The sequence below is a fragment of the Cytobacillus mangrovibacter genome (genome assembly GCF_042865275.1).
GTDB lineage: Bacteria > Bacillota > Bacilli > Bacillales > Cytobacillaceae > Cytobacillus > Cytobacillus mangrovibacter.
In genome coordinates this window covers 461,373-665,048 of the sequence record NZ_JBIACJ010000001.1, presented here as the reverse complement: position 1 = coordinate 665,048, position 203,676 = coordinate 461,373, and the positions used below count along the sequence as shown (strand labels likewise).

General features: G+C 37.7%; 205 protein-coding genes, 1 pseudogene and 1 other annotated feature (1 of these 207 cut by a window edge). Of the genes and pseudogenes, 178 read left to right on the top strand and 28 right to left on the bottom strand.

Annotation, left to right across the window (positions count from 1 at the left end; genetic code table 11):
- Nucleotides 1–131 precede the first annotated feature (131 nt).
- From ACFYKT_RS03300 to ACFYKT_RS03270, 7 genes are all read left to right on the top strand, one after another.
- Nucleotides 132–1,067, top strand: coding sequence for an AAA family ATPase (locus ACFYKT_RS03300; protein WP_389215345.1), 936 nt, complete (start codon nucleotides 132–134; stop codon nucleotides 1,065–1,067).
- A 2-nt stretch (nucleotides 1,068–1,069) separates the two neighbouring features.
- Nucleotides 1,070–2,275, top strand: a complete 1,206-nt coding sequence (locus ACFYKT_RS03295; RefSeq protein ID WP_389215342.1) for a DUF58 domain-containing protein — start codon at nucleotides 1,070–1,072, stop codon at nucleotides 2,273–2,275.
- Nucleotides 2,262–3,491 (top strand): hypothetical protein, encoded by a 1,230-nt coding sequence (locus ACFYKT_RS03290; RefSeq protein ID WP_389215340.1) that lies wholly within the window; start codon nucleotides 2,262–2,264, stop codon nucleotides 3,489–3,491. The genes ACFYKT_RS03295 and ACFYKT_RS03290 overlap by 14 nt, the downstream gene beginning before the upstream one ends.
- A 335-nt stretch (nucleotides 3,492–3,826) precedes the next feature.
- Nucleotides 3,827–4,093, top strand: coding sequence for a phosphocarrier protein HPr (locus ACFYKT_RS03285; RefSeq protein ID WP_389215338.1), 267 nt, complete (start codon nucleotides 3,827–3,829; stop codon nucleotides 4,091–4,093).
- Nucleotides 4,094–4,295: 202 nt separating this feature from the next.
- Nucleotides 4,296–4,757, top strand: coding sequence for a hypothetical protein (locus ACFYKT_RS03280; RefSeq protein WP_389215336.1), 462 nt, complete (start codon nucleotides 4,296–4,298; stop codon nucleotides 4,755–4,757).
- Between the two features lie 366 nt (nucleotides 4,758–5,123).
- A complete protein-coding gene (locus tag ACFYKT_RS03275) occupies nucleotides 5,124–6,002 on the top strand; it encodes an NAD(P)-dependent oxidoreductase (protein WP_389215334.1) in 879 nt (292 codons plus the stop codon).
- A 64-nt stretch (nucleotides 6,003–6,066) separates the two neighbouring features.
- Entirely contained in the window at nucleotides 6,067–6,243 is a 177-nt protein-coding gene (locus ACFYKT_RS03270) for a hypothetical protein (protein ID WP_389215332.1), read from the top strand.
- A gap of 310 nt (nucleotides 6,244–6,553) precedes the next feature.
- Here ACFYKT_RS03270 and ACFYKT_RS03265 read toward each other — a convergent pair whose 3' ends face one another.
- Complete coding sequence (locus tag ACFYKT_RS03265; protein ID WP_389215329.1) at nucleotides 6,554–6,757, bottom strand: hypothetical protein; 204 nt, start codon at nucleotides 6,755–6,757, stop codon at nucleotides 6,554–6,556.
- Nucleotides 6,758–7,003: 246 nt separating this feature from the next.
- Here ACFYKT_RS03265 and ACFYKT_RS03260 point away from each other — a divergent pair, with 246 nt between their 5' ends.
- Nucleotides 7,004–7,909, top strand: coding sequence for a chemotaxis protein (locus ACFYKT_RS03260; RefSeq protein WP_389215422.1), 906 nt, complete (start codon nucleotides 7,004–7,006; stop codon nucleotides 7,907–7,909).
- Between the two features lie 83 nt (nucleotides 7,910–7,992).
- Here the strand turns inward: ACFYKT_RS03260 and ACFYKT_RS03255 are convergent, their stop codons facing one another.
- Nucleotides 7,993–8,460 (bottom strand): YkyB family protein, encoded by a 468-nt coding sequence (locus tag ACFYKT_RS03255; protein WP_389215326.1) that lies wholly within the window; start codon nucleotides 8,458–8,460, stop codon nucleotides 7,993–7,995.
- 325 nt (nucleotides 8,461–8,785) lie between these two features.
- On the opposite strand from ACFYKT_RS03255, the gene ACFYKT_RS03250 reads away from it, so the two are divergent.
- The gene (locus ACFYKT_RS03250) at nucleotides 8,786–10,888 is read left to right on the top strand and encodes an EAL domain-containing protein (RefSeq protein WP_389215324.1); all 2,103 of its coding nucleotides are present in this window, start codon (nucleotides 8,786–8,788) and stop codon (nucleotides 10,886–10,888) included.
- Between the two features lie 61 nt (nucleotides 10,889–10,949).
- Here ACFYKT_RS03250 and ACFYKT_RS03245 read toward each other — a convergent pair whose 3' ends face one another.
- A complete protein-coding gene (locus ACFYKT_RS03245; RefSeq protein ID WP_389215321.1) occupies nucleotides 10,950–11,816 on the bottom strand; it encodes a metallophosphoesterase in 867 nt (288 codons plus the stop codon).
- 157 nt (nucleotides 11,817–11,973) lie between these two features.
- On the opposite strand from ACFYKT_RS03245, the gene fadH reads away from it, so the two are divergent.
- The 4 genes from fadH to ACFYKT_RS03225 all read left to right on the top strand — a co-directional run bounded on the left by fadH (nucleotide 11,974) and on the right by ACFYKT_RS03225 (nucleotide 16,722).
- Entirely contained in the window at nucleotides 11,974–12,738 is a 765-nt protein-coding gene (gene fadH, locus ACFYKT_RS03240; RefSeq protein ID WP_389215319.1) for a 2,4-dienoyl-CoA reductase, read from the top strand.
- Between the two features lie 205 nt (nucleotides 12,739–12,943).
- Nucleotides 12,944–14,359 carry an aspartate ammonia-lyase gene (gene aspA, locus ACFYKT_RS03235; RefSeq protein WP_389215316.1) on the top strand — a complete coding sequence of 472 codons (1,416 nt, stop codon included), beginning with the start codon at nucleotides 12,944–12,946 and terminating at the stop codon, nucleotides 14,357–14,359.
- A 204-nt stretch (nucleotides 14,360–14,563) separates the two neighbouring features.
- A complete protein-coding gene (locus ACFYKT_RS03230; protein ID WP_389215313.1) occupies nucleotides 14,564–15,781 on the top strand; it encodes an EAL domain-containing protein in 1,218 nt (405 codons plus the stop codon).
- 281 nt (nucleotides 15,782–16,062) lie between these two features.
- Entirely contained in the window at nucleotides 16,063–16,722 is a 660-nt protein-coding gene (locus ACFYKT_RS03225) for a DUF3993 domain-containing protein (protein ID WP_389215311.1), read from the top strand.
- A 59-nt stretch (nucleotides 16,723–16,781) separates the two neighbouring features.
- On the opposite strand, the gene ACFYKT_RS03220 is transcribed toward ACFYKT_RS03225, so the two are convergent.
- Nucleotides 16,782–17,021: a glutaredoxin family protein gene (locus ACFYKT_RS03220; protein WP_389215308.1), complete on the bottom strand. Its 240-nt coding sequence runs from the start codon at nucleotides 17,019–17,021 to the stop codon at nucleotides 16,782–16,784.
- A 502-nt stretch (nucleotides 17,022–17,523) separates the two neighbouring features.
- On the opposite strand from ACFYKT_RS03220, the gene ACFYKT_RS03215 reads away from it, so the two are divergent.
- The 8 genes and pseudogenes from ACFYKT_RS03215 (at nucleotide 17,524) to ACFYKT_RS03180 (ending at nucleotide 25,236) form a co-directional block, all read left to right on the top strand.
- Nucleotides 17,524–17,760: a YkuJ family protein gene (locus tag ACFYKT_RS03215; protein ID WP_389215305.1), complete on the top strand. Its 237-nt coding sequence runs from the start codon at nucleotides 17,524–17,526 to the stop codon at nucleotides 17,758–17,760.
- A gap of 146 nt (nucleotides 17,761–17,906) precedes the next feature.
- Nucleotides 17,907–18,353 (top strand): cyclic-di-AMP-binding protein CbpB, encoded by a 447-nt coding sequence (gene cbpB, locus ACFYKT_RS03210; RefSeq protein ID WP_389215302.1) that lies wholly within the window; start codon nucleotides 17,907–17,909, stop codon nucleotides 18,351–18,353.
- Nucleotides 18,354–18,420: 67 nt separating this feature from the next.
- The gene (locus ACFYKT_RS03205) at nucleotides 18,421–19,308 is read left to right on the top strand and encodes a LysR family transcriptional regulator (protein WP_389215299.1); all 888 of its coding nucleotides are present in this window, start codon (nucleotides 18,421–18,423) and stop codon (nucleotides 19,306–19,308) included.
- A 289-nt stretch (nucleotides 19,309–19,597) separates the two neighbouring features.
- The gene (locus tag ACFYKT_RS03200) at nucleotides 19,598–20,140 is read left to right on the top strand and encodes a peroxiredoxin (RefSeq protein ID WP_389215296.1); all 543 of its coding nucleotides are present in this window, start codon (nucleotides 19,598–19,600) and stop codon (nucleotides 20,138–20,140) included.
- 103 nt (nucleotides 20,141–20,243) lie between these two features.
- Nucleotides 20,244–20,699, top strand: a complete 456-nt coding sequence (locus ACFYKT_RS03195; protein ID WP_389215293.1) for a TlpA family protein disulfide reductase — start codon at nucleotides 20,244–20,246, stop codon at nucleotides 20,697–20,699.
- A gap of 208 nt (nucleotides 20,700–20,907) precedes the next feature.
- Nucleotides 20,908–22,662 (top strand): annotated as a pseudogene (locus ACFYKT_RS03190) (ABC transporter ATP-binding protein).
- Nucleotides 22,663–22,673: 11 nt separating this feature from the next.
- Nucleotides 22,674–24,497 (top strand): ABC transporter ATP-binding protein, encoded by a 1,824-nt coding sequence (locus ACFYKT_RS03185; RefSeq protein ID WP_389215289.1) that lies wholly within the window; start codon nucleotides 22,674–22,676, stop codon nucleotides 24,495–24,497.
- Between the two features lie 79 nt (nucleotides 24,498–24,576).
- Nucleotides 24,577–25,236 carry a potassium channel family protein gene (locus ACFYKT_RS03180; RefSeq protein ID WP_389215286.1) on the top strand — a complete coding sequence of 220 codons (660 nt, stop codon included), beginning with the start codon at nucleotides 24,577–24,579 and terminating at the stop codon, nucleotides 25,234–25,236.
- A gap of 52 nt (nucleotides 25,237–25,288) precedes the next feature.
- On the opposite strand, the gene rnjA is transcribed toward ACFYKT_RS03180, so the two are convergent.
- Together rnjA and ACFYKT_RS03170 are read right to left on the bottom strand one after the other, a co-directional pair.
- Nucleotides 25,289–26,956: a ribonuclease J1 gene (gene rnjA / locus ACFYKT_RS03175; RefSeq protein WP_389215283.1), complete on the bottom strand. Its 1,668-nt coding sequence runs from the start codon at nucleotides 26,954–26,956 to the stop codon at nucleotides 25,289–25,291.
- Between the two features lie 3 nt (nucleotides 26,957–26,959).
- Nucleotides 26,960–27,172 carry a DNA-dependent RNA polymerase subunit epsilon gene (locus ACFYKT_RS03170; protein ID WP_389215281.1) on the bottom strand — a complete coding sequence of 71 codons (213 nt, stop codon included), beginning with the start codon at nucleotides 27,170–27,172 and terminating at the stop codon, nucleotides 26,960–26,962.
- 577 nt (nucleotides 27,173–27,749) lie between these two features.
- Here ACFYKT_RS03170 and ACFYKT_RS03165 point away from each other — a divergent pair.
- Complete coding sequence (locus tag ACFYKT_RS03165; RefSeq protein WP_389215278.1) at nucleotides 27,750–28,520, top strand: Cof-type HAD-IIB family hydrolase; 771 nt, start codon at nucleotides 27,750–27,752, stop codon at nucleotides 28,518–28,520.
- A gap of 64 nt (nucleotides 28,521–28,584) precedes the next feature.
- Here the strand turns inward: ACFYKT_RS03165 and def (ACFYKT_RS03160) are convergent, their stop codons facing one another.
- Nucleotides 28,585–29,139, bottom strand: a complete 555-nt coding sequence (gene def / locus ACFYKT_RS03160; RefSeq protein ID WP_389215276.1) for a peptide deformylase — start codon at nucleotides 29,137–29,139, stop codon at nucleotides 28,585–28,587.
- Between the two features lie 183 nt (nucleotides 29,140–29,322).
- Nucleotides 29,323–29,460, bottom strand: coding sequence for a YjcZ family sporulation protein (locus ACFYKT_RS03155; RefSeq protein ID WP_389215273.1), 138 nt, complete (start codon nucleotides 29,458–29,460; stop codon nucleotides 29,323–29,325).
- Between the two features lie 260 nt (nucleotides 29,461–29,720).
- Between ACFYKT_RS03155 and ACFYKT_RS03150 the strand changes: the two genes are divergently transcribed.
- From ACFYKT_RS03150 to lpdA, 5 genes are all read left to right on the top strand, one after another.
- On the top strand, nucleotides 29,721–30,386 hold the full coding sequence (locus tag ACFYKT_RS03150) for a YkyA family protein (protein WP_389215270.1): 666 nt from the start codon (nucleotides 29,721–29,723) through the stop codon (nucleotides 30,384–30,386).
- 537 nt (nucleotides 30,387–30,923) lie between these two features.
- Nucleotides 30,924–32,039, top strand: coding sequence for a pyruvate dehydrogenase (acetyl-transferring) E1 component subunit alpha (gene pdhA, locus ACFYKT_RS03145; protein ID WP_389215267.1), 1,116 nt, complete (start codon nucleotides 30,924–30,926; stop codon nucleotides 32,037–32,039).
- Nucleotides 32,040–32,042: 3 nt separating this feature from the next.
- Nucleotides 32,043–33,020, top strand: a complete 978-nt coding sequence (locus ACFYKT_RS03140; protein WP_389215264.1) for an alpha-ketoacid dehydrogenase subunit beta — start codon at nucleotides 32,043–32,045, stop codon at nucleotides 33,018–33,020.
- Between the two features lie 125 nt (nucleotides 33,021–33,145).
- Nucleotides 33,146–34,465, top strand: a complete 1,320-nt coding sequence (locus ACFYKT_RS03135; protein WP_389215261.1) for a dihydrolipoamide acetyltransferase family protein — start codon at nucleotides 33,146–33,148, stop codon at nucleotides 34,463–34,465.
- A gap of 3 nt (nucleotides 34,466–34,468) precedes the next feature.
- Nucleotides 34,469–35,878 carry a dihydrolipoyl dehydrogenase gene (gene lpdA / locus ACFYKT_RS03130; protein WP_389215258.1) on the top strand — a complete coding sequence of 470 codons (1,410 nt, stop codon included), beginning with the start codon at nucleotides 34,469–34,471 and terminating at the stop codon, nucleotides 35,876–35,878.
- A gap of 97 nt (nucleotides 35,879–35,975) precedes the next feature.
- On the opposite strand, the gene ACFYKT_RS03125 is transcribed toward lpdA, so the two are convergent.
- Nucleotides 35,976–36,356: a small peptidoglycan-associated lipoprotein gene (locus tag ACFYKT_RS03125; RefSeq protein WP_389215256.1), complete on the bottom strand. Its 381-nt coding sequence runs from the start codon at nucleotides 36,354–36,356 to the stop codon at nucleotides 35,976–35,978.
- Between the two features lie 191 nt (nucleotides 36,357–36,547).
- On the opposite strand from ACFYKT_RS03125, the gene ACFYKT_RS03120 reads away from it, so the two are divergent.
- The gene (locus ACFYKT_RS03120; protein ID WP_389215253.1) at nucleotides 36,548–36,790 is read left to right on the top strand and encodes a hypothetical protein; all 243 of its coding nucleotides are present in this window, start codon (nucleotides 36,548–36,550) and stop codon (nucleotides 36,788–36,790) included.
- Nucleotides 36,791–36,822: 32 nt separating this feature from the next.
- On the opposite strand, the gene ACFYKT_RS03115 is transcribed toward ACFYKT_RS03120, so the two are convergent.
- Nucleotides 36,823–37,164, bottom strand: coding sequence for a hypothetical protein (locus ACFYKT_RS03115; protein ID WP_389215250.1), 342 nt, complete (start codon nucleotides 37,162–37,164; stop codon nucleotides 36,823–36,825).
- A 112-nt stretch (nucleotides 37,165–37,276) separates the two neighbouring features.
- A complete protein-coding gene (locus tag ACFYKT_RS03110) occupies nucleotides 37,277–37,711 on the bottom strand; it encodes a DUF1885 family protein (protein ID WP_389215247.1) in 435 nt (144 codons plus the stop codon).
- Between the two features lie 157 nt (nucleotides 37,712–37,868).
- Between ACFYKT_RS03110 and ACFYKT_RS03105 the strand changes: the two genes are divergently transcribed.
- Together ACFYKT_RS03105 and ACFYKT_RS03100 are read left to right on the top strand one after the other, a co-directional pair.
- On the top strand, nucleotides 37,869–38,168 hold the full coding sequence (locus ACFYKT_RS03105; RefSeq protein WP_389215244.1) for a DUF3055 domain-containing protein: 300 nt from the start codon (nucleotides 37,869–37,871) through the stop codon (nucleotides 38,166–38,168).
- A gap of 231 nt (nucleotides 38,169–38,399) precedes the next feature.
- Nucleotides 38,400–38,519, top strand: coding sequence for a GapA-binding peptide SR1P (locus ACFYKT_RS03100; RefSeq protein WP_389215241.1), 120 nt, complete (start codon nucleotides 38,400–38,402; stop codon nucleotides 38,517–38,519).
- 64 nt (nucleotides 38,520–38,583) lie between these two features.
- On the opposite strand, the gene ACFYKT_RS03095 is transcribed toward ACFYKT_RS03100, so the two are convergent.
- Nucleotides 38,584–40,053 carry an aminotransferase class I/II-fold pyridoxal phosphate-dependent enzyme gene (locus tag ACFYKT_RS03095; protein ID WP_389215238.1) on the bottom strand — a complete coding sequence of 490 codons (1,470 nt, stop codon included), beginning with the start codon at nucleotides 40,051–40,053 and terminating at the stop codon, nucleotides 38,584–38,586.
- A 462-nt stretch (nucleotides 40,054–40,515) separates the two neighbouring features.
- Here ACFYKT_RS03095 and ACFYKT_RS03090 point away from each other — a divergent pair, with 462 nt between their 5' ends.
- Together ACFYKT_RS03090 and ACFYKT_RS03085 are read left to right on the top strand one after the other, a co-directional pair.
- The gene (locus ACFYKT_RS03090) at nucleotides 40,516–41,475 is read left to right on the top strand and encodes an NAD(P)H-dependent flavin oxidoreductase (protein WP_389215236.1); all 960 of its coding nucleotides are present in this window, start codon (nucleotides 40,516–40,518) and stop codon (nucleotides 41,473–41,475) included.
- 48 nt (nucleotides 41,476–41,523) lie between these two features.
- Nucleotides 41,524–41,796 carry a UPF0223 family protein gene (locus tag ACFYKT_RS03085; protein ID WP_389215233.1) on the top strand — a complete coding sequence of 91 codons (273 nt, stop codon included), beginning with the start codon at nucleotides 41,524–41,526 and terminating at the stop codon, nucleotides 41,794–41,796.
- 68 nt (nucleotides 41,797–41,864) lie between these two features.
- Here ACFYKT_RS03085 and ACFYKT_RS03080 read toward each other — a convergent pair whose 3' ends face one another.
- Nucleotides 41,865–42,485 carry a YktB family protein gene (locus ACFYKT_RS03080; protein ID WP_389215230.1) on the bottom strand — a complete coding sequence of 207 codons (621 nt, stop codon included), beginning with the start codon at nucleotides 42,483–42,485 and terminating at the stop codon, nucleotides 41,865–41,867.
- Between the two features lie 200 nt (nucleotides 42,486–42,685).
- Here ACFYKT_RS03080 and ACFYKT_RS03075 point away from each other — a divergent pair, with 200 nt between their 5' ends.
- On the top strand, nucleotides 42,686–42,880 hold the full coding sequence (locus ACFYKT_RS03075) for a hypothetical protein (protein WP_389215227.1): 195 nt from the start codon (nucleotides 42,686–42,688) through the stop codon (nucleotides 42,878–42,880).
- Between the two features lie 240 nt (nucleotides 42,881–43,120).
- Nucleotides 43,121–43,921, top strand: coding sequence for an inositol monophosphatase family protein (locus ACFYKT_RS03070; protein WP_389215224.1), 801 nt, complete (start codon nucleotides 43,121–43,123; stop codon nucleotides 43,919–43,921).
- A 69-nt stretch (nucleotides 43,922–43,990) separates the two neighbouring features.
- On the opposite strand, the gene ACFYKT_RS03065 is transcribed toward ACFYKT_RS03070, so the two are convergent.
- Entirely contained in the window at nucleotides 43,991–44,176 is a 186-nt protein-coding gene (locus ACFYKT_RS03065) for a YlaF family protein (RefSeq protein ID WP_389215221.1), read from the bottom strand.
- A gap of 223 nt (nucleotides 44,177–44,399) precedes the next feature.
- Between ACFYKT_RS03065 and typA the strand changes: the two genes are divergently transcribed.
- The 3 genes from typA to ACFYKT_RS03050 all read left to right on the top strand — a co-directional run bounded on the left by typA (nucleotide 44,400) and on the right by ACFYKT_RS03050 (nucleotide 46,951).
- A complete protein-coding gene (gene typA, locus ACFYKT_RS03060; protein ID WP_389215218.1) occupies nucleotides 44,400–46,238 on the top strand; it encodes a translational GTPase TypA in 1,839 nt (612 codons plus the stop codon).
- Nucleotides 46,239–46,330: 92 nt separating this feature from the next.
- Nucleotides 46,331–46,645: a YlaH-like family protein gene (locus ACFYKT_RS03055; RefSeq protein WP_389215215.1), complete on the top strand. Its 315-nt coding sequence runs from the start codon at nucleotides 46,331–46,333 to the stop codon at nucleotides 46,643–46,645.
- Nucleotides 46,646–46,660: 15 nt separating this feature from the next.
- Entirely contained in the window at nucleotides 46,661–46,951 is a 291-nt protein-coding gene (locus ACFYKT_RS03050) for a hypothetical protein (RefSeq protein ID WP_389215213.1), read from the top strand.
- A 38-nt stretch (nucleotides 46,952–46,989) separates the two neighbouring features.
- Here ACFYKT_RS03050 and ACFYKT_RS03045 read toward each other — a convergent pair whose 3' ends face one another.
- Nucleotides 46,990–47,190, bottom strand: coding sequence for a YlaI family protein (locus ACFYKT_RS03045; protein ID WP_389215210.1), 201 nt, complete (start codon nucleotides 47,188–47,190; stop codon nucleotides 46,990–46,992).
- Nucleotides 47,191–47,324: 134 nt separating this feature from the next.
- Here ACFYKT_RS03045 and ACFYKT_RS03040 point away from each other — a divergent pair, with 134 nt between their 5' ends.
- Nucleotides 47,325–47,780 carry a pyridoxamine 5'-phosphate oxidase family protein gene (locus tag ACFYKT_RS03040; protein ID WP_389215419.1) on the top strand — a complete coding sequence of 152 codons (456 nt, stop codon included), beginning with the start codon at nucleotides 47,325–47,327 and terminating at the stop codon, nucleotides 47,778–47,780.
- A 24-nt stretch (nucleotides 47,781–47,804) separates the two neighbouring features.
- Here ACFYKT_RS03040 and ACFYKT_RS03035 read toward each other — a convergent pair whose 3' ends face one another.
- Nucleotides 47,805–48,398 (bottom strand): YhcN/YlaJ family sporulation lipoprotein, encoded by a 594-nt coding sequence (locus ACFYKT_RS03035; protein WP_389215208.1) that lies wholly within the window; start codon nucleotides 48,396–48,398, stop codon nucleotides 47,805–47,807.
- A 202-nt stretch (nucleotides 48,399–48,600) separates the two neighbouring features.
- On the opposite strand from ACFYKT_RS03035, the gene ACFYKT_RS03030 reads away from it, so the two are divergent.
- Entirely contained in the window at nucleotides 48,601–49,929 is a 1,329-nt protein-coding gene (locus ACFYKT_RS03030) for a PhoH family protein (RefSeq protein ID WP_389215205.1), read from the top strand.
- Between the two features lie 58 nt (nucleotides 49,930–49,987).
- Here ACFYKT_RS03030 and ACFYKT_RS03025 read toward each other — a convergent pair whose 3' ends face one another.
- On the bottom strand, nucleotides 49,988–50,485 hold the full coding sequence (locus ACFYKT_RS03025) for a peptidyl-prolyl cis-trans isomerase (protein ID WP_389215202.1): 498 nt from the start codon (nucleotides 50,483–50,485) through the stop codon (nucleotides 49,988–49,990).
- A gap of 160 nt (nucleotides 50,486–50,645) precedes the next feature.
- Between ACFYKT_RS03025 and glsA the strand changes: the two genes are divergently transcribed.
- The 4 genes from glsA (at nucleotide 50,646) to pyc (ending at nucleotide 57,009) form a co-directional block, all read left to right on the top strand.
- Entirely contained in the window at nucleotides 50,646–51,575 is a 930-nt protein-coding gene (glsA, locus tag ACFYKT_RS03020) for a glutaminase A (RefSeq protein ID WP_389215200.1), read from the top strand.
- A 119-nt stretch (nucleotides 51,576–51,694) separates the two neighbouring features.
- On the top strand, nucleotides 51,695–51,976 hold the full coding sequence (locus ACFYKT_RS03015) for a YlaN family protein (protein WP_389215197.1): 282 nt from the start codon (nucleotides 51,695–51,697) through the stop codon (nucleotides 51,974–51,976).
- 251 nt (nucleotides 51,977–52,227) lie between these two features.
- Complete coding sequence (locus tag ACFYKT_RS03010; RefSeq protein WP_389215194.1) at nucleotides 52,228–53,430, top strand: FtsW/RodA/SpoVE family cell cycle protein; 1,203 nt, start codon at nucleotides 52,228–52,230, stop codon at nucleotides 53,428–53,430.
- Nucleotides 53,431–53,571: 141 nt separating this feature from the next.
- Nucleotides 53,572–57,009: a pyruvate carboxylase gene (gene pyc, locus ACFYKT_RS03005; RefSeq protein WP_389215191.1), complete on the top strand. Its 3,438-nt coding sequence runs from the start codon at nucleotides 53,572–53,574 to the stop codon at nucleotides 57,007–57,009.
- Nucleotides 57,010–57,188: 179 nt separating this feature from the next.
- Here the strand turns inward: pyc and ACFYKT_RS03000 are convergent, their stop codons facing one another.
- Nucleotides 57,189–58,160, bottom strand: coding sequence for a COX15/CtaA family protein (locus ACFYKT_RS03000; protein ID WP_389215188.1), 972 nt, complete (start codon nucleotides 58,158–58,160; stop codon nucleotides 57,189–57,191).
- A gap of 635 nt (nucleotides 58,161–58,795) precedes the next feature.
- Here ACFYKT_RS03000 and cyoE point away from each other — a divergent pair.
- The 7 genes from cyoE (at nucleotide 58,796) to ACFYKT_RS02965 (ending at nucleotide 65,652) form a co-directional block, all read left to right on the top strand.
- Nucleotides 58,796–59,722, top strand: a complete 927-nt coding sequence (gene cyoE, locus ACFYKT_RS02995) for a heme o synthase (RefSeq protein WP_389215185.1) — start codon at nucleotides 58,796–58,798, stop codon at nucleotides 59,720–59,722.
- A gap of 236 nt (nucleotides 59,723–59,958) precedes the next feature.
- Nucleotides 59,959–61,035, top strand: coding sequence for a cytochrome c oxidase subunit II (coxB, locus tag ACFYKT_RS02990; protein ID WP_389215182.1), 1,077 nt, complete (start codon nucleotides 59,959–59,961; stop codon nucleotides 61,033–61,035).
- 23 nt (nucleotides 61,036–61,058) lie between these two features.
- Nucleotides 61,059–62,933, top strand: coding sequence for a cytochrome c oxidase subunit I (gene ctaD, locus ACFYKT_RS02985; protein WP_389215179.1), 1,875 nt, complete (start codon nucleotides 61,059–61,061; stop codon nucleotides 62,931–62,933).
- A complete protein-coding gene (locus ACFYKT_RS02980) occupies nucleotides 62,933–63,562 on the top strand; it encodes a cytochrome (ubi)quinol oxidase subunit III (protein WP_389215176.1) in 630 nt (209 codons plus the stop codon). The genes ctaD and ACFYKT_RS02980 overlap by 1 nt, the downstream gene beginning before the upstream one ends.
- 3 nt (nucleotides 63,563–63,565) lie before the next feature.
- A complete protein-coding gene (gene ctaF / locus ACFYKT_RS02975; RefSeq protein ID WP_389215173.1) occupies nucleotides 63,566–63,901 on the top strand; it encodes a cytochrome c oxidase subunit IVB in 336 nt (111 codons plus the stop codon).
- A 142-nt stretch (nucleotides 63,902–64,043) separates the two neighbouring features.
- A complete protein-coding gene (ctaG, locus tag ACFYKT_RS02970) occupies nucleotides 64,044–64,946 on the top strand; it encodes a cytochrome c oxidase assembly factor CtaG (protein ID WP_389215171.1) in 903 nt (300 codons plus the stop codon).
- 238 nt (nucleotides 64,947–65,184) lie between these two features.
- Nucleotides 65,185–65,652 (top strand): DUF420 domain-containing protein, encoded by a 468-nt coding sequence (locus ACFYKT_RS02965; protein WP_389215168.1) that lies wholly within the window; start codon nucleotides 65,185–65,187, stop codon nucleotides 65,650–65,652.
- Nucleotides 65,653–65,696: 44 nt separating this feature from the next.
- Here ACFYKT_RS02965 and ACFYKT_RS02960 read toward each other — a convergent pair whose 3' ends face one another.
- On the bottom strand, nucleotides 65,697–66,056 hold the full coding sequence (locus ACFYKT_RS02960) for a YugN family protein (RefSeq protein ID WP_389215166.1): 360 nt from the start codon (nucleotides 66,054–66,056) through the stop codon (nucleotides 65,697–65,699).
- Nucleotides 66,057–66,292: 236 nt separating this feature from the next.
- On the opposite strand from ACFYKT_RS02960, the gene ACFYKT_RS02955 reads away from it, so the two are divergent.
- Together ACFYKT_RS02955 and ACFYKT_RS02950 are read left to right on the top strand one after the other, a co-directional pair.
- Nucleotides 66,293–66,925 carry a CAP domain-containing protein gene (locus tag ACFYKT_RS02955; RefSeq protein WP_389215163.1) on the top strand — a complete coding sequence of 211 codons (633 nt, stop codon included), beginning with the start codon at nucleotides 66,293–66,295 and terminating at the stop codon, nucleotides 66,923–66,925.
- A gap of 556 nt (nucleotides 66,926–67,481) precedes the next feature.
- Complete coding sequence (locus ACFYKT_RS02950) at nucleotides 67,482–68,408, top strand: CAP domain-containing protein (protein WP_389215416.1); 927 nt, start codon at nucleotides 67,482–67,484, stop codon at nucleotides 68,406–68,408.
- Between the two features lie 61 nt (nucleotides 68,409–68,469).
- Here the strand turns inward: ACFYKT_RS02950 and ACFYKT_RS02945 are convergent, their stop codons facing one another.
- Together ACFYKT_RS02945 and ACFYKT_RS02940 are read right to left on the bottom strand one after the other, a co-directional pair.
- Nucleotides 68,470–68,826: a hypothetical protein gene (locus ACFYKT_RS02945; protein ID WP_389215161.1), complete on the bottom strand. Its 357-nt coding sequence runs from the start codon at nucleotides 68,824–68,826 to the stop codon at nucleotides 68,470–68,472.
- A 28-nt stretch (nucleotides 68,827–68,854) separates the two neighbouring features.
- The gene (locus ACFYKT_RS02940; RefSeq protein WP_389215158.1) at nucleotides 68,855–69,340 is read right to left on the bottom strand and encodes a PaaI family thioesterase; all 486 of its coding nucleotides are present in this window, start codon (nucleotides 69,338–69,340) and stop codon (nucleotides 68,855–68,857) included.
- A 156-nt stretch (nucleotides 69,341–69,496) separates the two neighbouring features.
- Here ACFYKT_RS02940 and ACFYKT_RS02935 point away from each other — a divergent pair, with 156 nt between their 5' ends.
- The 5 genes from ACFYKT_RS02935 (at nucleotide 69,497) to ACFYKT_RS02915 (ending at nucleotide 71,680) form a co-directional block, all read left to right on the top strand.
- Nucleotides 69,497–69,898, top strand: a complete 402-nt coding sequence (locus ACFYKT_RS02935) for a YlbD family protein (protein ID WP_389215156.1) — start codon at nucleotides 69,497–69,499, stop codon at nucleotides 69,896–69,898.
- Nucleotides 69,899–69,913: 15 nt separating this feature from the next.
- Nucleotides 69,914–70,153: a YlbE-like family protein gene (locus ACFYKT_RS02930; protein WP_389215154.1), complete on the top strand. Its 240-nt coding sequence runs from the start codon at nucleotides 69,914–69,916 to the stop codon at nucleotides 70,151–70,153.
- Nucleotides 70,154–70,317: 164 nt separating this feature from the next.
- Complete coding sequence (locus ACFYKT_RS02925; protein ID WP_389215151.1) at nucleotides 70,318–70,746, top strand: hypothetical protein; 429 nt, start codon at nucleotides 70,318–70,320, stop codon at nucleotides 70,744–70,746.
- Nucleotides 70,747–70,799: 53 nt separating this feature from the next.
- Nucleotides 70,800–71,243 carry a YlbF family regulator gene (locus tag ACFYKT_RS02920; protein WP_389215149.1) on the top strand — a complete coding sequence of 148 codons (444 nt, stop codon included), beginning with the start codon at nucleotides 70,800–70,802 and terminating at the stop codon, nucleotides 71,241–71,243.
- 161 nt (nucleotides 71,244–71,404) lie between these two features.
- Nucleotides 71,405–71,680, top strand: coding sequence for a YlbG family protein (locus ACFYKT_RS02915; RefSeq protein ID WP_389215146.1), 276 nt, complete (start codon nucleotides 71,405–71,407; stop codon nucleotides 71,678–71,680).
- Nucleotides 71,681–71,710: 30 nt separating this feature from the next.
- On the opposite strand, the gene ACFYKT_RS02910 is transcribed toward ACFYKT_RS02915, so the two are convergent.
- Nucleotides 71,711–72,100, bottom strand: a complete 390-nt coding sequence (locus tag ACFYKT_RS02910) for a DUF7147 family protein (RefSeq protein WP_389215143.1) — start codon at nucleotides 72,098–72,100, stop codon at nucleotides 71,711–71,713.
- A gap of 196 nt (nucleotides 72,101–72,296) precedes the next feature.
- Here ACFYKT_RS02910 and ACFYKT_RS02905 point away from each other — a divergent pair, with 196 nt between their 5' ends.
- The 3 genes from ACFYKT_RS02905 (at nucleotide 72,297) to coaD (ending at nucleotide 75,096) form a co-directional block, all read left to right on the top strand.
- A complete protein-coding gene (locus tag ACFYKT_RS02905) occupies nucleotides 72,297–73,718 on the top strand; it encodes a stalk domain-containing protein (protein ID WP_389215141.1) in 1,422 nt (473 codons plus the stop codon).
- Between the two features lie 323 nt (nucleotides 73,719–74,041).
- The gene (gene rsmD / locus ACFYKT_RS02900) at nucleotides 74,042–74,596 is read left to right on the top strand and encodes a 16S rRNA (guanine(966)-N(2))-methyltransferase RsmD (RefSeq protein ID WP_389215138.1); all 555 of its coding nucleotides are present in this window, start codon (nucleotides 74,042–74,044) and stop codon (nucleotides 74,594–74,596) included.
- A gap of 17 nt (nucleotides 74,597–74,613) precedes the next feature.
- The gene (gene coaD, locus ACFYKT_RS02895; protein ID WP_389215135.1) at nucleotides 74,614–75,096 is read left to right on the top strand and encodes a pantetheine-phosphate adenylyltransferase; all 483 of its coding nucleotides are present in this window, start codon (nucleotides 74,614–74,616) and stop codon (nucleotides 75,094–75,096) included.
- Nucleotides 75,097–75,147: 51 nt separating this feature from the next.
- On the opposite strand, the gene ylbJ is transcribed toward coaD, so the two are convergent.
- A complete protein-coding gene (gene ylbJ / locus ACFYKT_RS02890; RefSeq protein WP_389215132.1) occupies nucleotides 75,148–76,362 on the bottom strand; it encodes a sporulation integral membrane protein YlbJ in 1,215 nt (404 codons plus the stop codon).
- A gap of 213 nt (nucleotides 76,363–76,575) precedes the next feature.
- Here ylbJ and ACFYKT_RS02885 point away from each other — a divergent pair, with 213 nt between their 5' ends.
- Nucleotides 76,576–77,367, top strand: a complete 792-nt coding sequence (locus ACFYKT_RS02885; protein WP_389215129.1) for a patatin-like phospholipase family protein — start codon at nucleotides 76,576–76,578, stop codon at nucleotides 77,365–77,367.
- Entirely contained in the window at nucleotides 77,364–78,380 is a 1,017-nt protein-coding gene (locus ACFYKT_RS02880) for a SepM family pheromone-processing serine protease (RefSeq protein ID WP_389215126.1), read from the top strand. The genes ACFYKT_RS02885 and ACFYKT_RS02880 overlap by 4 nt, the downstream gene beginning before the upstream one ends.
- 13 nt (nucleotides 78,381–78,393) lie before the next feature.
- Here the strand turns inward: ACFYKT_RS02880 and ACFYKT_RS02875 are convergent, their stop codons facing one another.
- Nucleotides 78,394–79,611, bottom strand: coding sequence for a nucleotidyltransferase (locus ACFYKT_RS02875; RefSeq protein ID WP_389215123.1), 1,218 nt, complete (start codon nucleotides 79,609–79,611; stop codon nucleotides 78,394–78,396).
- A gap of 172 nt (nucleotides 79,612–79,783) precedes the next feature.
- On the opposite strand from ACFYKT_RS02875, the gene ACFYKT_RS02870 reads away from it, so the two are divergent.
- The 4 genes from ACFYKT_RS02870 (at nucleotide 79,784) to ACFYKT_RS02855 (ending at nucleotide 82,101) form a co-directional block, all read left to right on the top strand.
- On the top strand, nucleotides 79,784–80,308 hold the full coding sequence (locus ACFYKT_RS02870; protein WP_389215121.1) for a YceD family protein: 525 nt from the start codon (nucleotides 79,784–79,786) through the stop codon (nucleotides 80,306–80,308).
- An 86-nt stretch (nucleotides 80,309–80,394) separates the two neighbouring features.
- Complete coding sequence (gene rpmF, locus ACFYKT_RS02865) at nucleotides 80,395–80,568, top strand: 50S ribosomal protein L32 (protein WP_053475556.1); 174 nt, start codon at nucleotides 80,395–80,397, stop codon at nucleotides 80,566–80,568.
- Nucleotides 80,569–80,659: 91 nt separating this feature from the next.
- Entirely contained in the window at nucleotides 80,660–81,418 is a 759-nt protein-coding gene (locus ACFYKT_RS02860) for an enoyl-CoA hydratase/isomerase family protein (protein ID WP_389215119.1), read from the top strand.
- A 95-nt stretch (nucleotides 81,419–81,513) separates the two neighbouring features.
- Nucleotides 81,514–82,101 (top strand): RsfA family transcriptional regulator, encoded by a 588-nt coding sequence (locus tag ACFYKT_RS02855; RefSeq protein WP_389215116.1) that lies wholly within the window; start codon nucleotides 81,514–81,516, stop codon nucleotides 82,099–82,101.
- Nucleotides 82,102–82,201: 100 nt separating this feature from the next.
- Here ACFYKT_RS02855 and ACFYKT_RS02850 read toward each other — a convergent pair whose 3' ends face one another.
- Entirely contained in the window at nucleotides 82,202–82,675 is a 474-nt protein-coding gene (locus tag ACFYKT_RS02850; RefSeq protein ID WP_389215113.1) for an N-acetyltransferase, read from the bottom strand.
- A gap of 313 nt (nucleotides 82,676–82,988) precedes the next feature.
- Between ACFYKT_RS02850 and ACFYKT_RS02845 the strand changes: the two genes are divergently transcribed.
- The 24 genes from ACFYKT_RS02845 to ftsZ all read left to right on the top strand — a co-directional run bounded on the left by ACFYKT_RS02845 (nucleotide 82,989) and on the right by ftsZ (nucleotide 109,436).
- Nucleotides 82,989–84,332, top strand: a complete 1,344-nt coding sequence (locus tag ACFYKT_RS02845; protein ID WP_389215110.1) for an acetyl-CoA carboxylase biotin carboxylase subunit — start codon at nucleotides 82,989–82,991, stop codon at nucleotides 84,330–84,332.
- Between the two features lie 12 nt (nucleotides 84,333–84,344).
- Nucleotides 84,345–84,557 carry a biotin/lipoyl-containing protein gene (locus ACFYKT_RS02840; protein WP_389215107.1) on the top strand — a complete coding sequence of 71 codons (213 nt, stop codon included), beginning with the start codon at nucleotides 84,345–84,347 and terminating at the stop codon, nucleotides 84,555–84,557.
- 50 nt (nucleotides 84,558–84,607) lie between these two features.
- Entirely contained in the window at nucleotides 84,608–86,149 is a 1,542-nt protein-coding gene (locus ACFYKT_RS02835; RefSeq protein WP_389215105.1) for an acyl-CoA carboxylase subunit beta, read from the top strand.
- Nucleotides 86,150–86,295: 146 nt separating this feature from the next.
- Nucleotides 86,296–87,201 (top strand): 2-dehydropantoate 2-reductase, encoded by a 906-nt coding sequence (locus ACFYKT_RS02830; protein ID WP_389215102.1) that lies wholly within the window; start codon nucleotides 86,296–86,298, stop codon nucleotides 87,199–87,201.
- A 1-nt stretch (nucleotide 87,202) separates the two neighbouring features.
- Nucleotides 87,203–87,598, top strand: coding sequence for a DUF3397 domain-containing protein (locus ACFYKT_RS02825; RefSeq protein WP_389215099.1), 396 nt, complete (start codon nucleotides 87,203–87,205; stop codon nucleotides 87,596–87,598).
- Between the two features lie 138 nt (nucleotides 87,599–87,736).
- Complete coding sequence (gene bshC, locus ACFYKT_RS02820) at nucleotides 87,737–89,371, top strand: bacillithiol biosynthesis cysteine-adding enzyme BshC (RefSeq protein ID WP_389215096.1); 1,635 nt, start codon at nucleotides 87,737–87,739, stop codon at nucleotides 89,369–89,371.
- 512 nt (nucleotides 89,372–89,883) lie between these two features.
- Nucleotides 89,884–90,315 (top strand): division/cell wall cluster transcriptional repressor MraZ, encoded by a 432-nt coding sequence (gene mraZ, locus ACFYKT_RS02815; protein WP_389215413.1) that lies wholly within the window; start codon nucleotides 89,884–89,886, stop codon nucleotides 90,313–90,315.
- A gap of 81 nt (nucleotides 90,316–90,396) precedes the next feature.
- Nucleotides 90,397–91,329, top strand: coding sequence for a 16S rRNA (cytosine(1402)-N(4))-methyltransferase RsmH (gene rsmH / locus ACFYKT_RS02810; protein WP_389215093.1), 933 nt, complete (start codon nucleotides 90,397–90,399; stop codon nucleotides 91,327–91,329).
- A 45-nt stretch (nucleotides 91,330–91,374) separates the two neighbouring features.
- Entirely contained in the window at nucleotides 91,375–91,740 is a 366-nt protein-coding gene (ftsL, locus tag ACFYKT_RS02805) for a cell division protein FtsL (protein WP_389215090.1), read from the top strand.
- Nucleotides 91,740–93,992 carry a penicillin-binding protein gene (locus ACFYKT_RS02800; protein ID WP_389215087.1) on the top strand — a complete coding sequence of 751 codons (2,253 nt, stop codon included), beginning with the start codon at nucleotides 91,740–91,742 and terminating at the stop codon, nucleotides 93,990–93,992. Before ftsL ends, ACFYKT_RS02800 begins: the two co-directional genes overlap by 1 nt.
- A gap of 67 nt (nucleotides 93,993–94,059) precedes the next feature.
- The gene (locus ACFYKT_RS02795; RefSeq protein WP_389215084.1) at nucleotides 94,060–95,976 is read left to right on the top strand and encodes a stage V sporulation protein D; all 1,917 of its coding nucleotides are present in this window, start codon (nucleotides 94,060–94,062) and stop codon (nucleotides 95,974–95,976) included.
- A gap of 127 nt (nucleotides 95,977–96,103) precedes the next feature.
- Complete coding sequence (locus ACFYKT_RS02790) at nucleotides 96,104–97,564, top strand: UDP-N-acetylmuramoyl-L-alanyl-D-glutamate--2,6-diaminopimelate ligase (protein ID WP_389215082.1); 1,461 nt, start codon at nucleotides 96,104–96,106, stop codon at nucleotides 97,562–97,564.
- Nucleotide 97,565: 1 nt separating this feature from the next.
- Nucleotides 97,566–98,027, top strand: a complete 462-nt coding sequence (locus tag ACFYKT_RS02785) for a hypothetical protein (RefSeq protein ID WP_389215079.1) — start codon at nucleotides 97,566–97,568, stop codon at nucleotides 98,025–98,027.
- The gene (mraY, locus tag ACFYKT_RS02780; protein WP_389215077.1) at nucleotides 98,024–98,998 is read left to right on the top strand and encodes a phospho-N-acetylmuramoyl-pentapeptide-transferase; all 975 of its coding nucleotides are present in this window, start codon (nucleotides 98,024–98,026) and stop codon (nucleotides 98,996–98,998) included. The genes ACFYKT_RS02785 and mraY overlap by 4 nt, the downstream gene beginning before the upstream one ends.
- Nucleotides 98,999–100,351, top strand: a complete 1,353-nt coding sequence (gene murD / locus ACFYKT_RS02775) for a UDP-N-acetylmuramoyl-L-alanine--D-glutamate ligase (protein ID WP_389215074.1) — start codon at nucleotides 98,999–99,001, stop codon at nucleotides 100,349–100,351. It abuts the gene before it with no gap.
- Between the two features lie 111 nt (nucleotides 100,352–100,462).
- Nucleotides 100,463–101,563 (top strand): stage V sporulation protein E, encoded by a 1,101-nt coding sequence (gene spoVE, locus ACFYKT_RS02770; protein WP_389215071.1) that lies wholly within the window; start codon nucleotides 100,463–100,465, stop codon nucleotides 101,561–101,563.
- A gap of 195 nt (nucleotides 101,564–101,758) precedes the next feature.
- Nucleotides 101,759–102,859 carry an undecaprenyldiphospho-muramoylpentapeptide beta-N-acetylglucosaminyltransferase gene (gene murG / locus ACFYKT_RS02765; protein WP_389215069.1) on the top strand — a complete coding sequence of 367 codons (1,101 nt, stop codon included), beginning with the start codon at nucleotides 101,759–101,761 and terminating at the stop codon, nucleotides 102,857–102,859.
- 85 nt (nucleotides 102,860–102,944) lie between these two features.
- The gene (murB, locus tag ACFYKT_RS02760) at nucleotides 102,945–103,853 is read left to right on the top strand and encodes a UDP-N-acetylmuramate dehydrogenase (protein WP_389215066.1); all 909 of its coding nucleotides are present in this window, start codon (nucleotides 102,945–102,947) and stop codon (nucleotides 103,851–103,853) included.
- A gap of 160 nt (nucleotides 103,854–104,013) precedes the next feature.
- A complete protein-coding gene (locus ACFYKT_RS02755; RefSeq protein WP_389215063.1) occupies nucleotides 104,014–104,808 on the top strand; it encodes a cell division protein FtsQ/DivIB in 795 nt (264 codons plus the stop codon).
- Nucleotides 104,774–105,490 carry a DUF881 domain-containing protein gene (locus ACFYKT_RS02750; RefSeq protein ID WP_389215061.1) on the top strand — a complete coding sequence of 239 codons (717 nt, stop codon included), beginning with the start codon at nucleotides 104,774–104,776 and terminating at the stop codon, nucleotides 105,488–105,490. Before ACFYKT_RS02755 ends, ACFYKT_RS02750 begins: the two co-directional genes overlap by 35 nt.
- Before the next feature lie 107 nt (nucleotides 105,491–105,597).
- Nucleotides 105,598–106,329, top strand: coding sequence for a DUF881 domain-containing protein (locus tag ACFYKT_RS02745; protein WP_389215058.1), 732 nt, complete (start codon nucleotides 105,598–105,600; stop codon nucleotides 106,327–106,329).
- A complete protein-coding gene (locus tag ACFYKT_RS02740; RefSeq protein WP_389215056.1) occupies nucleotides 106,329–106,691 on the top strand; it encodes a small basic family protein in 363 nt (120 codons plus the stop codon). Before ACFYKT_RS02745 ends, ACFYKT_RS02740 begins: the two co-directional genes overlap by 1 nt.
- Nucleotides 106,692–106,962: 271 nt before the next feature.
- The gene (ftsA, locus tag ACFYKT_RS02735; protein WP_389215053.1) at nucleotides 106,963–108,252 is read left to right on the top strand and encodes a cell division protein FtsA; all 1,290 of its coding nucleotides are present in this window, start codon (nucleotides 106,963–106,965) and stop codon (nucleotides 108,250–108,252) included.
- A 44-nt stretch (nucleotides 108,253–108,296) separates the two neighbouring features.
- Nucleotides 108,297–109,436, top strand: coding sequence for a cell division protein FtsZ (ftsZ, locus tag ACFYKT_RS02730; RefSeq protein ID WP_389215050.1), 1,140 nt, complete (start codon nucleotides 108,297–108,299; stop codon nucleotides 109,434–109,436).
- Between the two features lie 83 nt (nucleotides 109,437–109,519).
- Here the strand turns inward: ftsZ and hmpA are convergent, their stop codons facing one another.
- Nucleotides 109,520–110,749, bottom strand: a complete 1,230-nt coding sequence (gene hmpA, locus ACFYKT_RS02725; protein ID WP_389215047.1) for an NO-inducible flavohemoprotein — start codon at nucleotides 110,747–110,749, stop codon at nucleotides 109,520–109,522.
- 387 nt (nucleotides 110,750–111,136) lie between these two features.
- Between hmpA and spoIIGA the strand changes: the two genes are divergently transcribed.
- The 25 genes from spoIIGA (at nucleotide 111,137) to ACFYKT_RS02600 (ending at nucleotide 136,183) form a co-directional block, all read left to right on the top strand.
- Nucleotides 111,137–112,111: a sigma-E processing peptidase SpoIIGA gene (spoIIGA, locus tag ACFYKT_RS02720; RefSeq protein WP_389215045.1), complete on the top strand. Its 975-nt coding sequence runs from the start codon at nucleotides 111,137–111,139 to the stop codon at nucleotides 112,109–112,111.
- A gap of 317 nt (nucleotides 112,112–112,428) precedes the next feature.
- A complete protein-coding gene (gene sigE / locus ACFYKT_RS02715; protein WP_389215043.1) occupies nucleotides 112,429–113,148 on the top strand; it encodes an RNA polymerase sporulation sigma factor SigE in 720 nt (239 codons plus the stop codon).
- Between the two features lie 217 nt (nucleotides 113,149–113,365).
- Nucleotides 113,366–114,145 (top strand): RNA polymerase sporulation sigma factor SigG, encoded by a 780-nt coding sequence (gene sigG, locus ACFYKT_RS02710; RefSeq protein WP_389215040.1) that lies wholly within the window; start codon nucleotides 113,366–113,368, stop codon nucleotides 114,143–114,145.
- Nucleotides 114,146–114,450: 305 nt separating this feature from the next.
- Nucleotides 114,451–114,720, top strand: a complete 270-nt coding sequence (locus ACFYKT_RS02705) for a YlmC/YmxH family sporulation protein (RefSeq protein WP_389215037.1) — start codon at nucleotides 114,451–114,453, stop codon at nucleotides 114,718–114,720.
- Nucleotides 114,721–114,797: 77 nt separating this feature from the next.
- Nucleotides 114,798–115,625 (top strand): peptidoglycan editing factor PgeF, encoded by an 828-nt coding sequence (gene pgeF / locus ACFYKT_RS02700; protein ID WP_389215034.1) that lies wholly within the window; start codon nucleotides 114,798–114,800, stop codon nucleotides 115,623–115,625.
- Nucleotides 115,622–116,299 carry a YggS family pyridoxal phosphate-dependent enzyme gene (locus tag ACFYKT_RS02695; RefSeq protein ID WP_389215031.1) on the top strand — a complete coding sequence of 226 codons (678 nt, stop codon included), beginning with the start codon at nucleotides 115,622–115,624 and terminating at the stop codon, nucleotides 116,297–116,299. The genes pgeF and ACFYKT_RS02695 overlap by 4 nt, the downstream gene beginning before the upstream one ends.
- A gap of 14 nt (nucleotides 116,300–116,313) precedes the next feature.
- Nucleotides 116,314–116,766 (top strand): cell division protein SepF, encoded by a 453-nt coding sequence (locus ACFYKT_RS02690; RefSeq protein ID WP_389215029.1) that lies wholly within the window; start codon nucleotides 116,314–116,316, stop codon nucleotides 116,764–116,766.
- 6 nt (nucleotides 116,767–116,772) lie between these two features.
- Nucleotides 116,773–117,036, top strand: a complete 264-nt coding sequence (locus ACFYKT_RS02685) for a YggT family protein (protein WP_389215027.1) — start codon at nucleotides 116,773–116,775, stop codon at nucleotides 117,034–117,036.
- A gap of 67 nt (nucleotides 117,037–117,103) precedes the next feature.
- Nucleotides 117,104–117,877 carry a YlmH family RNA-binding protein gene (locus tag ACFYKT_RS02680; RefSeq protein ID WP_389215410.1) on the top strand — a complete coding sequence of 258 codons (774 nt, stop codon included), beginning with the start codon at nucleotides 117,104–117,106 and terminating at the stop codon, nucleotides 117,875–117,877.
- Between the two features lie 140 nt (nucleotides 117,878–118,017).
- On the top strand, nucleotides 118,018–118,533 hold the full coding sequence (locus ACFYKT_RS02675) for a DivIVA domain-containing protein (protein ID WP_389215024.1): 516 nt from the start codon (nucleotides 118,018–118,020) through the stop codon (nucleotides 118,531–118,533).
- A gap of 48 nt (nucleotides 118,534–118,581) precedes the next feature.
- Nucleotides 118,582–118,852, top strand: a binding site (T-box leader).
- A gap of 105 nt (nucleotides 118,853–118,957) precedes the next feature.
- Nucleotides 118,958–121,729: an isoleucine--tRNA ligase gene (gene ileS / locus ACFYKT_RS02670; protein WP_389215021.1), complete on the top strand. Its 2,772-nt coding sequence runs from the start codon at nucleotides 118,958–118,960 to the stop codon at nucleotides 121,727–121,729.
- 355 nt (nucleotides 121,730–122,084) lie between these two features.
- Complete coding sequence (locus ACFYKT_RS02665) at nucleotides 122,085–122,372, top strand: hypothetical protein (RefSeq protein ID WP_389215018.1); 288 nt, start codon at nucleotides 122,085–122,087, stop codon at nucleotides 122,370–122,372.
- 79 nt (nucleotides 122,373–122,451) lie between these two features.
- A complete protein-coding gene (gene lspA, locus ACFYKT_RS02660; RefSeq protein WP_389215015.1) occupies nucleotides 122,452–122,946 on the top strand; it encodes a signal peptidase II in 495 nt (164 codons plus the stop codon).
- Nucleotides 122,918–123,829, top strand: coding sequence for an RluA family pseudouridine synthase (locus ACFYKT_RS02655; RefSeq protein ID WP_389215013.1), 912 nt, complete (start codon nucleotides 122,918–122,920; stop codon nucleotides 123,827–123,829). Before lspA ends, ACFYKT_RS02655 begins: the two co-directional genes overlap by 29 nt.
- Nucleotides 123,830–124,018: 189 nt before the next feature.
- Nucleotides 124,019–124,561: a bifunctional pyr operon transcriptional regulator/uracil phosphoribosyltransferase PyrR gene (gene pyrR / locus ACFYKT_RS02650; RefSeq protein ID WP_389215010.1), complete on the top strand. Its 543-nt coding sequence runs from the start codon at nucleotides 124,019–124,021 to the stop codon at nucleotides 124,559–124,561.
- A 182-nt stretch (nucleotides 124,562–124,743) separates the two neighbouring features.
- Nucleotides 124,744–126,060: a uracil-xanthine permease family protein gene (locus ACFYKT_RS02645; protein WP_389215007.1), complete on the top strand. Its 1,317-nt coding sequence runs from the start codon at nucleotides 124,744–124,746 to the stop codon at nucleotides 126,058–126,060.
- Nucleotides 126,061–126,230: 170 nt separating this feature from the next.
- A complete protein-coding gene (locus ACFYKT_RS02640) occupies nucleotides 126,231–127,160 on the top strand; it encodes an aspartate carbamoyltransferase catalytic subunit (RefSeq protein ID WP_389215005.1) in 930 nt (309 codons plus the stop codon).
- Nucleotides 127,123–128,409 carry a dihydroorotase gene (locus ACFYKT_RS02635; RefSeq protein ID WP_389215002.1) on the top strand — a complete coding sequence of 429 codons (1,287 nt, stop codon included), beginning with the start codon at nucleotides 127,123–127,125 and terminating at the stop codon, nucleotides 128,407–128,409. Before ACFYKT_RS02640 ends, ACFYKT_RS02635 begins: the two co-directional genes overlap by 38 nt.
- A complete protein-coding gene (locus ACFYKT_RS02630) occupies nucleotides 128,406–129,494 on the top strand; it encodes a carbamoyl phosphate synthase small subunit (protein ID WP_389214999.1) in 1,089 nt (362 codons plus the stop codon). The genes ACFYKT_RS02635 and ACFYKT_RS02630 overlap by 4 nt, the downstream gene beginning before the upstream one ends.
- Nucleotides 129,491–132,703 (top strand): carbamoyl-phosphate synthase large subunit, encoded by a 3,213-nt coding sequence (carB, locus tag ACFYKT_RS02625; RefSeq protein ID WP_389214996.1) that lies wholly within the window; start codon nucleotides 129,491–129,493, stop codon nucleotides 132,701–132,703. Before ACFYKT_RS02630 ends, carB begins: the two co-directional genes overlap by 4 nt.
- On the top strand, nucleotides 132,700–133,479 hold the full coding sequence (locus tag ACFYKT_RS02620; protein WP_389214993.1) for a dihydroorotate dehydrogenase electron transfer subunit: 780 nt from the start codon (nucleotides 132,700–132,702) through the stop codon (nucleotides 133,477–133,479). Before carB ends, ACFYKT_RS02620 begins: the two co-directional genes overlap by 4 nt.
- The gene (locus tag ACFYKT_RS02615) at nucleotides 133,476–134,417 is read left to right on the top strand and encodes a dihydroorotate dehydrogenase (RefSeq protein ID WP_389214991.1); all 942 of its coding nucleotides are present in this window, start codon (nucleotides 133,476–133,478) and stop codon (nucleotides 134,415–134,417) included. The genes ACFYKT_RS02620 and ACFYKT_RS02615 overlap by 4 nt, the downstream gene beginning before the upstream one ends.
- The gene (pyrF, locus tag ACFYKT_RS02610; RefSeq protein ID WP_389214988.1) at nucleotides 134,389–135,105 is read left to right on the top strand and encodes an orotidine-5'-phosphate decarboxylase; all 717 of its coding nucleotides are present in this window, start codon (nucleotides 134,389–134,391) and stop codon (nucleotides 135,103–135,105) included. The genes ACFYKT_RS02615 and pyrF overlap by 29 nt, the downstream gene beginning before the upstream one ends.
- Nucleotides 135,102–135,752, top strand: a complete 651-nt coding sequence (pyrE, locus tag ACFYKT_RS02605; protein ID WP_389214985.1) for an orotate phosphoribosyltransferase — start codon at nucleotides 135,102–135,104, stop codon at nucleotides 135,750–135,752. The genes pyrF and pyrE overlap by 4 nt, the downstream gene beginning before the upstream one ends.
- A 152-nt stretch (nucleotides 135,753–135,904) precedes the next feature.
- Nucleotides 135,905–136,183: a hypothetical protein gene (locus ACFYKT_RS02600; protein ID WP_389214982.1), complete on the top strand. Its 279-nt coding sequence runs from the start codon at nucleotides 135,905–135,907 to the stop codon at nucleotides 136,181–136,183.
- 168 nt (nucleotides 136,184–136,351) lie between these two features.
- Here ACFYKT_RS02600 and ACFYKT_RS02595 read toward each other — a convergent pair whose 3' ends face one another.
- On the bottom strand, nucleotides 136,352–138,064 hold the full coding sequence (locus tag ACFYKT_RS02595; RefSeq protein WP_389214979.1) for an Rqc2 family fibronectin-binding protein: 1,713 nt from the start codon (nucleotides 138,062–138,064) through the stop codon (nucleotides 136,352–136,354).
- 122 nt (nucleotides 138,065–138,186) lie between these two features.
- On the opposite strand from ACFYKT_RS02595, the gene ACFYKT_RS02590 reads away from it, so the two are divergent.
- The 17 genes from ACFYKT_RS02590 (at nucleotide 138,187) to spoVM (ending at nucleotide 156,368) form a co-directional block, all read left to right on the top strand.
- Nucleotides 138,187–140,865, top strand: a complete 2,679-nt coding sequence (locus tag ACFYKT_RS02590; protein ID WP_389214976.1) for a calcium-translocating P-type ATPase, SERCA-type — start codon at nucleotides 138,187–138,189, stop codon at nucleotides 140,863–140,865.
- A 376-nt stretch (nucleotides 140,866–141,241) separates the two neighbouring features.
- Nucleotides 141,242–142,114: a YicC/YloC family endoribonuclease gene (locus tag ACFYKT_RS02585; RefSeq protein WP_389214973.1), complete on the top strand. Its 873-nt coding sequence runs from the start codon at nucleotides 141,242–141,244 to the stop codon at nucleotides 142,112–142,114.
- A 60-nt stretch (nucleotides 142,115–142,174) separates the two neighbouring features.
- On the top strand, nucleotides 142,175–142,438 hold the full coding sequence (gene remA / locus ACFYKT_RS02580; protein ID WP_389214970.1) for an extracellular matrix/biofilm regulator RemA: 264 nt from the start codon (nucleotides 142,175–142,177) through the stop codon (nucleotides 142,436–142,438).
- Nucleotides 142,439–142,447: 9 nt separating this feature from the next.
- Nucleotides 142,448–143,062 (top strand): guanylate kinase, encoded by a 615-nt coding sequence (gene gmk, locus ACFYKT_RS02575; RefSeq protein WP_389214967.1) that lies wholly within the window; start codon nucleotides 142,448–142,450, stop codon nucleotides 143,060–143,062.
- A gap of 3 nt (nucleotides 143,063–143,065) precedes the next feature.
- The gene (gene rpoZ / locus ACFYKT_RS02570) at nucleotides 143,066–143,287 is read left to right on the top strand and encodes a DNA-directed RNA polymerase subunit omega (RefSeq protein ID WP_389214964.1); all 222 of its coding nucleotides are present in this window, start codon (nucleotides 143,066–143,068) and stop codon (nucleotides 143,285–143,287) included.
- A gap of 128 nt (nucleotides 143,288–143,415) precedes the next feature.
- Nucleotides 143,416–144,624 (top strand): bifunctional phosphopantothenoylcysteine decarboxylase/phosphopantothenate--cysteine ligase CoaBC, encoded by a 1,209-nt coding sequence (gene coaBC / locus ACFYKT_RS02565; RefSeq protein WP_389214961.1) that lies wholly within the window; start codon nucleotides 143,416–143,418, stop codon nucleotides 144,622–144,624.
- Entirely contained in the window at nucleotides 144,621–147,035 is a 2,415-nt protein-coding gene (gene priA / locus ACFYKT_RS02560; RefSeq protein ID WP_389214959.1) for a primosomal protein N', read from the top strand. The genes coaBC and priA overlap by 4 nt, the downstream gene beginning before the upstream one ends.
- A 69-nt stretch (nucleotides 147,036–147,104) precedes the next feature.
- Nucleotides 147,105–147,590 (top strand): peptide deformylase, encoded by a 486-nt coding sequence (gene def / locus ACFYKT_RS02555; protein WP_389214956.1) that lies wholly within the window; start codon nucleotides 147,105–147,107, stop codon nucleotides 147,588–147,590.
- Complete coding sequence (fmt, locus tag ACFYKT_RS02550; protein ID WP_389214953.1) at nucleotides 147,587–148,537, top strand: methionyl-tRNA formyltransferase; 951 nt, start codon at nucleotides 147,587–147,589, stop codon at nucleotides 148,535–148,537. The genes def (ACFYKT_RS02555) and fmt overlap by 4 nt, the downstream gene beginning before the upstream one ends.
- Complete coding sequence (gene rsmB / locus ACFYKT_RS02545) at nucleotides 148,534–149,877, top strand: 16S rRNA (cytosine(967)-C(5))-methyltransferase RsmB (protein ID WP_389214950.1); 1,344 nt, start codon at nucleotides 148,534–148,536, stop codon at nucleotides 149,875–149,877. The genes fmt and rsmB overlap by 4 nt, the downstream gene beginning before the upstream one ends.
- Nucleotides 149,878–149,879: 2 nt before the next feature.
- A complete protein-coding gene (rlmN, locus tag ACFYKT_RS02540) occupies nucleotides 149,880–150,965 on the top strand; it encodes a 23S rRNA (adenine(2503)-C(2))-methyltransferase RlmN (protein ID WP_389214947.1) in 1,086 nt (361 codons plus the stop codon).
- 4 nt (nucleotides 150,966–150,969) lie between these two features.
- Entirely contained in the window at nucleotides 150,970–151,728 is a 759-nt protein-coding gene (locus ACFYKT_RS02535; protein ID WP_389214944.1) for a Stp1/IreP family PP2C-type Ser/Thr phosphatase, read from the top strand.
- Nucleotides 151,725–153,701: a Stk1 family PASTA domain-containing Ser/Thr kinase gene (gene pknB / locus ACFYKT_RS02530; protein WP_389214941.1), complete on the top strand. Its 1,977-nt coding sequence runs from the start codon at nucleotides 151,725–151,727 to the stop codon at nucleotides 153,699–153,701. The genes ACFYKT_RS02535 and pknB overlap by 4 nt, the downstream gene beginning before the upstream one ends.
- Before the next feature lie 213 nt (nucleotides 153,702–153,914).
- Complete coding sequence (gene rsgA, locus ACFYKT_RS02525; RefSeq protein WP_389214938.1) at nucleotides 153,915–154,796, top strand: ribosome small subunit-dependent GTPase A; 882 nt, start codon at nucleotides 153,915–153,917, stop codon at nucleotides 154,794–154,796.
- A gap of 2 nt (nucleotides 154,797–154,798) precedes the next feature.
- Entirely contained in the window at nucleotides 154,799–155,458 is a 660-nt protein-coding gene (gene rpe / locus ACFYKT_RS02520) for a ribulose-phosphate 3-epimerase (RefSeq protein WP_389214935.1), read from the top strand.
- 82 nt (nucleotides 155,459–155,540) lie between these two features.
- Nucleotides 155,541–156,188: a thiamine diphosphokinase gene (locus tag ACFYKT_RS02515; protein WP_389214933.1), complete on the top strand. Its 648-nt coding sequence runs from the start codon at nucleotides 155,541–155,543 to the stop codon at nucleotides 156,186–156,188.
- A 99-nt stretch (nucleotides 156,189–156,287) separates the two neighbouring features.
- Nucleotides 156,288–156,368 carry a stage V sporulation protein SpoVM gene (spoVM, locus tag ACFYKT_RS02510; protein ID WP_389215408.1) on the top strand — a complete coding sequence of 27 codons (81 nt, stop codon included), beginning with the start codon at nucleotides 156,288–156,290 and terminating at the stop codon, nucleotides 156,366–156,368.
- Nucleotides 156,369–156,603: 235 nt separating this feature from the next.
- Here the strand turns inward: spoVM and rpmB are convergent, their stop codons facing one another.
- Nucleotides 156,604–156,792: a 50S ribosomal protein L28 gene (rpmB, locus tag ACFYKT_RS02505; RefSeq protein ID WP_289340368.1), complete on the bottom strand. Its 189-nt coding sequence runs from the start codon at nucleotides 156,790–156,792 to the stop codon at nucleotides 156,604–156,606.
- Nucleotides 156,793–157,162: 370 nt separating this feature from the next.
- Between rpmB and ACFYKT_RS02500 the strand changes: the two genes are divergently transcribed.
- The 46 genes from ACFYKT_RS02500 to ACFYKT_RS02275 all read left to right on the top strand — a co-directional run.
- On the top strand, nucleotides 157,163–157,525 hold the full coding sequence (locus tag ACFYKT_RS02500; RefSeq protein ID WP_389214929.1) for an Asp23/Gls24 family envelope stress response protein: 363 nt from the start codon (nucleotides 157,163–157,165) through the stop codon (nucleotides 157,523–157,525).
- A 16-nt stretch (nucleotides 157,526–157,541) separates the two neighbouring features.
- On the top strand, nucleotides 157,542–159,221 hold the full coding sequence (locus ACFYKT_RS02495; RefSeq protein ID WP_389214926.1) for a DAK2 domain-containing protein: 1,680 nt from the start codon (nucleotides 157,542–157,544) through the stop codon (nucleotides 159,219–159,221).
- Between the two features lie 401 nt (nucleotides 159,222–159,622).
- Nucleotides 159,623–161,671 (top strand): ATP-dependent DNA helicase RecG, encoded by a 2,049-nt coding sequence (gene recG, locus ACFYKT_RS02490; protein WP_389214923.1) that lies wholly within the window; start codon nucleotides 159,623–159,625, stop codon nucleotides 161,669–161,671.
- A 62-nt stretch (nucleotides 161,672–161,733) separates the two neighbouring features.
- Entirely contained in the window at nucleotides 161,734–162,312 is a 579-nt protein-coding gene (gene fapR, locus ACFYKT_RS02485; protein WP_389214919.1) for a transcription factor FapR, read from the top strand.
- Nucleotides 162,313–162,348: 36 nt separating this feature from the next.
- Nucleotides 162,349–163,341 carry a phosphate acyltransferase PlsX gene (plsX, locus tag ACFYKT_RS02480; protein WP_389214916.1) on the top strand — a complete coding sequence of 331 codons (993 nt, stop codon included), beginning with the start codon at nucleotides 162,349–162,351 and terminating at the stop codon, nucleotides 163,339–163,341.
- A gap of 42 nt (nucleotides 163,342–163,383) precedes the next feature.
- Entirely contained in the window at nucleotides 163,384–164,331 is a 948-nt protein-coding gene (gene fabD, locus ACFYKT_RS02475) for an ACP S-malonyltransferase (protein ID WP_389214913.1), read from the top strand.
- The gene (gene fabG, locus ACFYKT_RS02470) at nucleotides 164,328–165,071 is read left to right on the top strand and encodes a 3-oxoacyl-[acyl-carrier-protein] reductase (protein ID WP_389214910.1); all 744 of its coding nucleotides are present in this window, start codon (nucleotides 164,328–164,330) and stop codon (nucleotides 165,069–165,071) included. The genes fabD and fabG overlap by 4 nt, the downstream gene beginning before the upstream one ends.
- 149 nt (nucleotides 165,072–165,220) lie before the next feature.
- The gene (locus ACFYKT_RS02465; RefSeq protein WP_389214907.1) at nucleotides 165,221–165,454 is read left to right on the top strand and encodes an acyl carrier protein; all 234 of its coding nucleotides are present in this window, start codon (nucleotides 165,221–165,223) and stop codon (nucleotides 165,452–165,454) included.
- A gap of 232 nt (nucleotides 165,455–165,686) precedes the next feature.
- The gene (gene rnc / locus ACFYKT_RS02460; protein ID WP_389214904.1) at nucleotides 165,687–166,427 is read left to right on the top strand and encodes a ribonuclease III; all 741 of its coding nucleotides are present in this window, start codon (nucleotides 165,687–165,689) and stop codon (nucleotides 166,425–166,427) included.
- 52 nt (nucleotides 166,428–166,479) lie between these two features.
- On the top strand, nucleotides 166,480–170,046 hold the full coding sequence (gene smc, locus ACFYKT_RS02455) for a chromosome segregation protein SMC (protein ID WP_389214902.1): 3,567 nt from the start codon (nucleotides 166,480–166,482) through the stop codon (nucleotides 170,044–170,046).
- 15 nt (nucleotides 170,047–170,061) lie between these two features.
- On the top strand, nucleotides 170,062–171,051 hold the full coding sequence (gene ftsY / locus ACFYKT_RS02450; RefSeq protein WP_389214899.1) for a signal recognition particle-docking protein FtsY: 990 nt from the start codon (nucleotides 170,062–170,064) through the stop codon (nucleotides 171,049–171,051).
- Between the two features lie 420 nt (nucleotides 171,052–171,471).
- Nucleotides 171,472–171,804 (top strand): putative DNA-binding protein, encoded by a 333-nt coding sequence (locus tag ACFYKT_RS02445; RefSeq protein WP_389214896.1) that lies wholly within the window; start codon nucleotides 171,472–171,474, stop codon nucleotides 171,802–171,804.
- 11 nt (nucleotides 171,805–171,815) lie between these two features.
- Nucleotides 171,816–173,168 carry a signal recognition particle protein gene (gene ffh, locus ACFYKT_RS02440; protein ID WP_389214893.1) on the top strand — a complete coding sequence of 451 codons (1,353 nt, stop codon included), beginning with the start codon at nucleotides 171,816–171,818 and terminating at the stop codon, nucleotides 173,166–173,168.
- 107 nt (nucleotides 173,169–173,275) lie between these two features.
- Nucleotides 173,276–173,548 (top strand): 30S ribosomal protein S16, encoded by a 273-nt coding sequence (gene rpsP, locus ACFYKT_RS02435; RefSeq protein ID WP_053475639.1) that lies wholly within the window; start codon nucleotides 173,276–173,278, stop codon nucleotides 173,546–173,548.
- Nucleotides 173,549–173,559: 11 nt separating this feature from the next.
- Entirely contained in the window at nucleotides 173,560–173,790 is a 231-nt protein-coding gene (locus ACFYKT_RS02430) for a KH domain-containing protein (protein ID WP_389214890.1), read from the top strand.
- Between the two features lie 97 nt (nucleotides 173,791–173,887).
- Nucleotides 173,888–174,274: a YlqD family protein gene (locus ACFYKT_RS02425; protein WP_389214887.1), complete on the top strand. Its 387-nt coding sequence runs from the start codon at nucleotides 173,888–173,890 to the stop codon at nucleotides 174,272–174,274.
- 14 nt (nucleotides 174,275–174,288) lie between these two features.
- Nucleotides 174,289–174,807 carry a ribosome maturation factor RimM gene (gene rimM / locus ACFYKT_RS02420; protein ID WP_389214884.1) on the top strand — a complete coding sequence of 173 codons (519 nt, stop codon included), beginning with the start codon at nucleotides 174,289–174,291 and terminating at the stop codon, nucleotides 174,805–174,807.
- The gene (trmD, locus tag ACFYKT_RS02415) at nucleotides 174,804–175,544 is read left to right on the top strand and encodes a tRNA (guanosine(37)-N1)-methyltransferase TrmD (RefSeq protein WP_389214881.1); all 741 of its coding nucleotides are present in this window, start codon (nucleotides 174,804–174,806) and stop codon (nucleotides 175,542–175,544) included. Before rimM ends, trmD begins: the two co-directional genes overlap by 4 nt.
- A gap of 142 nt (nucleotides 175,545–175,686) precedes the next feature.
- Nucleotides 175,687–176,031 (top strand): 50S ribosomal protein L19, encoded by a 345-nt coding sequence (gene rplS / locus ACFYKT_RS02410; RefSeq protein ID WP_389215406.1) that lies wholly within the window; start codon nucleotides 175,687–175,689, stop codon nucleotides 176,029–176,031.
- A gap of 389 nt (nucleotides 176,032–176,420) precedes the next feature.
- Nucleotides 176,421–176,972, top strand: coding sequence for a signal peptidase I (gene lepB, locus ACFYKT_RS02405; RefSeq protein WP_389215403.1), 552 nt, complete (start codon nucleotides 176,421–176,423; stop codon nucleotides 176,970–176,972).
- A 386-nt stretch (nucleotides 176,973–177,358) separates the two neighbouring features.
- Nucleotides 177,359–178,231 (top strand): ribosome biogenesis GTPase YlqF, encoded by an 873-nt coding sequence (gene ylqF / locus ACFYKT_RS02400; RefSeq protein ID WP_389214879.1) that lies wholly within the window; start codon nucleotides 177,359–177,361, stop codon nucleotides 178,229–178,231.
- A 104-nt stretch (nucleotides 178,232–178,335) separates the two neighbouring features.
- Nucleotides 178,336–179,109: a ribonuclease HII gene (locus tag ACFYKT_RS02395; RefSeq protein ID WP_389214876.1), complete on the top strand. Its 774-nt coding sequence runs from the start codon at nucleotides 178,336–178,338 to the stop codon at nucleotides 179,107–179,109.
- Nucleotides 179,110–179,171: 62 nt separating this feature from the next.
- Nucleotides 179,172–181,103 (top strand): hypothetical protein, encoded by a 1,932-nt coding sequence (locus ACFYKT_RS02390; protein WP_389214873.1) that lies wholly within the window; start codon nucleotides 179,172–179,174, stop codon nucleotides 181,101–181,103.
- Nucleotides 181,100–181,414, top strand: a complete 315-nt coding sequence (locus tag ACFYKT_RS02385; protein ID WP_389214870.1) for an EscU/YscU/HrcU family type III secretion system export apparatus switch protein — start codon at nucleotides 181,100–181,102, stop codon at nucleotides 181,412–181,414. The genes ACFYKT_RS02390 and ACFYKT_RS02385 overlap by 4 nt, the downstream gene beginning before the upstream one ends.
- A gap of 279 nt (nucleotides 181,415–181,693) precedes the next feature.
- Nucleotides 181,694–182,854: an ADP-forming succinate--CoA ligase subunit beta gene (sucC, locus tag ACFYKT_RS02380; protein WP_389214868.1), complete on the top strand. Its 1,161-nt coding sequence runs from the start codon at nucleotides 181,694–181,696 to the stop codon at nucleotides 182,852–182,854.
- A gap of 29 nt (nucleotides 182,855–182,883) precedes the next feature.
- Nucleotides 182,884–183,786, top strand: coding sequence for a succinate--CoA ligase subunit alpha (sucD, locus tag ACFYKT_RS02375; RefSeq protein ID WP_389214865.1), 903 nt, complete (start codon nucleotides 182,884–182,886; stop codon nucleotides 183,784–183,786).
- A gap of 150 nt (nucleotides 183,787–183,936) precedes the next feature.
- On the top strand, nucleotides 183,937–184,800 hold the full coding sequence (gene dprA, locus ACFYKT_RS02370; RefSeq protein WP_389214863.1) for a DNA-processing protein DprA: 864 nt from the start codon (nucleotides 183,937–183,939) through the stop codon (nucleotides 184,798–184,800).
- 353 nt (nucleotides 184,801–185,153) lie between these two features.
- A complete protein-coding gene (gene topA, locus ACFYKT_RS02365; protein WP_389214860.1) occupies nucleotides 185,154–187,229 on the top strand; it encodes a type I DNA topoisomerase in 2,076 nt (691 codons plus the stop codon).
- Between the two features lie 331 nt (nucleotides 187,230–187,560).
- Entirely contained in the window at nucleotides 187,561–188,874 is a 1,314-nt protein-coding gene (gene trmFO, locus ACFYKT_RS02360) for an FADH(2)-oxidizing methylenetetrahydrofolate--tRNA-(uracil(54)-C(5))-methyltransferase TrmFO (RefSeq protein WP_389214857.1), read from the top strand.
- Nucleotides 188,875–188,928: 54 nt separating this feature from the next.
- Nucleotides 188,929–189,834 (top strand): tyrosine recombinase XerC, encoded by a 906-nt coding sequence (gene xerC / locus ACFYKT_RS02355; protein ID WP_389214855.1) that lies wholly within the window; start codon nucleotides 188,929–188,931, stop codon nucleotides 189,832–189,834.
- Nucleotides 189,835–189,909: 75 nt separating this feature from the next.
- Nucleotides 189,910–190,452: an ATP-dependent protease subunit HslV gene (gene hslV, locus ACFYKT_RS02350; protein ID WP_389214852.1), complete on the top strand. Its 543-nt coding sequence runs from the start codon at nucleotides 189,910–189,912 to the stop codon at nucleotides 190,450–190,452.
- 19 nt (nucleotides 190,453–190,471) lie between these two features.
- A complete protein-coding gene (hslU, locus tag ACFYKT_RS02345; protein ID WP_389214849.1) occupies nucleotides 190,472–191,878 on the top strand; it encodes an HslU--HslV peptidase ATPase subunit in 1,407 nt (468 codons plus the stop codon).
- Nucleotides 191,879–191,976: 98 nt separating this feature from the next.
- Nucleotides 191,977–192,756: a GTP-sensing pleiotropic transcriptional regulator CodY gene (gene codY, locus ACFYKT_RS02340; RefSeq protein ID WP_389214846.1), complete on the top strand. Its 780-nt coding sequence runs from the start codon at nucleotides 191,977–191,979 to the stop codon at nucleotides 192,754–192,756.
- 401 nt (nucleotides 192,757–193,157) lie between these two features.
- Nucleotides 193,158–193,553 carry a flagellar basal body rod protein FlgB gene (flgB, locus tag ACFYKT_RS02335; RefSeq protein ID WP_389214843.1) on the top strand — a complete coding sequence of 132 codons (396 nt, stop codon included), beginning with the start codon at nucleotides 193,158–193,160 and terminating at the stop codon, nucleotides 193,551–193,553.
- A gap of 2 nt (nucleotides 193,554–193,555) precedes the next feature.
- The gene (flgC, locus tag ACFYKT_RS02330; RefSeq protein WP_389214840.1) at nucleotides 193,556–194,014 is read left to right on the top strand and encodes a flagellar basal body rod protein FlgC; all 459 of its coding nucleotides are present in this window, start codon (nucleotides 193,556–193,558) and stop codon (nucleotides 194,012–194,014) included.
- A 13-nt stretch (nucleotides 194,015–194,027) separates the two neighbouring features.
- On the top strand, nucleotides 194,028–194,336 hold the full coding sequence (gene fliE, locus ACFYKT_RS02325; protein ID WP_389214837.1) for a flagellar hook-basal body complex protein FliE: 309 nt from the start codon (nucleotides 194,028–194,030) through the stop codon (nucleotides 194,334–194,336).
- A gap of 78 nt (nucleotides 194,337–194,414) precedes the next feature.
- Entirely contained in the window at nucleotides 194,415–196,001 is a 1,587-nt protein-coding gene (fliF, locus tag ACFYKT_RS02320; protein WP_389214835.1) for a flagellar basal-body MS-ring/collar protein FliF, read from the top strand.
- 12 nt (nucleotides 196,002–196,013) lie between these two features.
- Complete coding sequence (gene fliG / locus ACFYKT_RS02315; RefSeq protein ID WP_389214833.1) at nucleotides 196,014–197,030, top strand: flagellar motor switch protein FliG; 1,017 nt, start codon at nucleotides 196,014–196,016, stop codon at nucleotides 197,028–197,030.
- Nucleotides 197,014–197,793 carry a flagellar assembly protein FliH gene (fliH, locus tag ACFYKT_RS02310; protein WP_389214830.1) on the top strand — a complete coding sequence of 260 codons (780 nt, stop codon included), beginning with the start codon at nucleotides 197,014–197,016 and terminating at the stop codon, nucleotides 197,791–197,793. The genes fliG and fliH overlap by 17 nt, the downstream gene beginning before the upstream one ends.
- The gene (fliI, locus tag ACFYKT_RS02305) at nucleotides 197,793–199,109 is read left to right on the top strand and encodes a flagellar protein export ATPase FliI (protein WP_389214827.1); all 1,317 of its coding nucleotides are present in this window, start codon (nucleotides 197,793–197,795) and stop codon (nucleotides 199,107–199,109) included. Before fliH ends, fliI begins: the two co-directional genes overlap by 1 nt.
- 5 nt (nucleotides 199,110–199,114) lie before the next feature.
- Complete coding sequence (gene fliJ / locus ACFYKT_RS02300; protein ID WP_389214825.1) at nucleotides 199,115–199,558, top strand: flagellar export protein FliJ; 444 nt, start codon at nucleotides 199,115–199,117, stop codon at nucleotides 199,556–199,558.
- An 8-nt stretch (nucleotides 199,559–199,566) separates the two neighbouring features.
- Nucleotides 199,567–200,169 (top strand): MotE family protein, encoded by a 603-nt coding sequence (locus ACFYKT_RS02295; RefSeq protein WP_389214822.1) that lies wholly within the window; start codon nucleotides 199,567–199,569, stop codon nucleotides 200,167–200,169.
- Between the two features lie 29 nt (nucleotides 200,170–200,198).
- Nucleotides 200,199–201,479, top strand: coding sequence for a flagellar hook-length control protein FliK (locus ACFYKT_RS02290; protein ID WP_389214819.1), 1,281 nt, complete (start codon nucleotides 200,199–200,201; stop codon nucleotides 201,477–201,479).
- 12 nt (nucleotides 201,480–201,491) lie between these two features.
- Nucleotides 201,492–202,124 (top strand): flagellar hook assembly protein FlgD, encoded by a 633-nt coding sequence (gene flgD, locus ACFYKT_RS02285; protein WP_389214816.1) that lies wholly within the window; start codon nucleotides 201,492–201,494, stop codon nucleotides 202,122–202,124.
- Nucleotides 202,125–202,141: 17 nt separating this feature from the next.
- Nucleotides 202,142–202,531 (top strand): TIGR02530 family flagellar biosynthesis protein, encoded by a 390-nt coding sequence (locus ACFYKT_RS02280; RefSeq protein WP_389214814.1) that lies wholly within the window; start codon nucleotides 202,142–202,144, stop codon nucleotides 202,529–202,531.
- A 77-nt stretch (nucleotides 202,532–202,608) separates the two neighbouring features.
- On the top strand, nucleotides 202,609–203,676 hold the 5' portion of the coding sequence (locus ACFYKT_RS02275) for a flagellar hook protein FlgE (RefSeq protein WP_389214811.1). The gene runs 126 nt beyond the window's last position; the window shows 1,068 of its 1,194 coding nt (coding positions 1–1,068); it begins with the start codon at nucleotides 202,609–202,611; the stop codon falls past the right edge of the window.

Here is a 203,676-nt window from a genome sequence, read left to right as displayed (position 1 = left end):
GCGTACCCATGTGTTGGAATAGATTCACATAATATGAAAGTAATGTTAGGAAGCGTGTCGAAAAATATTTTTTTGACACCCCACCAACGGGTCAAACCGTTGATAAATCAATATTTATAGAGGGAGGAAATATGAAAGATTTAGAGAAGATTCAGGCAGAAATTAGTAAAGTGATGATTGGAAAAGAAAAGGAGATCGAGCTTCTTACGATTGCATTATTATTTAACGGCCATATTTTAATGGAAAGCGTACCAGGAACAGGAAAAACAATGCTGGCTAAGATGTTTGCAAAGTCAATTAGCGGTATATTTTCAAGAATTCAGTTTACACCGGATGTACTGCCAAGTGATGTGACAGGAATCCAGTTCTTTAATCCAAAGGAACAAGAATTTGAATTTAGGCCAGGTCCAATTATTGCTAACATTGTCCTTGCAGATGAAATTAATAGAGCAACCCCAAGAACACAGTCAAGTTTGCTTGAGGTGATGGAAGAGAAGCAAGTGACAATAGATGGGCATACAATCCCTGTCCAAGATCCATTTATGGTGATTGCAACGCAGAATCCAGTTGAATCTCAACAAGGTACATTTCCTTTGCCAATCGCACAGATGGACCGTTTCTTCATAAAGCTATCGATGAAGTATCCAACTCTACAGGAAGAAAGGGAAATGATTCAAATCCATAGGGGAGAACGTCAGGTTAACGAAGTGAGATCGGTATTAACAGAAACCGAATTAGAGAATTTGAAATGCTTAGTTAAAGAGGTAAAGTTCAACGAAGAAGTCGAATCATACTTACTACATATTGTAAGAAAAACGAGAGAACATCCTTCTATTGAATTAGGGGTCAGTCCGCGAGGAACCTTAGCTTTAATGAAGGCTGCTCAAGGGAAGGCATTATTGGAAGGCAGGGCGTTTGTCATCCCAAATGATATTAAGGAAATGATTCCATTTGTGTTAAGTCATCGAATTTACCTGACAACTGAGGCATCACTTACGAAAACGACGGAAAAGGTTCTGCAAGAAGTCATCGAATCCATTCCGCTACCGGTTGAAGCAGGAGCATAGAAATGGAATGGAAAAAATACTCAATCGAAGATAATTATTTATCTCTTACAGGGGTACTTGCTCTTTTTTTATTTTTTGCGAGCTTCTATTTTCAGTCTTTGATCCTTTTTTTTACAGCAGTAACCATTCTTATTCTTATTTTTGCTAATTCTTACTATTTGAAGCATATCGGTGAGCACCTTCATTTTGATAATGATAGTCAGAAAAATAGGTTTTTTCCAGAAGAGAAAGGAGAATGGATGCTGCTTTTTGTGAATAAAGGCCTCCCAATTATGAAAGGAAGTCTGCGTATATACTTTGATGATATTATCACACCAATGGATGGATTGGGAGAAAAAAGGCTAACACAGTATGAGGTGAATATTCCACTGTCCCTTAGCTACAACCAGCAAAAAACAGTAAAGATTCCTTTTACAGCAAGAAAAAGGGGAGTAGCAAAAATACGTAAAATGGAATGGCATATTCCTCATTTCTTTGGAATTGGTGAAACCGTTTTAGAATATAAAAGGCTGATTATTCAAGAAGCACTTGTCTATCCTTTGCCAACACCAGTGGAAAATATGAGCTCTTTTCTTTCTGAACGATCAGGTGAAACTTTCGTGTCACACTCCTTATATGAGGATTATTTATCTCCATCAGGCACTCGAGATTATGTTTATTCAGATAGCTTTAATCGAATTAACTGGAAAGCTAGTGCGAGAATGCAAACATTGCAAACAAAGGTCTTTGATCTTGTTGCTGAGACAGGCTGGAATTTGTCCATTAATATAGTTGATAGCCATGCGATTACGAATCAAATTGAACAGCTAATAAGCAGTGCAGCAGAATTAGCTTATTTTTCAACAAAACAGAATATCCCTTTTTCTGTTTGTATTAATATTCGTGTTGCTGGTGCCATTCCTTTCTACTATATTCCAGCTGGGACAGGAAAAGAGCAATTGCAAAGAGTACTTGAAGCATTAGCGATTGTTGATCAGCATTCATCCATTTTTCCTTATGAAAAAATGCTTTCTTTCTATGATCGGCATTTATCAGCACAGCCTTTTTTTATTCATGGTGGGAAAAGTACAGCCCGCAGTGAAGAAATCCTTAATATGATAAGCAAACGGGGAGCTACTCTGCTAGAGCTGCAATTGAATGAAAACAAGGCTGTACTTAAGCCAAAGCAATCATTAATGAAGGGAGTGATGGTTCATGATAAAAAATAGTTGGAATGTGTTGTATTTGCTTACCATTGAAATTATTTTTGGTGCACTTGTTATCTTTCCCTTTTTCGTCATGTCGGGAAAAGAAGTACCGTTCCTATCTTATTTTATTATCATGTTATCAAGTTCCTTCTTATTTACTTTATTACTCGGAAAATATAAAGATAAGGGGAGGATATTATTCTTTGTCCTTCCATTGCCTGTCCTGTTAATCGGAGGAAATGTGATGGGGTTTCCGATTGTACTTAACTTAATTATTAGTTTCCTCGTCTTTTGGCGAACACTGTCACATGTAAATGAACAGGATAAACAAAATGAAGGGAAATGGATGCTATTTACTATTCTTCTGGGAATCTTTCTACTCTTCTTTGCTGGTGCTGCCTCCCCGTCTTATATGAAATCAATTGGAGTATTGATGATTTCCCAAATACTATTTATCATCGTTGGCGGATTTTTTAGGCGCTGGCTTCATATGGATATGAAAGTAAGAGACAAACAGCAATTCATTCTTCCTTTTGTATCCATATTGTCGATCATAGCAGTTGCTGGTTTGCTCCTTACAGCAGGAATGAACGTTATAAAATGGCTGTTTTTCTCAATACTGGATATAGGTGTATTTTTAGTTGCTTTCATAAGCAAACCATTTTTTAACTGGGCAGAATCACAAGATTGGTCTAAACAATTTGAAAAGCTAAATAGTAATCAAGGGCAGGAAGAATATGCAGTAGCACAAAATGAATTAGATGAGTGGGGAAGAAATGCCTTTCTTAATCCCACCCTGATTCTAACAATTATTTTTATCGCAGGGTTAATTTTCCTCTTTTTCTATATATATAGGCATAAAAAGAAGGAATTGGGAGAAGAAAATGCTGCAAACCCTTATTTATACACAATGGAGCAATCCTTTTTAAATGAAGGCACAGCCTTTTTTCGCAGAGGGAAGACGATCGCCCCTACTAATCCCATTCGAAAAGAAATATATGCTTTTGAAAAATTTGCTAAAAAGCTTCATTTCGGAAGAAAACCATTTGAATCATTATCTGATTGGATGAATCGAATAGGAATGCTTGAATATGATGAAATGAATGCCATTTATGAGAAAGTTAGATATGGCGACAAGCAATATACTGAAAAAGAAGCAGTTCATTTGAAAAAGAAGCTTGAGGAAAAGAAACAAGAATTAAAAGAACTAAAAAAGCTTGAAAAAAAGTCAATATAGATGTTTAGCGGCTTTCCCAAAAAGCTCATACATTTTTGAATAAGTTGTGTTATTTATAACTATTGACAAAAAAGTTTGTTGATTGGAGCGGAAGGTGCGAGACTCCTGCGGGAAGTGTGGGACAGGCGAGACCCCACAGGAGCGTTGGGCTCCGAGGAGGCTCGCCGCCCACCCCGCGGAAAGCGAGTACCTGGAGCGGAAATCAACCTCTACCCACTGCATTTTAATTAACAACAATGTTAGCGAAAACAGCGTACATAAATAATCAGTCATTGGAAAATAATAGGGGTTATATGGCAATAAATTGTGTCCAATGTAAAGGAGATTGAAACAATATGCTTGAAAAACAATTTACAGTTACGGCTGAGACAGGGATCCATGCTCGACCTGCAACTCTTTTAGTGCAAACAGCAAGTAAATTTAATGCGGATATTCAATTAGAGCATAAAGGAAAAACAGTAAACCTAAAATCAATTATGGGTGTGATGGCTTTAGGGATCGGTCAAGGCGGGGCAATTAAGATTATTGCAGATGGCAATGATGAGCAAAATGCCATTGACAGCTTAGAAGAATTAATGAAAAAAGAAGGATTGGCCAATTAATATATTTTTCGTAAAAAAGGTTTCTTTTCTGATGTAATGGGGTATTGATGAATTAAGCACTTATGGTAAAAATGTAAGCTGCTCAATCTATTTCCCCCCTTATAAACTGGCTGGTGAATGATACCAAGCCAGTTTTTTTTTTGCAAAAGACAGGTTTAACGATTAACGCAAAAGGAAATGGTAGGGAAAAGGGGGACAACATATGTGCAGCAAAGGGTTTAAATTTTTGTTGATTATTGTATTTTCTCAAATGCTTGCAGGATGTTCACTTGCCGCAAACGATTTAATTGTCAACAAACATGCTGAAGCTTTCCTAACAAAAAATAATGAACTGCAATTTCGGTTTAAGATTAATGAAAAGGTTTTAATGGATAAACAGGTTTACAAGGTTAAAGTTTCCATACATAATGATAAGCTTGCATCTGCATTAGGGATGGATGAAATCATTTATGGGGCAAATGCGAAGTATAAAGGAGAATACATAGAAGTGAAGGAGGATAAAGATAACTTTATCTTCATGACACCAATCCCATTACTTAAAGATTTACATGTTTTTGAAATTGAGAAGATGATTATGAACGAAGAGGCAGTTTCAGTAGAAGTTTATAATGATGAAGAAGTATTGGCAAAGGCCTTCCTAACCAATTTTTCCTCACAGTTATAGGGTTGTCAAACGAATTAAAGGACATAATAAAAAAGCGCATAGAATTAGGAGGAAGACTGGGCTGATTGCCTGGTCTTTTGTCTTTGTCTAGGAAATTATAAATTTGAATGTTGTGGATAACTTTGCGACAAGTTTGTCTGCATCCAGCTCCAGCGCCTACCCCCTCGAGGTCACAAGCCAATCCTCCCAGAAAGGTAAAGGACACCTTTCCGTGAGGCTCGTCTTGTGCTTGTCGGGGGTGATCAAGGCGCTTGCGCATTTGTTCTTGTCTATATTTAAAATATTCAAAAACAATGCTAGAATGAATGATAAAGTTTGGCATATATAGTTATGTTTATTTAGATTTCGTTTTGAAAGGGGATCAATATGTTTCTACCAGAAAATACTGTTATCGGTTTTATTGGAATTGGTGTAATGGGAAAGAGTATGGCAGGCCACTTACTTAATAAAGGTTATCCATTAATTGTCTATTCTCGTACGAAGGAAAAGGCAGAGGAATTAATTGCCGATGGGGCAGAATGGACAAATTCCCCTAAAGAAGTTGCCCAAAAGGCAAATGTGATTATTACCATTGTTGGCTATCCACAGGACGTGGAAGAAGTGTACCTGGGCGAAAATGGAATTATAACAAATGGGAAAGAAGATACATATATCATTGATATGACAACTTCAACACCAACTCTTGCAGTTAAAATTTATACCGAAGCAAAAAAGAAAGGGATGCATGCACTAGATGCTCCTGTTTCAGGCGGTGATATTGGAGCGAAAGAGGCAAAGCTATCGATTATGGTAGGAGGAGACCAACAGGTATTTGATGAAATGAAGGAAATATTTAATCATTTAGGAACAAATATCGTTTATCAAGGTCAAGCTGGTTCAGGACAGCATACCAAAATGTGTAACCAAATCGCGATTGCTTCGAATATGATTGGTGTTTGTGAAGCCGTTATTTATGCAGAAAAAGCAGGATTAAATCCTGAAACCGTCCTTCAAAGCATCTCTTCTGGTGCTGCTGGCAGCTGGTCACTTTCGAATCTAGCACCAAGAATGATAAATGGAGATTTTGCCCCGGGCTTCTATATTAAGCATTTTATTAAAGACATAAATATTGCATTAGAGGAAGCAGAAGCGATGGGAATGGAGACACCAGGGTTATCTCTTGCGAAAAAACTGTATGCACAGCTCGCTGAGGCAGGAGAGGAACAGAGTGGGACACAGGCTTTGTATAAATATTGGGATAGATAAGGAATAAATATGCTCCTTCCAAACAATAATAGTAGGGATTGTTTGATAAAAGGGGGAAAGTCTTATGGCAAAAAGAACGAAAAAAAATGATCCAGAGCAAAAAAATAAAAAAGGCTTTGATTCAGCCGTGTTGAATACAGAATTCGCACATGAGTTTGGAAGTGCTGCAGCAAATCAAATTCATCATGATAAAGCCAAAAAAGAAAAAGCATCAAAAAATAACGGGGAATATAAGGGATAAGAACAAATGCGTAAGCGCCTTGATCACTCCCGACAAGCACAAGACGAGCCTCTCGGAAAGGTGTTCTTTACCTTTCTGAGAGGATTGGTTTGTGACCTCGAGGTCGACAAAAACGCGACGTCCTGTCGCATTGTCGACACTAGTACGTCCTGTACGTCGGGGGTAGGCGCTGGAGCTGAACGCAGACAAACTTGTCGCAAAGTTATCCATAAAATTGAAATGTAAAATTTCCGTGATAAAAAAAGGTGAGCCATTTGCTCACCTTTTAGACTATTTCAAACTTATTTTATTTGATTTCGATAGAATACCTCTAATAACCATAATCCCAATCGACTTCATCTTCATGCCAGAATACTGGAGATACAGAACCAAAATCTATGAGTTTATTTTCAAGCTTGCAATTACAATGCTCACATCCACACTGTGCTTTAATTTCTTCAAATACAGAGTGTTCAACATTTTCAATTACAGTGACTTTGTCGTTTTCTTGGAAAAGGATAGCCGTGCCCTTCATCGGTTCATCGCCTCTTTATTAATAATATAATAAATTTATCTTTATAGCTTCATTGTATTCTGGAATAGCAGAGATGTCTATAACTATGTGAATATGTTCACACAATTATCATTTTCAATAACTAGCTGGGAATAGGTTTGAAAGATCTTCACGAAAACTTTTAAAATGTTTAAATCTTAGATAATTTTTCGTGATATAGTAATAGGTATAATTGATCACTATACAAAAAGGAAGTGCGAAATGGCAGTGGAGCATAAAAAAGGGATATTATTGGAAAGCGGAACAAATGAACTGGAAATTGTCGAATTCGGAATTGGGAGAAATAAATTTGGGATTAATGTCATTAAGGTGAAAGAAATTATTAATCCTGTTTCAGTTATTCAAGTTCCCCATGCTCATCAAAATGTTGAAGGAATTATTGAATTAAGAGGTGAAGTACTTCCAGTTGTCAATGTAGCAACTGCATTAGGATTTCCCCCTTCAGAAAATCCGCAGCAAGATAAATTTATTGTTGCTGAGTTTAATAAACAGAAGATTGTCTTTCATGTGCACAGCGTTACACAAATTCATCGGATTTCATGGGATCAAATCGAGAAGCCATCAGAAATGTATCAAGGACCTGAAAGCCAGATTATTGGTGTCATTAAGCTGAATGGTGAAATGATCTTACTGCTTGATTTTGAGAAGATTGTTGTTGAAATTAATCCAGAAACAGGTATTAATGTTCAACAAGTTCAAAAGCTTGGCAAACGTGAGCGTTCCAATAAACGATTAGTTGTTGCAGAGGATTCTCCTTTGCTGCGGAAATTGCTGCATGATACATTGACGGAAGCAGGATTTCAATATATTGAGTTTTTTGAGAATGGCCGTGATGCACTGAACTATTTAGAGAATCTCGTTCAATCAGGAAAGAAAATACCAGATGAAGTGCAGTTAATAATTACAGATATTGAAATGCCTCAGATGGATGGGCATCATTTGACGAAAAGGATTAAAGATAACTCAGAGTTATCTAAGATTCCAGTCATTATCTTTTCTTCTTTAATTACTGACGATCTTCGCCATAAAGGACAAATGGTCGGTGCAGATGCACAAGTAAGTAAACCAGAAATAGCTGAGCTAGTATTATTAATTGATCAAATAGCACTTTAGAAAATAACCGAAAGAAAAGCTAGGAAAGAATCATATCTTTCCTAGCTTTTCTTTGAATACAGCATTTGCTTCCATGCATTATTTCAGAAATAACTTTCTCCCAGTTTTTTGAACACTGGTTTTTCATATGGACGCTTGCTTTGTTTATGATAATCAGTGTGTTCCTCTAAACCTGTATAGGACATTAATAGTCTTTTTGCTTGGTTTAAGGGAAGGGTTGTTCGCGGATTTCGTACTGATTCATTTAATTTCCCTAAATGAGGCAATTGCTGAAAGTCAACCTTTGTTGGAGGCAAATGAAATGAATAATTACCACATTCAACGAGAACATCTGATTGCTGTTGGCTATATTTAGGATTTCCTGAGAAATGAAGCCCTACCTTTTTTGCTTTTCCTTCTTTTATCAGCTTTTGTAACGAATCTTGTTTAAGTTTATATAAAAATTTCGGGTTAGGCGCTGTTTTTGCATGGCGGTTAACGGTGAAGATTGCTTGGGAGAGGTTTTCTACCGTTGGATGCAGATGAGGAAGATCATTCCTTTCGGGTTTCAATATAAATAACTCCTTTCTTATACTACAGGGGTATATTAGTATTATACTCCTATTTAACTAGGAATGAAAATAGAAAAGTACGATTAACCAGATATTTTCTTTTGAATTGTAAATTTCCCCCTTTTCTTAAGTGAAACAGTAAAAATTGGTCTTATTGGAAACAGCTACTGTGTTTTTTGTCATTTTATATTATAATAAAAAAATGAATATAAATTTTGTAATTATAGTGAATTGTTTGTCGGTATGACATCTATATGTTTTTTGCAACAGTACATACATGGATAAATTCCACCTGAAATGGAATGAAATCAATAAGGATGATTTGATGAAAGAGATAAAGGAATTATTATCAAGCGAATTAAAAAATGAAAATATAATAAGCGATAAGATTGAAAGAATTATCTTTGATATTATCTTTAAGCATATAAAGGATTTAGTCTTTATTATGAGAGTGGAAGAGGGTCCGGTATTCCGTTACTTGTTTGCTAATGAACCTGGTTTAAAGCATGCCAGTTTAACGAATCATTTTATCGGAAAAACATTAAGTGAGGCTATTCCAGATGAGCGGGCTCATTCTATCCAACTAGAATATGAAAAAATTCTTGATAAGAAAGAAACGATGGTATACTCAGACGAAGTAAAGCTGCCTGATGGAAGTACGATGATCGGAGAATCCTTCCTAACCCCCATCCTAGATGGAGATAATCATGTTCGTTATGTCGTGTCTGTAACGAGAGACATTACAACTGCTTTATTAGAGAAAAAGCAGCTGATTAAAAGTGAACAAAAATATCGATCCATTGTAGACCATAATTTAGATGGGATTTTGTCTATTAACTTAAAAGGGCTCATTCTTGAAATGAATCCAGCAGGAAATAAATTGACGGGATATACTGAGAAGCAGCTGACAAATCGTTCTATTTTTGACTTGATTTCTGAGCAAGATATTGCTGATTTTCAGTCACTTTTTAATAAAACAAAGGATGGGTATCCATCAGAATCACTAGATATCCGATTCGTCCACAGGAAAGGTCATTATTTGACCATTCATTTAAAGACAGTTCCAATTGTTATCGATTCTGAAATAGAAGGTATTTATGTTATTATTAAGGACATTTCTGAACAGGCGAAGCATGCTGAAACAATTAAATATATGGCATTCCATGACCACCTAACCGGACTTTTTAATAGGAGAGCTCTGTTGGGAGATCTGGATGATCATATTGCTGAAGCCAAAATGAACGGAAACGAATTTGCTCTACTCTCTATTGATTTAGATCGTTTCAAATACTTAAATGATACATTAGGACATATTGTTGGTGATGAAATCTTAAAAAAGGTTGCAGAAAGACTGAGTGAATTTAAAGGTAAACATTGCTCGGTGTACCGGCAAGGTGGAGATGAATTTATTATTCTCTTGCTCAATGTGGATAGACGGAAAGCAAGTCAGTTTGCCCAAAGTATTTTGGCAAGATTTTCAAGCTCCTTCTATTTACATTCGAAGGAATACTATATTACTCCTAGCATTGGAGTAAGTATGTATCCTAATGATGGAAATAACGCTGAAACATTAATTAAAAATGCGGATGAAGCATTATTTCGGGTGAAAGAGAAGGGAAAAGCCCATTTTCAATTTTATCGTTCAGATATGAATTCGATTATTAATAATGTTGTTGAATTGGAAACCTATTTGCGGAAGGCAATTGAGAGAAACGAACTAACTTTATACTATCAGCCACAAGTCGATTTACTGACAATGAAAATAAAAAGCTATGAGGCTTTATTACGCTGGAAGAATCAAGAATTAGGTCATATTTCTCCTGCAGATTTTATTCCGCTTGCAGAGGACACAGGTTTAATCATCCCAATTGGAAATTGGGTGATTGAGACAGCGTGTAAGCAAATCAAGGAATGGGCTACAAAAGGGAAAACAGATTTCAAAATAGCGATTAATATCTCACCTAAACAATTTCAGCAGCACAGATTATTACTAATTATTCGTACTGCGATTGAAAAATATCGAATAGACCCTAAGCTATTGGAAATTGAAATAACAGAAGGGGCTATGCAAGATACGAAGGATACAGCGCCAATTCTATCTGGATTAAAGGAGCTTGGTGTTTCGATTTCAGTTGACGATTTTGGAACGGGCTATTCTTCTTTAAATTACCTAAAGCAATTTCCAATTGATGTGTTGAAAATTGATAAATCCTTTGTGAAAGATGTTCATTCAAATGAAAAGGATGCTGCGATAACGACAACGATCATCCATTTAGGAAGAAGTCTTGGAATGGAAGTCATTGCTGAAGGTGTGGAGAATGCGGAGCAAGAGAAATTTCTATTGAATGCAAACTGTCAAAAAGCTCAAGGCTTTTTATATTCTAAGCCGCTGCCTGCGGAGGAAATTGAAAAGAAGTTTATGAAATAGATGGAAAGCTAAATGTGAAAATATAAAAGGAAAAGTGGCTTAGAAGCTACTTTTCCTTTTATTATTTCTGTGAAAGTGTAAATACTGTTAATTCCGGCCTAGATAGAAAGCGAAAAGGCAAGCGGGTTGTACCAAGGCCTCTGTTCACATAGAGGGTTAATGGAGTGTTTCCAATCTTATAGAATCCCTCATGATAGTTGTCTGCAAAAGGAGGAGTGACAAGTGCCCCTACAAATGGAATTTTCACTTGGCCACCATGACTGTGTCCGCTAAGCTGCAGGTGAATATTGTATGTTGCTGCCTCATCTGCGAGATCGGGAGCGTGGGATAAAAGAATTTTATACGAATCTGCTGGTACACCATTTATTGCTGTTTCAATATTGGGTGTGCCGAGCATTGCATCATCGATTCCAATAACATAAATACGGCTACCGTCGATCAGTTTTATTTGCTGATGACTGTTGAGAAGCAATTGAAAACCGCCGTCTTCTATGATTGATTTATAAATATCTGTTCCGTAGCCTCCGTGATCATGATTTCCGTATACGGCAAACTTTCCAAAAGGTGCCTTCAACTCTTTTAATAAAGGGATAATTGTATTTGCCTCATGATATTGATTCGGGGCATCCATTAAATCACCAGTAAAAAAGATGATATCTGGATTATATTTATTTATTTTCTTAACAAGTGTCTTTAATTGATGGGAATCATATTGGAAGCCCAAATGGGTGTCGCTAAATTGAACGATTTTGAAATTATTGAAACTAGGGGGGATTGAAGGATTAACTATTTGATGATGATTGACATCCAATAGCTTCGGCTCTATTTCCCTTGCATAATAATAGCCCCCAGTGCCTAATCCAAAAATAGATAAAAAAGAGCCGATTGTTCTTTTCAAAAAGGTCCTTCTCGATACTTTTTTCGGCATATTCATAACCAACCTATCTATATAATTCATACCTTTTTATACTATCAAACTATGTTGTTAAAAAGAAGAGCGAAATTTATTAATAATTATTCGAAAATTCACTGTTTAATGGTAGAATAAAGAATGAATAATCATTCATTTTCAGGAGGGATTCATTTTGAACGGAAAAGTAGTTATTGTTACAGGCGGATCAAGCGGAATGGGCAAATATATGGCTAAGCGTTTTGCAGAGGCACAGGCATCGGTTGTAATAACTGGAAGAAATCTTGAACGTCTAGAAGAGGCAAAGAAAGAAATTGAAACATATCCAGGACAGGTTCTGACAGTACAAATGGATGTAAGGGAAATTGACCATGTGAAGCATATGGTGACAGAAACTTTAAATACATTTGGCAGAATCGACCATTTAATCAATAATGCGGCAGGGAATTTCATCTGTCCAGCCGAAAAGCTAAGTGCTAATGGCTGGAATTCTGTAATCAATATTGTTCTTAATGGAACTTTTTATTGCTCAAGTGAGGTGGGCAAGTATTGGATCGAAAATGGAATAAAAGGCAGTATGATAAATATGGTTGCAACCTATGCATGGGATGCTGGCCCAGGCGTGATTCATTCGGCAGCAGCTAAGGCAGGCGTATTATCAATGACCAGAACATTAGCTGTTGAATGGGGCAGAAAATATGGAATTAGGGTCAATGCGATTGCACCGGGGCCGATAGAACGAACAGGTGGGGCAGATAAACTATGGGAATCAGAAGAGGCTGCGAAAAGAACAATTACTAGTGTTCCGTTAGGCAGACTAGGCAAACCTGAGGAAATTGCAGAATTAGCCTTCTTCTTATTTTCTGACAATGCTACATATATGAATGGGGAATGTATTACAATGGATGGTGGACAGTGGTTAAATCAATACCCGTTTTAAGGATGAAAAAATGATAGAAGAGTTCATATTTCCTCTTCTGAGTTTTCTCACTATTCCAAAATAATTAGATCATGAAAAATAAACAGAAAAATTCACAAAATAGTAGTATACTTAAGCCGTGATGGAATGGAAAATATTCTATCATGGTTTTTTATTGTACTTGGAAATTGCGTATTCGATATAAATTTATTTGGAGGATGTTAAAGTGAGTACATACAGAATTGAAAAGGATTTCTTAGGCGAAAAACATGTACCAATTGAAGCGTACTATGGGATACAAACATTAAGGGCGGTAGAAAATTTCCCTATTACAGGATATAAATTAGACAAGGATTTAATTATTGCGATGGCCATTGTAAAAAAAGCGGCTGCACTAGCCAACGCTGATGTAGGAAGATTATATAAAGGTAAAGCAGAAGTGATTTGTCAGGCAGCAGATGAAATTATTACTGGCAAATGGCATGAGCATTTCATTGTTGATCCGATTCAAGGTGGAGCAGGGACTTCAATTAATATGAATACGAATGAAGTGATTGCCAATAGAAGCCTAGAACTATTAGGTAAAGAAAAAGGTGAGTATTTCCACCTTAATCCCAATATTGATGTAAATATGGCTCAATCAACAAATGATGCTTTCCCAACTGCCATTCATATTGCCGTGTACAGAGCTCTTGAATCTTTATTAATAACAATGAAAGAGATGAAAGATGTATTCCTAGCGAAGGCGAATGAATTCGATTCAGTAATTAAAATGGGAAGAACCCATTTGCAGGATGCAGTTCCGATTAGACTAGGGCAAGAATTTAAGGCCTATGCGAATGTAATAGGACGAGATATCAAAAGAATCGAAAGATCAAAAGAAAACCTATTAGAAGTAAATATGGGAGCAACTGCTGTTGGAACGGGTTTAAATGCTGATCCTATTTATATTGAAAAAGTCGTTCAGTACTTAGCAGATATTTCAGGAATCCCGGTTGTTCCGGCTGAGAATTTGGTTGATGCCACTCAAAATACAGATGCCTATGTAGAAGTTTCAGCAGCATTGAAAATCTGTATGGTTAATATGTCAAAGATTGCAAATGACCTTAGATTAATGGCATCTGGTCCAAGAGCAGGCTTATATGAAATCAATTTGCCAGCTCGCCAACCAGGCTCTTCTATCATGCCAGGAAAAGTAAACCCAGTCATGCCAGAAGTAATTAATCAAATTGCTTTCCAAGTAATTGGGAACGATCATACCATTTCACTAGCATCTGAAGCTGGTCAATTCGAATTAAACGTGATGGAACCTGTTTTATTATTTAATTTATTGCAGTCAATTTCTATTATGAACAATGGCTTCCGTGTATTTACTAATTTTTGCGTGGAAGGCATAACTGCAAATGTGGATCGTTTAAAAGAATATGTTGAGAAAAGTGTCGGGCTGCTAACAGCTGTAAATCCACATATTGGCTATAATGTTGCTTCAGAAATTGCTCGGGAATCCATTGTAAATGGAAAGTCAATCCGAGAACTTTGCTTATTGTATGATGTCTTAAGTGAAGAGGAGCTAGATTTAATCTTAGATCCTTATGAAATGACAAAGCCAGGAATTGCAGGTTCATCCTTGCTTGATAAATAAAATTTAAATAGATTATTGCTTAAAATTGCTTGCTGGCTATGTGGGTGCCGATTACTGATTCATTTTGGATCCTATTTCAAATGCGCACCCACTGCCCTTTCTTGTACACGAATGATCGTTAATAAAGAGATAGCCTTGGATAAGGCGGTTAATCCCTAGGAATATGTTATAATTATACATTATTCTTAAAGGAGGTTTATAAGCATGGATGCACTGGAAATCCTTACAGATTTGGATAATGTATTCCCTTATTTTCAACCGATATTCAGTGCGGACGAACATCGTATCGTAGGCTATGAAGTATTCGGAAGATATAGAGGAGAAGATGGGATAGTAAGTCTAGGACCATTTTTTCTTGATGAAGGCATTCCTGAAGAGTATCGCTTAGAAGTCGATCATATAGTTTTAAAGAAAGCATTGGACAAGTTTATTACAATCGAGGAAGATATCCTTTTGTTTGTAAACAAGGATGCAGATCTACTTATGTATGATAATGCGGAATCATTCCTTTCCTTATTGTTAGAATACCAAGATAAGGGAATAAAGCTTGATAGAATTGTATTAGAATCGACCGAACGTGTATATAAAGGAAATATGGAACATTTAGACCATCTGATGAATTATTTACGTACATATGGAATCAAAATTGCTATCGATAATATGGGGAATGAAAGAAGTCATTTGGATCGGATTGGCCAACTTGCTCCAAATATAATTAAAGTTGATTTGAATGAGCTGCGTTCAACTGCAACAGCTCATGTTCTTCATGATATTTTATATACTTTATCATTACTAGCACGAAAAATTGGTGCAACCTTACTTTTTAAAAATATCGAAATGGATTATCAATTGCAATTTGCTTGGAGGAATGGCGGTAGATACTATCAAGGCTATTATTTGCAAAATCCAGCAGAAGAGTTTGTTGATAGAGATATTATGAAAGTGAAGCTTAGGGAAAAGTGCCATCAATACATATCCTATGAAAAGAAAAAGCTAGAGACCATACATGAAGTTACAGAGAAGTTCAACGAAAAAATTAGCCAATTTCTGCAGCTGAAAAATCGCAAACAATTGGAGTATGAGGAATTAATCAAGGTACTATCCCAATTCCTGAATAATGTCGCCTTCCGTTTATATATTTGTGATGAGAATGGATTCCAGAAATCCTCCAATATATTCAAAGAAGATCATGTTTGGATTACCCAAAAGCAGTATTTACATAAGAATTGGAGCTGGCGGCCATATTTTTTAGAAAATATTATGAAAATGAGAAATGGAAAAAAGGGAATTCTTTCTGATTTGTACAGTGATATCGAAACAGGGGAGACTATTCGAACATTTTCATATCCGCTTCATTCGAATGATTACTTGTTTGTAGATTTATCCTATGATTATCTTTATGAACGTGAAGGGTTATTATAATCACACAAGAAAAAGGCTTCTAGAAGGGGCCTTTTTCTTATGCCTACTTCTTTATGTGTAAGATAATGGACGGTCTGAGTAATTGAACAAGACTTTTATATGAAGTAAGGTTTATGTGGAAATGCAGGGGGAATAAATGTCATATGGGGGAGATTTAGGACAACTTAGAGCTTTATCTGTCAAAAGATGCTGTTATTTTGCGAACGATACCACTCTATTGTCGATGCAATTATTGATAGAATAGAGACTATAGAAAAGTGGACAATGAAAGGGCGAGTGGAATGAACAAGCATAAACTTTCATACCTATCATGGTTTATCATTATTGGTTTACTGTTTCCGTCTTTGGTGAAGGCAGAATCTGATTTATCTGCTGCTGATGCTGTTTATCAATATTTGCAGTCAGCATTTCAAGCCCAAGTTTCATTAAGTGAAGAATATAGAAGCCTGCAAGAAATCAATGAAATTTTAACTCCTTATTTTACCGAGGATTACAATAAAGAGTTTTTGGATGAAAACCTATTCTTGGAAAATGGGAAATATATCACGTATGGTTCAGATTTCGCTTTTTACTTTATCCCTTTTTTTTCCTATACAGAGGAGACAAGAGTCGTTAGGTCTGAAGAAAATATATATGTATACGAATTTTTTCCTGAAACAGATGAGGGGCCGGTTTCCTATGAGAGCCATTATGAAGGGATAAGATTAGATAAGCTTGAAGGAGAATGGAAAATAGCAAGCTTTTTATATAATGAAATCCCTGAAGAGGTTATTCAACAATCAGAGAAAGCCCCTGTTGCTGTACCTAAGGAATCCCAAATGAGTTTTCGGCAGTTGGATCTAGTGAAGTCAACCATGCAAATAGGGTTGTTTCTGCATCCGTTAGAAACATTCTATAAATATGGAAGTGGACTATTAGCGAAACAAGCAGAGAGTAAATAGAATAGAAAAAGGAGCAAGCTTAAAGTGTAATTCCTACCTGAGCTTAGCTCCTTTTCTATTTATTCTTGAATATTTAATTCGCTTTTTAATTTCTCCAGATCAAAACCAGTAATAATTGTTTCACCAATTATAATTGTTGGTGTGGAGTAAGAATGATATTTTTGTGTTAACTCTCTTTTTGACTCATGATCGGTTTTAATATTTTTTTCTTCGAATGTGAAACCATTAGCCGTTAGAAATTTTTTGGTAATTTCACAAGGAGGGCATTCCGGCTGAGAGTATACAATTATTTTCTTCATAATTCGTCATTCCTTTCATCATAAATATGATAGGGAATTTAACGCAGAATTTCAACGAATATATTTTTTAAATACAATAGGTTGTGTAATTTAATAAGATTGATAAATAAGGTTGTTGATTGGAGCGGAAGGTGCGAGACTCCTGCGGGAGGAGTGGGACAGTTGAGACCCCGCAGGCGCTTTTGCGCCGAGGAGGCTCAACGCCCACCCCGCGGAAAGCGAGCAACCTGGAGCGGAAATCAACCTTTACTATGCTACGTTTAATTAGCAACGAAATTTGCGAAAATAGTCTTTTCTATTAAAGCAATTTAGAAAAAATATCGCTGTTTCATTAGATTTTACTTGTATAAATGCCTAACATTAATTTATGCTGTTAATATTGGTATGGGAAAAGATGAATGTCGAATATTCTGATTCAATTCTGTTAGGATAGAAACATGCCAAAAGAGAAACATAAACATATGAAATTTTTGTTTTTGTTTTTGTTGAAAGGAGAGAGAGCATGTCACAGCTTCAAGGTATATTAACTCGTTTGAAAAATCTTCAGGAACAATCAAAAGATGGCGAACCAATGCAACGTTTTTTTGAGGTGAATGGAGAAAGGAAATGTCAAGTAACATATCAGCCGAAAGGTGAAATGTTTGAATTGGAAGTTTACCATGATAAGGAAAAGCCAAAAAGGTATCAATTTGATAATATCGATATGATCACAATTGAGATATTTGATTTAATCCAATAAAGACAAAAAGTATAGGAGCCAATTTGGGCTCCTTTTTTATATGTAGGAATTTAACCAAGCAAGGTGACGATATAATAAGAGCAAGAAAAGGGAAATTGTGTTATACTAATTGTGAAATGAAAACATTTACTTGAGGAGTTTTCGATATGATTAGTCTTCACAGTGGGGAATACTTAGAAAGTAATATTCGGCAATTTATGATACCTTCTGAACGAGTTGCACATGTGCAAGTTGGCAATAATCTAGAACATGCCCTTTTAGTGTTAACCAAAAGCGGTTATACGGCTATCCCAGTACTGGATCCATTTTATAAACTACATGGCTTAATAAGCACCCCGATTATTATGGATTCGATTCTTGGCCTAGAAAGAATTGAATTTGAATTACTTGAAGAAAAACGAGTAGAAGAAGTGATGAACAAGAAAATTCCTAGATTGCTCATCAATGCATCTGTGCAGGATTCAATCGCTTTACTGATCGACAATCCTTTTTTATGTGTTGAAAATGAAGATGGTTATTTTGAAGGGATTTTTACTCGAAGAACTGTACTGAACGAGCTAAATAAACTTGCGCGTAAACTAAATAAACATTAATTATTATTATGCTCCCAGAAGTGGGAGCTTGATTTTTTTATAATAAAGGAAAAGGAGGGATAGAGAGATGTCATCATTAGCTGAATTTCACTTTCTCTCAGTATTAGCTCAGGAAATGAATATGAGAAAGGCAGCTGAGCGATTATTTGTCTCCCAGCCAGCCCTCTCTCAACGGCTCCAGACTATTGAAAAGGAATGGGGCGAGAGACTCTTTGTCCGCTCGCAAAAAGGGCTCTCTTTGACTCCTGCTGGCGAACTTGTTATTAAGTTTGTTAATGAAGTCATTACTAAAGAAGAAAAAGTTCGTGAATCAATTCATGCACTAAACGCTGAGGTATATGGTACCTTGAAAATTGCTGTTGCATCCATTGTTGGACAGAATTGGCTGCCACAAGTGCTAAAGAAGTTTGTCACTCGCTATCCTCAAGCAAAAATTTCACTAATTACTGGCTGGAGCAGTGAAATATTGAAATCTCTTTATGAAGATCAAGTACATATTGGTATTATACGTGGAACTCCTGATTGGAAGGGTGTGAAAAAGCATCTGTTTCAAGATAGTCTTTATCTTGTTGATACGGAGATTACAAGTACAGATCAGGTGCTTGAAACAGACCGCCCCTTTATTCAATTTAAAAGTGATTCAAACTATTATCAAGAAATTCAAGACTGGTGGCTTAGACATTTTAAAACAGCACCGAAACGTACGATTGTAGTTGATCAAATTGAGACATGTAAGCAAATGACATTTAATGGGATTGGTTATGCCATTCTACCAGCTATTACGTTAAATGGGGCTGAAAAAAACATTTTTAAAATCCCTTTGTTAGACGAAAATAACCTTCCATTAAAGCGAGATACATGGCTGCTTGGTTATGAATCAGCGTTTCAACTAAAGCAGGTTCAGGCATTTGTGGAATTGATTAAAGAGCATATAGACGAAGAAGAAGTACATTAGAGCAATGAGCAATTTGTTTTGTGCTACTGTCGAATTTTGATACACTAATTATGAAAGCAGAAAATGAGTGGACAAGTAATTATGAGTGCTGATTAATTTCTTATTATATTGGGTAAAACATGTAATGGGATTCTTTTGCAATAAATTACATAAAGTAGTTAATTAAATTAATTATAATTTAATATTGACTTAGATTGTTAAGAAGCCTATAATTATCATTGTGGTTTAATATTCAAGTGAGAAAATGGGTTGAAAATTCTCATTTACTAAGCTAATGGAGGGATTACATATGCCTGAACGTATGGTAGGTAAACAAGCACCACGTTTTGAAATGGATGCAGTATTACCAAATAAAGAATTTGGTAAAGTTAGTCTTGAAGAGAATATGAAAAATGACAAATGGACAGTACTTTTCTTCTATCCAATGGATTTCACTTTTGTATGTCCGACAGAAATTACTGCTCTATCTGATCGTTATGATGAATTCGAAGATCTTGATGCAGAAGTAATCGGCGTATCAACAGATACTATTCATACACATTTAGCTTGGATTAACACAGATCGTAAAGATAACGGCCTTGGCGATTTGAAATATCCACTTGCAGCAGATACAAACCATGTAGTAGCTCGTGATTACGGTGTGCTAATTGAAGAAGAGGGAATTGCTCTTCGTGGCTTGTACATCATCAGCCCTGAAGGTGAATTAATGTACTCAGTTGTTAACCACAACAATATTGGCCGTGATGTTGATGAGACATTACGTGTTCTTCAAGCACTACAAACTGGCGGACTTTGCCCAGCAAACTGGAAACCAGGTCAAAAAACTTTATAATTAATATAAGTAAATGCTTGAAAGGCCTAACGCTTGTTAGGTCTTTTCTTTCAGTGAACATAGGTAGTAATGATTGCTATATTAATACTTGGGGGGATTAACGATGAAATTACGTGCACCAATGCCTGAGCTTTTAGGCGCAACAGAATGGTTAAATGGAGAAGTAACAAAAGAACAGCTGGTTGGAGAAAAGCCAACACTTATACATTTTTGGTCTGTAAGCTGCCATCTTTGCAAAGAAGCAATGCCAAATGTGAATAAATTCCGTGATGATTACAAGGAGCAATTAAATGTAATTGCTGTTCATATGCCTCGTTCGGAGGATGATCTGAACATCGAGTTAATTAAAAAAGTAGCTGCTGAGCATGAAATTACACAGCCTATTTTTGTGGATAGCGAACACAAGCTGACTGACGCCTTTGAAAATCAGTATGTACCAGCTTATTATGTTTTTGATAAAGATGGAAACCTTCGCCACTTCCAAGCAGGTGGAGGCGGTATGAAAATGCTTGAAAAGCGGGTTAATCGAGTATTAGATGAAATGAATAAAGCTGAGTAATTAGCAGCTTAGGCAGCTAATTACTGCTAGCAAGATAATGAAGGGATCAAGCAAAGCTTGATCCCTTTTTTGTGTTATCTTATTTATAATTCTAAAAAGATAGAAAATTCAAAAAAAGGGTAGAAATATACTTCGAAAGCCGTTATATTTAATATTACGTTCTTTACATTTACTAATTATTCTAACTTCGTGAAAGGGGTAAATCGAGTTGGACATATTTAAAAAATTAAAAAGCTACTATTGGCCATACAAAAACTATTTCTTGTGGTCGATTGGCTTCTTAGCAATTGTAACAGCGATAACAGTTGTTTATCCGATGATTCTTCAGATTACGATTGATGATGTTGTACTTGGCGGGAAGTACGAATGGATCCCTTATCTTGCATTAGGATTTATAGGAATAATGATAATTAAAGGTGTAGCAACCTATATTTATCAATATACTGGAGACTTATTTGGAATATCATCGATTTATCAGCTTAGAAATGCATTATATGAGAAACTTCAATTCTTGCCTTTTCGCTATTATGATAATGCGAAGACAGGGGATTTAATGTCTCGGCTTACGGCTGATGTTGAAGGGTTTCGTTTTTTCCTATCAGTTGGCTTTTCAGAGCTTATCCGATTTGTCCTACTAATTGGGGTCAGTGTTGCTGCAATGTTTTATTACTCCGTGTCATTGACCATTATTACACTAATCACATTGCCTTTTCTTGCTGTTGTAACCTTTAAATTTGATAAGGCTGTACATCCTGCATTCCGTAATATTCGAAAATCCTTTGGACGATTAAATACAAAAGTTCAGGAGAATATAAGCGGCATCAATACGGTTAAATCATTATCAAGGGAAGATTATGAGATCAATAAATTCAATGATTCAAACGGTGAGTACAAAGAAAAGTATCTGTTTACAGCAGATATTTGGGCAAAGTATTTTCCTTTGATGGAGTTTTTGGGGAATTTAAGTGTTGCCTTTTTATTAGCATATGGCGGCTATCTTGTGATGAGCGGGAATTTAAATCCAGGTGAGCTTGTAGCTTTTTATAGTTTGCTTTGGTATATTATGTGACCGATTATGAATCTAGGCTTTGTTGTCAATTTATTCTCACAGGCAAAGGCTTCTGGGGAAAGATTATTGGAGATTCTGGATGCTGATAATGTGATTGAAGATAAACCTGCTGCAATTGATGCAGTCCGATTAAAGGGGGCTGTGGAGTTTAGAGGGGTCACTCATAGCTATACAGAGGAGGACAAGGATGCGCTGTACGATATTTCCTTTCAAGCACATCCTGGCAAGGTGATCGGATTAATTGGGGCTACTGGGTCTGGAAAGACAAGTTTAACTCAGCTGTTGACAAGATTCTATGAGCCTTGTACTGGAGAAGTATTAATTGATGGGATCAATGTGAAAGAGTATTCCTTGCAATCCTTAAGAAGCAATATTAGCTTTGTTCTTCAGGAATCATTCTTATTTTCCTCATCTATTAAAGCTAATATTTCCTTTGGGAAGCCAGATGCAACGATTGAAGAAATAATGGATGCTGCGAAAAGGGCTCAGGCGCATGAATTTATTATGGAACTTCCAAATGGGTATGATACGATGCTTGGCGAAAGAGGGATGGGGCTTTCGGGCGGTCAGAAGCAGCGGATTGCCATTGCAAGGGCTATTTGCAGTAACCCGAGCATTCTTATTTTAGATGATGCAACAAGCGCGGTTGATATGGAGACAGAGTTTCAAATTCAAAAGGCATTGAAAGAGGTTATGGAGGGAAGAACAACCTTTATTATCGCACACCGGATTTCTTCCCTAAAACATGCAGATGAGATCCTTGTCCTTGAAAATGGGCATGTAGTCGAAAGAGGCACTCATGAGCAGTTATTAGGTCAAAATGGTCCATATCAGCGTATTTATGATATTCAATTTCAAGATTTAGAAAAGGTTATAGGGGCCCAGATCAGTTAGGAGGTGGAAGGATGAAGAAAAAGAATCAGCAGGATGAAAAAGTATTAGCAAGATTTCAATATTCGGAAGATGAGGTCATAGAAAAGCCGTTTAACTGGAAGCAGATGTTAAGATTATTCGGTTATATGAAGCCCTACCGCAACAGATTGCTGCCATTAGCGATATTAATGGTTTTGTTTAATACAGGCGTTAAATTGGCTATTCCGATTCTAATTGGTAAGTATACAATTGATAAGGCGTTAATTAATCATGATGTTCAGCTTCTAACTATTTTAGTTGCTGTGATTGCTGGGCTCTATATTATTTCTTATATAGCCAACTATTTTCGAATTAAATGGATGAATATACTTGGCCAGAGTGTCATTTATGATTTGCGCAAGCACTTATTTACCCATGTGCAAACATTATCACATCGCTTTTTTGATCAGCGTTCAGCAGGCTCTATTTTAGTTCGGATTATGAATGATATTAATTCCCTTCAAGAGCTGTTTACTAATGGAGTAATTAATTTATTGATGGATATTATTTTGCTTCTGGGTGTATTTATCATTCTATTCACCTTAAGCCCAGAGCTAACCTTCGCTGTTATGCTTATTTTGCCGATCATGTTCTTTATATCTACTTCATTGCGGCGGAAAATTAGGAGATCCTGGCAAACAGTTCGATTAAAACAATCTAAGCTTAATTCTCATTTGAATGAAAGTATTCAAGGAATCAGGATTACTCAATCCTTTACTCAAGAAAAAGAAAATATGGCTTTTTTCGATGGGGTCAATACGGAAACTTTTGAAAGCTGGAGAGTAGCTTCTCAAAAAAATGCCATGTTCAGACCACTAGTTGAATTAACAAATGCACTAGGTACAGCCGTATTAATATGGTATGGGGCTCATTTAATTCAAGGTCAAGCTATTTCAATCGGTGTATTTGTTTCCTTTGCTTTTTATTTAGGAATGTTTTGGGAACCTATTTCTCGGCTTGGAATGGTCTACAACCAGTTGTTGATGGGAATGGCTTCATCAGAAAGAATTTTTGAATTTTTGGATGAGAGACCCAATGTAGATGAGAAAGAGAATGCGATGCTGCTTTCTCATATTAAAGGTGATATTAAGTTCGAAGATGCTGTATTTTCTTATGATAATAAGCGTCCAGCTCTAAATGGGATAAATCTAGAAATGAGAGCTGGGCAGACAGTAGCTTTAGTTGGTCATACTGGATCTGGGAAAACGACGATTGCCAATTTAATTAATCGTTTCTATGACCCTACAGCTGGAAAAGTGAAAATTGATGGATATGACTTGAGAGATGTGACTTTATTCAGTTTGCGTAAGCAAATAAGTATCGTATTACAGGATACGTTTATCTTTTCTGGAACAATCAAAGATAATATTCGGTTTGGAAGGCCGGATGCAACGGATGAAGAGGTGATGGAAGCGGCTAAAGCTGTTGGTGCTCACCAGTTTATTGAAAACTTGTCAAATGGATATGATACAGAGGTGGAAGAGCGAGGAAATATTCTATCAGTTGGTGAAAGGCAGCTCCTGTCGTTTGCAAGAGCATTGCTTGCGGATCCGCGCATATTAATTCTTGATGAGGCAACAGCAAGCATAGATACAGAAACCGAGGTGAAAATCCAAAGGGCATTAAAGACCCTTTTGCATGGGCGAACAGCTATCATTATAGCTCATCGATTATCTACTATTCGTGAAGCAGACAACATAATAGTTCTTGACCATGGAAGGATAAAGGAGCAAGGGAATCATCATCAGTTAATGGATCTACAAGGAGAGTATTATCATCTTGTAAAAGCACAATTTAATATGATGAATGTAGGCTAATGAAGCGCCAGGAGAATGAAGTCTTGAAATGTGTTAGAATAGATCAGGAGTATATTGTCATTTTGCTGGAGGAATAATTGTGAGAAAAGAATTTGCTGTAATTGGACTTGGGCGTTTTGGAGGCAGTATTTGCCGTGCGCTAGCAGAAGAGGGCATGGAAGTAATGGCAATTGATAATAATGAAGACCGGGTCAATGAGTTTTCAATGATTGCTACCCATGCCGTTGTTGGGGATACGACGGATGAATCTGTTGTAAAAAGTTTAGGTATACGAAATTTTGACCACGTAATTGTGGCAATCGGTGATAATATTCAAGCGAGCATCTTAACAACTTTAATATTAAAGGAATTAGGCGTAAACAAAATAACAGTTAAAGCACAAAATGACTACCATGAAAAAGTATTAAGGAAAATTGGTGCAGATCATGTTGTTCATCCCGAACGTGATATGGGGAGAAGAATTGCGCATAATATTGTTTCTAATAATGTCCTTGACTATCTTGAGCTATCTGAAGAGCATAGTATTGTAGAAATTGTTGCCAATCAGAAGCTTGCAGGATACTCATTAATTGATTTAGATATTCGGGCAAAATACGGAATAAATATTGTGGCGATTAAGAGAAAGAATGAAATTATCGTTTCTCCTAAAGCCGATGAAGGAATTCAGGTTAATGATATTCTCATTGTCATTGGGGCGGATATTGATATTAACAGATTTGAGAAAAAAGTAATGAGCTAATAAGAAAAGCTGTATTTCAATGAGAATTGAAATACAGCTTTTCTTTATTTCATCAAACTTCCATGATTATTGGTAAAATCATTGGACGGCGTTTTGTTTTTTCATATAAGAATGGTGCGAGTGTATCCGTAATTTCATTCTTAATTTCTGACCATTGGGTTGTTTTGCGTTCCATTACTTTATTTAAATGCTTTGTGATTAGTGATTGAGCGTCATTAATTAAATCCCCAGATTCTCTCATATAGACAAAACCGCGTGAGATAAGATCAGGACCTGCTGAGATTTTGAAATCCTTCATATTGATGCTGACTACTACCACGACTAAACCTTCTTCAGAAAGAATACGGCGATCTCTTAATACGATGTTTCCGATATCACCAATTCCACTTCCATCAATATAAACAGATCCAGAAGGAATCTTGCCAGCCACTTGGGCAGCATCTTCGCTTAATGCAAGCACTTCACCATTATCCATAATGAAGCAGTTCTCTTCTTCTACACCACAATCAATTGCTAATTTAGAATGCATTTTTTGCATTCTGTATTCTCCATGAATAGGCATAAAGAATTTTGGTTTAATTAATCGAAGCATTAATTTCTGCTCTTCTTGACCACCATGACCTGAAGTATGAATATTGCTTAATTTCCCATAAACTACTTCAGCACCTGCACGAGACAGACTATCAATCGTTCTACTCACACTAATAGTATTTCCTGGGATTGGAGAGGATGAAAACACAACTGTGTCACCAGGTATAATTTGGATTTGGCGATGAGTTCCATTGGCAATGCGAGATAATGCGGCCATTGGTTCCCCTTGACTGCCTGTACATAAAATGGTTACTTGATTTGCAGGCAAGCGATTAATCTGCTGCGCATCAATAAACGTATCTTTCGGTGCATTAATATAACCGAGTTCTTGTCCGATATTAATGGCTGCCTCCATGCTTCGTCCGAAAACAGCAATTTTTCTGCCGTGCATTACAGCAGATTCAACTACTTGCTGAAGTCTGTGAATATTCGATGCAAAAGTAGCGAAGATAACACGTCCTTCTACTTTTCTAAAGATATCATGAATACTTTCTCCAACTCGGCGCTCTGACATTGTAAATTCAGGAATCTCACTGTTTGTACTGTCAGATAATAAGCAAAGGACACCTTCTTTACCGATTTCAGCCATCTTAGTTAAATTTGCTGGCTCCCCAACTGGTGTAAAGTCAAATTTAAAGTCTCCAGTATGAACTACTTGTCCTGGAGGAGTTTTTACAACAATTCCATAAGAGTCAGGAATGCTATGTGTTGTTCGGAAGAATGTAACAGATGTCTTTCTGAATTTAATGACATCATCTTCGTGAATTTCATGCATGGTAGTTTGTCGAAGCAACCCATGCTCTTCTAATTTATTTCTTAGTAATCCAAGTGCAAGCTTCCCGCCGTAGATCGGAATATTCACTTCTCTAAGTAAATAGGGGATTCCGCCAATATGGTCTTCATGACCATGTGTGATAAAAAGTCCTTTAATTTTATCTTCATTTTTAACAAGGTAAGTATAATCAGGGATTACATAATCAATTCCAAGTAGTTCGTCATCTGGGAATTTGATTCCGGCATCGATCAGGATGATTTCATCCTGGAATTGAACGGCATACGTGTTTTTCCCGATTTCCCCAAGTCCTCCCAGGGCAAAAACGGCTGTTTGGTCATTTTTAACAAATTTCATAATTTATCCTATCTCCAATACTTTATAGTCTTCATTTTGTTGTTCAAATTCTAAAAAGGGTCCTTCAAGAACGGTAACGAACTCGATATTATAAGGTTCGTCTTTTAATTTAAGCCGTACATCCTTTTCTGAATCTCCTTCAACAAAGATTGTTCTTGTTTTCTCACGAACAGGTACTTGCTTAATTGATTCTTGGAAATAAACTTTGAATATCATTTAAAATCTCTCCTATTCCGATATAACTTTTTCTATTATATAAAAAATGAACATGATTTTCATGTTTTTTCTTATTTAAGATAAATTAACCAATACTTTAACCTTATAAGTATGAATGAAAATGCTTAATTTTACAATACTATCTGCTGTTAAGTTTTTCTAATAAGGAAGGAGCCCTTCGTAAAAGTTGAAGGGCTCAAAGGAATTTAAGCAATTGTTTTTTTTCGAAGCATGTCTCTCCACTGTTTTAAAAGCTTCTTTCTTAGCTTCTTTAACATGGTGGAATCATCTCCTTATATACTATTTTATACCATCCTTGTCCAATGTAAAGGGAATCAAGGGTGTTTTTAGCCCTAATAACGATCAAAAAATCCTTTTTATTTTTATTATATGAAGATATAAGCGTATCTCTCGTGGATAATTATGGTTTATTTTTTACAACTTCGGAAAAATTCGTGGGAGGAGGGCTCTTAATATAATTTTGAATGGGTGTTAATTGACAATTTCACTTTAAGGGTTTAGTGTTTGAATGATGGAAAGCAACAGAAGGGAAATAAACGAAAGGAAGGATAATAAAATGAAAAAAATTGCTTTTTTTGATATAGATGGAACGTTATTGGACCGCAACAAGCGCTTGCCAGCTTCAACTATAAAGGCATTAGAACAATTGAAGAAAAATAATGTATTTGTTGCGATTGCAACTGGCCGGGCACCATTTATGTTTGAAACATTGCGCAAGGAACTGGATATTGATTCATTTGTTAGTTTTAATGGTCAATATGTAGTTTTTGAGAATGAAGTTATTTATAAAAACCCGCTGGAAACAAAAGAAATAGATGCGTTATTTCATTTTTCAAGGGAAAAGAAACATCCAATGGTATTCTTGGATGATAAAGTAATGAAGGCATCAGTTACTGAGCATGAGTATATTGATACTAGTATTAGCAGCTTGAAATTTCCTTATCCAGATGTTGATCCTGAATATTACAAGGGACGGGATATTTATCAATCATTAATCTTCTGTGAGGAGGAATTTGACGAAGCGTACAATATGAATTTCCCTAACTCGCGTTTTATACGCTGGCATCGTTATTCAACGGATGTTTTGCCTGCTGGAGGCTCAAAAGCTGAGGGAATCAAACGAATGATAGAGCGTCTTGGATTTGAGATGAGTGATGTATATGCTTTCGGAGATGGCTTGAATGATATTGAAATGCTGCAAACAGTTGGTACAGGCATAGCAATGGGGAATGCATCAGAGCAAGTGAAGAGCGCTGCGGATGTAACGACCACCTCGGTAGAAGAGGACGGAATATGGAATGCTTTGAAGAAATTGGACTTAATATAACATGGAAGACAAAGACCCCTAAACCAAAAGTGTTCAGGGGTCTTTTAAATAGAAATCCAGTTAATTACCTATCGATAGGGACTGCATTATCGATTGGCTTTAAAGGGTTATTCTTATCTATTCGATCATAGAACATAATGCCGTTCAGGTGGTCGATCTCATGTTGAAACACGATGGCTAGTAGACCTTTTAATCTTAATTTAACTTCAGTGCCATCTAGTGCTATTCCTTTCACGGTTATACGTGCATATCTAGGTACATAACCAGGAATTGCTTCATCTACAGAAAGGCATCCTTCACCAGATGAAAGGTAAGATTGTTCAATTGAATGACTTACAATTTTTGGGTTAAATAGGGTATAGCTATGTTGCGTACCTGCTTCATCCTTTACATGAATAGCTATCATTTTCTTTGAAATATTGATTTGTGGAGCGGCTAATCCGATTCCAGAGCGCAATTCATATTTTTTTGCTATTTCAGCATCTTGGCTGTTCTTCACATATTCCAGCATACTCTTTAATGTTTGAATATCTTCATTTGAAGGGGGAAGTGATACTTCCTTTGCAACCTCCCTTAATGTTGGATGTCCATCGCGAATAATGTCCTCCATTGTTAACATAAAATACTCACTCCTGTAGAAATATGTATTGACCTTCATTTTCTAGTCATGTTTGCTTTTTTTAATAGTCTACCAAAGTGTATGTAAAATGTTAATAAAAGAGAAGGTACATGTGTACCTTCTTCAAAAAACTTATTTATCTAGCTGTATTTGTCGGGAAAAACCAAGGAGATTCTTCATTCCTTAATTCCAACAAGCACATCCAACGATGATGAGTAAAATAAACAAGACAACTATTAACGCGAAACCCCTGCCATATCCAGCACCGCCAACAGCTCCTGGGTAACCGCAGCCGTATCCATATCCGCCATATCCGTACATGTCGGGTAACCTCCCTAAAAGTCAGATTATCGTCTACATAAGATTGAACTTTTTATATCGGACGATTAGTATAGCCTATGTGAAAAGGATTTTTATTGTGTAGGCCCTTGCCTAAGTCATAAATGAAAAGTATTTGGAATAGGATAAAAAGATAGGACAAGTCTATCAATCATGGTCATAAGTCAGTTATTAAAAGACTATTGTCAAATTTTGAAACAACCTATATAGTAGGGATTGTTATTAGTTAAGGAGGTCAAAACGTGCCAATACCCCGCAAAAGCCGCTTGTTATTTGTCATGGTTATCGGAATGCTATTATTATCAGGATGCCTTAATAAACAAACCCCTGTTGAAAAAATTTATGATGTTTTAGAGAAAGTTGTTACTTCTGAAAATGGATTCGAAGAACAGCAAGAGCCACTTAACGAATTAGAAAAACAAGAAAAAGAAATTTACGATAAAATTATTGGATTAGGAATGAAGGAATTTGATGAAATAAAGAAGCTTTCAGATGAAGCCATCGCTATTGTTGATAAACGTAAAGAGCATATAGATAAGGAACAAGAAAGCATTGGTGCATCGCAAAAGGAATTTCAAGCAATATCACCATTTATTGACGAAATAGAAGAAACCGCTTCGAAAGAAAAAGCGCAAGAATTATACGACATTATGATGCAACGATATCAACTTTATGATGAATTATATCAATATTACTCTGAAGGGGTACTATTAGATAAAGAACTGTATACTATGTTTAAAAAAGAAGATCTGGAATTAACAGAATTAGATGCTCAGATTACCAAAATTAATGAAGTCTATGCGAAAATATTAACAGCAAATGAAAAGTTTAATGAGAAAACAAAATTATATAATGAAACAAAATTATCCTTCTATAAGGAATCAGGTCTGAAAATTGATACAAAATAATAGAGGTCTAGGTCAGCAGTCAATAGATGCTGGCCTTTTTAGTTCAATAGAAAAAGGCTATAGTAAGAAATATTATTATTTGAAAATAACAATGATTACGATTGTTCAATATAGATTGTTATATCACATGCTGCGTACATTAGTATATTTTATATAACAGATATTTGGGGTTTATGATACAGCTTATGAAAGTAAATCCTGTGTAAAAAACGTCGCAATAATGAAAAACGATAAGAAGTGGGGTTGATACTGTATTTATAAAAAATTTTATTTGGAATCTATAAGAAAACGTGTATCAATTTAGTTGCAAAAAATATTGATACAGAATATGATGGATATGGATAATGAAAATAGACGTTATTTACTATTATTAAAGGGAAACTATTAAATAAAATTAGTTTTCTTTCCTTGTTGCACACTAAAACAATAAGTATTTCTTTTTGAGTTTTCTAATTTGACTTTGTTTTGGGCAACCTAGATTCAGTGGATTAAAACTCTAAATAAACGTCTTTTTAAAGAAAGGAAAGGGTGACTTAAATGGCTTCTAATACTAAGAATTTACAATTCGATGCGAAAAAGCAGCTTGAAAAGGTGGAAGAACAATTCCAGACACTGCAAATCCTTAACGAAGAAGGTAAGGTAGTGAATGAATCAGCAATGCCTGATTTAAGTGATGAACAGCTTCAAGAATTGATGCGTCGTATGGTTTATACCCGCATTCTGGACCAGCGCTCTATTTCATTAAATAGACAAGGGCGACTTGGCTTCTATGCTCCAACTGCTGGTCAAGAGGCTTCTCAGCTAGCTTCCCAATTTGCTCTGGAGAAAGAAGATTTCATTCTTCCGGGATATCGTGATGTACCGCAAATGATCTGGCATGGCTTGCCATTATCACAAGCATTCCTATGGTCACGTGGTCATTTTGAGGGAGGAAATATTCCTGAGGGAGTAAATGTCATTGCCCCACAAATTATTATAGGTGCTCAATACATTCAGACTGCTGGTGTTGCACTTGGAATGAAAAAGCGCAATAAGCAATCAGTTGCAATTACGTATACAGGTGATGGGGGAACATCGCAGGGTGACTTCTATGAAGGAATAAACTTTGCAGGTGCATTTAATGCTCCAGCGATCTTTATTGTGCAAAATAATCGCTTTGCAATTTCAACACCTGTCAGCAAGCAATCAGCTTCAAAAACACTTGCACAAAAAGCGGTTGCAGCAGGGATTCCTGGTATTCAAGTTGATGGAATGGACCCGCTTGCTGTTTATGTTGCTGTCCGTGAAGCCCGCGTTCGTGCGATAAATGGGGAAGGTCCAACACTAATCGAAACACTTACTTACCGTTATGGTCCACATACAATGGCTGGAGATGATCCAACACGCTATCGAACTTCTGACCTCGATAACGAATGGGAGAAAAAGGATCCGCTTGTTCGCTTCCGTAAGTTCTTAGAAGAAAAGGGTCTATGGAACGAAGAAAAAGAAAATGAAGTAATTGAAAAAGCAAAAGAAGACATTAAAGTGGCTATTAAACAGGCTGATGATACTCCGAAACAAAAAGTAACTGATTTAATGTCAATTATGTATGAAGAGATGCCTTATAACTTAAAAGAACAATATGAAATTTATAAAGAAAAGGAGTCGAAGTAAGCCATGGCGCAAATGACAATGATTCAAGCAATTACTGATGCACTTAGAACAGAATTGCGAAATGATCCGAATGTATTAGTATTCGGTGAAGATGTAGGCGTAAACGGCGGAGTATTCCGTGCAACTGAAGGCCTTCAGAATGAATTCGGTGAAGAGCGTGTATTTGATACGCCACTTGCTGAATCTGGAATCGGCGGTTTAGCAGTTGGTCTTGGTTTACAAGGCTACCGTCCCGTTCCTGAAATCCAATTCTTTGGTTTTGTATATGAAGTAATGGATTCTATCTCTGGTCAGCTGGCTCGTATGCGTTATCGTTCAGGCGGACGTTACAATGCTCCAGTGACGATTCGTTCACCTTTTGGGGGAGGCGTACATACCCCTGAAATGCATGCAGATAGCTTAGAAGGCTTAATGGCACAGCAGCCTGGTGTAAAGGTTGTAATCCCATCAACGCCATATGATGCGAAAGGCTTACTCATCTCAGCCATTCGTGATAATGATCCAGTTATTTATCTTGAACATATGAAGTTATACCGCTCTTTCCGTCAAGAGGTTCCAGAAGAGGAATATACGATTCCTTTAGGAAAAGCAGATGTTAAGCGTGAAGGTACAGACTTATCAATTATTACTTACGGTGCTATGGTTCATGAAGCATTAAAAGCAGCAGAAGAGCTTGAAAAAGAAGGATTCTCTGCTGAAGTTATTGACTTACGTACGGTTTCTCCAATTGATATTGAAACGATTATTGCTTCTGTTGAAAAAACAGGCCGAGCAATTGTTGTACAAGAAGCACAAAAGCAAGCAGGAATCGCTGCAAATGTTGTAGCAGAAATTAATGATCGTGCGATCTTAAGTCTAGAAGCGCCGGTATTACGTGTAGCTGCTCCAGACACTGTATTTGCTTTCCCGCAAGCTGAAACGGTTTGGCTTCCGAATTATAAAGATATTATTGAAACAGGAAAAAAAGTATTAAATTTCTAAATTGATTTTTCATGAAAATTTGAAAGGCGGACATTGGATAAATTAGTGAAATCGGCTATCATGCCGATTTCTACTCTTCCAACATCTGACCTCTCACATCTAGTAAAGTAGGAGGTTGATTCCAAGTGTCATTTGAATTTAAATTACCTGACATTGGTGAGGGTATTCATGAAGGTGAAATTGTTAAATGGTTTGTGAAATCAGGAGACAAAGTACAAGAAGACGATGTTTTGTGTGAAGTCCAAAATGATAAAGCGGTTGTTGAGATTCCTTCACCTGTTGCAGGCACTGTTGAAGAAATTAAAGTCGGTGAAGGTGTTGTAGCAACAGTAGGCCAAGTGTTGATTACATTTGATGCACCTGGTTATGAGGATCTGAAGTTTAAAGGTGATGAAACCGAAGAAGAACCAACAGCGAAAGTTGAGGCAGCTGAGACAAAAGAGGCTGTACAACAAGAGGTTACAAATGCAGCTGCACAGGCTGAAGTTGACCCAGGGCGCAGAATTATCGCGATGCCATCAGTAAGAAAATTTGCTAGGGATAAAGGTGTAGACATTCAACAAGTAGCAGGCAGCGGGAAAAATGGCCGTATATTGAAAACAGATATTGATGCCTTCTTAAATGGCGGCGCTACAGTTGCTTCTGAAACACAGGCTGAAGAGGGAGCTGTTCAAGATACAAATACAGCTGCATCTCAAGAACCAACAGCGGCTCCTGCGGCAAAAGCAATTCCTCAAGGACAATATCCTGAAACACGCGAAAAAATGAGCGGAATTCGTAAAGCGATTGCGAAAGCTATGGTAAACTCTAAGCATACAGCTCCGCATGTAACATTAATGGATGAAATTGATGTAACAAAACTTGTTGCACACCGTAAGAAGTTTAAAGAAGTGGCTGCAAGTAAAGGGATTAAACTTACATTCTTACCATATGTAGTAAAAGCGTTAACAAGTGCGCTGCGTGAGTTCCCTACATTAAATACATCGATTGATGATGCAGCTGGCGAAATTATTCAAAAGCATTATTACAACATCGGAATTGCAGCAGATACAGATAAAGGTCTTTTAGTTCCAGTGATTAAAGATGCAGATCGTAAGTCTACGTTTGCTATTTCTAATGAAATTAATGAACTGGCTACAAAAGCACGTGACGGCAAGTTAGCGCCAGATGAGATGAAAGGTGCATCTTGTACGATTACAAATATCGGTTCTGCGGGTGGACAATGGTTTACACCGGTGATTAATCATCCTGAAGTGGCTATTTTAGGAATTGGCCGAATCGCTGAGAAACCAATCGTAAGAGATGGTGAGATTATTGCGGCGCCAGTTCTAGCTCTATCTTTAAGCTTTGACCATAGAATCATTGATGGAGCAACTGCTCAAAATGCATTAAATCATATTAAACGATTATTGAACGATCCAGAACTATTGTTAATGGAGGCGTAAAAAATGGTAGTAGGAGATTTTCCGATTGAAACAGATACAATTGTCATCGGTTCAGGCCCTGGTGGATATGTAGCGGCTATTCGTGCTGCACAGCTTGGGCAAAAGGTAACAATTGTTGAGAAAGCAACTCTAGGCGGAGTTTGTTTAAATGTTGGCTGTATCCCATCTAAGGCTTTAATTTCTGCTGGACATCGATATGAAACAGCAAAGCATTCTGATTCGATTGGTATTATAGCTGAAAATGTCACAGTTGATTTTTCAAAAGTACAAGAGTTTAAAGCTGGTGTCGTAAAGAAGCTTACCAGTGGTGTTGAAGGCCTATTAAAAGGTAATAAGGTGGATATTGTACAAGGGGAAGCTTACTTTGTTGATGCTAATACACTTCGTGTAATGGATGAGAATTCAGCTCAAACTTATACATTTAAACATGCAATTATTGCAACTGGTTCAAGACCAATTGAACTTCCTGCATTTAAATATTCAAAGCGTGTGCTTGATTCAACTGGTGCACTTGCTCTTCAAGAAATACCAGAAAAAATCGTTGTCATTGGCGGCGGGGTAATTGGTATTGAGCTAGGTGGAGCGTATGCAAGCTTCGGCTCACAAGTAACGATTCTTGAAGGTGCCGATGAAATTCTTGTTGGATTTGAAAAGCAGATGTCTGCACTTGTTAAGCGTAAGCTTAAGAAAAAAGGCGCTGAAATCGTAGTAAAAGCACTTGCTAAGGGTGTTGAAGAAAACGAAAATGGCGTGACAGTTAAATACGAAGTTAAAGGCGAAGAAAAATCAATTGATGCTGACTATGTATTTGTTATGGTTGGACGCCGTCCAAACACAGATGAATTAGGCTTGGAACAGGTTGGCATTAAAATGAGTGATCGTGGCGTTATTGAAATTGATAAACAATGCCGTACAAGTGTAAGTAATATCTTTGCAATTGGTGACATTGTTCAAGGCCCTCAATTGGCGCATAAAGCTTCATATGAAGGGAAAATTGCCGCAGAAGCTATTTCAGGTCATCCGGCAGAAATTGATTATTTAGGCATTCCTGCTGTTGTCTTCTCAGACCCTGAGCTTGCATCTGTTGGCTATACAGAAAGCCAAGCGAAGGATGAGGGAATTGAAGTAACAGCTGCAAAATTCCCATTTGCAGCTAATGGCCGTGCGCTTGCTTTAGATGCGACAGATGGCTTTGTGAAGCTAGTTACACGTAAAGAAGATGGCCTAATTATCGGTGCGCAAATTGCTGGAGCAAGTGCTTCAGACATGATCGCTGAATTAGGTTTGGCCATTGAATCTGGAATGACGGCTGAGGATCTAGCTATGACGATTCATGCTCATCCAACCTTAGGAGAAATTACAATGGAAGCAGCAGAAGTTTCATTGGGAACTCCAATTCATATCGTGAAATAATGAAGTAAAAAGTGCTTTTTAAATAGAAAAAGAAAGAATAGACCCGATCATCTTAATGATTAGGTCTATTCTTTTTTGTCGGTAAAATAGTTTATCGTTATAGCTCTTCTTTTAGTGCAGTATAGAAGGGCGCCACGATTTGTTCTGTAGAAGCCTCTCCCTCTACTTTAACTATTATCTTGTCTTTGTAATTTATAAGGATAGCAGGGCAGTTATTTATCTTAAAAGTTCCATAATACTTTTTCGCATTTGCTGCCGTGATAATTTTCATATTCTTTATCTCTGTTGGAAACTCTTTTTTTAGTTCGATAATGGCATCATAGTAGGCGGCTTCCTGCTCATATGCTTGATTATTCGTGAAAAAGATAATTTGTTTGATTGTTTGATCGATATTTAATTCTTCTTTTGATTCAATATGGTGACATGAGGAGATGATAAAAAAGAGAGAGGCTATCATTAATATGGGAAACCCTTTCATTCCAATCCCTCACCTTGCTATTTCATTTATTATGAGTAGTTTAGCATATGAAAATTGACAAATAATGCTTGTCACCTAAATGTTACAGAAATGAAAAATAAGATTTTCCTTTTCTACATATATTAAAAAGAAATGATTATTTTCTCAGTAAAAGAGGTATTAGGTAGTTATAGAAATGGTGGTGATGGGTTATGAAGGTATACACTGCGCTGCTTCTGCAATTAATCATATGGAGCGGCTACACCTTTATTGAATGGTTATCAAAATACGATCAGCTCATTTATCGGGTGCTGATGTTTTTCGTGTTTTTCTATTTAGCCATCATCATTGGGAATACAATAATGAAATCAGTCAGAAAGACCTTTTTTGTTACTTCTTTAAGCCTTGTTTTATATGGATCCTTTCAATTTACAATGGCTGTCATAAGTGGGTAGCAATTTATATAAGCCATAAAAAAGAGCCCATGTTACTTGGGCTCGATTACTGGTTTAGCTTTAAAAAATCTTGCTACAATGCTATAAAGAGCAAATAAAAATAGGAAAAAGCATACAAAAGAAAGAAGTAATGGAGTAATCTTATACTTCGTTTCCTTCTCAAAAGGAGATTCAAACTTTACTTCTAACGGGTATTGGTCCTCTTCAGATGGAAGGATCACTTTTTGTTCTGCGAACGGAATGGGTCCACCAAATGTAAGATGCTGACTTAAATCCTCTGGCTGTTGTTCGAAATAAGAATTGAATATAAAGGGAGATAGCAAAGTAATACATAGGCTTAATACCCCGATGATTATCATTCGTGTTTTTAACATGTAATCCACCTCGTTAATTGCTGCTTAGGGCAAAATAGAAGAAGAGCAAAATCTGCTCTTCTCATAATTAATAAATGTAATGTTTATTAATCTTTGGCTCTGTTAAACTGATTTATTTTCTCGGATAAAAATACATGACTCGTCCATTAAATAAATGTAGTTCACCTTGTAGTTTCTTTGCTAAAAATCTGCAAAATTCATTTGCTTTGCCTTTATCCCCATAAGTGGAGGATTCAGGCAGGGTGAGTTGTATGTATGATTGCTCTACTTCTGATCCATCTTCATTCGAAATCATCTCTTTGTCTATCCCTAGCAAAAATAAATTGTAGCGATCCTTATCAGATTTAAGATAGAACCATTTACCCTTTCCCTCAGGCATTTCTTTCATTTCATAAGGAAAGGCTGCTTCATCATATTTCCAATCAATTTGATTACCAGTTTTTGCTGTTATTTCTTTATAATATTGAAATAACTCTTTAATCTCTTCTGTTGAAACGATTGCTTTAGCTAATGAAGGCACAAGCTTGATATATGCATGACTAGCCACCATCCATCCCCCCATATCTTGTTTACTCTCTTTTCCATTCTAGCATTGAATAAAAACTTCTGACAACTTAATCGGAGGAATTAAAAAAAAACTTGTAATTTAATGAAAAATTAATTATAATAATATTCTAAATATTAAAATAAATAGGAGGAATCATATGAACTTATTTGAAAAGCTCTATGATGAGCATGAAAATGTCAAAGTCAGGTTCGTTGGTTTTACAACAGACCAGGCACGATATGATTTTGGCATTGTATTTACCAATCTATTCTTTGGCAAACCTCTCGTTGTTTGTATGCAAACTGGCCGCTCAACTCTCCTCGACCCTAAGGACCTCGAAGACAAAGATTATTTACAAAAGGTTTTTAAAATGGATAATCACCATCAAGCAGAAGATTTAAGCGAATTCTTTAAAGTTGCTCTCCCAAGCCCTTCATTTGAAACTCAATACGAATAATTAAATACAGACTTATAATGAATGGTTAAGAAAAAATTATTAATTTTTCTATGTGTTATACTATTTAACCCCTGAATATGATGGATATTAAAGGGTTTACAAATATTTTCCTTCAATGAGTTATACAATTAGGGCTTGAAAAAATAATAATGTTATATTATTATTTAATTAAGGTTATAAAAGCGCTTACAAAATTTCATGAATTAACTCATTGAAGGGGAGAATGAAAAAATGGGCACACTTGTATGCCAGACTTGTAATTCTACAATCGATCATTTCGAGGATGAAAAGGTAACTGTTTTGTATTCGAAGTGTAATTGCTGCACAGATGAAAAGAAGAAGAATAAATAATACGAAAAGCTATATGTAGCTTATTACCTATATAAAGAGCCTTCCAATCAGGAAGGCTCTTTCTTTATCTAATGGCACGATGTTCTTTTATTACACGCAAGTATTTAAAGTCATAATCCTCAGGTCCTTGTACAGGCAGCCCTGCTTCCATATTTGTTTTAATATAGAGCAGGTTATCCTCCGTAATGATTTCACCTGGAATGAAAATGGGGATTCCTGGAGGGTAGACCATGATAAATTCAGCGATAATTCTGCCTTCCGAATCATCAAAAGGGACTAGCTCTGTTTCAGCATAAAAAGCGTCTCTTGGTGAAAGAGCCAATACTGGAATATCTGGAAGCAATACTTGTGCTTCAAGCTTCTGAGGTTTACTATGTCTTTCAGTAGATAAGACCTGTAAAGCGTGAATCAGGATATCAGCTTCTTTCTCTGTGTCTCCCGGTGTAATAATACAAAGGATATTGTATAGATCTGACATTTCTACTTCAATATTGAAATTTTCACGGAGCCATACCTCTACTTCAAATCCGCTTAAGCCTAATTCTTTAACAGAGATAATTAATTTTGTTGGATCGAACCCAAACGCTGCATTAGTCTCCAAAACCTCTTCACCAACACAATAAAGGTGTTCAATTTCATTAACCTGCCGACGGATCGATTGAGCAAGTGCTATGGTCTGCTCGATTAATTCTTTTCCTCTTGTAGCTAATTGCTTTCTAGCAACATCTAATGAGGCAAGCAGTAAATATGATGTGGAAGTAGTAGTTAACATACTGAGAATAGATTGTACTCGCTTAGCAGATACAAGATTCCCTTTCATATTTAAAATAGAACTTTGCGTCATAGACCCGCCAAGCTTATGAACACTTGTTGCGGCCAAATCTGCACCTGCTTGCATGGCAGATAATGGCAATCCATCATGAAAATGAATGTGAACCCCATGTGCTTCATCTACAAGTACTGGCACATTATAGGAATGGGCTATCTCTACTATTTTTTTCAAATCTGCTGAAATCCCGAAATAGGTTGGATTAATCACAAGTACCCCTTTAGCATCTGGGTGCTGTTCAAGAGCTCTTGTGACAGACTCTGTTGTAATCCCATGAGAGATACCAAGATCTTTATCGATTTCTGGATGAATAAAGATCGGCGTTGCCCCAGAAAAAACAATTGCGGACATAACCGATTTATGGACATTTCTAGGCACAATTATTTTTTCGCCAGGTCCACAAACGGCCATAACCATCGTCATGATGGCTCCGCTAGTTCCTTGAACGGAAAAGAAGGTCCTATCTGCACCAAATGCTTCAGCTGCTAGGTCTTGTGCAGCCTTTATTATCCCTTTCGGCTGATGAAGATCATCAAGCGGGCCGATATTAATAAGATCAATTGCAAGTGCATTATCACCGATATATTCTCTGAATTCTGGATCAATTCCTGTCCCTTTCTTGTGACCTGGTATATGAAATTGTACCGGATTTTTTTTAGCGTGAGCTAGTAAACCGCTGAACAACGGTGTTTCTGATTGAGACAATTTAATGTAACACCTCTTTAAGTGAAAAGTAATAAAACAAGTGAATTATAGCACTATTCGTATCCTTTGCATAGAATTTAAATGCAAATGGGCGCATGTCGGGGGTGACCAAGACGCTTCCGCTTTTCTATGTCCAGCTCCAGCGGCTAGGGGCTCGAGTCATAAGCCAATCCAGCAAAAAGGTAAAAAGCAACCTTTCCGCTGGCCTGTCTTATGCTTGTCGCCCCTAAACAAGCCGCTTCTGCTTTTCTATGTCCAGCTCCAGCGGCTACCCCCTCGAGGTCACAAGTCAATCCTCCCCAAAAAGGAAAGAACACCTTTTTAGTGAGGCTTGTCTTGTGCTTGTCGGGGGTGATCAAGCCGCTTCCGCTTTTCTATTTCTAATTTAGTTTCTGAAGTAAACAGGAAAATATAACATGAAAATCGAATTAATAAAGGGATGGATGATTAGGAGGTATATAAATGAATTGGAATTCTCGTGTTACCGAACTACTGAATATTAAATACCCAATTATTCAGGGAGGTCTAGCCCATCTGGCCTATTCAGAATTAGCGGCTGCTGTCTCCAATGCGGGAGGGCTTGGCCAAGTAACGGCAATGTCCCTAGCAAGTCCAGAGGCTTTAAGAGAAGAAATACAAAAAGTAAAGGCAATGACAGACAAACCATTTGGTGTGAATTTTGCAATAGGACAGCATGGTAGACCTTTTTCACATTATTTAGATATAGCAATTGAAGAAGAGGTTTCTGTTATTTCAATGACAGGGGGAAATCCGACTCCTTTTTTTGAACAATTAAAAGGGGTAAATGTGAAGAAGCTTGTTCTTGTGGCAGCGAAGCGGCAGGCTGTGAAAGCTGAAGAGCTTGGAGCAGATGCTGTAATGGTTGTTGGCCAAGAAGGAGGAGGCCATTTAGGCAGGGATGATATTGGATCGATTGTGTTAATTCCGCAAGTGGTTGATGCTGTGTCTATTCCAGTTATTGCTTCTGGGGGACTAGGAGATGGCAGAGGGTTAATGGCTGCTCTAAGCTTAGGTGCAGAAGGAATAGAAATGGGGACAAGATTTGTTGCAACAAAAGAGTGTGTTCATGCCTCTGAGCTTTATAAAACAAGGCTTGTGGAGGGAAATGAAAATGATACAGTTGTGATCAAAAGGTCAATAGGTGCTCCAGCAAGAGTTATTTCGAATGCTTGGTCAGATAAGATTCTAGAAATTGAAAAGAAAAGTGGTGGATATGAGCAATTAAAAGAATATATTAGCGGGCAGGCTAATAAAAAATATATTTATGAGGGAATTGAAGAAGAGGGATATGCATGGGCTGGCCAAGTGATGGGATTAATTAAAGATGTGCCAACCGTCCAGGAACTCTTCGATCGAATGATTTCTGAAGGAGAGGCCATTCGTAAAAAGTGGGCATTTTAAATAGTAGGTCAAAAAATACAACAAGATTTTACTTAAGAGGTGAGCGAAATGGAATACCAGTATCCAATTGACCATGATTGGTCAACAGAAGAGATTATTGATGTGATTAATTATTTTCAAAAAGTCGAACAAGCATATGAAAAAGGAGTCGACCGCGATCAGTTTCTTGAAATTTATAGCAGATTTAAGGAAATTGTTCCTGGAAAAGCACAGGAACGTAAGGTTTGCGCAGAATTTGAAGAAGTTAGCGGTTTTTCAGCATATCATACTGTTAAAGCGGTCAAAGAAGCTGCTCCAGGAGTAAAAATAAAAATGAAATGATGTAATAAAACCTCCTTAAGTAAAGGAGGTTTTATCTAAAGACATCATGGGATAAGCTACCCAATGGTTTAAGCCATTTTATAAAGGGGAATTAATGTTTTAAACACAGTTTCACATTTTTTAAGGAAATCTTCAGGAGTGATAGCTATTGCTTCTTCTCTCGATAAGTTTATACCGCAAAGGATTTCTGATTTCTTCACCTTCTGTAAACGTGTAAACATTGCTCGCAATTCTTCCTTCGATAAATCACCATGCTTCTGGGCAGATGGTTTCATGTGGTCAACTGACCAAACAAAATGATTGGGTATCTGTTTATATATTTGATCAAGATTTGTCTCCAGTGTTTTTCCGAATGCTGCTTTATCCGGTGCTTCATAAATAAGAGCAAACCAAACAAATACATGTGTTTCCCATAGCCCAATTTGAAAGTGAGGGAGCATCTTATAGCCCCGGGGATTACTGGAGAAAGCAACCCAAGTATCAATCGGTGGATTTTTTGTACGTCTTGCATGTTTAGCAACGTGTGGATACAGCTCATTTCCAATTTCAGCCGAAAGCATTGGTGTAAAATATTGGCTTAATTGCTCTAGTTTTGGCCTAATATGAGTCTTTAAGGCATCCATTCGTTCCTCTAGCCCATCAACTGTAAAAACATCAAAATCATCATTTGTGAAACCAGTAAATATCATATGTACAGCCTCCTTAATCCTATCAAATATTGTAGCATACCTGCGAAAAAACAGTAACAATCACACTTATTTGCAAAAAAAAATGTAAAATTAGGTAATAGCACAAATTTGTTGCAAGTAAACAAGATTCCTCATAATATAATAGTAAAAATAATCAGAAGAAATAAATATTTAGATTATTTGAAAGGGGTGAATGGTTAATGAAACAACTAATAAACTCGGTCAAGAATACGGCAGGTGAAAAAGAAAGAACGGCGGTTTTGCGGTTGGAAATGGATTATGAGCTAGCTACTTTGTTTGAAGCGATGTCCAATCAAAATGAAGACTTAAAATTGAAGAGTAAGCAAAAACTTGAAAAAATCAGGCAAGAACTGCTAAGACTAAAAGCACTATAATCGCAGCAGAAAAGATCGAAGAATGTTGAAGGAGAAAGATTGAGAGAAATGTACAATGAAATAAGACTTAACCAATAAAAACGAACTCCTATAAGGTATCAGGAGTTCGTTTATTATTTTTTCTAAAGGAAAGGATAATGCTTGAAGCATTTTCTTATTTCCATTAAGCTATTGTTATTTCAAATATAACCAATTGGACAATTAACATAAGAAATAATAGGGGATAGCGGAGGGTAAAGGATGACAAATTGGAAAGCAATTGATCTTGATGCTAAGACTTGGATTAAAGAGGCTGGCCAGCATATCATACAATCATTTAGTAAAGGGGTGACGATCGAAACAAAGTCGAATGCAAATGATTTAGTTACGGATATTGATAAGAATACTGAACAATTTTTCATTAGAAAAATTAAGGAGAACTATCCAAATCATCGAATATTAGGAGAAGAAGGGTTTGGAGATAAAGTTAGTGACTTGAAAGGAATTGTTTGGATTATCGATCCGATTGACGGGACAATGAACTTTATTCGCCAACAACGGAATTTTGCTATTTCTATTGGGGTTTATGAAGATGGCATTGGACAAATTGGATTAATCTATGACGTTGTGAACGATGAATTATATCATTCAATAAAAGGGAATGGAGCTTTTCTTAATGATCTTCTGCTCTCTCCGTTAGAAGAAATAATTGTTTCAGAAGCCATTATTGGAATGAATGCAACCTGGGTAACTGAGAATAATCGTATAGATCCAGCTTTATTATCACCTCTCGTCAAACATGCGCGCGGAACACGCTCCTATGGTTCAGCAGCAATGGAAATGGCCTATATTGCTACTGGAAGAATAGATGCTTATATATCCTTAAGGCTTGCTCCATGGGATATTGCAGCAGGAATTATTTTAATACAAGAGCTTGGCGGGATTGCTTCGACATTAAAAGGAGAACCCTTAAATCTTTTAGGACAAAATTCATTATTTATTTCAAAGCCTGGCCTCCATCAAGAAATCATGAAAAATTATTTGAATGATGGAAAATGGTGAGGAAATTCAGCATAAAAGCAAAAAGATGACAGCCTTATATTGACGGTCATCTTTTATTTGCTGCATTTTTTATAAAGTTCCATTTTCTCGCATTTTCTTTTTTGTTTTAAAACCAAATCCCATAACAAGTATTAAAGTAATGATCGCTCCGAAAATTCCGATAATGCTACTTTCTGCCACTGCAATCCCAATTCCCATCATGCATAGTGCAGCCCCAATCGCAAAAGCTAATAATGGCCATTTAATTTGCATCAAATTATAGCCTCCTTCATTTGATGATTGATATCGAACAATGTTGGCCCAGAAAAGAATAAAAATGATTCCAAAGAGCCTAAACACAAGAAATTATTCTATGCCATATTATTTTACACAAAAAAATTATAGGTTTCCACCTTATTTATGATATAATGTTTCAGTTATAGATTAGTCAAGAAGTAGAAATGCTGAATTTGTTAATATACAGGTAGGAGGAACTTCCTTGAAATTAAGAGAAGACATAAGAAATATTGCCATTATTGCCCACGTTGATCATGGCAAAACAACACTGGTTGACCAGCTTTTAAAACAGTCTGGAACTTTCCGCTCAAATGAGCATGTGGAAGAACGCGCGATGGATTCGAATGATATTGAAAGAGAGCGCGGTATTACGATCTTAGCGAAGAATACGGCCATTCAATATAAAGATACAAGAATTAATATCCTTGATACACCTGGACATGCTGATTTTGGCGGCGAAGTAGAACGAATCATGAAAATGGTTGATGGTGTATTATTAGTCGTTGATGCATATGAAGGATGTATGCCGCAAACACGTTTTGTTTTAAAGAAAGCACTTGAACAAAATTTAACACCTATTGTGGTTGTAAATAAAATTGACCGTGATTTTGCTCGTCCAGAGGAAGTAATTGATGAGGTGCTTGATTTATTCATCGAACTTGAAGCAAATGAAGATCAGCTTGATTTCCCAGTTGTTTACGCTTCTGCTATTAATGGAACAGCAAGCAATGATCCCCATAAACAAGATGAAAACATGCAATCACTTTATGAGTTAATTGTTGATAATATTCCAGCACCAGTAGATAACAAGGAAGAGCCATTGCAATTCCAGGTAGCATTATTGGACTATAATGACTATGTAGGAAGAATTGGAATTGGCCGTGTATTCCGTGGAACGATGAAAGTAGGACAGCAAGTTTCTTTAATGAAGCTAGATGGAACGGTTAAGAATTTCCGTGTATCGAAAATTTTTGGTTTCTTCGGTCTTAAACGCCAGGAAATTCAAGAGGCATACGCTGGTGACTTAATTGCTGTATCTGGAATGGAAGATATTAATGTAGGGGAAACAGTATGTCCTGTTGAACATCAAGATGCCTTACCAATTCTAAGAATTGATGAACCTACATTGCAAATGACATTCCTTGTTAATAACAGCCCATTTGCCGGCAGAGAAGGTAAATATTTAACATCTAGAAAGATTGAAGAAAGACTGCGTGCTCAATTACAAACTGATGTCAGCCTTCGTGTGGATAACACAGATTCTCCTGATGCGTGGATCGTTTCAGGTCGTGGGGAGCTTCATTTATCAATTCTAATTGAAAACATGCGTCGTGAGGGTTATGAACTGCAAGTATCAAAACCTGAAGTAATTGTCAAAGTTATCGATGGTGTACGTTGTGAACCAGTAGAGCGAGTGCAAATTGAGGTACCAGAGGAACATACAGGTTCAATTATGGAATCAATTGGTGCCCGTAAAGGCGAAATGCTTGATATGATTAACAATGGAAATGGTCAAGTTCGTTTAGTCTTTAATGTGCCTGCACGCGGATTAATTGGCTATACAACTGAATTCCTTACTTTAACACGTGGATTTGGTATCATCAACCATACGTTTGATAGCTATCAGCCGATGGCACAAGGACAGGTTGGCGGAAGACGTCAGGGTGTGCTTGTATCTATGGAAAGCGGAAAAGCTTCAACATATGGTATAATGCAAGTTGAAGATCGTGGAATTATCTTCGTAGAGGCTGGAACTGAAATCTATGAAGGGATGATTGTTGGAGAGCATACGCGTGAGAATGACATCACTGTAAATATTACGAAAGTCAAACATGCTACTAACATCCGTTCAGCGAATAAAGACCAAACTGCTACAATGAAGAAACCGCGTATTATGACACTTGAAGAGGCTTTAGAGTACTTGAATGAAGATGAGTATTGTGAAGTAACTCCAGAATCTATTCGTTTACGTAAGAAGATTCTTGAAAAGAATGAACGTGAAAGAGTAACTAAAAAGAAGAAATACGCAGAAATGAGCTAAGGATTTTTGTACAAAAGGACATGCAAAAGAGCCGAGAATTATTTTCCCGGCCTTTTTGACTATCGTTTAGGATCGAAGGGGGAGGAGAAAAAATGGATGTAGCTGAACGTCTGTCTTTTTTCGCTGCTTTATTCAAAGTCCAGGAAAATTCTGGTGTGGGAATGTGGCTTCTTTATTTAACCATTGTGGCCTTATGTATTATCGTTTTTAAGTTGGGATTCGCTCAAAAATTACCAATCATTAAATCAATTTTGATATATCTTTTTCTAATTTTAGGATGCACAATCTTAACCTTCTTCGCTGTTTTTCTTCCGATTACTGAAGGTTTAGTAGTAGCCGCGTTAATTTTAATCATTTACAAAATTCGTCTTCGTCAGACAAAAAAACTTGAAGGCAAAGAACTATAGGTTGGAGTGGCTATTATGAAATCATTGCAGGATACTATATATAATTGGTTAACAATAAAAGTTGTTTGTAATGAAAGACCTGATGATCGTGCAGCAGCAGATACAGAAAAAATGTTTTGGGGAATGCTTACTGATGATCATGCGTTGAAAAATATTACGATTGAAACAGATGAAGTAATGTACTATGTACATTATGATCATGATGGGGAAAGAAAGAAATCACGTTACCCAAGAGAGCTTATTGAAATCATGCTCAATCAGATTAATGCTAGTCCAGATAAGTATGAGAACTACCCAGATGAATAAAAAATTGCCCGTTCTATTTTTACAGAACGGGCAATTTTTTACCATTCATCTTCTTGTGTTTTGCTTTGGTACAGCTTGAAATTTCCGGTTTCTACCCTTTGTTGTGTTCTTTCCGTTATTCTTTCATTACATTCCTTACACATATACGTATGTATGGGACGATTTCGAAGCTTTTTAGCTTGAAGGGATTCATTTTCGATTGATTCAATTTTATCGCATAATACACATTTTACTTTCATTTTACACCTCTAAAAATCCTTATTTTCATTCTTACCTCTTATTATATATGATGAAGCCCTTCAGATCGAATTTCTTTTGAAGCTTGAAAGTTGGAGGATGTCATAATATGATGAAGGTAGAAGGAGTGAATGAAATGGCAAACCAAGTTGAACCGAAATTAATTAAACCATTATATGAGAAATTGCAGCAAGAGCAATTTTGTACATTGGCTACTGTCGACCATGAAACAGGCGGTCCGAATGTAGGGGCAATTTCATGGGTGCTTGCTAAAGATGAGGAAACGATTTATTTTGCAGTTGATAATCGTTCCAGAATTGTGCAAAACATTAGTAATAATCATAAAGTGATCATTAATGTGATTGCCAACGAATCTACATATTCTATTAGTGGTGAAGCAACAGTTAAAGAAGAAAAGCTTGATGGTGTTCCGTTAAAGCTTGCACTTCTGAAGCTCGAAATAAAAGAAGTTCGAGATGTCATGTTCTATGGTTCAAAGATCATTACAGAACCTCAATATGATAAAACATATGATAAAGATGCCGCTGCGCGTTTAGATAAACAAGTAATGGATGCAATGAAAAAAGCTTAGTCATGAACTAAGCTTTTTTTTATTTCAATTATCCTTATGATAATTAGATTGCTTATCCTGCTTGTTTTCTAACTTTTCTTCTTCTTTCTGATTCAATTGCTTTTTCGGATCTTCCGTAGCTTTTTTTGGTTTTGGTTCAATAATATCTGCTGGAATTTCAGGCATAAGTCTGCCTGAAATGTCTGCCAGCTCATTCATGATTCCTTGGATGGGTCTGCCAGCTTGGATATCTTCTGATATCTCTCGTAGACGTGCATTCAAGTCAGGGTCAGCGATGATGACTGCTCTTGCTCCATTCGGATCATTTTTTAAGCTTTCTGCGACAGAGTATTTAATGGTTCCTACTTCTGATCGTTCTAGGTTTTTATTCACATCTATTCCTACAATTGCATATTTTCCTAGAACGATGGCTGTTGCGTCATTGACATTTGGAATGCTTGAAGCAAGCTCGACAAGATGTTTCGAAATTTCCTGGCCGGTTGTTCGATCCACTTCTTGAATCGTACTATTTTTGACTCGAACTAAATTCTGGTTTGGCTTTTCTTGTGCTTGATTGTTATTAATGCCACAGCCGCTTAAAAATACCGCAGCAAAAATGACGATATGCCATTTTTTCATTTTGTTCACCTCCTAAGGTTCACTACCATGCTCTTGATCATCTAATGGTATTTTCGAATTTGCCAATATGCAGGATAATTAAAGGTTTCTTATGTATTATTGTGCAAAATTTCGTCTATCTTTATGCGGAAAAACATATATTTAATCAAAGTTAAATTCGTTCCACTGTTAAGATGACCTAATAGGAGCAGGAGGCATCGAATTGAATAAAATATATGTGTTAGATACAAATGTGTTATTACAAGATCCGAATGCTATTTTTTCCTTTGAGGATAATGAAGTAGTTATTCCGGCAGTCGTTTTAGAGGAAGTGGATTCAAAGAAAAGATATATGGACGAGATTGGCAGGAATGCAAGGCAGGTATCGAGGCTTATTGATGGGCTAAGAGAGACAGGCAAACTGCATGAGAAAATTCCGCTTGAAAATGGAGGAAGCTTGCGGATTGAGCTAAACCATCGATCTTTTCAGCAATTACAAGATATTTTTATCGAGAAAACAAATGATAATCGTATTTTAGCGGTTGCTAAAAATCTTTCATTAGAAGAAGGGGTGAAAGAGAATCGAAGAACCGTGATATTAGTCAGTAAGGATGCGCTTGTAAGAGTAAAGGCAGATGCGATTGGTTTACTTTGTGAAGATTTCTTAAGTGACAGAGTTGTTGAGAATGATCATTTGTATTCGGGATATTTGGAGGTTTTTATTTCAAAAGAAAAATTAAACCTTTTTTATGAAAAGGGAGAACTGCCCCTTTCAGAAATCGGAAATTCATTCGTTTATCCCAATCAATTTCTCGTGATGAAGGATGCGCTTGGTTCTTCCTCTTCCGCACTTGGAATTGTTGATAAGAAAGAGAATAAAGTAAAGAAGCTCATTTTCGATTATGATCATATATGGGGCATTAAGCCAAGGAATGTTCAGCAAACAATGGCGATAGAGCTCTTATTAAGACGAGATTTGCCATTAATCACTTTAACTGGAAAAGCTGGAACTGGAAAAACACTTATTGCCTTAGCGTCAGGATTAATGGAAACAGAAGATTATGGCTATTATAAAAAGCTTCTAGTTGCACGTCCGATTGTACCAGTAGGAAAAGATCTTGGTTTTCTTCCAGGTGAAAAAGAAGAAAAGCTGAGACCGTGGATGCAGCCAATCTATGATAACTTAGAGTATTTATTTAATGCAAAGAAGCCTGGAGAGCTCGATGCGATTCTAGCAGGAATGGGATCCATTGAAGTAGAGGCATTAACCTATATTAGAGGGAGAAGTATTCCAGATCAATATATTATTATTGATGAGGCGCAGAATTTGACCAAACATGAAGTAAAAACAATTCTTACTCGTGTAGGTGAAAGAAGTAAAATTGTTTTAATGGGAGATCCTGAACAAATTGATCACCCGTATTTAGATGCTTATAATAATGGACTAACCTATGTTGTTGAGAAATTTAAGGAACAAAGAATTTCCGGTCATATTAACCTCATTAAAGGTGAACGTTCAGGGCTCGCACAATTGGCTGCAGATCTGCTGTAGTGAACATTCATCCACCAAAAAACGAAAGGGCGATAAATCTATCGCCCTTCTTCGGTTATTACTCCACTCTAAATTCCCTTACTTTTTTAATCGGTTGATCTCTATTTGTTCCATCCCCATAATAAACATAAGCAGGTCCATCTTCTAATAACGGTTTTCCGTTTTCTGAAAAACCTAAAATTAATTCATTTGCTTGATCAAGGCTTAAGCGGACTTCCTTATCATCACAAATAATAATAAGCGTACTCGCATTGCTATCTGGTTCTGCATTTTTAAGAAATGGTTTAAATGGAATCCCAAAAGTTCCGGTTAATACTTTTTCTTTTTCGAATTTTTTCTCTGTTTTAAGGGTAGGCGGGAATACAGCACCCTCCATAATTTCTCTATCCCAATGCTTGGAGATGGATTTTGTATATTCTTCTAGTTCATCTTTTTTCTCAGTTTCTGCATCAAAATATGTAGTTAAATCAACGCGTCTGTCATCGAAAATCCAAACACCTGGATCAAGAGTGATCGGATATTTAACGTTTCCACTAAACATGATAATATTTTCCATTATAAATTCCTCCTAATAGGGGCAAGAATTAATATTCATTCCAATGGTAAGTATACAGATTTATAGCAAATTTGTCATACTCCATTTGAAATGAGAGAATGAAAATCATAGAAGAACTAAGAATAATTAGAATGAGAATAAAATGTTTGGGGGAAGGCAAATGACATGTGAATCAAATGCTGATTTGCAGGAGATTGTTGATGAGGTGCGCTCCATTGCAGAAGAAGGTAAAGTGGCAGATTATATTCCAGCTTTATCAAAAGTAGATAAAAATGATTTATCAGTTGCCATTTATGAGAGGAATAACAAATGCATTTTTGCGGGTGATTACAAGAATAAATTTACACTGCAGAGTATTTCTAAGGTGCTTATTCTTGCACTTGCTCTCCAAGATCGAGGGATCGATTATGTATTTGATCGAGTAGGAATGGAGCCGACAGGAGATCCTTTTAACTCTATTTCAAAGCTTGAGACTTCTATTCCTTCTAAACCGCTTAACCCGATGATTAATGCAGGAGCTCTCGCAGTAACAAATATGATTAAGGGCGAGAGTGAAAGGGAGAAATGGGATCGGATTCTTCAATTCGTTGGTTGTTTAGCGAATAACAAGCAGATTTCTTATGATTTAGAAGTGGCAAATTCAGAATTGGAAACTGCTTTTCTTAATCGTGCTTTGTGCTATTTTATGAAGCAGCATAAAGTGATTCATGGGGATATTGAGGAATTGATGATGCTTTATACGAAGCAATGTGCAATTGAAATGAATTGCTTCCAATTGGCAAGGATTGGTGCAGTTTTTGCCTTGAATGGCCTAGATCCTGAAACAGGGGAAAGGCTTATTCCAATACATATTGCTCGAATTTGCAAAACATTTATGGTTACTTGCGGAATGTATAACGCATCTGGAGAGTTCGCTATTAAAGTTGGAATCCCAGCGAAAAGTGGTGTTTCGGGTGGAATTCTAGGTGTCGTTCCTGAAAAATATGGAATCGGTATATTTGGTCCAGCTCTGGATAATAAAGGCAATAGTATTGCGGGTATTAAGCTTCTTGAAATCCTTACAAAAAGGTATAATTTCAGTATATTTTAAATTTCTAAGTATATTCTTGATTCTATTCCCTATGTGCACCGTATTATCCTTGCTTTTTTCTCTTCTAGCGTATAGAATTTATAGATAGGATAATCGCTCGGAAACGGGGGGATTGAAAGTTGACTTCTGAAACGATATTAGATCATAAGAAAAAGGCAAACGCCCTGTTAAAGGCTGATGCGGATAAAATATTAAAATTAATTAAAGTGCAGATGGACAATCTCACCATGCCGCAATGCCCTCTTTATGAAGAGGTGCTTGATACGCAAATGTTTGGATTGTCTCGTGAAATAGAATTTGCATTCAGACTCGGTTTGATTGAAGAGTCAGAGGGAAAGGCTATTTTAGGAGAATTAGAAAAAGAGCTTTCTATTCTGCATGAAGCGTCAGTAAGAAAATAAAGTGAAAAAAACTCAAACATTCTTAATCAGATTGTTTGAGTTTTTTTATCATTGTATTCATCTTTTCCAAGTGGAGAAAAAGGATTTATTTCACCATAGTGTCATATATTTTTATATAGTATGACATAATTATAGATTTTATATAAATAGTATGGTACATTTGAAATACCTTTTCTTCTCATTTATGCAGGATAATTTAATGCTTTAGACGAATAAATACAACTATGAAGAAGATAAGGGAAGAGAGCTGGATGATAAAAAAAATTTTAAAATCATATGATTATTCATTGATTATTGCCGTACTGATTTTATCTATTTTTGGTCTAATTATGGTGTACAGTGCAAGTATGGTTACTGCCGTGCAGATCAATAAAATGGAAAGTGATTATTTTTTCAATAAACAAAGGCTTCATTTAATTATTTCAGCGGTTGCTTTTATCGTTATGGCTATTTTTCCATATAAAGCAATGTTGAGTAATAAAATTCTTGTTCCGATGGTATTTATGTCGCTAGGAGGATTACTCGCTCTCTTTATTTTTGGACAGGCAACAAATAATGCACAAAGCTGGTTTGAGTTTGGTAATCGAAGCTTACAGCCCTCAGAATTCGTCAAGCTATCTGTTATCATTTATTTATCTGCTGTTTATGCGAAGAAGCAAACCTATATCAATGAGTTTAATAAGGGGGTTGTTCCTCCTTTAGCTTATCTGGTGCTTGCATGTTTGTTTGTAGCCATGCAGCCTGACTTCGGAACAGCAGCGATTATCTTTGCGATAGCAGCAACAATTATCTTTACATCTGGAATGAATTATAAAAATATTTTCAAACTAGGCTTAATTGGTTTTATTATCGTAGCCCCATTCATCTTGATTATGAAGGATAAAATTTTCACGAAAGTTCGAATGGGCCGGATAGAAGCATTCCAAGATCCATTTTCGTCAGAGTTTGGCTACCATCTTGTGAATTCCTATTTAGCATTAGGGGCAGGTGGATTAAAAGGGTTAGGATTAGGTAATAGTGTTCAAAAGCTTGGCTATCTGCCTGAGGCGCATACCGATTTCATTATGGCTGTCATAGCTGAAGAGCTTGGATTGTTTGGTGTGTGTTTTGTGCTGCTTATTCTCGGCTATATTGTGCTGAAAGGTATCTTTATAGGCTTAAAGTGCAAAGATCCTTTTGGTAGTTTGTTAGCTATTGGTATTGCTAGTATGATTGGCATTCAATCATTTATCAATTTAGCAGGTATATCAGGTGTCATCCCGCTTACAGGTGTTCCTCTTCCTTTTGTAAGCTATGGAGGTTCATCCCTCTTGCAACTATCGCTTGCCATGGGGATACTTGTAAACGTATCAATGTTCGTTAACTATGAAGAAAAGTATAAAAATAATGTAGATAAAAGCCGCCCTGAGCCTGTGACAAAAAAGCCAGGTACTATTTACAGTTACCGTAAATAAAAGGGATATGTTAAATCTGCAGTTTTTAAAAATATAAAAAACAACTAAATTTCTTTGGGGATTTTTGCATTGCGGATAGTCGATTAACGGCTATCCTGCAGCTCTAGTTTCCAGAAAAATCAAAAAATAGGGGTGTTTTTCTTGAGCCGTCGAATCAACAAAGTGTTAGTAGCAAATAGAGGCGAAATAGCTATCCGCGTATTCCGTGCATGTACTGAATTACATATCCGAACAGTTGCAATCTATTCAAAAGAAGATTCTGGGTCCTATCACAGATATAAAGCGGATGAAGCTTATTTAGTAGGTGAAGGGAAAAAACCAATTGATGCTTATTTGGATATTGAAGGGATCATAAATATAGCAAAAAGCAGTGGTGTTGATGCCATTCACCCAGGGTACGGATTTTTATCTGAAAATATCCATTTTGCAAGACGATGTGAAGAAGAGGGGATCATTTTTATCGGTCCTGAATCTAGGCATTTAGATATGTTTGGTGACAAAGTCAAAGCAAGATTACAGGCTCAGCTTGCTGAAATCCCTGTTATTCCTGGCAGTGATGGTCCAATAGAAAGTGTGGAAGATGTAATCAGCTTTGGAACGAATTATGGCTTTCCAATTATCATTAAGGCCTCTCTTGGCGGAGGCGGCAGAGGGATGCGGATTGTTAAGAAGCTGGAGGAAGTGACTGAAGCATATAACCGTGCAAAGTCAGAAGCAAAAGCGGCATTTGGAAATGATGAAGTGTATGTAGAGAAATTTATTGAAAAGCCAAAGCATATTGAAGTGCAAATTATCGGGGACAAGCAGGGGAATATTATTCATCTCTATGAAAGAGATTGTTCAGTTCAACGCCGCCATCAAAAGGTGGTCGAGGTTGCCCCATGTGTATCCTTATCTCCGAAGCTTAGAGATGATATTTGTGAAGCGGCCGTCAGATTGATGAAAAAGGTAGAGTATATAAATGCTGGGACTGTAGAGTTTCTAGTTTCCGGAGAAGAGTTCTATTTCATTGAAGTGAACCCGCGTGTACAGGTTGAGCATACGATTACAGAAATGGTAACAGGTGTAGATATTGTTCATACACAAATACTTGTTGCTGCTGGTCATCCTCTTCATGGGGAGAAAATTGGCATACCTACTCAAGAAAATATCCATGTTAACGGATACGCTATTCAGTCCCGTGTGACAACGGAAGACCCACTGAATAACTTCATGCCTGATACTGGAAAAATAATGGCCTATCGTTCTGGTGGTGGATTCGGTGTACGTCTCGATGCTGGAAATGGATTCCAGGGAGCCGTTATAACACCTTATTATGATTCATTGCTTGTAAAGCTGTCTACTCAAGCAACGACCTTTGAGCAAGCAGCATCAAAAATGGTCCGTAACCTGCAAGAGTTCCGAATTCGAGGAATCAAAACTAATATTCCATTCCTTGAAAACGTTGTTAAACACGAAAAGTTTATAAAAGGTGAATATGATACATCCTTTATTGACCAGACACCTGAACTATTTTTGTTCTCTAAACGTAAGGACAGAGGAACAAAAATGCTTTCATATATTGCGAATGTTACTGTGAACGGATTCCCAGGGATTGAGAAGAAAAAAAGACCCGTTTTTGAAGTACCTCGAGTTCCAAAATTAAATTTCAATACAGAGTACCAAAATGAAACAAAGCAAATTCTGGATAAACACGGTGCAGAAGGATTAGTGAACTGGATAAAGGATCAAAAAGAGGTATTGTTAACAGATACAACATTCCGAGATGCGCATCAATCATTATTGGCCACAAGGGTAAGAACAAATGATTTGAAGCATATTGCTGAGCCTACAGCAAAACTTTTACCAGAAATGTTTTCATTTGAAATGTGGGGCGGAGCAACCTTTGATGTAGCGTACCGTTTCTTGAAAGAGGACCCATGGGAAAGACTGCTGATTTTAAGAGAAAAGATGCCAAATGTTCTGTTTCAGATGCTTTTAAGAGCTTCTAATGCGGTTGGTTATAAGAATTATCCAGATAATGTGATAAGAGAGTTTGTTGAAAAATCTGCTTATGCTGGGATTGATGTTTTCCGTATCTTTGACAGCTTAAACTGGGTAAAAGGGATGGAAGTAGCGATTGATGCCGTTCGGCAAACTGGAAAAATAGCCGAAGCTGCGATTTGCTATACAGGCGATATAACTGACCTTTCTAGAACCAAATATAATATCAATTATTATAAAGAGCTGGCAAAAGAATTAGAAAATCAAGGAGCCCATATTTTGGGGATTAAGGATATGGCCGGATTGCTTAAACCACAAGCAGCCTACCGTTTAATTTCTGAACTGAAGGAAACGGTTGATATTCCTATTCATCTTCATACACATGATACAAGTGGGAACGGTATTTTCACCTATGCGAGGGCAATAGAAGCAGGTGTTGATATTGTTGATGTTGCAATAAGTTCAATGGCCGGTTTAACATCTCAGCCAAGTGCAAATTCTCTTTATTATGCATTGGAAGGGACAGAGAGAAAGCCGAAAATCAATATTAATGCGCTTGAACAGCTTTCTTACTATTGGGAAGATGTTCGAAAATATTACACTGAATTTGAGAGTGGCATGATTTCTCCGCATTCAGAGGTTTATCAACACGAAATGCCTGGCGGTCAATACAGCAATCTTCAACAACAAGCAAAGGGTGTTGGCCTAGGGGAAAAATGGGATGATGTAAAAGAAATGTATTCCCGTGTGAATCAGATGTTTGGGGATATTGTGAAAGTAACACCGTCTTCAAAAGTTGTGGGTGATATGGCCTTGTACATGGTACAAAATCAACTAAGCGAAGAAGATGTTATTAAGAAAGGCAACACATTAGATTTCCCTGATTCAGTTGTTGAACTTTTTGAGGGCTATCTTGGTCAGCCTTATGGAGGTTTTCCGAAAGAATTGCAAAAAGCCATTTTGAAGGATAAACAGCCAATAACTGTTCGACCAGGTGAATTGCTTGAGGATGTTGATTTTGAAGCAATGAAGGAGAAGCTATTTAATGAACTTGGCAGACAAGTAACAAGCTTTGATAAACTTGCTTATGCACTATATCCGAAGGTATTTATGGAATATATAAAAATGGTTGATCAGTTTGGTGATATTTCTGTACTTGATACGCCGACATTTCTGTTTGGAATGAGATTAGGTGAGGAAATAGAAATAGAAATTGAGACAGGGAAAACCTTGATTGTTAAATTAGTTTCTATTGGCCAGCCACAAGCAGATGGAAATAGAGTGGTTTATTTTGAATTAAATGGCCAGCCTCGTGAAGTAGTCATAAAAGACGAAAGCATAAAGTCAACGGTTGCTTCAAAAGTAAAGGCTGATCCACATAATAAAAATCATATTGGTGCATCAATGCCTGGTACAGTGATTAAGGTATTGGTTGAAAAAGGGGAAAAAGTAGAGAAAGGTGATCATCTAATGATTACCGAAGCTATGAAAATGGAAACGACTGTCCAAGCGCCTTTTTCCGGTACTGTAAATGATATTTATGTAGCAAATGGAGAAGCGATTCAAACGGGAGACTTGTTAATTGAACTAATTTAATAAATAGGCTTTGTTAAATAATATTGTTGGTGCACAAAATCGCCATTGGTGTACCCGCTCATTAAGTTATTCATTCGAATAAAACGCATTCGCGTCTACACCAATGGCTCTTAATCAACAATCAACGCTAATATAGCTAATAAATAAAAAGAGTTGCAGCATTCATGCTGCAACTCTTTTTATTGTGCCGTAACAGGCGGTGTAGCTGTGTTTTTTTCATCCTTTGCTTTGGCTTTATTAAGCGCAATGACATTTTTCTTACTGCGGGATGAAAGTAAAAGAAAGTAGCTTAATACCCCGAATAGACAAGAAATAAAAAATGCATGGGCAAGTGCAATAAATAAGTTCAGCTTTGTAATAACAACTAATGCACCTGCAATGACTTGAAGTGAAACAAGGATAAATGAAATTATCCAACCCCAATAGATAACCTTTTGATTCTTATAATGCTTAACAGCAAGAAAGGTAATATAAGCAATCCAAATAAAGATTAGACCAGCTGCAGTACGATGTCCCATCTGCACCCATTCATGCATATTTCCAGGAAGTGCAAAAGAACTGTTAATACAAAGTGGCCAATCCCTGCAGACTAAACTTGCATTCACATGTCTAACGAGTGCACCTGTATAAACGACGATATAACTATAGATTGAAACGCCAATAATATGTTTCCTCATGCGCTGATCGAGAATGATCTTATCTGCCTCAAATTTCTTATCCACTTCAAATATTAGCAGTGTGAGTAGTAACACTGTGGCAAATGAAATAAGAGAAATCCCAAAATGCAGAGCGAGAACAAAATCGGATTGTCCCCATATTACTGCGGCAGCTCCTATTAAACCTTGTAATAGGAGAAAGAAGAAAGAAGTAAATGATAAAAATTTAGTCTCTCTAATATGTCCGATTGTCCGCCAAGTCCAAATGGATAATAGTAATACCATTATTCCGACAGCACCTGAAACTACCCGATGAGCAAGCTCGATAATTAATTCAGTTGTAATGTCGGTAGGAAGCAGCTGGCCATTACATAACGGCCATGACTTTCCGCATCCCATTCCTGAATCTGTTTTTGTAACAAGGGCTCCACCCAGCAATACGAGTAACATCCCAATTGTCGTTAAAACAGCGAGCCATTTTAATGATCGTTGCAAATGTTTTCACCTTCTTCTAAAATAATTCATTCCATATTAAATAGTGCAATTGATTTATACGAAGTCTAGAAATACGTATATCGTACCTATCATATCGAATTAAGCGTAAAAAGAACAGAATTACAAATAACCTTTACATATACTATTGAAATTACAACCGTTATTCAATGCTTTTATTCTTTTTTTACTGTAAATATAGTAATAAGGGTTGAAAGTTTAAACAGAGTTTGCTAGAAATATATAGAAGGTCAAAAATCTGAAAAAATGAACAAATGGAGATATTTATTAATGAATATAAGTCGAATCAATTATTTCCTTTTTATTATGGCAGAAAAGCAACATTTTTTTAAGAGGAAAAGAGTTTTGACACAAAACGTTCACAATTTATTCGAAAAATGTTCACAAAAAGTTATAAAAGTGTGATTTAATATACAGAAGAAGGTCTATAGTTCTTTGTAAGGGGTTAATGGTGTTTCTACGTTGTTAATAGTGAAAAAGCTATTGCGCTTATAATGTATTGTGGATGTACCCTTCGTTTTTTATCGTGAATATAGCATTGTAAGCTAGAATGCATTATAGTAGTTGTAGTATATAATGGTGTATTTGTGATAAGGGATAAAGGAGGAAATTTTATTATGTCTAACTCGAGGGCTATCATTGATAATAATGATCCAGACCTAGAAAATAATGTACCAAAATCAACGGCGTGGAAAGACTTTCTAGCGCTTATTAAAATTGGTATCGTTAATTCAAATCTAATTACAACCTTCACAGGATTGTGGCTTGCACTGCATTTTTCAGGGAAGAGTTTCTTTGATCATTTAGATCTCATCTTTTATACTTTAATCGGTTCTGGATTAATTATCGCTGGGGCATGTGCACTCAATAATTATATTGACCGGGATATTGATCCTTTAATGGATAGAACCAAGAAAAGACCTACTGTAACAGGTACAGCAAATCCAACTAAGGTTGCTGCCCTAAGTTTTTTACTTATTATTATTGGAACACTATTCTTAATGCTAACGACAGTTACTGCAGTTGTTATTGGATTAATAGGTGTATTTAGCTATATTGTCCCTTACACCATTTGGTCAAAGCGAAGATATGTATCTAATACAGTGATCGGCAGTTTTTCAGGTGCTGTACCACCACTAATTGGCTGGGCCGCTGTTGATGGCAATCTTGATATGATGGCATGGGCATTATTTTTAATTATGTTTTGTTGGCAGCCTCCTCATTTCTATGCACTTGCTATGAGAAGAGTTGAAGAATATCGCGCTGCTGGTGTACCAATGCTTCCTGTTATTAAAGGTTTTAAAACGACAAAACGACATATATACATATGGGTTGCAGCATTACTGCCACTTCCATTTTTTCTTCCTGAACTAGGATTACCTTTTTTAATCCTTGCGACCTTGCTAAATATTGGCTGGATTGCAACAGGGATCTATGCAAGAAAATTCAAGGATGATATTAAATGGGCGACGTTAATGTTTGTATACTCTCTACAATATCTGACTATTATGTTTGTAGCTATGGTAATAATCACACTTTTGTAAGAAAAGAGAGTGAAAGAGGAATTTTTTTTTAAGATTCCTTTTGCTGCATCATTTAGAATGAATAATTGTTTCAACTTAATAATAATTTTTATTAAATGGTTACATAATAAAATGCTTAACTAAACTCCGTTAGGAATTCTTTCTTTTCCTAAGATCTAGAAAGAATTTATTCATAATTTTTTTGAATCAAAAAATTCAAAACAGAAATTTTTAAGAAAGAGGGGATTGATTATCTTATGAAAAGGCTTGCAAAATGGCGTCTGGTATCATTGTTTGCTTTATTGACGCTCTTACTTTCAGCTTGCAGTGGTCAACCATATTTATCTACGCTACAACCTGCTGGCGAAGTAGCGCAAAAACAATATGATCTAATGGTGCTAAGTACCGTAATTATGGTAGCTGTAATGGCTGTCGTTGCAGTAATATTCGTTGTTGTTTTGGTGAAGTATCGCCGTAAAGACGAGAAAATTCCAAAGCAAGTAGAAGGAAATCATGCACTAGAAATCATTTGGACTGTTATCCCGATTCTATTAATTCTTATTATATCTATTCCAACTGTAACAGCGATTTTTAAATTTGCTGATGTGGATGCAATGGAAAAGAAGAATGAAGATGGCACATCAGATGCACTAGTTGTCAATGTACGTGCTAACTTATACTGGTGGGAATTTGAATATCCAAATGAAAAAATTGTAACAAGTCAAGAACTTATCGTTCCTACAGATGAAAAAGTCTATTTTAATTTAATTTCTTCAGATGTTAAGCATTCATTTTGGATTCCGGCAGTTGGCGGTAAGATGGATAATAACACAGAAAACGTAAATAAATTCTGGTTGGAATTTGATAGTGAAAAAGCTGACCCTAATCAATTATTCCAAGGTAGATGTGCAGAGCTTTGCGGTCCTTCACATGCTTTGATGGATTTTAAAGTAAAAGCTATCGCTCGTGCTGATTTTGATCAATGGGTGACGAACATGCAAGGTATCGAAGAAGCGGAAGTAGCAACGACAGATTTAGCGCAGCAAGGTCAGGAAATTTTCAACCAAAGCTGTATTGGCTGTCATGCTGTAACTCCTTCAAATGGTGCACCAGCTGAAGCTCGTTTAGCACCGAATTTAACAAACTTCGGAGATCGTTCAATCATTGCTGGATACTTGGAGCATGATGAAGAGAACTTAAAGAAATGGTTAGCAAATCCAGAAACATTTAAGCCAGGAAATAAGATGACTGGTACTTATGGTGAATTAACACCAGAGCAACTAGACGCTTTAACAGCATATTTAATGGGATTAAAAGTTCAGGATGAAAAGTAATTGTTTAAAAGGGAGGTAAAATTGTGAGTACCAATGCTCAGAAAAGAGGATTTGTGTCAACTCTTTGGGACTATCTTACAACAGTAGACCATAAGAAAATTGCACATCTTTATCTTATAGCTGGCGGATTTTTCTTTCTAGTCGGTGGATTAGAAGCGTTATTTATCCGTATTCAGCTACTAAAACCGAATAATGATTTTGTCAGTGCTGGATTATTTAATGAAATACTAACAATGCATGGAACAACGATGATTTTCTTGGCAGCAATGCCGCTAGTTTTTGCCTTTATGAATGCTATTATGCCGCTACAAATTGGTGCACGTGATGTGGCATTTCCATTCCTTAACGCTCTAGGATTCTGGCTATTCCTATTTGGTGGGATCTTCTTGAATCTTTCATGGTTTTTTGATGGAGCGCCAGATGCAGGCTGGACATCTTATGCATCATTGTCCATTTCGTCTGTGGGTCATGGAATCGACTTCTATGCACTAGGATTGCAGATTGCCGGGTTAGGTACGCTAATTGGTGGGATTAACTTTCTAGTTACGATTATTAATATGCGTGCACCTGGAATGACTTACATGAGGATGCCATTGTTTTCATGGACTACATTTATCGTATCTGCACTTATTTTGTTTGCTTTCCCTCCATTAACAGTTGGTTTATTCTTAATGACTTTTGACCGTATGTTTGGAGCGAATTTCTTTGATGCCTCAATGGGTGGTAACACAATAATTTGGGAGCATTTCTTCTGGATCTTTGGACACCCAGAAGTTTATATCTTAATATTACCAGCTTTTGGTATCTTCTCGGAGATCTTTGCAATATTCTCGAGAAAGCGCCTTTTCGGATACTCTTCAATGGTTTTTGCAACTGTTTTAATTGGTTTCTTAGGGTTCATGGTATGGGCTCACCATATGTTTACAACTGGATTAGGACCAATTGCGAATTCAATTTTTGCTGTTGCAACAATGGCAATTGCAGTACCAACAGGAATTAAGATTTTTAACTGGCTCTTCACGATGTGGGGCGGAAGTATTAAATTCACAACACCAATGCTTTGGGCGATTGCTTTTATCCCATCTTTTATCATGGGGGGAGTTACAGGTGTTATGCTTGGTTCAGCCGCACAGGACTATCAGTATCATGACACTTATTTCGTAGTTGCTCACTTCCACTATGTTATTGTTGGTGGAGTAGTGTTTGCCTTATTTGCTGGAGCGCATTTATATTGGCCAAAAATGTTTGGTACGATGTTAAATGAGGTTCTAGGGAAAATTACATTTGTATTATTCTTTGTAGGCTTCCATATGACATTCTTTATTCAACATTTCTTAGGTCTATGGGGAATGCCGAGACGTGTTTTCACTTATCTTCCTGGACAGGGATTTGAGACATCCAACGTGGTAAGTTCAATGGGTGCCTTCTTAATGGCTGCTGGTGTAATTGTATTATTAATTAACGTAATCATTACTAGCGTGAAAAACGAAAAAGTTGGCAACGATCCTTGGGGCGATGGACGTACACTTGAGTGGGCACTTCCTTCACCACCGCCATATTATAATTTCAAACAGCTGCCACTCGTTCGTGGTCTTGATGCATACTGGATTGAAAAAATGGATGGCAAAAAAGAGATGACACCTGCTGAGCCTCTTGGTGATATTCATATGCCGAATAATTCATTTATTCCATTCTTAATCTCACTTGGTCTTTTCATTGCTGCATTTGGGGCAATGTTCCATGGTGATGAAGGGAATACATGGGGTATTCCAGTCTTAATCTTTGGTCTTCTATTTACTTTAGGATCAATGTTTGTCCGTTCAATTAAAGATGATCATGGATATCATATTCCGAAAAAGGAATTAATCGATGATAATGATAAGGGGGCTAAGGCATAATGCATGTTGAAGAAAAAATGACGATTGAAAAATGGCCTGCTGCGCCTGAAAAACAAACCCTCGAGGCAAAAAATAAATTTTTAGGATTTTGGTTATTCTTAGGGGGAGAGACGGTGCTCTTTGCCTCTCTCTTTGCAACCTATCTTGCATTAAAAGATTCTGTTCCAAGAAGTGATATGCACTTAGCAAAAGATTTGTTCGAGATCCCGCTTGTATTTGCAATGACAATGATTCTTTTAACAAGCTCTTTGACAAGTGTTTATGCTATATACCATATGAAAAATTTCAACTTTAAGAAGATGCAGCTTTGGCTAGTAGTAACAGTAATACTTGGCTTAGCATTCTTGGGGTTAGAAATTTATGAATTCAATCATTATGTACATGAATTTGGCCATACTTTTACTAGTAGTGCTTTTGGTTCAGCCTTCTACACGTTAGTAGGATTCCATGGTGCACACGTTGCCTTTGGATTATTATGGATCACAACCCTAATTATTCGAAATAGTAAACGTGGTTTAAACCTATATAATGCTCCTAAGTATTATGTAGCAAGTCTTTACTGGCACTTTATTGACGTAGTTTGGGTATTTATTTTTACCGTAGTATATTTAATGGGAATGGTGGGATAGCTGATGGCAAATCAACAATTAAACACTGGCAGCCCTCAAGTAGACATTGAATATCGTCGTAGAAAGAATGCGGAAGAAATGAGACATCAACTTGTCACATTTGCGCTGATGATTTTCTTAACACTAGTGGCTTTTGTTGCCGTAGCATATGAAGGATTTTCAGCGTGGTTTATTGTTCCGTTTATCTTAGTTCTAGCTGGGGTTCAAGTGATATTCCAATTATTTTACTTTATGCATATGAGTCATAAGGGACATGAAGCAGCTAAGTTATTCATGTACTCTGGAGCTTTTATCGCATTTGTAACAATTCTTTGTTATACAACAATTATTTGGTGGTAAAAGTTAAGAAAATCGGCAAATAGCCGATTTTCTTTTTATGTAGACGGATTATTGCTAATAGTTGAAAAGCTTGATGTTTTGAGATTTATGTTTGTACAGAGTATAATAATGGTGTACTTCTGAATGAAGGAGTGATAGGAAAGTGTCTATATCAATTTTTGGATTTCAAGCATTGTGGAGCCCATATTTTTTTGTTGCAACCGTACTTGTGGGAATAGGTTATTTTCTCATTACCATTAAATATAGAAAGCGATTTTCTGAAAGTGTTCCGTTGACAAAGGGGCAGGCAAGCTATTTCCTTTCAGGAATCATTCTTTTATATGTGATTAAAGGCTCTCCGATTGATTTAATGGGTCATCTTATGTTTTATGCGCATATGATTCAAATGGCTGTTCTTTGTTTAATTATTCCACAGTTCTTTATTCTAGGGATCCCACCGTGGCTCTGGCGTACACTTCTTAATAAAAGAGTTTTTAGAAAAGCATTTTCCATTCTTTCAAAGCCAGTGGTTGCTTTAATAATGTTTAATGGAATTTTTTCTATTTATCATATCCCATTAGTTTTTGATTTTATTAAGACAGATATGTGGCTTCATGCTGGCTATACAAGCCTATTGTTTATATTGTCGATTTTCTTTTGGTGGCCGCTTATCAATAAATTAGAAGATCAGCATACATTAAGTGGGCTTAAAAAAGTAGGTTATATCTTTGCGGGTGGGGCATTGCTATTACCAGCGTGCGCGTTAATTATTTTTTCTGATGTGCCAATGTATGCGACTTTTTCTGATCCGAATGCATGGGCGAAAGCGTTGGAGCTATGCGTACCAGGTACGACCTTAGCTGGCTTAACCTTAAGTGGACCTGAAGTGTTTAGCTCAATGTCACTAATATATGATCAGCAGCTTGGAGGGATAATCATGAAGATTATCCAGGAGCTTGTGTATGGTGTTGTTTTAGCCAGAGTTTTCTTTAGTTGGTATCGTAAAGAACAAGAAGAAACGGAAGTTGAAAAGCAGCATCGATTAAATCCACAGACGATAGAGTAGTTGATGCCCCATCTATTTTGGATGGGGTTTTAAAATAGTAAAAATCTTAATAGCAAGTTAAAATATCACAGTTTCTTAATTAAATTTGAATAATTTCAAAACTTTCATAGAAAATTGATTATGTGGACTAATTTATGCTGTATACTTATCTAGGATTTAACAATATCCGCCTGTTCAGGATCAAATGATTAGAAATGGTATGAAAAAAAAGTCATGAATGAATTGAGAGGGAGACAAAATGAATTATTCATTGCCGATTTTACCTACAATTAGTACAACATTTATTGTTTTAAGTGCTATTTGTGTAGCGATTGGATGGGGACAAATACGACAGCGAAAGATAGAATCGCATAAGAAGACAATGACACTCGCAGGGGTTTTTGCGATTAGTTTCTTTATTATTTATATGAGCAGAACTGTTTTTATTGGGAATACATCTTTTGGCGGTCCAGATGATATCAAAATATACTATACGATTTTTTTAATCTTTCATGTGACGTTAGCGACTATTGGGGCAGTGTTTGGACTGATTTCCCTTATTAGTGGGTACAAAAATAAATTATCATTGCATCGAAAGCTAGGGCCGATCACAAGTATTATTTGGTTTTTCACTGCTATTACAGGTGTTGCTGTCTATTTATTATTATATGTTATCTATCATGGCGGAGAAACAACTTCAACCATAAAGGCTATATTGGGATCTTAAAATATAAGAAAGACGCATGTCGAGTTGACATGCGTCTTTTTATATTACTTAGTGAATTTTTCAATTTCTGCATTAACATCAGCTAGAATTTTTTCACATTGAGCAACAAGCGTTTTTGGATAATGCTCGTCTTCACCGTATTCAACGCCATGTGGATAGTAATGTTTTCCAAGCGCAGGTGTCATCAATTGAATAAGTGCTTCATCTGCACCGACATCACCCTCTACAGCATAGCCGAACACACGCAAATAGTACACGCCTTCTTTTAATTGAAATTTACGATCGTATGTAACTCTTTCATAATCCCATTGACCTGCACGAACAAGACCATAGGTTAACATTAAATCATCTAATCGATTTAAGTCTGCTTTCTTTTTTTCAAGACCCGTATTCTCAAACTTCATGTTTGTCCCTCCTAAAAACAGTCCATCAAAAGCTGTAAACAGCTTATTAGGTTAAATTTTAATAAGTTTCATCACAAATCTAATAATAGTTGAAAAAGACAGAAGATGCAACGAATACATGAAAGAAAGAAGTTCAATCATTGAATTAATTCAAGAAATCGTAAAGAATTTCAACATTTTCGGGGAAATTAATTTCAATTGGAAATGCTAAAAAGGTAAGTGGAAGGAGCTTATGAATGAGAAAGAAACTTGTATGGATTATGTTCTTTTTCTTCTGTTTCTCTATGATTAAGAATGCTAATGCTCAATCAAATTATGTTGTAAAGAAAGGTGATACACTTTGGGAAATTGCAGTAAATCATCATATAAGTCTAAATAGAGTAATTAGCAGTAATCAGCATATTATGAATCCTAATTTAATTTTTCCAGGACAGATAATTATCATTCCAAGCATGGAGGATATGACCGAGGGTGAATATAATTTAAATAACAAAGAAAGTAAACTGATTGAACTAATGAATAGTAAGAGGGCTCAGTTAGGCTTGAAGCCATTGAGTGTTGATCCCTCCCTGTCAAATGCTGCAAAGCTTAAATCAGTTGATATGATGGAAAATGAATATCTTTCACATCATTCACCTACATATGGCAATCCTTCAGAAATGTTAAAGGATTTACAAGTGCCCTTTAGAAAAGTAAAAGAAAATATTGGAGCAGGGCATAGTGACGCGAACCAAATCTTTGTATCATGGATGAACTCTGCAACGAATAGAGCCAATATATTAAATGAGAAAGCAACAAGTATTGGCATTAGCTATGTAGAAGGTGGGCCTTATGGCCACTATTGGACAATTTTTATAACGGAGAAATAGGAAAGATGAAGAGAACGCCATTGCGGTGTTCTTTTTCTTTTGACTCTTTTTAAAGATTGTTGTTATAAATACATATCTGTTGTCAAAAAAAGTTTGTTGATTGGAGCGGAAGGTGCGAGACTCCTGCGGGAGAAGTGGGATAGCTGAGACCCCGCAGGCGATTTAGCGCCGAGGAGGCTCAGCGCCCACCCCGCGGAAAGCGAGCATCCTGAAGCGGAAATCAACGTCTAGCCACACTATATTTCCATTAGCAACAATATTTGCAAAAAAAGCCTTTTATTTTGTTTAACGATAGTTAGTAATTATCAGATTCTTTACTCCATATAAGCATAATACATAGGAATAATGATATACTTTTCATAGGAATAGAATATATAATGAAATAAATGATGATAGAAAGGAGGGAATCCTCCTGCGTAATCTTGCTCGTATTCTTGTAATAATATCTGGTCTATTAGCAATTATTTTTTTATTCAATATCAATACGGAGAATAATGGAGAAATATTAATAAGTGAAGAGATTCAACAACCAAAAGTAGACCAAAGTTTGGATGAAGTGGCTTCTGTTCAAAATTCTTCCCAGTTAGAAATTCCTCAAGAAAGTTGGCTTCATTTACTCGGAAAGACGAGCAAGGAACTAACTGATAGTCTTGGCGAACCAGAACGAGTAGATCCTACCTTCTATGGCTATGATTGGTGGATATATAAGAAGAGTACACATCAATATGTCCAATTCGGTATGGCTAATAGTAAAGTAGTAACTATTTATGCAACTGGTTCAGATGTACCAATTCTCCCTTTTAAGATTGGGCAGTCCATTACGGATATTTATCATTTAACAACAATAGAAGCGAATATTGGTATTGATTATGATGATAGCTCTTATATGTTTGAACTATCTGAAGATGATATGAATACCCGTCCGCTTATTATGATTGCTGATAATTATATGCAGCTGAATATTGATAAATTCACAGGTACTTTATCAAGTATTCGGATGCTGGATGCAGAAACGTTAATTAAACAACGTCCATATGAAATGGTGTACAGAGGTGAATTGCTTGAATTGAATTCGCCGCCGCTTATTAATGAAGAGGAAGTTGAAAAGGCCAGTGAACAGCAGATATTTGATATCACAAATATTTTTCGAGTTCGGCATGATTTACTGCCTCTTGAATGGGATGCAGAAACAGCAGTAGTTGCCTTTGCGCATAGTAAAGATATGTATGAAGCAGACAACTTCTCACATACATCAGAGAAATATGGTGAATTATCAGATAGACTAGATGCAGCGGAAATCTTTTATCAAACAGCTGGAGAGAACATTGCGGCTAATTATATAGATGCGCCAGCAGTTGTGGAAGGCTGGTTAAATAGTAAAGGGCATCGTGAGAGCTTATTAAATGAAAAATTCACTCATCTTGGCGTTGGAGTTTATAAAAAACATTACACGCAAAACTTTATTGAAAAATGGTCAGAATAAGAAATAAAATTTTATCGCAGATTAGGGTTTCACTTTATATGTTTAGAAAAGAGCTTGGACGTCAAGCTCTTTTTTCAATCCTGCTGATATGGAAAACTTCTTCTTTCCAATTACCATACACGACAACGTTTTCCCCTTTAGTTATTTCAGGGGGATGAAATCCCTTTTCAATGGGAATGATTTTCTTTACTTTCCAATTTCTTTGATCCATTTGAATCGATAGCTCTAGGACGTAAACAAATCGATAATAGGAAAAACGCTGTTTATATCCGCTCACTTGCATGATTTCGCCATATATAACAGCTTCTTCAGGTACATTTTTTAATTCTTGCCACTTTTGAAGACTTTTTTCCATATCTTTTTTTGCAAGCCAGTAAAAATAAAGACAAATAATAGGTATAACAATGGCTGTTACCATATCTTCACCGCCTAAACGATCTTCTTAGTTATTTTTTCTTAATAATAAAGAAGCTTCCTGTTGCTTGTGCGATTTTTTTTCCGTCAGATCGATGAACATCCGCAGATAGAACCATACTTTTCGTGCCTTTATGATCAATATGTGCCTTGCATTGTAAATAATCTCCTGTGCCAACTGATAAATAATGGATATTTAATTGGGTTGTTACAGCACCGAACCCTTCAGGCAGTAAGGAATTTGCCAATGTCCCCATCGCTGAATCAATAATTGTAGCAGTCATACCACCATGGACTATACCTAATGAATTATTCAATAGTGGGGTTAGGGGGACTGTTAGTTCACACATTTTATCATCCATCGTACGTTCCATATGCAGCAGTCCGCCAATATAAGAACTGTTGATTTTATTCTGTTTTTTATGAAAACCTCGTAAAATATCAGTCAGTACCTCTAGTTCCTCTGTAGATGCGTGATCCATACAATTTTCTAATAGTTCTTTTAGTTGTTCCTTCATTTGTATTCACCTTTCGGAAATAATCTGCATTCATAATAGTAACATTATTAGTAGTGTTTTTGCATTTAACTTTTCAGTTAGAAAGAATTAGTTCACCATTTTCATTCTCAGTCATAAAATATGGTAGGCGATTGTAACAGGTAGAGGTGAATTGAAATGGCGAAGAAAAATCTCCATCCTTCTGTTGAGCAATTCAAAGCATTTGTGAAGGCAAATCCCAAAATAGTGCAAGAAGTTAGAACCGGAAAAAATACATGGCAGGAATTATATGAAGATTGGTACTTATTAGGGGAAGAAGACTCGAGATGGGATACGTTTCGAACAGGTAAAATAAGTGAAACAGCTAAAGAGGAAAAAAAGACCGATTGGATTGGGAATATTATGGGGTCCATAAAAAAAATGGATGCAAATGAAATGCAAGGTTATGTCCAGAATCTTAGTGAAGCATTAACGGCTGTTCAAGGGGTCATTTCTCAATTTCAAGGTGGAAGCAAAGCAGGTTTGTCTAAAGTTGTGGACACTAAATCAAGCAATCCTTTTGTATTTAAAAAGGATTAGGAAAGGGAGAGTAAAATGAGGCAAGATATTGTAGATTATTTAAGTCAAAATAAACAATTGCAAAGCTTCATTAGAGAGCAGCCAATATGGTACCGAAAACTGTCACGCAACCCACACGAGATTCAATCTCTCGAGGTAGCGGCTCTTAATTATTATAAAAACACCATTCCTCATAAGGTTGAAAAGTTCTCTAATGGTGTTCAAATGGCTTCAATGATGATGGGTATGTTTCAAGCAATGAATTCACAGTCATAACAAGAGCTTTCTCAATGAATGAGAAAGCTCTTGTTATTTTCAACCTTTGACAAAAGAGTAAAAAGAGCTGGCAAAGTACACAATAAATACATAAGGAAAAGTTTGAATATTTTTTGTAGGCAAAACTAATGCATGTTGATGTAGGAATAAAGGAGCGATAGACAATGAAAGGCATAATATACGTATGTATTGTTTGTCTATTCATGATAGCCGCAGGTTGTCAGAAAGACATCCCAGAGCCTGAAACGAGAATAAGTGTACAACCTATCAGTTTCAATATGGAATCTTCGGATATTCCTGTTTTTAACGTTGAATCCAATAGTAATGATCCATTTTATGTTGGGTATGAGGTTGTTGGCAGGAATGTATTAATCGAATGTATTGTTCAAGGTATTACCTTTAGAGAGTCAGCAGACAATATGAAAGGCAAAATTATTCTATATGTAGATGGTAAGAAGAAAGAAGAGATCAATTCTGCTGCATTCATTGTAAAAGCTCTGCCACCTGGAAAACATTTTCTGAAATTAGAAGTCGTTAAGGAGAATGATCCATCAGTCATTATGAAAAAAGAGTTTAGTGTTCAGATAAGATAACTTTCGATTTTCATCGTTTCATGGTAAAATATGAAACGGAGGTGAGCTTTATTTTGCTTGCTACAATTGAAGGGATAGAAATTTTGGATGAAGCTGATCAAATAGCAGCTATGATTATTGAATCAGAGGAGGCGGACTATTACCGCCAATGTTTATATAGATTAAGAAACAATAAAAAGACGCAACAGAAGATTAGGGACTTCGTGAAAATGAAGGAGCTTTATGAGGAAGTTCAGCGTTTTGGTAAATATCATCCAGAATATAAAACAGTCATGAAGTCTATTCGAGAATTAAAGAGAGAAATGGACATGGATGATAATGTAGCTGAGTTTAGGAAGGCTGAAAATGGTCTGCAAGCGATTTTGGATGAAGTAAGCGTACTAATTGGACGCTCTGTTTCAGAGCACATAAAGGTTCCAACTGGAAACCCATTCTTTGATAGTTCATCGAGCTGTGGAGGCGGATGTGGGACCGGAGGAAGTTGCGGATGTTCATAAAGCTTGATCATAAACGGCATGGAAAAGTATCCATGCCGTTTTCATCAACCATTACTATATTTTCAATTTTCTGATGATTATTTTGATTGATCATTGTAAAAGATTGTTTCTTTATGCTAGACTGAATAAAAAAAGAATTACTCTTTAAAGGGGAAGAAAATATGCTGGGTCAACGGCAAGGGATTATTGTCTGGCTTTATACGCTAAAACAGGCAAAAATGTTAAGAAGGTTTGGAAATGTCCATTTTGTTTCTAAACGATTAAAATATGTAGTACTATATTGTGATCTTGATGAAACAGAAGGCTTAATTTCAAAGATTAGTTCCTATTCATTTGTTAAAAAAGTCGAACCATCCTACAAGCCGTTTCTTAAAATGGAATTCGAAAATTCAAAGCCAGATAAGGCAAAAGAATATGACTATAAAATGGGAATATAAAAAAGTTGAGAGTCTATGCTCTCAACTTTTTTATTGTAATGGCGGGATATAGTGATTTAATCGCAAGATTCCAATTAGATACTGATAAAATAATTCCTTTTCTGCGAACACTGTTGATGGCTTAATGTCAAACTGGATGATTTCTTTATGAAGTTCTTCTGCTGTCTGTGCAAATAAATCAAACCGTTTATTCGGTGTGACCTTTGGATTTGGAATTCCCTCCCTGCAAATATATAGCGGTTGAAAATTGCCAGGAATAGTTGGTTTTAATACGACAATAAGGGATGTAACATCTTTATTTGCGATGGTTGTGTGAATGGCCATTAGATGGCAAAGGCGCGCTTGATTGGCTTTTGCAATCTCAATTAGTTCATATATATCGGAATATCCCTCTCCGATCTCAATAAAACGCTGAATCAAGTCAAAATTCCTCCTCTAAATCAAAAAAATTGCACTATCCCATACTTTATCATTTTCTATTCGAAAATTGAAGCTTCCCTTTATTTAAATGTCGTTAAAATCATACACAATCTGCTAAATTCATTCAAATTTCATGTGACTGATGTCGATTGATTTGATATGGTTAGTATAAAGAAAAATGGTAAGGGGAATTTCGATGTGGAGAACAGCTAGTCTAATTTTTGTGATTTTTTTGACAGCTATTGGAGGAGTGTTGTCTTGGCAATGGAAAGCTTATTCAAAGCAAGCTAGCCTAGGGGACGACAATATCGAAAAAGTGGTGCAGGAACTTACTGTACAATCTAGCGAAAAGGACCTGCATATAACGCAAAGAATATCTGGTTTAAAACCAGATAAAGAATATCAAGTTGTTATACCTGGGGAACTGTTTCAATGGTTATGCATAAAAGACAATGGAGATCCCTGTGAATCAAAAGATGAAAATCCACAAACATTTTTACCTGATAAAGATACATTGATCTTTCAGTACACCATTCCTATTCAAAAAATAGATACGGCTTTTCTACTTAAAGAATGGACGACAGACCTCTTGGGAGTAATCGTAAAAGCTACTGACATTGAAATTATTGATATAGTCAGAAGGAAGGGGTCCTGGGTAGCTGGAATGCCTTTAAAGGGAATAAAAGAAATGGATTTAATTGATTATTATTTATTTAAGGGGAATGGGGCTGCTCCTGCCTTATACTGGCAGCCGGCTGCTCTCCAGAATAAACAGACAAATAAAGAAGTTAGCTACTATATAAATCAGCAAGGACTAGTGAAGGATTATGATTTCGAAGAGCTGAACCGTTTGAAAGGGTATCCCTTTGTATCTGTTGTGTTTACAGATCAATTGAATGAAAACAGCGGAAAAGGGATGATCGTCACCTCATCAAATACAAAGGAAGAAATGCTTAAACGAAAGCTTGTTCATTATTATTACCAAATGAAGTTTAATGAACTGTCTGCTGATGAGAAGTGGCTTCTGGATGTTTTCACATCTTATACAGCAAAGCTTACCCCCCTGTCTGAAAAAGGAAAGGCGATTCTTCAAGAATTAAAAGAAAATCTGTCAGAGGACGAACTAGCCGCACTTTTCAATGAAATAAACAATGGATCAGGGGAAATGAACACAGAAAAACTGGACAAGTTCATTTATAAAATTAAGGGGTTACCTACACGTTTTTTCACTTTGAATAAAACGGAATCCACTAAATGGGTCCCTTTCCATTATTATGACCCTAGAAAAATTAGTATAGGCAATAAGGAACAAATAGAAGGTGAAGCAATCTACGATAAGGGCATGATGCTTTACCCTTTCATGGAGATAATGGAGAAACTCGAATTTGAAGTTAAAGTACTTCCTAACCATAAGTCAATCCTTGTGCTTAAGGGGAGAAATAGCTACCGGTTTTATTTAAATCAGAATATTTTTATTTACAATGAAGAGGATTATGGCCTGCTGGAGAATCCTTTAGTAAATTTGAATGGACATTATTATATGAGCAAACAATGGCTTCAGACTATTTTTAAAATCTCTATTGATGAAGGGAAAGAGGATATTAAGTTGTCATTGTAAAAAGAAAAAAACCCTGCAGAAAAATTCTGCAGGGTCCTTCTATATCCTTTTCTTAGGATAGAAGGCAAAGGGAGAGGAGAAACCGGAGGAAGAACTTATGGGGAAACGTAAGTCTTCTCCGCGGTTGGCAACAACATCCTCGAAATAGATGCTGTTAACCTCATTATTTCCATAATGAGAATGGTTATACACATAATCAGGGATTTTTTCCTCTGTCTGGCAAGCGGCCAGCATTTTTCTATAACAGTTGGCGGCAGGTAATTAATTATGATAGGATAGGAAGGAAAAATGATTAAATGGAATGATTTGTGTGGTGATAAAATATGCGAGTAGTTTCAGGGACCCAGAAAGGGAAAATATTAAAGGCTGTACCAGGCAGTTCAACAAGACCAACAACAGATAAGGTGAAAGAAGCTATATTTAATATTATTGGCCCCTATTTTGAAGGTGGATTAGGGCTTGACTTATTTGCTGGAAGCGGTGGACTTGGAATTGAAGCATTGAGCAGGGGAGCAGAGAAAGTCATTTTCGTGGATAGGGATGGGAAGGCGATTCAGACTATTCATGATAATGTGAAAATATGTGAGCTTGAAGATCAATCTGAAATTTTCCGAAATGATGCAGAGCGAGCGTTAAAGGCTATAGTGAAGAGGGAACTTGCGTTTGAATTTATATTTTTGGATCCCCCTTACAAAAAACAGCAGCTATTAAAGCTTCTTGAACGGATTCATGAGGAAGAATTGCTTGTCAGTGAAGGAACGATTGTTTGTGAGCATAGCTCAGATATAGAGCTGCCGAGCATTGTCGGTAACTTGGTACAACGGAAATATGAAAGGTATGGAGTAATTGCCATAACCATATATGGAATAGATAAATAACATAGAGGGGGATTTATATGGGGGCTATCGCTGTCTGCCCTGGAAGCTTTGATCCAATTACATATGGACATTTGGATATTATCAGGAGAGGGGCGAAAGTTTTTGATCAAATTTATGTTGTCGTGTTAAATAACTCATCAAAGCAACCCCTTTTTTCTGTGGAAGAAAGAATTGAATTAATTAAAGAAGTAACGAAAGACATACCGAATGTAAAAGTAGATTCCTTCCAAGGGTTACTTGTGGATTATGCGAAAAATGTGAATGCGCACGCGATCATCAGGGGGCTTCGAGCGGTTTCAGATTTTGAATATGAAATGCAGATTACGTCGATGAACCGTGTGTTAAATGATGAGATAGAAACCTTCTTTATCATGACAAATAATCAGTATTCTTTTCTCAGCTCAAGTATTGTTAAGGAAGTTGCTAAGTATAATGGAAAAGTGACAGAGCTTGTCCCGCCTTGCGTAGAAAAAGCGCTGAAAGCCAAATTTAAAGAATAAACTAAACGAGCACTTCAAGTGCTCGTTTATCATTCGTGTCGCTTCATTTCATTAAATCGATCTCAATCTTCTCGCAAGTAATACTACATAAACGGCTAGGGCAATGAGTGTAATTAATGGTCCTGTATCTATCATAATAGTAAACCATTTTTGCAGCCATGAATTCTCTCCGAATAGGCCAACAGGGACTGCATTAGATGGCTGTTCCGTGTTATAGAAACGTTCATAGATAGGGTTCCAAAGGATTGCTGCATAGATTGCAGCAAATAGACCGTGGAAAATCCGTGCGATGAAAAAAGGTTTAAAATCAATATCTGTCTGTGCGAGTATGCTTGCAACTTGTGCCTGAACACTAAAACCACTGAAAGCTAATATAAAGCTTGTAATGACAGCTTGCTGCATTAAAGTAGCTTGTTGAACTTGACTCGTCATTTGGCTGCCGAGAGTGATTTCAAATAATCCTGATATAAAAGGAATGCTTAATTCAACAGGTAAGTGGAGCGCAGACAAAATGACTTCTAATCCTCCAGCCAATAAATTTGTAATACCGACATGGAATAGCAGTTTATTTATGACAGAAAAGAGAATGATGAATCCACCGATCATGAGCAATGTCTTAATAGAAGACATAACCGCATCTCCTAGCAGCTTGCCGATTGGGCGATTATCATTGATCCTTGTGCGATGGAGGGCAGAAAGGGCTGATCGAATGGAAGGTACTTTCGTTTTCTCCTTATTTGCTACTTCATGGTTTCTGCCGTAAAATCTCATAACGAGTCCAACAGTGAAATTACCTAAATAATGTGCTAATGCGAGGATTACGCCAAGTTTTGCATTATGAAAAAAGCCAACTGAAACTGCTCCAAATATAAAAAGTGGATTTGAACAGTTTGTAAAGGATACAAGACGTTCAGCCTCGATTTTTGATAGCTGCCCCTCCTGTCTCAACCTAGCTGTTAATTTTGCTCCTGCAGGATATCCGCTGGCCATACCCATTGCCCATGCAAAACCGCCAACCCCAGGTACTCTAAATAAGGGTCTCATTAGCGGTTCAAGGAGCACGCCGATAAATTTCACGACCCCAAAACCAATTAACATTTCGGAAACGATGAAAAATGGCAATAGTGAAGGAAATACAATTTCCCACCACATGTTTAATCCCCTTATAGAGGCGTCAACAGACTCTTGAGGAAATGAAATGAGTGAAATAGCCATCATGGTAACAGAAATGGCAAGAATGATTGTTTTTAATTTAGAACGAAACACAGGCTCGAGCCTCCCTCAAAAGGTGAACTAACTATTTGAAATTAGATTTTAATAAAGAATGCTAATATAATATAAACAAATCATGAATGATGCCTGTCAGACTTGTCCTCATATAAATCAATATACTCATAGAACGAAAAAAAAGACCATAAGATTGAACAAGGGATAGACATTTTCGCTGATACTGTATAAAACAATAAAGGAGGAATTCTTTTGCATCGGCCGAAGATTGGTTTGGCACTTGGTTCTGGTGGGGCGAGAGGGTTCGCCCATCTAGGTGTAATTAAAGTATTAAAGGAAGAAGGAATTCCTATCGATTTAATTGCAGGCAGCAGTATGGGGGCGATGGTGGGCTGTTTCTATGGTGCAGGTTTGGATATTGATCGCCTTTATAAATTATCTAGGGCATTTAAGCGTAAATATTTTTTGGATTTTACTGTTCCTAGAATGGGGTTTATCGCAGGAGCAAGAGTCAAGGAACTCATTCGGATTTTTACACATGGAAAGATGCTCGAACAACTAGATATTCCAGTTCAAGTAGTGGCAACTGACTTAATGACAGGGGATAAGGTGGTATTTGATAAAGGGCCAATTGCAGATGCTGTACGGGCAAGTATTTCTATACCCGGTATTTTTGTTCCAGAGAAATTAAACGGACGCCTATTAGTAGATGGGGCTGTTGTTGATCGCGTTCCAGTTTCTGTAGTGAAGGAGATGGGGGCGGATATCGTTATTGCTATTGATGTGGCTCATGTGAAAACAAATACAGAAATCACTTCCATTTATGATGTCATTATGCAAAGTCTTGATATTATGCAGATGGAATTGGTCACACAAAGAATTGTCGAATCTGATATTCTCATTCGTCCAAGTGTTGAGATGTACAGTTCAAGAGCGTTTACGAATATTGATGAAATCATCCTTATTGGGGAAGAAGAAACAAGGAAGCAAATAAATCAGATTAACAAGCTGATAAAGGATTGGAAGGAGCAGCCGGCTAAATGAGAAATAAGTACTTTTTGCGTTCCTTCATCATCGCTGCAGTTATTATTCTGCTTAGTTCCTTTTATTATCTGCCATACTATGTCTCAAAGCCTGGCATGGCAAAGGAGCTTGAGCCGATTATAAATGTTGAAAATGGTTATGATGAACAAGGAAGTTTTATGCTGACAACGGTTAGAATGGGAAGGGCGAATATTTATTCCTATGCAATAGCTAAACTAAGTAAGTATCAGGAGATATATCCAGTAGAAGCTATTAGGAAAGAAAATGAGACGGATGAAGAATATAATGTCCGCCAGCTTCATTTAATGGCTACGTCTAAGCTATCTGCAATCGAAACTGCGTATAAGAAAGCAAATATTGCAATTTATTACCATTATAATGGGGTTTTTGTCTTAAATGTTATGCCTGGTATGCCAGCTGATGGGAAACTTAAGGCAGGTGACCGGATCTTTAAAGTGGATGGAAATGAATTTGATTCTTCAGAGCAATTTATCAAATATGTTTCAGGTAAGAAGGAGGGCGATGAAGTCAACTTTACCATTGAGCGTAATCAAAAGATCAGTGAAGCAAAGATTCCTTTAAAAGTTCTGAAAGAGACGGGGAAAGTCGGTGTTGGAATTTCTCTAGTAGATGATAAAGAAATGGATGTCCAGCCGAAAGTGACCATTGATAGTAAGGATATTGGCGGGCCTTCAGCAGGCTTGATGTTTTCTTTGGAAATTTATAATCAGTTAGTTGAAGAGGATTTAACTAAAGGTTATCCTATTGCAGGTACTGGTACGATTGACTCAGATGGAAAAGTTGGACCGATTGGCGGAATTGAACAGAAAATTGTAGCAGCAGATAAGGCAGGTGCCGCTGTTTTCTTTGCACCTAATGAAGAGGGTGCGAAAGATTCCAATTATCGTGCGGCAGTCAAAACCGCAAAGGATATTAAAACAAAAATGAAAATAGTTCCAGTTGATACCTTTGATGAGGCTGTGAATTATTTAGAGAATATGAAAGCGAAATAGCGGCTTAAAGCCGCTATTTTGCAATAATGATTGGCGGCTGCTTGAATTCCTTTTCAAGCAGTTTTTTTTGTGCAAATCCAGAAGCTCCCATAGCATAAACTCTAGAAGCTTTAATATCTAGCAAAAGCTGCTGATCCTTTGTTGAGGAAATTCTAGATACCATCGGTAAAGCAAGATCGGCTTTATACTTATTTAAATATTCGCGCCCACTCGTTGTCATACCTAACAGTCGTAAATAAGATGCTTTCTCTTCTTCCATACTCATTTCTTCTTTTAACGTATTCGTTAATATATGGAGACATGCCCTTTGAAGTCTTGTCCATGTATAGCGTTTTGTTTTTAGTCTTTCCATAAATTGCTGGAAGCTTTCAGATTCAAGTGAAGCAGAAAGGATTCGGTTCTCAAGACCCTCCTCCACCTCATAAATGCTTTTTAACTGCTCAGGAGCTGTCTGAACGAGGCGGAATTTTAATAAGGGCCAATACAGCTCCCAATCATGAAAAAGTCCGTATTGTTCCTTATATTCAATAAGCCCCTCATATGTTGATTCTGGAACATATTGTTGAACCGATTCTAATTGTCCATTTAAGGAAAAGAGAGCTTTTCGGATGCTTGTGGCGCTAGCAATGGATTCAGATGCAAAATGTGGATCATGATAGTCTGCATTTTTTCTAGTAACAGTCAACGCTTCAATTGAAGCATTCTGCTCTTTAGCAGCTTTTATGTATTGATAGCCAAGAATATTATTTGGTTTTGATAAATCAATCATATTTTTGTCGGGATGAAGATCATGAAAAGCAAGTGAGGATGCCTTTGGGTAACTATTTCCTTTTTCTAAATGAAGCTTTACTTGCTGCTGATAGCGGGAGTCATTGTTTTTTAGAAAAGAAAGGGTTTCATAAAAGCTATCGATTTGACCTGATTCACTTCCAAAACAAAGAAAACGACACCCTGCAGCTTCTAGAATCGATACCGCTCCGCTCGCAAATGTATTTGCCTGCTGAGTAGCAAATACGTAAGGCAGTTCAAAAACAATATCTACACCTGCCTTTAAAGCCATTTCCGTTCGTTTCCATTTTGAGACTAGTGCAGGCTCCCCGCGCTGAAGGAAATTTCCGCTCATAACGGCGATGACGATATCTGCATTAGCCGCCTTTCTTGCTTCCTCAATGTGAAAAGCATGTCCATTATGGAAAGGATTATACTCGACAATCACACCAACTGCATTCATACTATATTCTCCTTTCATTGTTTAAAAGTGGGATATCATGAGAAAGCTAAGCAAATAAGCAAAAAATAGGTTATAATTATCTGATAATGCTCACATTATACTGTAAAGAAATTTTATTGACAAATAATTATAGGAAAGCTATAATTACCTTTGTTGCCTTGAGGTGATTCGTATGAAATGGACTTTAAGTCAGTTACAAAAATATCGAAGCAAGGATTTTTCGCTTGATGAAATGGTCAATGTGGATGAGATCAAAAATATTGATCCAACCATTAGAGATACTTCACCAATGCATATAACAGGCCGAGTAGATATTGATTCGACCCAAGTAACTTTTCATTTAATAATTAAAGGTTACTTAATCCTTCCTTGTTCTCGTACTTTAGTTGACGTAAAATTCCCAATTAATGTGGAAACAACAGAAACTTTTCTCTTAAAGGATCAGGAATATGAAACTGAAGAGGAAGTTCACCGTGTTGAGGGAGAAGTGATTGACCTTATGCCGGTCATTCATGAGATCCTGATACTAGAAGTTCCAATGCAAGTGTTTTGTGTCGATTCCGGTGAAGAAGGAGCTCCACAGTCCGGTAAGGATTGGGAGGTCATTCAAGAGCAGGATAAACAAAAAAAGATCGACCCTCGCCTTGCGGGACTTGCGCAATTTTTTGATCAAAATGATCCTTCTTCCGATTCATAATCAGAAGAAAAAACAAGAAGCATTTGAAGAATCCAGTTTGCTCTGGCCTTCATAACTTTCTTAATACTTTTAAGGAGGTGGGAAGAATGGCTGTACCTTTTAGAAGAACTTCTAAAACTGCAAAAAGAAAACGTCGTACCCATTTTAAATTACAGGTACCTGGTATGGTATCATGCCCTAACTGTGGTGAAATGAAACTTGCTCACCGCGTTTGTAAAGCTTGCGGAACATACAAAGGAAAAGAAGTTGTTAATAACTAATTTCCCTTTGAGATAAAAAGCACAAGAACATTTTGTTCTTGTGCTTTTTTCTTTGGTAAAATAATCATAACAATCTATAAAGGAGACTCATATGAAACCATACATATTAGAAGCACAGGATGACGGATTATTAGTTTTTACAATTAACAGGCCAGAAAAGAGAAATGCGATTAATTATGAAGTAATGGACGGGTTGGAGGAAGCTCTGGCCAAAGCTTTAGAGGATCAGATAAAAATGCTGGTCATTACAGGTGCAGGAGACCGTGCGTTTTGCTCTGGCGGTGATTTATCAAGCTTCCATCAATTAAGGACAGAAGATGAAGCATTTGAAATGTTGAATAGAATGTCCGCAATATTACTTAAGCTGCTTTTCCTGCCAAAGCCAACCGTTGCATTAATGAATGGTACAGCAGTGGGCGGGGGATGTGAGCTAGCTTCTGCATGTGATTTTCGGATTGCAAGCAGTAAAGTGCTGGCTGGTTTCATTCAGGGAACACTTGCCATTACGACAGGCTGGGGCGGTGGAACCTTTCTATCTGAAAAACTGCAGCCTGCTCAGGCCATGAAGATGCTGATGGAAGCACAGCTATACGATGCAGAGCAATTAAAGGAAATGGGATTTCTGCAATTGATATTTTCTGGGGATCCAATAGAAAATTGCCGACATTTTTTAAATAGAATGCTAGTACTAGAAGGGGATGTATTAAAGGCATATAAAACAATGTTTATAAAAAAATGGATGGAAGCAGGGGTGGAGGAAAGAGTAAAACAAGAAGTGCGCAATTGCGCAGTCTTATGGCAAGGAGAAGCTCATCATCGTCAAGTGGAAAAGTTTATAAATAGACAATAAACTAACAATAATTGTGAATATTCAAACAGGATATCAGTCTATCTTTTCTAGCATAAGCATATGTATTAATAAAAAAACACTAGGAGGGTACACTGATGTCATCAACTCGACAAGATGCTTGGACACATGATGAAGATTTACTTCTTGCAGAAATTGTGCTTCGCCATATTAGAGAAGGGGGAACACAGCTTCAAGCATTTGAAAAGGTAGGGAAGGAACTAACCAGGACAGCTGCTGCCTGTGGCTTTCGCTGGAACTCATATGTTAGAAAACAATATCAATCTGGAATAGAGCTTGCCAAAAAACAAAGAAAAGAAAGAAAGCAAAACCCTCCGGTTGAAGAAGCAGTACAGGTTCTTGAAGCAGACCAGACTTCCTTGGAAGTTCAAGCAGCTATTTCTGAAGAAGAGGAAAAGATTTTCAGATTTGAGGATTTGGTCAGCTATTTAAAGGATTTATATGAAGAGGCGGAAAAATCCAGTATACAAAGTGAAGATTTAAAAACGTATAAAGAGCAGATTGAGAAACTTGAAAAACAATTGTATTATCTTGCTTCAGAAAATGAAAAATTACTGAAAGATTTAAATTCTGTACAAAAGGATTACAGAGCCTTATTAGATATTATGGAAAGAGCGCGCAAGATGGTTGAATTGAAAGAGGAAGCTAGTGAACAAAAGGTATAGTGGGGTGTGTTAAGGCATGCTATTCCTAAAGAAAGGCGGACAATAAAATGTCCGCCTTGTCTATTAACTAAGTTGTCTATTATTGCTCGTTACTTTTCGTTTAATGTGATTGTTCTTTAACCCCTTGAGGGTACCAGACGAGTGGATTTTCTCCAAGGTCTCTTTCCATCTCATAAGAAACTGTAGAGAACCCCATTTTATTCCAGAATTCTTTTGATTTAACTCTAGGATTTGTCTTTATAGGGAGTCCGAAGCTCTTAGCATACTCGACAAGTGCTTTTCCGTAGCCTTTATTTTGGTAGTCAGCAATCACTTCTAGTTTCCAAAGCTCCAAGTAATCTTGAGCAGGTTCGAAATAGCGATCAAATTTCTTCTCTACTTTATATAAGCTCATCCTAGCAACAAGTTTGTCGCCAAAATAGATCCCGTAGAATGGAGAAACGCTATCATCTTCAATAATATTCGCTTCAAGATCCTCGAGCATGGACAGCTCTTGTAAACCATATTCCCTGAACTTTTTAAACTCTTCAAGTGTTTTGTAATTTACTTTTAACTTTTCGATAGTATACATCATAACTTACCTCTCCTTCTTTGATGCAATTAGATGATTATATTCCTCATAATCTATTTCACTACAAAATTTTAAAGAAAGTGCTTACCCTATAATTTTTATTATATAACAAAAAAACAAAAAATTCTGCCTCGTATTATTTGTTGCTCTATTTTATAAAAATTAAAAAATTCGGAAGCGTTTACAAAATAAGAAGGAAATATGCAGAAGATTGTAGAAATATATTATTATTGTAGGAAGATTTCAAAAGTCTAATTGCTACAAATGATTTTTTCCTGCTTTTTTTAACATCAAAGATAGAAAGGGGAGATCTTGGGTGAAAAAAGTTCTTATTGCAAATAGGGGAGAAATTGCTAAACGAATTATTCGTACTTGTCATGATATGGGCATGGAGACTGTGGCAATCTATTCGGATGCTGATTCAGATCTTCCATTTGTCAAGGAGGCAACATATGCCTTTAGAATTGGCGAAGCACCTGTCAATAAATCATATTTATTAACAGATGCAATCCTCGAGATTGCAGTAAATGAAGGAGTAGATGGAATCCATCCAGGGTATGGTTTCCTTTCTGAAAATGCTGCTTTTGCACGAGCGGTTATCGAAAAGGGCCTTATTTTTATCGGGCCAGATCCGGATACGATTGAGTTAATGGGAGACAAAATTATATCTAGAAGGACGATGATTGAAGCTGGTGTTCCAGTCGTTCCAGGCAGTGAGGAAGGGACTTCTACTATAGAAGAGGCGATCAGACTTGCTGAATCAATGGGCTATCCTGTTATGCTGAAAGCAAGTGGGGGCGGCGGTGGAATAGGAATGGTTCGCTGTGAGAATGAGCAAGCGCTCGCTAAGTCATTTGGATCAACAAAAGCTCGTGCCAAGGCATATTTTGGTTCGGAAGAAGTGTTTGTTGAAAAGTATATCCAAAATGCAAGACATGTGGAGGTTCAAGTTTTTGGTGATCATCATGGAAACATTGTTCATTTATTTGAAAGAGACTGTTCCATTCAGAGAAGACACCAAAAGGTTGTGGAGGAATCCCCATCCCCATTCTTATCTGAACATACAAAGCAGAAAATGTATGAAACAGCACTAAAAGCAGCTGCTGCTGTCAAGTATAAAAACGCTGGAACCATCGAATTTATTGTTGATGAACAAGAAAACTTCTATTTTCTTGAAATGAATACAAGATTGCAAGTTGAGCATCCCGTAACAGAGCAAATTACCGGCCTTGACCTTGTAAAATGGCAAATTCTTGTCGCGAGTGGTGATAAGCTGCCGCAGTCTCAATCAGATATACAGCAAAGCGGACACGCGATTGAATTTCGACTATATGCTGAAGATCCAAAGAACTTCCTTCCTTCACCAGGGAAAATTGAATTGTTTCAGTGGAAAGACTTTCCCGGCGTACGAGTGGATTCAGGATATGAATCGCAATCCACTGTTACCCCTTTCTATGACCCGATGATTGCGAAATGCATCATTTATGGTGCGAGCAGGGAAGAGGCAATCGACAGAGCCGACCAATTTTTCACAGATTTAATCATTGAGGGAATAAAAACAAATGCTCCGTTATTTAGAGAGATTATTAAAGATCCTGATTTCCGAAAGGGCAATTATTCAACGAGTTTCTTAACTGAAAAAACATTTATTAAACAATAGGAGGAATAAACAATGAAAGAAATTACATCATCAATGGCAGGAACTGTCTTAAACGTTATGGTCGAAGAAGGGAATGAAGTTTCGGCTGGACAAGAAGTATTAATGCTTGAATCCATGAAAATGGAAATTCCAATTGAAAGCCAATCAGAAGGGAAAATTACTGAAGTAAAAGTGAATATCGGAGATTTTGTAAATGAAGGAGACGTTTTGTTCGTTCTAGAGTAAGTAAATACGATTGTTAGCAGATGGTAGAGAATCGGAGTAGGAGGGACAAAATGACAACTGTAAACACATTAGTAGAGAAGCTTAAAGAAAAGAGCAAAGAAATTGAAGCGGGGGGACAACCGAAGTATCACGAAAAACTTCATGAGCAAAATAAATTATTTGTGAGAAAACGGCTGGAGCTCCTTTTTGATAATGGACTGTATGAAGAGGATGGCAAATTTGCCAATTGTGTAGAAAAAGATTTACCAGCAGACGGTGTGGTTACGGCAATTGGGAAGGTAAATGGGCAAACCGTTTGTGTGATGGCTAATGATTCAACAGTTAAAGCTGGATCATGGGGTGCAAGAACAGTTGAAAAAATTATTCGCATTCAAGAAACAGCTGAAAAATTAAAAGTTCCTTTACTTTATTTAGTCGATTCTGCTGGTGCGAGAATTACAGATCAGTTAGAAATGTTCCCAAATAGAAGAGGCGCAGGGCGAATTTTCTATAATCAAGTCAAACTTTCTGGAATGATTCCGCAAATTTGTTTATTATTTGGTCCTTCTGCTGCTGGTGGAGCCTATATACCAGCCTTTTGCGATATCGTCATTATGGTGGATAAAAATGCATCCATGTATTTAGGCTCCCCGCGTATGGCTGAGAAAGTAATTGGTGAAAAAGTGACACTCGAAGAAATGGGTGGCGCACGCATGCATTGTACGGTAAGTGGGTGCGGCGATGTTCTTGCTGCCAATGAAGAAGAGGCAATTGAATCGGCTAGAAAATATCTTACATACTTCCCGGCAAGCTTTAAAGAGAAAACGAAAAAACTTGAAGCGATTCAGCCAAAGGTTGGCCGTGATTTAGAAGAAATTATTCCGAAGAATCAAAATGCACCATTTGACATGTATGAGTGTATAGATTCATTAATTGATGAGGGCAGCTTCTTTGAAATTAAAAAGCTTTTTGCAGCTGAATTAATTACTGGGTTTGCACGAATTGATGGACGTACCATTGGCATTATAGCGAATCAGCCGCGAGTAAAAGGAGGCGTCCTTTTCGTTGATTCTGCGGACAAAGCAGCAAAGTTTATTCAGCTATGTGATGCATTCCATATTCCGTTATTATTCCTTGCAGATGTGCCAGGCTTTATGATTGGTACGAAAGTTGAAAGGGCAGGAATTATCCGCCACGGTGCAAAGCTAATTGCAGCTATGAGTTCTGCGACTGTACCGAAAATTTCAGTTATTGTTAGAAAAGCGTATGGAGCAGGTTTATATGCGATGGCTGGTCCTGCATTTGAACCAGACTACTGTGTTGCACTTCCAACTGCACAGATTGCTGTAATGGGCCCAGAAGCTGCTGTAAATGCCGTTTATTCGAATAAAATTAATGCTATAGAAGATCCAAAAGAAAAAATAGCATTCATTCAAGAGAAGCAGCGAGAGTACAGTGAGCATATTGATATTTATCGATTGGCATCTGAATTAATTGTTGATGACATCGTTTCACCTTTTGACTTAAGAGAAGTTCTAAAGCAAAGATATGATTTATATGAGACGAAGGAATTAACATTTAGTGTTCGGAAGCACCCAGTATATCCAGTTTAACATCCATGTTTGGCTCCTTTTCGGATATTCGAGAAGGAGCTTTTTTTCCCCTTAGCTGTTGTTTATGAACATTCTTGAACTTTCTCTCAACATATTTCATTTTTCTGTTAAAATATGACTAAATACATTATGAAAAAGAGGTTATTATGAAAATAGGGATCATTGGTGGGGGTTCTATTGGCCTGTTGCTTGCGCACTATTTAAAAAAGCATCATCAAGTCTGTGTATATGTCCGCTCAAAGAGACAGCTGGATGTGCTCGAAGCTGAGGGATTAATCTTTGAAAAAGATAAGAACTGCATAAAGGAAGCGATAAATGTTTCATTATTTTCAAAATGGAACGGTGAAGAAGAGCTAACCATTCTTGCCGTTAAGCAGTATCAGCTTCCTCCTATTTTAGAGAAAATGGCTGCTTCCAATACAAATGTTGGAGGTTCACTCTTGTTCCTTCAAAATGGGATGGGTCATTTGAAGTGGTTAGAAGGTGTAAATGCTAAGAATATTTTTGTTGGAACGGTAGAGCATGGAGCAAATAAAGTGGCTGTAAATCATGTAATTCATACGGGTGAAGGACTGATCAAATTAGCTCTTTATAGAGGAGATAACTTAACTATATTAACAGACATGGTTAAAATACCTGTAGAAAACTTTCCATTTATATTTGAAGAAGATTATCAGGAGATGCTTTTAAATAAGCTGATTGTCAATGCAGTAATCAATCCACTTACGGCAGCATTGAATGTCAATAATGGAATGCTCCTTGAGAATCCACACTACTATTATATATTTAAAGAAATCTTCAATGAAATCAGTTCAGTTTTAAGCATAGTGGATAAAGAGAATACATTTTATTATGTAGAGAATATTTGCAGAAAAACGTCTTTGAATCGATCATCCATGCTTAAGGATTTGGATGAAAATCGACCAACAGAAATAGATGCCATCCTTGGATATGTAATAGAGAAAGCAAGAGAAGGGCAAATGAATGCTCCGTTTTCAGAAAGCTTTTATCATCTGATAAAAGGAAAGGAGTATGGAGAAGGGAGGAAGTAGGATGGGTTCGGTTTTTTCATCAATAATCGCTACTTTTGTGACAATTCCGCTGTTGGGCTATTTGCTAGTCTTTATAGTCAGCAAGCAAGTTACAAAGAAGCACCGCCGTTCAGTACATATTGCACTCGACGTTAGTACATTATTATTTATCTTTTCTGTGCACTATTTAATTTTAACCATTTGGGATCAGAATTATTTTTGGCTGATCATTCTGTCGATGCTTATTATTGCAATCATTTTTGTTATTATTCATTGGCGAGTGAAGCAGGAAATTAATTTCCCACTTGTTTTCCGTGGATATTGGCGGTTTAACTTTCTCTTATTCTTCATGGCTTATGTGGTTTTGACTGTAATTGGACTTGTCCAAAGTGTGAACTCGTTTGTCTCGATGCAATAAAGAAAAGGGAATGGGATTGCGCAACTGCAGCATGCAAAAGTGTTAATTTTTTTCTTTTCATTTCAGACAATGATATACTCATATGGTGAATAAGGGGAAATGGATAGAAAATTATTGATAAGAAAGGAAGTTCTAAAAATGGAGATTCTAAATCTCTCATTGCCGGCTACGAACCGGTTTGCTACTGAATATCTCGAACAGACAGCAAACATTCAGCGTTATTTTCATTATCGCTTTAATGATAATTTAGACGATCAAAAACGGCTAGGAGACATACAAGAACGTACATATATGCGAGAGGCGCTTGCGTTGCATATTGAAGAATATATGGCTAAATTCCCTTCATCAGAGAAGGTCAAAGTATCATTAGAAAAACTGAAAAAGGGAAATAGTGCAGTCGTCATTGGTGGCCAACAGGCGGGTATTTTAACAGGTCCATTGTATACGATACATAAAATTATTTCGATTATTACTCTCGCTAAACAGAAGGAAAAAGAATTAAATACACCTGTTGTTCCAGTTTTTTGGATTGCGGGAGAGGATCATGATTATCAAGAAGTAAACCATATTTTCATTGAAAAAGATAATAAAATAGAAAAAAAAATCTACCCTGAGAAAGTTCTAGACAAAAGAATGGTTTCAGATGTCACTTTAAACCAAGAGCTTTGTACACAATGGGCAGAAGGGATTATTAAGTCTTTTGGAGAAACAGCAAATACAAAAATGCTACTTCATAATCTAGGTGAGGCTATTAGTAATTCTGGTACATTTGTAGATTTCTTTGCTCATATTATTATGCAACTGTTTAAAGACTCGGGGCTCTTGATCATTGATTCAGGTGACAGAAAAATCCGTAGACTCGAGAAGGAATTCTTTATAAAGCAGATTAACAGCGCACAAGAAATTACAAAAGCTGTGAAGCTGCAGCAAGAGCAGCTAAACGCTGATGGATTCTCAAGGGCAATTGAAATAAGCAGCCAAGCAGCTAACCTTTTCTATTATGATGAAGAATATAATGAAAGAGTACTGCTTGAATATGACGATGTAAACAAAGTGTTTTTCGGGAAAGAAGGACAATTGGAATTTTCCTATGATCAGATGCTAGAACTTGCCGGAGAATTTCCAGAAAAACTGAGCAATAATGTTGTTACTAGACCATTGATGCAGGAATGGCTTTTTCCAACGCTTGCCTTTATTGCAGGGCCAGGGGAAATTGCCTATTGGGCAGAACTAAAACAGGCTTTTGAATGGTTTGGGCTTAAGATGCCTCCAATTGTGCCTCGATTGAACATTACCTTATTAGATCGCTCGATTGAAACTGATATGAATGAGCTTGGCCTTGATTTACAAGAAACGTTAACGATTGGTACTGAAAAGAAAAAGAGAGTATTTCTTCAATCATTAAAGGATGAAAAGATTGAAAAGCTTTTTGAGAAAACGAAACAAGACTTACTTCAAAATTATCAAAAGCTTGAAGCTTATTTAATGGAAGATAATATGGGGCTTGTACCGTTGTTGAAAAAGAATGAAGCTAAATTAATCAACCAATTAATGTTTATGGAAGAAAAGCTGGACAAAACAGCCCAAATGAAATACGAAGTCGTTATCAATAAATTTGATCGCGTTGAAAATGCATTATGGCCTGCTGGTTCCCCACAAGAGCGAATGTTGAATGGTTTATACTATATTAATCATTATGGACCAAGTCTCATTAATGACCTGCTCGAGTGTTCCTTCACATTCGATGGCACCCACAAACTTATTAAAATTTAAGACACTTAAAAATTGTTGTTTTTTGAATAAAAGTTGTGAGTGAAATCATTGTCAAATATGTTAGTTGATTGTAGCGGAAGGCGCGAGACTCCTGCGGGAAGTGTGGGACAGCTGAGACCCCACAGACGCTTTAGCGTCGAGGAGGCTCAGCGCCCACCCCGCGGAAAGCGAGCGACCTGGAGCGGAAATCAACTTCTACGAATTCATGTCAAAAGCAACAATGTTTGCGAAAAGAGCCAATTTAAAAATAAAACCATTTTTACTATATACAACTGAAAAAACTATATATCAACAAAAAAAGACTGCATCTTTTAAATGGTGCAGTCTTTTTTTGTTGAAGGAAAGTGGGGAATATAAAAACTTGCACCCTTTTGTAGTGAAAAGACGAACAAAAAATAAAAGGAATCCTCCATTTTAAAAAGGAGATTTCAACTAATAATAGAATATAAAAAATATGTGGAGGAAAGTGGGGGGATGTGGTACATTGGAGTAAGAAAGTGGGGTTAGTGGCTATGTTCATGGGTGAGTATCATCATAACGTTGATAGTAAGGGCCGTTTGATCATTCCTGCTAAATTCCGTGATAATTTAGGTGAAGCTTTTGTATTGACGCGCGGATTGGATCAATGTTTATTTGGCTACCCAATGAGCGAATGGGTATTAATTGAAGAAAAGCTAAAAGGATTGCCTCTAACAAAAAAAGATGCGCGTGCATTTACACGATTTTTCTTTTCAGGAGCTACTGAATGTGAAATTGATAAACAAGGAAGAATAAACATAGCTTCCCCGCTTCAACAATATGCAAAGTTAGAAAAAGAATGTGTTGTATTAGGTGTATCCAATCGAATTGAAATTTGGAGCAAAAATCTTTGGGAAGATTATTTTTCAGATTCAGAGGAGTCTTTTGCTGAAATTGCAGAGAATATGATTGGGTTTGATATATAGTACGAATAAGAAATTAGCTTCCTCGCTAATTTCCTCTAATCCAACCTCATAACATTAAAACCTCCAGAAAGGTGGACAACTATGTTTAAACATACTACGGTACTTTTAAAGGAAACGGTTGATGGGTTGAATATTCATCCTGATGGAATCTATGTAGATTGTACATTAGGAGGAGCTGGACACAGTGAATTAATCTTGTCTAGGCTATCAGAAAAAGGCAAACTTTATGCTTTTGACCAGGATGATACAGCAATTGCCTTTGCAAAAGAAAAGTTAGCAAAATATGGTGATCGAATTACATTTATAAAGAGTAATTTTCAATTTCTGCAAGAAGAATTAGAGGAATTGGGTGTTACCCAAGTAGATGGAGTTTTGTATGATCTAGGTGTCTCATCCCCACAATTAGATACGCCAGAACGCGGGTTTAGCTATCATAGTGATGCCCCACTAGATATGAGAATGGATACAGATGCGGAAATTTCTGCCTATGATGTTGTTAATCATTGGAGCTACTCCGATCTAATAAAAATCTTCTTTCAATATGGCGAGGAGAAATTTTCAAAACAAATTGCCAGAAAAATTGAAGCAGCTAGAGAAATTGCTCCGATTGAAACAACAAATGAACTTGTTGAGTTAATTAAGGATGCCATTCCTGCCCCTGCAAGAAGAAAAGGCGGCCATCCGGCAAAAAGAATCTTTCAAGCGATTAGAATTGCAGTCAATGATGAATTAGGTGTATTTGAAAAGTCACTGCAGCAAGCCATAGATCTATTAAAACCAGGCGGCAGAATTAGTGTCATTACTTTTCATTCACTTGAGGATAGGATATGTAAAGTGGCATTTAAAAAAGCGAGTGAAACACCGAATCTACCCCATGGGTTGCCGGTTATTCCTGATGAGTATAAGCCCATTCTAAAATTAATAACTAGAAAGCCTACACTTCCTACTGAAGAAGAACTTGAACTGAATAATCGGGCTAGATCAGCAAAGCTTCGTGTAGCTGAGCGTTTATAAAAAACTAATTAAAACAATAAAAAATGATCACAGGAGGGATTTTTTTTGAGTAACTTAGCGCGAAAGCTTCAACAAGAGCAGCATCATGAACAGCAAAAACAAATGGTAAAAGCACCAAAAAAGGTCAAGGTAAAAAGTCCATGGCTTTCTCCTGGAGAAAAGGTTTTAGGAATCATTTTTACCGGTATTGTTTGTTTTGGGGCTGTGCAGATCATTTCTAATCAAGCATCCATATATGGAATTAATGCAGAAATACAAGATACAAAAAGGACCATTCAGGAGCAGCAGAAGGTAATTGGTGATCTTGAAATGCAAGTGGGCGAGCTAAGTACATACGAACGTATTTGGGAAAAAGCACAAAAACTAGGTCTTAAATTAAATGAAAATAATGTTAAGGTTGTGCAAGATTAATGATGAAAAAACAGCCGAATATTAATTTTGGAGCAGCGATATTATTTGTAATATTTGGCCTGCTCTTTTTTGTCTTACTTTATCGATTTATTTCTATCCAGGTAACTGGAGAAGCCGGTGGAGAAATACTTGCTGTAAAAGCGCAGCAAAAATATGAGAAGGAAAGAACTATCGAAGCAAAACGTGGAACAATTTATGATCGAAACGGGGAAGTTATCGCTACTGATACAAACTCATACAAATTAATTGCGATTTTGTCTGAAAGTATGACAACGAATAAAAAAAATCCACAGCATGTAGTCAATCCGGATAAAACAGCAAGAGAGCTTGCAAAAGTAATTGATATGAAAGAATCAGAGATTTATAGGCTCTTAACGAAATTAAATGATAAAAATGAGCTGCCCTTTCAAGTAGAGTTTGGAAAAGCCGGACGTGATTTAACCAATCAAACTAAAAGGGAAATTGAAGAGTTGAAGCTTCCTGGAATTACTTTTATTAAGGATACAAAACGATTTTATCCTAATGGTGTTTTTGCTTCCCATTTGGTTGGATATGTCGAGAAAAAGAAATTGGATGATAACAAAACCGAAACAGTAGGTATGCTTGGGCTGGAGCAAAGCTTAAACGATATACTAACTGGGAAAAATGGGAAAGTAAACTATGAAAGTGATATATGGGGTTATTTGCTTACAGACAGCAAGGAAAAAGTGTCCCCAGCGATTGATGGCAAAGATATTTATTTAACAATTGATAAGAAAATCCAGACATTCCTTGAGGATTCAATGAGCAAGGTCGATGAAAAATATAAGCCTAAAAAAATGATTGCTATAGTGGCAGACCCAAAAACAGGAGAAATTCTTGCTATGTCTCAAAGGCCATCCTTTCATCCTAAAACAAAGGAAGGGATTTCAGATACATGGCATAACGAGGCAGTAGAAAACTCCTTTGAGCCAGGGTCAACAATGAAAATTTTCACATTAGCGGCAGCAGTTGAAGAAGGGGTCTTTAATCCGAATGAATTATATAAATCGGGCCGATACGCGGTCGACCCGAAATCAAGACCTGTCGGTGACCATAATAATGGACAAGGCTGGGGGACGATTTCATATTATGAAGGCGTGCTTCGGTCATCAAACGTTGCTTTTGCCAAAATTGTAAAAGAAAAACTTGGATATGAAACCTTCCGAGAGTATCTTTCGAAATTCAAATTGGATCAGCCTACGGGAATAGAATTACCAAATGAGGCAGCAGGGAAAATCCAATATGAATGGCCGCGGGATAAAGCAACAACAGGCTTTGGCCAAGCGTCAGCCATCACACCTATTCAGCAGGTTCAAGCAGCAACAGCTGTGGCGAATGATGGAACAATGATGAAGCCCCATGTCATTAGTAAAATCGTTGATCCAAATAAGAAAGATACGGTTGAAAAAACAGAACCAGAAGTAGCAGGTAACCCCATTTCAGCTGAGACCGCCAAAGAAGTAAGAGAGATCTTAGAAGATGTTGTTTCCGCTCCAAAAGGAACTGGATACGGATTATTTAATATTGATGGCTATGAGATTTCTGGGAAAACAGGTACAGCGCAGATTCCGAAGCCTGGTGGCGGTTATTTAACAGGACGTCAAAACCTATTCTTCTCTTTTCTTGGAATGGCTCCGACAGATGATCCCAAATTAATCGTATATGTGGCCGTCGAGCAGCCTCAAATCGATATTCATACGGTGGGTGCCCAGCCGGTTGCAGATATATTTAAACCGGTAATGAAGAGCAGTCTTCAATACTTAAATATCGAACCTGAAGTTCAGGAGAAAGCTCAATTCGAGAAAATTCCAAGTGTGATTGGGTCATCTATTGAAGAAGCAAAAAATATATTAAGTAAGAATGGTGTTAACCCGATTGTTATGGGTAAGGGGAAAAAGGTTATAGGTCAGCTTCCAGAAAAGGACACAAAATTAATGACAGGTGAAAATGTCGTTCTCTTAACAGATAAGGATTTAACCATTCCAGATATGACGGGCTGGTCATTAAGGGATGTCATGAAGGTTGCGAAATTGGGCCATCTGGAATTAAATACGGTTGGAAATGGTTATGTTGTTAAGCAAAATTTAAAGGCAGGATCGATCGTTAAAGAAGGAGATTATTTAATTGCTGAATTGGAGCTTCCTAGTAAGAAATACATGAAGGTTGAAGAAGAGGATGATTCGGGAGAAGTAGAAGAATCAGAGGAAGAAACAATTGAAATGAGAGATTAAATATTCTAATCAAATAAGTACAAGCATATATTGGAACGAGCCATAATCTAAGGAGGTTCGTTCTTTCATGCGTGTTTCAAATGTAACGGTTAGAAAGCGGTTAATGGTAGCTTTAGTAGTTGGTATACTCGTATTTTTTATTATTGACTTGCGTCTTGGTTATGTTCAGTTCTTTCTCGGTACAATCTTGACCGATGAAGCAAAGGAATTATGGAGCAGGGATATTCCCTTTGAACCTGAAAGGGGAGAAATTGTTGATCGGAATGGAGTAGCACTAGCTACAAATGTCAGCGCACCAACTATATATGTTGTTCCGAGGCAAGTGAAAGATCCGAAAAGTACAGCCGAGAAATTGGCTGCTGTGCTTAATGCATCTCAGGAGAAAATTTACTCCGAGATTACGAAGGTAGCAAGTAATGTTAGATTATCAGCAGGTAGAAAAATTTCTCATGAAAAAGCGAAGGAAATTAAGGAATTAAATATGGCTGGTGTGTACATTGGCGAAGATTCAAAACGCCATTATCCTTTTGGTGATTATCTATCACATGTGCTTGGCTTTGCGGGGATTGATAATCAAGGGCTGATGGGTCTTGAACTCTACTATGATAAGGAGCTTAAAGGAGAAAGAGGTTCAGTTCAATTTTATGCGAATGCTAAGGGCGAGCGGATGAATGACATGGCAGATGATTATCAGCCTCCTGTTGATGGCTTGGATTTAAGACTAACTATTGATTCTAAAGTTCAGACCATTATGGAACGGGAGCTAGACATAGCGGAAGCAACATACAATCCAGATGGAATTATCGCCATCGCGATGAATCCGAACAATGGCGAAATTTTAGGGATGGCAAGTAGACCAAGTTTTGACCCTGCTAATTTCCAAAACGTTTCTCCTGATATTTTTAATCGCAATCTGCCAATTTGGAGTACGTATGAACCTGGATCTACTTTTAAAATTATTACCTTAGCTGCTGCCTTAGAAGAAGGAGAGGTTGATTTAGAAAAGGATCATTTTCATGATCCTGGATATGTCAAAGTCGGTGGAGCGCGCTTAAGATGCTGGAAAAAAGGCGGGCATGGAAGCCAGTCATTTCTTGAAGTTGTGCAAAACTCCTGTAACCCAGGGTTTGTCGAGCTTGGAGAGCGTTTAGGAAAAGAGAAGCTATTCAAATATATAAAGGATTTCGGATTTGGGGAAAAGACGGGGATTGACTTACAGGGTGAAGGGAAAGGAATTCTATTTAATCTAGACCGTGTTGGTCCTGTTGAACAGGCAACAACTGCTTTTGGCCAAGGGGTTTCTGTTACTCCGATTCAGCAGGTTGCTGCGATATCCGCTGCCATCAATGGGGGGACTTTATATACCCCGTATGTTGCCAAGGAGCTAGTTGATTCTAAAACGGGAGAAGTAGTCATGAGAAAGACACCCGTTGCTAAACGAACAGTTATTTCCAAGGAGACATCAAATGAGATAAGGCATGCATTAGAAAGTGTAGTTGCCCAAGGAACTGGGGGAAAGGCATTTATCGAAGGCTATCGAGTTGGGGGCAAGACAGGAACCGCACAGAAAGCAAAGGACGGAAGATACCTTGAGAATAACCATATTGTGTCATTTATCGGCTTTGCCCCGGCAGATGATCCAGAGCTAGTCGTTTATGTAGCAGTTGATAATCCAAAGGGTACCGTTCAATTTGGTGGTGTAGTAGCTGCGCCAATTGTAGGAAATATCATGGAAGATAGCTTAAGAGCTATGGGCGTGGAACCAAGAAAGGACCAAATTGAGAAAAAGTATACATGGCCTGATGCACCAATGATCGAAGTTCCTGATTTAGTTGGGATCACGAAACAGGAGCTTGGGGAATTATTTATTAATTTAAGAATTGATGCTAGTGGTACAGGTGATAAGGTTGTGAAGCAAACGCCTGAACCTGGTATTAAATTAAAAGAAGGATCAACAATCAGACTGTATTTCGATAAGAAGTAAAGAAATTGTGTGAAATTCAAGCGGTATAAATAATTATGCCGCTTGAATAAAACTCTTTATAAACAAATAGCAAAATATCCAGTTTTCATGTAAAATGAAAATCGCGATGAATGTGGGGATGATTGAAATGAATTTACATAAGCTCATTTCTTATTTGCAGCCATATAAGACATATAGCGGAGAAAATCCAGACATCTCTTCAATAGAAAATGATAGCCGTAATGTACAAAAAGGCAGCTTGTTTATTTGTATCAAAGGATTTAATGTGGATGGGCATGATTTTGCTTCATTAGCTGTTAAAAAAGGTGCAGCTGCCATTATTTCAGAAAAGGAAATGACCTTGCCTGTTCCTGTTATTGTTGTCCCAAATTCAAAACGGGCGATGTCCGTCTTATCTGATGCGTTTTTTGGTCAGCCAAGCAGAGATCTCCACTTAATTGGCATCACTGGTACAAATGGAAAGACAACGATAAGCCACTTAATTGAAAAGATCCTCTCTGATTCTGGTGAAAAAACAGGTTTGATTGGAACGATGTACACAAAAATAGGCGAAAAAAAGTTTGAAGTAAAAAATACAACACCTGATAGTTTAACACTCCAGCGGATTTTTAAACAAATGGTTGATGCCGGCGTTAAAAAGACAGTCATGGAGGTTTCCTCCCATGCTTTAGATGAAGGAAGAACGCATGGCTGTGATTTTGATATTGCTGTATTTTCAAATCTGACGCAGGACCATTTGGATTATCATAAAACAATGGATGAATATAAACAGGCAAAAGGGTTGTTATTTTCTCAGCTTGGCAGTGAATATCGTCATCACTCACCGAAGTTTGCCATCTTTAATATAGATGATGCAGCATCTGAATCGTATATTAGGGCAACAGCAGCACATATAATCACATATGGAATTGATCAAAAGGCAGATTTGCAGGCATTAAATATTCAAATGACACCGACTGGAACAGAGTTTGACTTACTAAGTCCATTTGGAGCGCATAAAGTTTCCATGCAGCTGATCGGAAAGTTTAGTGTTTATAATGTGCTAGCCGCAATCGGAGCAGGAATTGCAGCAAGCATTCCGGTTGAACAAATTATTCGATCGATAGAAGAGGTACAAGGCGTTTCTGGACGTTTTGAAACAGTAGATGCTGGACAGGATTTTTCGGTTATTGTTGATTATTCACACACACCTGATAGTCTGCAGAATGCTTTAACTACAGTAAAACAATTTGCTGAAAAGCGAATCTTTGTCATCATTGGCTGTGGAGGGGATAGAGATCGTTCAAAGCGTCCTTTAATGGCTAAGATCGCATGTCTTTATAGCACAGATCCAATTTTTACTTCAGACAATCCGAGAAGTGAAGATCCTGTGCAAATATTGAAGGATATGGAAGAGGGAGCACAAGGAAATAATCACAAGACAATTATTGACCGTAAAGAGGCGATACATTATGCTGTGAAAGCAGCATCTGAAGGTGATGTCATATTAATTGCTGGTAAAGGACATGAAACATACCAGTTAATAGGAGATCAAATTTTGAATTTTGATGATCGTATAGTAGCAAAAGAGGCGATAGAGGAGCGATAAAATGTTTTTAACGTATGGTGATTTAGCAAAACTGTTTCCTAAAAGAAGAGGAATACGGAATCATGAGCTGTCTTTTCATACGGTCGCGACGTTTTCAACAATATCGCAGCCAAAAGGGATTTTCATTCCTATCGAAGAAAACTCAGGGCAGCTAAATGAGGCGATCGGAAATGGAGCTATTGCTGCCTTATGGGATGAAGAAATGGAAGTTCCTAAATATGTACCAAATCATTTTCCCATTTTTTATACTAATGACTTATTGAAAGGCTTAAAGGACATGATGGAATTATACACAGAAAATATAAATCAAACAGATCAAGTACAAAAAGATAGGACGGATTTCCTTTTTTTAGATGAAAGACGTCTGAAAGAAAATAAATTAACATATGATATTGCTGTAATGGCAGAAAAACTTCTTACTATGAGAGCACAGCTCCAGCAAGGAAAGGAGGGAGCAGAATGATGGAGAAAGTTATTTTTTTCACAATCATTATGGGATTTTTGATTACTGTATTACTTTCTCCATTATTTATTCCTTTCTTAAGGAGACTAAAGTTTGGGCAAAGTATTCGTGAAGAAGGTCCGAAATCACATCTCAAAAAAACAGGGACACCAACAATGGGTGGGATTATGATCCTCCTCTCCATTACGATTACCACACTCGTAATGACTGGGAAATTCTCTGAACCGACTGTGAAAATTTATTTATTGCTTCTAGTAACTTTGGGATTCGGCCTACTTGGCTTTCTAGATGATTTCATTAAAGTAGTAATGAAGCGGAACTTAGGTTTGACTTCTAAGCAAAAACTGCTTGGACAAATAATCATATCCGTTATTTTTTATTTTGTTCTGCAGCAAAATGAATTCTCAACTGAAATTCATATCCCATTAACAGATTTTTCCTTTGATCTAGGATGGATGTATGTATTTTTTATTATTTTTTGGCTAGTTGGATTTTCGAATGCAGTCAATCTTACCGATGGCTTAGATGGTCTTCTTTCAGGGACTGCAGCAATCGCTTTTGGAGCGTTTGCTGTTTTGGCATGGAATCTATCCCAATTTGAGATTTCTATCTTTTCAGTGTCTGTATCGGGAGCTGTTCTTGGCTTTCTCGTATTTAATGCTCATCCGGCAAAGGTTTTCATGGGAGATACAGGTTCACTCGCCTTAGGTGGAGCCATTGCTGCTATTGCTATATTAACAAAGCTTGAATTTATTTTAATTATTATTGGCGGTGTATTTGTTATTGAAACACTGTCGGTCATTTTACAAGTTATTTCTTTTAAAACAACTGGACGAAGAATTTTCCGAATGAGTCCATTGCATCACCATTATGAGTTAGTTGGCTGGTCAGAATGGAGAGTCGTTGTCACGTTTTGGTCAGTTGGCTTATTGTGTGCCATTCTTGGAATCTATATTGAGGTGTGGATGTAATTGAAACAGGTTAATCATTATCTTCATAAAAAAGTACTAGTCTTAGGACTAGCAAAAAGTGGGGTTGCTGCGGCCTCTCTCTTACATAAACTAGGTGCTTTTGTCACGGTTAATGACTATAAGCCCCTTTCAGAAAATATGGAAGCACAAGGACTTCTTGAACAAGGGATAACAGTTATTTGTGGGGGGCACCCTATTGAGCTGCTTGATGAAGGCTTTGAATTAATAGTGAAAAACCCCGGAATTCCTTACCATAATCCAATGATTGAAGGGGCAGCTGCAAAAGGGATTCCGGTCATTACTGAGGTAGAGCTCGCATATCAAATTTCAGAAGCTCCATTTGTTGCGATCACTGGCACAAATGGGAAAACAACGACAACAACACTTGTATTTGAAATGTTGAAAGAGGGAGGGAAACTGCCTCTTATTGCAGGGAATATTGGGACGGTTGCTGCATCCGTTGCACAGGAAGCAACGGAGGAAAATACAATCGTTATTGAGCTTTCCTCTTTTCAACTAATGGGGATTGAAGCGTTTAATCCGAGAATTGCAATCGTAACCAATCTATATGATGCTCATCTTGATTATCATGGGACTAGAACAGAATACGTACAAGCGAAAGCAAATATTACTAGAAATCAAACAGAAAATGAATTTTTTATTGTCAATGCTGACCAAGAGCAAACATTGGCCATTGCCGAAAATTCAAATGCACAAACCATTCCGTTTTCGACAAAAAGAGTACTAGAGAATGGTGCTTATATTCGTGAAGGATGGATTTATTTCAATGCGGAACAAGTGATAGCGACAAAGGATATTATGCTCCCAGGCGCACATAATTTAGAAAATATTCTCTCAGCGATTGCAGCTGCAAAGCTATCAGGTGTAGAAAATGAAGCCATTTTTAAAGTGTTGAATAGTTTCTCTGGGGTTAAACATCGCCTCCAATTTGTGTGTGAGCACAAGGAGAGAAGATTCTATAACGATTCTAAGGCAACGAATATATTAGCAACTCAAAATGCAATTGCTGCCTTTAATGAGCCGGTCATTCTTTTGGCAGGCGGATTGGATCGCGGAAATGAGTTTGATGAGCTGATTCCATTCCTAAAGAATGTTAAGTCTGTGATTACCTTTGGACAAACAGCGGAAAAAATCGAGCGTGTCGCAGAAAAGGCAGGAATAAAAACAATTAAGCGTGTCGATAATGTGGAAAAAGCCGTACCCGAAGCCTACCAGCTATCTGAACCGGGTGATGTAATTTTATTATCACCTGCATGTGCAAGCTGGGATCAATATAAAACTTTTGAGGTTAGGGGAGACATTTTTATACAAGCGGTGCATATGCTTAAGTGAGGGCTTGGACACGATTTAATAGATAAACAACATGGAGAGTCATCTATTCGCTTCTATGCGGGTTAAACATGCGCTGTAAAGCCCTAAAACTTGCATTCGAGGTGTTTTCAATTGCCAACAAAAAGAACGACTCCTGACCTTATATTAATTATTCTGACCTTAACATTGCTTGCCGTTGGACTAACAATGGTATACAGTGCGAGTGCTGTATGGGCAGAGTATAAATTCAATGATTCTTTCTTCTTTGCAAAGAGACAAATGCTTTTTGCAGTAGTTGGCATTGTAGCGATGTTTTTTATTATGAACGTCGATTATTGGACTTGGAGAACATGGGCAAAAGTCATTATTATTGCATGCTTTGTGCTATTGATTCTCGTATTGATACCTGGAATTGGCAATGAACGGAATGGGTCTAGGAGCTGGATTGGCGTAGGCGCCTTTTCTATTCAACCCTCCGAATTTATGAAGCTTGCGATGATATCCTTTTTAGCAAAATTTTTATCTGAAAAGCAGAAACTGATTACCTCATTTAAAAAGGGGTTAGTTCCATCTTTGGGATTAGTATTTTTAGCTTTTGGGCTAATTATGCTTCAGCCAGATTTAGGAACAGGAACGGTTATGGTTGGCACCTGTATTGTGATGATCTTTGTCGCAGGCGCGAGAATCCGTCATTTCGCTTTTCTTGGTCTTCTTGGTCTAGCAGGGTTTGCTGCATTAGTTTTTTCGGCTCCTTATCGAATGAAACGGATTACCTCATTCTTAGATCCATGGGAAGATCCATTAGGAAGTGGATTTCAAATCATCCAGTCATTGTATGCGATAGGCCCAGGCGGCCTATTTGGATTAGGACTCGGTCAGAGCAGACAGAAGTTTTTTTATCTGCCTGAACCCCAGACTGATTTTATCTTTGCTATTCTGTCTGAAGAACTTGGATTTATCGGGGGCTCATTTGTAATATTATTATTTGCTCTCCTTTTGTGGAGAGGGGTCAGGATTGCCCTCGGAGCTCCAGATCTGTACGGAAGCTTTTTAGCCGTAGGAATTGTTGCGATGATAGCGATACAGGTGATGATAAATATTGGGGTTGTTACAGGTTTGATGCCTGTAACAGGGATTACACTTCCGTTCTTGAGCTATGGAGGATCCTCATTAACACTAATGCTTTTGGCTATTGGTGTGTTATTAAATATCAGCCGTTACTCGCGTTTTTAAGGTTGACCCTGTTCTGCAGGGTTTCTTTTTATTTCATTTGATATTATCTAGACATAAATCAGGATGATTGACCTATATTGTATTACATTTACATATCAAAGTGTTTTCAGTTTTTATTCAGTCGTTTTTGTATAGTAGAATAGTGGAAAGTAAAGGACATTGAGTAACTAATATGCTCTTTTTTGAGGTGGGAAAATGAAAATTGTTGTTAGCGGTGGTGGAACCGGAGGCCATATTTATCCGGCTTTAGCCCTTATTAGAGAAATACAAAAAGAAACAAACGATGTTGAGTTTTTATATATTGGTACGGATAAAGGACTGGAAAGTAAAATTGTCACAAGGGAGAAGATCCCTTTTAAATCAATACATATTACAGGTTTTAAGCGAAAGCTTTCGTTTGATAATGTAAAAACAGTGCTCCGATTTTTGAAAGGCGTCCGGGAAAGTAAACGGATGTTAAAGGAATTCAATGCTGATGTAGTCATTGGAACGGGAGGTTATGTTTGCGGTCCCGTTGTTTATGCTGCTGCAAAACTTGGAATACCCACTATTATCCATGAGCAAAACAGTGTTCCGGGTTTGACGAATAAATTCTTGAGTCGCTATGTGGATCGTGTTGCCGTTTGTTTTAATGAGGCGAAGTCATTTTTCCCGAGTGAAAAAGTTGTATTAACTGGGAATCCACGCGCATCAGAGGTTATTGGAAAAGATGGAATCAAAGGCAGGCTTTCTGCTGGTTTAAAAACAAATATTCCCGTTGTTTTGATTGTAGGCGGAAGCAGAGGCGCAAGACCTATCAATGAAGCTGTATTAAAATCTTTGACTGAACTTGGGGGAAAGCCCTATCAGATCTTGTATGTGACAGGGGATGTCCACTATGAAGAGGTAAGGAAAGAAGTTGAATTAATCGGCAATCCCAATAATGTAGTTATTAAACCATTTATTCATAATATGCCAGAGGTTCTAGCAGGGACAGATTTAACTGTTGCCCGCTCCGGTGCAACTACTCTTGCTGAATTAACATCGCTTGGTATTCCAAGTATCTTAATCCCAAGCCCTTATGTAACAAATAATCATCAAGAGAAAAATGCAAGAGCATTGAGTGATCATGGTGCAGCAGAAATCCTCTTAGAAAAAGAGTTAACAGCCAAAAAGCTTGTTGACCATATCGATCAAATAATGGCTGATAATCAAAAATTAAAAGATATGAAAAAATCAGCCCAATTTCTCGGTATACCTGATGCAGCAAAAAAACTTTACAATCTAATGGAAGAGCTAGTAAGGGCAAAAGGCTAAGAACTCATAAGAGACAGTAGCCCCCTAATAAGCTTTGCATAAAATAGTATTAATTCTTAAATTTCGTAAGGAAGGGGAGATCGTGATGAACGAATTAATAAAGAAGCTTAAAGAGGAAAATATTGGCTATATAAAGGAAAATGAACTTTTAGCCAACCATACAACAATGAAAATAGGCGGTCCAGCTGATTTGTTTATCGAACCTTCATCAATTGATAATCTAATTAAGACGATGGATTTAATTCGTGAATATAAGGTGAAATGGATAGCGATCGGAAGAGGTTCTAACTTGCTTGTCTCTGATCTTGGGATAGATGGAGCAGTAATAAAGCTTGGCAAGGGACTCTCTTCGATGGAGGTTATCGGGACAGAGGTAAAAGCTGGTGCAGGCTATTCGCTTGTTAGTCTTTCTACACAAATAAGCAGAAAAGGGCTGGCAGGGCTTGAATTTGCTAGTGGTATTCCTGGTTCCGTTGGCGGGGCAGTCTTTATGAATGCTGGTGCACACGGTTCTGATGTCTCAAAAATCCTTAGTAAAGCACATATTCTTTTTGAAGATGGGAATGTAGAATGGATGACAAATGAAGAAATGATGTTCTCTTATCGAACTTCTGTACTGCAGAAACAGAGACCCGGCGTAGTAATTGAAGCCATCTTCCAGTTGCAGGAAGGCGATAAAGACGTTATTTTCTCGGAAATGCAAAGAAATAAAGAATATAGAAAAGAAACACAGCCATGGAATTTTCCGTGTGCAGGCAGCATTTTTAGAAATCCACTGCCCAATCATGCAGGGAAACTTATTCAGGATGCAGACTTAAAAGGCTATTCCATAGGTGGGGCAAAAGTTTCCGACATGCATGGGAATTTCATTGTGAATACAGGCAATGCAACTGCTGATGATGTTTTGTCTTTAATTCAATATATCAAGGATAAGATCTATGAATTGTATCAGATTGAGATGCATACTGAAGTGGAAATAATCGGTCGAAAGTAACGGGAAATACTCCTTACTTATTCCATTTATTGTGATATAATTATACTCTAAGATCATTGATTTTTTACTTGAATAGATAGACGGCATGTTCTGACGTGCCGTTGTTTTCTCAATTAAAAAATACGTGGGAAATGGACAGGCAGTGGTGAGGTGAAAATGAATGGAAAAAGGGAAAATAGTTTCTTTAGAGGATCGGATTCCTAAACTTAAACAACAAAGACGCAAAAAAGCGAACAGAAGACTAATTCTATTACTTATTTTATTTTTTTCGCTCATAGTTTTTATTGTTTATTTTCAATCACCTTTAAGTCATGTAAATAAAATAGAGGTTTTAGGAAACTCTGTTTATAGCAATGATGAATTACTTGCGGCGACAGGTCTTACAAAAAAAACTAATATTTGGAATGTAGAAAAGGCGGAAATTGAGGCTAAACTAAAAAAGTTGCCTGAATTAAAATCTGCGAGCATCCAAATACAACTACCTAATACCGTTTCCATTGCAGTAAAGGAATATAAACGTATTGCTTACATAAAGAAAGAGAAGTATTACTTGCCTGTAAATGAAAAGGGGAAAATACTTAAGGACACTGGCAAGGATGAGGGGATACCGGCCAATGCGCCTATACTTATCGGTTTTTCGGAAGGAAATGTTCTGAACAAGATGATAGAAGAGCTTGGGATTCTACCTGAAGAAGTATTAAATTCTATTTCAGAGATTCACCATTCCCCAACGAAAACAGATACATATCATGTGACACTTTTTATGAATGATGGTTTTGAGGTAAGTGCAACAATAAGAAGTTTTTCTGATAAAATGGCTCACTATCCTTCTATCGTAAGTCAATTAGATCCAGCGAAGGAAGGCGTGATCGATATGGAAGTCGGCTCTTATTTTAAAGCTTATGAACAAGAGGGAGCAGATGAGGTTGAAGAAGAAACTGAAGGTGAAGGGTAATCATGTCATCTTTTCATTAGTTTTTTTGGTACTGGGCTATATCATTGCTTTTTCCTATCACGTTACCCAAAGTGAGAGTGAGAATACAGCCATTACAGGAAAACAATGGGACAGGGACTTGGATCTTCGCAATCAATTAGTCGATTTGGAAAAGAAAAATCTTGCTTTACAGCAAGAACTCCATGAAAAGCAAGAACGAGTTCGGGAAATAGAAAATGAGCTTTCACAAGAAGCACAAGTTTATTTTAATCTTGCGGAAGATGCTGAAAAATTAAGAATGTATCTAGGGAAAATTGGTGTGGAAGGGCAAGGCGTTGAAGTGACACTAGCTGATGGCGCCTATAACCCAGATGAAGAAAATATTAATAATTATATTGTTCACGAGCACCATGTATTTAAAGTCATTAACGAATTATATATTTCAGGTGCTTCAGCTATTGCCATAAATGGACAACGGCTATCACATAACTCATATATTCAATGTAATGGTCCTGTCATAGAAATTGATGGCTATCAGCATCCCGCCCCATTCGTCATTACTGCTATAGGAGATGCTGAGGTTTTGTCTTCGGCATTAAACTTAACGGGTGGAGTGAAGGATTCCTTAGTAAATGAAAATATTCAATTTACGTTAGAAAAAAGCGCAGAAATTCGAATGGAACCTTTATTGCAGACAAGTTAATAGAAGGCAAATGGAGTCCTACTGAATGTGGTGACACCATTGCATTTTTTAGTTATCTAAGATAACGTCCACTTTTTATATTAAGTTTGGAAAGCAAGGTGGAAAATGTGGACAGAAAGAAATATTTCAGTTTTACGCTTATAGCGATTGTTATTGGTTTTATGATTGCTATTCAATTCAGGACGATGAAAGAACCAGAAGTTCGGGATACGCGTGATACATGGCAGCTTCGGGAAGATATATTGAAAGAAAATGAACTTCAGCTGAAACTAATTCGTGAAGTTCGCTCACATGAAGAGAAAATTGCTAAATATGAAACAGAACTTAAACAAAGCAAGGAACAGGTATTAAGAGATACGCTGGAGGAATTAAAAGAAGAGGCAGGACTTTCTGAAGTAAAAGGGTATGGCATCATCTTACAAATTGAGCCAGTTATTGAAGAATTGCTTATCGGCAAAATTGTTTCGAATGTCTCTCCAGACCTGTTAAAAAGACTAGTAAATGAGCTGAATATGTATGAAGCATTACATATATCAATTGATAATCAGCGTGTCATAAATACGACTGTCATCCGAGATATTAATAGCGAAACAAAAATAGATGGTCATTCAATTACCAAATTGCCATTCGAAATTAAGGTCATTGCTGAAGATTTAAAAGCAGCAGAGAAGCTATATAATCGGATGCAAGTTTCTAAATCAGCCGATGAATTTTTTGTGGACAACCTAAGGGTGAAAGTAATAAAGCCAGAAGGAATAATAACAATCCCAGCCTATCAAAATTCGATTAGAGTTAGGGATATGAAGCCTGTAGATCCTGATAAAGGAGGCAGATCATAATGTGGCTTCCTATCTTAGGATTAATCTTAGGAGTCATTCTTGGTTTGTTAACCGAGATTAAAGTTGCTGAGGAATATGCAGATTATTTGTCAATTGCCGTGCTTGCAGGGCTTGATACACTATTTGGCGGAATCCGAGCTCACTTGCAAAATATATATGATGAAAAGGTCTTTGTCTCAGGATTCTTTTTCAATATATTACTTGCTGCAGGTTTGGCTTTTCTAGGTGTCCATCTTGGTGTAGACTTATATTTAGCTGCAGTATTTGCATTTGGGGTAAGATTATTCCAAAATATTGCTGTTATAAGAAGGATCATATTAACGAAATGGACAGTTAATAAGGAAAAAACAGAAAAAAATTAATTTTTAAAAAGGGAATAGGATAGTTTTGACGAATAATTTTATTATTAAATAGAATAAATAAATTAATTTAAGGGTGAATCGGAGTAGAAATGACATATTTTAGCTTTTTTATTAGAGTTTCGCCTCCGATCCTACCTTTTATCATATTATTAATTCTAAAATTTTAAGAAAACCTATTTTATATAGGGGTTTTTATACAACTATAAGTTAAAATAAATTAACACACAAAACATTGTTAAATTATTGAAATGCAAAAAGGAGGTGCCAGAGAATGAACAGCAATGAAATATATGTAAGTCTTGACATCGGTACATCCAGTGTAAAAGTTATCATTGGGGAAATGGTCAATGACTCTTTAAATATTATTGGTGTCGGCAGTGTACAATCCGAAGGTTTAAGAAAAGGAGCCATTGTCGATATAGATGAAACCGTTCATTCGATAAGGAAAGCCATTGAGCAGGCTGAAAGAATGATAGGAATGGAAATTACTAGTGTGATAGTTGGAATTACAGGGAATCATGTCATGCTTCAACCTTCACATGGTGTTGTTGCTGTATCAAGTGAGAACAGGGAAATATCTGATGAGGATGTAGCTAGAGTCATTGATGCAGCACAAGTAGTTTCAATTCCACCAGAAAGAGATATTATTGATGTCATACCAAAGCAGTTTATTGTCGATGGATTAGATGAGATAAGCGATCCTCGTGGTATGATTGGGGTACGTCTCGAAATGGAAGGAACAATTATTACGGGGTCTAAGACCATTCTACATAATACATTACGTTGTGTTGAACGTGCTGGCCTTGATATTGTTGATATTACCCTGCAGCCTTTAGCTGCTGGAGCATATGCACTATCAAAAGATGAAAAGAATCTTGGTGTGGCCCTTATCGATATTGGAGGAGGTTCAACAACCATCGCCTTATTCGAACAAGGGATTCTAAAAGCAACAAGTGTTCTGCCTGTTGGCGGAGACCATATTACGAAGGATTTATCCATAGGACTTCGTACTTCCACTGAGGACGCTGAAAAGATAAAAACGAAGTATGGCTATGCTTTCTATGATCATGCATCAGAGGATGAAGTTTTCAGTGTTCCGATTATCGGTAGTGATCAGCATCAGCAATTCAATCAGTTGGAGATATCCGATATTATTGAAGCACGTATGGAAGAGATCTTTGACCTCATCCAAAATGAAATAAGACGTCTTGGTGCGGATGATCTGCCTGGCGGTTATGTGCTTTCAGGTGGAGTTGCAAATACACAAGGAATTCTTGAATTAGCACAAGATGTGTTTCAAAATCGGGTTCGGATCGCCATACCAGATTATATTGGTGTTCGCGAGCCACAATATACGACAGCAGTTGGGTTAATTAAGTTTGCATATAAAAATGCAAAGCTGCAAGGCAGGAATATGGGGGGAGGATCCCCAGTCAGTACACAGGAAATAAAAGAAAAGCGCGTACAAAAACAACCGCAACCGAAAACAAAGCCGGAAAAACAACCGGAAGAAAAAATTACATCAAGAGTGAAGAAGTTCCTCGGATACTTTTTTGAGTAGAAAATGGTGTTCTTTGGAGCATCGACGAATTAGGAGGATTTGTCATGTTGGAATTTGATACTAATTTAGATTCATTAGCAACGATTAAAGTCATCGGCGTTGGCGGCGGCGGTAACAACGCGGTTAACCGAATGATCGAACATGGTGTACTAGGTGTAGAGTTCATTGCTGTTAATACAGATGCTCAAGCCTTAAATCTATCAAAAGCTGAAGTGAAAATGCAAATTGGCGGCAAGCTAACCCGTGGTCTAGGAGCTGGTGCTAATCCTGAAGTTGGAAAGAAGGCAGCAGAAGAAAGTAAAGAACAGTTAGAAGAAGTGCTAAGAGGGGCAGACATGGTATTTGTCACAGCTGGAATGGGTGGAGGTACTGGAACAGGTGCAGCACCAGTCATTGCACAAATTGCCCGTGGTCTAGGAGCTTTAACAGTAGGTGTTGTCACACGTCCATTCACATTTGAAGGCCGTAAGCGTTCAACACAAGCCGCAGGTGGAATTGCTTCAATGAAAGAAGCAGTAGATACACTTATTGTTATACCAAATGATCGTTTATTGGAAATCGTTGATAAAAGTACACCAATGCTTGAAGCTTTCCGCGAAGCAGATAATGTTCTTCGTCAAGGTGTACAAGGCATCTCAGACTTAATTGCTACTCCGGGACTTATCAATCTTGATTTTGCTGATGTAAAAACAATTATGTCTAATCAAGGATCAGCGCTTATGGGGATTGGTATTGCTGCTGGTGAAAATCGTGCAGCAGAAGCGGCAAAGAAAGCTATTTCCTCTCCGCTTCTTGAAAAGTCTATAGATGGTGCTCAAGGTGTTCTAATGAACATTACAGGCGGATCTAACTTAAGCTTATACGAGGTTCAGGAAGCTGCTGATATCGTTGCAACGGCATCTGACCAAGATGTAAACATGATCTTTGGTTCTGTTATTAACGAGGAATTAAATGATGAAATCGTAGTGACAGTGATAGCTACTGGGTTTAATGAAGAAGTAGCTCAAGTGAAGCAGCCTCGTCCATCTTTTGGGCAGCAGAAGCCTGCTGTCGTCGGGACAGTCAAGCGGGAACAGAAACGGGAAGAGACACCTCACGAACCAGTGAGAAATACACAATCCCACCAAACGGATGAAACATTGGATATCCCAACTTTCTTACGCAATCGCAATCGAAGAAGATAAACTAAAATAAAGAAATGCTTTCTTATCTCATAATAAAAGGACATGCCCTCTAAAGCCGGCATGTCCTTTTTAATATTCTGGAATTATATTAGTTCTGGCTCTTTTAATTCCATTGCTGGACCAAAGAACTCATAGCGGATATTTTCCTTTTTGAATCCTGCTTCGATCAATGCTTCATACATGGCTTGCATAAAGACGACCGGGCCGCACATATAAACGATTGCTTCTTTATCGCTTACGATGCTTTTTAGCCAATCTCCAGTAATAAAGCCTTCTTTGTTGTATTTTTTTGCTTCTTTATCAAGTGCTGTCGGTTTTTCATAACATACATAACTAGTAATATATTCGTTATTGCTCTCAATCTGCTTGACCTCATCTGAGAATGCATGAAGATTCCCATTAATAGCTGCATGAACAAAAATTGTTTGTTGTTTCGTATCTGCTAATTGATTAAGCATGCTGAGCATTGGTGTAATGCCAACTCCACCACTAAGAAGCAGTGTTGATTTTTCACTGTTTTCCTCTAATACAAACTCTCCGGCAGGTGCGCTAATCTCAATAATGTCTCCTTCTTTTACTTGAGTATGCAAATAGGTAGAGACAACACCTGCAGGCTTATTATTAATTGGATCTTCTCTCTTAACTGAAATTCGATAATATTCTTTATTAGGAGAGGTAGATAAGCTGTATTGACGTATATGTGAATATGTTTCTCCAGGAATATTTGAAAGTTTAAGGCTAATGTATTGTCCAGGAATATAGTCTGTAATTTCCCTTCCATCTGTAGGCTTGAAGTAGAAAGATTTAATGACATCACTTTCTTGGACTATTTTCTCAACTTTGAAGCTTCTAAAATCCTTCCAGCCACCTTGTCTGTTTTCAGCATTTTCATACATATCTTTTTCCACGTTAATAAAAGCATCTGCGATGACACCGTATGCCTTTGCCCACGCATCAATAATGTCTTCAGTAGCAGCCTCTTGAAGGACTTCTTTAATGGCTAATAGTAAATGCTCACCAACAATTGGATAATGTTCAGGTTTAATACCTAAAGAGCGGTGTTTATGAGCAATTTGTGTTACGACTGGGAAAATCATATCAAGCTGATCAATATATTTTGCTGCAGCATATACTGTGCTGGCTAGAGCTTTTTGCTGACGTCCTTGTTTTTGATTCGCATGGTTAAAGATATTTAATAATTCTGGATGATTCTTGAACATTAATTCATAGAAGACTTTTGTGATTGATTCACCATGTTGTTCCAATACGGGAACAGTACTTTTAATAATATCGATTGTTTTTTGTTCTAACATGCTGCAAAACTCCTTTTTTCTATTTTCCCTGTTATTATAGTGAAAATAAAACAAGCTATCTGTGATTTAGATCACACATCTTACATAGGAAGATTGCTAACTGTACTCTTAAAAAGGATAAATATTGACAAAATACGAAGGGAATAGTGAAAATTTCTGTTGTTTTCATTACAGAAAGTGACACACTCCATCTATTGTTCTAAGCTATACTTTTTTTAACAGATTGATAGGCAGATAAAGTGAAACTTTCATAAGAGAGGGTTCTTTCATCCCTATCTTTGCTTCTTTGTTTCTTTGACTTCCTTTCAGGAGGGGTACTGTCCATTAATCCGCCATAAATAGAAAACAAATTCTTTAGGCGTTCTCTAATATAAAGGAGGAAGATGATTGGAGGTTTATTTAGATGTTATATGGGCTTTGAATTTTTTATTTGACAGCCTCCTCCTTTATTTGACAGCTATTATATTAAAAAGGGATATTCGGCACTGGAGACTTTTAGCGGGGGGCTTTATAGGCTCAATCATTATTCTATTATCGATCACCCCTTTAAATGCCTATTCAGGGCATCCAATATCTAAATGTCTTTTTTCGATTCTAATGATATTGGCTGCATTTGGATTTAAGCGTTTCCGTTATTTTCTTAGTGGATTATTAACTTTCTATTTAACTACATTTTTAATCGGTGGATCAATAATTGGTGTCCATTATTTTATAAATTTTGATTTGGAGCTTTCTACAACAGTCTTGCTTGCAAATGTGAAAGGGTTTGGTGATCCGATTAGCTGGTTATTCGTTATTATTGGCTTTCCGATTGCCTGGCATTTATCTAAGCGAAATACAGAAGGGATTGAAATGATAAAAATTCAATATGACTCCTTAGTTAATGTCAGGGTTACGATAAATGGGATGACTTATCATTTTAAAGGCTTAGTTGATAGCGGGAATCAATTATATGATCCCATTACAAAAATGCCTGTCATGTTTATTTCGATAAAGAAGAGACTAGCAGATTTCCCAGAGCAGCTTGTCAAAATAGCGCAGGATCCTGAAAAGATTATTCTCGGCAATGAAGAAATATCAGCCGAATGGGAGCATCGAATGCGAGTGATCCCATATAGTGTTGTTGGACAAGAACATCAACTAATTGTTGCAATCAAACCGGATGCGATACACATTGAAAAGGAAGAAGCATTCTATCAGGTTGAGAAAGGTCTCATCTCCTTTTCGGTACAGCAGCTTTCAGCAGACGATGCCTTTCAATGCATCGTCCACCCAAAAATGCTCACAGGGACAAGAAAAGCGGAAGCATCTCGGTCAGCCCCGACAAGCGCTGGAGGCCCTGACAGTGAAGTCGCCCTTTGACTTCGATGTCAGGGGCGAAGCGACTCGAGGGGCTAGGTGCTGGAGCTAGACAGAAGAAAAGCGGAAGCACCTCGGTCAGCTCCGACAAGCGCTGGAGGCCCGGGCAGTAAAGTCGCCCTTTAAATTAAGCTCTTAAAAAGATTGTTGTTTTTTGAATAAGTTTTGTGCATGAAAACTGTTGCAAAACTAGTTGGTTGATTGGAGCGAGCAGCCTGAAGCGGAAATCAACCTCTACTCACTTCTTATTAATTAGCAACAAAGTTTGCGAAATTAACCTTAAAGTATAATGAAATTTAATTTACAGAGGAGGACATTTCATGAAAAGCCTAAAACTTCGCATGTCATACTATTGGTATAAACTATTAATGAAACTCGGTCTAAAAACAGATGAAGTATTTTACATTGGTGGAAGTGAAGCGCTGCCTCCTCCTTTAAGCAAAGAAGAAGAGGAAGTATTATTAGAAAAACTTCCAAATGGAGACAAGGCGGCAAGGTCTATCCTTATCGAAAGAAACCTGCGACTAGTCGTCTATATCGCTAGAAAATTTGAAAACACGGGTATTAATATAGAGGATTTAATTAGTATTGGCACAATAGGGCTAATAAAGGCTGTAAATACATTTAATCCTGAAAAGAAAATTAAGCTGGCTACATACGCGTCTCGGTGTATAGAGAATGAAATCTTAATGTACTTAAGAAGAAATAATAAAATTCGCTCAGAAGTATCTTTTGATGAACCGTTAAATATTGATTGGGACGGGAATGAGTTATTATTATCAGATGTGCTTGGAACGGAAGAAGATATTATTACCAAGGATATTGAAGCGAATGTAGATAAGAAGCTTCTCTCTAAGGCGTTGCATCAGCTATCTGACCGAGAAAAACAGATTATGGAGCTGCGGTTTGGCCTTGGAACTGGAGAAGAAAAAACTCAAAAGGATGTGGCAGATATGCTTGGGATATCTCAATCCTATATTTCCAGATTAGAAAAAAGGATTATTAAAAGATTGAAAAAGGAATTTAATAAAATGGTATGAAGCTAAATCTTTCATTTGGCTACTCTCCGAAATAAATTTCATTGTAAATAAATTATTTTTCTAAAAATATTTTTCGTGATAAAGTGGCTAAAAATTGCTTGTTTTTACAACGTTTTTCCATTTCTCTCCTTTTGGATGACATTATGCATGTGCATATTTTTCCTTCTCAAGGAAATACTGTTTTTTGTACAGCAGCTCCTGTAAGGAGGGAAAAGGATTGACTCGAAATAAAGTAGAAATTTGCGGTGTTGATACTTCAAAGCTTCCAGTATTGAAAAACGAAGAAATGAGAGAGCTCTTCAAGCAAATGCATAAGGGGGATATATCCGCTCGGGAAAAACTCGTCAACGGAAATTTACGTCTCGTACTAAGTGTCATTCAACGTTTTAATAACAGAGGCGAATTTGTTGATGATCTATTCCAGGTCGGCTGTATCGGTCTAATGAAATCTATTGATAATTTTGATTTAGGTCAAAACGTGAAGTTTTCCACCTATGCTGTTCCCATGATCATTGGGGAGATTCGAAGATATTTGCGTGATAATAATCCAATCCGCGTCTCTCGTTCTTTAAGGGATATTGCTTATAAGGCATTGCAGGTGAGAGAACGATTAATGAGTAAAACATCGAAGGAGCCAACTGCTGCTGAAATTGCGAAAGAACTTGATGTCCCCCATGAGGAAATTGTTTTTGCACTAGATGCAATTCAGGATCCGGTCTCCTTATTCGAACCCATCTACAATGATGGAGGAGATCCGATTTATGTAATGGATCAATTAAGTGATGAAAAAAATAAAGATATTCAATGGATTGAAGAAATTGCTTTAAAAGAAGGGATGAGAAGGCTAAACGAACGAGAAAAGATGATTCTAAGAAAGCGATTTTTCCAAGGGAAAACACAAATGGAAGTCGCTGAGGAAATTGGAATTTCACAAGCACAAGTATCAAGACTTGAAAAAGCCGCTATTAAACAAATGAATAAGAATATTCAGAGCTAAAGCTGCCATTATGGCAGCTTTTTGTGTTTGTCTAGGAAATTGTAAACCTGGATGTTGTGGATAACTTTGCGACAAGTTTGTCTGCGTTCAGCTCCAGCACCTACCCCCTCGAGGTCACAAGTCAATCCTCCCAGAAAGGTAAAGGACACCTTTCCGTGAGGCTCGTCTTGTGCTTGTCGGGGGTGATCAAGGTGCTTGCGCATTTGTATTGTTAATCAACAGTCATAAAATTCCACCTATAGATAACAATAATTTTGCTGATGCAATCATATAGTTAAATAGAGAAACAAGTGGGGGTGGGAGTAATGATTAAAATCTCTGAATTCCAATTGAAAGATGTCGTCAATGTCTCCAATGGCAAGAAGCTGGGGAATATAGGTGATATTGATATAAATATTCAGACAGGAAAAATTGATGCTGTTATTATTGGGGGAACAGGGAAGGTATTAGGATTTTTTGGACGTGATGAAGATATTGTTATTCCTTGGAAAAATATATTGAAAATTGGTGAAGATGTCATTTTGGTTCGTCATAAAGATATAAGTGTGTTGAATGATGTGAATGAAGATACATAATTGTGTCTTTTAACTGTGAAGCTGTTGATTGATATGGTAAACTAAAGAAAATATATGTAGAGGCTGAGGTTTATTTCATGGAACCATTTATTTTGAAAAATGCTGAGTTTTTTCTCATAAAAGAATGGATGGAACGTTTCCCTGATTTAGTAGCGGGATTTACGTGTAAAAGTGGAGGGGTGAGTGAAGCTCATTTTTCCACGATGAATGTTGGGCTGCATGTAAACGATTCGTTCGAAGCTGTTAGCCAAAATCGGAAGCATATGGCTGATTTACTCGGTTATCCTCTTAACAGTTGGATTGGTGCTGAACAAACACATGAAGCAAGCATTGTAAAAGTATCTAAGGAGCATGCAGGAAAAGGTGCTCTGCTTTATGAAGAGTCATTTAAACGAACGGATGGGTTCTATTCGATTGATCAGGGGATTTTATTAACGCTTTGTTTTGCTGATTGTGTTCCCCTCTATTTTTGTCATGAAAAGTCGAGGGCGATTGGGACGGCGCATGCAGGATGGAAGGGTACTGTTAACGGGATAGCTGAGGAAATGGTGAGATTATATCAAAAGGAAGGGATAGATGAAAAGGAAATTCATGTGATCATCGGTCCTTCTATTTGCCATAATTGTTATATTGTTGATGAACAAGTGATATCTTTAGTTCAAAATAGACTAGAAGATCTTGAAAATAAACCATATAATCATATCAAAGATAATCAGTACAAACTGGATTTAAAACAAGTAAATAAAGAGATCCTCTTAAAAGCAGGAATTCTAGAAGAAAATATACAAGTATCTAATTTATGTACCAGCTGTCATGAAGAGCATTTTTTCTCTCATCGAAGAGATAAAGGGAAAACAGGGAGAATGATGAGTTTTATCGGCTGGAAGGAGGATTTACAGGTTTGAAGGTAAAGGATAAACTGAAGATAATTCAAGGGAACATTCAAGAGGCTTGTGAAAAGTCCAATCGTAATCCTGAGGAGATAACAGTTATTGCTGTTACGAAATATGTAACGATAGATAGAGCGGCAGAAGCTGTAGAAGCTGGTGTTGTCCATTTAGGAGAAAATCGGGATGAAGGCCTTTTGGCTAAGCAGGAAGTGTTAAGGGACAAGCCGATATGGCATTTTATCGGTTCATTACAAACGCGCAAAGTAAAAAATATTATTAATCAAGTGGATTATATTCATTCCTTGGATAGACTGTCTCTCGCTATAGAAGTGAATAAAAGAGCTCAGAAACAAATAAATTGTTTTGTGCAAGTGAATGTTTCTGGCGAGGAATCGAAGCAAGGACTTTCTTATGAAGAAGTGACTGATTTTGTAATGAGTCTAAAGGATTATGAAAAAATTCGAATTTGCGGACTTATGACAATGGCTCCCTTAACAGCAAATGAAAGTATGCTGCGTTCTTGTTTTCGAAGCCTGAAAGAATTACAGTGTAAAATCCAAAATTTAAAACTTGAAAATGCACCATGTACTGAGCTTTCAATGGGTATGTCGAATGACTATATGATTGCTATTGAAGAGGGTGCGACAATGGTACGGATCGGTACCGCTTTAGTTGGTGAAGAGGAGTAGGAGGGTGGCAAAAAATGAGTATAAAATCAAAATTTAAAACATTTTTCTTTCTAGATGATGAATACGACGATAATGAGGAGGAAATCTTCGAGGAAGAAAAAGAGCCTGTTAGACAAACGCATACACAAACACAAAAACAGCCAGCAGCGAAAAATAATATAGTAAGTCTGCAAAGTGTACAAAAATCTTCTAAAATGGTCTTAGTTGAGCCACGTGTATATGCAGAGGCACAGGATATTTCAGACCAGTTAAAGAATAGACGCGCAGTGGTTGTTAATTTACAGCGAATTGAAAAGGATCAGGCAAAGCGAATTGTTGACTTTTTGAGTGGGACTGTTTATGCAATTGGCGGAGATATTCAAAAGGTTGGGACAGATATATTTCTATGTACACCTGATAATATTGAAATCTCAGGAAATATATCGCAAATGATTCAGGAACAAGATTTTGAAAATACGAGGTGGTAGCATTTAATGGATACTTTATTTGGTATTTTATCAAATTTAATTTGGCTTTACTCTTGGGCATTAATTATTTACATTCTATTATCGTGGTTTCCAAATGCAAAGGAATCAGGAATCGGCCAGTTTTTAGCGAGGATTTGTGAGCCATATTTAGAGCCGTTTAGGAAAATTATTCCTCCACTTGGCATGATCGATATATCTCCAATTGTTGCTATTCTAGTTCTTCGCTTTGCAACAAGTGGATTAAGGCAGCTTTTCCTTTGGATTGGATAATATAGCTAAAAAGACTGGGCTTTTAATAAAGGCCCTTTTATTTTTCTAAGAAGGGATTGTTTCTATGATGACAATCTATCAGCATTTTCGTCCGGAGGAAAAGGAATTTATAGATCAGGTACTCAACTGGAAGAACATCGTGGAGGATTCTTATGCTCCTAAGCTAACCGATTTTCAAGATCCGAGAGAACAAGAAATCGTAAGGTCGATCATTGGTAGTCAAGCAGACGTGAAGGTGGAATGGTTTGGTGGTACTCTTGCTTCCGAACGGAAACGCGCCTTTATTTTTCCGGATTATTTTCAATACGAGGAAGATGATTTTCAAATTTCCCTATTTGAATTAGACTATCCAAAAAAGTTTATTACACTCGAGCACCCTCAAGTGCTGGGAAGCTTAATGTCCCTTGGACTCAAAAGGGGAAAGTTTGGTGATATTCTTGTGGATGAAGATAGAATACAGTTTTTTGTTTCGCAGGATGTGGAAGAATACATCGGTTCCCAATTAGAATCTGTTGGGAGAGCCTCTGTTAGTATTAGAAAGCTTCCACTTGCAAATGCGATTCAATCGAAAGAGAGCTGGCAAGAAACATCCGTTATCTCTTCTTCTCTTCGATTAGACACTGTTATTTCTGCTATTTATAATCTATCGAGGCAAAAATCTCAAATCTATATTCAGCAAGGGCTTGTTAAAGTAAATTGGACTTTAGTTGAAAATGCAGCTTTTGAGTGCCGAGAGTATGATATGATTTCTGTAAGAGGCTTTGGCCGTTCAAAAATTATCTCTCTTGAAGGTAAGACGAAGAGAGATAAATGGAAAGTTACTGTAGGGAAAGTGAAATAAGTACGAATAGGAAATGACAATGGTATTGTGCAGCTGATATCTATTCCTTTGCAAAAAAAGTTTTCAATATGGAAGGAATATGCTGTAAGTTGTCGAATTATTGTTTTATACATAAAGAAGGATTTTGGGAGGTGGCTATAATGCCATTAACGCCGTTAGATATTCATAATAAAGAATTCAGCAAAGGATTCCGCGGGTATGATGAAGACGAGGTCAATGAATTTCTTGACCAAGTAATTAAAGATTATGAAATTGTTATCCGTGAAAAAAAAGAATTAGAAGAAAAACTTAATGATTCAAACGATCGTATTGGCCATTTTACAACGATTGAAGAAACATTACATAAATCAATTGTTGTGGCCCAGGAAGCAGCTGAAGATGTGAGGAGAAATGCACAAAAGGAAGCTAAGCTCATCATTAAAGAAGCTGAAAAAAACGCGGACAGAATTGTTAACGAATCCTTATCAAAGGCAAGAAAAATTGCGCTTGAAATCGAAGAGCTGAAGAAGCAATCGAAAGTATTTAGAACACGTTTCAAAATGCTAATTGAAGCTCAGTTAGATTTATTAAATAATGATGATTGGGATCATCTTCTTGAATATGAGCTTGATGCAACCGAATTAAAATCAGCGCAAGAAGAAGATTCATTGGCTTGACGAAAGTGAAATAAATGCATATAATTTTAAAACAAAGTAAATTATGAATTATTAACGATGAGAGGGACAGTACAATATTTAATAGCTTTTTTCAGTGCATAGATCTTTTTGCTCTTGCTCTGTTAGCGATCTGGGGATGGTGAAAGCCCAGAATAAGCGAAATATTGGAAGATCACCCTTGAGTTCCTTGCTGAACATTCTTCTTGGATCATTAAGTAAAGGCGAATCATTCACGTTAAGAATGCTTGAGCGGATGGAAAATAAGTATTTCTGTCTACAAGGGTGGTACCGCGGGAGATAAAACCTTCTCGTCCCTTTTTTTGGGGATGAGAAGGTTTTTTGTATTCTCTGGAAGAGTTTTTAAGTTTTATTGTGTATAAAAATGGTAATCATGGAGTTAGTGAGAACAACGGGAGGAATAGATATGGATTACAAAGATACGTTATTAATGCCAAAAACAGAATTTCCAATGCGAGGCAATTTACCGAAGCGCGAGCCAGAAATCCAAGCTAAATGGGAAGAAATGAATATTTATCAGAAAGTACAGGAACATACAAAGGGACGCCCAATGTTCGTATTGCATGATGGACCTCCATATGCAAACGGAGATATCCACATGGGTCACGCTTTAAATAAAATTCTAAAAGATATGATTGTACGTCATAAATCAATGACTGGCTACAATGCTCCATATGTTCCAGGCTGGGATACACATGGACTTCCAATCGAACAGGCATTAACGAATAAAGGCGTCAAACGTAAGGAAATGACTGTTGCTGAGTTCCGTAAACTTTGTGAAGAGTATGCATATGGACAAATCGATAGCCAGCGCACGCAATTTAAACGTCTAGGTGTTAGAGGCGACTGGGAAAATCCTTACATTACTTTAAAGCCAGAATATGAAGCACAGCAAATTAAAGTATTCGGAGACATGGCGAAGAAAGGCTATATTTACAAAGGATTAAAGCCTGTTTATTGGTCTCCATCATCTGAATCAGCATTAGCAGAGGCTGAAATTGAATATAAAGATAAGCGTTCACCTTCTATCTATGTAGGGTTTAAAGTGAAGGATGGCAAAGATGTTCTCGATCAAGATACGCAGATTGTTATCTGGACAACAACCCCTTGGACGATTCCTGCGAACTTAGGAATTTCGGTCCACCCAGAGTTAAATTATGTTGTTGTTGAAGAGAAGGGCAATAAATACCTTGTAGCTGAAGATTTATTAGCATCAGTAGCAAAGGAAATGGATTGGGAAAATCCTCAGACTGTTAAAACAGTTAAAGGCAGTGAGTTAGAGTATATCCGTGCAGCACATCCACTTTATGATCGTGATTCACTTGTCATGCTTGGAGAACATGTAACAACTGACGCAGGTACTGGATGTGTTCATACAGCGCCTGGACATGGAGAAGATGACTTCTATGTTGGTCAAAAATATGGTTTAGATGTATTATGTCCAGTCGATGACCGTGGGGTTATGACAAAAGAAGCTGAAGGCTTCGAAGGACTATTCTATGATGAAGCAAATAAGCCGATTACTGAAAAGCTTGAAGAAGTTGGCGCATTGCTTAAGCTTACTTTCTTCACGCATTCCTACCCACATGATTGGCGTACAAAGAAACCAGTAATCTACCGTGCAACTGCTCAATGGTTTGCATCGATTAAAGATTTCCGCAGTGATCTAATGGACGCAGTAAAAGAAACGAAATGGGTACCAGCATGGGGAGAAACAAGGCTATTTAACATGGTTCGTGACCGTGGTGATTGGTGTATCTCACGTCAACGTGTTTGGGGTGTACCGATTCCAGTATTTTATGCAGAAAACGGGGAAGCAATTATTACAGATGAGACAATTGATCATGTTTCTGCCCTTTTCCGTGAGCATGGTTCAAATATTTGGTTTGAGAAAGAAGCGAAAGAATTGCTTCCTGAAGGCTTTACACATTCAGGTAGCCCAAATGGCAAGTTTACGAAGGAAACGGATATTATGGACGTATGGTTTGATTCTGGTTCATCCCACCAGGCTGTACTCCTAGAGCGTGATGACCTGCAAAGACCTGCTGATTTATATTTAGAGGGCTCTGACCAATATCGCGGCTGGTTTAATTCATCCCTTTCAACTGCTGTAGCTGTAACAGGAAAAGCGCCATATAAAGGTGTTTTAAGCCATGGATTTGCTTTAGATGGTGAAGGAAGAAAGATGAGTAAATCAATTGGGAACGTTGTTGTTCCTTCTAAAGTTATGAACCAGCTAGGTGCCGATATTTTAAGATTATGGGTTGCTTCTGTAGATTATCAATCAGATGTACGTGTATCTGATCCAATTTTAAAGCAAGTGGCAGAGGTTTATCGCAAAATCCGTAATACATTCCGTTTCTTATTAGGAAACTTAGATGATTTTAATCCTGCTGAAAATGCAGTAGCATACGAGAATTTACGTGAAGTGGATCAGTTCATGCTCGTAAAATTAAATAAATTAATTAAAAATGTTCGTGATGCATATGACAATTACGAATTTGCAGGTATTTATCATGCAATCAATAATTTCTGTACATTAGATTTAAGTGCATTTTATCTCGATTTTGCCAAAGATATTCTATATATTGAAGGAAAAGACCAAGCAGATCGTCGAGCGATCCAAACGGTTTTATATGAGAGCTTACTTGCATTAACGAAATTAGTTGCACCAATTCTTTCTCATACAGCAGATGAGGTTTGGAGCTTTATTCCAACTGTTACGGAAGAAAGTGTACAATTAACCGATCTTCCAGAATATAAGGAACTTCCAAATGCTAAAGAACTAGAAGTGAAATGGACATCCTTCATGAAGCTTCGTGACGATGTATTAAAAGCATTAGAAGAGGCTCGTAATGAGAAAGTAATCGGTAAATCATTAACTGCAAAAGTAACATTATACGTAAATGACCAAGCAAAAGAATTACTTGATTCTATTGAAGAGAATTTACAACAGCTCTTTATCGTCTCTGGTTTCGAAGTTGCTGGAAAACTTGAAGATGCACCTGAAAATGCCATTAAATTTGAGAATTCAGCCATCGTTGTCTCAAAAGCTGAAGGTGAAACATGTGAGCGCTGCTGGACAGTAACACCAGAAGTAGGACAGGTGAAAGAATTCGAAACACTATGCCCACGTTGTGCAGACGTTGTAGAAAAAAATTATAGTCATCTCGTTTAATCCAAATAAGCCCCTGCTTCGGCAGGGGCTTTTAATTTTATATACATTTGTTAGTTTTGGAATAAGTTTTAAAAAAAGTTATTAACAAAAAAATATTGGTTGATTGGAGCGGAAGGCGTGAGACTCCTGCGGGAAGTGTGGGACAGCTGAGACCCCACAGGTGCTTTAGCGCCGAGGAGGCTCAGCGCCCACCCCGCGGAAAGCGAACGCCTGGAGCGCAAATCAACCCTCTACTAGCTCCATTAAGAAAAATTTCCAACTCCGTTAATTGTTGTTCTCCTTGTAAAAACTTTTCCCGTGTCTAATATGCTCAAAGAGAGATACTAAAGGAAAATCCAAGAACGGAGGAACAGACATGGATGCAAAAGTGGAAAAGCTCTATTCCGAACTCCGTAATACAAGACAAGAACTAGTGGAAAAATTAATGGATGAAAACAGTTCAAAATTAATTAGACCATTTATTTTGGATGAATTATTTGATATTGAAAATACACTTCAAAAAATAGAAACAGGAAGCTTTGGCAAGTGTGAAGTGTCAGGTGAATTGCTGCCAGATGATATCCTGGCAGAAGTCCCAACATTAAAGTCACTTGATGATTGCAGCAGGCTGGATTACTATTATCGCAAATCTTTGTATGATTGAGTATAAGTGCTTACTGTCGTTTTTATGCAGAGTGTGCTAAAATGCAAAGGTATATATTTAAGATATGGGGGTTTCCTTTGTGTTTTATTACATAATTGCCTTAGTTGTTATTGCACTAGATCAAATAACTAAAATGTTAATTGTTAAGAAAATGGAATTATGGGAAAGTATAGAAGTTATTGAAAACTTTTTCTATATTACATCCCATCGAAACCGAGGGGCTGCCTGGGGAATTTTACAAGGGCAAATGTGGTTTTTTTATGTCATTACTGTCATTGTTATTATTGGAATTATTTATTACATTCAAAAAGCGGCTAAAGGGAAAATGCTCTTAGGGATTTCATTAGGGTTAATGCTAGGGGGAGCGATAGGCAATTTTATTGATCGTGTCGTCCGTAAGGAAGTTGTTGATTTTGTTAACACCTATATATTTGGCTATGACTTCCCTATCTTTAATATTGCAGATTCAGCATTAGTTATTGGCGTAGGGATGCTAATGATACAGATGCTGTTAGAAGAGAGAGCGTTGAAAAAGGAGAAATCTCATGGAGAAAATGGAACACACCATTCTTGAAGAACAAGCAGGTGTAAGAATTGATAAAATTCTTTCCACTTTAAATAAAGAATGGTCAAGAACTCAAGTTCAACAATGGATTAAAGATGGAAATGTCCTTGTGAACGGACAAAAGATAAAAACAAATTATAAATGCATACTGGATGATCAGATTGAGATCTCCATTCCAGACCCTGAGGAATTAGATGTTATTCCAGAAGAAATGGATTTAGATATTTACTATGAAGATCAAGACGTGTTAGTCGTCAATAAACCAAAAGGGATGGTTGTCCATCCAGCACCAGGTCATGTAACAGGTACATTGGTGAATGGCCTAATGGCCCATTGTAAAGATCTTTCAGGAATCAATGGGGTCATGAGACCAGGAATCGTTCACCGGATTGATAAGGATACTTCTGGATTGCTTATGGTAGCGAAAAATGACCTTGCCCATGAAAGTCTTGTTAATCAATTGGTGGAGAAGACCGTTACGAGAAAATATAAGGCGATTGTTCATGGTGTCATTCCACATGATTACGGAACAGTCGAAGCACCTATTGCAAGAGACCAGAAGGAAAGACAAAGTATGGCTGTAGTGGATAATGGCAAAAGGGCTGTTACCCATTTCCATGTATTGGATCGCTTTACAGACTTTACTTTTGTCGAATGCCAATTGGAAACAGGCAGGACTCACCAAATCCGTGTGCACATGAAATATATCGGCTATCCACTTGCTGGAGATCCAAAATACGGACCTAGAAAAACATTAGATATTGGTGGACAGGCATTGCATGCTGGAGTGCTTGGATTTATACATCCTAGATCTGAAGAGTATTTAGAATTTGAAGCTCCGTTGCCTCCTGATTTTCAACAGCTCGTTGACCAGTTGAAAAATAATCGTTGACAAGTATTTACGATTGCACTAAACTAAATTTAGTCGAATAGAAGTCCTTTAAAATGGTCCCGAGAGGCTGAGAAGGAAACGGATTTGAATTAGGGGCAGAATATGCCCTAATTCTAAAAGATTTTCGTTTACCCTCTTGCCAAATCGGTAAGAGGGTTTTTCATATGATAAATAGTAGAGGTGATATTGATGTCGCAAAAAGCTATAGTCCTTGATGAACAAGCGATCCGGAGAGCTTTGACAAGGATTGCCCATGAAATTATTGAAAAGAATAAAGGGATCGAAGGATGTATCCTCGTTGGAATCCGTACGAGGGGGATTTACATTGCGAATCGGCTTGCTGAACGAATTGAACAAATTGAAGGCACGAAGATTGCGGTTGGAGAGCTGGATATTACTTTATATAGAGATGATTTAACGAAGAAAACAGAAACACAAGAACCTCTTGTAAAGGGATCTGATATTCCAAAGGATATCAATGATCAAAAGGTAATTTTAATAGACGATGTTCTTTATACAGGTAGAACGGTACGGGCTGCACTAGACGCTTTAATGGATATCGGCAGACCCTCTTCCATCCAGCTTGCTGTTCTCGTTGACCGTGGTCATAGGGAATTACCTATTAGAGCAGATTTCGTTGGGAAAAACATTCCAACGTCTAGCTCTGAAAAGATTGTTGTTGAATTAAAGGAAGTAGACGAGGCAGACCAAGTAAGTATATTTGAAAATTAAATAGCCCTTTTAAATGAAGTCCAGAGAGGCTGTCAAAGGGGGAATTCAGCATAAGCCAATGTCTTTTGCTGTGCTCTTATACCCTCTTTGTGTCCATTGCAAAGAGGGTATTTTTTTGGAGAAAAGAACAAAGCTTTGTGTGAAGCTAAAGATAAATAAATCACAGCGGGGAGTAGATAGGAATGAATAAACCAATTTTAGATATCAATGAAGTCCCAAGTAAAACACAACTCATTACACTAAGCTTACAGCATATGTTTGCGATGTTTGGCTCAACTATATTAGTGCCAAAATTAGTTGGCTTAAGCCCAGCAATAGCCCTATTAACAAGTGGGATTGCAACAATTATCTTCTTAATCATTACGCAATTTAAAGTTCCAGCTTACTTAGGCTCTTCATTTGCTTTTATCGCACCGATTCTTATTGCAGCAGGTGGACTCAATGAAAATGGTATGAGTGTTAACCCAGGCAATGCAATGATTGGAGCAATGGCAGTTGGCGTCACCTACGGGCTTGTCTCATTAATTATATGGAAAGCTGGTTATAAGTGGCTAATGCGGCTCTTGCCACCGATTGTTGTTGCCCCAGTTATTATGGTAATCGGCTTAGCCTTATCGGGAACAGCCGTTGATATGGCAATGAACGTCAATGGAGAATATAACTTCTTGCACTTCACAGCAGCGCTTGTTACATTATTTACGGCCATCTTCTTTACAGTTTATTTCAAAAATATATTGAGTGCGATGCCGATTTTACTCGGGTTGATAGTAGGATATATATATTCAGCTAGTGTAGGAATTGTCGATTTCACAGCGGTGAAATCAGCGACGATGTTTGAAATGCCGGAATTCCTATTTCCAGGTATACATTATGAGTTTAAGATAACTTCAACAATTCTACTAGCCATGGTCCCAATAGTACTTGTTACGATTTCAGAACATATCGGCCACCAATTGGTATTAGGAAGAGTAGTTAATCGAAATTATGTGAAAGATCCAGGCTTACACCGTTCGATTTTTGCAGATGGTTTAGGAACTTTTGTTAGTGCTTTCTTTGGAGGGCCGCCAAAAACAACTTACGGGGAAAACATTGGGGTACTAGCCATTACACGAGTATACTCAGTGTACGTAATTTTAGGAGCAGCTGTGTTTGCCATCCTATTCTCCTTCTTAGGAAAAGTCATGGCTATCATTCAAACAATCCCGACTGCCGTACTTGGCGGAATTTCAATCTTGCTTTTCGGTATCATCGCGTCAAGCGGATTACGAATGCTTGTAGAAAATAAAATTGATTTTAGTAAAAACAGAAACTTAGTTATTTCATCTGTCATCCTTGTCATTGGAATTGGTGGAGCAGCGTTAAAATTCTCAGAATCCTTTGCGATAGAGGGAATGGCACTTGCAGCAATCATCGGTGTGCTTCTAAATGTGATTTTACCAGGAAGAGAAGAAGCAGCAGATGACGAAGATGAAGTAAATATGAAAAAAAATATTGCATAAATAGACCTTTTAATAAAGTCCAGAGAGACTTTCAAGGGTGTTGACTGCAACATTTGGCGATTAGGGGATACGTGTCCCTTCTTTAGCCAAATCTGCTCTTCAACTCGTGAACACCCTGACCAAAATGATCAGGGTGTTTTTTCATAAGAAAAAATAGAGGGGTGGATTAGATGAAAAACCTGTTAACGACAACAGATCTATCGATTAGTGAAATTAACAAGATTCTTTCAGATGCTCAATTCTTTTTGGATGGCGGGAAATGGTTACCGGAACAAAAAGTTTTTGTAGCTAATCTGTTTTTTGAAAATAGTACGCGAACGAAATGCAGCTTTGAGGTGGCGGAGAGAAGGCTCGGTTTAGACATTATTCCTTTTGAAGTAAGTACTTCAAGTGTTTCAAAGGGTGAAACCTTATATGACACAGTGAAAACTTTAGAGGCAATTGGTGTAAATACTGTTGTCATTCGCCATAATCAAGATCGTTATTTCGATGAACTTATAGGCAAAGCGGATGTTTCAGTTATTAACGCTGGAGATGGATGTGGTCATCATCCGACACAATCCCTGTTAGATCTTCTGACAATTAAACAGGAATTTGGAAGCTTTGAAGGATTGAAAGTTGCCATAATCGGTGATATCAGACACAGTCGAGTGGCAAGGTCGAATGCAGATACGTTAGCCCGTCTCGGAGCAACAGTTGTTTTTTCTGGACCAGTGGAATGGTTTGATGAAGAAATCCTTCAAAATGGAACGTATGAAAATATCGATACAGCAGTGGAAACGTCAGATGTCGTCATGCTGCTAAGAATTCAGCATGAGCGGCATGACGAAAAAGGTAATACAGAGGCAGATGTCTACCATAAGGCATTTGGCTTAACGGAAGAAAGAGAAAAACGAATGAAAGCTGGAAGTATCATCATGCACCCGGCTCCAGTAAACCGAGATGTTGAAATTGCGGATAGCTTAGTTGAATGTGAGCGTTCAAGAATCTTTAAGCAAATGCAAAATGGTGTATACATCAGAATGGCAGTACTGAAAAGATCAATTGAAGGGAGCAGTCAAAATGACAACATTAATCAAAAATGGTCAATTGCTAACTAATGAAGGGGAACTAAAGAGAGCGGATATATACATAGAAGCAGGGAAAATCACCGAGATAAGTGCAGAGATTGTAAAAGAGGCCCAGGAAGTGATTGATGCAAAGGGACTATTAATTACTCCAGGATTTCTTGACTTGCACATTCATTTAAGAGAGCCTGGCGGCGAGAAAAAAGAAACGATTGCAACAGGAACAGCAGCAGCAGCCAGAGGCGGATTTACAACTGTTGCGGCAATGCCGAATACAAGACCAGTTCCTGATACGAAAGAACAATTAGCCTGGTTGAATCAACGCATTGAAGAAACAGCTAAAGTGAATGTCCTTCCGTACGCATCGATCACTATTCGTGAGCTTGGTGCAGAGTTAACGAATTTTCAAGAGTTGAAAGAAGCGGGTGCCTTTGCTTTTACGGATGATGGTGTCGGAGTGCAATCAGCAGCGATGATGCTTGAGGCAATGAAGAGAGCAGCTGAAATGGATATGCCAATCGTTGCCCACTGTGAAGAAAATACACTTATTAACAAAGGCTCTGTTCATGAAGGAAACTATTCAAAAAAGAACGACTTAAACGGAATTCCATCTGTATGTGAATCTGTCCATATCGCAAGGGATGTACTCTTAGCGGAAGCGGCCGATTGTCATTATCATGTTTGCCATATTAGCACAAAGGAATCGGTAAGAGTTGTAAGGGATGCGAAGCGTGCAGGTATCAAGGTCACTGCTGAAGTAACACCACATCATCTTCTCCTATGTGAGGAAGATATTCCAGGACTTGATACAAATTATAAGATGAATCCACCACTTAGAGGTGCAGCAGATCGAGCGGCATTAATTGAAGGGATTCTCGACGGAACGATCGATTTTATCGCAACTGATCATGCACCACATACTGCCGAAGAGAAAGCTGAAGGCATGCAGCTTGCACCATTTGGAATCGTTGGCCTAGAAACAGCATTCCCACTGCTGTACACACATTTTGTTGAAAAAGGAATCTTTACATTAAAGCAATTAATCGACTTTTTAACTGTAAAACCGGCAGAAGCTTTTAAACTAGCATCAGGCAAGCTTGAGGTTGGAGCAGCTGCAGATATCGTCCTGCTAGACTTGAATCATACAGAAGAAATAAACCCAGAACAATTCCTTTCAAAAGGAAAAAACACACCATTTGCTGGCTGGGAATGTAAAGGCTGGCCTGTATTAACGATTGTGAATGGGAAAATAGCATGGAATAAAGGGAGTGTGACAGCATGAAGAAGCAGCTAATTCTAGAGGATGGCACCGTTTTTATTGGAGAAGGCTTTGGAAGTGAGGCAAATACAATTGGAGAAGTCGTTTTTAATACAGGGATGACTGGGTATCAGGAAATCATTTCTGACCCATCTTATTGCGGGCAAATTGTGACGCTTACTTACCCGCTTGTCGGAAATTATGGTATTAACAGAGATGATTTCGAATCGATTTCTCCGGCGATTCAAGGCTTTATCGTGAAGGAAGCAGCTGATCTTCCATCCAACTGGAGAAATGAAAAAACGCTTCATGACTATTTTCAAATTAAAAAAATTCCAGGAATTGCCGGAATTGATACACGTAAATTAACAAGAATTATTCGTCAGCATGGCGCATTAAAGGGAGCTATTTGCGGGATTGAAGAAGATGTGGATACGGTATTAGAAAAATTAAGAGCATCCAAGCTTCGAAATGATCAAGTGAAGCAGGTTTCTACAAAAACACCTTACCCGAGCCCAGGGCGTGGAAGAAGAGTTGTTCTAGTCGATTTCGGGATGAAGCATGGTATTTTACGAGAATTAAATAAACGTGATTGTGATGTGATTGTTGTTCCTTATAACACGACTGCAGCAGAAATTCTCAACTTAAGTCCGGATGGCGTAATGCTCTCTAATGGTCCTGGGGATCCAAAAGATGTGCCGGAAGCAATTACAATGATTAATGAACTATTAGGTAAAGTGCCTTTGTTCGGCATCTGTCTTGGCCATCAGTTGTTTGCGCTTGCTTGTGGGGCGAATACAGAGAAAATGAAATTCGGCCATCGCGGATCCAACCATCCGGTGAAAGAATTATCGACAGGGAAGGTCGCAATCACTTCTCAAAACCATGGTTACACAGTTGAAGAGGAATCAATTATAAATACAAGACTTGAAGTTACTCATATTGCTCTAAACGATGGAACGGTTGAAGGTTTGAAGCATAAGGATTATCCTGCATTTACTGTCCAATATCATCCGGAAGCTTCCCCTGGACCTGAAGATGCAAATGGGTTATTTGAACAATTTTTAACAATGATCGAATCTGAGATACAGGAAGGTGCGAGCAAATGACAAAGCGTACAGATATAAAAAGCATACTAGTTATTGGATCAGGACCAATCGTTATTGGTCAGGCAGCAGAGTTTGATTATGCTGGAACACAAGCATGTATCGCCTTGAAGGAAGAGGGATACAGAGTCATCCTTGTCAACTCCAACCCAGCGACAATCATGACAGACACGGAGATCGCAGATGCTGTTTATATCGAGCCGCTTACACTGGAATTTGTCAGCCGAATTATTCGAAAAGAGCGTCCAGATGCTTTAGTACCAACGCTTGGCGGGCAGACTGGCCTGAATCTAGCTGTCGAGCTTGCGAAATCAGGTGTACTGGATGAGTGTGGCGTTGAAATTCTAGGAACTAAGCTTTCAGCCATTGAACAAGCGGAAGATCGCGACTTATTCAGAAACTTGATGAATGAGCTTGGTGAGCCTGTACCTGAAAGTGAAATCATCCATACGTTAGAAGAAGCCTATCATTTCGTAAATCAAATTGGTTATCCAGTTATCGTTCGTCCAGCATTCACACTTGGTGGTACTGGCGGCGGTATTTGCCACGATGAAGAAGAGTTAATTGAAATTGTAACGAGCGGATTAAAGAATAGCCCTGTCACACAATGCCTGTTAGAAAAAAGTATTGCTGGGTTTAAGGAAATAGAATACGAGGTTATGAGAGATTCTGGGGACAATGCAATCGTCGTTTGTAACATGGAAAATATCGATCCTGTCGGCATCCATACAGGCGATTCGATTGTCGTTGCACCGAGCCAAACACTGAGCGACCGAGAGTATCAATTATTAAGGAATGTCTCACTGAAAATTATTCGCGCTTTAGGGATTGAAGGAGGTTGTAATGTTCAGCTTGCACTCGATCCATACAGCTTCAACTACTATATTATTGAAGTAAATCCACGGGTGAGCCGTTCATCTGCTTTAGCATCAAAAGCAACGGGGTATCCAATTGCCAAGCTTGCGGCAAAAATAGCTGTCGGCTTAACATTAGATGAGATGATAAATCCAGTTACTGGGAAAACCTATGCAAGCTTTGAGCCTGCACTTGATTATATCGTGACAAAAATTCCACGCTGGCCATTTGATAAATTTGAGTCGGCGAACCGTTCACTAGGAACACAAATGAAAGCTACTGGCGAGGTAATGGCGATCGGCCGCACACTAGAGGAATCGTTATTGAAGGCCGTTCGTTCACTTGAAGCGAATGTGTATCATCTTTCTCTGAATGATGCAGATACGATCGATAATGAATTACTAGAAAAAAGAATTCGCAAAGCTGGTGATGAGCGATTATTTTACATCGGTGAAGCACTTAGAAGAGGCGTAACAATCGAAACCATTCATGATTGGAGCCAGATTGACCTTTTCTTCCTTCATAAAATGGAGAAAATCGTTTCTTTTGAAAAAGAACTTGCTGCTAAGCGATTTGATATAGAAATTGGCAGGAAAGCAAAGGAAATGGGCTTTGCAGATATAACGATTGCGAATGCTTGGGAAACGAATGAATTAGCTGTCTATAATTGGCGAGTTGAAAACGAGATTGTACCTGTCTATAAAATGGTAGACACCTGCGCAGCTGAGTTCGAATCAGAAACACCGTATTACTACGGCACATACGAGGATGAAAATGAATCCATCGTTACAGATCGCAAGAGTGTTGTCGTTCTTGGTTCAGGACCAATCCGCATTGGGCAAGGGGTTGAGTTTGATTATGCAACGGTACACTCTGTATGGGCGATTAAAGAAGCAGGCTATGAGGCTATTATCATTAATAACAACCCTGAAACAGTCTCAACCGATTTCAGTATTTCCGACAAACTTTACTTCGAGCCATTAACGATTGAAGATGTCATGCACATTATTGACCTAGAAAAGCCTGAAGGTGTTGTTGTTCAGTTTGGCGGGCAAACGGCTATTAATCTAGCTGCAAGTCTAGTAGAGAGAGGCGTAAAGATTCTTGGGACTTCCCTTGAGGATCTAGATCGTGCAGAGGATCGAGATAAATTCGAACAGGCATTATCTGAGCTTCAAATTCCTCAGCCAAAAGGAAAAACAGCACTCTCAGTAGAAGAAGCTGTCACAATTGCAAATGGAATTGGCTATCCAGTTCTTGTCCGCCCATCTTACGTTCTCGGCGGCCGGGCAATGGAGATCGTCTATAAAGAAGAAGAACTTCTACACTATATGAAAAATGCAGTGAAGATTAATCCTGAGCATCCAGTGCTAATTGACCGTTATTTAACAGGAAAAGAAATTGAAGTGGATGCGATCTCAGACGGAGAAACAGTTCTGATTCCTGGAATTATGGAGCATATCGAACGGGCTGGTGTTCACTCAGGTGATTCAATTGCGGTCTATCCGCCACAGAGCATTTCTGCTGAGGTAAAAGCAAAACTAGTTGATTATACAGAAAAGCTTGCTAAAGGACTTGGCATTATCGGATTATTAAACATCCAGTATATTGTCGCAAATGAAGAAGTGTTAGTGATTGAAGTTAATCCTAGATCAAGCCGTACCGTACCATTCTTAAGCAAAATTACGAATATACCAATGGCAAAAATTGCAACAAAGGTGATTTTAGGACAATCAATTACACAGCAAGGCTATCAATCAGGCTTAGTTCCAGAAAAATGCGGTGTGTATGTAAAAGTACCAGTGTTCTCTTTTGCGAAATTAAAAAGAGTGGACATTACTTTAGGACCAGAAATGAAATCGACAGGTGAAGTCATGGGGAAAGATACAACCTTAGAAAAGGCTCTATATAAAGGTTTGGTTGCCTCAGGAATGAAGATTCATCCATTCGGCTCAGTGTTGATGACAGTTGCTGATAAGGACAAGGAAGAATCACTCCAGCTAGCGAAACGCTTTGCTGCGATTGGGTACCGTTTAATGGCTACGAGCGGAACAGCACAATTGCTGCAAGCAGCAGGCGTTTCAGTCGATGTAGTTGATAAGATTGGTTCAGACGGTCCTAACTTACTTGATGTCATCAGAAATGGTAAAGCGCAAATCGTCATCAACACGCTAACAAAAGGAAAACAGCCGGAACGAGACGGTTTCCGCATTCGTCGTGAGGCTGTTGAGAATGGAGTACCTTGTCTGACTTCACTTGATACTGCAGATGCAATCTTAAAAGTTATTGAATCAATGAATTTCTCAGCCGATCCAATGGGAAAAACGGCTGAGGTACAGGAGGCGGTTCTTGTATGATAAAAAAAGAATTATGCAAAATCGTTTCACAAAGGAAAATTGCCGAACAAATTTACGAGCTCACCCTTCAAGGTGAGCTTGTCCGCGAAATGGGTGAACCTGGTCGATTTGTTCACTTGAAGATTTCAGACCAATTTGACCCACTTCTCAGAAGACCGATTAGTATTTCTGACATCAATAAGGATAAGAACCAATTTACAATGATTTACCGGTCAGAAGGCAAAGGAACTGCATTGCTTTCTAAGAAAAGGTCAGGAGATTTCGTTGATGTGCTTGGACCTTTAGGTCATGGCTTTCCAGTTGCAGAGACTAGTGCTGGGGAAACAGCTCTTCTTGTCGGAGGAGGAATTGGTGTTCCTCCATTATACGAATTGTCAAAACAGCTAGTTAAGCAAGGTGTGCGTGTCATCCATGTTCTAGGCTTTCAATCAGAAAATGTTGTTTTCTATGATGAAGCCTTCTCTCAGCTAGGTGAAACATATGTAGCCACAGTCGATGGCAGCTATGGCACGAAAGGATTTGTTACAGACATTATCGAAGATCGAAAGCTTGAATTTGATGTACTGTATACATGCGGTCCAACACCTATGCTTAAGGCGCTTGAAAATAATTATCGAGATAAAAAAGTCTTTCTTTCACTCGAAGAACGGATGGGCTGTGGGATCGGTGCATGCTTTGCCTGTGTATGCCACACTGGAGACGATCCAACTGGCTATACATATAAAAAGGTTTGCAGTGACGGACCTGTATTTAAAGCTGGGGAGGTCGTTCTATGAAATCATTACAAGTAAACTTACCTGGATTAGAATTGAAAAATCCGATTATGCCAGCTTCTGGCTGCTTCGGATTTGGTCGCGAATACGCTGAGCTCTTTGATTTAAGCTGTCTCGGGGCGATTATGATTAAGGCAACAACATTAGATCCTCGTTTTGGAAATCCAACCCCTCGTGTAGCAGAAACGTCAGCAGGGATGCTTAATGCCATTGGACTGCAAAACCCAGGGCTTGAAAAAGTTATGAATGAAGAGCTGCCATGGCTTAGTCAATTCGATGTTCCGATCATTGCTAATGTTGCAGGTTCACAGGAAGAGGATTATATCGCAGTTGCAAAAGAGATTTCAAAAGCACCAAATGTTCATGCCCTAGAATTAAATATATCCTGTCCAAATGTCAAAACTGGTGGGATTGCCTTTGGAACGATTCCAGAAGTGGCAAAGGACTTAACGAAAAAAGTTAAGGAAGTGTCTAGTGTTCCTGTTTACGTAAAACTTTCACCAAATGTCACAAATATAGTCGAAATGGCAAAAGCGGTAGAAGACGGCGGTGCGGATGGTTTAACGATGATCAACACGCTCGTGGGCATGAGAATCGATTTGAAAACGGGAAAACCAATTTTAGCAAATAAAACGGGCGGACTTTCGGGGCCAGCGATTAAACCTGTGGCGATTCGCATGATTCATGAGGTGAGTCAGCATGTGTCCTTGCCGATTATTGGGATGGGCGGTGTTCAAACAGCGGAAGATGTCATTGAATATTACTATGCTGGGGCGAGTGCAGTAGCTGTTGGCACAGCAAACTTTGTTGACCCATTCGTCTGTCCGACGATTATTGAGGAATTACCTGAACTAGTGAAAAGCCTAGGCTTTGATCATATTTCTGAATGTACGGGAAGGAGCTGGAACAAGCATGGAAAAATCGCTCATCATCGCGCTTGATTTTGCAGGAAAACAGGAAGTGTTTCAGTTTTTGAAGCAATTTAATGGTGAAAAACTTTTTGTAAAAGTTGGCATGGAGCTTTTCTATCAGGAAGGTCCTAGTATCATTTATGACCTAAAAGAAAAAGGGCATGATATTTTCCTAGATTTAAAGCTTCATGACATTCCGAACACGGTGAAAGGAGCAATGAAGGGGCTGGCACGTCTTGGCTGTGATCTTGTAAATGTCCATGCTGCAGGCGGAAAAGAAATGATGGAAGCTGCTTTGGAAGGATTGGAGGCTGGAACACTAGCAGGGCAGAAGCGACCTTTCTGCATTGCGGTTACACAGTTAACGAGCACTTCTGAAGAGCAAATGCAAGAGGAACAGCTGATTCATGTCCCTTTAGAAGAATCAGTTCTACACTATGCCGCCTTGGCGAAGACAGCAGGCCTTGATGGGGTCGTTTGCTCCCCATTTGAATCAAAACAAATTCACCATTTAATGGGCGAATCCTTTTTAACGGTTACACCTGGAATTCGTTTAAAAACAGATCATGTTCAGGATCAGAAACGAGTGGCTACCCCTGAATTTGCAAAATCGGAAGGTGTTTCTGCCATTGTGGTTGGCCGCTCGATTACAAAATCAGAAAACTCACTGGAAAAATACATTGAAATTAAAAGATCTTGGGAGGGTGTTCACCAATGAAACAACAAATCGCCGAACGTTTACTAGAAATCAAAGCAGTTGCCTTACAACCGAATGATCCATTTACATGGTCGTCTGGCATGAAATCGCCAATTTACTGCGATAATCGGTTAACACTTTCTTATCCTGCCGTTCGCAAGGAAATTGCTAATGGTTTAAAGGAAACGATTCTGTCACAGTTCCCTGATGCCGAATTAATCGCAGGGACAGCAACAGCTGGAATCCCTCATGCCGCATGGGTTAGTGATCTAATGGACCTACCAATGTGCTATGTACGTTCAAAGCCAAAGGGACACGGTCAAGGCAATCAGATTGAAGGAAAAACAGAACAAGGGCAAAAGGTTGTAGTTGTAGAGGATTTAATCTCAACTGGAGGAAGTGTCATAACAGCAGTTGAAGCACTGCGTCAAGCAGGATGCGAAGTCCTAGGCGTTGTGGCAATCTTTACATACCAATTAGAAAAAGGAAAACAATTGCTAGAAGATGCGAATATTTCGGCTTACACATTAACAGATTTTGAAACACTTTCAGAAATTGCAAAGGAAAAAGGATATATTAAAGAAGAGGGTTTGGCAAAGCTTACTGAATGGCGGAAGAACCCGGTAGAGTGGGACAGAGAGACAGGTTCGGTGTCTCAGGCCAAATAAGCTATGCTTAAGTTCGTGGTCAAGGGTTCTGCACCATTGTACCACGAACTTATACTTACTAGATTTTTACCAGCAGTATTGTTAAGAAAATAAAATGTCATTTAATAATAGTAGTGCTTAAGCTATAATTACTGAAAGGAGGTGAAAGATGAATGAACGATGAAAAAATAGAAAATATGCTTGCTCAATTAGTTAAAATGGTAGGAACGATTCAATCTGACCAACAAGAAATGAAACAAGACCAGCAAGGATTGAGACAAGAATTGAAAAATATGAATCATCGCTTGGATACAATAGAAACCAAGGATGACGAACGCCATCAAGAAATATTGAAGCGCTTTAAAGCACTCGAAAATGACCAAGATTTTATTTGGGAGAAAACGGCAAGAAATGAAAGAGAAATTGGTAATATAAAGAAACAATTAAGTTAAATAGCAATCCACCGGTAGTAGTACTCCAATGAAACTTCATTATTGCCTCAAATTTATTTCTCCTACTTCTTTTACAATGAACTTAATAAAGAGTTTCAAAAAAATCCCCCTTTTCATACCTTTGAAAAATTTGTAAGTTATGAAGAGGGAGATGATTTTCAATTGAAATTAACTCTGCCTAAGAGCAAGAACGGTCTCCTCATCAGGCGTCACGTACACTGTCTGCTGATTTTCATAAATGACAAAACCAGGCTTTGCACCGCTTGGTTTTTTTACGTGTCTCACAAGCGTGTAGTCAACGGGTACAGAGCTTGAGTTGCGTGCTTTACTGAAATAAGCCGCTAGATTTGCCGCTTCTAATACCGTTGCTTCTGCAGGTTCCTTGCTGCGAATTACAACGTGTGAGCCGGGAATATCCTTTGTATGAAGCCAGATCTCGTCTCTTGCAGCAAACTTATTTGTTAAGTAGTCATTTTGTTTATTGTTTTTTCCAACGTAGATTTCCGTTCCATCTGATGCAATGTAGCGGTCAAGCACAGGCTTTGTGTTTTGGGCCTTTTTGTTTTTTCTTTTTTGTCTGTCCCTTAAATAACTGCCCTCAATTAGCTCCTCGCGTATTTCTTCAATATCCTTTGGTGAAGCCGTTTCAACTTGCTGGTGCAAGGATTCGAAGTAAGCCAACTCAGCCTTCGCTAATTCGATTTGTTCTTTTACGATGTTGACCGCATTTTTTGCCTTTTGATATTTCGTAAAATATTTCTGAGCATTGTCAGATGGATTTTTCTGCGGATCTAACGGAATGGTAATAGTTGCACCATTTTCATCATAATAATTGATGACCTCAATGGTTTTCATCCCTCTGCTTATCGCATAGATATTGGCAGTAATAAGTTCGCCGAACAGCTGATGCTTGTCGGCTTTTTCAGCATCCAGCAATGTGGCATGCAGTTTATCTATTTTTTTCTCATTTTTTTCTTTTTCATTCATAATAAAACGTTCTAAATCATTCGAATGCTGCTTCACGCGATCTCGTTCAGCTTTGCCAAAATAATAGCGGTCAAGCATTTCACTTAGTGAATCGAATTTTCTGGACTCACCTTGCAAATGCTCCAACGCTATAAGATAAAAGCTTTCCTTTTGACCGCTATTTGTAATTGTAGGCTGTATTTGATGATCCTTTAATAACTGCATAAACTGTAAGAACGTTTTTGGAACGGTTGTCCGATTGGCCAAGCCGGAATGGAAAAGGATTTCTTTTGCGAATAACGGTGAAATTCCCGCAAATGCAGCAACAAGCTGTTTATCCAGCTTTCCGCTGTTAAAATCAATTTGCCTCAACACATCTTCTTCACTTGCTTCAAACGGATTCATTTTATCCTGTTGAGGAGGCAAAACATATTCCTGTCCAGGTAAAATTGCACGATGGCTATTGATAGCGAAGGAGACATGCTTAATACTATCCAAGATCATATTTCTTGTTTTATCGACTAATGTAATATTGCTGTGTCTGCCCATAATTTCGACAATCAGCTGCTTATACGAAGTATCGCCGATTTCGTTCCTGCCTTTAACCTCAAAAATAATGATTCGATCCAACCCAACTTGACGAATCTCTTCAAGAAAATATCCTTCAAGATGCTTTCTTAACAGCATACAAAACATTGGTGGCTCTACTGGGTTATCGTAGGCTTCATTTGTTAGCTGTACTCTTGAATAGCTTGGGTGTGCAGAAAGCAACAATTTATGATTCTTTCCATTCGCTCTCACAACAATTATCATTTCATTTTTATATGGCTGATGGATTTTATTAATTCTTCCCCCTTTTAACTGCTGGGTAAGCTCTTCCGTCATAGCCCTTGTAAATAAACCGTCAAATGACATATGGGAACATCCTTTTCTATATAAGCTTTTCTTTATCTATACATAATAGCATTTTTTTGGACAAGGCTGAATATGCTTTCTTTAGATGATAAGTATGGCTTGGAGGAGGAAGTGATGTCTGAATGAAGTTCCATGAAATGAATGAGACAGAAGTTGAGCAAGCACTTAATGTTGATGTGACGTCGGGCTTAACTGAAGATGATGTCAAAAAGCGTATAAACCAATATGGTAAGAATGAGTTGGAAGAAGGGGAAAAGCAATCAGCTTTACTCTTGTTTTTTAGTCAATTTAAAGATTTCATGGTTCTCGTTTTACTTGCAGCAACACTTATTTCTGGACTGCTTGGAGAATACATTGATGCGGTTGCGATTATTGCGATTGTCATTATTAATGGAGTACTTGGTTTCTTTCAAGAAAGAAAGGCTGAGAAATCTTTACAAGCTTTAAAAGAGCTTTCCGCACCGCAAGTGAGTGTTTTACGAAATGGGGAATGGATGAAAATCCCTTCTAAAGAAGTCGTAGTGGGTGACTTGCTTAAGTTCACAAGCGGTGACAGAGTTGGGGCAGACGTGCGGCTTATTGAGTCAAACAGCCTTGAAATTGAAGAATCAGCGTTAACAGGCGAATCTTTACCTGTTTCAAAAATAACTAGTGCCATTAAAAAGCAGAATATCGGTATTGGTGATATGGAAAATATGGCTTTTATGGGTACGTTAATTACTCGTGGAAGCGGAGTAGGCATCGTCGTTGGCACAGGTATGAAAACAGCGATGGGGCAAATTGCCGATTTATTGCAAAATGCGGAAACAATGACTACACCTCTACAGCGAAGACTGGAACAACTCGGGAAAATTCTTATCACTGTTGCATTAATTCTTACTGTGCTTGTTGTTGTCGCTGGTGTCATACAAGGTCATGATCTTTATACGATGTTCCTTGCAGGGGTCTCGTTAGCGGTAGCAGCTATTCCGGAAGGATTACCAGCGATCGTAACAGTCGCTTTGTCACTTGGTGTCCAAAGAATGATCAAGAAAAATGCGATCGTTCGTAAACTGCCTGCAGTAGAAACACTTGGCTGTGCCTCTGTCATTTGTTCAGATAAAACTGGAACGATGACGCAAAACAAGATGACGGTAACTCATCTATGGAGTGGTGGGAAACAGTGGCTTGTAGATGGTGTGGGCTATGAACCGCAAGGCTATTTTTACCGAAATGATACGCAGGTGGAACCGAAGGAAGATAAGGCTCTACAGCAGATGCTTATGTTCGGTATGCTTTGCAATCATGCAGAAATTAGGCAAAGGGATAATGAATTTGTTATTGATGGCGATCCAACAGAAGGGGCTTTGCTTGTTGCTGCAATGAAAGCAGGGTATAACCGTGATGCGTTATTAAGTCAATTTCAAATTGTAAAAGAGTTTCCATTCGATTCAGTGAGGAAAATGATGAGCATCGTTGTTAAGGACCAAAATGGCAGACAATTTATTGTGACTAAGGGAGCGCCAGATGTCTTAGCAGGTGTGTGTGAATCCATTTTGTGGGAGGGAAAACGTAAATTTTTAAATCGTGAAGCGGCAGGTCAGATTCAAAATGCGATTGAACATTTAGCTTCCCAAGCACTAAGAACGATTGCTATCGGGTTAAAAGAAATTTCACCAAATACAATTATTATAGATGAAAAAGAAGCCGAAAAGTCTCTTACCTTTATTGGTCTCCAAGGAATGATTGACCCACCGCGCTTAGAAGTGAAAGATGCGGTTAAAGAGTGTAAAGAAGCAGGAATAAAAACTGTGATGATTACTGGTGATCATGTCATAACTGCGAAAGCGATTGCGAAGCAGCTTGGCATCCTAACAAGTAAATCGAAAGTTCTGGATGGAAAAGCGCTATCAGAAATGGATGTTGATGAGCTTGAGGAAGTTGTTGATGATGTAGCCGTTTTTGCTCGTGTTTCCCCTGAACATAAATTGAAAATTGTCAAGGCATTTCAAAATAAAGGACATATCGTCGCAATGACAGGTGATGGAGTGAATGACGCTCCAGCTATTAAAGCGGCAGATATTGGAGTAGCCATGGGGATTACTGGTACAGATGTAGCAAAAGAAGCATCTGCACTCGTATTACTAGATGATAATTTCGCCACAATTAAAGCTGCTATTAAAGAAGGCCGAAATATTTATGAAAATATAAGGAAATTTATTCGATATTTATTAGCATCCAATGTTGGAGAGATTCTTGTCATGCTGTTTGCGATGATATTAGGTTTACCTCTCCCATTAGTCCCAATTCAAATTCTTTGGGTGAATCTTGTGACGGATGGTCTTCCTGCTATGGCATTAGGTCTTGATCAACCAGAAGGTGATGTCATGAAGAGGAAGCCAAGGAATCCAAGAGAAGGTGTTTTTGCAAGGGGACTTGGCTGGAAAGTTGTTTCAAGAGGCTTTTTAATCGGTTTGGCTACATTATTTGCCTTTATATTCGCATATAAAGCCCATCCAGATAACTTGGCCTATGCACAAACGATTGCTTTTGCAACATTAGTACTTGCTCAACTAATCCATGTGTTTGATTGCCGAAGCGAAAAATCCGTATTTGCAAGGAATCCTTTCGGTAATAAGTATTTAGTCTGGGCAGTTATCTCGTCCTTGCTATTGCTGTTCGTCGTCATTTATTATCCACCGCTGCAGCCTATCTTCCATACAGTGCCGATTGAAATGCATGATTGGTTTATGGTTTCAGGACTTGCTGCTGTCCCAACCTTTTTACTAGCAGGTTCATTTTTACTCACAAAAAGAAAATAATCTATGTTATACTCAATAAAGTAGTAGAGAGCTCCTCTACTACTTTTCGTTGTTACATAGGAAACCAATATAAACTACTGTTGTGGATAACATTGCGACAAACCTGTCTGCGTTCAGCTTCATTAGGAATGCATCGGCAGTATTTCCATCGTACAACTTTTAAGCGATCACCTATAAGGAGGAATGCCTCCCCAAGACATACAGGACGTCGCGTTTTTGTCGACCTTAAGTCACAAGCCAACCTTCTAAAAATCGGTAAAGAACATCTATTATTTGCATACAATTTCCTTCTTTTATGGTAGAATACCAACTAATTACTTGTAGTATTTACACGTTTATTTGTGTTGGGTATTCTTTTAGGCAGGATGTGTTATATATGGTTGTTAGTATGACTGGCTTTGGCAGAAGTCAAAAGAGTGCTAGTCAGTTTTCTGTTTCAATCGAATTGAAGGCAGTAAACCACCGTTTTTCAGAGTTTCAAATCAGAATGCCAAGGCAGCTTCTTCATTTGGAAGATAAATTGAAGAAGAAGATTGGTGAATATATTCATAGGGGCAGAATCGAAGGATATGTGACGATAGAGGGCGACGGGATGATCAGTCGCCATGTTCAAGTAGATTGGGCACTTTTAGACGAATATTATCAATACATAACAAAGATTAAAGATCGATATGCCATTGATTATGGTGTGACCGTTCAAGATTTACTAAGGGATGAGCTAATTGCCATTGAGGAAAAGGATGCCGGGAATGCAGAAATAGAAGAAATTATTCTATCTGCTATGGAAGAAGCGTGCATTCAATTATTGGAAATGCGAAAAATGGAAGGTGCAGAATTAGAAAAAGAGCTAATTCAGCATCTAGATGGTTTAGCAGTGCGTGTAAATGCAGTTAAAAAGGCTGCTCCGAAAGTTGTTCAGTATTATCAAGAGCGATTAACAAAACAGATGAGTTCTTTTTTAGAAGGGCAGCTTGATGAAGCAAGAATTTTATCAGAAGTAGCAGTATTTGCAGATAAAGCGGATATCAGTGAAGAGTTAACGAGGCTCTTTAGTCATATCAATCAATTTACGAGAGCTCTACAGGAAAAAGAGCGTATAGGTAGAAAATTAGATTTCATCATTCAAGAAATGAACAGAGAAGTAAACACGATTGGTTCTAAGGCAAATGACGCTTCTATCGCGTCTGAAGTGGTAGAAATGAAGAGTCTGCTTGAAAAAATGAAAGAACAAGTTCAAAACATTGAATAATCATTGTTTAGAAAAGGACTCACGGGGTCAAAATATATAACTGATGCTTGGAGGACGAAGATGTCGATAAAATTAATTAACATTGGCTTTGGCAATATAGTATCAGCCAACCGAATTATCTCAATAGTCAGCCCAGAATCAGCGCCAATCAAAAGAGTTATACAAGATGCCCGTGACCGTGGGTCGTTAATAGATGCAACATACGGCAGAAGAACAAGAGCGGTTATTGTGATGGACAGTGACCATGTCATCCTTTCTGCTGTTCAGCCTGAAACAGTTGCTCATCGTTTAAATGACCGTGATGAAATAATCGATGAAGGGTAGGATGAATGGATGCAAGAAAAAGGTTTATTAATTGTATTGTCCGGCCCTTCTGGCGTCGGAAAGGGTACTGTAAGGAAAGAGATATTTTCACAGCCTGATACATCTTTTGAATATTCTATCTCAATGACAACGAGATCTCCTAGAGAGGGAGAAGTAGATGGCGTGGATTATTTTTTCAAGACTCGTGAAGATTTTGAGGCTTTGATTGAACAAGATAAGCTGCTTGAATATGCTGAGTTCGTTGGGAACTACTATGGAACACCTGTTGACTATGTGAAAGAGACGTTGGATCAGGGAAAGGATGTCTTCCTTGAAATTGAAGTTCAGGGAGCACGTCAAGTTCGTGAGAAATTCCCAGACGGATTGTTTATTTTTCTAGTTCCCCCTAGTCTGTCAGAACTTAAAAACCGAATCGTCACACGTGGAACGGAAACGGAAGATGTAATTAACAACCGGATGACAGTAGCCAAAGAAGAAATTGAAATGATGAATTTATACGATTATGTTGTGGAAAATGACCAAATCGAGCGAGCATGTGATAGAATTAAGGCGATTGTTGTAGCCGAGCACTGCCGTAGAGAACGTGTTGAACCGCGATATATTAAAATGCTGGAGGTAGATTAATCAATGCTTTATCCTTCTATTGATTCTTTAATGACAAAAATTGACTCTAAATATTCACTTGTATCAGTAGCTGCCAAAAGGGCACGCAAGATGCAAGAAAATGCGAAACCACAGCTTGATAAATATGTTTCACACAAGAATGTTGGTAAGGCACTTGAGGAAATTAATGCAGACCAGCTTCATTACCGTCTTGCAGCAAAGCAAAAAGACGAGGCGTACGAATAAATGACTGAATAACAACCTCTTATCAGGGTTGTTATTTTTGTTTCACATGATTATTAAAAACGTGAAAAAAAACCAATCTTCTTGCATAATAAAAGAAAGAAATTGAGAAGTTGTTGGGGGTTATTCAAATGCTGAACGGAAAAAAAATTCTATTATGTGTTACAGGGGGCATAGCTGTATATAAAGCGGCAGCTCTAACAAGCAAGCTTACTCAAGCGGGAGCAAATGTGAAGGTAATCCTAAGCGATTCTGCTTGTAAATTTGTTACCCCGTTAACATTTCAAGCACTCTCGAGAAATGATGTGTACACCGATACATTTGATGAAAAAGATTCTAAAGTAATTGCCCATATCGATCTTGCAGATTGGGCGGATTTAATTTTGGTTGCACCAGCAACAGCAAATGTTATCGGGAAACTGGCAAATGGTTTAGCTGATAATATGATAACAACTACTATACTTGCAGCTACTTCACCTGTCTGGGTTGCACCAGCAATGAATGTTCATATGTATAGCCATCCAGCTGTTCAGAAAAATATCGACATATTGCATAGTTATGGATATCAATTCATCGAGCCGGGAGAAGGGTATCTTGCCTGCGGGTATGTAGGCAAAGGAAGGCTGGAAGAGCCAGAGAAAGTGGTAGAAAACATTATTCACTTTTTCCAAAAGGGCCGTCCTGATTTTTCCGGTAAAAAGATCGTCATTACAGCAGGTCCAACTAGGGAAAAAATAGACCCTGTAAGATATATTACAAATCACTCCACAGGAAAAATGGGATACGCAATCGCTGAAGAAGCTGTAAAAACTGGTGCAGATGTGATCCTGATCTCGGGACCTGTATCATTGAAGGCGCCTACTGGGGTAAAGCCTATTTACGTTGAGAGTGCAGAGGAAATGTATCAAGCTGTGTTAAGTGAATATGAAGAAGCTGACATTGTCATAAAAACAGCAGCTGTTGCTGACTACCGTCCAAAAGTAAGCTTTGATTATAAAGTGAAAAAACAGCCTGGCGAACAACAGATAGAGCTTGAACGAACAAAAGATATTCTGTTAGAGCTTGGCAGAATAAAGCAAAATCAAATCTTAATTGGCTTTGCTGCAGAAACAGATCATATAGCTGAGTACGCACAGAAAAAGCTGCTGAAAAAAAATGCAGACATGATTGTTGCTAATAATGTAAAAACAGAAGGTGCAGGATTTGGCACAGATACGAATATTGTTACCCTGTTTAAACGGGATGGCACATTCATCGAACTGCCGATTATGACTAAACATGCCGTTGCTGCGAAAATACTTGATGAAGCTTCGCTATTATTAAGGGATGAAACAAAATGACGATTGCAAGTGTAATTGTGGATGTACCAGCAAAACAAACGGACAGGCCTTTTGATTATCTAATTCCTAATCATTTAACTGGGATCATTACACCTGGTATACGAGTCGTTGTTCCTTTTGGGCCAAGAAAGGTGCAAGGTTTCGTTACAGCATTAAAGACTGAATCGGATTTTGAGAAATTAAAGGAATTAATCGAGCCGATGGATTTAACCCCGATCTTAAATCAAGAGCTTTTACAGCTTGGGGAATGGCTGACAAAAGAAACTCTATGCTACAAAATTTCTGCATACCAAGTGATGCTCCCTGCTGCTTTAAAGGCAAAATATGAAAAGAAGCTTAAACTGTCTGATGAAGTATCTGTAGAAAAATTATCAGATGAGATCCAAGCTGCTTTTGAAAATCGGCTTATCATTTCTTGGGAAGAGGCGGTAAAGCTCGGGTGTTTGTCTCTTTTGCAAAAGGAAGTAGTGAATGGGTCGATTGAAATTATTTATGAAGTGAAAGAACGTGTTAAAAAGAAAAAACTGAAACATGTCTTTTCCCCATTGACAAAAGACCAGTTAGCAATGGAAAAGGAACAGCTGCCAGTGCAGGCAGCAAAGCAAAAGGCAGTCATTGATTTCTTTCTTCAGGAAGAAGCTCCAATTGAACTTAGGAAACTGCTATCTGAAATGGGTGTTGCATCCTCTACTATTAAGGGATTAGTTCAGAAAGGAATTCTTAGTCAGAAGGAAATGGAGGTTTACCGTGATCCTTATGAAGAGAGAAGATTTACAAGTACTGAACCACTTCCTTTAACGGAGGATCAGCAAAAGGTAATTACCCCCATTCTGGCTTCAATAGAAGAAAAAAGAAATCGAAATTTTTTGTTATATGGAGTAACAGGAAGTGGAAAAACGGAAATTTACCTTCAATCCATTCAATTAGTTCTTCAAAAAGGGAAAGAAGCGATTGTTCTCGTGCCAGAGATTTCGTTGACACCTCAAATGGTTAAACGTTTCAAAGGAAGATTTGGTGATCAAGTAGCTGTTCTCCATAGTGGTCTATCTGCCGGTGAAAAATATGATGAATGGCGAAAGATTCAAAGAAAAGAAGTGAAGGTTGTTGTTGGTGCAAGATCCGCCATCTTTGCTCCTTTTGAAAACCTTGGCATTATAATTATCGATGAAGAACATGAGACAAGCTATAAACAGGAAGATTCCCCCCGTTATCATGCACGTGATGTTGCGATTGAAAGAGCATCTACTCATCATTGCCCCGTGGTGCTTGGAAGTGCTACCCCTTCTCTTGAGTCATTTGCTAGAGCGCAAAAGGGAGTGTATTCGCTATTATCCATGCCAAATAGGATGAATAATCAAGCACTCCCAGGAGTTGAAATTATAGACATGAGAGAAGAGCTGCGTGAAGGCAACCGTTCCATGTTTTCGCGTGTCCTTTTAGAAAAAATAGAAGATAGACTGAAGAAAAAGGAACAAATAGTCTTATTTCTGAATAAAAGGGGTCATTCCTCATTTGTCATGTGCAGAGACTGCGGATTTGTTGTAAACTGCCCCAATTGCGATATTTCGCTTACCTATCACCGGGCAAATCAACAGATGAAATGTCATTACTGCGGTCATGAAGCCCAAGTACCTAACAACTGTCCTGAATGTAATAGTGAGCATATTCGTTATTTTGGAACAGGGACACAAAAGGTGGAAGAGGAGTTAGCAAAAATCCTGCCTGAGGCAAAAGTGATCCGGATGGATGTGGATACAACGAGCCGAAAAGGCTCACATGAAAAGCTTCTTGATCAATTCCAAGAAGGTCATGCAGATATTCTGCTTGGAACACAGATGATTGCGAAAGGTCTTGATTTTCCTAATATAACATTAGTCGGAGTGCTATCGGCTGATACGATGCTCCATCTTCCTGACTTCCGCTCTTCGGAAAAAACGTTCCAGCTTCTAACACAAGTGAGTGGGCGGGCCGGCAGACATGAGAAAGAAGGCGAAGTTGTCATTCAAACATATACTCCCCAGCATTATAGTATTGAACTTGCTGGAGAGCAGGATTATGACAAGTTTTATGAAAGAGAAATGATGGTGCGGAAAATCCATAAATACCCACCTTTTTATTATATTTCTCTAATAACAGTAAGCCATGAAGAATTGTTGAAAACAGTATCAGTTACTGAGAAAATAACTGCCTATATTGGATCGAGACTTTCGAAAGAGGCGATTTGCTTAGGACCTGTTGCTTCCCCAATTCCTAGGATCAACAATAGATATCGATACCAATGTTTGATAAAATACAAGCGGGAACCTGATCTTGGACTCGCACTAAAGAAGATGCTCGATTATTATCAAAAGGAAACAGCATCAGGAGGATTGCAAATATCAGTCGATGTAAATCCTTATATTTTAATGTAGAAATAGGCAAAAATATACACAAGAAAACTATGGCTAATAGAAGTTAATGAGCTTATAGGAGGAAATAGATTGTCAGTCAGAAAAATTGTCATACACCCCGCAGAAATCTTAGAAGTTCAGTGCAAGCCTGTTACAAAATTTGATAAAAAATTAGCAAAGATCTTAAATGATATGTACGACACAATGATTGAATTTGATGGAGTGGGGCTTGCAGCACCGCAAATCGATCTTGATATCCAAGTAGCAATTGTCGACATTGATGATGAAAGTGGCACAATCGAAATGATTAATCCGGAAATACTTGAAACCAAAGGCGAGCAAGTAGGGCCAGAAGGATGCTTAAGTTTTCCTGATTTATTTGGGGAAGTGAACCGGCCGCAGTATGTCAAAATTAAAGCTCAAGATCGCAAAGGGAAATTTTATACGCTAGAAGCTGAAGATTTTCTTGCAAGAGCAATCTTGCACGAGATCGACCATCTGCATGGCGTTTTATTTACTTCAAAGGTATTAAGATATCTTGAAGAAGATGAGTTAGAAGGGTTGGAAGCAGAATGACAAAGATTGTATTTATGGGAACACCAGATTTCTCTGTTCCTGTCTTACAGCAAATCGTAAAGGACGGCTATGAGGTAATCGGTGTGGTAACACAGCCAGATCGTCCAGTCGGAAGAAAACGGGTGCTAACGCCGCCGCCTGTAAAAGTAGAAGCTGAAAAACAAGGGATTCCCGTCTATCAGCCAGAGAAAATTCGTCAACCTGAGGAGCTAAAGGAAATCCTAGCCTTAAATCCTGATTTAATTATTACAGCTGCTTTTGGACAAATTTTGCCGAAAGAGCTTCTTATAGCACCAAAATACGGCTGTATTAATGTACATGCTTCCCTTCTCCCAGAACTTCGAGGCGGTGCACCGATTCATTATTCGATTATTCAAGGGAAAGAAAAGACAGGAATCACCATTATGTATATGGTTGAGAAGCTTGATGCCGGGGATATTTTAACCCAAGTAGAGGTGCCGATTACCGAAACAGATACAGTTGGTACATTGCATGATAAGTTAAGTGCAGCGGGATCTCAGCTTTTGTCAGAAACCTTGCCCAAATTACTAGCTGGTGAATTAAAATCGATTCCACAAATGGATGAGCAAGCTACATTTGCTTCGAATATAAAAAGAGAACAAGAGAAAATAGATTGGACGAAGACAGGAGAAGAAATCTATAACCATATTCGTGGATTGAACCCTTGGCCTGTTGCCTACACAACCCTTGAAGGTGTAGCAGTTAAGGTTTGGTGGGCGGAGAAAATAAAGACACAGTCTACAGCAGAACCTGGTACGATCATTGGCTTGGACAATCATGAACTTGTGATATCAACCGGGAATGATACGGCAATTAAGGTGCTGGAGCTCCAGCCATCAGGTAAGAAAAAAATGGATTCTAAACAATTTCTAAGCGGGGCAGGTTCACATCTAGCAATTGGCGATCGATTGGGTGAAGAACGATGAAAAAGAAAAATGTTCGGGAGACAGCACTAGACTTACTAGAGTCTGTAGAGAAGAATCAATCATACAGCAACCTGCTTCTAAATAATGCAATCAAGAAGAATGAGATAAACCAGAAAGACATTGGGTTACTGACAGAATTAACGTATGGAACATTACAAAGAAAAATGAGCCTTGACTTCTTCTTACAGCCGTTTTTAAAAGGAAATAAAAAAATTGAAACATGGGTTAAGCAATTATTGCGACTCACTTTATATCAAATGGTCTATTTAGATAAAATTCCAGATCGTGCTGCAATATTTGAGGCTGTAGAGATTGCAAAAAAACGTGGTCACAAGGGAATATCAGGCATGGTGAATGGTGTCTTAAGAAACATTCAAAGGCAAGGCCTGCCATCATTAGATAGCCTTAATGACCCAAATGAAAGGCTAGCTATCGAAACAAGCCACCCATTATGGCTTGTGAAACGATGGGTGGACCAGCTAGGATTTGAACAAACGAAGCAAATGTGTGAATTGAATTTAACGGCTCCATTGCAGACGGCAAGGGTGAACCTTACAAAGACAACTATAGATGACTGCTTAGCTCAGCTTGCTGAAGAAGGCTTTGAGGTTGAAGGAAGCCCTGCTATTCCAGAAGCAATTAAGTGCTTGCGTGGGAATTTAGCAAATTCGAATGCTTTTAAAGAAGGCTTAATTACAATTCAAGATGAGAGCTCTATGCTAGCGGCCTATGCTTTAGGTGCTTCTGAGAATGAGAAGATTATGGATGCCTGTGCGGCACCAGGCGGTAAATCGACTCATATTGCTGAAAAACTGCAAAACACAGGACAAGTTGTTTCACTTGATCTTCACGAGCATAAAGTCAAACTAATCAATGATAATGCTAGAAGGCTTAACCTAACGAATATCGTGACAAGTACCCTTGATAGCAGGAAAGTACAGGAACATTTTGAGAAGGAATCAATTGACCGGATTTTACTTGATGCTCCATGTTCAGGTCTTGGTGTGATGAGACGAAAACCAGATATGAAATATACAAAAAAGGAAACAGACTTGCTTCAGCTGTCAACAATACAGATGAACTTATTAAATGCAGTTTCCCCTTTATTGAAAAAAGGTGGTATTCTAGTTTATAGTACTTGTACAGTTGATCGAGAAGAAAATCAGCATGTCGTGGCATCCTTTTTAAAGGAGCATACTGATTTTGAAGGAGACGTATCTGTAAAAGAGCGTATGCCTGAGGCGATTCAACCGCTAGTTAATGGGTATGAGCTTCAAATTTTGCCACAAGATATAGGTTCTGACGGCTTTTATATAGCCTGTCTAAGAAAGAAGGTGTAAGAATGGAACAAGCAACAACTGAGAAAACAACAACAGTAGAACAAAAATCATCCATTTATTCCTTACAGTTACACGAGGTTAAGGACTGGCTAAAAGAGAATAATGAAAAAGCATTTCGTGCTGAGCAGATTTTTGATTGGCTGTATACAAAAAGAGTGACTTCATTTGAGGATATGACGAATTTATCTAAACGATTAAGAGATATGCTAGCGTCATCCTTTACATTAACTACTTTGAAAACACTAATTCAGCAGCAATCAGCTGATGGTACGATTAAATTTCTATTTGAGCTTCATGATGGGTACTCCATTGAGACGGTATTGATGAGACATGATTATGGAAATTCTGTTTGTGTAACGACACAGGTTGGATGCAGGATTGGCTGTACGTTTTGTGCTTCCACTCTAGGTGGATTAAAACGTAATTTAGAAGCAGGAGAAATTGTTGCCCAGGTCGTAAAAGTACAACAGGCCCTTGATGAAACTGATGAGCGTGTAAGCTCAGTTGTTATCATGGGGATAGGCGAACCATTTGACAATTTTGATCATATGCTTTCTTTCTTGAAAATCATTAATCATGATCAAGGATTAAATATTGGTGCACGACATATTACTGTTTCTACGAGCGGGATTATCCCGAAAATTTATAAGTTTGCTGATGAGAATATGCAAATTAACTTTGCGTTATCCTTACATGCACCAAATACGGAGCTTCGCAGCCGACTAATGCCGATCAACCGCGCATATAAATTGCCTGATTTAATGGATGCAATCCGTTATTATATTAATAAGACCGGCAGACGTGTCAGCTTTGAATATGGTTTATTTGGCGGTGTAAATGATCAGGTTGAACATGCGGAAGAATTGGCAAGACTGATAAAAGGGATAAAGTGTCATGTGAATTTAATTCCAGTTAATTATGTTCCAGAAAGAGATTATGTAAGAACACCAAAGGAGCAAATTTTTACATTTGAAAAAACATTAAAAAATCACGGTATTAATGTAACCATTCGCAGAGAGCACGGTCATGATATAGATGCAGCATGTGGACAACTTCGTGCAAAGGAGCGAAAAGAGGAGACGAGGTGACAAGATGAAAGCTGTTTTTATGACAGACCGAGGCAGAATTCGTCAGCATAATGAAGATAATGGTGGTGTCTTTACGAACAATAGCGGCCAGCGCCTTGCGGTTGTAGCAGATGGCATGGGCGGGCACCGTGCTGGCGATGTGGCAAGTGAAATGGCTTTAGCCAATTTACAGAAGTTGTGGGAAGAAACAGATGAGATTCAAACAGCTGATGAAGCCGAAGAATGGTTGAAGGTAAATATTAAAAAGGGTAATACTCTATTGTATGAGCATTCGAAAAAAGTATCTGAATGTGAAGGAATGGGTACTACTGTAGTAGCTGCTATCTGTACCGATCGATTTGCTAGCATAGCAAATATCGGTGATAGCCGCTGCTATATCTTAAATGAGAATGGTTTTCAGCAATTGACAGATGATCATTCACTTGTTAGTGAATTAGTCCGGACTGGACAAATTTCAAAAGAAGATGCAGAGCATCATCCAATGAAAAATGTAGTTCTAAGGGCCTTAGGGACTGAAGAGACAGTTAATATTGATATTAAAACGATCATATTTGAGGATGAAGATGTATTATTATTATGCTCTGATGGTTTATCAAATAAAGTGACTGAAGCTGAAATGATTGACATTCTCCAAGGTGAAATGAGCATGAATGAAAAGGCTGCTACCCTCATTGAATTGGCCAATAAACATGGCGGTGAAGATAATATCACCATAATAATTATTGAGTTCTTAGAGAGCAGTGAATCTGGTGATGGCTTATGATGATAGGAAAAAGAATTAGTGGGAGATATAAAATTCTAGAAATCATTGGCGGAGGTGGGATGGCCAATGTATATTTAGCCCATGACATGATTCTAGATCGTGATGTAGCAGTAAAGATGCTCCGCCTTGATTTTGCTAATGATGATGAATTTATTCGGCGATTTCATCGTGAGGCACAGTCAGCCACTAGTCTTGCACATCCGAATATTGTTAGTATTTATGATGTAGGTGAAGAGGATTCGATTTATTACATCGTAATGGAATATGTGGAGGGCCAAACTTTAAAACAATACATACAGCAAAACAGCCCGATTCGGATTGAAGAAGTTCTTGAAATTATGAAGCAGCTCACATCGGCCATTTCTCATGCTCATCAAAATCAGATTATACATCGGGATATTAAGCCCCATAATATATTAATTGATCGTCTTGGTAATGTGAAAATTACTGATTTTGGAATTGCGATGGCATTAAGTGCTACAAGTATTACGCAAACCAATTCAGTGTTGGGTTCTGTACATTATTTGTCTCCTGAACAAGCGAGAGGCGGAATGGCTAATCGCAAGTCAGATATTTATTCCTTGGGGATTGTGATGTTTGAGTTACTAACTGGGCGCTTGCCTTTCTCTGGTGAATCAGCTGTTTCAATAGCACTCAAGCATTTACAATCTGAAACTCCATCTTTAAGAAGATGGAATCCATCTATCCCACAAAGTGTGGAGAATATTGTTTTTAAAGCGACAGCGAAAGATCCGTTCCATCGCTATGAAAATGTCGAAGAAATGGAAGATGATATTAGAACAGCACTTGCGCCTGAACGTATTCATGAGGAAAAATTTATTATTCCAATTGATAATGATGCAACAAAGGCTATTCCGATTATTACGGATGAGCATTCTTATTCAAATATGGAAGAAACCGTTGTGCATGACAAAGACGTAAAAATGGCGCAGACCAAGAAAGAACCAAAACCAAAGAAAGAAAAGAAAAAGAAAAAGCGTAAGAAACTGCCAATCATTTTAGTTTCTATCTTTTTTGGCTTAATCATACTTGGTTTATTTGTTGTTTTCATTTTGCCTGATTTAATTGCACCTAAAGAGATTACTGTTCCGGAATTAGCTGGGGATACGATCGAGGAAGCCATTAAAGAGCTTGAGGCTGCTGGTTTTATTATCGATGAGACGATTCAAATCGTTGATGAAGAGGTAGAAGCAGGACTTGTTGTGAGAACTGAACCAAAGGCAGGAAAAGTTGTAAAAGAAGGAACGGAAATTGATATTTACGAAAGCTTAGGTAAGGAAAAATTTGAGCTTGATGATTATAAAGGCCAATTATATGACGATGTGGTCAGAACATTAGAAAAGAGTAATTTTAAAAGTAATAACATAGAGAAAATAGAAGTAAATGATGAGAGTCAGCCAGCGGGAACTATTATTGAGCAAAATTTTTCTGAAGGGGATCTTGTGGTACCTGAGGAAGCGGAATTAGAATTTACCGTAAGTATTGGCCCGAAACCGATAACTTTAAAGGATTTAAGAGGGTATAATACAAAAGGACTGCAGGAGTATGAAGAATCCGCAGGAATAGTCATTGAAATTTCTAAGGAAGACTACTCTGAAACAATTGCAAAAGATCATGTCATTTCTCAAGAACCGAATGCAGGTTCGAAGCTTTCAAAAGGAAGTAAAGTAAAAGTGGTTATTTCCAAAGGGAAAGAGGAAATTCCGCCAAAAACAGTATTTGTAGAAATTTCTGTTCCGTATGAACCTGAAATAGAAGGACAGCCACAGGAAGTACAAATTTATATCAATGATATGAATAGAAGTATTACAGACCCTTTTATAACAGAATATATTACTGAAAGCAGGAAATTTAGGATCGAGCTTGAGATTCTGCCTGGACAGAAGGCTGTTTATCAAGTGAGAAGAGATAACACTGTGATCGATGAAAAAGAAGTGCCATTTCCGCAATAAATAAAAAATGTCTAGCTTTAGCACCTACCCCAACGTACAGGACGTCGCGTTTTTGTCGACCTCGAGGTCAAAAGCTTGTCTAGTTACGGCTCCTAAGGGCTCGCGTCAGAAGCCAATCCGTCCAGAAGGTTAACGAACAACCTTCTAGCTGCCTCGTCTTCTGCTGTCGGGGATGGGCAAGGTGCTTTCGCTTTTCTGTTAAGGAGTGCTGCTATGCCTGAAGGCAAAATAATAAAGGCGCTAAGCGGTTTTTACTATGTATTCAGTGGGAACGAAACCGTTCAATGCCGTGGTAGAGGGGTATTTAGGAAAAATAAAATAACCCCGCTTGTCGGTGATGAGGTCGTTTATCAAGCTGAAAATGATAAAGAAGGATATATTCTAGAAGTGAAAGACCGCAAAAATGAACTTGTGAGGCCCCCGATTGCCAATGTAGACCAAGCCATTCTTGTCTTTTCTGCGGTTGAACCTGATTTCAGTACAATGCTTCTTGATCGTTTTCTAGTATTAGTTGAATTTAACCATATAAAGCCAATTATATGTATTACGAAGATGGATTTAACAAACGAAGAGCAAAACAAGCAAATTCAATTCTTTGCAGATAATTATCGTAAAGCAGGATATGATGTCCTATTGACTTCTTCTGAGACGGAAATAGGAATAAAGGAATTATATCCATACTTGGAAGGCGAAATTTCTGTTTTTGCCGGTCAGTCTGGTGTGGGGAAATCTTCTCTTCTTAATGCGCTTAATCCTGATTTAGATATTAAAACCGATGACATATCGTCCCATTTAGGAAGAGGGAAGCATACAACAAGGCATGTGGAACTAATTAAAGTAGGTAATGGCCTTGTAGCAGATACACCTGGATTTAGCTCACTTGAATTTATGGAAATTGACGCTCCTGATCTTAATTATTGCTTTCCTGATATCGAAAGAAAAAGTGAGGAATGTAAATTCAGAGGGTGTCTGCACATTGCTGAACCGAAATGTGCTGTAAAGGCTGCAGTTGAGAATGATGAGATCCCATCTTACAGGTATGAGCATTATAAAACATTTTTACAGGAAATCAAAGACAGAAAGCCGAGGTATTAACTATGGTTAAGATTGCCCCTTCGATATTATCTGCCGACTTTTCTAAGCTGGGGGAAGAAATAAAAGATGTTGAAAGAGGAGGAGCAGATTATATCCATGTTGATGTCATGGATGGGCATTTTGTTCCGAATATTACAATTGGACCGTTAATTGTTGAAGCGATCCGTCCAGTAACAAAGCTACCTTTAGATGTTCATTTGATGATCGAAAATCCAGATCAATACATTGAAGCCTTCGCAAAAGCAGGGGCAGATTATATTACCGTTCATGTTGAGGCTTGCCGTCATCTTCACAGAACGATCCATTACATTAAATCATTTGGAGTAAAAGCAGGTGTTGTGCTGAATCCAGCAACTTCTGTGCACACAATTGAGGATATCATTAATGACTTGGATATGGTCTTACTCATGACTGTAAATCCTGGCTTTGGCGGACAAAAATTTATTTCTTCCGTGCTGCCGAAAATTGCTGCTGTTAAGAAAATGGCAGATTCAAAGGGTTTAAATATTGAGATTGAAGTGGACGGCGGTGTGAATGAAGAGACTGCAAAGCTTTGTATCGAGGCTGGTGCAAACGTATTAGTAGCCGGGTCAGCTGTTTATAATCAAAAAGATCGTGCTCAAGCGATTGCAGCAATTAAAGGCAGTACAATACACAATTAGAAAAAGAAGTCAGCTACCCTTGAGCTGACTTCTTTTTCTAATCGTTGTTTCAGTCCATTATATTTTTAGTAAGGTGGTTATTATGAATATTAATATTTTAGCTGGCGGTCCAAGTGAACTGCTGCCAAGCTTAGAGAGTTATCAGACAGATACTGATATTTGGGTTGGAGTGGATAAAGGGGTTTTCACTCTGCTTACTAAAGGTATAAATCCAGCTATTGCTTTTGGTGATTTTGACTCTGTTACGAGAGAGGAAATGACTATAATCGAAGAAAAGGTTGATGCATTAAACCAGTTTAAGCCTGAAAAAGATGAAACAGATATGGAGCTTGCAATGGACTGGGCAATAGAGCAAAACCCTGCTTTGATTCGGATTTTTGGCGCAACTGGGGGAAGAATTGATCATTTTATCGCTAATATCCAGCTGCTTTCTAAACCATTGGTAAGTAAGAATTTTGAGCAGGTAGAAATCATTGATCAAAAAAATATTGTCTATCTCAGGATGCCGGGGAAGTATTTAATAAATAAAAATTCACATTTTAAATATATTTCTTTTTTGCCAATTACAATGGAAGTAAGCGGTATTACGCTTGAAGGATTTAAATATCCATTGAAAAATCAGTTTCTTCCATTAGGATCGACCTTATGTATTAGCAATGAACTTATTAATGATTATGGTCATTTTTCGTTTTCAAAAGGCATATTAATGGTTGTAAGAAGTAATGATTAGACTTGCAAATTGATTAGTACTTATCTATTTTATTTGAATATGATGATAATGCAAAATGGAGAAGATGGATGTGTGAGATCGTAAGGAGGGACACGAGTAATGAGATTTTATACTATTAAATTGCCAAAGTTTTTAGGCGGCATTGTCCGTGCGATGCTTGGAAACTTCAAAAAAAACTAAAACAATACAGCAAGGAAGGAGCACCTGTTAAGGGTGCTTTATTTTTTTGAAGGATTCTTTCGAAAATAGGTGATGAAGGAAGTTATATTGGGTGAAAGTTGATTTCCGCTCCAATCAACTAACTTTATTGTAAACACAATATATATTTAAAAGCTTTTTCGAAAAGGAATTTTCAAATGATCATCATGTACTAAAAAATGAAAAGGACATCCAAAGAGGATATCCTAATACAACATTACACGCGTTCTACTTTACCAGATCTAAGCGCTCTTGTAGAAACCCAAACACGTTTCGGTTTACCATCTACAAGGATACGTACTTTTTGAAGGTTAGCACCCCATGTACGCTTGTTAGCGTTCATTGCATGAGAACGTGCATTACCTGTAGTTGTTTTTTTACCAGTCACAACACATTTACGTGGCATATTCATTTCCCTCCTTAAAAAACATAAGCAGAAAGCTTTTTCAAGATTCATTTGCTTTTGTTAGATAACCATTTTGATTTAATGTGAAAAACAGTTGAACTGCTTCAGACATTAAAAGATACTTTAATAATTTATCATACTAACCCTTATATTGCAATAGTTGACTTTCAAGAAAAATCCCTTGACATACACTATAGTTGGATAAGCTATAATAAAGATAGAGACTGCTGCTTTCAAAATAAATGTACTTATAGTAAAATGTCTTAAGGTATGTAGAAAAGCTGTCTTTAAAGTTTAACTAAAGAGCAGAAATATGGGTGCTAATGTTTTAATTGATCATAGAACAATTTTTTAAAGGGGGAAAGGAAAAATGTCAATCGAACTTAAAACGAAATTCGGCCAAATTGATATCTCAAATGACGTGATTGCAACACTAGCTGGTGGAGCAGCTGTTGACTGCTATGGTATAGTAGGTATGGCTTCAAAGCATCAAATTAAAGATGGCTTGACCGAAATATTACGTAAAGAGAATTTTACCCGCGGTGTAATTGTTCGCCAAGAGAACGATGAAGTACATATCGATATGTATATAATTGTTAGTTACGGAACGAAAATTTCCGAAATTGCCCATAATGTTCAATCTAAAGTTAAATACACACTTAATCAAACAGTTGGGCTTGCCGTTGAATCGGTGAATATTTATGTCCAGGGAGTTCGTGTTACGAACCCGTAGTGAGGAGGAAAGATTTGTGTCTATAAAAGATTTAGACGGAAAACGTTTTGCTGAGATGGTAGTTCAAGGAGCTAACCATTTATCCGTAAACGCCAAGTTGGTAGATGCACTGAACGTTTTCCCTGTTCCTGATGGTGATACAGGAACAAATATGAATTTATCAATGACTTCTGGTGCAAAAGAAGTAAAAAATAATGTGCAGCTACATATTGGAAAAGTGGGCTCAGCACTTTCAAAAGGCTTGCTGATGGGAGCACGAGGAAATTCAGGTGTTATTTTATCTCAGTTATTTCGTGGATTCTCTAAAGCCATTGAACAAAAAGCAGAAGTGAGCGGCAAAGAGTTTGCTGCAGCACTGCAGCATGGTGTGGAGACGGCATATAAGGCAGTAATGAAGCCAGTTGAAGGGACGATTTTAACCGTAGCAAAAGATGCGGCCAAAAAGGCAGTCCAAATAGCAAAAGATGAAGATGATATCATTGTCATTATGGAAGAAGTATTGAAAGAGGCAAGAGCTTCATTAGACAGGACACCAGATTTACTGCCAGTCCTTAAAGAAGTGGGAGTAGTTGACAGTGGTGGACAAGGTCTTGTTTTCGTTTATGAAGGTTTTCTTGCTGAATTAAAAGGCGAAAAGCTTTCAGACATACCTGTTTCCCTTCCAAAAATGGATGAGCTTGTCAGTGCAGAGCACCATAAAAATGTACATAGTTTCATGAATACAGAAGATATTGAATTTGGCTATTGTACAGAATTCATGGTGAAGTTTGAAGACAAGAAGCTTGCAAATCATCCGTTTACAGAGGAAAATTTTCGCAATGATTTAAGTAAATATGGAGACTCTTTATTAGTTATTGCTGATGAAGAGATTGTTAAAGTACATATTCACTCCGAGCAGCCTGGAGACTGCTTAACATATGGCCAGCGTTATGGAAGCCTGATCAACATGAAGATCGAAAACATGCGTCAGCAGCATTCTAATTTAGTGGATGAAGTCCAAACACCGCTGCCTAAGGCTGAAACAAAATCAAAAGAAAAGAAAGAATACGGGATAGTAACTGTTTCTATGGGAAGTGGAATTGCTGATTTATTCCGCAGCATTGGTGCGCATGCAGTAATTGAGGGCGGCCAGACAATGAATCCAAGCACGGAGGATATTGTTAAAGCGGTGAATGAAGTAAATGCAAAAAAGGTAATTATCCTGCCAAATAATAAAAATATCATCATGGCTGCTCAACAAGCGGCAGATGTTTCGGATCAAGAGGTTATTGTTATTCCTTCTAAAACAGTTCCACAAGGGATGTCAGCCTTACTTGCCTTCAATCCTGGTGGAGATTTACAGCAAAATGAAGAGGGCATGACAGAAGCATTGCAGCATGTAAAAACAGGTCAAGTTACGTTTGCTGTCAGGGATACAAGTATTGATGGCCTTGAAATTGAAAAAGATGATTTCATGGGTATTTCTGAGGGAAAAATTATTGTAAAAAATAAAGATAAAGTACAATTGGCGAAAGATTTATTAGCCCGCATGATTGATGCGGATTCAGAGATCTTAACCATTCTAAAGGGTGAGGATGCTACGGATGAGGATGTAGCTGCCCTTGTAAGCTTTGTTGAAGCAGAATTTGATGAAGTAGAAATTGAAGTTCATGACGGGAAACAACCGTTATACGCCTTCATTTTTGCTATCGAGTAATTTAGAATAATCATTCTTCATTAATTAAAAAGAAGGGGCTACCCTTCTTTTTTGTCTTGAAGTTTTCAAAAGAAATACTTTAAGGGAGGGTATGGCGGATACAGCATTTAGTTCATAACTTTAGGCTATTTTCTAAAAGTTTGTTGTTTTTGAATAAATATTTAAATGGAAACTCCTTACAATAAATGGTTGATTGGAGCGGAAGGTGCGAGACTCCTGCGGGAGGAGTGGGGCAGGTGAGACCCCGCAGGAGCGGATGCTCCGAGGAGGCTCACCGCCCACCCCGCGGAAAGCGAGCACCTGGAGCGGAAATCAACCTCTACCCACTGCGTTTTCATTAGCAACAATATTTGTGAAAATAGCCTTGTTATTTATGGGCTTCTTTGCTCCGCGTAATAACCGTGAATGAAACTATAAATCAATCGATAACTGTCATTAAGGGAATTGGTGGGGAAACAGCTGAGATACTTGCTGAAATGAACATCCGGACAGTCAAAGACTTACTGGAATACTTCCCTTATCGGTATGAAGATTATCGCCTCAAAGATTTAGAAGAAGTGAAACATGATGAAAGAGTAACGGTCTGTGGGCAGGTTCACAGTGAACCTGCTCTTATTTATTATGGAAAAAAGCGTTCAAGATTAACACTTCGAGTACTTGTGGGAAGATATCTGATTCAGGTTGTGTTATTTAACCAGCCTTATGTGAAAAATAAAATAGCCATTAATGAAACGGTGACGGTAACTGGGAAATGGGATCAGCATCGGCAAACAATTACTGCTAATGAAGTACATATTGGTTCTCAGATGAAATCAACAGAGTTTGAGCCTGTATACGCTGTGAAGGGAAAGCTAACTGTTAAAGGCTTAAGGCGATTTATCAACCTTGCTTTTCATCAATTTGGAGAATATATTGAGGAAACATTGCCAAATCGCTTTTTAATAGACTATAAACTTATGAATAGAGTATCGGCTCTTCGTATGATGCATTTTCCAGCAGGTCAGCAAGAACTTAAACAGGCAAGACGAAGAATTGTGTATGAAGAGTTTTTTTATTTTCAATTGAAAATGCAGGCATTAAGGAAGATTGAAAGAGAGCATTCCAAAGGGATTCTGCAATCATATCACCTCGAAAAACTAAATGCATTCCTCGAATCCCTTCCGTTTACGTTAACAAATGCCCAAAAAAGGGTTGTTAATGAAATTCTATCAGATATGAAGTCTCCGTTCAGGATGAATCGGCTTTTACAAGGGGATGTTGGTTCTGGGAAAACGGCTGTCGCAGCAATTGCTTTATATGCAAGTACAACGGCTGGTTATCAAGGAGCATTGATGGTTCCAACAGAGATTTTAGCGGAACAGCATATGGACTCTTTGAAAAATATGCTTGAACCTTTCGAACTTCGCTGTGAGTTATTAACAAGCTCTGTAAAAGGAAAACGCCGGAAGGAAATATTACAATTATTAAAAGCAGGAGAAATTGATATTTTAATCGGAACACATGCTTTAATTCAAGATGAAGTAGTGTTTCATAATCTAGGTCTTGTTATCACAGATGAACAGCATCGTTTCGGAGTGGAGCAGCGACGGGTTTTAAGAGAAAAAGGGGAGAACCCAGATGTGCTATTTATGACAGCCACACCCATTCCTCGTACACTATCAATTACTGTTTTTGGTGAAATGGATGTTTCAATTATTGATGAAATGCCAGCTGGGAGGAAAATAATTGAGACGTATTGGGCAAAGCCGGATATGCTTGATCGTGTACTCTCCTTTGTTGAAAAGGAACTGGCAGCTGGCCATCAAGCCTATGTGATCTGTCCACTCATTGAGGAATCGGATAAACTGGATGTCCAAAATGCGATTGATGTACATAGCACTTTAACTCATTATTTTAATGCTCGCTATCAAGTCGGATTAATGAATGGCAGATTAACAGCTGATGAAAAAGAGGCAGTCATGAAGGCGTTCAGCCTTAACGAAAAGCAAGTCCTCGTTTCAACAACGGTTGTTGAAGTAGGTGTGAATGTTCCGAATGCAACAATGATGGTCATTTATGATGCGGAAAGATTCGGACTTGCCCAACTGCACCAGCTAAGAGGAAGGGTAGGCAGAGGCAGTGAGCAATCCTATTGTATTTTGCTGGCTGATCCAAAGTCTGAAGTTGGGAAAGAGCGGATGAAGATTATGACGGATACAAATGATGGATTTATACTTAGTGAAAAGGATCTAGAGCTTAGAGGTCCAGGAGACTTTTTTGGCAAGAAACAAAGTGGGCTTCCCGAATTTAAAGTAGCAGACATGGTTCATGACTACCGTGCGTTAGAAACGGCTAGAAATGACGCTATTCAACTTGTTCAATTAGAAGAGTTTTGGCATTCTGCTGACTATCTTTCAATAAGAAATTATTTGAAGGAGTCTGGTGTTTTGGAAGGAGAAAAGCTTGATTAAAGCCTTTTTAGATTATATACTACTATTAGTACCTAGTCTTAATATCTCGGACGGTGTGATAAATGAGGAGAAATAAAAAAGAACGACAAGCATTATTAAGCTCAACAATAAAGGAAAATCCTTTTGTCACGGATGAAGAGCTAGCAGAAAAATTTTCAGTTAGTGTGCAAACGATCCGATTGGATCGGCTTGAGTTATCTATTCCTGAATTGCGTGAGCGTATTAAGAATGTGGCAGAAAAAAGCTTTGATGATGAGGTAAAAGCTTTGCCGATAGAGGAAATAATCGGTGAGATTATTGATATCGAACTAGACAATACGGCGATTTCAATATTAGATATTAAAGAAGAACATGTTTTTAGAAGAAATCAGATTGCGCGTGGCCATCATTTATTTGCGCAAGCTAATTCGCTTGCGGTGGCATTAATCAATGATGAGCTTGCACTGACAGCCAAAGCGAATATCCAATTTACGCGCTCTGTCAAACAAAATGAGCGAGTAATTGCGAAAGCAAAAGTAGTCAACATAGATGCAGAAAAAGGAAGAACAAATGTAGAAGTGATCAGCTACGTAAATAATGAGATTGTTTTTAAAGGTGATTTTGATATGTTCCGCTCTGAAGCAGGACGAAAATCTAAATAGTAACCTGCATAATAAATAACAAAGGAAGTATTATTGATGAAAATAGCCATTGATGCAATGGGAGGCGATCATGCTCCTAAAGAAATCGTTCTTGGGGCCATGAAAGCACTAGAAGAATATAAAGATATTCATATTACCCTTGTCGGAGATGAAGTGAAAATAAAAGAATATCTCGCAACGAATGATCGGATTGAAATATTACATACAGATGAAGTGATCTTACCAACGGACGAGCCTGTTAGAGCAGTTCGTCGAAAGAAGACCGCTTCCATGGTTCTTGCAGCACAACTTGTGGCTGATGGAAAGGCAGATGCCTGTATTTCAGCAGGGAATACGGGGGCATTAATGGCAGCAGGTCTTTTTGTTGTCGGTCGAATCGAAGGGATTGAGCGCCCTGCATTATCACCAACTTTACCAACAATTGGCGGGGAAGGATTTCTACTCCTTGATGTTGGTGCAAATGTTGATGCTAAACCGGAACACTTGCTGCAATATGCAATAATGGGTTCTATCTATGCTGAAAAAGTCCGAAATGTATCTAACCCAAGGATTGGCCTTTTAAACATTGGCACAGAAGAGAAAAAAGGGAATGAGCTGGCGAAAAGCAGTTTTGAACTTTTGCAGCAGGCCGATATCAATTTCATCGGCAACGTAGAGGCGCGTGATTTGCTTGAAGGTGTTGCGGATGTAGTCGTAACAGATGGATTTACTGGTAATATGGTTTTAAAAACGATTGAGGGAACAGCCCTTTCTGTTTTTAAAATGTTAAAAACAGCATTGACTGGCAGTTTAAAAAGTAAGCTGGCTGCCGCAGTATTAAAGCCTGACTTAGTTCAATTGAAATCGAAAATGGACTACTCCGAATATGGAGGGGCAGGGCTGTTTGGTTTAAAGGCACCAGTCATTAAAGCACATGGATCTTCTGATGCAAATGCTGTATTTAGTGCTGTTAGGCAGACACGAATGATGGTAGAAAATAATGTGGCACATACGATAAAGCAAGCTGTGGAACTAACAACTAATAAATAAACGGATTAATTATTATTTTTCATATATGAAGGGGGATATGACATGGGGAAAATTGCATTTATATTTCCAGGGCAAGGATCTCAAACAGCAGGAATGGGAAAAACTTTAGCAGAAGCGGATAAATCAGTCATGGCAATTTTTGATAAAGCTGATGAAAAGCTTAATCTTCCGCTTTCAAAGCTCATTTTTGAAGGTCCACAGGAGGAACTAACCTTAACGACAAATGCTCAGCCTGCATTATTAACGACAAGCATAGCTATTTTGGAATTCTTTAAACAATCAGGAATCCAAGCTGATTATGTTGCAGGCCATAGTCTGGGAGAATATACAGCTCTTGTAGCTGCAGGTGCATTTTCTTTCGAGGACGGCGTTTATGCGGTTCGAAAAAGAGGTGAATTGATGGAGGCAGCCGTTCCGAATGGCGAAGGGACGATGGCTGCTGTATTAGGACTTGATCGTGATAAACTAAAAGCCGTCACTGATGAGGTTACAAGCGAAGGAAGCTCTGTGCAGCTAGCAAATTTAAATTGTCCTGGTCAGATCGTCATTTCTGGTTCGAAAAAAGGAATTGAGCTCGCTTCAGTTAGAGCAAAGGAAGCAGGAGCTAAGCGTGTCTTACCTTTAGTCGTAAGCGGCCCATTCCATTCGGAGCTAATGAAGCCTGCTGCTGAAAAGTTTACAGAGGTTCTTAATGAAATCACTGTAAAAGATGCTGGAATTCCAGTTATTGCAAATGTTTCTGCAAATGAAATGTCTTCATCGAATGAAATTAAAGAGAGACTAATCGAGCAGCTCTATTCCCCAGTGCTATGGGAAGATTCTGTCCAAAGAATGATTTCTTTAGGCGTCGATACGTTTATTGAAATTGGTCCAGGCAAAGTTCTATCTGGTTTAGTAAAGAAGATTGATAGAACCGTAAAAATTTACGCTGTTTCTGACAAAGAAACATGTCTAGAGGTTATAGAGTCCTTAAAGGAGGAAATTCAATGAAGCTTAAAGGAAAAGTAAGTATCGTTACTGGTGCTTCACGTGGAATTGGCAGAGAAATTGCTCTGGAGCTAGCAAGGCAGGGTGCTGATGTAGTTGTTAACTATTCAGGCAGTGAGGAAAGAGCGCATAAAGTAGTTGCCGAGATTAAAGAATTAGGCGGTCATGCTATTGCAGTCCAATGTGATGTTTCCAATAGTGAATCTGTTGCTGCGATGGTGAAAGCAACAATAGAAACTTTTGGTAAGCTTGACATTCTAGTTAATAATGCTGGAATAACAAAAGACAATCTTTTAATGAGAATGAAGGAAGAAGAATGGGATGATGTTATTAACATCAATCTTAAGGGTGTCTTCCTTTGCACAAAGGCAGTTACAAGACAAATGATGAAACAGCGTAGTGGACGTATTATTAATATTTCATCCATTGTTGGTGTAAGCGGAAATCCAGGTCAAGCAAACTATGTTGCTGCCAAATCAGGTGTGATTGGACTGACAAAAACAACAGCTAAGGAACTTTCGTCACGTGGAATTACTGTAAATGCCATTGCACCTGGTTTTATTACAACAGATATGACTGATAAGCTAGATGAGGAAGTTAAAGAGCAAATGTTAAAGCAAATTCCATTGGCACGTTTTGGTGAGCCATCAGACATTGCTAATGTTGTTGTGTTCCTTGCTTCTGAAGACAGTCGTTATATGACTGGGCAGACGCTACATGTAGATGGTGGAATGGTCATGTAAGTACTGACAGGGATGTTGGAAAGGCAGATTTGAGATAAACGGCGACTGCCGATTGCCTTTCATCCAGACTTGTTGAATAAAAATTCACTATGGAGCATTTATTAATTGCGGAAAATACTCTATAATGTCTTGAGGGGAGGTGAATAAGCATGGCAGAAGTATTAGAACGCGTAACTAAGATTATTGTAGACCGTCTAGGTGTTGAAGAATCAGAGGTAAAACTAGAAGCTTCATTCAAAGATGATCTTGGCGCTGATTCCCTTGATGTAGTAGAGTTAGTAATGGAATTAGAAGATGAGTTTGATATGGAAATCTCTGATGATGACGCAGAAAAGATTGGAACAGTTGGTGACGCTGTAAGTTACATACAGGCGAAACAATAATCTATGAGATTATATTAAACAAAACTTTAGCAGTGAGGGTTTAAATAGCCCTTACTGCACATGATGATCTTCGTATTTTCTGTCCATTATTACCTGGCTCTTACATTAGCAGGTAATTGTGGACAGCAAATACGGTATTCTTAAAAGCTCCGTTTAAAACGGGGCTTTATTCTGTGAAAACGGGAATACCTATTGGTATACGTTAACTTATAACTAACAAGGGTGAAACAATATGAACAGTAATGGTAAAGACAAGGAAAAAAGATATTTTCGTTCAATAGATAAGCAATTTAAAAAATTTCAAAATCATCTCGGTATTGAATTTCAAAATGAAAAGCTGCTTAAACAGGCATTCACACATTCTTCCTATGTTAATGAACATCGCAGGAAGCCAAATGAAGATAATGAACGATTAGAGTTCCTAGGAGATGCAGTCTTAGAATTAACTGTTTCACATTTTTTATTTCTTAAATATCCGATGATGAGTGAAGGAGAACTAACGAAATTAAGAGCCGCAGTTGTTTGTGAGCCTTCTTTAGTAGCTTTTGCGCATGATTTATCCTTTGGGGAGCTTGTTCTTCTAGGCAAAGGGGAGGAAATGACTGGCGGAAGAGAGAGACCAGCATTACTTGCTGATGTATTTGAAGCATTTATTGGTGCTCTTTATTTGGACAAGGGACTGGATACGGTCATTGGCTTTTTAGAAAAGGTTGTTTTTCCTAAAATTGATTCAGGGGCGTTTTCCCATGTGATGGATTTTAAAAGCCAGCTTCAAGAATTAATCCAGCGCGACGGAACCGGTTTAATTGAATATAAAATTCTGGAAGAAAAAGGTCCTGCCCATAATCGGGAATTTATTTCAAGGGTATCTATGAACGGCAAGGAATTAGGTATTGGAAAAGGACGTTCGAAGAAAGAAGCAGAGCAGCATGCTGCCCAGATGGCTCTTGATGTATTAAAAAGCCATAGTTAGAAGTAAATGATAGATTATAAAAGATATGTTTGTAGGCTAGGGAGGGGCAGCTTTGTTTTTAAAACGGTTAGATGTTGTTGGATTTAAATCGTTTGCTGAGAGAATTATGGTTGATTTCGTACCTGGTGTTACTGCTGTTGTTGGCCCAAATGGCAGTGGGAAAAGTAACATCACTGATGCTATTCGCTGGGTGCTTGGTGAACAATCCGCTAAGTCTCTACGAGGCGTAAAAATGGAAGATATCATTTTTTCTGGGAGCGATTCACGGAGAGCATTAAACTTTGCAGAGGTGACGCTTACTTTAGATAATGAGAATCAACGTTTGCCAATTGATTATAATGAAGTCAGTGTAACGCGACGTGTATATAGATCAGGGGAAAGTGAATTTTTAATTAATAAACAATCTTGCAGGCTAAAAGACATCGTAGATTTGTTCATGGATTCTGGCTTAGGCAGGGAAGCTTTTTCGATTATTAGCCAAGGAAGAGTGGAAGAAATTCTAAATAGCAAGGCTGAAGATCGGAGAACCATTTTCGAAGAGGCTGCGGGTGTACTTAAATATAAAATAAGGAAAAAGAAAGCTGAAGGCAAATTGGCTGAAACGCAAGAAAACTTAAACCGTGTTAATGACATTGTTTACGAATTAGAGAGTCAAGTAGAGCCATTAAAAATTCAAGCTTCCATTGCGAAGGACTATTTAGAGCATAAAGAAGAATTGGAAAAGATCGAAGTGGCATTAACTGTTTATGAGATTGAAGATTTGCATTCGAAATGGGAAAAGCTTTCAGAAGATCTTGAACTTCATAAACAAAATGAACTAAAGCACTCTTCCACCTTACAGGGCAAGGAAGCTAAGAGTGTAGAAATACGCGACCATGCCGCAGCAATGGAAGAGTCGATCAATGATTTACAAAATGTTTTGCTTCATGCTAGTGAAGAACTTGAAAAACTTGAGGGAAGAAAAGAAGTTTTAAAGGAAAGAAAGAAAAATGCTTCACAGAATAGAGAACAGCTTCAAAAAAGCCTTGTAGAACATACTGGAAAAGATCGGGAATTGACTGCGGAGAAAGAAAATCAATCCGTAAATTTAGCGCAATTAGAATTGATTGCTGCCAGATTGCAAAAGGAATTAAAGGAAAAACAGGATCAGTTAAAACTGTTTAGTGAAAATACTGAACAGAAACTAGAATCGCTTAAAAGTGATTATATTGAAACATTGAATAAACAAGCGGCCGCAAAAAATGAATTGCAAAATATGGAACAGCAAGAAAATCAATTGAGAATAAGGACTTCAAGACTAGAACAAGATAATGAAAGTTTTATTGAAAATCGAAAAGGAATTCTTGAGAAGAAAGAAACTACTCAATCTCTTCTTTTAACAGTACAAAAAGAATTAGATAATCAAGTAAAGCAATTAAGGGATGAGCAGAGAAAACTTGAATCGATAAAAGATAATTATTTGAAACAAGAGAAGACGCTTTATCAAGCCTACCAATATTTGCAAAAGACAAAGTCCAGACAAGAAATGCTAGTAGAACTTCAAGATGATTTTTCAGGCTTTTTTCAAGGCGTTAAAGAGGTCTTGAAAGCTCGAGGAACTAAGCTTCAAGGGATTGAAGGGGCTGTCGCTGAATTAATCCAAGTTCCTAAAGAATTTGAGGCTGCGATCGAAACGGCATTAGGTGGAGCGATGCAGCACATTATTGTTGAAACAGAGCAAGATGGACGTCATGCAATTCAATTCTTGAAAAAGAATGCATTTGGTAGAGCGACGTTCCTTCCACTTAATGTGATAAAGGCGAAAAGCCTAAGTGCTAGCCAGGTTCAGTCGATTCAACATCATCCGGCATTTATTGGCATTGCAGCAAAATTAATTCAAACAGAATCTAAATATAGTGAATCAATGAGCCACTTACTGGGAAATGTAGTCATCGCTAAAGATTTACAGGGTGCGAATGAAATGGCTAAGCTGCTGCAATACCGTGTGCGTTTGGTTACTCTTGATGGAGATGTTGTAAACCCAGGTGGTTCAATGACTGGGGGAGCACTCAAGCAGAAAGCAACATCCATTTTAAGCAGAAAAGGTGAAATTGAAGAATTAAAGGCTAGAATCTCTGATATGGAGACAAAAATTAGCAGCTTGGAAAAACAAGTGAAAATGGCTAAAGCCGACATTCAAATTCTTGAAGAAAAAATTGATAAGCTAAGAAAAACTGGAGAAGAGCTTAGATTAAAAGAGCAAGATTTGAAGGGTGATCTTCGTGAAGTGGAATTTGAAGAAAAAAGCCTCAACGAAAGACTATCACTTTATGATCTCGATAAATCGCAATTTTCCGAGGATCAGGAAAAACTGCTGATAAGAAAAGCTGAGCTTCACTCCTTGCTAGCAGATTTTGAGAAACAGATTACGATCTATGATAATGAAATTAATATGCTGACCGATCGGAAAAACATGCAGCAAACATCGAAAGAAATCCTCACAACAGAAATAAACGAGCTGAAAGTCACTTTTGCATCGAAAAATGAACAATTTAATCATGCGAAAGATAAATTTAATGCACTTACTGCTGAATTGGCTGTTAATAAAGAAAAACTGATTGTGATTCAAGAAGATCTAAATTTATTGTCTTCAGAAATGACAAATAGTCATTCAGGTGAACAGCAGCTTGAAGAGGCTGCAAGCAAAAAGCTTCAGGATAAAACAGAGACAATTAAGCTAATCTCTTCAAGAAGAGCAGAGCGGATGAAACTGCAAACAGCACTTGAAGATCTAGATCTAGAAATAAAAGAGCTTAAGCGTCAGCATAAAGGTATGACAGAGGCATTGAAGGATGAAGAGGTAAAGCTAAATCGACTGGATGTCGAGCTTGAGAATCGTTTAAATCATCTAAGAGAAGAGTATTTACTGTCATTTGATGCAGCGAAGGAAGAATATCCGTTGATGATTCCAGTGGATGAAGCGAAGAAGAAAGTGAAACTTATCAAACTTGCAATTGAGGAGTTAGGAAATGTCAATCTCGGTGCAATTGAAGAATATGATCGAGTATCTGAACGTTATGAATTTCTTCTAGAGCAGAAAAATGATCTTCAGGAAGCGAAAGATACACTGTTTCAGGTTATTGATGAAATGGATATTGAAATGAAAAAACGTTTCCAAGAGACATTTGAAGGGATACGCAGCCATTTTGAGTCTGTTTTTCGTTCTCTTTTTGGTGGTGGCAGAGCTGACTTGAAATTAACTAATCCTGAGGATTTATTGAATACCGGTGTAGAAATTGTTGCACAGCCACCAGGGAAAAAGCTTCAAAGTCTTGGGCTATTATCTGGCGGTGAAAGGGCTTTAACAGCTATTGCTTTATTATTCTCTATTTTAAAAGTCCGTCCAGTCCCATTTTGTATATTAGATGAAGTGGAAGCGGCTTTAGATGAAGCGAATGTATCCCGCTTTAGTCAGTATTTAAAGAGATTTAGTTCTGAAACGCAATTTATTGTTATTACTCACCGGAAGGGTACAATGGAAGAAGCTGACGTTTTATATGGGGTAACAATGCAGGAATCAGGTGTATCTAAACTAGTATCTGTCCGGTTAGAGGAAACGAAAGAATTAGTTACACAATAAAAAGGAAGTGAAATTATGAGCTTTTTTAAAAAATTAAAGGAAAAAATAACGAAGCAAACAGAAAGTGTAACAGAAAAATTTAAAGATGGTTTAGCAAAAACGCGTGATAACTTTTCAGGTAAAGTAAATGACCTTGTTGCACGATATCGGAAAGTAGATGAAGATTTCTTCGAAGAATTGGAGGAAATTCTCATTCAGGCTGATGTCGGGTTTGATACGGTGATGACACTTGTCGAAGAACTTAAAATGGAAGTGAAGCGCAAGAATATTCAGGATCCAAGAGAAGTTCAAAGTGTTATTTCTGAAAAGCTTATTGATATTTATGAAGCAGGTGGGGATGTATCCTCAGAACTAAATATTCAAACGGATACATTAACTGTCATCTTATTTGTTGGTGTGAACGGTGTAGGAAAAACAACAACAATAGGAAAACTTGCACATAAATTTAAAAATGAGGGAAAATCGGTCTTATTGGCAGCAGGAGATACATTCCGTGCTGGGGCCATTGAACAGCTTGAGGTATGGGGAGAAAGAGTCGGTGTTGAAGTAATTAAGCAGGGAGCTGGATCTGATCCTGCTGCTGTTATGTTTGATGCGGTACAAGCGGCAAAATCCCGAAAAGCAGATATTCTAATTTGCGATACTGCTGGACGATTACAAAACAAAGTGAACTTAATGAAAGAACTAGAAAAAGTCAAACGCGTGATTGAACGTGAAGTACCAGGAGCACCACATGAGGTGTTGTTGGTTCTCGATGCAACAACAGGACAAAACGCAATGATTCAAGCAAAGACTTTTAAAGAAGCAACAGATGTGAGCGGAATTGTCTTAACAAAGCTCGATGGAACGGCAAAAGGCGGAATTGTACTGGCGATCCGAAATGAGTTGGAAATTCCAGTGAAGTTTGTAGGCCTTGGCGAAAAAATGGATGACCTACAAGAATTCAATGCCGAACAATATGTATATGGTTTATTTGCAGATTTAGTTGAAGAAGAGGCAGAGTAAGCCCCAAGCATACAAAAAGCAGCTGGAACATATATCCGGCTGCTTTTGTATGCTTGTCGGAGCTGACCAGTCGCCTGCGCTTTTTTGTAAGGTTCTTTGCGAAAAGATTGTATTTATTGAATAAGTGGTGTGAATGAAAATTGTTTAAAAAAAGTTGGTTGATTGGAGCGGAATGTGCGAGACTCCTGCGGGAGGAGTGGGACAGGTGAGATCCCACAGGAGCGGATGCTCCGAGGAGACTCACCGCCCACCCCGCGGAAAGCGAGCACCTGGAGCGGAAATCAACCTCTCCCAACTACGTACTGATTAAAAACAATGTTTATGAAACAACCTTTTGTAAAGATAATTTCTTGACATGTTTGTTTGTTCTCGGTAGAATTGGTAATGTAAAGGCTTTTCACTTAACAAGGGGGAACAGGGATGTTAGAAAAGACAACGAGAATGAATTTTCTTTATGATTTTTATCAATCGTTGTTGACTCCTAAGCAGCGAAGCTATATGTCCCTTTATTACCTGGATGATTTTTCACTTGGAGAGATTGCGGAAGAATATGATGTTAGTCGGCAAGCAGTATACGACAATATCAAACGTACGGAAACAATGCTTGAAGAGTATGAAGACAAACTGTTATTATTTCAAAAGTTTCAAGAGCGAAGCAAGCTCATTGTTAGCATGAAGGAAATGCTTAAAGAGGATTATCCTAATAGTAAAGCAATTATTGATGCAGTAGCTGAGCTTGAGAAATTAGAATAGGAGGCGGCAAGATGGCATTTGAAGGATTAGCCGACCGACTGCAGGGTACAATTCAGAAGATCCGCGGCAAGGGGAAAGTAAATGAAGCGGATGTAAAAGAAATGATGCGTGAAGTTCGTCTTGCCCTATTAGCAGCTGACGTTAACTTTAAGGTTGTTAAAGAGTTCGTCAAAAAGGTGAGTGAACGTGCTGTTGGGTCAGAAGTGTTAAAAAGCTTAACACCAGGACAACAGGTCATTAAGATTGTTAAAGAAGAGCTTACTGAATTAATGGGCGGTGAGCAAAGTAAAATTGCCGTCTCTAATCGTCCCCCAACTGTTATCATGATGGTTGGCTTACAAGGGGCAGGTAAAACAACGACAACAGGAAAATTGGCTAATTTGCTGCGCAAGAAATATAATCGTAACCCAATGCTAGTTGCAGCCGATATTTATCGTCCTGCTGCAATTAAACAGCTAGAAACTCTTGGCAAACAATTGAGTATGCCTGTTTTTTCACTGGGCGATCAAGTAAGCCCTGTTGAAATTGCTAAACAGGCAATTGCAAAGGCAAAAGAAGATCATAATGACTACGTCCTCATCGATACGGCAGGTCGATTGCATGTAGATGAAGCGTTGATGGAAGAGCTTAAGGAAATTAAAGAGCTCTCGAAACCAGATGAAATTTTCCTTGTTGTTGATGCAATGACTGGTCAAGATGCAGTTAATGTTGCGCAAAGCTTCAATGAATTGCTTGGTTTAACAGGTGTTGTGCTTACGAAGCTTGATGGTGATACCCGTGGGGGAGCAGCTTTATCGATTCGTTCTGTAACGAATACACCAATTAAATTTGTCGGTCTAGGTGAAAAATTAGATGCACTCGAATCCTTTCATCCAGAACGTATGGCTTCTCGGATTTTGGGGATGGGAGATGTCCTCACTCTAATTGAAAAGGCCCAAGCAAATGTGGATGAAGAGAAGGCAAAAGAGATCCAGCAGAAAATGCGGACAGCTTCTCTTACCTTTGATGACTTTTTGGAGCAATTAACGCAGGTCCGCAGTATGGGCCCTCTTGATGAGCTACTAAAAATGATGCCAGGGGCAAACAAAATAAAAGGCTTAAACAATCTTCAAGTGGATGAAAAGCAGATTACAAATGTTGAAGCGATCATTAAATCAATGACGAAGGATGAGAAGACTCATCCTGAAACGATTAATGCCAGCCGTCGCAAGCGTATTGCAAAGGGAAGCGGTACAACGGTTCCTGAAGTAAATCGATTGCTTAAGCAATTTGAAGACATGAAAAAAATGATGAAACAAATGACAGGAACATCGCCAAAAGGGAAGAAAAAAGGTGGATTTAAGCTACCATTTAATCCTTTTTAGATAAAAAAAGAAATTTTTTTGTACTGTAAAGAAAAAAACCTTTACAAACCAATCAGGAATCTGATAATATACTATCTTGTGTGAAACTATTCGGAGGTGCTTTAATAATGGCAGTAAAAATTCGTTTAAAACGTATGGGAGCTAATAAATCTCCTTTCTATCGTATCGTAGTAGCTGATTCTCGTTCACCACGTGATGGACGTTTCATTGAAACAGTAGGAACTTACAACCCGGTTGCACAACCAGCAATCGTTGAAATCAATGAAGAGCTAGCTCTTAAATGGCTTCAAACTGGTGCGAAGCCATCAGATACAGTTCGTAACCTTTTCTCTAAACAAGGCATTATGGAGAAATTCCATAACGCAAAAAACGGTAAGTAATTTATAGTAATATGAAAGAACTTATCGAGACGATTGTGAAGCCCCTTGTTGATTTTCCGGAAGAGGTTCAGGTAAATGTTCTTGAAGAAGAAAATCGCGTAACCTATCAGCTTTCTGTCAACAAGACTGACATGGGGAAAGTAATTGGGAAGCAAGGGCGCGTTGCAAAAGCAATACGAACGGTTGTCTATGCAGCTGGATCATCCCAGCAAAAGAAAATCTTCGTAGAGATTAGTGAATAAGGATAGAAGAAAAAGGAGGGTTTATACCCTCCTTTTTTTCCAATTATAAAATGTTTTTAGAACTAAACACGATTATAGCCTTTGGGAGGCGTTTTTGATGAAGATACTTCAATCTGTCGTGGTGAAGCGAGTTCTTACTGAGAAAAGCAAATTAGTGCTACTTGAGGGCTATTCGATAAAGAAGCAGCAGCTAGAAAAAGAGTGTGACCAACTTCAATTCGAATTAAAAAGGCTAGAAAAAACGAAAAAATTTCAACAAGGCAGTTTAAAGAGGCACTTTGAGAAAGAAATCCAAATGCGTCAAGAAAAAGCAAAGCTGCTTGATTTTCAAATTGAACAATTACATATACTACCATTGGGAAGCGAATTAAAAGAAAAAGAAGTGAAGGCGATAATCGAAGTAAGTGAAGGTGATCGCTGGGAAGATATACAAAGTGAGAAAACGATCATTATAAAAGATGGGATCGTTGATGAAATTCGTTAGAGGTGAAAAGAAAAATGGAAAAATGGTTTAATGTTGGAACGATTGTGAACACCCATGGAATTAAAGGTGAAGCAAGAGTTGTTTCGAAAACGGACTTTGCAGATGAACGCTATAAGCCTGGAAATAAATTGTTTTTGTTTATGCCTAATACAAATACGCCAATCGAACTTACAATCAAATCCCACCGTACTCATAAGTCCTTTGATCTGCTAATTTTTGAAGGGTACGAGGATATCAATGATATTGAAAAAATGAAGGGTGGCATTTTAAAGATATCAGAGACTCAACTTGGGAAGCTTGAGGATAATGAATTTTATTATCATGAAATTATTGGCTGTACAGTAGCAACAATGAATGGAGAAGAGATCGGGAAAATCCGTGAAATCCTTTCTCCGGGGGCGAACGATGTATGGGTAATTAAAGGAAAAGGCGGAAAAGATATATTAATACCTTATATTGAAGATGTAGTGAAAAAGGTAGACGTGAAGGAAAAGAATATTATTATTGATCCGATTGAGGGACTCTTGTCATGATGAAAATTGATGTTCTTACCCTTTTTCCAGAAATGTTTACTGGGGTCTTTGGTCATTCCATTTTAAAAAGGGCAGCAGAACAGAAGTCAGTTGAATACAATGTTGTTAATTTTAGGGAGTATGCCGATAATAAGCATCAAACCGTAGATGATTACCCATATGGTGGTGGGGCAGGTATGGTGTTAAAGCCCCAACCGATTTTTGATGCAGTAGCAGACTTGCGCGAAAAAGGATCATCATCACCTCGTGTGATTTTACTTTGTCCTCAAGGAGAAAGGTATACCCAAAAAAAGGCTGAAGAGCTTGCTAAATTAGATCATCTGCTGTTTATTTGTGGTCATTATGAAGGATATGATGAGAGAATTCGTGAGCATGTTGTAACAGATGAAATTTCCATTGGTGATTTTGTTTTAACTGGTGGAGAATTAGGTGCAATGGTTGTGATTGATAGTGTAGTCCGTCTACTGCCAGGTGTGCTTGGAAAGGAAGAATCCCATCTTAGTGACTCTTTTAGTACAGGCTTGCTAGAACATCCTCATTATACTCGCCCGGCAGATTTCAGAGGGATGAAAGTACCCGATGTTCTTATCTCAGGTAATCACCGTTTAATTGATGAATGGAGAACGAAAGAATCATTAAGAAGGACTGTACTTCGCAGACCAGATTTGCTTGAGCATATCAAATTATCTACTGAACAGAAAAAGTGGCTGGAAGAAATAAAAAAAGAGAGTAAATAGCATTGAACTTGTACGTCGGTTATGATAAAATACTCTTTGTGACTTAGGCTGAAGTTATTTTAGTTTTTGTCTTATTAAGATGTTCCGCTGCAATTGTTAGAAAAAGATATGCATGAGCATCTGTTGGAAGGAGTTGAAAACGATGCATAAATTAATTGAAGAAATCACAAAAGAACAACTTCGTACGGACCTTCCTGCTTTCCGTCCTGGTGATACTGTACGTGTACACGTTAGTATTGTTGAGGGAACACGTGAGCGTATTCAGGTGTATGAAGGAGTTGTGATTAAGCGTCGTGGTGGTGGAATTAGCGAAACTTTCACAGTTCGTAAGATTTCTTACGGTGTAGGCGTAGAGCGTACATTCCCTGTACACACACCAAAGATTGCGAAGCTTGAAGTACTTCGTCGCGGTAAAGTACGCCGTGCGAAACTTTACTACCTACGTAACCTACGTGGTAAAAAAGCTCGTATCAAAGAAATTCGATAATAAGAAAAGCGAAAAGGAGCTTGTTCATCAAGCTCCTTTTTCTTGATAAAGAAGTGGTAGTTTTTTGAAACTTTTTTCTAAAAGAGTGTTGAAAATGAATAAATAATATAATGAATTTTGTTGACAAAAAAGGTCGGTTGATTGGAGCATCTTGGAGCGGAAATCAACCTTTACCCACTAAGTTTTATTTAGCGTCAACATAATATTACATTATTGTTAAATAATAAATAAATAAAGTTCCGATTATGTTTTATGATAGAGATTTTTGTACAATAGAGTGGAGAAGTAAAACTTTTGTGTTTTCAAAGTTATTGATGTGGGGAATATTGACTTTTAATGCATCAGGTTTAATAACTGAATTTATTTTACAGAAGATTGGTGGGGAAATGATGGCAAAGAAGAAAAATGAACTATGGGAATGGGTAAAGGCATTAGTCATTGCTATTCTATTAGCAGCAGTTATTCGATACTTTTTATTTGCGCCGATTGTGGTTGATGGTTTATCCATGATGCCAACCTTGCATGATCAAGACAGAATGATTGTTAACAAGTTTGGATACAAAATTGGAAAGCCAGAACGATTTGATATTATTGTTTTTCATGCGCCAGAAAATAAAGACTACATAAAAAGAGTCATTGGCCTTCCAGGAGATCATATTGAATATAAAGACGATATCCTATATGTGAATGGCAAGGCATACGAAGAGCCTTACCTTGATGAATATAAAAGTCAGGTTATCGATGGTCCGCTGACAGAACCATTTACTCTTGAGGAAAAAATAGGTTCTGAAACAGTGCCAGAAGGTCATCTTTTTGTTATGGGGGATAACCGCCGTTACAGCAAGGATAGCCGACACATCGGATCTGTGCCAATGGAGAAAGTATTAGGGAATACGGGTATTATTTATTGGCCGATAGAAGATATAAGACTCGTAAAATAATGTCATCAATCAAAGAAGCAATCGAATATTCCCCGATTGCTTCAAATCCAACCTCTCGCCCTTCACCTCTATAAGTGCAATCATTCTCAAAGCGTAAAGTATCGGATTTATAAATTTGGCTCTTTTCTAAAAGATTGTTGATTTTTGAAAGGATTAAGTGAAAACCGTTGACAAATAAGGTTAGTTGATTGTAGCGGAAGGTGCGAGACTCCTGCGGGAGGAGTGGGACAGGTGAGACCCCACAGGAGCTTGTGCTCCGAGGAGGCTCACCGCCCACCCCGCGGAAAGCGAGCGACCTGGAGCGGAAATCAACTTCTACGAATTCGTGTTAAAACCAACAATGTTTGCAAAAATAGCCTTAAACTTCTAGAATGGAGGTGGCAGTCATGACTATTCAATGGTTCCCAGGTCATATGGCCAAAGCCCGAAGACAGGTAACAGAAAAACTTAAGCTTGTTGATATTATCTTTGAGCTTGTCGATGCAAGAATCCCATATTCTTCTCGCAATCCAATGATAGATGAGATCATACAGCATAAACCAAGATTAGTTCTTCTAAATAAAGCAGATATGGCAGATAAAGAGGCTACAAAACAGTGGATTAAGTATTTTCAAGACAAAGGAATTAAAGCCTTAGCCATTAATTCACAAGCAGGACAGGGAATGAAGGAGATTGTAGCTGCATCACAGGAAATTTTACAGGAGAAATTTGATCGGATGAGAGCGAAGGGTGTGAAGCCTAGAGCGATTCGAGCGATGATTGTAGGAATTCCGAATGCAGGGAAGTCAACTTTAATTAACAGACTGGCCAAAAAGAATATTGCTAAGACGGGAAATACACCAGGTGTAACGAAGGCGCAGCAATGGATTAAGGTTGGTAAAGAAATGGAACTGCTGGATACACCGGGAATTCTATGGCCGAAATTTGAGGATCAAGAGGTCGGCTTAAAACTTGCACTTACAGGGGCAATTAAGGATACCATTCTAAATTTGCAGGATATTGCCGTTTATGCACTTCGTTTTCTTGAAAGAAGATATCCTGTTCGAATGAAAGAGCGATATAAGCTTGAAGTGATTCCTGAAGATATCGTGGAGTTATTTGATGAAATAGGGAAGTTTCGAGGCTGCCTCATGGGTGGGGGAGAAATAGATTATGATAAGGTAACAGAATTGGTGATCAGAGAATTTCGATCAGAGAAATTAGGACCGATCACTTTAGAACTTCCTGATGAATTAAGTGAAACAATAAGTAACGAATAAAAAATATATAATCAAACTCTTACGGGGCCTTCGTTTAATAGAAGGCCTTCATTTTTTTGTCAAAAAGCCGATACATAGAGTATGGAAATTGAAGGGGAATCATAATGGACAAACTTACTATTCATGAAATCAAAGAAAAACTGCAGACAGAGGTTGAATTAGACAGTCCATTTATTCAATTAATTGCTAGAGATGAACGTAAAGGTGTCCAGCAGTTATTGAAAAAGTGGAGAGCAGGGAAAGAAAAGGAAAAAGAGTCATACGAAAAGCATCTTCAAATGACTATATATGAAAAAAAATATCAAGTTGAAGGTTACCAGCATATTGCTGGCATTGATGAAGTAGGAAGAGGTCCTCTTGCCGGTCCTGTCGTAGCAGCAGCGGTTATTTTACCTTCTGACTTTTATTTGCCTGGCCTAGATGATTCAAAAAAACTATCTGAACAAAAACGGAATGAGTATTTTGAGATTATTCAAGCGGAGGCACTTAGTGTCAGTGTTGGAATGATTGAGGTAGATGAAATTGATCGAATAAATATTTTTGAAGCAACAAAAAAAGCGATGAATATAGCAATAGCTGGATTAAATGTGTCACCTGATTTTCTTCTTGTGGATGCTGTTAAGCTCCAAACACCTTATCCTCAGGAATCCATCATTAAAGGGGATGGGAAGAGTATATCCATTGCAGCAGCTTCAATTATTGCAAAAGTAACGCGAGACCGCTTAATGATAGAAATGGAAGCAGAATATCCGGGATATGGTTTTTCGCAGCATATGGGGTATGGGACAAAAGGGCATTTATCCGCGATTGAAAGATTAGGGATTACACCCCACCACCGTAAAAGCTTTGCTCCTATTAAGAATTATGTATCAGTGTAAGCCTGACAACGCATCTTTTGCTCGCATAATCCAATAAATAAGTGGAGAAGAAGGTGAAGCTCATGAGAGCAGTGAATATTGTCCAGGATATGATAAGGCAAGAAAAAGTAATGACTAACTCGAGCAAAGGGTTATCCTTTAGACCGGGACAAATTTTTAGCGGTAAAGTATTGAAACTTTTTCCTAATCAGATTGCTGAAGTACAGATCGGCTCACAAAAGGTTATTGCTCAATTAGAAGTTGGCTTATCTGTTAATGACCGCCACCTTTTTCAAGTTCAATCTAGTGAAGGGCAGGTTCGTCTTAAAGTATTGGAACAACCGAATGGAAAGGGAAAACAGCCTTTGGTTGAGAATCTTTTAAAACAGTTAAATTTGCCTGCTACGAAAGAACATGTTTCCTTGCTCCAATTTTTCTTAAAAGAACAGCTTCCAATTACGAAAGAGGTCATGCATAACGCGGCAGAATGGCTGAAGAGCAGCCCTTCATTTCAAGAAGGTCTGCAAAGTATTCATTTGCTGCTTTCTAAGCAGCTCCCATTTACGAAAGATGTATTTCTTTCAATGTCCTCAGTTATGAAGAATGAATCTGTCTCAGTACTGATGGATAATCTTAAAGCGGAGTTACTGAGAAGTCATTCGACCGAAACAGCTAATAGACTAGAAAACCTTTTATCCGAGATGACAGTAACGGAAAGAGAAAAATTTAACACAACTGCAATGACTAAAATTGTAAAGGAATGGCTTGGATCAGCGGATCCTGTTCAAGCTAAAACAGCCTTTAGTCTACTTCAGAATCTTGGATTTCTATCTACTGATGCAAATGAAGAAGAAATGATGAGCAAAATTGTAGAAAAATGGATTAATGCAGAAGGAACTAAAGCCGCGCAGTTAAGTAGTCCCTCTATTGCAAGTATATTATCTGAGATAATTGATAAGAACGGGGCAGGTAAACGAGAAGAAGTTATACTATCCTTAGCAAAGCTCCAATTCCATCTAAAGAACAGTTCTGCTTCAATGGGATCCAAAGTAGCAAATGAGATTCAACAAATTCTTTCTGGAATTAGAGAGAATAATCTAGCGGTCCCATTAAGCGAAAAAACGATTCAATTAATAACTAAACCTATAGTTAACTTGATCTTATCTGATTCAAATTTAAGTGATACTCAAAATTCTGCCATTATGAAACAGGTACTTTCGTTTTTGAATCAATCAGAGCAAGCATTTTCACAAATAGCAAAGATTTTTTCAATGGATACGGTGAAAGTAGCTGTAGGATTTTCAAAAGAGGAGCAGGCTTTGCTAACTAGAATAAAAGCAGAGGTTCAATTAACTGGTATGCAGTGGGAAAATCCAGATGTGGTGAAAGATCAAATGAAACATTTAATAAGATCAATGGGTTTTTCGTATGAACACGATGCCTTGAATAGTATAAAGAATCAAGAAGTGGGAGTCGAACAGAAAATTGAAACACTTAAACCGCTCCTGATGCAGCTATTAAGCGAGGAACAGCCTTCAGCTATGAGAGAGGCAGCGGAGAAGCTACTGCACAAAATTACAGGGCTGCAAGTATTGTCACAGGATATTGGTCCAATCCAGCAATATGTTTTACAGATTCCACTATCATTCTGGGAGATGAAATCAGACTTAACTATGCAATGGAGTGGGAGGAAAACAGAAAAAGGGACAATTGATCCTAATTTTTGCCGTGTTCTTTTTTATTTAAATCTCAATTATATAAATGAAACAATCGTTGATCTGCAGGTTCAAAACCGAGTAATGAATATTTCGATTATAAATGAGAAAAATGATCTGCGTTTGTTGGCAGAGCCATTTTTATTCAATTTAAAGGAAAGATTAGCAAAAATAAATTATCAGCTTTCTTCCATAACTTTTGAAAAGCCAGTAGATAACAAGGTGAACAACGATCAAATGACGACTGTCTCATCCTATATGCGACCTAGTAACTTTAATGGGGTTGATTTTCGAATATGAATAAACAGGAAAAGAACCTGCGAAAAGAAGCGGTTGCCTTAACATATGATAAATATGGAAAAGATGCCCCGAGAATTGCTGCGAAGGGGAAGGGTTTAGTTGCAGAGAGTATCCTTGAACAAGCAAAGGAACATCATATTCCGATTCAAGAGGATCCATCATTAGTAGAGCTACTTGGAAAGCTCGAAATAAATGAACAAATTCCAGAAGAATTGTATCAAGCTGTAGCAGAAATCTTTGCTTTTATTTACAGAACAGATCAAGCTGCTCAAAAAAAGGGTCGTTCTTTATCGAAGTCTAATAGGCTGTAAGACTTTGCTGAATTTGTACTATCTATCTATTAATTTAGGTTAGGGGTAATAGAAAAGCTTGTCAGGCTTTTCTATTACCTCCTTTTTTCTTATATTAAAAAAATAATTCCTTCTGCTTAGATAAGGAATCCCCTAGTAAACTGGGCTTGCAAAGATTATTAATTTTAGAAATTTTAAAAGAAATATAATATTTCCCTAATAAAGGTGGACAAGGTTTGTGTAGTTTTATAAAATGAAAGCGCAGTCTATTTTTGTAATGAGTTTATAGGAGGATGGGAAATGAATATCCATGAGTACCAAGGTAAAGAAATCCTCAGAAAATACGGGGTAGCAGTACCAAATGGAAAAGTTGCTTTCACAGTTGAAGAAGCAGTTGAAGCAGCAAAGGAATTAGGCACACAGGTTTGTGTTGTAAAGGCACAAATCCATGCAGGTGGCCGTGGTAAGGCTGGTGGTGTTAAAGTTGCGAAGAATTTAGATGAAGTACGTACATATGCAAATGAAATTCTCGGCAAAACACTTGTCACACATCAAACAGGTCCAGAAGGAAAAGAAGTAAAACGCCTACTTATTGAAGAAGGCTGTGACATTAAGAAAGAATACTATATTGGTTTAGTACTAGACCGTGCAACTTCTCGCGTTGTTTTAATGGCTTCTGAAGAAGGCGGAACGGAAATTGAAGAAGTGGCAGAAAAGACTCCGGAGAAAATTTTCAAAGAGGAAATTGATCCAGTTGTAGGCTTAAGTGCATATCAAGCGCGTCGAATCGCTTTCAATATTAACATTCCGAAAGAATTAGTCGGACAAGCTGTGAAGTTTATGCTGAGCCTATACACTGCTTACATTGAAAAGGATTGCTCAATCGCTGAAATTAACCCGCTAGTGGTGACAGGCGATGGAAAAGTCATGGCATTAGATGCGAAATTAAACTTCGATTCCAATGCACTATACCGTCAAAAGGATATTCTAGAGTACCGTGACCTTGAAGAAGAGGATGCAAAAGAAATTGAAGCATCTAAATATGATCTAAGCTATATTTCATTAGATGGAAATATTGGCTGCATGGTTAATGGTGCGGGTCTTGCGATGGCTACGATGGATATCATCAAACATTATGGCGGCGACCCGGCGAACTTCCTTGATGTTGGGGGCGGTGCTACAGCTGAAAAGGTTACGGAAGCATTCAAAATTATTCTTTCTGATTCAAATGTAAAAGGGATTTTCGTTAATATCTTTGGTGGAATCATGAAGTGTGACGTTATCGCAACAGGTGTTGTTGAAGCTGCCAAGCAAGTTGGATTACAAGTACCATTAGTTGTACGTTTGGAAGGTACGAATGTAGACTTAGGTAAGAAAATTCTTGCTGAATCTGATATTGAGATTGTTGCAGCAGAGTCTATGGCTGACGGTGCACAAAAAATTGTTTCCTTAGTTGGCTAAGCGATTTTCGATAAGAAAGGGGAATTGACGTGAGCGTTTTTATTAATAAAGATACAAAAGTTATTGTTCAAGGGATTACGGGTTCAACAGCCCTTTTTCATACAAAACAAATGCTTGAGTACGGTACGAAAATTGTTGGAGGAACTTCACCTGGAAAAGGCGGTTCTGAAGTAGAAGGCGTGCCAGTATTCAATACAGTACAAGAAGCAGTAAAAGCTACTGGCGCAACTGCATCAGTTATTTACGTTCCAGCTCCTTTTGCAGCAGATGCGATTCTAGAGGCAGTTGATGCTGAGCTAGATTTAGCGATCTGTATTACTGAACATATCCCTGTATTAGATATGGTTAAAGTGAAACGCTATATGGAAGGCAAGAAAACACGTCTTGTCGGTCCGAACTGTCCTGGTGTCATCACTCCTGATGAGTGTAAAATTGGTATCATGCCTGGATACATCCATACAAAAGGTCATGTGGGAGTTGTTTCCCGTTCTGGAACGTTAACATATGAAGCTGTTCATCAATTAACAGAGGCTGGCCTTGGTCAAACGACTGCAGTTGGTATCGGTGGGGACCCAGTTAACGGAACAAACTTCATCGATGTCTTAAAAGCATTCAATGAAGATCCTGAAACATATGCGGTTATCATGATCGGTGAAATCGGCGGAACAGCAGAAGAAGAAGCTGCTGAATGGGTGAAAGCTAATATGACAAAGCCTGTTGTTGGCTTTATTGGTGGACGTACGGCACCTCCAGGAAAAAGAATGGGCCATGCTGGTGCAATCATTTCTGGCGGTAAAGGTACTGCTGATGAGAAAATCCGTGTGATGAACGAGTGTGGAATTGAAGTAGCGGATACACCATCTGTAATGGGTGAAACGTTAATTAAGGTTCTTAAAGAAAAAGGTCTTTATGACCAATGTAAGACACACTAAAAGTACGATTATAAACTGAAATATCTAAGTTAGTCCCCTCTAAAAGGGGGACTATTTATTCATCCCCTCATTTTATATCCCCGTCAGTCAGATGTAATCCCATTAGATAGATGACTACATAAATTAAATATCTTTTTTGGAGGTTTTTAGATGGATGACTTTACATTAAGGCTTGTTCATTTACATCATTGTAGAGGGATAGGCTGGTCCGCAATTCTAAAAATATTAAAGCTGGATCCAGAGCTTAAGTCACTTTATCACTACACGCGCAATAACTTTAATCTTCAACCATCCTCATTTCAAACTGCTCTAGCTGACCTTCAATCCGACCATATTTATAAACAAATTCGTGAATACTCCTCAATAGGCATTCGAATGATCACTATTTTTGATGATGATTATCCCGTATTACTAAAGGAAACTTATCAGCCTCCGTGGGTTCTGTATGCAAAAGGTGATGTGTCCTTATTGAAGAAAGAAAAACATTTAGCTGTTGTTGGGTCAAGGCGGTTTACCGAGTATGGAGAAAATGCGATCAATTACTTATTCCCTAAATTAATTGAAAAAGGAATTGTGATAGTTAGTGGGCTGGCTGCAGGCATTGACACAGTCGCTCATCATTCCGCAATAAATCATGGGGGGAAAACAATCGGTGTAATTGCTGGAGGATTTTTTCATATTTATCCGCAAACAAATAAAAGGCTTGCTTCTGAAATGATGAAAAATCATTTAATTATTTCTGAATATCCACCTGATACTAAACCAGAAAGATGGCAATTCCCCATGAGGAATCGGGTGATAAGCGGAATAAGCAGAGGAACATTAGTTGTTCAGGCAAAAAGTAAAAGTGGCTCATTAATAACTGCGAATTTTGCAGTACAGGAAGGAAGAGAAGTATTTGCTCTCCCAGGAAATATTTTTAGTATACACTCTTCGGGAACAAATGAACTCATTCAGCAAGGGGCAAAGCTCATTCAAACGCCGGAAGACATCTTAGAAGAATTAATATATTAATCTTTATGTATTATTTTCTTTGAATTGTTGTATAATTTCTAAAAAACATATTCTTTAGATTTAATGAAAGATTTATGTTAAAGTATAAAAGCATTTTATGAAAAGTATTTTTCAAATTAAGATAATGTTTGACAAATACGCAAAATATGTACAATAATAGTGAGTATTTCATGCATACAATAAAAAAATATACATTTAGATGAAAAATAGGCTATAATCATTTTTCAGTGGCAGTCATTTGCCCAGATCTTATATATATTGAATTAATACGATTGATCAATCGTTTCATACATGCGAATAAACACTAAGAACTAGCAGTATTTTCTAAAAATCCCTCTTAAGGAGGACTATTAATGTCAGAGTTTCTTGTAATCGTTGAGTCTCCCGCGAAGGCAAAGACGATTGAGCGCTATCTTGGAAAAAAATATAAGGTAAGAGCATCTATGGGCCATATTCGTGATTTACCAAAAAGCCAAATGGGTGTTTATAAAGAAAATCATTTTGAACCAAAATATATAACTATCCGCGGTAAGGGTCCTGTTTTAAAAGAATTAAAGACAGCAGCCAAAAAAGCAAAAAAAATCTATCTGGCAGCTGACCCGGATCGTGAAGGTGAGGCAATTGCCTGGCATTTGGCTCATAGCTTAAATATGGATGTCACATCCGATTGCCGAGTCGTTTTTAATGAAATTACAAAGGATGCAATTAAAGAATCGTTTAAGCACCCTCGACCAATAAATATGGATCTAGTTGATGCGCAACAAGCGAGAAGAGTTCTCGATCGACTTGTTGGTTATAATATAAGTCCTTTATTATGGAAGAAAGTAAAAAAGGGTTTAAGCGCAGGACGGGTTCAATCGGTAGCTGTCCGCTTAATCATTGATAGGGAGAAGGAAATTAAAGCCTTTATTCCTGAAGAGTACTGGTCCATTGATGGGGAGTTTCTTAAAGGGAAAGAGTCATTTGAAGGAACATTTTATGGGATTGATAATGAAAAGCTTGAATTGAGATCTGAAGAAGAAGTAGAAAATGTACTTGGTAAGATGAAAGGCAATAAGTTTCAAGTTTCATCTGTAACCAAAAAAGAGCGAAAACGAAATCCTGCATCACCTTTCACTACTTCTTCTCTTCAGCAAGAAGCGGCAAGGAAATTAAATTTCCGGGCAAAAAAGACAATGATGCTTGCACAGCAGCTTTATGAAGGGATAGACCTTGGCAAGGAAGGAACTGTTGGATTAATCACATATATGAGAACAGATTCTACTCGTATTTCAGAAGTTGCCCAAGGTGAAGCTTCCCAATATATTGAACAATCCTATGGAAAAGAGTTCTTAGCAACAGACAAGAAAAAGGAAAAGAAAAAATCAAATACCCAAGACGCCCATGAAGCGATACGTCCGACTAGTATATTGAAAGAACCGTCAAGCCTAAAGGAATATCTCTCAAGAGATCAGCTTCGTCTTTATCGGCTCATATGGGAACGTTTTGTAGCTAGCCAAATGGCTTCAGCGATTATGGATACAATGAGTGTCGATTTGAAAAATGAAAATGTTATTTTTAGAGCTACTGGTTCTAAAGTGAAATTCCCAGGATTTATGAAGGTTTATGTTGAAGGCACTGATGATTCGAATGAGGAAAAAGATAAGATGCTTCCCGATCTTCAAGAAGGGGATATCATTCTAAAAAAGGATATTGAACCAAAACAACATTTTACTCAGCCGCCACCAAGATATACGGAGGCAAGACTTGTTAAAACATTAGAGGAGCGTGGCATTGGCCGTCCCTCTACTTTCGCCCCTACATTGGATACAATCCAAAAGCGAGGATATGTAGCTCTAGATAATAAAAGATTTATACCAACAGAGCTGGGTGAGATTGTTTTAGAATTAATTCTTGAGTTTTTCCCTGATATTCTTGATATTGAATTTACTGCTAAAATGGAAAAGGATCTGGACCATATTGAAGAAGGAAAAGTCAATTGGGTTCAAATTATTGATGACTTTTACGGTGATTTTGAAAGGCATCTAGAAAAGGCAGAAAAAGAAATGCAAGAAGTAGAAATTAAGGATGAACCTGCTGGTGAAGATTGTGAACATTGCGGAAACCCGATGGTATTTAAAATGGGCCGATACGGTAAGTTTATGGCATGCAGCAATTTCCCAGATTGTCGCAATACAAAAGCGATTGTTAAAGAGATTGGTGTAAAGTGCCCGAAATGTAATGAAGGTAATATAATAGAAAGAAAAAGTAAGAAACGCCGGATTTTTTATGGATGTGACCGGTTCCCTGAATGCGACTTTATTTCTTGGGACAAACCTTTGCCACGCAGTTGTCCAAAATGCGAAAACCTTCTTGTAGAAAAGAAGCTGAAAAAAGGTGTCCAAGTGCAATGTGTAGAATGTGACTACAAGGAAGAGAAGCAAAGTTAAGGGTGGGCTTAATGGCTCACTCTTTTCTACTTGTCTTATGCTTGTCGGGGGTGAACAAGCCGCTTGCGCTTTTCGAGTTGTCTAGCTCCAGCGGCTAGGGGCTCGAGGTCATAAGCCAATCTGACAAAAAGGTTAAAGAACAACCTTTCTGCCAGCTTGTCTTATGCTTGTCGCCCCTGAGCAAGCCGCTTCCGCTTTTCTTGTAAGCATGAAACTTTTTTATTTTTAATTCGTAATGTAGAATGCAAGATGGTTGTTAAAGAGGGAAAAGTAAGAAAGAGTTTTTTTGATAGAGTAATTAAGCATATACATATCTGGGGGTTCATATAAAATGAATGAAATAGCAGTGAATGTAATTGGTGCTGGATTAGCTGGAAGTGAGGCTGCATGGCAAATTGCTAATCGTGGCATTCAAGTACGTCTATACGAAATGCGGCCAGTGAAACAAACACCAGCCCACCATACGGACAAATTTGCTGAACTAGTATGCAGCAACTCGTTAAGGGCGAACACGCTAACAAATGCGGTAGGTGTCCTTAAAGAGGAAATGAGAAAATTGAATTCGGTTATTATCAATTCTGCTGATGCTTGTGCAGTTCCAGCAGGAGGTGCTTTAGCAGTAGACCGACATGAGTTTGCCGCTTTAGTTACGGAAAAAGTAAGGAATCATCCGAATGTGACTGTCTTTTCTGAAGAAGTGACAGAGATTCCTGAAGGCCCAACTATTATTGCGACAGGACCGCTTACTAGTGAAGCATTGTCGGCAAAGTTAAAAGAGTTATCTGGGGAAGACTATTTGTATTTTTATGATGCGGCCGCTCCTATTATTGAAAAAGAATCAATTAATATGGATAAGGTATATTTAAAGTCACGATATGATAAAGGGGAAGCAGCGTACCTGAACTGTCCAATGACAGAAGAAGAATTCGATAAATTTTATGAGGCATTGATTTCTGCTGAAACGGTTCCATTAAAAGAATTTGAAAAAGAGATCTTTTTTGAAGGTTGTATGCCGATCGAAGTAATGGCTGGGAGAGGAAAGAAAACGATGTTGTTCGGACCGATGAAGCCAGTAGGTTTAGAGGATCCGAAAACAGGGAAAAGGCCATTTGCAGTTGTCCAGCTTCGCCAGGACGATGCAGCGGGAACACTGTATAATATCGTTGGATTCCAAACTCATTTAAAATGGGGGCCGCAAAAGGAAGTCATTCAATTAATACCTGGATTGGAAAATGCCGAAATTGTTCGTTATGGGGTAATGCACCGTAATACTTTTATTAATTCACCTAAAGTATTACGTCCTACTTACCAATTTATCAATCGAGATAATCTATTTTTTGCTGGGCAAATGACCGGAGTAGAAGGTTATGTGGAGTCGGCAGCAAGCGGTTTAGTTGCTGGAATAAATGCTGCTCGGTTAGTAAATGGGGAAGAGCTGCTTGAATTTCCACATGAAACGACAATCGGAAGTATGTCGAGATATATAACTTCTGCAAATGAAAAGAGCTTTCAGCCGATGAATGCAAATTTCGGTTTGCTCCCGGATCTTCCTATGAAAATTAAAGGGAAAAAAGAAAGAAATGAACAGCATGCATCAAGAGCTTTAGAAACAATTCAGAACTTTTTGAAAAATAAGGGAATTTAATTGCATGGGCTTTTAAAATATGATACTATTTAGAAGCCCTTGTGAGGTGGTGTAATGGATCTAAATGTGAACAATTCGTTAACTTTGTTTATTGAATATTTACAAATTGAGAAAAATTATTCACAATATACTATTGAGCATTATCACCATGACATTAGAGAATTCTTTATGTTCATGTCTGAACAAACAATTGAAACACTTAATGAAGTTAAGTATTTTGATGTTCGGATTTATTTAACAAGACTGTACAATGAAAAATTTGCAAGACGGACGGTTGCGAGGAAAATCTCCTGCCTTCGAAGTTTCTTTAAGTTTTTGGTTAGAGAGGGTCTGGTTGCAGAAAACCCTTTTGCGTTGGCTTCTATTCCGAAAGCCGAGAAAAAGCTTCCTGAATTTTTTTATGAAGAAGAAATGCAAGCTTTATTTAATGCTTGTGAGACGGAAACTTTATTAGGGCAACGAAATAAAGCGTTACTAGAACTACTCTATGCCACTGGTATGCGTGTAAGTGAATGCAGTCAAATCCGCATGAAGGATCTTGATATGTATCTTTCAACAGTGCTTGTACATGGAAAGGGCAATAAACAGCGTTATATTCCGTTTGGAAGCTTTGCGCATGATGCCCTAGAGCATTACATACACAATAGCCGAAAGAGCCTTATGTCAAAAAGGGATTCTCCGAATGAATATTTATTTTTGAATTTTCGAGGAGGTCAATTAACGGCTCGAGGAATAAGATTGATCCTTAATAAAATGATTGAACAATCAGCCTTAACAGGTAAAATACATCCACATATGCTCAGACATACGTTCGCCACCCATTTACTTGGGAATGGTGCTGATATGAGAACGGTTCAGGAGTTATTAGGTCACGCTTTCTTGTCATCGACTCAAATTTATACACATGTAACGAATGAATATTTAAGAAAAACATATATGACCCATCATCCCAGGGCATAAAATGAGATTTCTTTCATTCAGGCAAAATGTTGGCTAGTACTTGACGATAGGTATAAAGCAAAAGGAGGATTAATCATGTCTCAATTCCACGCTACAACTATTTTCGCAGTCCAGCATAATGGAAATTGTGCAATGGCTGGAGACGGTCAGGTGACTTTTGGAAATGCTGTTGTGATGAAGCACACTGCAAGAAAGGTAAGGAAGCTGTTTAATGGAAAGGTAATTGCTGGATTTGCAGGCTCAGTTGCTGATGCATTTACTTTATTTGAAATGTTTGAAGGGAAACTAGAAGAGTATAATGGGAATTTACAACGTGCAGCTGTAGAACTTGCCAAACAATGGAGAAGCGATAAAGTTTTACGCAAGTTGGAAGCAATGCTAATTGTTATGAATGCTGAAAGCTTGCTTCTTATTTCAGGAACGGGTGAAGTAATCGAACCGGATGATGGCGTTTTAGCTATTGGTTCTGGAGGCAATTATGCATTGGCTGCTGGAAGATCCTTAAAGCGTTTCGCAGGTGAACATTTGTCAGCAAATGAAATTGCTAAAGCATCCCTAGAGATGGCAGCTGAAATATGCGTTTATACAAATACAAATATCATTGTGGAAGAACTTTAAGGGAAGGTGTGCTAAATCGATGGTTAAAGGAACGAACTTAACACCCCGCCAAATTGTTGAAAAGCTGGATCAATTTATTATTGGTCAAAAGGATGCGAAGAAGGCAGTTGCTGTTGCGCTAAGAAACAGATATCGCCGTGGTTTGCTTGATGATAAGCTTCGGGACGAGATCAGCCCTAAGAATATTTTAATGATTGGACCTACTGGTGTTGGTAAAACGGAAATTGCGCGCCGGATGGCGAAAATTGTCGGAGCTCCATTTGTTAAGGTTGAAGCAACGAAATTTACAGAAGTCGGATATGTAGGCAGAGATGTTGAATCGATGGTAAGAGATTTAGTTGAAACATCTGTACGTCTTGTTAAAGAAGAAAAGATGGCTAGTGTTAGGGAACGGGCAGAAGACAGTGCAAACCGGATTATTGTTGAATTGTTAGTGCCATCAAATAAAAAATCTGTTAATTACAAAAACCCGCTTGAAATGTTATTCGGTGGTGGAAATGTTCAAACAGAAGAAGAAAATAATTCAACAGATGATTGGGATCTTAAAGGAAAACGCAAGGTTGTAAAAGAAAAACTTGCACTTGGTGAGCTTGAAAATGAACTGATTACGGTTGAGTTGGAAGAACAACAGCCATCCATGTTCGATATGCTCCAAGGGTCTGGTATGGAACAGATGGGTATGAATATGCAGGATGCCCTGAGTGGTATGATGCCTAAACGTCGTAAAAAAAGAAAATTGACTGTCAGTGAAGCAAGAAAGGTTCTTACAAACGAAGAAGCTCAAAAGTTAATTGACATGGATGAAGTCACACAAGAGGCTGTCTTCCGTGCTGAGCAATCTGGGATCATCTTTATCGATGAGATTGATAAAATTGCTAGTAAAAATAGCGGTGGTTCAACTGCTGATGTATCACGTGAAGGGGTACAGAGGGATATTCTGCCGGTAGTTGAAGGTTCAACAGTAGTGACTAAATATGGTTCTGTAAAAACAGATCATGTTTTGTTTATGGCAGCAGGAGCATTTCATATGGCAAAGCCATCCGATTTAATTCCTGAATTACAAGGGCGGTTTCCAATTCGTGTGGAGCTTACAAAGCTGACTGTTGAAGACTTTTTTAATATCTTAGTGGAGCCTGATAATGCATTAATTAAACAATATGAGGCATTATTAGAAACTGAAGGTATACAAATTGAATTTTCTGACGATGCTATTCGTAGGATTGCTGAATTTGCATTTGAAGTAAATCAGAATACAGATAATATTGGAGCCCGACGACTTCATACTATTATGGAGAAATTACTAGAAGATTTATCATTTGAAGCACCAGAGATTACCTTAGAAAAAATAGCTATTACACCTCAATATGTTGAGGAAAAATTGGGAGCAATCTCACGAAATAAAGATTTAAGTCAATTCATTTTGTAGAAATTGGTTTAAGTTGTTAGTAAAGTGGTAGACAGGTTAAGGTAACAATAATAAAAAGAAAAAATAGGACTTGTGTTTAGCATTTAGGAGGAAGAAAAATGGATTTATTAACAAGAACAAGAAAAATTAATGCAATGCTTCAAAGAGCTGCTGGAAAACCAGTGAATTTCAAAGAGATGGCAGAAATACTTAGTGATGTTATTGAAGCAAATATTTATGTTGTTAGCAGAAGAGGAAAGCTTTTAGGCTATGCTGCCAATCAACAGATTGAAAATGATCGAATGAAAAAGATGTTTGAGGATCGCCAATTCCCTGAAGAATATACAAATAGTTTGTTTAATATCCAGGAAACTTCTTCAAATATAGACATTGAAAGTCAATACACAGCATTCCCTGTTGAGAACAAAGATTTATTTAGCAATGGCTTAACAACAATTGTTCCGATCATTGGTGGTGGGGATCGTCTTGGCACACTTATTCTTGCAAGGCTACAAGAGCAATTCCATGACGATGATTTAATTCTTGCTGAATATGGTGCAACGGTTGTTGGTATGGAAATTCTTCGCGAAAAAGCTGAAGAAATTGAAGAAGAGGCACGTAGTAAAGCAGTTGTTCAAATGGCCATTAGTTCACTTTCATACAGCGAACTTGAAGCAATCGAGCATATTTTTGAGGAGCTTAACGGAAAGGAAGGCTTACTTGTTGCATCGAAAATTGCTGATCGAGTTGGGATCACAAGATCAGTTATTGTAAATGCATTAAGAAAGTTAGAAAGTGCTGGTGTTATCGAATCACGTTCATTAGGGATGAAAGGTACGTATATTAAAGTACTTAATGATAAATTTTTACAGGAATTAGAAAAATTAAAATCAAATTAATTATCTTGCAAAAGGCGCCAATCTTTAATAGATGGCGTTTTTTTTGTTACAAAGACATGACAAAGTGAAAGATACATGTGCATGGTAAAAATTCACTATACTTTCCTACTCAACAACGACTAAGGCACTTGCATTTTTCTTATATGTTTTTAATGGACTTTAATAATTAAATTCGGAAATTCGTAATTATTTACAGTGTTTTCCTGTATCAGAACTGCAGTTATACTTTTATAATAAAAATGAGTCCAATGTCATGAGAAAAGATCCTGTTGTGGATGGACATATTATTTCATTTTCTTTACAATGAAATATAGATCGACAAATTACGGTATTTATCACCAAAATGTTACAATTTCTATTAATAAATTTAACATTGAAATGTATAATAATGAGGTGCTTATATGAAATTATTTTCTAATACGATTTCAACACTAGAAAATGGTTTGAATTATTCTTCACTTAAACAAAAGGTTATCTCGCAAAATATTGCTAATGAAGCAACACCGGGATACAAAGCGAAGGATGTCAGTTTCAAAGAGACATTGCAAACGACTGTGAATCAATCACTTGCTGCTAATCGTACAAATAATCGACATTTTGATTTTAAAGTTAGTGAGTCTTCAAACCAAGGGATCGTTACGAGAAAAAATGTATCATTCAATGAAAATGGGAACAGTGTTGATATAGATAATGAAATGGCTGATTTGGCAACAAATCAAATCTATTACAATGCATTGATTGATAGAATGAGTGGTAAATTCTCTAGTTTACAAAATGTAATTAGAGGTGGGAAGTAATCATGACAATTTTTCATAGTATGAATAATACTGCCTCTGCATTATCAGCTCAACGATTACGGATGGATGTAATTTCTTCAAATATGGCGAATGTTGATTCAACAAGAGCCAATTATGTAAATGGGGAATGGCAGCCATATAAACGGAAAACAGTTGTACTCCAACCAAAGGAAGGCCAGTTTTCTAGCTTTCTAAATGTTGCAATGAACAAAAGTGATAGCCAATCCGTTGGCAATGGGGTTAAAGTATCAAAGGTTATAGAAGATGAAACCCCATTTAAACTTGTATATAATCCTGAACATCCTGATGCAAATGCTGAAGGCTATGTTGAACTCCCGAATGTTGACCCTTTACGGGAAATGGTTGATTTAATTAGTGCCACAAGATCGTATGAAGCAAATGTTACAGTCTTTAATGCTTCAAAAGGCATGATGATGAAGGCACTTGAAATTGGTAAGTAAAGGAGTGAACTAAATGAAAAATGTAGGATTTCAACCAGTTGCAAATATTTTTAAACCTCAAACTGAGAATAAGACTCGTACATATACACCGTACGAAGCTCAGCAAAGCTTTGCTTCTGTATTGAAGGAGTCTATTGATAAAGTAAATGAATCTCAAATTCAATCGGATAAAATGACAGATAAACTTGTAAAGGGAGAGGCTGTTGATTTGCATCAAGTGATGATTGCCTCACAAAAAGCTAGTATTACTATGCAAGCAACATTAGAAATTCGCAATAAAGTTATAGAGGCCTATCAAGAAACAATGAGGATGCAAGTTTAATAGATTAATTGAGCTAAGAACTAATAATTTGCGGTTATTAGCAGCCTTTAATTGAGTCAGAATAACCGGGGGATTGAAATGAACGAATCGCTTCGAAGGTATAAAGATAAAGCTATGGAATATTTGAGTAGCCGAACCAAAAAGCAAAAGATCATGCTTTTTGGTTCAGCTCTTTTATTGATTATAATAATTGCATTAATATCTTTTCTTACTACAAGAACAACTCTAGTGCCACTTTATAGCAATCTTACTCCATCTGAAACTGGCACAATTAAAGAAAATCTAGACGGTAGAGGAATCACTTCCGAAATTGCTGATGGTGGAACGACAATAAAGGTGCCAGAAGAGGTAGTTGATACACTAAAAGTTGAATTAGCTGCTGAAGGAATTCCTAAATCCGGCAGTATCGATTATTCATTTTTTAGTCAGAATGCTGGTATTGGGATGACTGAAAATGAATTTAACGTATTAAAGTTAGATGCAATGCAGTCTGAACTAGCAGGTCTTATGAAGGGGATTGATGGTGTTCAGGATGCAAAGGTAATGATTAATTTACCTGAGAAAGGTATTTTTGTCAGCGACCCATCTGAAGCTGCGTCTGCTGCTATCATTCTTAATACTAAACCAGGCCACCAGTTTGAAGAATCTCAAATTCGAGCACTCTATCATTTGGTTTCGAAAAGTATTCCTAATCTGCCTACAGATAATATCGTCATAACTAACCAATTGTTTGAGGATTTTGAGTTAAAAGATAGTGATAATTCTTCACCAAGTTCTACTTTTGCTGCTCAGCACGAAATTAAGAAACAAATTGAAAAGGATGTTCAACGACAAGTACAAAGTATGCTTGGCACATTAATGGGGCCAGGGAATGTCGTTGTTTCAGTTTCAACTGATATTGATTTCACTCAGGAAAATCGGGAAGAGAACCTTGTGACTCCAGTTAATGAAGAGGATATGGAAGGGATTGCAATTAGCGCCCAAAAAATTACTGAAACCTTTACTGGAAATGGAGATGCTGCTGGAGGAACTCCTCAAGGAGAAGATCCAGCTGATGCACTTGGAAGCAGCTATCTAGAAGGCAATGGAGCAAATGGTGATTACGAGAAAATTGAAGAAACAATTAATAATGAAGTAAACAAAATTCGTAAAGAAATTGTTGAAAGTCCATATAAGGTAAGAGACTTAGGTATTCAGGTGATGGTAAATCCTCCAGAAGAAGGGGAGCTTCCACAGGAAAGATTAGATGATATTACAAAGATCCTTGGAACGATTGTACGTACGACAATTGATAAACAAGCAAGTAATGGAGAATTGACAGAAGAGGATATCAATGAAAAAGTTGTCGTTTCTGTCCAGCCATTTAACGGAAAAGTAGAGTTTCCAACTGAATCTAAGCCTGTTATGCCAATGTGGGCCTATATTGTTGGAGGAATTCTTCTAGTAATTATTGGACTGTTAATTTTCCTATATATTAGAGCCAAAAGGAAACGTGTGGAGGAAGAGGAAGACCTCGCTGTACAGGAAGAACAATTACAGGTGCCAGATGTTAATGTAGAACATGAAACTGAGAGCACGATGCGAAAGAAACAGCTTGAGAAGATGGCAAAGGAAAAACCGGAAGACTTTGCAAAGCTCTTACGTACATGGATTGCTGAAGATTAGGGGGAATGAATAGTGGCAAAAAGAGATCAAAAAGAACTAACTGGTAAGCAAAAAGCAGCTATACTTTTAATTTCCCTTGGTCCAGATGTAGCATCTTCTGTGTATAAACATCTAAGTGAAGAAGAAATTGAAAAACTTACTTTAGAAATTTCTGGTGTGAGGAAAGTTGAATCTTTCGCAAAAGAGGAAATTCTTGAGGAATTTCATAATATTGCCTTAGCACAGGATTATATTTCTCAAGGTGGGATTGGTTATGCAAAAACCGTTCTGGAAAAAGCATTAGGAAATGAACAGGCCGCGATTATCATTAATCGTTTGACTTCTTCCTTGCAGGTAAGGCCATTTGATTTTGCTAGAAAAGCGGATCCAGCACAAATATTAAACTTTATTCAAAATGAGCATCCGCAAACAATTTCATTAATATTATCTTATTTGGATGCTGCACAAGCTGGTCAGATATTATCAGAGCTTCCACAGGAAATGCAGGCTGATATAGCACGAAGGATCGCTGTGATGGATAGTACTTCCCCAGAAATTATTAATGAAGTGGAGCAAATACTGGAAAGAAAGCTTTCAGCAACTGTTACACAGGATTATACACAAACAGGTGGAATTGAAGCTGTTGTTGACGTTCTAAATGGAGTTGATCGATCAACAGAACGAACCATATTGGATGCGCTTGAGATTCAAGATCCAGAACTAGCTGAAGAAATTAAGAAAAGAATGTTTGTATTTGAAGATATTGTTACGCTTGATAGTCGTGCAATCCAAAGGGTTATTCGGGATTGTGAGAGCGAGGACCTCATGCTTTCGCTTAAAGTATCTAGCGATGAAGTGAAAGATATTCTATTTAAGAATATGTCATCACGGATGGCTGAAACCTTTAAGGAAGAAATGGAATTTATGGGACCTGTTAGACTTCGTGATGTTGAAGAGGCACAATCGAGAATTGTTGCGATTATCCGTCGTTTAGAGGAGGCGGGAGAAATCGTCGTCGCTCGAGGCGGAGGGGATGATATTATTGTCTAGATTAATTAAAGGACCGTTGTGGGCTCCTCCCGTCCAAAATGAAAAAAAGGTTATTTCGATTAAGATTCTTGAACACATAAGTCAAGAAGAAGAACAAGTATCTACTTCAGCTGAGACAGATACTCATATAAAAAGTATGATCAGTGATGCACAATTACAGGCTGAAATGATTTTAAATGAAGCTCAGCAAGAAGCAGATATTATCCGCAGAAAATTGGAAGAAGAGAGACGGGCATTTGAAGCTGAAAAAGTAGCAATAGCTGAGCAATCCCGCCAAGCTGGTTTTTCACAGGGGATAGAAGAGGGAAGACAGCAGGGATACTTAGAGTACCATGAAGTGATCCAATCTGCTGTAAAGGTAGTAGAGTTAGCTAAAAAGGATTATCGTATGCAGGTAGATTCCTCTGAAGGAGTGATTCTAGAACTAGGATTAAAAGTTGCTGGAAAGATCCTTGGCAAGAGGTTGCAAGATAATGAGGAAGAATTCTTATCTATCGTTAAACGTGCATTGAAAGAATCTCGAGATAAAGGTGAAATACAGATTCATGTTCATCCTGTCTACTATGAACTCCTGCTTACAAACAAGGAAGAAATGATGATGCTGTTTCCAAAAGATGTTGATTTCTACATTTATCCAAATGATGATCTATCGGAGTCAAGCTGTATCATTGAATCTGCTAATGGACGAATTGACGCTAGCATTGATAGCCAGCTTGAAGAGGTTAAACAGAAGCTTATTGAAATGCTAGAGGGTGAGTGTTAATGAATCTTGCTGATTTAATGGAACAGATTGACCAGCTTGATACTTTTAAACGTTACGGTCGAGTAAAAAGGGTAGTAGGATTAATGATTGAATCCCAAGGTCCAGAAAGTTCAATTGGGGACCTTTGCTATATACATGTTGGACATAAGCGGAAACGGATAATTATGGCAGAAGTAGTAGGCTTTAATGATGAAAACGTTATATTAATGCCCTACACAACTATAAATGATATTTCACCAGGCAGCCTGGTAGAAGCTACATCTAAGCCCTTAGAGATTAAGGTGGGTACACAGTTAATAGGGTCTGTCATTGACTCGATCGGCCAGCCTTTGGATGGGTCCCCATTACCAAAAGGGCTCTCAACTGTCCCTACTGAACAGGCACCACCAAACCCGCTGCAAAGACCGCCTATTTCTGCTCCAATTGATGTTGGAGTTCGAATGATTGATAGTCTTTTGACAGTAGGTACTGGGCAGCGGGTCGGAATTTTCGCTGGAAGTGGAGTCGGTAAGAGTACCTTACTTGGAATGATAGCAAGGAATACAACGGCTGATTTGAATGTAATCGCCCTTATTGGTGAGCGTGGCAGGGAAGTGCGGGAATTTATCGAAAAGGATCTTGGCCCTGAAGGATTAAGTCGTTCTATCGTGATTGTTGCTACTTCTGATCAACCTGCATTAATGAGAATTAAAGGAGCTTTTACAGCAACGGCTATTGCCGAATATTTTCGAGACAAAGGTTTAAACGTCATGATGATGATGGATTCTGTCACACGGGTAGCGATGGCTCAGAGAGAAGTTGGACTAGCTATCGGAGAACCCCCTACCACTAAGGGGTATACACCATCAGTTTTTGCGATTTTGCCTAAGCTTTTAGAAAGAACGGGCACGAATGAACAAGGATCGATTACAGCTATATACACGGTGTTGGTAGATGGTGATGACATGAATGAACCTATTGCAGATACGGTCCGGGGAATTTTGGATGGTCACTTTGTTCTCGATCGAGCGCTAGCAAACAAAGGTCAATACCCAGCAGTGAACGTGTTGAAAAGTGTAAGCCGGGTTATGAATAATATTGTAGAAACCAGCCATGTGAAGGCTGCCGAGAAGCTGCGTGAAGTATTGAGTACGTATATGAATGCTGAGGATTTAATTAATATTGGTGCATATAAAAAAGGCTCTTCGATGGAAATTGATGAAGCTATCCGGCTATATCCTTCGATTATTTCATTTTTAAAACAGGGAACACATGAAAAACTCTCGTTTCAAGAAAGTATTCAGCAATTATATAATCTTGTAGGGAAAGGAGAGTAGCTTTCATGCAATTCCAATATAAATTTGAAAAAATCCTTACGATAAAAGAAAGAGAAAAGGATGAAGCTCTTAATATTTACAACCAAGCAGTAAAAAAGTTTGAAGAGGCAGCCGAAAAACTGTATGGATTTTTAAAAAAGAAGGAAGATCTTGAAAGTTATCAATCTTCTAAGCTAGTAAATGGATTATCAGTCCAAGAAATTAGACATCACCAACATTTTATACTTAACCTAGAAAAAACAATCAATCATTATCAACAAATTGTTGTTAATGCAAGAAATCATATGAATTTCTATCAAGAAAAACTGATGGAAAAAAATATCGAAGTAAAGAAATATGAAAAAATAAAAGAAAAAGATCTCACGAATTTCGCTGAAAATTTGAAACAACTTGAAGGTAAACAAATGGATGATATCTCGATCCAGCAATATATGAGTCGGGGAAGTTAGGTGGTAACGTGGACAAAGTCGCAGAAGAAATTGAGTCGAAAAAAACATCAAAGTTTCAAAGCTTCATATATATTGTCCTTATTCCGCTGTTAGCTGCCATAACGGTCACCCTCATTGCTATGACCTATCTTGGTTACAATGTCTTTGAGCTTACAAAAGAATATGGCCAAAAGATCCCATTTGTCTCTTCTGCTTTTACAAAAGAGGAGTCTAAATCAGTAGAGGAACTTGAAACGAAAATGATTGAGCTTGAGGCAGAAATAAGTGATCGTGAAGCAAAAGTAATCCAGTTAGAAACACAATTAGATAGTAAAGATCAGGAAATTTCAAGAGCAGAATTAGAAAAAGAACGTTTAAAAGAGGAAATTGAAGAATTAACAGCGATGAAAGAGGAAAACAAACGGGCCTTTAAGGATATTGTTAAAACTTATGAAACTATATCAGCAAAGAAGGCAGCGCCGATTCTATCGCAAATGAGTGAAACAGAAGCGTTACAAATATTATCAAATATTAAATCGGATACACTTGCTGAAATCATGGAAAAAATGGATCCTGAGGATGCGGCCAAATATACGGAGCTTTTGACCGCGGATATTGAAGAAAGCGAATAGTAAGAGATTATTTGAAAGGGGGTGAAAAAATGGATATAAGCAGCCTAGGATCGATTAATACACTTGTTTCTTCAGAATTAAAATCATCAGCTTCTGGGAAAAGTGCCAATGGTTTTTCATCGCTGTTTACTAATTTAATGTCCGGTACTTCAGAATCTATTGGCAGTAGTCCGGTGACGGATGAAGGGAATGAATTAACTGAAGAAGAACTTGCAGGACTTGTTCAATTTTTGCAGATGAATGACATTCTTGAACTTGAAGATGGCCTTGAAATATTAGGGAAAATAGCATTTCAAAGTGAAGAGGATATGATTAATATCATTGAAGAACAATTAAATTTGTCTTCTGAAGAACTCCTTCAATTATTAAGCAGTTTTTATAATAAATTGACATCAATTGATGGGAATGCAATGGAAAAGGAAACACCGATCGAGTCAGAGAACCCTCAAGAGGTAACTCCTTCTGAAGCAATACTTTCTTTAATACATGCCATTTCGTTTCAGCTCCAGAATCAGAATGCTAAAGTCGCATCTGATAAAGATTTTGGACAAGCAATGAAGGCTTTAAAGCTTTTTGATCTATTATCAGCACATCAGGATTCATATGGAAATGAAACTAGATTAAAAGAGTTCATAAAAAGTATGAATGAGAAGCTTGAATTGAAGTTAAATGGACAAACGTCTGCTAATCGAGATGAGTTTTTACAGAGAACGTTTCGTAATCTTGTTCAGGAGATGAAAGGGACTAATTCAATTCCTCCTGCTGAAACAAGTACTGAAAATATGGCTAAATTATTGAATAAAACTGATAGTGTAAATCCGGGATTGATTCAATTTCAGCAATTATCAAAGCCCGAGCAATTAACATTGATGACAAATTCGCAGAGACCTGTCTCGGCAGAACAGCTGATTGAACAATTCGAATCAATCCTTGCTAGAAGTAAATTTTTGACTAACGGTGGAACACAAAAGTTATTCATCAAGTTAAACCCTGAACATCTGGGAGCGCTTAGAGTTGAATTGATTCAAAAAGACTCTATGCTTATCGCAAGAATCTTAACATCTACCTCTGTTGCAAAAGATATGATGGAATCGCAGCTAAATGGCTTGAAGCAAGCGTTTAGTTCGCAAAATATCCAAATTGAAAGAGTAGAAATTTCACAACAATTTACTGGACAAGAACGTACTTTCAATCGTGAGCAGCAGCAAGGACAGGAAAGACAACAGCAAAGAGAAGAACAAAAGGAACAGCATTCAAATGATGATTTTACCCACTCGTTTGAAGAAGCACTTCTAAATACTGAAGCTTAGGTGTGATAAAACATGACGAATACAATCGATTCTTCGTTATTGCTATCTGACTATCAACAGAAGCAGCGAAAAACAGGATCAGATATTTTAGGGAAAGATGATTTTCTAAAAATATTAATGGTTCAGCTTCAAAACCAAGATCCAACGAATCCAATGCAGGATAAAGACTTTATTGCCCAAATGGCCACCTTTTCCACACTAGAACAAATTACTAATATGGGTAAGACGATGGAAAGCTTTGTAAAGGTGCAAGAACAGAGTCAGATTATTGCTTATAACCAATTTGTCGGAAAAGATGTTACTTGGCATAAGCTGACTGCATCAGAATCGGGTAAGGAGCCTGTTATTGAAGAAGGTAGTGGTCGAGTTGCTTCGGTTCAATTTAAAGATAATAGTGTTATATTCATCCTTGATGACGGAACAAAGCTAGAACCCGCTAATATTTCTCAGATTAATGAGACCTCGAAAGAAAATGCGATGGTCCAAGCAAGTATGATGATTGGAAAGAAAGTTACCTTCCTAGGTGAAAATAAGGAAGAAAAATCTGCAATGGTTGAGTCTGTATCATTTAAAGATGGGAAAACAGTGTTTCAATTAGAGGGCGGAACGACGATCACCTCTTCACAAATAACAAAAATTGAATAATTCAAGGAAGTGATTGGATGGATAAAATGATGTTTCATCCGATTCAATCAAAGGCCGTTAGTAAACCCAAAACAACATCGGTCAATCGAGAACTTCAACACAACAATAAATTCTCTGTTCACTTACAAACAGCATTACAGTCAGACAGTCAATTAACTGTGAGCAAGCACGCCAAGGAGCGTCTACTTCAAAGAGGTATACATATTAACGAAGCGCGCTGGAATCAGATTGAAGAAAAAGTTCAAGAAGCAAAAAATAAGGGTGTAAAAGAATCACTCGTATTGCTAAAAGATGCAGCACTCATTATCAGTGCAAAAAACAATACAGTGATCACGGCAATGGATCGGGAAGAAGCCCGAACACAAATATTTACGAATATTAATGGCACAATTATATTGGATCAATAATCAACAGCTGGACCTGTAAAAGGAAGCTGAGGCTTGCGGAATGATTGAAGCAGCCAATATGAAAGGGGCAGTAATAAATGCTACGTTCAATGTACTCAGGAATAAGCGGAATGAAAAACTTCCAAACAAAGTTAGACGTAATTGGAAATAATATCGCTAACGTCAATACTTTTGGTTTTAAAAAGGGTCGCGTCACTTTTAAGGACACTATGAACCAAATGGTTGCTGGGGCCAGTGCAGCAACTGATAGTCGCGGAGGAACTAACCCGGTGCAAGTTGGGCTTGGCTCTACTTTAGCCTCCATCGATACTATTCATACTAGCTCTAGTTTACAAACGACTGGTCGCTCACTTGATTTAGGAATAGATGGAGATGGGTACTTTGTTGTAAAACAAGGTGATCAAAACTTATACTCTAGAGCAGGTAATTTCTATGTCGATGATAATGGGACACTGGTAACTGCGAATGGACTTAAAGTACAGGCCTATAGGAATGGTGTTCTAGAAGATATAGTAGTGAATGTAAATGCTTCTCTACCTGCATTAGCAACAAATGAAATGAAATTGGAAGGTAATTTACCTGATCCAACTACATTACCACTTGGGTCAGGCAGTGAGGTACAACAGATGAAAGTCGTTGATAAGAAAGGGATTGAACATACCTTAGATTATCAATATTTAGTAAATGATACTGGAGACGGCTGGACAATCCAATTTACTAACCAAAAAGTAACTCCTCCTAAAATTGCGGATCCAATTGATTTAGAGTATACTGCACCTTCGTTTACAGCTGCTGAGTTAGATTTAACTGAGCTTGATCTGGTAGATGGAGAAGAAACTGTAACTCTAAATATAGATAATCTGAAGCAAGAAGGAGATTCTGTAACAGCTCAAGTAAATCCGAATGGGAATTTGTCAGGGAAATTAGAAAGCTTTAATATCGGACCAACTGGCGAAGTCAATGGTGTATATTCAAATGGTCAAATAAGAAGTCTTGGTACAATCGCTCTTGCAAAATTTAGTAACACATCTGGTCTAATGAAGGCTGGGAATAATTTATTCCAAGAAACAATTAATTCAGGAACAGCAAATATTAATATACCTGGGAGTGGTCGAGGCTCAATCGCTTCTGGTGCATTAGAAATG

Excerpts from the sequence above, each read along its gene's own strand:
- rpe (WP_389214935.1), top strand. The coding sequence starts at position 154,799 with ATGGTTAAGATTGCCCCTTCGATATTATCTGCCGACTTTTCTAAGCTG.
- ACFYKT_RS03220 (WP_389215308.1), bottom strand. The coding sequence starts at position 17,021 with ATGAAGAAAATAATTGTATACTCTCAGCCGGAATGCCCTCCTTGTGAA.
- fapR (WP_389214919.1), top strand. The coding sequence starts at position 161,734 with ATGAGGAGAAATAAAAAAGAACGACAAGCATTATTAAGCTCAACAATA.
- ACFYKT_RS02515 (WP_389214933.1), top strand. The coding sequence starts at position 155,541 with ATGAATATTAATATTTTAGCTGGCGGTCCAAGTGAACTGCTGCCAAGC.
- def (WP_389215276.1), bottom strand. The coding sequence starts at position 29,139 with ATGTTAACAATGGAGGACATTATTCGCGATGGACATCCAACATTAAGG.
- cbpB (WP_389215302.1), top strand. The coding sequence starts at position 17,907 with ATGATTAGTCTTCACAGTGGGGAATACTTAGAAAGTAATATTCGGCAA.
- fmt (WP_389214953.1), top strand. The coding sequence starts at position 147,587 with ATGACAAAGATTGTATTTATGGGAACACCAGATTTCTCTGTTCCTGTC.
- murB (WP_389215066.1), top strand. The coding sequence starts at position 102,945 with ATGAACGAATTAATAAAGAAGCTTAAAGAGGAAAATATTGGCTATATA.
- ACFYKT_RS02835 (WP_389215105.1), top strand. The coding sequence starts at position 84,608 with ATGACAACTGTAAACACATTAGTAGAGAAGCTTAAAGAAAAGAGCAAA.
- murG (WP_389215069.1), top strand. The coding sequence starts at position 101,759 with ATGAAAATTGTTGTTAGCGGTGGTGGAACCGGAGGCCATATTTATCCG.
- ACFYKT_RS02465 (WP_389214907.1), top strand. The coding sequence starts at position 165,221 with ATGGCAGAAGTATTAGAACGCGTAACTAAGATTATTGTAGACCGTCTA.
- ACFYKT_RS03080 (WP_389215230.1), bottom strand. The coding sequence starts at position 42,485 with ATGATATTTACTGGTTTCACAAATGATGATTTTGATGTTTTTACAGTT.
- ACFYKT_RS02705 (WP_389215037.1), top strand. The coding sequence starts at position 114,451 with ATGATTAAAATCTCTGAATTCCAATTGAAAGATGTCGTCAATGTCTCC.
- ACFYKT_RS02795 (WP_389215084.1), top strand. The coding sequence starts at position 94,060 with ATGCGTGTTTCAAATGTAACGGTTAGAAAGCGGTTAATGGTAGCTTTA.
- ACFYKT_RS02395 (WP_389214876.1), top strand. The coding sequence starts at position 178,336 with ATGGACAAACTTACTATTCATGAAATCAAAGAAAAACTGCAGACAGAG.
- rpmB (WP_289340368.1), bottom strand. The coding sequence starts at position 156,792 with ATGCCACGTAAATGTGTTGTGACTGGTAAAAAAACAACTACAGGTAAT.
- flgC (WP_389214840.1), top strand. The coding sequence starts at position 193,556 with ATGACAATTTTTCATAGTATGAATAATACTGCCTCTGCATTATCAGCT.
- ACFYKT_RS02755 (WP_389215063.1), top strand. The coding sequence starts at position 104,014 with ATGGAAAAAGGGAAAATAGTTTCTTTAGAGGATCGGATTCCTAAACTT.
- rimM (WP_389214884.1), top strand. The coding sequence starts at position 174,289 with ATGGAAAAATGGTTTAATGTTGGAACGATTGTGAACACCCATGGAATT.
- fabG (WP_389214910.1), top strand. The coding sequence starts at position 164,328 with ATGAAGCTTAAAGGAAAAGTAAGTATCGTTACTGGTGCTTCACGTGGA.
- ACFYKT_RS02785 (WP_389215079.1), top strand. The coding sequence starts at position 97,566 with ATGTTTTTAACGTATGGTGATTTAGCAAAACTGTTTCCTAAAAGAAGA.
- ACFYKT_RS02685 (WP_389215027.1), top strand. The coding sequence starts at position 116,773 with ATGGATACTTTATTTGGTATTTTATCAAATTTAATTTGGCTTTACTCT.
- ACFYKT_RS02600 (WP_389214982.1), top strand. The coding sequence starts at position 135,905 with ATGAACGATGAAAAAATAGAAAATATGCTTGCTCAATTAGTTAAAATG.
- xerC (WP_389214855.1), top strand. The coding sequence starts at position 188,929 with ATGGATCTAAATGTGAACAATTCGTTAACTTTGTTTATTGAATATTTA.
- ACFYKT_RS02930 (WP_389215154.1), top strand. The coding sequence starts at position 69,914 with ATGAGGCAAGATATTGTAGATTATTTAAGTCAAAATAAACAATTGCAA.
- ACFYKT_RS03290 (WP_389215340.1), top strand. The coding sequence starts at position 2,262 with ATGATAAAAAATAGTTGGAATGTGTTGTATTTGCTTACCATTGAAATT.
- ACFYKT_RS03140 (WP_389215264.1), top strand. The coding sequence starts at position 32,043 with ATGGCGCAAATGACAATGATTCAAGCAATTACTGATGCACTTAGAACA.
- ACFYKT_RS02290 (WP_389214819.1), top strand. The coding sequence starts at position 200,199 with ATGGATATAAGCAGCCTAGGATCGATTAATACACTTGTTTCTTCAGAA.
- rsmD (WP_389215138.1), top strand. The coding sequence starts at position 74,042 with ATGCGAGTAGTTTCAGGGACCCAGAAAGGGAAAATATTAAAGGCTGTA.
- rsmB (WP_389214950.1), top strand. The coding sequence starts at position 148,534 with ATGAAAAAGAAAAATGTTCGGGAGACAGCACTAGACTTACTAGAGTCT.
- ACFYKT_RS02790 (WP_389215082.1), top strand. The coding sequence starts at position 96,104 with ATGAATTTACATAAGCTCATTTCTTATTTGCAGCCATATAAGACATAT.
- ACFYKT_RS02500 (WP_389214929.1), top strand. The coding sequence starts at position 157,163 with ATGTCAATCGAACTTAAAACGAAATTCGGCCAAATTGATATCTCAAAT.
- ACFYKT_RS03250 (WP_389215324.1), top strand. The coding sequence starts at position 8,786 with ATGAAAGAGATAAAGGAATTATTATCAAGCGAATTAAAAAATGAAAAT.
- carB (WP_389214996.1), top strand. The coding sequence starts at position 129,491 with ATGACAAAGCGTACAGATATAAAAAGCATACTAGTTATTGGATCAGGA.
- hslU (WP_389214849.1), top strand. The coding sequence starts at position 190,472 with ATGGTTAAAGGAACGAACTTAACACCCCGCCAAATTGTTGAAAAGCTG.
- ACFYKT_RS02945 (WP_389215161.1), bottom strand. The coding sequence starts at position 68,826 with ATGGTAACAGCCATTGTTATACCTATTATTTGTCTTTATTTTTACTGG.
- lepB (WP_389215403.1), top strand. The coding sequence starts at position 176,421 with ATGGCAAAGAAGAAAAATGAACTATGGGAATGGGTAAAGGCATTAGTC.
- ACFYKT_RS02875 (WP_389215123.1), bottom strand. The coding sequence starts at position 79,611 with ATGAATGCAGTTGGTGTGATTGTCGAGTATAATCCTTTCCATAATGGA.
- hmpA (WP_389215047.1), bottom strand. The coding sequence starts at position 110,749 with ATGTTAGAACAAAAAACAATCGATATTATTAAAAGTACTGTTCCCGTA.
- ACFYKT_RS03090 (WP_389215236.1), top strand. The coding sequence starts at position 40,516 with ATGAATTGGAATTCTCGTGTTACCGAACTACTGAATATTAAATACCCA.
- ACFYKT_RS03100 (WP_389215241.1), top strand. The coding sequence starts at position 38,400 with ATGGGCACACTTGTATGCCAGACTTGTAATTCTACAATCGATCATTTC.
- ACFYKT_RS02870 (WP_389215121.1), top strand. The coding sequence starts at position 79,784 with ATGAAATGGACTTTAAGTCAGTTACAAAAATATCGAAGCAAGGATTTT.
- ACFYKT_RS03200 (WP_389215296.1), top strand. The coding sequence starts at position 19,598 with ATGCCTGAACGTATGGTAGGTAAACAAGCACCACGTTTTGAAATGGAT.
- plsX (WP_389214916.1), top strand. The coding sequence starts at position 162,349 with ATGAAAATAGCCATTGATGCAATGGGAGGCGATCATGCTCCTAAAGAA.
- ACFYKT_RS02385 (WP_389214870.1), top strand. The coding sequence starts at position 181,100 with ATGAATAAACAGGAAAAGAACCTGCGAAAAGAAGCGGTTGCCTTAACA.
- rpsP (WP_053475639.1), top strand. The coding sequence starts at position 173,276 with ATGGCAGTAAAAATTCGTTTAAAACGTATGGGAGCTAATAAATCTCCT.
- ACFYKT_RS03165 (WP_389215278.1), top strand. The coding sequence starts at position 27,750 with ATGAAAAAAATTGCTTTTTTTGATATAGATGGAACGTTATTGGACCGC.
- ACFYKT_RS02590 (WP_389214976.1), top strand. The coding sequence starts at position 138,187 with ATGAAGTTCCATGAAATGAATGAGACAGAAGTTGAGCAAGCACTTAAT.
- rlmN (WP_389214947.1), top strand. The coding sequence starts at position 149,880 with ATGGAACAAGCAACAACTGAGAAAACAACAACAGTAGAACAAAAATCA.
- ACFYKT_RS03155 (WP_389215273.1), bottom strand. The coding sequence starts at position 29,460 with ATGTACGGATATGGCGGATATGGATACGGCTGCGGTTACCCAGGAGCT.
- ACFYKT_RS02955 (WP_389215163.1), top strand. The coding sequence starts at position 66,293 with ATGAGAAAGAAACTTGTATGGATTATGTTCTTTTTCTTCTGTTTCTCT.
- ACFYKT_RS03185 (WP_389215289.1), top strand. The coding sequence starts at position 22,674 with ATGAAGAAAAAGAATCAGCAGGATGAAAAAGTATTAGCAAGATTTCAA.
- ACFYKT_RS03225 (WP_389215311.1), top strand. The coding sequence starts at position 16,063 with ATGAACAAGCATAAACTTTCATACCTATCATGGTTTATCATTATTGGT.
- rnc (WP_389214904.1), top strand. The coding sequence starts at position 165,687 with ATGAACAGTAATGGTAAAGACAAGGAAAAAAGATATTTTCGTTCAATA.
- ACFYKT_RS02880 (WP_389215126.1), top strand. The coding sequence starts at position 77,364 with ATGAGAAATAAGTACTTTTTGCGTTCCTTCATCATCGCTGCAGTTATT.
- ftsA (WP_389215053.1), top strand. The coding sequence starts at position 106,963 with ATGAACAGCAATGAAATATATGTAAGTCTTGACATCGGTACATCCAGT.
- pyrR (WP_389215010.1), top strand. The coding sequence starts at position 124,019 with ATGTCGCAAAAAGCTATAGTCCTTGATGAACAAGCGATCCGGAGAGCT.
- ACFYKT_RS02585 (WP_389214973.1), top strand. The coding sequence starts at position 141,242 with ATGGTTGTTAGTATGACTGGCTTTGGCAGAAGTCAAAAGAGTGCTAGT.
- fabD (WP_389214913.1), top strand. The coding sequence starts at position 163,384 with ATGGGGAAAATTGCATTTATATTTCCAGGGCAAGGATCTCAAACAGCA.
- ACFYKT_RS02635 (WP_389215002.1), top strand. The coding sequence starts at position 127,123 with ATGACAACATTAATCAAAAATGGTCAATTGCTAACTAATGAAGGGGAA.
- ACFYKT_RS03285 (WP_389215338.1), top strand. The coding sequence starts at position 3,827 with ATGCTTGAAAAACAATTTACAGTTACGGCTGAGACAGGGATCCATGCT.
- ACFYKT_RS02960 (WP_389215166.1), bottom strand. The coding sequence starts at position 66,056 with ATGAAGTTTGAGAATACGGGTCTTGAAAAAAAGAAAGCAGACTTAAAT.
- ACFYKT_RS02855 (WP_389215116.1), top strand. The coding sequence starts at position 81,514 with ATGTCATCAACTCGACAAGATGCTTGGACACATGATGAAGATTTACTT.
- ACFYKT_RS03125 (WP_389215256.1), bottom strand. The coding sequence starts at position 36,356 with ATGAAAGGGTTTCCCATATTAATGATAGCCTCTCTCTTTTTTATCATC.
- ACFYKT_RS03230 (WP_389215313.1), top strand. The coding sequence starts at position 14,564 with ATGGATGCACTGGAAATCCTTACAGATTTGGATAATGTATTCCCTTAT.
- ACFYKT_RS03280 (WP_389215336.1), top strand. The coding sequence starts at position 4,296 with ATGTGCAGCAAAGGGTTTAAATTTTTGTTGATTATTGTATTTTCTCAA.
- ACFYKT_RS03295 (WP_389215342.1), top strand. The coding sequence starts at position 1,070 with ATGGAATGGAAAAAATACTCAATCGAAGATAATTATTTATCTCTTACA.
- fliH (WP_389214830.1), top strand. The coding sequence starts at position 197,014 with ATGATATTATTGTCTAGATTAATTAAAGGACCGTTGTGGGCTCCTCCC.
- ACFYKT_RS03270 (WP_389215332.1), top strand. The coding sequence starts at position 6,067 with ATGGCAAAAAGAACGAAAAAAAATGATCCAGAGCAAAAAAATAAAAAA.
- ACFYKT_RS02850 (WP_389215113.1), bottom strand. The coding sequence starts at position 82,675 with ATGATGTATACTATCGAAAAGTTAAAAGTAAATTACAAAACACTTGAA.
- rsgA (WP_389214938.1), top strand. The coding sequence starts at position 153,915 with ATGCCTGAAGGCAAAATAATAAAGGCGCTAAGCGGTTTTTACTATGTA.
- ACFYKT_RS02940 (WP_389215158.1), bottom strand. The coding sequence starts at position 69,340 with ATGAAGGAACAACTAAAAGAACTATTAGAAAATTGTATGGATCACGCA.
- ACFYKT_RS02680 (WP_389215410.1), top strand. The coding sequence starts at position 117,104 with ATGACAATCTATCAGCATTTTCGTCCGGAGGAAAAGGAATTTATAGAT.
- ACFYKT_RS03075 (WP_389215227.1), top strand. The coding sequence starts at position 42,686 with ATGAAACAACTAATAAACTCGGTCAAGAATACGGCAGGTGAAAAAGAA.
- coxB (WP_389215182.1), top strand. The coding sequence starts at position 59,959 with ATGAAAAGGCTTGCAAAATGGCGTCTGGTATCATTGTTTGCTTTATTG.
- ACFYKT_RS03170 (WP_389215281.1), bottom strand. The coding sequence starts at position 27,172 with ATGATATTCAAAGTTTATTTCCAAGAATCAATTAAGCAAGTACCTGTT.
- ACFYKT_RS03215 (WP_389215305.1), top strand. The coding sequence starts at position 17,524 with ATGTCACAGCTTCAAGGTATATTAACTCGTTTGAAAAATCTTCAGGAA.
- ACFYKT_RS02840 (WP_389215107.1), top strand. The coding sequence starts at position 84,345 with ATGAAAGAAATTACATCATCAATGGCAGGAACTGTCTTAAACGTTATG.
- sucC (WP_389214868.1), top strand. The coding sequence starts at position 181,694 with ATGAATATCCATGAGTACCAAGGTAAAGAAATCCTCAGAAAATACGGG.
- rpmF (WP_053475556.1), top strand. The coding sequence starts at position 80,395 with ATGGCTGTACCTTTTAGAAGAACTTCTAAAACTGCAAAAAGAAAACGT.
- ACFYKT_RS02675 (WP_389215024.1), top strand. The coding sequence starts at position 118,018 with ATGCCATTAACGCCGTTAGATATTCATAATAAAGAATTCAGCAAAGGA.
- ACFYKT_RS02595 (WP_389214979.1), bottom strand. The coding sequence starts at position 138,064 with ATGTCATTTGACGGTTTATTTACAAGGGCTATGACGGAAGAGCTTACC.
- ACFYKT_RS02935 (WP_389215156.1), top strand. The coding sequence starts at position 69,497 with ATGGCGAAGAAAAATCTCCATCCTTCTGTTGAGCAATTCAAAGCATTT.
- ACFYKT_RS02390 (WP_389214873.1), top strand. The coding sequence starts at position 179,172 with ATGAGAGCAGTGAATATTGTCCAGGATATGATAAGGCAAGAAAAAGTA.
- ACFYKT_RS02620 (WP_389214993.1), top strand. The coding sequence starts at position 132,700 with ATGATAAAAAAAGAATTATGCAAAATCGTTTCACAAAGGAAAATTGCC.
- ACFYKT_RS03265 (WP_389215329.1), bottom strand. The coding sequence starts at position 6,757 with ATGAAGGGCACGGCTATCCTTTTCCAAGAAAACGACAAAGTCACTGTA.
- rplS (WP_389215406.1), top strand. The coding sequence starts at position 175,687 with ATGCATAAATTAATTGAAGAAATCACAAAAGAACAACTTCGTACGGAC.
- sigE (WP_389215043.1), top strand. The coding sequence starts at position 112,429 with ATGAAAAGCCTAAAACTTCGCATGTCATACTATTGGTATAAACTATTA.
- rsmH (WP_389215093.1), top strand. The coding sequence starts at position 90,397 with ATGTTTAAACATACTACGGTACTTTTAAAGGAAACGGTTGATGGGTTG.
- ACFYKT_RS02905 (WP_389215141.1), top strand. The coding sequence starts at position 72,297 with ATGTGGAGAACAGCTAGTCTAATTTTTGTGATTTTTTTGACAGCTATT.
- fliJ (WP_389214825.1), top strand. The coding sequence starts at position 199,115 with ATGCAATTCCAATATAAATTTGAAAAAATCCTTACGATAAAAGAAAGA.
- coaD (WP_389215135.1), top strand. The coding sequence starts at position 74,614 with ATGGGGGCTATCGCTGTCTGCCCTGGAAGCTTTGATCCAATTACATAT.
- flgD (WP_389214816.1), top strand. The coding sequence starts at position 201,492 with ATGACGAATACAATCGATTCTTCGTTATTGCTATCTGACTATCAACAG.
- pgeF (WP_389215034.1), top strand. The coding sequence starts at position 114,798 with ATGGAACCATTTATTTTGAAAAATGCTGAGTTTTTTCTCATAAAAGAA.
- ACFYKT_RS02925 (WP_389215151.1), top strand. The coding sequence starts at position 70,318 with ATGAAAGGCATAATATACGTATGTATTGTTTGTCTATTCATGATAGCC.
- coaBC (WP_389214961.1), top strand. The coding sequence starts at position 143,416 with ATGCTGAACGGAAAAAAAATTCTATTATGTGTTACAGGGGGCATAGCT.
- ACFYKT_RS02800 (WP_389215087.1), top strand. The coding sequence starts at position 91,740 with ATGATGAAAAAACAGCCGAATATTAATTTTGGAGCAGCGATATTATTT.
- ACFYKT_RS02690 (WP_389215029.1), top strand. The coding sequence starts at position 116,314 with ATGAGTATAAAATCAAAATTTAAAACATTTTTCTTTCTAGATGATGAA.
- ACFYKT_RS02640 (WP_389215005.1), top strand. The coding sequence starts at position 126,231 with ATGAAAAACCTGTTAACGACAACAGATCTATCGATTAGTGAAATTAAC.
- ffh (WP_389214893.1), top strand. The coding sequence starts at position 171,816 with ATGGCATTTGAAGGATTAGCCGACCGACTGCAGGGTACAATTCAGAAG.
- ACFYKT_RS02860 (WP_389215119.1), top strand. The coding sequence starts at position 80,660 with ATGAAACCATACATATTAGAAGCACAGGATGACGGATTATTAGTTTTT.
- ACFYKT_RS03120 (WP_389215253.1), top strand. The coding sequence starts at position 36,548 with ATGAAGGTATACACTGCGCTGCTTCTGCAATTAATCATATGGAGCGGC.
- rnjA (WP_389215283.1), bottom strand. The coding sequence starts at position 26,956 with ATGAAATTTGTTAAAAATGACCAAACAGCCGTTTTTGCCCTGGGAGGA.
- fliE (WP_389214837.1), top strand. The coding sequence starts at position 194,028 with ATGAAAAATGTAGGATTTCAACCAGTTGCAAATATTTTTAAACCTCAA.
- gmk (WP_389214967.1), top strand. The coding sequence starts at position 142,448 with ATGCAAGAAAAAGGTTTATTAATTGTATTGTCCGGCCCTTCTGGCGTC.
- pyrF (WP_389214988.1), top strand. The coding sequence starts at position 134,389 with ATGGAAAAATCGCTCATCATCGCGCTTGATTTTGCAGGAAAACAGGAA.
- ACFYKT_RS03275 (WP_389215334.1), top strand. The coding sequence starts at position 5,124 with ATGTTTCTACCAGAAAATACTGTTATCGGTTTTATTGGAATTGGTGTA.
- mraZ (WP_389215413.1), top strand. The coding sequence starts at position 89,884 with ATGTTCATGGGTGAGTATCATCATAACGTTGATAGTAAGGGCCGTTTG.
- flgB (WP_389214843.1), top strand. The coding sequence starts at position 193,158 with ATGAAATTATTTTCTAATACGATTTCAACACTAGAAAATGGTTTGAAT.
- pyrE (WP_389214985.1), top strand. The coding sequence starts at position 135,102 with ATGAAACAACAAATCGCCGAACGTTTACTAGAAATCAAAGCAGTTGCC.
- spoVM (WP_389215408.1), top strand. The coding sequence starts at position 156,288 with ATGAGATTTTATACTATTAAATTGCCAAAGTTTTTAGGCGGCATTGTC.
- lpdA (WP_389215258.1), top strand. The coding sequence starts at position 34,469 with ATGGTAGTAGGAGATTTTCCGATTGAAACAGATACAATTGTCATCGGT.
- ACFYKT_RS02740 (WP_389215056.1), top strand. The coding sequence starts at position 106,329 with ATGTGGCTTCCTATCTTAGGATTAATCTTAGGAGTCATTCTTGGTTTG.
- ACFYKT_RS02655 (WP_389215013.1), top strand. The coding sequence starts at position 122,918 with ATGGAGAAAATGGAACACACCATTCTTGAAGAACAAGCAGGTGTAAGA.
- ACFYKT_RS03205 (WP_389215299.1), top strand. The coding sequence starts at position 18,421 with ATGTCATCATTAGCTGAATTTCACTTTCTCTCAGTATTAGCTCAGGAA.
- ACFYKT_RS03035 (WP_389215208.1), bottom strand. The coding sequence starts at position 48,398 with ATGAAAAAATGGCATATCGTCATTTTTGCTGCGGTATTTTTAAGCGGC.
- trmFO (WP_389214857.1), top strand. The coding sequence starts at position 187,561 with ATGAATGAAATAGCAGTGAATGTAATTGGTGCTGGATTAGCTGGAAGT.
- dprA (WP_389214863.1), top strand. The coding sequence starts at position 183,937 with ATGGATGACTTTACATTAAGGCTTGTTCATTTACATCATTGTAGAGGG.
- ACFYKT_RS02615 (WP_389214991.1), top strand. The coding sequence starts at position 133,476 with ATGAAATCATTACAAGTAAACTTACCTGGATTAGAATTGAAAAATCCG.
- mraY (WP_389215077.1), top strand. The coding sequence starts at position 98,024 with ATGATGGAGAAAGTTATTTTTTTCACAATCATTATGGGATTTTTGATT.
- glsA (WP_389215200.1), top strand. The coding sequence starts at position 50,646 with ATGACATGTGAATCAAATGCTGATTTGCAGGAGATTGTTGATGAGGTG.
- ACFYKT_RS02630 (WP_389214999.1), top strand. The coding sequence starts at position 128,406 with ATGAAGAAGCAGCTAATTCTAGAGGATGGCACCGTTTTTATTGGAGAA.
- fliI (WP_389214827.1), top strand. The coding sequence starts at position 197,793 with ATGAATCTTGCTGATTTAATGGAACAGATTGACCAGCTTGATACTTTT.
- codY (WP_389214846.1), top strand. The coding sequence starts at position 191,977 with ATGGATTTATTAACAAGAACAAGAAAAATTAATGCAATGCTTCAAAGA.
- ACFYKT_RS03025 (WP_389215202.1), bottom strand. The coding sequence starts at position 50,485 with ATGGAAAATATTATCATGTTTAGTGGAAACGTTAAATATCCGATCACT.
- ACFYKT_RS02430 (WP_389214890.1), top strand. The coding sequence starts at position 173,560 with ATGAAAGAACTTATCGAGACGATTGTGAAGCCCCTTGTTGATTTTCCG.
- ACFYKT_RS03115 (WP_389215250.1), bottom strand. The coding sequence starts at position 37,164 with ATGTTAAAAACACGAATGATAATCATCGGGGTATTAAGCCTATGTATT.
- remA (WP_389214970.1), top strand. The coding sequence starts at position 142,175 with ATGTCGATAAAATTAATTAACATTGGCTTTGGCAATATAGTATCAGCC.
- bshC (WP_389215096.1), top strand. The coding sequence starts at position 87,737 with ATGGAGATTCTAAATCTCTCATTGCCGGCTACGAACCGGTTTGCTACT.
- ACFYKT_RS03055 (WP_389215215.1), top strand. The coding sequence starts at position 46,331 with ATGGATGTAGCTGAACGTCTGTCTTTTTTCGCTGCTTTATTCAAAGTC.
- ACFYKT_RS03300 (WP_389215345.1), top strand. The coding sequence starts at position 132 with ATGAAAGATTTAGAGAAGATTCAGGCAGAAATTAGTAAAGTGATGATT.
- ftsY (WP_389214899.1), top strand. The coding sequence starts at position 170,062 with ATGAGCTTTTTTAAAAAATTAAAGGAAAAAATAACGAAGCAAACAGAA.
- ACFYKT_RS02535 (WP_389214944.1), top strand. The coding sequence starts at position 150,970 with ATGAAAGCTGTTTTTATGACAGACCGAGGCAGAATTCGTCAGCATAAT.
- priA (WP_389214959.1), top strand. The coding sequence starts at position 144,621 with ATGACGATTGCAAGTGTAATTGTGGATGTACCAGCAAAACAAACGGAC.
- ACFYKT_RS02645 (WP_389215007.1), top strand. The coding sequence starts at position 124,744 with ATGAATAAACCAATTTTAGATATCAATGAAGTCCCAAGTAAAACACAA.
- ACFYKT_RS03050 (WP_389215213.1), top strand. The coding sequence starts at position 46,661 with ATGAAATCATTGCAGGATACTATATATAATTGGTTAACAATAAAAGTT.
- ACFYKT_RS03040 (WP_389215419.1), top strand. The coding sequence starts at position 47,325 with ATGGCAAACCAAGTTGAACCGAAATTAATTAAACCATTATATGAGAAA.
- cyoE (WP_389215185.1), top strand. The coding sequence starts at position 58,796 with ATGTCTAACTCGAGGGCTATCATTGATAATAATGATCCAGACCTAGAA.
- ACFYKT_RS02445 (WP_389214896.1), top strand. The coding sequence starts at position 171,472 with ATGTTAGAAAAGACAACGAGAATGAATTTTCTTTATGATTTTTATCAA.
- ACFYKT_RS03195 (WP_389215293.1), top strand. The coding sequence starts at position 20,244 with ATGAAATTACGTGCACCAATGCCTGAGCTTTTAGGCGCAACAGAATGG.
- ACFYKT_RS02965 (WP_389215168.1), top strand. The coding sequence starts at position 65,185 with ATGAATTATTCATTGCCGATTTTACCTACAATTAGTACAACATTTATT.
- hslV (WP_389214852.1), top strand. The coding sequence starts at position 189,910 with ATGTCTCAATTCCACGCTACAACTATTTTCGCAGTCCAGCATAATGGA.
- rpoZ (WP_389214964.1), top strand. The coding sequence starts at position 143,066 with ATGCTTTATCCTTCTATTGATTCTTTAATGACAAAAATTGACTCTAAA.
- ACFYKT_RS02825 (WP_389215099.1), top strand. The coding sequence starts at position 87,203 with ATGGGTTCGGTTTTTTCATCAATAATCGCTACTTTTGTGACAATTCCG.
- topA (WP_389214860.1), top strand. The coding sequence starts at position 185,154 with ATGTCAGAGTTTCTTGTAATCGTTGAGTCTCCCGCGAAGGCAAAGACG.
- ctaF (WP_389215173.1), top strand. The coding sequence starts at position 63,566 with ATGGCAAATCAACAATTAAACACTGGCAGCCCTCAAGTAGACATTGAA.
- ylqF (WP_389214879.1), top strand. The coding sequence starts at position 177,359 with ATGACTATTCAATGGTTCCCAGGTCATATGGCCAAAGCCCGAAGACAG.
- ACFYKT_RS03105 (WP_389215244.1), top strand. The coding sequence starts at position 37,869 with ATGAACTTATTTGAAAAGCTCTATGATGAGCATGAAAATGTCAAAGTC.
- ACFYKT_RS03070 (WP_389215224.1), top strand. The coding sequence starts at position 43,121 with ATGACAAATTGGAAAGCAATTGATCTTGATGCTAAGACTTGGATTAAA.
- ACFYKT_RS02830 (WP_389215102.1), top strand. The coding sequence starts at position 86,296 with ATGAAAATAGGGATCATTGGTGGGGGTTCTATTGGCCTGTTGCTTGCG.
- ACFYKT_RS02980 (WP_389215176.1), top strand. The coding sequence starts at position 62,933 with ATGCATGTTGAAGAAAAAATGACGATTGAAAAATGGCCTGCTGCGCCT.
- ileS (WP_389215021.1), top strand. The coding sequence starts at position 118,958 with ATGGATTACAAAGATACGTTATTAATGCCAAAAACAGAATTTCCAATG.
- ACFYKT_RS02280 (WP_389214814.1), top strand. The coding sequence starts at position 202,142 with ATGGATAAAATGATGTTTCATCCGATTCAATCAAAGGCCGTTAGTAAA.
- ACFYKT_RS03085 (WP_389215233.1), top strand. The coding sequence starts at position 41,524 with ATGGAATACCAGTATCCAATTGACCATGATTGGTCAACAGAAGAGATT.
- ACFYKT_RS02750 (WP_389215061.1), top strand. The coding sequence starts at position 104,774 with ATGAGGTTGAAGAAGAAACTGAAGGTGAAGGGTAATCATGTCATCTTT.
- fliF (WP_389214835.1), top strand. The coding sequence starts at position 194,415 with ATGAACGAATCGCTTCGAAGGTATAAAGATAAAGCTATGGAATATTTG.
- pknB (WP_389214941.1), top strand. The coding sequence starts at position 151,725 with ATGATGATAGGAAAAAGAATTAGTGGGAGATATAAAATTCTAGAAATC.
- ACFYKT_RS03245 (WP_389215321.1), bottom strand. The coding sequence starts at position 11,816 with ATGCCGAAAAAAGTATCGAGAAGGACCTTTTTGAAAAGAACAATCGGC.
- ACFYKT_RS02915 (WP_389215146.1), top strand. The coding sequence starts at position 71,405 with ATGCTGGGTCAACGGCAAGGGATTATTGTCTGGCTTTATACGCTAAAA.
- ACFYKT_RS03010 (WP_389215194.1), top strand. The coding sequence starts at position 52,228 with ATGATAAAAAAAATTTTAAAATCATATGATTATTCATTGATTATTGCC.
- ACFYKT_RS02665 (WP_389215018.1), top strand. The coding sequence starts at position 122,085 with ATGGATGCAAAAGTGGAAAAGCTCTATTCCGAACTCCGTAATACAAGA.
- ftsZ (WP_389215050.1), top strand. The coding sequence starts at position 108,297 with ATGTTGGAATTTGATACTAATTTAGATTCATTAGCAACGATTAAAGTC.
- trmD (WP_389214881.1), top strand. The coding sequence starts at position 174,804 with ATGATGAAAATTGATGTTCTTACCCTTTTTCCAGAAATGTTTACTGGG.
- ACFYKT_RS02425 (WP_389214887.1), top strand. The coding sequence starts at position 173,888 with ATGAAGATACTTCAATCTGTCGTGGTGAAGCGAGTTCTTACTGAGAAA.
- ACFYKT_RS03045 (WP_389215210.1), bottom strand. The coding sequence starts at position 47,190 with ATGAAAGTAAAATGTGTATTATGCGATAAAATTGAATCAATCGAAAAT.
- pdhA (WP_389215267.1), top strand. The coding sequence starts at position 30,924 with ATGGCTTCTAATACTAAGAATTTACAATTCGATGCGAAAAAGCAGCTT.